Source organism: Rhodococcus sp. KBS0724 (genome assembly GCF_005938745.2).
Lineage (GTDB): Bacteria > Actinomycetota > Actinomycetes > Mycobacteriales > Mycobacteriaceae > Rhodococcus_F.
The window spans coordinates 2,366,984-2,597,669 of sequence record NZ_VCBX02000001.1; the positions used below are offsets into that span (position 1 = coordinate 2,366,984).

The window sequence follows — 230,686 nt, forward strand, 5'->3', positions numbered from 1 at the left end:
TGGTCATGCCCTTCTCGACCTCCCAGTACAAGACACCGTCGCCCGGGGCGACCCGTTCGACTGCCGGGTCGAGACCCGCCGCCGATTCGGCGAGTTCAGCGAGTACGGACGGCTCCGACGCGATCATCGCGTACGCATGCCAGCCCTTGCGGTCGGGGTCGAAAGGATATCCGTCGACGATGGCCGCCAAGGCTGAAGTGTCGAGCACGAACACCCAGGCTTCGTACCCGAATTCGCGGTTCAGAGCTGTTTCGATGGTTTTCTTCAGCGTCGGCACATCGGCACTGGCGCTGTCGAAGAGGACATTGCCCGAAGCCAGGACCGTCTTCACACGCTCGAATCCGAGTTCGGTGAAGACGCGCGCGAGGTCCACCATCTTGATGTTGATACCGCCGACATTGATGCCGCGTAGCAGGGCCACGTACCGAGTCATAAGGCGACCATAGTTCGGGTCACCGACAGCGACCCGGTAACCTACTGGGGCGGACGAGTTGGCCGGGCGGCCGCGGATCAGGGAACCAGCGCGTAGTGCGCACAGGCCCCGAGTCGAGGAAAGTCCGGACTCCACAGAGCAGGGCGGTTGTTAACGGCAACCCGAGGCAACTCGCGGGACAGTGCCACAGAAAACAGACCGCCTGCCTTTCGGGGCAGGTAAGGGTGAAACGGTGCGGTAAGAGCGCACCAGCACCCCGGGTGACCGGGGTGGCTAGGTAAACCCCGCCCGGAGCAAGGTTGAAGGTCGCATCGCGTGCGGTGCGGCTGCGCAAGTGTTCGAGGGCTGCTCGCCCGAGCTTGCGGGTGAACCGCGTGAGGCACCCGGCGACGGTGTGTCCAGATGGATGGTCGCCACTCGTCACTTCGGTGTCGAGGACAGGATCCGGCTTATACGCCAACTCGTTCGCCCTGACTTTTTTCGCAGGCGTCGCAAGCGCATACAACCCCCGTCGGCATGGCCGACGGGGGTTGTATGTCGTAGATCGTGTGGCGGTGGATCAGATGGGCTTGATGACCAACAGAGTCGCCCAGTAGGTCGCCGCGTCATGGCCCATGAGCGGGAGGAGGTAATCGTAAAGAATTGCGGACATTGCGCGCTCCAATTTCTGTTCGTAGCTTGTCGAGGGCGATCAAGCAGAACTCACCGTTCGATTGTCCGGTTTTCACCTGCCAGGCCAAGTCGAAAGAATAGCAGTCTCACAGCGATCTACAAGCTTGACTCCCACTGAAATGCCACACTGTATTCATGACTGATGAAGATCGACTCTGGTACTTCGATGTGTCCGATGGTTCTGTCTCTCAAGGCAAGGGTCCCTCATCGCTGACGAGAATGGGGCCGTACCCTGATCGCGAGTCGGCAGAGCATGCACTGCAGATCGCGGCGGAACGCAACAAAGCCGCTGATCGGGCCGATGACGACTGGAACAACTGAGTTCGGTTGATGCGCCGAATCGAAGGTGGAGGACGCGTGCCCGCGAGTCGAATAACGGTGCAGGGAATCGACTTCGGGACGATTCGGGCGGAGTTTTCGTTGCCGGACGCGTTCGGCGGTGCGGCGCAGAGCGAGGCCGACAATGCCCGCGATCGGCATGCCGACGGCCGAGTCGACGCCACGCACATCGAGTTCGTCACCATCGATCCGCCCGGATCGATGGATCTCGATCAGGCAGTGCATCTGGAGAAGTCGGCCGACGGCTTTGTTGTCCACTACGCCATCGCGGACGTCGCCGCGGTGGTGGTTCCGGGCGGCGCGCTCGACGTCGAAACCCGCAAGCGGGGCCAAACCTTTTATCTCCCGGACGGTTCCGTACCCCTGCATCCGCGTGCCCTGTCGGAAGGTTCGGCCAGCCTGTTGCCGGATGTGGTCCGCCCGGCAGCGCTCTGGCGAATCGAACTCGACGTCAACGCAGAGCCGACGTCGTGGACCGTGACCAGGGCCCTCGTGAAATCCGTGGCGCGTCTGGACTATTCGACGGTCCAGGCCGACGCCGATGCCGGTACCTTGCACCCCTCGATTGCCGCTCTCCCGGAATTCGGCAGGCTACGTGGTGACTCGGCGGTAGCCCGCGGCGCCATCGAGCTGAAGTTGCCGGAGCAGTCGGTGGTCCGGGAAGAATCCGGGCCGGACGAAACCGGGCGGTGGCGAATTGTGTTGGAACCGCGTACGGAAGCCGACGACTGGAATGCCGAAGTATCGCTGTTGACGGGGATGTGCGCCGGCCGGATGATGATCGGCGCAGGTGTCGGATTGTTGCGGACGCTACCGCCGGCCGAGCAATCGGCAGTGGACACGTTGCGGAGAACTGCGGTTGCACTGGGTATTACGTGGCCGCCGGGCAAATCGGTTGGCCAAGTACTCGCTGGACTCGACGCGCAGGAGCCGTCCACGTTGGCCTTGATGTCGGTAGCGCCGTCTTTGCTGCGTGGCGCTGACTATGCGGCGTTCGACGGTCAATTGCCCGATCTGACAGTGCATGCGGGGATCGGCGCGCCCTACGCTCACGTGACCGCTCCGCTGCGCCGGTTGTCCGATCGCTTCAGTACCGAGATTTGTCTGGCGATCAGCGCTGGTACGCCGGTACCGGATTGGGTGCGCGCGGCACTTCCGGAATTGCCGCCGATCATGAGCGGATCGGATTCGGTTGCCAACAAGGTGGACCGGGCCTGCATCGATCTGACCGAGGTGACGTTGCTCGAGGGACGCGTCGGCGAGGTGTTCGACGCTGTGGTGATGCGATCCAGGGACGGCAAGCGCGCGGCCGAGGTGTTCATTCCGTCGGTAACCGTGATCGCAAAATGTGTGGGCACTCCCGACGACGGTGAGCGGGTGAAGGTGCGACTCACCGCCGTCGATACGGCCAAGCGAACTGTGGAGTTCACTTTTCCGGCATAGAGCTTTCCGGCATAGAGCCGAGTTACCGGTAGGAGTCCGTTGCCTCGATCAGGTGATGGGCGATGCCGGGTTCCATGGCGGAATGGCCGGCGTCGTCGACGATCACGAGCTTCGACTCCGGCCAGGCATTATGCAGGTCCCAGGCACTGGTGGCGGGGCAGACGACGTCGTAGCGACCTTGCACGATCGTTCCGGGAATGCCGTGCAGGGCGGAACTCTTAGTCAGTAGTTGGGCTTCGTCGAAGAAGCCGCCGTTGACGAAGTAGTGGTTCTCGATCCGTGCAAAGGCCAGTGCAAAGCGAACTTCGGAGTTTTCCTCGACCTTGTCCGGCTTCGGGATCAGGTAGCTCGTCGAACCCTCCCACGCGGACCAGGCGATTGCAGCGCGCTCTGCCACAGCGGCGTCGTCGGAATGCAGGAGACGGTGGTAGACCGCCACCAGATCGTCGCCGCGCTCGTTCTCCGGCACCGGTTCGAGGAACTTGGCCCAGCGTTCGGGGAACAGATGACCCGCTCCGCCGTTGTAGTACCAGTCGATTTCGCTTCGGCGCAGGAGGAAGATCCCGCGCAGCACAAGCTCGGTGACGCGGGTCGGGAAGGTTTCGGCGTAGGACAGCGCGAGGGTTGAACCCCACGATCCGCCGAACACCATCCACTTCTCGATACCGAGATGCTCACGTAGGGCCTCGATGTCGTGCAGCAGCTTGTCGGTGGTGTTGACCGACAGATCGGCGCCGTCGGCGACGTGTGGAGTGGACCGACCGCATCCACGCTGGTCGAGAAGAATGATTCGGTAGGCGTCGGGATCGAAGAACTGCCGCAGCGACGGGTGTGTCCCTCCGCCGGGGCCGCCGTGCAGAAACACGACAGGTTTGCCGTCGGGGTTGCCGCTGATCTCCCAGTACATGTTCTGGTTGTCGCCGACGTCGAGGAAGCCTGACGTGTGCGGCTCGATCGGGGGATAGAGCTCGCGAAGTTCACCGGTGTCGGCCATCAGAAACCGACCATGCCCGAGGCGAGGTCGGGGATCTCCAGCGCGTACAGCGCGCCGTCCCGGATTTCCGGGCAGGTGGTTGCCATGGCGGCGTCGATGCGATCACGGTGAGCCGCAAGGTCGAGCAGGTTGATGCCGTTCTGGCTCGCCCACGTACCGATCAGGAGATTGAGCGCGCCCTTGCCCAGCGTCGGGGTGACGGTTCGCCAGTTCTGGAGTTCGGCTTCCATGTCCGAACACAACTGCTGCACCTGCGCGTCGGTGAACGTGCCCGCTGCGGCAGCGGTCGTAGTCGCCGCAGCGGAAGTGGTCGGAGTTGTCGAGCTGGGCGCGGGAGAGGTTGTGGTCCCTCCCGCGCATCCGCTCAGAACCGTCACGAGAGCAGCCGCACCAACACCGGCCGCTGTGAAATGACGACGGTTACCGATCATGAACGCACCCCTGAATTTCTTTTCGAGAGACAGGCGGCGTTCGCCGGTCTCGGATCAGAAACTGTGCTCGACGGCCGGGAAGGCGCCTGTGCGAACTTCTGACGCATAGGCTGCGGCCGCTGAGCGCAGTTCGTCACCGACGTTACCGAAACGCTTGACGAACTTGGCTGTCTTGCCGCTCGTGTAGCCGGCCATGTCCTGCCAGACGAGGACCTGGGCGTCGCATTCGTTGCCCGCGCCGATACCGACGGTAGGGATGGTCAATTTGCGTGTGACCTGGCCGGCGATGTCGGCCGGAACCATTTCCATGACAACGGAGAAAGCGCCGGCTTCCTGGACGGCAATGGCGTCCGCCACAAGCTGGTCTGCGCCGTCGCCGCGGCCCTGGACGCGGAATCCGCCGAGCGAGTTGACGCTCTGCGGCGTGAAACCGACGTGTGCCATGACGGGGATGCCGGCCGAGGTGATAGCGGCAATCTGCTTGCTCATCCGCTCGCCGCCCTCGAGCTTCACGGCGTGCGCGAGGCCCTCTTTCATGAAGCGGGTGGCAGTTGCCAGAGCCTGTTCGGCGGAGGCTTCGTAGGTACCGAACGGAAGGTCGGCAACAACCAGTGCGTGGGGAGCGCCGCGAACTACACCGCGAACCAGTGGGAGAAGTTCGTCGACTGTGATCGGCACGGTGGTGTCGTAGCCGTATACGACGTTGGCGGCGGAATCACCGACGAGGAGAACCGGAATTCCGGCTTCTTCGAAGATTCGGGCCGTCGAGTAGTCGTATGCCGTGAGCATCGACCAACGTTCGCCGTTCTGCTTCATCTCGGCAAGGTGGTGGATGCGGGTTTTACGCATGGGAGCAGTCGGGGTAGCAGCTGCGGAACCGTACAAAGGAGTCTCGGACATCGTTGTCCCTTTCGTGCCTCGAGGCCTTAGGCATTGATTGCCGTCGGGTCCCCGGGTGTGGGTGATGACACGATCAGTCTGCCACCGGAAACCGCCGGTGCGAATAGCAAAACCTGGTGCGATGGGTCACATCGGCGAGCGGGGCGGCCGAAGTAGCGAATGGCTGGTAACCGCTGTTTCCTGGCACCATCGAGATATGTCGAAGTTCGTTCGCCTCTCCGGTGCGTGTACCGCAAGCGTCGCTGTTCTCCTGTTGGTGGTCGGTTGCACCGTTGCCGACGGTGACAATCCCTCGCCTACTTCCACCGCTTCCGCGGGGGCCGCAGATTCCGCGGCGGCGGGTTCGGTTCCGGCTGGGTTGGAGAAGTTTTACGAGCAGACTCTCGACTGGGGTTCGTGTGAACGATTTGCCACCCCGGGTGATTCACCGCTCAGCAGTTCGATCGATTGCGCCGCGGTCACGGTTCCGGTCGATTACGCGGAGCCGACGGGAGCGACGGCGCAGGTTGTCATCTCGCGAGCAGCGGCGACGGGGGATCGAATCGGATCGCTCCTGATCAACCCTGGTGGACCTGGTGCATCAGGACTGGCGATGGCAACCCAGGGTTCCAGGACCGAGCTCGCGGAGCGTTTCGACCGGATCGGGTTCGATCCGCGCGGCGTGGGGGCGTCGACGCCGCAGGTGCGCTGTCTGACCCCGGCGGAGTTCGATGCCGAGCGCGCGGAGGTCGACATCGACATGACCCCCGAGGGGATTGCCGACGCGGAACAGGACAGTAAGGACTACGCCGCGGCGTGCGTGGAGAACACCGGAGCCGAGTTCCTCGCGCACGTCGGAACCTATGAAGTGGTGCGCGACATGGACGTGATCCGCGGTGTGCTCGGTGATCCCGAGTTGAACTTCCTCGGGTTCTCCTACGGAACGCGAATCGGTTCGACCTACGCCGAAACTTTCCCGCAGAGCGTTCGGGCCATGGTGCTCGACGGCGCATTGGATCCGAATCAGGACGTCGTCGATGAAGTTGTCCTGCAAGGACAGGGTTTCCAGGTTGCGTTCGATGCCTTTGCCGCCGACTGTGCGTCGCAGCGCGACTGCCCGCTCGGAAGTGATCCGGCGCAGGCGCGGGAGCGCTTCCAGGCATTGATAGAACCACTGATCGACAACCCTGCCGCCACGACGGATCCGCGCGGACTCAGCTACGAGGATGCGATCACCGGTGTGCAGCAGGCACTGTATTCGCAGCAGCTGTGGACGACATTGCGCATGGGTCTGGCCGGCCTGGCGGATGGCCGGGGCGATGCATTGCTGAGTTTGGCCGATCAGTACGAGGGCCGAAACATCGACGGCACGTATTCCAACATCAACGACGCGTTCAATGCCATCCGATGTGTCGACGATCCGGCCACCACCGATCGGGCAGAAGCGGGTGAGGCCGACACCCGGTATCGCGAGGCCGCACCGTTCCTCGACGACGGGCGAGGCACGGGCCAGGCGCCGCTCGATCTGTGTGCGTTCTGGCCCGTTCCGGCGACCGGTAGTCCGCATGAGCTCGATCCGCAGGCACTGGCCGACGCCGGCCTCCCGACGCTGGTCGTCGTGTCGACGACGCAGGATCCGGCCACCCCGTATCAGGCCGGCGTGGACCTCGCGAAACAACTCGGAGCCGCGCTCGTCACGTTCGAGGGAACGCAACACACCGTTGCTCTGGACGGCGAACAATGCGTCGACGACGCGGTGATCAACTACCTCGTCTACTTGAAGATCCCGGAGGACGGGCTGACATGTTAGTCCCTGTAGGCCCGCACGCAGGCGCTATGCGGGAGTGATGCATCACTCCCGCAACTCGTGCCGCTGATGTAACACAGATTTAACGTGGCTTGCTTACTCTCGCGTGCATGGATCGCCAAAAAGAATTCGTGCTTCGTACCCTGGAAGAGCGCGACATTCGGTTCGTCCGCTTGTGGTTCACCGACGTTCTCGGTTACCTCAAATCGGTGGCGATCGCCCCCGCGGAACTCGAAGGTGCCTTCGAAGAGGGAATCGGATTCGACGGTTCCGCCATCGAGGGGTTCGCTCGAGTGTCCGAAGCCGACACCGTTGCCCGCCCTGATGCGTCGACGTTCCAGGTGCTGCCGTGGGCGCACAAGGACGGCGCGCAACATTCGGCCCGTATGTTCTGCGACATCACCAACCCGGACGGTTCGCCGTCGTGGGCGGACCCGCGCCACGTACTTCGTCGTCAGCTGAGCAAGGCGAGCGACTTGGGCTTCAGTTGCTACGTGCACCCCGAGATCGAGTTCTTCCTTCTCGAGAACGGCCCGATGGACGGCACTCCGCCGATCCCGGCCGATTCCGGCGGATACTTCGATCAGGCCGTGCACGATTCGGCTCCGAACTTCCGTCGTCACGCGATCGACGCTCTCGAGTCCATGGGCATCTCGGTCGAGTTCAGCCATCACGAGGCAGCTCCCGGGCAGCAGGAGATCGATCTCCGCTACGCCGACGCGCTGTCCATGGCCGACAACGTGATGACGTTCCGGTACGTCGTCAAGGAGGTTGCGATCGGTGAAGGCGTGCGGGCGAGCTTCATGCCCAAGCCGTTCAGCGATCAGGCCGGTTCGGCGATGCACACCCACATGAGCCTGTTCGAGGGCGACACAAACGCGTTCCACAACCCGGACGATCCGATGCAGCTCTCGGAGACCGGCAAGGCATTCATCGCCGGCATTCTCGAGCACGCCAACGAGATCAGTGCTGTCACCAACCAGTGGGTCAACTCCTACAAGCGTCTGGTCCACGGCGGCGAGGCTCCGACGGCAGCGTCGTGGGGACCGTCCAACCGCTCGGCGCTGATCCGCGTTCCGATGTACACACCGAACAAGGCGTCGTCGCGTCGTGTCGAGATTCGCAGCCCAGACTCGGCGTGCAACCCGTACCTGACGTTCGCGGTGTTGCTCGCGGCTGGTCTGCGCGGCATCGAGAAGGGCTACACCTTGCCTCCCGAGGCCGAGGACGACGTGTGGTCGTTGACGTCTGCTGAGCGCCGCGCCATGGGCTACAAGGAATTGCCGAGCAACCTCGACGGTGCTCTGCGCGAGATGGAGAAGTCGGAGTTGGTGGCCGAGGCTCTCGGCGAGCACGTTTTCGACTTCTTCCTGCGGAACAAGCGGCGCGAATGGGAGGAATACCGCAGCCACGTGACGCCGTTCGAGCTCAAGACCTACCTCGGCCTGTGATGGTCAAGCCGCCGTCCGCACGATCCGTGGTACCCGGGCCGGGCCGGCTCGGGTTGGTCGAGAACACCGCCGCCGACGAGCTTCGTCAACTCGGGTGGGTGGACTCGGAGAGCATCGAACTCCTGTGGTCACTCTCACGCTCGGCCAACGCCGATCTTGCGCTGCGCACATTGGTGCGCATCAAGGATTCGCTGGGCGACGGCTGGAGTGACCTCGACGACTCGCTGCGTAAGGACAAGAGCCTGCGCGGACGGCTGCTCGGGCTGATCGGAGCGTCGGCGGCATTCGGTGATCACCTCGTTGCCGATCCGTCCGCTTGGCGCATTCTCGACGGCACGTCGCTGCCGACCAAGGACGCTGCCACCACGGCGCTGCTCGGCGCCGTCGGCGCAACGTTGGACGAGGGCGCAACCCCCGGCTCGCAGACGTACCGCGCTGCGATGACCGGTCCGGACGCCGTAGTTGCGCTGCGAAAGTCGTACAAGGATCAGCTGATGTTGCTGGCCGCGTGCGATTTGGCGGCCACTGTCGAAAACGAACCCGTGGTTCCGTATCAGACGATCGGGCATCAGCTTTCGGATCTGGCCGACGCGGCCCTGACCGCTGCTCTGTCGGTTGCCATTGCCACCGTGTGCCCCGAAGGCACGTGCCCCATTCGGCTTGCCGTCATCGCGATGGGCAAATGTGGTGCGCGCGAACTGAATTACGTGTCCGACGTCGACGTCGTGTTCGTTGCCGAACCCGCCGACGCCACCGCATCTCGCGTAGCGGGCGAGTTGATGAGGATCGGCACGTCCGCCTTCTTCGAAGTCGATGCTGCGCTCCGCCCCGAGGGTAAGCGCGGCGAACTCGTGCGCTCGCTCGAATCCCACATCGCGTACTACAAGCGATGGGCCAAGACGTGGGAGTTCCAGGCTCTGCTGAAGGCCCGCCCGATGACGGGAGACATGGAACTCGGGCGTGCGTACGCCGAGGCTATGAGCCCGATGGTCTGGACGGCATCCGAACGCGAGGACTTCGTTCCCGAAGTGCAGGCCATGCGCCGACGCGTCGAGGAAATGGTTCCGCCCGAGATGCGTGAGCGCGAGCTCAAGCTCGGGCGCGGAAGTTTGCGCGACGTCGAATTTGCCGTTCAGCTCCTGCAATTGGTGCACGGCCGCGCTGACGAGAGTCTGCACGTGCAGAGCACTGTCGACGCGCTGACGGCGCTGGCTGCCGGTGGCTACGTGGGCCGAGACGACGCCGCGAACCTCACGGCGTCCTACGAGTTCCTTCGCCTCCTCGAGCATCGTCTGCAGTTGCAGAAGCTCAAGCGCACTCACACGTTGCCGCCGCCGGACGACGACGAGGCGTTGCGTTGGCTGGCCCGCGCCGCGCACATGCGTCCCGACGGCCGCCTCGACGCGCTCGGGGTGTTGCGCGCCGAGATCAAACGCAATTCCCATCGAATCCGCCGGTTGCACGCCAAGCTGTTCTACCGTCCGCTGCTCGAGTCCGTGGCGCGGATGGACAAGGAATCGTTGGCTCTCGGGCCGGAAGCTGCTGTTCGCCAGTTGGCGGCGTTGGGGTACACCGCCCCCGAGAATGCGCTCGGCCACCTCACGGCCTTGACTGCCGGGGCGTCCCGCAAGGGGCGGATCCAGGCGCTGCTCTTGCCGACGTTGCTCGAATGTCTTGCCGACACACCGGATCCCGATGCCGGACTGTTGGCGTACCGGCGCCTGTCCGACGCACTGGTCGATCAGACCTGGTTCCTTCGGCTGCTTCGCGACGAGGCGGCCGTAGCCGAACGCCTGATGACGGTGCTGGGTTCCTCGGCCTACTTGCCGGATCTGTTGATCAAGGCACCCGACGTCATTCGTCTGTACGCGGATTCGCCGAGTGGCCCGCGTCTGATCGAACCGGTACCCGAGGACGTCTCGCGCGGAATTCTCACCGCGTCGGCGCGGCACAGTGACCCCAATCGGGCTGTTGCAGCGGCACGTTCGTTGCGTCGTCACGAACTGGCGCGCATCGCGTCGGCCGACATTCTGGGAATGCTCGACGTTCCCGCGGTGTGCAAGGCGCTGTCGTCGGTGTGGGCTGCGGTTCTCAACGCGTCGCTTTCCGCGGTGATCCGGGCCAGTGTTGCCGAATTGGGAACGCCGGCACCCGCCGCATTCTCCGTCATCGGAATGGGCCGACTCGGCGGCGGCGAACTGGGATACGGCTCCGACGCCGATGTTCTGTTCGTGTGTGAGCCGGTGGAAGGCGTCGACGAGACCGTTGCGGTCAAGTGGGCCAACAGTATTGCGGACAAGGTCCGCAAGCTACTCGGTGCGCCCAGCACCGATCCGCCGCTCGAGGTGGATACGGGACTTCGCCCCGAGGGACGCAACGGCCCCATGGTCCGCACCCTCGAATCGTACGACGCCTACTACGCAAAATGGGCGCAGGCGTGGGAGATTCAGGCACTGCTTCGCGCCCACCCGGTAGCCGGCGATCCCGATCTGGGTCTGCGGTTCCTGCACATGATCGACAAGACCCGTTACCCCGAGGGCGGCGTCAGCGAAACGGCGGTTCGCGAGATTCGCCGAATCAAGGCTCGCGTCGATTCCGAACGCCTACCTCGTGGAGCCGATCCCGCGACACACACCAAATTGGGTCGCGGTGGGCTGGCCGACATCGAGTGGACCGTGCAGCTGATCCAGTTGCGTCACGCCGACAAGGTCGAGTCGCTGCACAACACGTCGACGCTCGAAACGCTGGACGCAATCGGCGCAGCCGAGTTGCTCAGTGAATCCGACGTCGAGTTGTTGCGCGACGCGTGGATCACCGCGACCAAGGCACGCAATTGCCTTGTGCTGGTTCGCGGGAAGCCGACCGATCAATTGCCAGGTCCGGGACGCGTCCTGTCCGCCGTGGCGCAGGTTGCGGGATACGGAGACGACTCGGGGGAGTTCCTCGACAACTATCTCCGCATCACGCGACGGGCAAAGGCCGTGGTGGAACGGGTGTTCGGCGGAGAGTAGCGTTCAGTCTTCCCGGACGGATGCTGCGGCCGCAAACTTGCGGACCTCGGCGTCGCCCCACACGTGTGCGGGAACTCCGCCGCCAAGAAGTTCGCGGGCCAGGGCCGGCGACTGCGCAATAGGAACGTCACTACCGGCGATGATCATGTTTCCGTAGCGCCTGCCCTTGAGCATTGCCGGATCGGCGATGATCGCCAGGTGCTCGAATTGTGCACCGATAGTTGCAGCTTCGGCGCGCGCTCCCTGCAGGTCCGGGGTGTCGCCGCAGTTGACGAGGTAAATTCCTCCCGGAGCGAGGACGCGTCGTACGTGCGTGGTGAACTGCGCCGTGGTCAGTGGCACCGGAGTTGTGCTGCCGGCAAAGACATCTCGGATGATGATGTCGCGCGTCGAATCGGTAAGGGTCTCGGTGACCGCGCGCGCTTCGCCGACGCGGATGCGCAGCAGCGGTGCGCGTGGCAGGTCGAACCAGTCGCGAACCAATTCGGCCAACGCACCGTCGATTTCGACGACAACTTGACGGGCGTCGGGATATGTCGCGGAGAAGTACCGAGCCATCGAACAGGCGCCGCCGCCGAGATGGAGGACTCGCAGACGCTCAGTGGTGTCGCGTTCCGAATCGACCAGGTGGGCGATCCAGCGCATGTATTCGAAGTCCAAGGTCTTCGGGTCGGCCAGGTCGATGTGCGAACTGGGAACACCGTTGATCTGCAGAATCCACCCCGTGTCCGAGTACTGATCACGAACAAGTTCACACGTACCGGTGTCGATGGGGAAGACGCCGGGGACGGGTCCGTCGTCTCGGCGGTCTGGGGTGGTGCTGCGAGTCTTGGTCTTGCGCGTTCCTTTGGCCACTGCACCCACTCTAGGCGCTGACCCTCTAGTGGCAGGTCCCGAGTTGCGTGCCCTGCTCGGTGCCGTATCGATGACCGTGGCCCGCGGGGACGTCGAGAGAGGCGAGCATGTCCACGCTGGTCTGAAGGAAACTGACTGCCGGAATCCACTGCGGCATCGGGGCGTCCTGGACTGCGTGGCTCAGGTCCGGCGGCGTTGTCATCAGGGCAGGCGACCACCACACCACGGGATCGGAGGTGTTGGCCAGAACGGTCGTCCCCTCTACTCGGGTGGCGCCGGCAGGTGGTCCGGCCCAGAGAACGGCGCAGAGTTGCGTCGGAAGGGTCTCCGTCAGGGCAGCGCTGCCGCCGACGGCGCCAAGACTCTGTCCGTACAGATAGAGGTCGGGGCGATCAGCGGCGGGAAGTTCCGCGATGCGTGTGGCGACAGCGGTCAGCAACGTCTGTGCCGATTCCTCGGCGTCGGAGCGTTGAAACAGAAATGCCGCCCAACTCGGTGCAGCGGAGTATTGCTGACCCACGATCGCGACATCACTGCCGAAGCGCTGCTCGATACCGTCGACGGCCCGAGTATCGATCCACCCCGAACCGGTGGGAACAGCCACAACGACGGCGCTGCGGGTAAATCCGCCGACGTGAGCAAGTTCGGCTACCGCATGGTCGGCGCGCGATCGCGCGTTTGGTCCGGAGTCGAGATCGGCATAGACACGCACCGAATCGGTGCCCGCGGCAAGGAACTTCTGCCCTTCCACTGACTGCGCCGACGCTGTGGCGATACCGCCGAATGCCAGGTGGAGTCCGAAAGCGCAGATCGCTGCGATGCCCAGACTGCGGGCAAAACCCAGACGGTGCAGCACTTTCCGGATTCCGGATGTCACTGCTGTCAGGATCAGTACGGTCAGGGCGGCGATGCACATGACTTCGACCCAGTAGCGAACTCCGATCGGCGGCGCTCCCATCGCAACGCGAAGTGAGTTCTGCCAGCCGTTGGCGGAAGTAGCGAACATCGCAACCACGGCGGTGGAAACGACAGCGGCTCGCGCCCGCCAGGATCGAGTGTCGACCCGCCGTGGTCCTGTTCGCAACGCCGTTTTCTGCAATGCGGTAGTCAGTGCCCAAGCGACAAAGATTCCCGCCGCCATGAGTACACCACTGAAAAGTCCCTGCAGCACCGCGGTTCTCGGCAATAGCCCCGGCGCCAGTGACACCGCGGCCATCGAACCCGCGGCAACCGTTGCCGAGATGCGGGGGAGTGGAACCGCTCCGATCCGAGCGAGCGACGACGGGTGGACGGTGTCGAGAACGCTCATGCTGCAACAGCTTTCGGTGAGTAGGTGCGGGCCGGGGCAGAACGCCGCGGCCGGAGGAAAGTGAGCCCGAGTGCGGACAGACCGAGCACACCCGCGACGGCGAATCCGAAGCCGGATTCCTGAACCGGTGTCAGGTAGTTCTGACGCCACGAATTCCCGTTCACGGCAGTGACGGCGATGTCGGCCATGGCAAAGCAGTAGGACCGCGACGCCGGCGATTCCCGCGTGTCGCAGGCGTCGTGCATTCGCCGGTCGAGTTCACCGTCGAGTGCTTGCCTTGCCCATGGGCCCAGTTCAGCGTCGTGGAAATGCGAGTAGCGGAGTAGGTCGTAGCCAAGATCGTGGGCCTTGCAGGCGGAGTCGAACTCTTCGGGAAGGGGTACGGGAGACGAGCAGGCACCGTTCGGATTGGCGAGATAGCCATCGACGACGACGGGTTCGTAGCCGGAGAACGCGGCAAAGTCGCGCGGCACGGTTGGTGTGGCGTCAGAGGTGACCGCTGCAACGGCTTGTGCTGCAAGGCGATTCTCCGGCGCTGCCGCCTGTGCGTCGCGGGGCGCGGCACTGATGGTGACCGTCGCCGCTGCGACAACACTCAGTGCTGCCCAGGTTGCGCTCGTCTTTGCTCGTCTGATCCGCATGCAGTCGACGCTATGAACGGTGGGCGCATCCCGGCATCGCTCCGCAGAGTGGTTTGTCCGGTGTCTGGGAGTGAGAGAAACCCTGGATGACTGATACTGCGGAGTTAGGGGTTTCTCACTCCGCAGTATGACGACTTTCGAGGGTTCGCTTCCTAGGCTGGACAGGTGATGAAGGCAGGAAAGATGAAAGTGGCTCAGGCGCAGGTGACACGCGCGTCGCGGCGGTTGACAAGGGATCAGTTCGCGAACATCGCTGTAGTTGTCGTGACGTTGATTCTCTTTTCGGTCGCCTGGCCGACGTTGCACCTGACACATGCGGTGTCACCGCCGATTCAGCCGTTTGTCGCTGCGTTGGCCGCGTTTCCCTTTGTCTTGATCCGAATCAATCCCGCTCTGGGTTGGGCTGTTTCCGCGATTTCGGCGTTGGTGATTCCACACGTATTCGACCTTGTGCCCGGGTACGAGTATCCCTGGCAGGTTGTTCACATCATGGTGATCATGGCTTTGCTTGCCGCAGTCAGCCTGACAGCCGCTGTACCGGTGGTGGGGGTGGCGTGGATCTCGACGGTGCTGTTGTTCTTCGCCGAGACTCCCGGTCAGGACGGTGCCGGCTGGGCGGTGGGCCTGACCGCATTGGTGGTCTTCTGTTTTCTGATTCGGTGGCTCGTTCTTTCACGGCGCGCGCTGGCGAAGCAGGAAGAAGTAAATGAAGTCGAACGTGCGCGCCGAACCGTGTTGGAGGAGAAGGCCCGGATAGCCCGCGAGCTGCACGACATTGTCGCCCATCACATGTCGATGGTGGTGGTGCAGGCGCAGAGTGCGCCGTATCGACTCGGCGACGTGACGCCCGAGATCCGCGCCGAGTTCGATTCGATCGGTGAGACGGGGCGCGCCGCGCTCAACGAGATTCGTGGATTGTTGGGTGTACTGCGCAGCGACGCCGAAGCCACCCAGGTCGCGCCGCAACCGGGAGCGCTGCAACTCGACGAGCTACTGGCAGGCAGTGCCCGCGCGGGAATTCCGTTGGTGTGGAACGTTGACGGTGATCGAACACGCGTGTCTGCGTCGACGGGTCTTGTGGCGTATCGCATCGTGCAGGAATCGATCACCAATGCCGTCCGGCATGCGCCGGGCAGTCAGATCGAAGTGTCCGTCGAGTTCGGCCCCGCATCAACGCACGTTCGGGTCGCGAATGGACCGTCTGCGGGTGGCAGTGCCTCGACTCCTCCGGATACCGCCGGTGGCAATGGAATCCGTGGAATGGTCGAGCGAGCGTCAGCCGTCGGCGGAATGGTTGACGCAGGGCCGCAGCCGGGCGGCGGGTTCGAGGTCCGCGCCGTGCTGCCGACAGCGGGCGCCTAGGCTGTCGGAGTGCCCATCACAGTATTCATCGCCGACGATCAGGCAATGGTCAGACAGGGATTCGGAGCTCTGCTCGCCGCGCAACCCGACATCAGCGTTATCGGAGACGCCCCTGACGGCAAGGTCGCGGTTGCCGAAGTAGCGCGTCTGCGTCCCGACGTCGTGTTGATGGACGTCCGGATGCCGGAGATGAACGGCCTCGATGCGGCGCGCCAGATTCTGGCAACGGGCGCAGAGCCACCGGTTCGGGTTCTCATGCTGACGACGTTCGACATCGACGACTACGTCTACGAGGCGCTGCGTATCGGTGCAAGCGGTTTCATGCTCAAGGACGCTCCCGCTGAGGAACTGATCCGGGCGGTGCGCGTCGTCGCCGAAGGACATGCGCTGTTGGCTCCGACGGTGACACGTCGGTTGATCGAGGAAGTGACGAGTAGGCGAACACCGGCCCGTGTCCGTTCCAGTGCTCTCGACATGCTGACCCCACGCGAGCGTGAAGTGCTCGAGCTGATTGCGCGTGGCCTCTCGAACATCGAGATTGCCGAGCACCTGTTTGTCGCGGAACAGACGGTGAAGACTCACGTCGGCAAGGTGCTGTCGAAACTGGATTTGCGTGATCGAGCGCAGGCGGTTGTGGTCGCATACGAAAGTGGACTTGTCACACCGGGCTGATGGCTGGCCGCGATCTGAAAAGTGACAATCCTGCGCCGCTGCGCGTGCTGGGGGAAGATGGACATCAGATCCTGAACCACCCAACTGTTGAGAGGTGCTTTTTACAATGCGAATCGGAGTCCTCACAGGTGGCGGCGACTGCCCAGGGTTGAACGCGGTTATCCGTGCAGTGGTTCGCACGTCCGACGGGCGGTACGGCAGTACCGTCGTCGGTTTCCGTGACGGCTGGCGTGGTCTGCTCGAAGACCGCAAGGTTCCCCTCGCTGCCGACGACCGCATCAATCGCATCCTCACGCGCGGTGGAACCATTCTGGGCACTGCACGCGTCAACCCCGACAAACTCCGGGCCGGACTCGATCAGATCAAGCAGACTCTCGACGACAACGGAATCGACGTCCTGATCCCGATCGGCGGCGAAGGCACACTCACTGCGGCCAGCTGGCTCGCGGAGAGTGGTGTTCCGGTGATCGGAGTTCCCAAGACGATCGACAACGACATCGACTGCACCGACGTCACATTCGGTTTCGACACCGCGCTCGCCGTTGCCACCGACGCCATCGACCGCCTCCACACCACAGCGGAATCGCACCAGCGCGTCATGCTGGTCGAGGTCATGGGCAGGCATGCCGGCTGGATCGCACTGCAGGCCGGATTGGCGTCCGGTGCTCATCTGACGTTGGTTCCGGAGCAGCCGTTCGACGTCGACGAGGTGTGCGCGATGGTGAAGAAGCGTTTCCAGCGTGGTGATTCTCACTTCATCTGTGTCGTTGCCGAAGGCGCGATGCCCGATCCCGCTTCCATGACCTTGCGCGAAGGTGGCATCGACGAGTTCGGCCACAAGATCTTCACCGGCGTCGCCCAGCAGTTGGGCAACGAAATCGAGCGCCGCATCGGCAAGGAAGTTCGTACGACGGTTCTCGGCCATATCCAGCGTGGTGGCACACCGACCCCGCACGATCGAATCCTCGCCACCCGTTTCGGCGTTCACGCCACCGACGCAGCTCATCGCGGTGATTTCGGCCAGATGGTGGCCCTGCACGGTACGTCCATCGACCTGGTTCCGCTCGCCGAGGCAACCCGCAAGCTCAAGACCGTACCCAAGGAGCGCTACGAGGAGGCGGCCGCATTCTTCGGCTGAGCGTCCGGCGCATAAACTAGTCACCATGACTGCTGTCGATGCGCCCGACATCCTCGATTACGACGAAGTGCTGACCAAGTACGAACCTGTGATGGGTATGGAGGTGCACGTAGAACTCGGCACCGCTACCAAGATGTTCTGCCCGTGCCCCACCGAGTTCGGTGCCGAACCCAATACCCAGGTGTGCCCGGTCTGTCTGGGCCTGCCCGGTTCGTTGCCCGTGGTGAATGCTGCTGCCGTCGAGTCCGCGATCCGGATCGGTCTTGCGCTCAACTGCTCCATCACGCCGTGGGGTCGATTCGCGCGCAAGAACTACTTCTACCCGGATCAGCCCAAGAACTACCAGATCTCCCAGTACGACGAGCCGATCGCAACCGAGGGCTACCTCGACGTGATCCTCGACGACGGCACCACGTGGCGCGTCGACATCGAGCGCGCCCACATGGAAGAGGACACCGGTAAGTCCCTCCACGTGGGTGGCGCTACCGGTCGTATCCACGGTGCCAGCCACTCGCTGCTCGACTACAACCGTGCGGGTGTCCCGTTGGTGGAGATCGTCACCAAGACCATTCACGGTGCCGGTGAACGCGCCCCCGAGGTCGCCCGCGCGTACGTCACGGCGCTTCGTGATCTGCTCAAGTCCCTCGACGTCTCCGACGTCCGCATGGACCAGGGCTCGATGCGATGCGACGCCAACATCTCGCTGAACCCGATCGGTTCCACCGAACTGGGTACTCGCACCGAGACCAAGAACGTCAACTCCCTCAAGAGTGTCGAGGTCGCAGTCCGCTACGAGATGCGTCGTCAGGCCGCAGTGCTCGACGCCGGGATCGAAGTTATCCAGGAGACGCGTCACTTCCAGGAAGCCGACGGCACCACCTCGGCCGGTCGACGCAAGGAAACCGCGGAAGATTACCGCTACTTCCCGGAACCCGACCTCGAGCCCGTAGCACCCAGTGCCGAGTGGGTCGAAGAACTGCGCGCCACGTTGCCCGAGTTGCCCTGGATCCGCCGCGCGCGAATTCAGAAGGACTGGGGAATCTCCGACGAGGTCATGCGTGACCTCGTCAACGCCGGTGCCATCGAACTGGTCATTGCCACCACCGAAGCCGGCGCTTCGCCCGAGGCTGCTCGGTCCTGGTGGCTGTCGTACCTGTCCCAGCAGGCCAACACCCGCGGCGTTGAGCTCGGCGCTCTGCCGATCACCCCGGCGCAGGTCGCACAGGTTGTTGCCCTCATCGACAGCGGCAAGCTCAACAACAAGGTCGCTCGCCAGGTGGTGGACCACGTCCTCGACGGCGAGGGGGACCCCGAGCAGGTTCTGGCGGCGCATCCCGAACTGGTTGTCGAACGTGACGAGACCAAGCTCAAGGCTGCTGTCGACGAGGCGCTCGCTGCCAACCCCGATATTGCAGACAAGATCCGCAGCGGCAAGGTTCAGGCCGCCGGAAAGATCGTCGGCGATGTCATGAAGGCCACCCGCGGCCAGGCTGACGCGGCGCGGGTGAAGGAACTTGTCCTGGAGGCGTGCAGCTAGTCTCGCCGATCCATCGAGGTGGATTCTTCTTTGATGCCCGGCCGAATCGAATTCGGCCGGGCATCAATGTTTTCCGGGGGAGCTGTCTACAGGCCGGGGACGACAACCGCGCGGCCGTTGAGCGTTCCCGCAGCCAAACGTCGATATGCTTCGGCTCCGTTGTCGAGACTGAAGGTCTCGACTGCGATGTCGAAAATACCGGTGTGCGCGAGGTCGATCAATTCGATCAACTCGTTGCGGGATCCCCAGTACGGAACAGTCACCGAAGCCTCGTACGGGCTTTGGAAGAACCCAACTTTCGCATGCGCCTTGCCGTCGCCGATTCCGACGATCGTGACGTCGGATCCGATGCCGGCAACCGCCATCGCGGTATCGATGGTGGGCTGATAGCCGACGAAGTCGAGAACCAATGCGGCGCCCTGACTTCCGGTGATCTTGCGGACGTTCTCGGCCGCGTCCTTGTCGGACAGGACGACTTCGTGAGCACCCACCTTGGTTGCCAGCTCGAGCTTGTCGGCGCTCACGTCCAATGCGATCACGGTAGCGGCCGAGAGGTGGCGCAGAAGTTGAATGGCGACGTGACCAAGACCGCCGGTTCCGATGACAACGGCGTACGAGCCGCCGCGCAGTTTCGGTAGAGAACGCTTGATCGCGTGATACGGCGTCAAGCCTGCATCGGTCAAGGGCACCGTCTTGACCGGGTCGAGGTCTCCGATCGGGACGAGGTGGCGAGGAGAGTCGACGATCATGAACTCGGCCAGTGCGCCGGGTGCGCCGAGTCCGGGTGGGTGGATGCCGAGTTCCTGTGCGCGAGAACAGTAATTCTCGAGTCCTTGTGAGCAGTGCCAGCAGTTTCCGCAGCCCCAGGGGCCGTAGACCACGACGTTGGTTCCGATGTCGAGTCCTTCGACGCCGTCCCCAACCGCTGCGACGCGGCCTGCGCCTTCGTGACCGAGAGTGAGCGGCAGGCCGTAGCTGTACTGCTCTTCCGGCAAGCTCATGATGAAGTCGTCCGAGTGACAGACGCCGGCTGCGGTCACTTCCAGGAGTACTTCACCCGGACCAGGTTCGGGTTTGGGAATCTCCGTGAGTTCGGGTTCAGCGCCGATTCTCGTGTACTGGATTGCCTTCATTCCGACTCCTTTGCATTTGCGCGGTGATTAGCCCCGCTAACAAAAGGATACGCAAACCTGCTCAGAATGGCGGTGGATCGTTACCGTAGTCGACGGGTTTGTGAGGTCTGGGTATTCGTCGGGTTGTCCGGCGTTGGCGTTCGGCCCGGATGCGGGCAGCTTTGTTCTCGAGTCGAGTTCGCCGCCGGGTGCCGCCTTCCGGTGGCGGTGGTTCCTGCCTTCCTGCGAGTAGCCCGGCCGGTCGGGTTCGGTAGCGATGCCCGGTCTGCGAGGTCAGGGTGATACTGCGATCCGGATTCGGGGCGAGCTGCCAGGATCCGGAGTGCTTGAGGCGGTGGTGGTTCCGGCAGAACGCACTCAGATTCGACGCCACCGTCCGCCCACCGCGGGCGGGATCAGTGTGGTTGAACGGAACTCGGTGGTCGAGGTCGCAGTTCCAGGCCGAGACGTCACAGTGCGGCCATTGGCAACTGCCCGACAGCACCCGCAGCCAGGTGTCGAGTGCGGCGCCGGGGCGGTACACAAACGCCGAGGCGGGCTCAGGATCTTCGGGTACTCGCACTTCGCGCACGGTGGCGTCTTTTGCGATGTCGCGGGCATGCTCGGCGCTGATCACGCCGTATCCATCCAAATGGGCCGGCTCATCCGAGTTCGTATCCAGAGTGGTTTCGTACATAACCACATGCACCAACGGCCGACGCACAACGATCAGACCACTGCGATCCTGCGGGCAATCATCCCGGCCGCAATCGCACACCAACACCGTCGACCCACTCACCAGCACGCCCAATGCGTCCGCGCGGCGCTGCTCGTAGGTTCGGGAATCATGGCGGCACACCGACATCGCCAACTCCCGCAACCGCCCGTCAAACGCCCGAGCCTGCTCTGCCGGAATACTGCCCAGGATGCAGGCCATGCCGTCTTCGGCGGCACTGACGCCGACGAACCTGTCGGTGAGGGCTCGGCGTCGGCGTTCCCGTAGTCCTTCCGGATCGATCCGCGCGACGATCCGGTCGATCGCCGCCGTCAACCGGCTACCTGTCAACCCGGTCCCGCCACTGACGGGCGGTGCCAACACCTGCTCGAGGAGTAAGCGTTCGACCTCGTCGATCAGCGCGTCGGAGACGTTCGCGGTCGCCGACTCGATCAACGACACCCGGTAGAAGTCGAGTTCACCGCGCGCCATCGCCGCCCGCGTCCGATGCAACCGCGTCCTCAAAGCAAACCCCAACCCGATGAGCTTCCCCGCCGCAGCCCGCCCCATCGTCAAGACCGCACCGACCTCGGATTCGGCCAACTCGTGCGCCGACGACGTCCACGCACCGCCCTCGACATGCTCGGCGCTGCGGCGGGTGAAGAACTCCGCCACCACCGCCAGTTTCCGCTCGACCAGCATCGCCTCACACGCATGCAACTCGGCCATCAGATCAACGAGGGCACAATCGGTTTCGGTACCACTCAGCTGCGCCGAGCTACCGAAAATCCCCACCCCCGGATCGAACATTCCTCCACCGTAATCGAAATCCTGTTCGAATTCGAGGGGTTCTCGAGATCAGTCGGAAAAGTCCGAAAGATAGTCGAGTATCAGTCGACGCCGCCGCCACCACTGGGCATGGGAATCTTGACTACCTTGTCGTCATTCGGGCCGGGTTCGCCCGCAGTCTTGTTGGCGGTGCTGACCCACAGCAGTCCGTCCGCGCCCAATGCGAGTCCTTCGAGTTGTCCGTAGGTGTCCTTGGCAACAGCGGACGGCGGTGTCGTGATGGCGCCGGTGCCGGGGTCGGTTGCCAGTGAGGCCACGGCTTTGCCCGCACCCAAAGCAATTGCGACAACTCCTTGAACGGCCACGCAGCCGCCGACTCCCGGGCGGTCGGGCCACGTCCACGCCGGTGCCGTCACGGTGCCGTCCGCGCCGACTCGTTGGAGACGGTCTTCGAGTGCGGTGCGATCGGTGACCCAGGTTGCGATGCCGGGGTCCACGCACACGCCGCCGCCGTTGCCGATGCCGGACAAGACAACTTCGGGGCGTGGGGGAGCGGGATTGGGTGCGAGTGATCGAACGCGAAGTAACTTGCCGGCCAGTGATGCGGGATCGTTTGCGGCAGAGGGGTTTCCGGAATCGCCGGTCAGGACCATGAGTTGATCGGGTGCGGCAAACTCGAGGGAACCTCGGTTCCCGTTGGCGCCCCGAGGAATTCCACCGAGTACTACCTTTGCGGTGTCGCCCGGCGCTATCCGGACCACACGATTGTCTGTGCCCGTAGTGACGTACGCGTAGATCAGGTTGTCTTCGACGAAGGTGGGGGACAGCGCAATATCGAGCAGTCCGCCGTCGCCACTTCCGTCGACGTCGATCTTGGCCACCTCGACGGGGATCTGGCCGGGGGCGACCTGCAGTATCCGGCCGGTTCGGCGTTCGGCAACCAGGCCCGAGTTTCCGTCGGGCAAGGTAAGCAGTCCACCGGTGGTGTCGAGGCACGTGGCGATGACAGCCGGGTCGGCATCCTGACACGGGCCGAGGGGTCCGGTGGGTGCTATCGGCGGAGCGGTAGTCGTCGAGGGTGGCGGGTTCTGCGGGGCAACTTCCGCGTTCGATTGGATGGTCGGTTCCGGAGTGAACGGGCTGGCTGTCGATTCGTCGAAGTCGGCGCAACCGGAGAGGACGGACGCAGCGAAGGCGAGTGCCAAGGTTGCCGATACGGTGCGTCGTGTTCTGCGCGACGCGTTGCGTCCACCCGTTGTCATGGTGAAGACGTTACGTAACCGATGCCCTGCGCCGCCACGCCGGAGTAGGTTCCCCGACGTCGTCGTGCAACCGCTTTAGGCTCTCCTACGTGACTGACGAGCGAAAAGACCCCAGCGAACTGTCGGAACCCGGCGTGGCGACGGGCAAAGTGTCCAGTCCTTACGACTCGCCGACGGAGAAGTTTCCACCGGTGAATGCCGGCAATTCGTTACCGCGAACCGACGACGATCTCGATTTCGGTTCAGCGCAAGCGAATTCCGTGACCGAACAAATCCCGACATATCGTCCGGGGTCACTTGATAAACCGACTGAGGTGCTCACACGCGATACTGCGTACGAGATGCCGGCCGATCCGGTGGCGGTTGCGGACCCGATTCCGGTGACCGAGGAGCCGCGTCCGAGTCGAGGAACGTTGGATCTCGGACTTCTTGCGCTCCGGTTGGCGGTGGGCGGCACCGCGTTGGTGCATGGCTTGCAGAAGTTGACGGGTATCTGGAACGGCCCGGGGCTGGGCGGTTTCGAAACGATGTTGGCTGAGGCGGGATTCGAGCAGGCAAAGTTGTTGGCCATTCTGGGTGCGGTCGGCGAGGTTGCTGGTGGCGCCCTGCTGATCCTGGGTCTGTTGACCCCGATTGCCGCAGCGTCGGTGCTGGCCGTGATGATCAATGCGTGGGCGCTGCGCCAATTGGCCGAGCCCGGCCTCGAGTACTTTGCGCCCAGCGGAACCGAGTACGAGATGCTGTTGGGGATCTGCGCTGGTGTCATCATTCTCACGGGGCCTGGGCGAATTGCGCTCGATGGCCGTCGTGGTTGGGCGAAGCGGCCTTTCATCGGTTCGCTGGTCGTGTTGATTCTGGGTATCGGCGCCGGCGTGTGCACGTGGATCTTCCTGAACGGGGCGAACCCGCTCATTTGATCGGATGCAGAACTGAATCAGGGGCAGAACACAGCAGCCGTCGCCTTCCGAGTAGGAAGGCGGCGGCTGCTGTTTATCGATCTGGGGTGATCAATCCTTGACGAGCACCGGCGCAGCATTGGCGGCCGGGATTGCCGTGCCGTCCTTCAGCTTGCGGCCCAGTACCGATTTGCGGTGACCGTAGGCGAAGTACACGACAACGCCGATCGCCATCCAGACCACAAATCGAATCCAGGTTTCGACCGACAGGTTGAGCATGAGCCAACCGCAGGCGAGAACCGCGAGAATCGGAACGAACGGTACCCACGGCACGCGGAATCCACGCGGCAGATCGGGGCGGGTGCGGCGAAGGACGATGACGCCGACGCAGACGAGCACAAAGGCGAACAGCGTGCCGATGTTGACCATCTCTTCGAGAGTTCCCATGGGGAAGAAGGCTGCGAGCACTGCGACGATTCCGCCGACGATCAGCGTGATGCGCAGCGGGATGCCCTTGCTCGTGGTCTTGGCAAGCTTCCGGGGCATCAAGCCGTCACGGGACATGGCAAACAGGACGCGGGTCTGGCCGAGCATCATGACCATGACCACGGTGGTCAGGCCGGCGAGGCCGCCGAAGTTGATGGCAGTTTGTGCCCATCCGATTCCGTTGGCTTCGAAGGCGGTGGCGAGCGTGGCGCTCGAGTCGCCGACGAGGGGGCTGCCGTCCTTGAGTTCGGTGTACTTGACCATGCCGGTCAGAACCAGCGTGACAGCGACGTACAGGACGGTCACGATGGCGAGTGAGCCGAAGATTCCGCGTGGCAGTGACTTCTGGGGGTTCTTCGTCTCTTCGGCGGTGGTGGCGACGACGTCGAATCCGATGAAGGCAAAGAAGACCAGGCTGGCGGCGGCCAGCAGGCCGTAGGCGCCGTAACTGCTTCCGCCGGCTCCGGTGAGCCAGGAGAACAGGGTCTGGTGAATTCCGCTTGCCGTGCTCTCAGCGCCTTCGGCGGGCGGGATGAAGGGAGAGTAGTTCTCCTTCTTGATGTAGAACGCACCGACGACGATGACAAGAAGTACAACCGCGATCTTGATCGCGGTGATGACGGCAGAGACTCGGGACGAAACCTTGGTGCCGATCGCGAGAATGAGCGTGATGGCTCCGATGATGAGCAGTGCGCCCCAGTCGAAGCTGATCGATCCGATGTGGGCTGTGGTGCTCCCGCTGGCTCCGATCACGTTGCCGAGGTACAGCGACCAACCCTTGCCGACCACCGCGGAGGCGAGAGCAAATTCGAGGATGAGGTCCCAGCCGATGATCCAGGCCGCGAATTCGCCGAAGGTGGCATACGAGAATGTGTACGCGCTACCGGCGACGGGAACGGTCGAGGCGAACTCTGCGTAACAGAGGGCTGCGAGCGCACACGCGATGGCTGCAAGAACGAAGGCCAGTGAGATCGAGGGGCCCGCTACGTTGCCGGCTGTTCTGGCGGTGAGGGTGAAGATACCTGCGCCGATGACAACGGCGACGCCGAAGACCGTGAGGTCCTTCGCGGTCAGTTCCTTTTTGAGCTTGGTCTCAGGCTCGTCGGTGTCCGCGATCGATTGCTCGACGGATTTGGTGCGCCATATGCCGACTCCGGGCATGTATTGCTCCTTGATTGATTCCCGGCGACCTTGTGGGGGACGGGAGGTGGCTGACAGTTGTCGAATGTGATGTGGGTCTCATTGACTTGATGAGAGAACCATTGGTGAGCGCAGTGCGCAAGTCGCGGCCACTGAACTGAATAAAATGATCACTTCACTCGCCATCAACCCCCCGTACTTGACTACATTGATCAGCTGGTCCCGTGCACACTACGGGAAGTGAATTCGATCACGAACGTTCTCCGTCAATGCGTCCGAATTGTCCGCAGCACCAGAGCATTCCGGCTGGTCTCCCGGCGCGTCGAGTCGAGCAATTTCAGTACCTGTCGGTCGGTCTTGCTATCAATAAGCCGTAGCCCGCGAAGCTCGCGGTACCCGACTTGAAGGAGATCGTGATGATCCAGGCCCACCTCGACGCGTTGCACGGGCTTCCGGCCTTCGACTTCCCGGCTGCCGACGCGACGGATTCTGCGTTGCCCGCTGCCGGTACTGTGGCGTGGCGCATCTCGGTGGAACCGTATGCGGACGACTCGGAGGAGTTTTCCGATGCCTGGGATCGGTTTGTCGAGAAGGTCGACCTGTCAGCGGTGCAGGCTCTGATCATCGGCCAGTGGGGTGAGTCGTACGAGGTCAACTCGTCGTCGATCGTGGAACTGACTGTCGGGCAACGTCACCGGTTGACATCGCTGCGCGCGCTGTTCCTTGCGGATATCACGCAAGAGCAGCAGGAGATTTCCTGGATTCAGCAGTCCGATGTCACTCCCGTCCTCGAGGCGTTTCCGGAGTTGGTCGAATTCGGCATTCGTGGTGGCACGGAATTAGAGTTCCCGGAAACGCGTCACGCTGCGTTGCGCCGGTTGACCATCGAGTCGGGTGGACTGCCCGCCGCGGCTGTCCGCGGCGTGGCATCGAGTAGCTTTCCCGCTCTCGAGTTTCTCGATCTGTGGCTCGGGACCGAGGGTTACGGCGGAGACGCTGATGTCGATGATCTGGCTGTCATTCTCGGCGGCGCGAAGCTACCGTCGTTGCGTCACCTGGGATTACGTAACAGTGAAATCCAGGACAGCATCGCCAAGGCGATTGTCGAAGCTCCGATTCTCCGCCAATTGACCACATTGGATCTCTCGATGGGCACACTCTCGGATGACGGTGCCGCAGCTCTCCTTGCCAGTACGGCTTTTTCAGGTCTCGAGTTCCTCGACCTGCATTACCACTTTCTCAGCGACGCCACGGTTGCAGAGTTGACCAGGCATTGCGCCGAGCTAGGGGTGCGGGTCGATCTGTCCGATCAGACCGAGCCGGATGAGTACGACGACGAGATCTCGCGATATGTCGCAGTCTCCGAGTAATTCTTCGGTGTTTTCTTCCCATCAAAAATTGGTGGTCATCGGAGTTCCGGGCAACCGTCGGGTGTCGGGATTTGTCGATGCAGTTACGGCAGCGGGATTGCCGGCGCCGCGGGTCCTGGGTTGGCGTCAGATTATCGGTCGAGACTACGGATTCGATGCCGGCGAGATTGTTCGAATCGATTCGCCCGGCGAAGATTCCGTGGTCGATCGATATCTTCGCGGGACGCACGAGTCGACCCGGGTTGAGGGCACGAGCACGTGGTATCGGCGATTCTCCACCGAGATTCGCGAGATTGCCGATCGAGCAGATCATGCTGGTGCTCGTGTTCTCGGTGACGCGGACGAGATTGCGGTGATGTTCGACAAACGTCGCTGCCATCGCCGTCTCGACGCTGCTGGGGTGCGTGTCCCCGCAGCGTTGGACACTGCGCCTGGCAGTTATGCCGAACTCGAGCAACTCGCAGCCGACGCACACATGTCGCGTGTGTTCGTCAAGCTGTCTCACGGCTCGTCGGCGTCGGGAGTGATTGCGCTGCAATGGGGTCCACGCGGGCAGGTTCGCGCCGTCACCTCGGTGGAAGTGGGTGCTGACGGTGCGCTGCACAACTCACTCCGAGTGCGCACGTATCGAACGACGGCAGCCGTCGCGTCAATCGTCGATCGACTCGCACTCGACGGACTTCACGTTGAAGCGTGGATACCCAAGGCGTCACTCGGCGGCCGGACCGCCGACGTTCGTGTGGTGGTTGTCGGAGGTGTCGCCACCCATGCGGTAGTGCGGACCAGTGCTTCTCCGATTACCAACCTGCATCTCGGCGGTACCCGCGGCGCACTTGCCGACGCGATGTCTGTTGCAGGCGAGAATTGGTCACAGCTCCTGGAATTGAGTGAGCGGGCAGCAGCGTGTTTTCCGGCAGCACCACACGTCGGAATCGACATCCTGCCCGGTGTCGGGTGGCGGCGCTTCACAGTAGGAGAGGTCAATGCGTTCGGAGATCTCCTGCCCGGGCTCACCGGTCTGCCCGGCGGCCCCGCCGAAGGTATGACTACGTATCAAGCGCAAGTTGATTCGCTACTGGAATCGGAAAACATGGAGTATGCCCGGTGAACAACCTCAATACGAGTCACCCCGACATGAATGAGGTCGTGGGGCAGGACGACATCCTGTTGCTCACGTTGGACACGCTCCGCTACGACGTTGCGTGCGAGTTGGCGGCGAGCGGGCGCATCCCGACGCTTGCGTCGTATCTGCCAGGGGGAGTGTGGGAGAAGCGGCACGCACCAGGAAGTTTCACGTACGCCTCTCATCAGGCGATCTTTGCGGGTTTCCTCCCAACGCCCGCCAGTCAGGGTCCACACCCACGATTGTTTGCCGCACGATTTGCGGGGAGTGAATCCACCGCAGACGGAACGTATGTGTTCGAGGGCCCCAATGTGGTGGACGGATTGCGAGCGGCCGGCTATCGCACCGTGTGTATCGGCGGGGTCGGGTTCTTCAACAAAGCGGCACCCCTCGGGTCGGTGATGCCCTCGATGTTCGACGAGAGTTATTGGGAATCGCGCTTCGGAGTGACGTCGCCGGAATCCTTCGAGGCGCAAGTCGAGTGCGCCGAGACGGTGGTCGCCGGTCTGGAACCGGACCAGAAGCTTTTCTTGTTCGTCAATGCCGCTGCGCTACATCAACCTAATTGGTTTCACCGTGCCGGCGCGAGTGCCGATTCGGGAGATACCCTTGACTCTCATGCTGCCGCACTCGAATACATCGACCGGCATATCGCAAAACTTCTGCAGGCCATGAGTTCACGGCGGCGCTGCTTTGCCATCGTCTGTTCCGATCACGGTACGGCGTACGGCGACGACGGCTGGACCGGGCACCGGCTAGGTCACGACAGCGTGTGGACGGTTCCCTATGCACACTTCTTCGTGGAAGGTCCACAACAATGAGTCTCGCAGTTGCGGTACGTCCGTACCAGAATTATGTTTATGCGTATCCGCACAAGACGGCATACCGGCCGCTTGATCCCCGGCCGTCGTTGCAGAAATTGTGGGCGCCAGAGCCGAAAAACGCACTGTCGCTGTACCTCCATATTCCGTTCTGCGAGGTTCGCTGCGGGTTCTGCAATTTGTTCACCCGTATCGGCGCACCGGGTGAGATGACCACCGCGTACCTCGACGCACTCGAGCGGCAAGCACGTGTTGTGTCGGATGCCGTCGGCGGCGGAACTCACTACGACGCAGTGGCCTTCGGTGGCGGCACCCCGACCTTTCTCGACGCCCCCGAACTCGACAAACTGTGCGACGTCGCGGAACTCCGCATGGGTGCCGATCTTTCATCCGTTCCGTTCTCAGTCGAGGCGTCACCGTCGACGGTAACCGCCGATCGGATGTCGGTGCTGGCCTCCCGCGGAACCACCCGTCTGAGTTTAGGAGTGCAGAGCTTTATCGACTCCGAGGCCAGGGCAGCGGCGCGTCCGCAGAAGCGGGCCGACGTCGACGCGGCGCTCGGGCGGATCCGGGACGCTCGAATTCCCGTGCTCAACATCGATCTCATCTACGGGATCGACGGTCAGACCGAGCAGACCTGGCGGCAGTCCCTCGATGCGGCGTTGGCGTGGGAACCAGAGGAGTTGTATCTGTATCCGCTCTACGTTCGGGCGCTCACAGGTCTGGGTAAGAAGGCAGCGGTCGCAGAATCCGATGCGGAGTGGGACGAGCGTCGTCTGCGCTTGTATCGGTTCGGCCGCGACTATCTCGAGCAGGCGGGATATCAGCAGGTCTCGATGCGCATGTTCCAGCGCAGCGGCGCGGTCATCGACGGGGCCACCGATTACGCGTGCCAGACCGACGGCATGATCGGATTGGGATGCGGCGCACGCTCGTACACGGCAAACCTTCACTATTCGTTCGACTACGCGGTCGACATGCGGGAAATCCGCGGGATCATCGACACGTTCATCGCCCGTCCGGCAGACGAGTTCGCTTACGCCGAAGTCGGTCGATTCATGACTCCTGACGAGACGCGTCGCAGGCACCTCGTCCAGTCGGTGCTTCAGGCCGAAGGAATGGATGTAGCCGACTATCGCGCGCGGTTCGGAACACACCCTGCCGACGACTTTCCGGACGAATTGAATGGTTTCGAGGCAGCGGGTTGGTTGGCGGGTGACCTGCAATCCGATCGACTGATGCTCTCGCCGGAAGGTTTGGCGTACTCCGACGCTATCGGTCCGGCGTTATTCTCGGCGAGTGTTCGACGGGACATGTCGGAGTACGAGGCCAAATGAACCCCTCGCTGTCGATTCTCTACCGTGGTCCGTTGGCGAGTTGTAATTACGACTGCCCGTACTGCCCGTTTGCGAAGCGCCGTGACCCGCCGGCTGAATTACGAGCGGACAGAGCATCGTTGGAGCGGTTTGCCACCTGGGTCACCGAGCAGACCGATCGACAGTTGTCCGTGCTGTTCACGCCCTGGGGGGAGGCGTTGGTGCGGTCCTGGTATCGCCGCACTCTCGCGGAGCTGAGCTGGTTGCCACACGTCGAACGGGTTGCGATCCAAACCAATCTCAGCGCTCGCACCACGTGGCTTGCCGACGCCGACCCGTCGACGCTGGCGCTGTGGTGCACATTTCATCCGGGACAGATCTCGCTCGAGCGATTCCTTGCAAAATGCGGGGAACTCGACCGAGGCGGCATCCGCTATTCGGTGGGGGTCGTCGGATTCCCGGAGCATCTCGATCTGGCCCGCGAGCTGCGGCAGAAACTGTCTGAGAACATCTATCTGTGGGTGAATGCAGCCGAGGGACGGGTGTATTCGGACGCCGAAGCGCAGTTGTGGACCGAACTCGATCCGCTTTTCCCGTTCAGCCGACACCCGCATCCGAGCGTCGGAAAGGCCTGCAGAACCGGAGAATCCGTCATCTCTGTCGACGGAGACGGCACCATTCGGCGGTGCCACTTTGTTCCCGAGGAGATCGGAAATCTGTACGACGGCAGTCTCGACACAACGCTGACCGCCCGAGACTGTCCAAAAGCGCTGTGTGACTGTCACATCGGCTACGTGCATCTCGAATCGCTCCCGCTCTACGACGCCTTTGCCGGCGGAGTGCTCGAGCGGATACCGGCCGTGCTGCCGAGTTCGCGAGTGAGCGGAGCGCTGCCCCTACACGTCGTGCGTTGAAACAGAAGATCCCCGGCCGCGCGATGTCAACGCTGCCGGGGATCTTCGCTAGCTCGTGCTACTTACGGGACGTACCGGACCGCGCCCTTGTCGGCAGACGTTGCCAGCGCAGCGTAAGCGCGCAGGGCTGTGGTGACGGTGCGCTGACGGTCAACCGGGTGCCACGGACGCTCCGAAGCTTCCATCTTGGCGCGGCGCTCAGCGAGCACGTCGTCGTCGACGAGGATCTCGAGCGTGCGCGACGCGACGTCGATGCGAACCTGATCGCCGTTCTGCACCAGACCGATAACTCCGCCGGCAGCAGCCTCGGGGGAGATGTGGCCGATGGACAGACCGGACGTGCCACCGGAGAAGCGGCCGTCGGTGATCAACGCGCATTCCTTGCCGAGGCCTGCGCCCTTGAGGAAAGCGGTGGGGTGCAGCATTTCCTGCATGCCCGGTCCGCCCTTGGGTCCTTCGTAGCGCACAACGAGGACGTCGCCGGCCTTGATCTTCTTCTGCAGGATCACCGAGACGGCTTCTTCCTGCGATTCGACGACCAGAGCCGGGCCCTGGAACGAGAACAGTTCCTCGTCGATGCCGGCCGTCTTGAGGATTGCGCCGTCGACGGCGATGTTGCCGCGCAGGACAACCAGGCCGCCTTCGACGGTGTAGGCGTTCGCGACGTCGCGGATGCAGCCGCCGGCCGCATCGGTGTCGAGGGCAGACCAACGGTTGTCCGTGGAGAACGGCTCGATGGTGCGCACGCCACCGGGAGCAGCGTGGAACAGTTCGATGGCCTCGTCGGTTGCTTTGCCGGAGCGGATGTCCCAGTCGTCTAGCCACTGGTCGAAGCTCTTGGTGTGCACGGTGGAGACGTCGGTCTCGAGGAGTCCGCCGCGACGAAGCTCACCGAGCAGCGCGGGGATTCCGCCGGCGCGGTGGACGTCTTCCATGTGGTAGTCCGAGTTGGGGGAGACCTTGGACAGGCACGGAACCTTACGGCTGATCGCGTCGATGGTGTCGAGGTCGAAATCGACCTCGCCTTCCTGCGCCGCAGCCAGTGTGTGCAGGACGGTGTTGGTGGAACCGCCCATGGCGACGTCGAGTGCCATCGCGTTGCGGAACGCTGCCGGGGTCGCGATGTTGCGCGGCAGAACCGACTCGTCGCCGTCGCGGTAGTACTTGAGGGCAGCTTCGACCACGGTGGTGCCTGCGCGGGAGAAGAGTGCGTGACGAGCCTTGTGAGTTGCCAGCGTGGAGCCGTTGCCCGGCAATGCGAGGCCGAGGGCTTCGGTGAGGCAGTTCATGGAGTTGGCCGTGAACATGCCCGAGCAGGATCCGCACGTCGGGCACGCGCTGCGCTCGACCTCGTCGAGGCCTTCTTCGGACACGGCGTCGTTCGCCGAGGCGGAAATCGCGGTGATGAGGTCGGTGGGGGCTTGCGCCACACCGCCGACGACCACTGCCTTACCGGCCTCCATCGGACCACCGGACACGAAGACCGTCGGGATGTTCAGACGCATCGCGGCGTTGAGCATGCCGGGAGTGATCTTGTCGCAGTTGGAGATACACACCAGTGCGTCGGCAGTGTGGGCGTTTGCCATGTACTCGACCGAGTCGGCGATGATCTCGCGGCTCGGGAGTGAGTAGAGCATTCCGCCGTGGCCCATGGCGATACCGTCGTCGACTGCGATGGTGTGGAACTCACGAGCGACGCCGCCGGCCTCACGAATGGCCTCGGCAACGATCTCGCCCACGTTCTTGAGATGCACGTGGCCGGGTACGAACTGGGTGTACGAGTTCGCTACGGCGACGATCGGCTTACCGAAGTCGGAATCCGTCATTCCTGTGGCGCGCCACAGGGATCGGGCTCCGGCAGCATTACGTCCGACGGTGGTGGTGCGTGACCTCAACGGGGGCATGGGCGTGTTCCTTATGTGATCGTTGCTGATCTACTTCTGCTGCGCGAACAACAGGGCTGTGTGCTCACGCGGCGAAAAGAATTGAAGCGAGGGCGATTCAACGCTACTCGCGTGCTACTTCTGTTCTGATTCGGGCTGGTCGTTCGACGGCTCGGATTCGGATTCCGGCTCAGGGGCGCGTTCGTTTGCGGACTGTTCGGCCCGTTCCGCTTCTTCGGCGTCGTAGGCTGCCGCCGCGGCAGCGTAGGGATCGGTGATGCGCCCTCCACTGGCGATCGCGATCTCGGGGAGCCGAACGAAGCTGACTGCGGGCAGCGTCACTTCCGTTCCGTCGGTGAGTTCGGCGCGGGCCCAGCTGCGCTTCGGGAAGCGGAAGCCCTTGACTTCGTCCCAGCTCAGTGTGCGGCTGGAGAACATCGAACGAACCTCGAGGCCGTCGGGGCTGACGGTGGTACGGACCCGGGCGACGAAGTAGACGGCGATGATCGGGAGGATCACCAACCAGCTCAATGCCGCGGGCCAGCCGAAGATCGGGAAGCTGACCGCGAAGAGCAGGAAGGCGCACGCCATGTAGGCGAGCTGCGAAATGCGGATGACGTGCCGAAGTGGTTTCGGCGTGTGGGATGATTGAACCGGTGGCACGGGCTGCTGCGAAGTTGACACCTCTACATCTTCGCATTGCAGCCGATGTATCTCAGATTCTGGGACGGTTGACTCACCAAGTTTGCCGTTCGCGACTAGCGCCTCTACTGTCGAGTGCGTGAAACAGAATGAGTTGCTCGTAATCGACTGGCGCGTCGTCGCCTGAGTCGATAATTTTCAACTCACCAGATAACGACGCGCCACCCTCGCTCAGCAGATGCTGACGGGGGTTTTTTGTTGCCCGGAGCCAAATCAGAGGATTTCCCAGTGAGCGCACCAACAGCACGGCCTCAACCCACGCCGCGCAAGTCAGGGACACCGAGCCCGACTACCGCGGCTGCCGCATCGCAGACGGCTACCCGTCGCCAGCTCCCCCCGGAGCGGGTAACGGGCGCGCAGTCTGTCGTTCGCGCCCTCGAAGAGCTCGACGTCGACACGGTATTCGGCATCCCCGGCGGTGCCGTGTTGCCTGTGTACGACCCGCTCTTCGATTCGGTCAAGGTCCGTCACGTACTTGTGCGCCACGAGCAGGGTGCCGGCCATGCCGCGACCGGCTACGCGCAGGCCACCGGCAAGGTCGGCGTCTGCATGGCTACCTCGGGTCCCGGTGCAACCAACCTGGTCACGCCGCTGGCCGACGCTCAGATGGACTCCGTTCCGATCGTGGCCATCACCGGCCAGGTCGGTCGTAGCCTCATCGGCACCGACGCGTTCCAGGAAGCCGACATCTCCGGCATCACCATGCCGGTCACCAAGCACAACTTCCTGATCACCGACGGCATCGACATCCCGCGCATCATGGCCGAGGCGTTCTACCTCGCCTCGAGCGGTCGTCCCGGCGCAGTCCTGGTCGATATCCCCAAGGACATCCTCCAGGCTCAGACCACGTTCTCGTGGCCGCCGGAGATGCGTCTGCCCGGATACCGTCCGGTCACCAAGCCGCACGGCAAGCAGGTCCGTGAAGCTGCGCGTTTGATCGCCGACGCCAAGTCTCCCGTCCTGTACGTCGGTGGCGGCGTCATCAAGTCCGACTCGTCGGCCGAGCTGCTCGAACTGGCCGAGCTGACGGGTATCCCCGTGGTCACCACGCTGATGGCCCGCGGCGCGTTTCCGGACAGCCACGACCTGAACTGCGGAATGCCCGGCATGCACGGCACCGTTGCCGCCGTTGCCGCGCTGCAGAGAAGTGATCTGTTGATCACACTCGGCGCCCGCTTCGACGACCGCGTCACCGGACAGCTGGATTCCTTTGCGCCCGACGCCAAGGTCATCCACGCCGACATCGACCCGGCCGAGATCGGCAAGAACCGCTACGCCGACGTCCCGATCGTGGGCGACTGCAAAGAGGTCATCACCGAACTCATCGAGGCCATCCGTGCCGACATGGCCACGGGCACCACGTTCGAACTCGCCGAATGGTGGGCGTACCTGAACGACATCCGTCGTACGTACCCGCTGAGCTACGACCGTCCGACCGACGGTCAGCTGAGCCCCGAGTTCGTCATCCAGTCCGTCGGCAAGCTCGCCGGACCGGACGCTATCTACTGCGCCGGCGTCGGTCAGCACCAGATGTGGGCCGCCCAGTTCGTCAGCTACGAGAAGCCGCGCACGTGGCTCAACTCGGGTGGACTCGGCACCATGGGCTACGCGGTTCCCGCTGCCATGGGCGCCAAGATGGGCATGCCCGACACCGAGGTGTGGGCCATCGACGGCGACGGCTGCTTCCAGATGACCAATCAGGAACTGGCCACCTGCGCACTCGAAGGTATCCCGATCAAGGTTGCCCTGATCAACAACGGCAACCTCGGCATGGTCCGTCAGTGGCAGACGCTCTTCTACGACGAGCGTTACTCGAACACCAACCTCGGAACGCACGGCGCCATCCGCATCCCGGATTTCGTGAAGCTCGCAGAAGCGTTGGGCTGCCACGGAATTCGCGTCGAGCGTGAAGAGGACGTCGAAGCTGCGATCCGTGAGGCGCAGTCCATCAACGACAAGCCTGTCGTGATCGACTTCATCGTTACTGCCGACGCACAGGTGTGGCCGATGGTCGCCGCGGGAACCAGCAACGACGAGATCATGGCGGCCCGGGGTATCCGGCCGCTGTTCGACGACGACGAGGCCGCAGCCGAGCCCGCCGTCATCCATGAAGCCATGTCGCGCGAGCAAGCCGGACCCGCCGCGGGCACAGGGGAGGACAAGCAGTGAGCACCACCCACACCCTCAGCGTGCTCGTCGAGGACAAGCCAGGCGTGCTCGCTCGCGTCTCCGCCCTGTTCTCCCGCCGAGGATTCAACATCGAATCCCTCGCAGTCGGCGGCACCGAGATCCCCGAGATCTCTCGAATGACCATCGTCGTCACGGTCGACGAGTTCCCCCTCGAGCAGGTGACGAAGCAGCTCAACAAGCTGATCAACGTCATCAAGATCGTCGAGCAAGACGGTGATGCTTCCGTCGCTCGCGAGCTTGTGCTCATCAAGGTGCGCGCAGATGCAAGCGTGCGCACCCAGGTCATCGAAACGGTGAACCTGTTCCGCGCCAAGGTAATCGACGTCTCCCCGGAGTCCGTCACCATCGAGGCGACCGGTACCCGGTCCAAGCTGGATGCACTGCTGCGGATGCTTGATCCGTACGGTATCCGGGAGATCGTTCAGTCCGGGGTCGTGGCAGTCGGTCGAGGGCCGAAGTCGATCACGGCCACCCGCTAGTACTTTAGACACGTAATAATCCAAGGAGAGGTTGAGAACTGTGGCAGTCGAGATGTTCTACGACGACGATGCCGATCTGTCGATCATTCAGGGCCGCAAGGTTGCTGTGATCGGCTACGGAAGCCAGGGCCACGCCCATTCGCTGAGCCTGCGCGACTCGGGTGTCGAGGTCCGCATCGGCCTCAAAGAGGGCTCCAAGTCCCGCGACAAGGCTGAAGAAGCCGGCCTGACGGTCGGTACGCCGGCAGAGGTTTCCGAGTGGGCCGACGTCATCATGGTGCTCGCACCGGACACCGCTCAGGCAAGCATTTTCACCAATGACATCGAGCCCAACCTCAAGGACGGCGACGCGCTGTTCTTCGGTCACGGCCTGAACATTCACTTCGACCTGATCAAGGCTCCGGAGTTCGTCACCGTCGGCATGGTTGCGCCCAAGGGCCCCGGCCACCTGGTGCGTCGTCAGTTCGTCGACGGCAAGGGTGTTCCCGCGCTCATCGCCATCGACCAGGACCCCAAGGGTGAAGGCCAGGCTCTCGCTCTGTCCTACGCGAAGGGCATCGGTGGAACGCGCGCAGGCGTCATCAAGACCACGTTCAAGGAAGAGACCGAGACGGACCTCTTCGGCGAGCAGGCTGTGCTCTGCGGTGGCACCGAGGAACTGGTCAAGACCGGTTTCGAGGTCATGGTCGAGGCCGGCTATGCACCCGAGATGGCGTACTTCGAGGTTCTGCACGAGCTCAAGCTCATCGTCGACCTCATGTACGAAGGCGGCATCGCCCGCATGAACTACTCGGTGTCCGACACCGCTGAGTTCGGCGGCTACCTGTCCGGCCCGCGCGTCATCGACGCCGGCACGAAGGAGCGCATGAAGGCGATCCTGGCCGACATCCAGTCCGGCGAGTTCACCCGTCGTCTGGTTGCCAACGTCGAGAACGGCAATACCGAACTCGAAGGTCTCCGCAAGGCTAACGCCGAGCACCCCATCGAGGTCACCGGCAAGAAGCTGCGCGACCTGATGAGCTGGGTCGATCGTCCGATCACCGAAACCGCGTAATTCGTAGTTTCAGCTTGTCTTCACTCCGGCCTGATGCCTGTTCCGGTCCAATTATCTTGGACTGGAGCGGCATTGGGCCGGAGGTCTTTGTCGGGCCGAACTGAGGTCCGACGCAATTCTCATTGAGAATTCGCCCGCAAAAGTGTCCACTATGTGGTATTGCCTACCGAGTTGTGGACGCCGAGACGGCGCGCACTAAACTACTGGGGGTTAAACCACCCCCACACCCACCTAATCAGGGAGTTTGCACGTGAGCCAGCCTGGCCGCCCCGTTGTTCTGATCGCAGACAAGCTCGCGCCATCCACAGTCGAGGCACTGGGCGACGGTGTGGAGGTGCGTTGGGTCGACGGACCCGACCGCGCTGCCCTGCTCGCAGCTGTGCCCGAGGCCGACGCGATTCTTGTTCGCTCCGCCACCACCGTCGACGCCGAGGTTCTGGCTGCAGGCACCAAGCTGAAGATCATCGGCCGCGCCGGTGTCGGCCTGGACAATGTCGAGATCCCCGCAGCCACCGAGCGCGGCGTGATGGTCGTCAATGCACCGACCTCCAACATTCACTCGGCAGCCGAGCACGCAGTTGCACTGCTCATGTCGACCGCTCGCCAGATCCCCGCCGCAGACAAGACCCTGCGCGAAAGCACCTGGAAGCGAAGCAAGTTCAACGGCGTCGAGATCCTCGGCAAGACCGTCGGCGTTGTCGGCCTCGGCCGCATCGGCCAGCTGTTCGCGCAGCGTCTCGCCGCTTTCGAAACCACCATCATCGCGTACGACCCCTACTTGCCTGCAGCTCGCGCAGCGCAGCTCGGCATCGAACTGGTCAGCATCGACGAGCTCGTCGAGCGTGCGGACTTCATCTCCGTGCACCTGCCCAAGACCAAGGAAACGGCCGGCCTGATCAACGCCGAGCGTCTTTCCCGCGCCAAGGACGGCGTCATCATCGTCAACGCCGCCCGCGGTGGCCTGATCGACGAAGACGCGCTGTACGACGCTCTGGTCTCCGGCAAGGTTCGCGGCGCCGGCCTCGACGTGTTCAGCACCGAACCGTGCACCGATTCCAAGCTCTTCGAGCTCGACAACGTCGTCGTCACCCCGCACCTCGGCGCATCGACGTCCGAAGCTCAGGACCGTGCAGGCATCGACGTCGCCAAGAGCGTTCTCCTGGCTCTGGCCGGCGATTTCGTTCCCGAGGCCGTCAACGTCTCCGGTGGCCCGGTCGGCGAAGAAGTTGCTCCGTGGCTCGAACTCGTCCGCAAGCTGGGTCTCCTCGCTGCGACGCTGTCTCCCGAAGCTGTTCAGACGGTTCAGGTTGTCGCCTCCGGTGAACTGTCCGCCGAAACCGTCGACATCCTCGGCCTCGCTGCCCTGCGCGGCGTGTTCTCCGCCAGCAGCGACGAGGCAGTCACGTTCGTCAACGCTCCGGCGCTCGCCGAGCAGCGCGGCGTCACTGTGTCCGTCGAAAAGCACTCCGAGGCACTCGCTCACCGCAGCGCCGTCGAGGTTCGCGCGGTTGCCGCTGACGGCACCGTCACGTCCGTCACGGGCGCACTCACCGGCCTGCAGCAGGTCGAGAAGATCGTCAGCATCAACGGCCGCAGCTTCGACCTGCGCGCCGAGGGCCACAACATCGTTGTTCACTACAACGATCGTCCGGGCGTTCTCGGTGTCCTCGGTACCGTCCTCGGTAACGCCGGCACCGACATCCTGGCAGCAGCATTGAGCCAGGACGCCGAAGGCGAAGGCGCAACGGCCATCCTGCGCGTCGACAAGGTTGTCGCCGACGCCGATGTCGAGGCAATCGTCTCGCAGCTCGACGCTCGCGTCGCCCAGGTCGACCTTTCCTGATTGTTTTCACTGTGCGCCTTTATTAACCGCCGGCGGTTAATAAAGGCGCACAGTTCTACCGAATGAGGATTCAATGAAGCTTGCGGTCATTCCCGGTGACGGAATCGGTGTCGAGGTAACAGCTGAAGCACTCAAGGTGCTCGGCAAGTTGGTCCCCGATCTGGAAACCACCGAATACGATCTCGGTGCCCGTCGCTACAACGCCACCGGTGAACTGCTGCCTGCAGACGAGCTGGACCAGATCCGTCAGCACGACGCAATCCTGTTGGGCGCCATCGGCGATCCGCGGATCGTTGCGCCGGGCATCCTCGAGCGCGGTTTGCTGCTGAACATGCGCTTTCAGCTCGATCATCACGTCAATCTTCGTCCGGCGCAGCTGTACCCGGGCGCGACGTCACCGCTCGCGGCGCAGCCCGAGATCGACTTCGTTGTGGTTCGTGAAGGCACCGAGGGCCCGTACACCGGAAACGGTGGAGCCATCCGCGTCGGCACCGATCACGAGATCGCGACCGAGGTGTCGATCAACACCTGGTTCGGCGCTGAGCGTGTTGTTCGTTACGCATTTGCGTTGGCGCAGACGCGTTCCAAGCACCTCACGCTGATCCACAAGACCAACGTGCTCTCCAACGCCGGAGCGATCTGGACGCGTGCGATCGAGACCGTCGGAGCGGAGTTCCCGGACGTCGAGACGGCGTACTGCCACATCGACGCTGCCACCATCTACATGGTGACCGACCCGTCGCGCTTCGACGTCATCGTGACGGACAACCTGTTCGGTGACATCATCACCGACCTGGCCGGCGCTGTAACCGGCGGAATCGGTTTGGCCGCAAGTGGAAACATCGATGCGTCCGGCACCAACCCGTCGATGTTCGAGCCCGTGCACGGCAGTGCCCCGGACATCGCCGGTAAGGGAATCGCAGATCCCACCGCCGCGATTCTCTCGGCCGCACTGCTTCTTCGTCATCTGGGCCGCGAGGACGACGCCGCTCGCGTCGAGGCTGTGGTCGCTGCCGACCTGGCTACCCGCGGCGACGGTCCGATCGTCACCACCGAGATCGGTGACCGGATTACTGCCGCTCTGTAATCAACACTGCACGGACTCTGACGCGCGTGGGCCTTACGGCTTGCGCGCGTCAGTCGTTTCCGGCACACCGATAGACTTGCGCGCATGCGTCTTGGTCGAATTGCCAGTCCCGATGGTGTTGCGTTTGTCAGTATCGAAGGTGAAGAGGATGCCCTCGTTGCCAAGGAAATTGCCGAGCACCCGTTCGGGAACCCCACCTTTACCGGCCGTAGTTGGCCACTAGCCGATGTGCGCCTGTTGGCGCCGATCCTTGCCAGCAAGGTGATCTGCATCGGCAAGAACTATGCGGCTCATGCTGCCGAGATGGGCGGCGAGGCACCGGCAGATCCGGTGATCTTCCTCAAGCCGAACACGTCCATCGTCGGCCCGGGTGCGCCTATTGTCCTGCCGCCCAGTTCAACTGAAGTTCACTACGAGGGCGAACTCGCCATCGTCATCGGTCAGCCCTGCAAGGATGTTCCGGCAGCAAAGGCCCTCAGCGTCGTGCTCGGGTACACCGTCGCCAACGACGTCTCTGCTCGCGATCATCAGCGTCACGACGGTCAGTGGACCCGCGCGAAGGGTCACGACACATTCTGCCCGCTGGGGCCTTGGATCGAGACGGCTCTGGATCCGTCCGACGTCGACATCAAGACCGAGGTCAACGGAGCGGTCAAGCAGGACAGCAGCACGGCTTTCCTGCTGCACGACGTCCCGAAGATCATCGAGTGGGTCTCGGCCGTGATGACCTTGCTGCCCGGTGACGTCATCCTCACCGGTACGCCCGAGGGCGTCGGCCCGATCGTTGCCGGCGATTCCGTCTCGGTGACGGTGTCCGGCATCGGCACGCTCACCAACCCGGTGATTGCAAAGCGCTGACCACCAGGTTCGGCCGGGGCCTCATCCTTTCGGATGGGGCCCCATTTTTCTTTTTCCCCGTGATAGCTGCACGGTCGCCTACGCTATTTTATCGGCCGTAACGACAATGTGGCCAATGTCGCAATTGTGGTGGTATTCAGCCATTTGTTTGAGACGGACGGCAAGTGGCTATGCGCAAACAGCTGCTTGCACCTTTCAAGAATGGGATTAACCCGAAAAGTCGGTCTTAGTGCCCATTTGATAACCCTAAGTTTGCCAATGTAACGATGATCCGTATTCTGTCGATATCCGAAGTGATGCCGGTGGGGTATTGATGAGTTTTCGGAAATTGGAGGCTGTGGCACATGGGGGCCTTTACTGCGTACCGGCGTGCTCGGGCGATCGGGCCGGGCGAGTCCGCAGCGGCGAAGTGGCGAGACAAGAAGCGCTACCTGTGGCCGTTGGGTCTGCTGGTGCCGCTCAGTCCGTTCGCGGCGTGGTTCCTGGTGGAGAAGCTGACTCTGGGTTTGTTCTGGGCTGTCGGAGCCTGGCTGATCGTCATTGTGATTCCGCTCGTCGATCTATTGGCTGGCGAGGACGGGAACAGCCCCCCGGACGAGAAGATTCCGGAGTTGCAGGCTGATCGTTACTACCGCTGGTGCACGTACCTGTTTCTTCCGTTGCAATACATAGGCCTCGTGTTCGCCTGCTGGTGCTGGGTGAACTCGCCGATGGCGTCGGGGGAGAAGTTCGCGCTGGCGATGACCGTCGGGGTGGTAGCCGGCGTCGGTATCAACGCGGCGCACGAAATGGGCCACAAGAGCGAGAAGCTCGAGAAGTGGTTGGCCAAAATCGCGCTGGCGCAGTCTTTCTACGGCCACTTTTTTGTCGAACACAATCATGGTCACCATGTGCGCGTGGCAACTCCGGAAGATCCCGCAAGCTCGCGATATCGCGAGAACTTCTGGTTCTTCCTGCCGCGGAGCGTCATCGGGGGACTGCGTTCGGGATGGCAACTCGAGCGTGCCCGCCTCGCGCGTGCGGGAGTAAGCACCTGGAGTTACAAGAACAACATCCTCAATGCGTGGGCTATGAGTGTGGTGCTGTTCGGCTCGCTCATCGCGGTGTTCGGCTGGGAGATCGCACCGTGGCTAGCAGTGCAGGCCATCGCCGGATTCACCTTCCTCGAAACTGCTAACTACCTCGAGCATTACGGGTTGCTGCGCGCCAAGCGTGAGGACGGAACTTATGTTCGCTGCTCGCCGGAGGACAGTTGGAACAGCGATCACGTCGTGAGCAATCTGTTCCTCTATCAGTTGCAGCGCCACAGCGATCACCACGCCAATCCGCGGTTGCGCTACCAAAGCCTTCGCAGCGCCGCCGACGCGCCGCAGTTGCCGGCGGGATATGCGGTCATGATCGTCTGTGCGTGGGTTCCGCCGCTGTGGCGTTCGATCATGGACAAGCGGCTTCTTGCGTACTACGACGGCGACATGACCCGGATAAACGTGTTGCCTGGGCGCTGACGGGTGGCGCGCTCACCACTTTCAGGGAAAACGAAGAGCCGGCGGGACTAATCTGTAGTACGACCATCCATCATCGCCGAGCCAAGTGAGCCATGACCAACAGCGAAGTACGCGTCCGTTTCTGTCCGTCACCCACCGGAACCCCGCACGTGGGTTTGGTGCGCACCGCCCTGTTCAACTGGGCGTTCGCACGACATCACGGTGGAACCTTCGTGTTCCGCATCGAAGACACCGATGCTCAACGGGACAGCGAAGAGTCTTATCAGGCGATCCTCGACGCCCTGCGCTGGCTGGGTCTGACCTGGGACGAGGGCCCGGAGGTCGGTGGGCCGCACGCGCCGTATCGCCAGTCCGAGCGTCGTGACCTGCATCTCGATGTCGTAGCCAAGCTGCTTGCCGCGGGCGAGGCCTACGAGTCGTACTCGACCAACGACGAGGTGGAAGCGCGTCACAAGGCAGCCGGACGCGACCCGAAGCTCGGCTACGACAACTTCGATCGGAATCTCACCGACGAGCAGCGTGCGGCATACATCGCCGACGGACGTAAGCCGGTAGTTCGCCTTCGGATGCCTGATCACGACCTGACGTGGAACGACCTCGTTCGCGGCGAGACCACGTTCAAGGCCGGAACGGTGCCGGACTTCGCGTTGACGCGCGGCAACGGCATTCCTCTCTACACTCTGGTCAATCCGGTCGACGATGCGCTGATGAAGATCACGCACGTTCTGCGCGGTGAGGACCTCCTTTCGTCCACGCCGAGGCAGTTGGCTCTGTACGAGGCGATGATCCGGATCGGTGTTGCGGACTTCACACCGTCCTTCGGTCACCTTCCCTTCGTGATGGGCCAGGGCAACAAGAAGCTCTCCAAGCGTGACCCCGAATCCAACCTGTTCATTCACCGTGACCGCGGGTTCATCCCCGAGGGACTGTTGAACTACTTGGCTCTGCTCGGCTGGAGCATTGCCGACGATCACGACGTGTTCTCGCTCGACGAGATGGTCGCGGCGTTCGACATCTCCAAGGTCAATTCCAACCCGGCGCGGTTCGACCAGAAGAAGGCAGACGCGATCAACGCCGAGCACATTCGTTTGCTCGAGCCGGCTGACTTCGCGTCCCGCCTGAAGTCGTTCCTGGTGGAGCACGGCCACATCAGCGCTGACGTGGACGAAGCGACGTTCACCGTTGCTGCGGACCTCGTGCAGACTCGCATCGTCGTTCTGTCCGACGCGTGGGATCTGCTGAAGTTCCTGTTCGTCGACGAGGCGTCGTTCGCGCTCGATCCGGCTGCTGCGGCCAAGAACCTGAAGGAAGATGCGGGTCCGGTTCTGGATGCGTCGCTTGCAGCGCTCGACGCTACGACGGAGTGGACGGCGGCAAGTATCGAGGAAGCCCTCAAGAAGGCTCTCATCGAGGATCTGGAGCTCAAGCCGCGTAAGGCCTTCGCTCCGGTGCGGGTGGCAATTACGGGCTCTCACATCAGCCCTCCGCTGTACGAGTCGATGGAATTGCTCGGTCGCGACGTCTCGCTTGCCCGATTGCGGGCCGGTAGGGCAGCGGTAACTGCTTAGTTTGGGTGCTCGCCGGCCGAAAATGAAGCAAAAAGGTGCCGTGACCATACGATTTGGTATTTGGGGCAGGGGTACTGGTAATCTTCTTTTCGGCCGGAGACGAGCCGCCAAGCATTACAGCGAAGCGGAACGAGCAAGGCCGAGCAAGACCTTTGGGGTATGGTGTAATTGGCAACACAGCGGTTTCTGGTACCGCCATTCTAGGTTCGAGTCCTGGTACCCCAGCGAAAATCCGGTCGATTTTGCAGCCGGACTCAGACAAGCTAAGCTTGCTGAGCTTCCAGAGAACAGCCCGAAAGGGAAGTTCTTGAAGTGCAAAAAATAGAACATGCTTAAAGCGTGTCCTGGCCCCGTCGTCTAGCGGCCTAGGACGCCGCCCTCTCAAGGCGGTAGCGCGGGTTCGAATCCCGTCGGGGCTACAAAAGAAAGACCCTCCGATCATCTGATCGGAGGGTCTTTTTCTTATCTGCGCGATTGGTGTGACGCCGCCGAAAAAAGATCACCCCAGCCGAAATCGACTGGGGTGATTGTCATCTCATCGCCGCGAAGACGGCGGTCCTATCCGCTCTTGCGGCGGAATTCGCGTTTGTGATCAGCGGCACCATGAGTGCTGTGGACCTTCGACTGACCGTCACGATGATCGGCTGCAGTAGCGTTGCTGTGGTTCTTACGCTCGAGTGCTTCGCGGAACTTGCGCTTGTTGGCCTCCGCCGGTGTTTCCGATTCAGACGCCGTTTCGGATTCCGGCTTGGTGCTGTCCTGCTCGCTCATCTGTGTGCTCCTTGGATATTGGGCCTGTGGTCAAGCTACGCCTTCAGTGGCGGGAGCTGTAGACCCGGACAGTGGCATCGCCGGCATTCCGAGCTTGCGATGGTCCCAGGACCGTGTGCGTTCTGGGATAAATCGCACCGCGACGCGTTTGTGGAGCATAGCGTCGACCGCAGGCCGAAGGTCGTCGGAGTACGGCCCGGTGTATCGCTCCCAGACGCTGATTCCGACCGCGAACAAGGCGTCGGGGTCGTCGACTATTTCTCCGACGCCTTCCATCGATACACCGCGGAGAGCGTCGTAGGTGAGACCGTCCTCGATCAAGACCGACATCCGCGAGTCGCGTCGCAGGTTCACGGCTTTCTGGGATTTGGCTTTGGTCTCGAACCAGATCTCGCCGTCCACGATCGCAAACCACATCGCGATGAGGTGCGGCATGCCGTCGCCGCTCAGCGTGGCCATCGTTGCGGTACGGCTCTTTTCGACGAAGTCCGAGATTTCGGACTCGGTCATCGTGATCTGGCTGCGTTGTTTCCCGGTCATGACGGCAGTGATCTCCTCGGCTGCGGGTGCTCTTGAAGTTCTTACTGTGGCACGGATTACATGATTACGTGTCTGATTTACAGGCGCTTGTGCAGAGCTTCCGCTGCCGCGAGAAGATCGGCTGCCCAGCGTGCGCCGGGGCGCCGACCCATCCGGTCGATCGGTCCGGATACCGAAATCGCCGCCACAACAGTGCCGGAGCTGTCCCGTACCGGTGCCGCGACACTGGCAACTCCCGGTTCGCGCTCGGCCGCACTCTGGGCCCAGCCGCGACGACGAACTTCGAGGAGGACTCGCTCGCCGAAGGTCGCGTCGGCGAGAACGGCGCGCTGAGTCTGCGGATCTGCCCATGCGAGAAGGACCTTGGCACCCGAGCCGGCGTTCATCGGCAGGCGAGCGCCGACCAGGACGGTGTCGCGCAGGCCCGTCGGTGGTTCCATCGATGCGACGCAGACGCGTGCGGTGCCTTCGCGGCGGTACAGCTGCACGCTCTCGCCGGTGATCTCACGCAAGCGGGGGAGGATGAGCCCCGCCGCGGCGATCAGAGGATCATTGGCAGTGGCAGCCAATTCGGCGAGGCCGGGGCCGGGACACCACAGGCCGTCGGAGTCGCGGGCGAGAAGTCGATGGACCTCGAGGCCGACGGCAAGACGGTGCGCGGTGGCTCTGGGCAGGCCTGTGCGCGCACAGAGTTCGGAGAGGCTGCACGGTTCCTCGGCTACTGCATGAAGCACGCCCATTGCTTTGTCCAGCACGCCGATGCCGCTATGCTGTCTCATAGGTCGATACCAGATTCTCGCATAGTGGGATAGTAGCGCATGATCTTCGACAGGTCAGCAGCATCCACTTTCCGGGAGTTTGATGCGCAGCATGAGAACTGTTGGGCTGTCGGACTTACATTTCACGCGCGGCGGGCCAGCCCGTAGTCCGTCGACGCGAGGCTACGTACAGAGGTGGAAGACATGGCACAGAAAGCACGCACTCTCGCCGAGAAGGTGTGGGACGACCACGTAGTAGTGAAAGGCGAGGGACAGAATCCCGACCTGATCTACATCGATCTCCACCTCGTCCACGAAGTGACGAGCCCGCAGGCATTCGACGGATTGCGGTTGGCTGGACGGCAGTTGCGCCGTCCCGATCTTACGATCGCCACCGAGGATCACAACGTCCCGACAGTCGACATCGACAAGCCGATCGCCGATCCCGTCTCCAAGACACAGGTCGACACCCTGCGCCGAAATTGTGAAGAGTTCGGAGTTCGCTTGCACCGCATGGGCGATCTGGATCAGGGCATCGTGCATGTCGTGGGCCCGCAGCTCGGACTGACGCAGCCGGGAACCACCGTCGTGTGCGGCGATTCGCACACGTCGACCCACGGCGCTTTCGGCGCTCTCGCAATGGGAATCGGCACCAGCGAGGTCGAGCATGTGATGGCAACGCAGACACTGTCCTTGCGCCCCTTCAAGACAATGGCGATCACGGTCGACGGCGAATTGCCGCCAGGCGTCACGAGCAAGGATCTGATTCTTGCTGTCATTGCCAAGATCGGCACCGGCGGTGGCCAGGGATATGTGCTCGAGTACCGCGGCGAGGCGATCCGGAAACTGTCGATGGAAGCACGGATGACCATCTGCAACATGTCGATCGAGGCCGGTGCCCGCGCCGGCATGATCGCCCCCGACGAGATCACGTACGAGTTCATCAAGGGACGTCCGCACGCGCCGACCGGCGCCGACTGGGATGCCGCTGTGGCTGCCTGGGAACTGCTGAAGACCGACGACGGAGCGGAATTCGACAACGAAGTCCACATCGACGCCAGTGCTCTGACACCTTTTGTCACGTGGGGAACCAACCCGGGACAGGGTGCGCCGCTTGGTGCCTGTGTTCCGAATCCGGAAGAAATCGTCGAAGAGAACGAACGTCAGGCAGCCGAGAAGGCGCTCACCTACATGGGACTCGACGCCGGGATGCCGTTGCGCGACGTCTCGGTCGACACGGTCTTCGTCGGTTCGTGCACCAACGGGCGCATCGAGGATTTGCGTGAGGTCGCCGGCGTCCTCGAGGGTCGCCATGTCGCAGAAGGCGTTCGGATGCTCATCGTTCCCGGTTCGATGCGGGTGCGCGCGCAGGCCGAAAGTGAAGGCCTGGGCGACATCTTTGTTGCTGCGGGAGCGGAGTGGCGACAGGCCGGTTGCTCGATGTGCCTGGGTATGAACCCGGACCAGCTGGCGCCAGGCGAACGTTCGGCCTCGACGTCCAACCGGAATTTCGAAGGCCGCCAAGGTAAAGGCGGGCGGACACACCTGGTTTCTCCGCTCGTCGCTGCAGCCACCGCCGTCCGTGGAACGTTGTCGGCACCGTCCGATCTGGTCTGACGCACTTAATACTCGAGGAGATTTTTGATGGAATCCTTTAGCACGCACAAGGGAATCGGCGTACCGCTGCGACGCTCGAACGTGGACACCGACCAGATCATCCCGGCTGTTTATCTGAAGCGGGTGACGCGCACCGGGTTCGAGGACGGACTGTTCGCCGGCTGGCGCACCGATCCGAACTTCATCCTCAACCACGCGCCGTACGACAAAGGCAGCGTCCTGGTTGCCGGCCCGGATTTCGGTACGGGCTCGTCGCGAGAGCATGCCGTTTGGGCGCTATCCGACTTCGGTTTTCGCGTTGTGATCGCGTCGCGCTTCGCAGATATCTTCCGCGGCAACGCCGGAAAAGCGGGCCTGCTGGCCGCGCAGGTGGAGCAGAGCGACGTCGAACTGCTGTGGAAGTTGCTCGAAGAACAGCCCGGACTGGAATTGACAGTCGATCTCGAGAATCGGACAGTGAGTGCCGGAACAACGGTGGTGCCCTTTAGCATTGACGACTACACGAGGTGGCGTCTGCTCGAAGGTCTCGACGACATCGGACTGACATTGCGCCAGGTAGAGGCGATTTCGGAGTTCGAAAAGTCAAGGCCGTCATGGAAACCGACTACCCTCCCGGCCCAAATTTCCCAGGGCTGAACGGATATCGGGGATAGCGGGCAAGAAGAGAAATAGGTCACGATTTCGGGGCTACGTTGATTGAGAATTGGCGTGGCACATAGACTCTTGCCGTTATCAGGTTTACCGTAGTTCTCAGTCGGTCCTACGGTGGACCATTATTTGCGGAGGAATTTCAATGAACAAGGCAGAGCTCATCGATGTTCTGACTGAGAAGCTGGGTTCGGACAGGCGCACAGCAACCGATGCAGTGGAGCACGTCGTGGACACCATCGTCCGCGCCGTCCACCGTGGCGAGAGCGTGACCATCACCGGCTTCGGTGTCTTCGAGCAGCGTCGTCGTGCGGCACGTGTCGCACGTAACCCGCGTACGGGCGAGACCGTCAAGGTCAAGCCGACGTCGGTTCCGGCTTTCCGTCCGGGCGCACAGTTCAAGGCGGTTATTGCTGGCGGCCAGAAGCTTCCGGCCAGCGGCCCGGCAGTCAAGCGCGGCGTAGCAGCACCGGCCACCAAGGCAGCAGCCAAGAAGGCAGCAGCCAAGAAGGCAGCAGCCAAGAAGACGGCAGCAAAGAAGGCTCCGGCCAAGACCGCAGCCAAGAAGACGGTTGCCGCTAAGGCTCCCGCCAAGAAGGCTCCGGCCAAGACCGCAGCCAAGAAGACGGTTGCCGCTAAGGCTCCCGCCAAGAAGGCTCCGGCCAAGACCGCAGCCAAGAAGACGGTTGCCGCTAAGGCTCCCGCCAAGAAGGCTCCGGCCAAGACCGCAGCCAAGAAGACGGTTGCCGCTAAGGCCCCCGCCAAGAAGGCTCCGGCTGCCAAGAAGGCTCCGGCCAAGAAGGCTCCGGCCAAGCGCGCTTCCAAGTAGTCGCGTTCGGGCGAAAAGCCTGACGCTGGAAAGCAAGCAGTAAAAGCAAGAGGCCCAGTTGCGATGACGATCGCAACTGGGCCTCTTGCTTTGTTTTCAGAACTCTTTACGAATTGGCGACTTTCGGGAGCGGGCTGTCGAGATGATCAGCCGCAATCAGTCGGTCGCCCACCAGTGAGAGAACCCAGGTGCTGGCCTTGCGGTTGCGCGCTGAGGGCAGTGTTACACCGGCTGATTCGCTCCACCAGGCCATCAGATCCGGAATGACGCCTCCTTGGCTACAGATGACCGGTGTGCCGCCTGCAGACGCAATCTCGAGCACCCGCGCACGGGCGGCCGCTGGATCTTCGGCGTATCCTTCTTCGCTCAGAAGAGGTTCGATCCCGATCTCCACTCCGAGAGCCTCGGCCAGCGGCATCACAGTTTCGATGCAGCGAGTTCGGTCGGCGGAATAGACGGTGTCTGCACCGAAGATGCGGAGCTGCTCGACTAAGGCCGCGGCCTGTTCTTTGCCTTTGGCTTCGAGAGGGCGGAGCGTGTCGTCGCCCTTGTACCGCTTACGACTTCCCGCTTTTGCATGACGGACCAGCAGTACGGTGCGCGTATCGGGTGGTGCGGAGACAAAGCGGCGCAGGATCATCCGATCCATCGGATACGAGAGATGGTCAGGGACTTCGTCGATCGGAAGCCAGTGCAGAACGTCCACTTCGCTGTTCGGACCAAAATCTCCGTCGACGGCTTCTGCGGCCCAGTATTCGACCCGCTTCAGTTTGCGGTGTCCAGGAACCGGATAGGTGACACCGCCGAGGTGACGACCGAAGCGGCCGGTGATGGACGTTTCTTCCTGGACTTCACGAACGGCGGCTGTCAGGAAAGTTTCACCCGGATCGAGTTTTCCTTTGGGAAAAGACCAGTCGTCGTATTTGGGGCGGTGAACAACGGCTATTTCGATGGCCTCCGAATTATCGGGAGCCTTTCGCCATAACACTGCGCCGGCGGCAAAGATATTCGCTTTGACAGGTTTGTCAGCCATGGCAGCGACCGTCAGGATCCGCTGGACGTGCGACTGCGCATCAACGAATGCTGATGCTCGCGCACATCCTCGCCGTGTTCGGGGGAGGCAACCCAACTTCCGTCGGGATGGAGTACCCAGCACCGGGTGCGTGGGTCGAGCGCGGAATCGAAGATGTCGCCCAACTGCTTCGCCAGCTTGGGATCCGTCACCTGAACCATCACCTCCACTCGGCGATCGAGGTTGCGGTGCATCATGTCTGCGCTTCCGATCCAGAATTCGTCGGCGGCCCGGAAATGGAACATGCGTGAGTGCTCGAGGAATCGTCCGAGAATGGAACGGACTTCGATGTTGTCGCTCAGTCCCGGTACCCCGGGCTTGAGCGCGCAAATTCCGCGAACCACGATCTCCACGGGCACGCCGGCCTTGGATGCCCGGTACAGCGCATCGATAACCTGTTCGTCGACAAGTGCATTGGCCTTCATGCGGATGGCAGCATCACGCCCGGCCAACTTGTGTTCGATCTCGGCTTCGATGCGTTCCACGATTCCGCGGCGCACACCGTACGGAGCGACCAGCAGGTTGCGGTAGTTGGTCTTGCGCGAGTAACCGGTCAACGAGTTGAAGAGGTCCGTGAGGTCGGCGCCGACCTCCGGTGCGGCTGTGAACAATCCGACGTCCTCGTACAACCGTGCGGTCTTGGGGTTGTAGTTGCCCGTTCCGATGTGGCAGTACCGCCGGATGGTCGAGCCTTCACGCCGAACCACGAGGCACGTTTTGCAATGAGTCTTGAGTCCGACCAGGCCGTACACGACGTGCACTCCGGCCTGTTCGAGTTTGCGAGCCCACTTGATGTTTGCCTGCTCGTCGAAGCGAGCCTTGATCTCCACAAGGGCGACAACTTGTTTGCCGGCTTCTGCGGCGTCGATAAGCGCGTTGACGATCGGCGAATCACCGGACGTTCGGTAGAGGGTTTGCTTGATCGCAAGAACCTGCGGGTCGGCAGCCGCCTGCTCGATGAACCGCTGAACGCTCGTGGAGAACGAGTCGTACGGATGATGGACGAGTACGTCACCGTCACGCAGAGTGGAGAACACGCTCTTGGGTGTTTCGCGTTCACCGAATGCCGGGTGCGTGGCCGGAACGAAGGGTGCGTCCTTGAGCGCCGGACGGTCGACGGCGTAAACCTGCCAGAGGCAGGACAAGTCGAGCAGACCGGAAACCTCGATGACGTCGGCGGGGTCGACGTCGAGTTCACGAAGCAGCAAGTCGAGCATGTGTTCGGTCATGTCGTCGGCAACTTCGAGTCGGACCGGTGATCCGAAACGGCGGCGCGCCAGTTCGCGCTCCAGCGCCTGCAGGAGATCCTCGTCGCGATCTTCCTCGACCTCGAAATCGGCGTTGCGTGTGATGCGGAAGGCGTGGTGCTCCACGATTTCCATTCCGGGGAACAACACGTCGAGGTGCGCCGAGATCAGTTCTTCCAACGGGATGAACGAGTCGATCGACGACGTGGTGCTCTTGACCCGAACAAAGCGGCCGACGTTGTCGGGAACCTTCACGCGGGCGAAGTGCTCGCCACCCGTCAGGGAATCCTTCACCGTCACTGCGAGGTTGAGACTTAGCCCGCTGATGTACGGGAACGGGTGTGCGTGGTCGACGGCGAGTGGAGTGAGAACGGGGAACACCTGTTCGGTGAAATGCACCGAGAGACGCTCGTGATCGTCGTCGCTGAGGTCAGACCACCGAACGATCGAGATTCCTTCTGCCGCTAGGGCCGGGCGAACGGAATCGAGAAAGACGTGTGCGTGCTTGTCTGCGAGTTCCTGTGTCCGCTGTGCGATGAGAGCCAACTGTTCGCGCGGGGAGAGTCCGTCGGCAGAACGGACGGACAGGCCGGTTTCGTCGCGACGCTTGAGTCCGGCAACACGAACCATGAAGAACTCGTCGAGGTTGGACGCGAAGATAGCGAGGAACTTTGCGCGTTCGAGGAGGGGGAGTGACTCGTCGGCTGCCAACGCGAGAACGCGGGCATTGAAATCGAGCCAGCTGAGTTCGCGGTTGAGATAACGGTCTTCGGGTAAGCCACCGAGGAGGACCGCGGGAATGGCCTTCGTGGCTGCCGGCGGCGCACTCGGTATGTGGGTGGGTGATCCACTGACCGGTGGTCGCCCCGACGGCTGCGGTGTCGAAGGCTGCTGCCCGTCACCGGTTTTTACCGTGTTGTTCTCGCCAACTTCTGGCGAGGTCGTTTCTGTCTTGTTTGCGGACTTGCGGTGCTCGAGTGCTTCGCCGTTGCTCACGTGTCGATCATCCCCCACAATTGCGCGCTTCGACAATCGATGATCGAAAAAGGTTAATGCGTGTTGGTTGTGGCGCGATGGAACCGCGTCAACGATGCCAGAGTTGCCGGGCCGACGCCGAGCGCGCGGGCGGTGTCGAGATCTGTTGCGGTGTCGACGTCGGTCCGCAGACCCGGCCATTCTCCGATGAGTCGCCTGGCACCGGAATCCGTGTGACCACGGGCGGATTCGGGGCCGAATCGTGGATCGAGCGGTAGGTCGGGATCGCACGAGAACAGTGCGGCGGTGCCGGTTCCGTGGTGATCGACGACGATGGAACGGCCGCCGGTGCGGGCGGCGCTGAGGGCTTCGAGCAGTTCGGCCGGTTGCAACGACGGAAGATCCGCTTGGATGACAACAAGATCCACCGTGCCGTGTTCGGTGCGGATGTGGGTGGCCGCGGCGTCGAGGGCGGAGTTCAGTGAATTCTCGGTGGACCGATTCGAATCCGTGGACCTACTCGAATCGGGATCGGCGTACACGTTCACTCCCGCGGCGTATGCGAGTGCGGCGACGGTCGGATCCGGAGTCACCACGGTGACGCCGTCGATGGCAGACACACCCGTAACCGTGGCGAGAGTGTCGTGAAGCATCGCGAGAACAAGATCGGCACGGGCGTCGACATCGAGTTCGGCGGCCAGCCTGGACTTCGCGGATCGGAGGTCTTTCACCGCGACGATGGCATGCATCGGGCGCGGATGTTCCGATCTGGTTGCGCTCGGCCTCGCACTGGTCATCCTTCGATCTTGCCAGTCGGTTGCCACCATGTCTGTCTCTGCCTGCCTCACCGGGGCGTCTGCCGACCCGACTTCGGTCCGGGCGATAGTCTGTGCAGGCGATTTCATTGCCGGGTCGCAACACAACCGGCGTCCTGGCGAACGTCACGAGGGGTAGACGAGGTGACTGTGTGAGTAAGGCAGCAGTATTGGGTGCAGGCTCATGGGGAACGGCGTTGGCGAAGGTCATGGCCGAGGCCGGCACCGAGGTGACGATGTGGGCACGCCGCAAGGAAGTCGCCGATCGGATCAACGCGACGCACGAGAACAGTGACTACCTGCCAGGCATCGCGTTGCCCGAGTCGATTCGTGCGACGGATCGCCACGAGGAGGCGATGGACGGAGCCGACTTCATTGTTCTGGCTGTCCCGTCGCAGTCACTACGAGGGAACCTCGAGCAGTGGAAGGATTCGATCGGTCCGAACGCGACTCTCCTGAGTCTGGCCAAGGGCATCGAAACCGGCACCTTGATGCGGATGAGTCAGGTGATCGTGTCGGTCACCGGCGTCGAACCCAGTCGTGTCGCCGTGCTGTCCGGTCCCAATCTCGCGCGCGAGATCGCCAGCCGTCAACCGGCCGCGACGGTCATCGCCTGCACTGATTCCTCCCGGGCATTGGCTCTTCAAGATGCTTGTGCCACAGGTTATTTCAGGCCGTATACCAACTCCGACATCATCGGCTGCGAAATCGGCGGCGCCTGCAAGAACGTGATCGCCTTGGCGTGCGGAATGGCGGCAGGCAGTGGATTCGGCGACAACACGGTCGCGAGCATCATCACGCGCGGACTGGCAGAGACGATCCGGCTCGGCGTTGCGCTCGGCGGACAGGCATCCACGTTCTCGGGGCTGGCCGGCGTCGGCGATCTTGTTGCCACCTGCACGTCGGAGCTGTCACGAAACCGGACGTTCGGTGAGCACTTGGGCCGAGGCGGTTCCATGGAATCGGCGCAGCAGGCCACCAACGGTCAGGTAGCCGAGGGTGTGAAATCGTGCACGTCCGTGCGCGCACTCGCCGCCGGATACGACGTCGAAATGCCGTTGACGGACGCCGTTCACCGCGTGTGCCACGAAGGAATCGCGGTCAGTGAGGCGATAGGCCAACTGCTCGGCCGGCGGACCAAACCCGAATGACACCGGTAGACGGTTACGGCGATTCCACCCGGTGTGTGAGCAGCGTCGGGAGCTCGCACGCGCCTGGTCAGCCTATGCAGTTGGGACCGGTATTTGCTGCGCCGTACCAGCTTTCGGAGGTCGAGGGCAGCGAGAGCGACACCTATGCCCGTGCCTCGAATCCGGGTTGGCGCGGCCTCGAGGCGGCGCTCGGCACACTGGAAGGGGCGGATCACACCGTTGTCACCGGGTCCGGGATGTCCGCCGTCACGGTGACATTGCGCAGCCTGCTCCAGGCGGGCGATACCGTCGTCGTTCCGTCGGACGGTTACTACCAGGTGCGGCGCTACGCCCAAGAAGCTCTGGCCCTGCTGGGAATCGGCGTTCGTGAGGTGTCCACGACGGGAATGGGTGATCCGAGTTTTGCGGACCTGCTGTCCGGGTTGCCGGGACGCGTTGTCGTGGTCGCCGAGACACCGTCCAATCCGTTGCTCGACGTCGTCGATCTGCGCGCGTTGTCACGGATGTGCCACCGCGTCGGAGCAATCCTGGTGGTGGACAACACGACCCCAACTCCGCTCGGTCAACGTCCCCTGGAACTGGGAGCGGACGTCGTGGTTGCCAGTGGAACGAAAGCTCTGAGCGGGCACAGTGATCTGTTGATGGGCTACATCGCCACGTCCGACGCAGATATCGCTGCGAAGGTCGAGCGCGAGCGCCTGCTGTCCGGGACGGTTCTCGGTCCGTTCGAGACGTGGCTTGCGCATCGCAGTCTCGGAACGGCGGGGCTGCGATTCGGCCGCCACTGTGACAATGCGCAGGCGCTCGCCGACATGTTGTCCGGGCATCCGGCTGTCGCGTCCGTCCGTTATCCGGGGCTGCGAACAGACCCGTCGCACGCCATTGCGTCGGAGCAGATGCACAGGTTCGGCGGCTTGGTGAGCATCGAACTGGAATCCGCAGCGGCTTTCCATTCCTTTGTCGCAGTAAGTGAACTTGTCACGTCCGCGACCAGTTTCGGCGGCATCCACACCACCGCTGATCGGCGGGCTCGGTGGGGAGATCAGGTCAGCGAAGGGTTTGTCCGGATCTCGTGCGGCATCGAGGACACCGTGGATTTGTTGGCGGATGTTGAGCGCGCACTGGGCGGACTGACGTCCAGTCGGTAATTTATCCACTGCCCGATCGCGTGCCGAAGTCGATTCGACGGTACGGTTTGACGCGTGAATAACAGCCGTACCCGTGTAGCCGTGATCTTCGGTGGCCGGAGCAATGAACATTCTGTGTCGTGCGTATCCGCCGGGAGCGTCCTCGCGCATCTCGATCCGGAACGCTACGACGTCGTGCCGATCGGCATCACCGCCGACGGGGCGTGGGTTCTCGGTTCCACCGATCCCGAATCGCTGGCCATCAGCGGTCGTGAGTTGCCCACCGTCGACAAGGACGGGACGGCGCTGACGCTGACTGCCGATCCGACGCGTTCCGGTGCGCTGCTCGCGCTCGACGGAACGGACGTGGGTTCTGTCCTGGCAACCGTCGACGTCGTATTTCCCGTGCTGCACGGTGCGTACGGCGAGGACGGCACCATCCAGGGTCTGCTGGAAATGGCCGGCATTCCGTATGTCGGTCCCGGCGTGCTGGCGAGTGCCGCCGGTATGGACAAGGAATTCACCAAGAAACTGCTTGCCGCCGAGGGGTTGCCGGTCGGTGTGCAGGTTGTCCTGCGTCCGGGAACGGCGACTCTGAGCGACGAGCAGAAAGAGCAATTGGGGCTTCCGGTCTTCGTGAAGCCGGCGCGCGGCGGATCGTCGATCGGCATCACGCGGGTCACCGCGTGGGACGGCCTCGAAGGCGCGATCGCCCACGCTCGCCTGCACGATCCGAAGGTCATCATCGAGGGCGCGATCATCGGGCGGGAAGTCGAGTGCGGTGTGCTCGAATTCCCGAGCGGCGACGTCAAGGCGAGTGTGGTCGCAGAGATCCGGATGCCCGCCGACGACGGTGATTCGGACGCGTTCTACGACTTCGACACCAAGTATCTCGACGACGTCTGCGAATTCGACGTCCCCGCACACTTGGACGAGGCTGTCAGTGATCAGATTCGTGAGTTGGCGGTACGCGCTTTCACCGCACTCGATTGCCAGGGGCTCTCACGAGTGGACTTCTTCGTCACCGAAGACGGACCCGTGATCAACGAGATCAACACCATGCCGGGATTCACGTCCATCTCGATGTATCCGAAGATGTGGAAGGCAACCGGAATCGATTACGGCACTTTGCTTTCGACGTTGGTCGACACGGCACTCGCCCGCGGGACCGGATTGCGCTGACGGTAGGGGGGCCGGGTTTGCCCGGCCCCCGCCGTGTCGATCAGGGAACCGCGATCGGCGCCGGGTCGAGTGGCTGCTGCGGGATCGTCGCAGAGATGGTGTCCGAGATTTCCTGAATCGGAGTGGGGCCGGTGCCGTCGGGAACGGTGATACCGATGTACTCGCCGCGATCGACGGCAAACCAGGTGCTGGCGGCCAAGCCGATGTCGGTGCCCGAGATCTGGAACCACTGGACGCCGTTGACTACCTGAAGTGCCGCGGCCTGATCGAACTCCACGGGCCGGTCGAGTCCGCAGCGCAGGACGATCGGTTCACTCTCGCTGCGTTGCCAGGCTGCGGCGCCGGCCGGTGCGGGTTCCGCCAGCTCGGCCTTGGTGAAGTCGTCGATGTCCTCGGGAAGTGCCTCCAGAAGTGCGACGCAGGCCTCCGAATTCGCGTTGGGCGCCGGAACCGGGCCGAGTGCGACCGGTTCGAGCGTGGGGTTCTTTCCGGCGATCACGGCGGCGATCACCAGCCCGACGATCAGGGCCACCGGCAGCGCGATGGCGGTGGCAATCAATGCCGGACTACGACGCTCGACCTCGTCGAGGTCGGTGCCGTCCGGCTCGTTCGTCTCGGGGGACGTGTTTTCAGACATGCTCAGTTCTTCGTTCGGTTCTTCGTTTGGTTGCTGCGGGTGCTCGCGTGGTCATCGGTAGAATTGCCACTGCTTTGACGGTACCGCAGGCCGCTTTCGGTCCGATCTGCGCTGAGAAATTGGGAGTGCTCATCTCGTCATCAGGATCGACCTCGCATGAACAGGCATCTTCATCGCCCCGCACGGTTGCGCAGGTGGGGGAGTTCGACGTGATCGCCCGCTCTCTTGTCGGTCGGATTCAACCGCTGACGACGGAGTTGGGTCCCGGTGACGATGCGGCGATTGTCACTGCGGCCGACGGCCGGGTCGTCATTTCCTCGGACATGCTGGTCGAGGGGCGGCATTTTCGGCTGGACTGGTCCGCGCCTCGCGACGTCGGGCGCAAGGCGGTGGCGCAGAACGCCGCCGACATCGTGTCGATGGGTGCGCGACCGAGCGCCTTCACGGTGTCGTTGGGTTGCCCACCGTCTACTCCCATCGACGTGATGGACGAAATATCCTCGGGAATCTGGGATGCTGCAACGGATCTCGGTGCCGGCATCGTCGGTGGGGATTTAGTGCAATCGCAGGAGATTGTCGTCTCGGTGACTGTCCTCGGCGACCTGGGTGGCCGACGGGCAGTCATGCGGTCCGGTGCCCAGGTGGGTGACCGTGTTGCCGTTGCCGGGTTGTTCGGTTGTTCGGCAGCAGGTTTGGCGTTGCTACTTGCAGGCGATCGATCGTTCCCGGACTTGCTGGCGCTCCACCGTGTTCCGGCGCCGCCGTACGAGTCTGCGTGGGCCGCGGCCGACACTGCTCACTCGATGACCGATATCTCGGACGGGGTGATCGCTGATCTTCGCCACCTCGCGGTGGCGTCGGGCGTCCAGGTCCGCATCGATTCCGGTGCTGTGCCGACATCGGCCGACGTGCCGAAAGCCGCAGCGGCTCTGACGCTCGATCCACTGGAGTGGATACTCGAAGGTGGCGAAGATCACGGTTTTGCCGCGACCTTTGCAGCGGGTGAAGATCTGCCTGTGGGGTGGACCGTCGTCGGGGACGTCGTTGCCGGCGCCGGAGTTGTGGTGGACGGCGAACTCCGTGAATCCGGCGGCGGCTGGCACAGCTTTTCGGCTACGGGCACCACCGCGGTATAGGTTCTCCTCATGGCTGTTTATGCACTAGGAGACAAGGTTCCGGACATTCATCCGGACGCGTACGTACATCCCGACGCAGTGGTGATCGGTAACGTGAGCCTCGCTGCGGGAACATCGATCTGGCCGCAGGCCGTACTGCGCGGCGACTACGGAACCATCTCGGTGGGTGTCGGATCGAACATTCAGGACGGCACCGTGATTCATTGCACGGTTACCGAACCCACGATCATCGGCGCGGGATGTGTTGTGGGCCATAACGCGCACATCGAGGGGTCCACGATCGAGGAAGGGTGCCTGATCGCGTCCGGGTCGATCGTGCTCAACGGTTCGGTGATCGGTGCGGGGTCGATCGTGGGTGCCGGCGCCGTGATCGCCCGCGGTTTTGTCGTACCACCGCGCAGTATGGCTTTGGGAGTGCCCGCCAAGATTCGCGAAGGCTACGAAGTTCCGCTCGGTCATCTCGAAGCGAATGTCGCGAACTACTCTGCCAACGCCGCGCACTACCGCGACGCTCTGCGCAGGCTCGACTGATGGACACCCACATCGAATCCGGCTGGGCCACGGCGCTGGAACCGGTTTCCGAGCAGATCGCCCTGATGCAGAGGTTCCTCGACAACGAGACTGCAGCAGGCCGTGAATATCTGCCCGCTCGCGAGAATGTGCTGCGCGCGTTCACGAATCCGTTCGAGGACGTCAAAGTCCTTATCGTCGGACAAGATCCGTATCCGACACCAGGTCATGCGGTGGGCCTGAGCTTTTCGGTTGCCCCGGATGTTCGACCCGTTCCGCGCAGTCTGGTCAACATCTACAAGGAATACCACCAGGATCTGGGACTGCCGATTCCCGACGACGGGGATCTGACACCGTGGTCGAATCAGGGTGTGTTGCTGCTCAATCGTGTGCTGACCGTAGCGCCGGGGGCGGCGGCGTCACATCGGAAAAAGGGATGGGAACCGGTAACCGAACAGGCAATTCGCGCTCTGGTGGCCAGGCCCGCTCCGATGGTTGCCATCCTGTGGGGCCGCGACGCCGCAACGCTGGCGCCGCTACTGGGAGATACCCCCATTATCGAATCTGCGCACCCGTCACCACTTTCGGCGTCGCGTGGGTTTTTCGGTTCGCGCCCGTTCAGTCGGGCAAACCAACTGCTGACGGAGATGGGGGCCACCCCGGTCGACTGGAATCTGGGATCAACCGCGAGCGTGACCGAACCACTCTGGTGAGAGCGGTCCGGTCACGCGAGCGTGATCAAGCCTGCTTGGCAGCTACAAAATCGGGGCGACGCTTCTCGACAAACGCATCGACGCCCTCGCGGCCGGTCGGACTGTTGGCGGCAATCGCGATGGACGCTCCTTCGGCGTCGAGTTGCTCGGCGAGCGTGTTGGTTCGTGACGAGCGCAACAGTTCCTTGATGCCGGCGTACGACGACGTCGGGCCGTGGGCGAGGCTGCGTGCGAGCCGAGCGGCTTCTTCCTGAACCTCGTCGTCACCGACGAGACGTGTCAGGATGCCGAGGCGAACGGCTTCGTCGCCGCCGAGTACCGAATCGTTGAGCAGGATTTCACGAGCGCGAGCTGCGCCGACAATACGGGGGAGCGTCCAGGACATTCCTCCGTCGGGAGTGAATCCGATGGAGGGGTACGCCGGGCGAAGTTTGGTGCTGGTGCCACCGATCGCAATATCCGCGAGGCACACCAGGCTCATGCCTGCGCCCGCAGCCCATCCGTGCACTCCGGCAACAACAGGGGCAGAGGCCGCGTCGAGGGCGCGCACGAAGACATGGAATACCCGGGCAACTTCCCCGACGTACTCGCCGCGATCCGGAGCCGACGCAAAAGCGCGGACATTTCCGCCCGCGCAGAAGTTTCCGCCCTCGCCGACGAGGAGGATGCTGCCGACGTCGTTGCCGAACTGCTCCAGTGCCAGCGCGCCCTGGACCATCCCTTCGTCGTCGAGGGAGGTGCCGTTGGCGGCGGTGGAAATGGTGATGCGGAGTACGCCCTCGTCGAGCGTTACTTTGCTGAGGTCATCGATGGAAGTCACCTCACGCACATTACGGGTGCGGTGTCCGGGTCGTCGCAGGAGGGACCCAGAGAAAGACACGACAAAGACACGACAAAACAACTCTGCCCCCGACACCGAAGTGACGGGGGCAGAGCTTGCAATCGTTGTGCTCGGGCAATCAGCCCCGAGCGACCTTGCCTGCCTTCAGGCAGGAGGTGCACACGTTGACCTTACGGGTGTTACCCGGGGCAACCTCGGTACGAACAGACTGAATGTTCGGGTTCCAGCGACGATTGGTACGCCGGTGCGAGTGCGAGACCGACTTACCGAAGCCGGGCCCCTTGGCGCATACGTCGCAGACGGCAGCCATAGTCGCGAACTCCTTGTTAGAAATGAATATTGAAGTGGTCACCCTACACAGTAGGACGGGCAGAATGACAATTCGAATATACGCTGTGGATCTTGCGATACCGAATCGGTCCCTGACCGCTTACGGTGCAGTCGAGCGTGACAACACAGAACACTGTTGTAGACGATGCACCGGAGTGCACTGTTTGCAGCAATATTTGGTGTAGCCCGTTCGAGGCAACCGTGTAACAGTAACTGCTGACCGGTGGATTGACCAAACCGGCCTGCAAAACGGTGATTTCGGTGTGTGCCCGACTACCCTCGACAGCATTCGTTTCCGTCCCGCGCGAAGGGACGTTTCCGCAGAGGGGAATTGCCAGTGGGGGATGTGCCGGTGGGGGATGTGCAACACCACGGAGCGGACGCTACCGCCGACGGTCTCCTGCTGCGCCGGTGGGCGCGACGCTCGGTCGATTGCCTCGAGGAGCGGCGCGGAGAGATCAACAGCCTCAACGTCTTTCCCATCCCTGATTCCGACACCGGCACAAATCTGCTGTTCACGATGCGTGCCGCGCTCGATTCGGCGGAGGCTCTGGATGGCGACGTCACCAGCGCTACCCGCACTGCCAATGCGCTGGCGCGGGGCGCGGTGGCGGGAGCCCGCGGCAACTCCGGCGTCATCCTGTCCCAGGTGATTCGTGGGATCGCGGAGACGGTGCGCGGTGAGCGGATCAACGGGCGCGATCTCGCGGAAGCACTGCAGACGGGTACCGAGCTTGCGTCGCGTGCGGTGACGGACCTGGTCGAAGGCACCATCGTGACCGTTCTCCGGGCGTCGGGTGAAGCGGCCGCGCAGTGCGTCGGCGTGGATCTCCAGTCCGTTGCACTCGCCGCGGCAGACGCGGCGGCGCACGCCCTGGTCAAAACCCCACAGCAGCTCGACGTGCTTGCGTCGGCTGGTGTTGTGGATGCCGGTGGACTTGGCTTGCTGGTGATTTTGGACGCTTTGGTCGAGTCGGTGTCCGGGCGTTCACCGGATCGGGCGGAACTGGGCGCCGGCCGCAGTCACGGTCTGATCGCGGAGGTCAGCAGACGTGACCATGACTGGGACCGGAAATCGGGTCCGCTCGAGTGTGGCGACGATTCGGCGCAGGACTTCGAGGTGATGTACCTCGTTGACGAATCCGATGACGATCTGATGGCGGCCCTGCGCACCCGATTGGCGGTGCTCGGCGACTCGATTGTGATCGTCAGTGACGGATTCGGTGGTTGGTCGGTTCACGTGCATTGCTGTGATGCGGGCGCTGCGGTCGAGGCAGGCCTCGAAGCCGGCCGGGTGCACGGAATTCGGATCAGCAGTTTCCTCGTCGACGAACGTGATCAGTTGGTTGCCCGTCAGGAGATGAAGTTCCAGGGCCACGATGCGCGTGGTGTGCTCGCCGTTGTGGCCGGCGACGGCGCCGCGGCGCTGTTCGAGAGTGAAGGTGCCTCGGTGCTGCGATGCGACGACGCACCGGTGACCCGCGCGCAACTCCTGGGCCATATCCGCACCATGGATCGCACCGAAGTGCTGGTGCTGCCCAACGGCGCGCTGAGCGCTCAGGAACTGGTTGCGGTCAGTGCGGCGGCCCGAGATCCGCTGCACCAGGTGCTTCTGCTCTCGACATCCTCGATGGTCCAGGGGTTGGCGGCACTGGCGGTCCACGACGGCAGTCGCAACGTCGCCGACGACGGATTCACCATGTCGGAGTCGGCAGCGGCTACTCGGTGGGGTTCCTTGCGGATCGCCGTCGAACGTTCTCTGACGTTTGTCGGAACCTGCGACCCGGGCGATGCGATCGGACTGATGGGGCACGAGGTGGTGGTCATCGGACCGGACGTCGAGGCGTCCGCAGCGCGGTTGATCGATCTTGCGCTGGGATCGGGTGGCGAATTGGTCACACTGCTCATGGGCGCCGACGCCGCCGACGGCTTGGCCGAGCAGATGGAAGCGCATGTCATCAGCACCTACCCAGGCGTCGACGTGATGATTTATCAGGGCGGTCAGCCGGGGGATCTGTTTCAGCTGGGCGTGGAGTGAGCGGTTTGTCGGGTAGTCCGGTGTGGAGCATGTGTGTCGGCGGCTACTGATATACGAATACCTGTGCATTTCGATCTGCGAGGAAACTGACATGGCAACGCTCGCCGACACCTTGGATCGGCTACTGGGAAAGAAGACCGCGGACGCGCTGGCCGAGGCCTTCGAGATCCACACGGTCGAGGATCTGCTGCGCCACTACCCGCACCGGTACGCGTCGGCCGGTAAGGAACTTGCCGACAAGGAGCCGCCGGAAGGCGAGCACATCACGATCATCGCTCGGGTGGCGTCCGCGAACATCGTGAACATGAAGTCCCGGACGGGCCAGATGCTCAAGGTCTCGCTCACGACGGACACACAGACGGTCGACGTCACCTTCTTCAACCCGTACAAGGTGAAGCACGCCATCAAGCCCGGCGTACGGGCGATGTTCTCCGGCACGGTCAAGTACTTCCGGAACAAGTGGAGTCTGACGCACCCCAGTTATCTGATCCTGCCGGAACCTCGTGCAGGGGAAGAAGATTCGGTGATTCCCCTGAAGGCAGTCAAGGGTGCCGGTGATCTCGCGGGGCTGGCGCGTGCCAGTTCGGGGCCGGGCGCCGAACTCGACTACTCGATTTTCGAGCGTGAATTCATCCCGCTGTATCCGGCCACGCGCGAGGTGGAGAGCTGGACGATCATGCGGTGCGTCCGACAAGTTCTCGACCAACTTGATCCGATTCCCGAACCACTCCCGGCCGAGACTCTGGCCGAACATCATTTTGTCGGGTTGGACGAGGCCCTGAGAACGGTGCACCTGCCCGACACCAAGGACGACATCGAACGTTCCCGCGAGCGATTGCGGTTCGACGAGGCGCTGTCGTTGCAATTGGTTCTGGCGATGCGGCGTCACGACAATTCCGAGCGGGTGGCACCGGCGTGCCTGCCTGTCGCGGGCGGCATCGCCGAGCAGTTCGAGGAAATGTTGCCGTTCACCCTGACGGAAGGGCAGCAAGCCGTCGCCGCGGAGATCGCGGCCGATCTCTCGCAGACCCACCCCATGAGCAGACTCCTGCAAGGTGAGGTCGGCTCGGGTAAGACCATCGTGGCGCTGCGGGCGATGCTCCAAGCGGTTGACGCGGGATACCAATGCGCACTGCTCGCGCCCACCGAGGTACTGGCCAATCAGCATGCCAGGTCACTGCGCGCGATGATGGGCCCGCTCGCAACCGGGGGAGAGCTGGGTTCGGCCGAGCACTCCACTCGGATCGCCCTGCTCACCGGTTCACTCCCCGTCGCTGCGAAGCGTGCCGCACTTCTCGACGCGGTGACCGGTGCTGCGGGAATTGTCATCGGAACTCACGCTCTCATCCAGGACAGTGTCGAGTTCTTCAACCTCGGCATGGTTGTAGTGGACGAGCAGCACAGGTTCGGAGTGGAGCAACGAGATCACCTACGCTCGCGAGCCCGCGACGGCCTGAGCCCCCACCTGCTGGTCATGACGGCTACTCCGATTCCGCGCACGATCGCGATGACGGTGCTCGGCGATCTGGAAGTGTCCACGTTGCGCGAATTGCCTCGTGGGCGTAGCCCGATCAAGAGCAGCGTCGTGCCGGCCAAGCAGAAACCCGCGTGGGTGGATCGGGCGTGGGCCAGGATTCGCGAGGACGTCGCAGACGGGCGTCAGGCCTACGTCGTGTGTTCTCGTATCGGTGACGGCGAACCTGCTGCGGGCGAGGATCAGTTCACCGAGGAGAAGCAGCCCGAAACGAAGTCGGCCGTCGACGTTTTCGAGGAGTTGTCCAGCGGCCCGCTTTCCGATCTGCGCGTCGGTCTCCTGCACGGCCGCCTGCCCTCTGACGAGAAAGACGTTGTCATGAGCGCATTCAACGTCGGCGACATCGACGTACTCGTGTGTACCACCGTCGTGGAGGTCGGCGTGGACGTGCCGAACGCGACGGTCATGGTGATCGTCGACGCCGAGCGTTTCGGTGTCAGCCAACTACATCAGCTGCGTGGCCGAGTGGGGCGTGGAAAACACCAGGGACTGTGCATTCTCGTGACGGGAAGCAGCCCCGGCGGACCGGCGTACGAGCGACTATCCGCGGTAGCTGCCACCAACGACGGCTTCGAACTGGCGCAACTCGATCTCGCGACGCGCCGTGAGGGAGACATCCTCGGAGCTGCCCAATCCGGCACGACATCCAACCTGCGATTGCTCTCGCTCATTGCGCACGGTGACATTCTCGAATCCGCGCGAGATTTCGCGACCGGGATTGTCGAACGGGACCCGACGCTCGCCCAGCATCCCGCACTGGCGTCGATGGTGAGCGCCGCCCTGGACTCCGATCGGATCGAGTATCTCGAGAAATCGTGAGAAGTATGACGACGAACCGAATACGAATAGCCGCAGGACCATCACGTTTGTTTCTCGATTCAGTTCTAAGATGTGGGACGCCGTGTGCTTGTGCAGACGGAATTCACGGTAGTTTTTCCCCATGTTCTCCAAAGTGCTCGTCGCGAACCGCGGCGAAATTGCGATCCGTGCATTCCGTGCCGCCTACGAACTAGGTGCTGGAACTGTTGCGGTGTTCCCGTACGAGGATCGGAACTCGATCCACCGTCTGAAGTCCGATGAGAGTTATCAGATCGGGGAGAAGGGCCACCCGGTTCGGGCGTACCTGTCGGTGGAGGAGATCGTGGCCGCGGCACAAAATGCCGGTGCCGATGCGATCTATCCGGGCTACGGGTTCCTGTCCGAGAATCCGGATCTGTCGGCGGCGTGCGCGGCGGCGGGCATCAAGTTCGTCGGCCCGTCCGCGGAGATCCTCGAGCTGACCGGTAACAAGGCGCGGGCGATTGCAGCGGCGAAGGCTGCGGGTCTTCCGGTGCTGGCGTCGTCGGAGCCCTCGTCCGATATCGACGAGTTGCTCGCTGCCGCGGAGGACATGACGTTCCCGATTTTCGTGAAGGCCGTCGCCGGTGGTGGTGGCCGCGGTATGCGCCGCGTCGCCGAGCGGTCCCTGCTCAAGGAATCCATCGAAGCCGCGGCGCGTGAAGCGGAATCCGCTTTCGGTGATCCGACGGTGTTCCTCGAGCAGGCTGTCATCGACCCTCGCCACATCGAGGTGCAGATCCTCGCCGACGAGCACGGCAATGTCATTCACCTTTTCGAGCGTGACTGCTCGTTGCAGCGTCGCCACCAGAAGGTGATCGAGCTTGCTCCGGCCCCGAATCTGTCGGAGGAGTTGCGGGCCAAGATCTGCGCTGACGCTGTGGCTTTCGCGAAGCAGATCGGGTACACGTGCGCCGGTACGGTGGAGTTCCTTCTCGATACGCGTGGCAATCACGTGTTCATCGAGATGAATCCGCGAATCCAGGTGGAGCACACGGTCACCGAGGAGGTCACCGATGTCGATCTGGTCCAGTCGCAGCTGCTCATCGCTTCGGGTTCGACACTCGACGACTTGGGTTTGACGCAGGATTCGATCAAGCTGCGCGGCGCGGCGTTGCAGTGCCGTATCACCACGGAGGACCCGGCCAACGGGTTTCGCCCGGACACGGGCCGGATTACCGCGTACCGCACCCCGGGCGGCGCCGGTATCCGTCTCGACGGCGGCGCGACTCTCGGCGCCGAGGTCGGTGCGTACTTCGACTCCATGCTCGTCAAGCTCACCTGCCGTGGGCGCGACCTCGAGGCCGCTGTGGCGCGGGCGCGCCGCGCGGTCACGGAGTTCCGTATCCGTGGTGTGTCGACGAATATCCCGTTCCTGCAGGCGGTTCTCGACGACCCGGACTTCAAGGCGGGCCGGGTGACCACCTCGTTCATCGAGGAACGTCCGCACCTGTTGACGCAGCGTTCCTCGGCGGACCGCGGTACCAAGATCCTCACGTACCTTGCCGACGTCACGGTCAACAAGCCGCATGGTGAGCGTCCGTCGGCGGTATATCCGCAGGACAAGTTGCCGAACATCGACCTGTCGACGCCGCCGCCGGCCGGTAGCCGTCAGCGGTTGCTCGAGCTCGGGCCGGAAGGCTTCGCGAAGGCGCTGCGCGAGCAGAAGGCCGTTGCAGTTACCGACACCACGTTCCGTGACGCACACCAGTCGCTGTTGGCGACGCGCGTGCGGACCAGCGGCCTGCTCGACGTCGCCGGTCACGTTGCCCGGTTGACGCCGGAGTTGCTGTCCATCGAGGCGTGGGGCGGCGCGACCTACGATGTGGGACTTCGTTTCCTGCACGAGGATCCGTGGTACCGCCTCGCGGCGCTGCGTGAAGCGATCCCGAACATCAACCTGCAGATGTTGCTGCGTGGTCGAAACACGGTGGGCTACACGCCGTATCCGGAAAAGGTCACCCGCGCGTTCGTGCAGGAAGCCACCGACACCGGTATCGACATCTTCCGAATCTTCGACGCGCTCAACAACGTCGACCAGATGCGGCCCGCCATCGACGCGGTCCGTGAGACCGGTACGGCTCTCGCGGAGGTTGCGTTGAGTTACACCGGCGACCTGTCGGATCCGAACGAAACGCTCTACACCCTCGACTACTACCTGAAGCTGGCCGAGGAAATCGTCGACGCCGGCGCTCACGTGTTGGCGATCAAGGACATGGCCGGTCTGCTCCGCGCGCCGGCCGCGACGAAGCTCGTGACCGCGTTGCGCTCGAACTTCGATCTGCCGGTGCACGTGCACACGCACGACACCCCCGGTGGGCAGTTGGCGACGTACTTCGCTGCCTGGCAGGCGGGCGCCGACGCTGTCGACGGCGCGTCGGCGGCGTTGGCGGGCACCACCAGCCAGCCCGCGCTCTCGGCGATCGTGGCGGCCGCGGCGCATTCGGAGTTCGACACCGGACTGAATTTGCAGAACGTGTGCGACCTCGAGCCGTACTGGGAGGCGCTGCGAAAGGTGTACGCGCCGTTCGAGTCCGGGCTACCGGCCCCGACCGGACGTGTCTACACGCACGAGATCCCCGGCGGTCAGCTCTCCAACCTCCGCACTCAGGCAGTGGCATTGGGCCTCGGTGACCGCTTCGAGGAAGTCGAAGCGAAGTACGCCGACGCCGACCGCATGCTCGGGCACCTGGTGAAGGTGACGCCGTCGTCGAAGGTTGTGGGCGACCTCGCCCTGCACCTCGTCGGCGCGGGTGTTCCGTCGGAAGAGTTTGCCGCGGACCCGGCGAAGTTCGACATCCCCGACTCGGTTGTCGGGTTCCTGCGCGGTGAGTTGGGTACCCCGCCCGGCGGCTGGCCGGAACCGTTCCGCAGCAAGGCACTAGAGGGTCGCGGCCCGGCCAAGCCGGAAACACCGCTCTCCGCTGCCGACGAGGCACTGCTCGAAGGTTCGTCGAAGGACCGTCAGGGCGCGTTGAACCGTCTGCTGTTCCCCGGCCCGACCAAGGAATTCCTCGAGCACCGCGACAAGTACGGGGACACGTCCCGGCTCTCGGCGAACCAGTTCTTCTACGGCCTGCGCCGCGGCGAGGAGCATCGCGTCGAACTGACGCCGGGTGTTCAGTTGATCATCGGGCTCGAAGCGATCTCCGAACCCGACGAGCGTGGTTACCGCACTGTCATGTGCATCCTCAACGGGCAGTTGCGTCCGGTGTCCATCCGGGACCGGTCCATCGCCAGCGATGTGCCGGTGGCCGAGAAGGCCGACAAGAACAACCCAGGTCACGTCGCGGCGCCGTTCGCCGGTGTTGTCACGCTGGCTGTCGCGGAAGGTCAGAAGATCGAGGCCGGAGACACCGTCGCCACGATCGAAGCGATGAAGATGGAAGCGGCGATCACCTCACCGCGCGGCGGCATCGTCTCCCGCATCGCGATCAGCGCAGTCCAGCAGGTCGAAGGCGGTGACCTCCTCGTGGTCGTCTCCACCGGGGAGAGCGCCGCAGAGTGACACGCATTATCTCGGGGCTCGCAGGCGGCCGCCGCCTGCGAGTCCCGCCGAGCGGAACCAGGCCCACCTCGGACCGGGTCCGCGAGGCTCTTTTCAGTGCGCTCGAAGCGCGTATCGACCTCGACGGTTGTGCTGTCCTCGACCTGTTCGCCGGTTCCGGAGCCCTTGGCCTCGAGGCGCTCTCGCGTGGTGCCGAGCACGTGATGCTCGTCGAGTCCGATGCAAAAGCAGCAGCAGTGATCAAGGACAACATCGGTGTTGTCGGACTGCCGGGCGCGGTCCTGCGGGCAGCGCCGGTCGCGGCTGTCGTCTCCGGCCCGAGTGCTCGTGAATACGACATCGTCATCGCAGACCCGCCGTACGCGGTCACCGATGACGCGGTGGTATCCATCCTCCACAACCTTCAGTCCAACAACTGGGTGGGGGACGGCACGATCGTCGTCCTCGAACGATCGTCCCGGTCGCCGGAGACCGTCTGGCCGGACGGGTTCGAACCCGTCAAGGCGAAGAAGTACGGCGAAGCCCGGATCGAACTGGCAACCTGCTACGGTCTGGACTCATGACTGGCGCCGTTTGCCCCGGATCCTTCGACCCTGTGACCAACGGTCACCTCGACGTAATCGGAAGAGTTGCTGCGCAATTCGACGAGGTCGTGGTCACCGTGATGATCAACAAGAACAAGCGCGGAATGTTCACGGTCGAAGAGCGCATCGAGATGCTCGAAGACGCGACAAGCCACCTGCCCAACGTTCGAGTGACGTCCTGGCACGGGCTTCTGGTCGACTACGCGAAGCAAGAGGGCATCACCGCGATCGTCAAGGGTCTGCGCGGTGCCAACGACTTCGACTACGAACTGCAGATGGCGCAGATGAACAAGAAGCTCAGCGGCGTCGACACGTTGTTCGTCGCGACCAACCCCACGTACAGCTACCTGTCCAGCTCGCTCGTCAAGGAAGTTGCCACCTTCGGTGGTGATGTCGCTGACATGTTGCCCGCAAAAGTGCACGCCCGTTTGCTCGACCGCATCGCGGAACGGGCAGCCGAAAACAGCTGATACCCGACACACCGCCCCCAGACGCACCTGGGGAGCCGATCTTCCGGCAAACTTGTCGTCAAGGAACGGGCGCAGATCCAGGTGGATCGGTGACGATGTGGGCCGATAGTTGGCCGGTGAAGATTGGGGTTGCTTGTGTACCGGGTATTCGAGGCGCTTGACGAACTGGTCGCGATAGTCGAAGAGGCACGAGGCGTTCCGATGACTGCCGGGTGCGTCGTCCCACGTGGCGACGTGCTCGAGCTGCTCGACGATGTCCGTGATGCTATTCCGAGTGAGCTCGACGACGCCCAGGACGTCCTCGATCATCGCGACAAGTTGGTCTCGGACGCGCGTTCCACTGCCGACAAAACCGTCAGCAGCGCCAACGCGGAAGCAACGTCGACGGTCGAGAATGCCCGCGACGACGCCGATCGGATCCTGTCCGACGCCAAGGCTCAGGCAGACCGCATGGTTGCCGAGGCGAGCGCTCACGCCGACCAGCTGGTCGCCGACGCAGAGGTGGAAGCCGAACGCACGGTCACCGACGGTCGACGCGAGTACGACGCCGTCACTTCTCGTGCGCGCGACGAGTCCGATCGCATGATCGACGCCGGCAAGGCGTCGTACGACCGCTCGGTCTCCGAGGGCACTGCCGAGCAGGCACGCCTGGTTTCCCAGACCGAGGTCGTCCAGACCGCACGCGCCGAGTCGGCTCGGGTGATCGACGCCGCGCACGCGGAATCCGACCGGATGCGATCGGAGTGCGACCTGTACGTCGACACCAAACTTGCGGAGTTCGAGGAGTTCCTCAACGGGACTGTTCGATCCGTCGGCCGCGGTCGTCAGCAACTGCGGACGGGTTCGGGCGTACCGGACTATCTCGATGACGATCGGCGTCAGGATCGACGACGCTAGGGTCTTCATCCGGATTGGGCCTGCTGCGCACTCTCGGGTATTGTGGAGTGGTTGCCCATCCAGTTTCAGCAGTTAGGTGAGTTCTCTTTGTCAACGCATCGTCGTCATTCATCGCATCAGTCAACTGATGCGGGATTTTTGCTGGACACCGTCAAGTTAGGTCGGCGTCCAGGGTCGATGCGCACTGTCGAGAGAACGATCCAGTCGCCGAATCGCATCGGTCTCGATCTCATCGCGATCGAAGCTGGTTCGGACATAGATCTCGATCTTCGTATGGAAGCGGTATCCGAGGGCGTTCTCGTCACCGGTACCGTGCACGCACCCACTACGGGTGAGTGCTCACGGTGTCTCGAGCCGTTCACGAGCGTTGTGGACGTCTATCTCACGGAGTTGTTCGCTTACCCGGACAGCGTCACCGAGGAGACAACCGAGGAGGGCGAGGTTTACCAGGTCGAAGACGAAGAAATCGATCTGGAACCGGTCATCGTCGATGCAGTCGGACTGGCGCTTCCGCTCCAGCCTTTGTGCAGTGACGATTGCCTGGGATTGTGCTCAGAATGTGGCATTCGCCTGGCGATTGCGGAATCTGGGCATGGGCATGACATACTTGATCCTCGCTGGGCTGGTCTCGCGGCCAAATTTGGCGTGGAATCAAACACCAGTGAAAATCTTGTGATCACCGAAGCCGAGGAGAAGTAGAAGTGGCTGTCCCCAAGCGCAAAATGTCGCGATCCAACACGCGGTCGCGTCGTAGCCAGTGGAAGACCACTGTGCCCACCCTCGTTACCTGCCCCAACCGTGGCTGTGGCGAGCAGACCTTGCCCCACATCGCGTGCCCGTCCTGCGGTACGTACAAGGGCCGCCAGGTAACCGCTGCTGTCTAGTTCTCCACGGAGAAAGACTATGACGAGCGACAATACAGTTTCAGCCGCTGGCGGCGAGGGCAATCACGACACGCTCCTCGCCGCTATCGGCGTCGATATAGAGCCTGGCCTCTTGACGCTGGCTCTCACCCACCGCTCGTACGCCTACGAGAACGGTGGCCTGCCGACGAACGAGCGCCTCGAGTTTCTCGGGGATTCCGTTCTCGGTCTCACCGTTACCGAAAATCTTTACCTGTCACACCCCACCAAATCCGAGGGTGACCTCGCCAAGATTCGTGCGAGCGTAGTCAACATGCACGCTCTGGCCGAGGTTGCGCGGACTCTGGGTGAAGGTGGACTCGGAGCGCATCTGCTTCTGGGCAAGGGCGAGGAAATGACGGGTGGCCGTGACAAGCCGTCCATCCTTGCCGACGGCATGGAATCCATTCTGGGTGCCATCCACTTGCAGCACGGAATCGATACCGCGCGCCGTGTGGTCCTCGATCTGTTCGACGATCTTCTGACCCGTGCTCCGCTTCTGGGTGCCGGTTTGGACTGGAAGACCAGTCTGCAGGAGTTGACCGCAGAACACAGTGCCGGCGTTCCCGTGTACGAGATCACGGCCACCGGCCCCGATCACGACAAGGAATTCACTGCCACTGTGCTTATCAGCGGCAATCCCTTGGGCGTCGGCGTCGGTCGGTCCAAGAAGGAAGCCGAGCAGAAGGCAGCAAGCACGGCATGGAAAGCGATGTCGGAGAAGGCTTCCGAGGACGCTGCTGTCGCCGAGAACGCTGCCGATGCTCCTGTCGATCTGGCCGGCTGAGTTCTTCTCTTGCCTGAACTTCCCGAAGTCGAAGTCGTTCGCCGCGGCCTACAGTCTCACGCTGTAGGTGCGGCGATCGAGGCTGTCGAAGTTCTCCATCCTCGCGCCATTCGCCGCCATGTTCTCGGGTCGGATGATCTGATCGGGCAATTGACGGGTCAGACCATCGCCTCGGCCGAGCGCCGCGGCAAATACCTGTGGCTGGTTCTCGAACCTGCCGGTGTCGGTGTGGTGGTTCACCTGGGAATGAGCGGGCAGATGCTCGTTCAGCCGCCCACCGTGGACTGGGAAAAGCACCTACGTATCCGACTGGCTCTGGATTCCGGAGCCGATCTTCGGTTCGTCGATCAGCGCACCTTCGGTGGCTGGTCGATTTCGCCGTTGGTGGAGGTTGACGGGACCCTGCTGCCGGAGTCGGTGGCGCACATCGCGCGTGACCCGATGGACGAGGCCTTCGATCTCGAATCGGTGGTGAGCGTTCTGCGCGGCAAGCACAGCGAAATCAAACGCGCACTACTCGATCAAACCGTCGTCTCCGGAATCGGCAACATCTATGCCGACGAATCACTGTGGCGGGCAAAGGTTCACGGCAACAGAATTGCCGAGACCCTGACAAAGCCGAAATTGCGTGAACTCGTGACGGCAGCCCGCAGTGTCATGGGCGAGGCACTCGAGCAGGGCGGTACGTCCTTCGATGCGTTGTACGTCAACGTCAACGGAGAGTCCGGCTATTTCGATCGTTCACTCTCCGCCTACGGTCAGGAAAACCTGCCGTGCCCGCGGTGCGGTGCGCCCATCCGGCGTGAGAAGTTCATGAACCGATCGTCGTTCAGTTGCCCGCGTTGCCAACCGGCACCCAGGTCGCGGCGAAACGTAGCGTAGGTCGTCGCACCCGCCACGACAGGGTGGTGGCAAGATTGCGGCATGGCTGAACAGACTGCTGACAACGCACCTGCACACACCGAACTCTGGGTCGAACGTACCGGCACCCGCCTCTACACCGGCAAGAGTTCGCGGGGCGCCGAAGTTCTCATCGGATCGGAATCGGTACCGGGTGTTTTCACACCGGGTGAACTTCTCAAGATCGCTTTGGCAGCCTGCTCGGGAATGAGTTCGGATTTCCCGATTTCGCGCCGCCTCGGCGACAACTACGACGCGACCATTCGTGTCTCGGGAACCGCTGACCGCGAGAACGAGGTGTACCCGCAATTGGACGAGGTACTCGAACTCGACCTCAGTGAACTCGATGCCGATGCCCAGCAGCGGTTGATCACGTTGATCGAACGGTCCGTCGACAAGGTCTGCACGGTGGGACGCACCCTCAAAGCCGGTACCAAGGTCACGTTGACCATCGATACGGACGCCTGATGCTCCGCGCCGGCAGTGTTGTCGCTGCGCTGGTACTCGGTTGTGCTGTAGCAGTGTCCACTCCGGCGGCCGCCGCCGTCGATGGTTGCGGTGAGTGGACGTCGACGCTCGTGACTTCCGGCGCGGGAATGCTCGAAAATCTGGAGTTCGACGGAGCCGGATCGATGGTGTTGTCGCAGTCCGCCCCCGTCGGTCCGGGATCGCTGCTGACCGTTGCGCCGGACGGAAGTCGAAAGACTCTGGTGAGTAATGTGAACGGCCCTGGTGGGCTGGTTGCCCAAGACGGCGCCGTGTACTTCACCACCGGAAACTCTGCAGTCTCAGGACTGTTCGGGATCGCCGACGGAACTGTGGGCCGAGTCGACGTTGCGGACGGGTCGGTGACGAAGATCGCCGACGGCCTGGTGATGCCCAATGGCCTTGTGCCGCTGGACGGCAATCGATTCCTGACGACGCGCACCCTGACAAGACCTGGGTTGACTGTGATGGGCAGTGACGGTTCGACGACCCTGGTGCGCGAGGACTTGGGAACCGTCGACGGGTTGACCCGATCGGGGCAGAATATTTTTGTGACAACAACATTCGATCTCACCACGGCAATTCACATCCTCGATGCCGACGATCTGGGCGGCGCTGTGCGAACCATTGCGTTGCCGGGGTTCGGTCCTGCGAACATGGCCGACGACTTGACTGTCGGACCGGACGGAGCGCTGTACGTGGCGTTCAACGCCGGTGGCAAGGTTGTGCGGGTTGATCCGGAGTGGGGAACCTCCTGTGAGATTGCTTCCAGTTTGCCGTTGACCTCGGCGGTCAAGTTCGGGGCGGGGCCGGGGTGGGATCCGAATGCGCTGTACACCACCAGTTTCCTGGGTGACGTGCACAAACTGGAGCGGGTCGGCGGCGTGTCATGAGTGATCCGGTGCGGTTGACGGCGTGGGTGCACGGCTTCGTCCAAGGTGTCGGGTTCCGGTGGTGGACCCGGGCGCGCGCTTTGGAATTGGGGCTGGTGGGATACGCGTCGAATCAACGCGACGGTCGGGTACTCGTTGTCGCTGAGGGTGATCGGGAGTCGCTGGAAAGGTTGCTCGAACTGTTGCGCTCGGGCACCACGCCGGGAAGCGTAGACCTGGTTGTCGACAGTTGGGACGCCGCGCGGGGAGACCTGTCCGGGTTCGTCGAACGCTGACCGCGATGACGGTAAAGTTCTCCGCATGCATCTCAAGAGTCTGACGCTCAAAGGCTTCAAGTCTTTTGCGTCGGCAACGACTCTGCGATTCGAACCCGGCATCACCTGCGTGGTCGGTCCTAACGGTTCCGGAAAATCGAATGTCGTCGACGCGCTGTCCTGGGTCATGGGTGAGCAGGGCGCCAAGGCGCTGCGCGGCGGAAAAATGGAAGACGTCATCTTTGCCGGAACCTCCGGCCGGGCACCGCTCGGCCGCGCCGAAGTGACGTTGACCATCGACAACTCCGACGGCGCTCTTCCGATCGACTACACCGAGGTCTCGATCACGCGGCGGATGTTTCGCGACGGCGCCGGGGAATACGAGATCAACGGCTCGTCGTGCCGGTTGATGGATGTGCAGGAGTTGCTCAGCGACTCCGGTATCGGCCGTGAAATGCACGTCATCGTCGGCCAGGGCAGGCTTGCGGCGATTCTGGAATCGCGGCCGGAGGATCGCCGCGCATTCATCGAGGAAGCTGCCGGCGTGCTGAAACACCGGCGACGCAAGGAAAAAGCGGTACGCAAACTCGATTCCATGCAGGCAAACCTCGCCCGGTTGAGCGATCTCACCGCGGAATTGCGACGCCAACTCAAACCGCTCGGGCGTCAGGCCGAGGTTGCGCGGCGCGCGCAGACCGTGCAGGCAGATCTGCGCGACGCCAAGATGCGTTTGGCCGCAGACGATCTCGTGACTCGGCGCAACGACCTTCAGGATCAAGCGCAGGACGAGAAGGCTGCGCGTGAGCAACACAATCAGGTGGCCGCCGCACTCGACGAAGCCAACCTCGAACTCGGACGCCAAGAACAGGCGCTGGCCCGACTGACGCCCGGCGCAGAAGCTGCGGCGCAGAGCTGGTTCCAATTGTCGGCGCTGGCGGAACGAGTCAATGCCACAGTGCGTATCGCACGTGAGCGTGCACGTCACCTCGACACCGAACCGATTGGCGCGCGTGGCCAGGATCCGGACGAGATGGAGGCGCGTGCCGAGCGAATGGCAGCCGAGGAAGCCGAGCTGATCGAAGGCGTCGAGATTGCTCGTGCTGCAGCCGAAGCTGCCCGTGAACAGTTGGCCGCCACGGAAGACGCTGCAGCAGAAGCGGAACGGGCACACATGGCCGAGGTGCGCGCTGTTGCCGATCGCCGCGAGGGGCTCGCTCGACTGTCCGGGCAGGTAGACACCCTGCGCACGCGCGTCGAATCCGCGGATGCCGACGTTGCGCGGCTCACCGAATCCATCGAGGAATCACGCCGACGCGGAACCGACGCGGAAGCCGAATTCGAGACCGTGCAGGAGAGCATCGGCGACCTCGACGCCGGCGAAGTCGGTCTCGACACCAACCACGAGCGCGCCGTCGAGGCTCTCGCGATCATCAATGCGCGGGTTGACGAGTTGCGCGCCGAGGAGAAGTCGAGCGGCCAGCGCATCGCGTCGTTGAGCGCTCGGATCGAGGCGCTCTCGATCGGGTTGGCCCGCAAGGACGGCGCCGGCTGGCTACTGGAGCACCACGACGGCGTCACCGGCGCGCTGGCCGACATGATCCGCGTGACACCGGGCTACGAGAGTGCAATTGCCGCAGCGATGGGCCCGGCCGCGGACGCTGTTGTCGCGCAGTCGAATGATGTCGCACGATCTGCGGTGTCGGCGTTGGCCGAGCACGACGGCGGGCAGGCGGCATTGATCGTCCACGGGCACGCCGGCGTGCCCGCTCCGGTCGACCTGGGTCCGGGTATTCGCCGGGCCGTCGACGTCATCGAGTGCGCCGACGAACTGCGAGCCGGACTCAACGCGCTTCTGGGCGACGTGGTTCTGGTCGATACCGTCGACGAGGCGATGCGAGTTGTGTCCGAGCACAGCATGATTCGGGCCGTAGACAGATCCGGGAACCTGCACGGCCGGGGGTGGTTCGTCGGCGGTTCCGATCGACAGCCGAGCACGCTGGAAACCCAAGCGTCCATTGATGCGTCCGCAGCCGAACTCACGCTGACACAACTGCGGGCCGAGGAGTTGGACGCAGGGTTGGCCGGCGCGCTGGCCGAACAGGCAGCCCGGCAGGAAACTGCAGAACAGACTCTTGCCGCCCTCAACGAATCCGATGCGGCGATCTCCGCGATCTACGAACAGTTGGGCAGACTCGGTCAGGCGGTGCGCGTCGCACACGAAGAATCGGAGCGACTGACGTTGCACCGTAGTCGCGCCGAAGCGCGTCGAGTCGAATCTCTCACTGCGCTGACCGAACTGGAAGAACGTCTTCGACGCGTGGAGGACACCGGCGGGTTCGAAGCCGGAGAACCGGAATCGACTACCGCCGACCGCGACATGGCGGCGGCAGCGCTCGCGGAAGTGCGTATCGTCGAAATGGATGCGCGACTCACCGTGCGGACTGCCGAGGAACGCGCCGAATCCGTTCGCGGAAAAGCAGATTCGCTGCGCCGCGCTGCGGCCGCAGAACGCGAAGCGAGGGTGCGCGCAGAACAAGCCTTACGGGCACGCGCCCACGCGGCCGCAGTTGCGGCGGCAGTTGCAGAATCAGGTGTGCGGGTCGCAAGCGAACTCGAAACCGTCGTGGCGTCGGCGGTGGCTCACCGTGACGACCTGGCGCGCGCCCGCACCGAATGCGTCGCCAAGCTCGACCAGGTCCGTGAGATCGTCAAGGCGCTGAACGGGCAGCTCGCGTCGTTGACCGATGCCGTGCACCGCGACGAAGTTGCCAAGGCACAGGCAGCACTTCGCATCGAGCAACTGGAAGAGTCCATTCTCGATCAGTACGGAATCGGACTTGACGATCTGGTCGCCGAGTACGGCCCCGACGTCGAACTGCCGCCGACCGCCCTCGAGTTGGCGGAGTACGAAGACGCCAAGGCCCGCGGCGAGCAGGTCACGGCTCCGGCGCCCGCTCCGTACGACCGCGCCACACAGGAGCGTCGGGCCAAGCGGGCCGAGAAAGACCTTGCGACTCTCGGCAAGGTCAATCCGTTGGCGCTCGAAGAATTTGCCGCCCTCGAAGAGCGGTACACCTTTCTTTCCACCCAACTCGAAGACGTCAAAACCGCGCGCAAGGACCTCCTCGCGGTGGTCGCCGACGTCGACGCCCGGATCTTGCAGGTGTTCACCGAGGCGTACACCGACGTCGCCCGTGAGTTTGTCGGTGTATTCGAGACGCTGTTCCCCGGCGGCGAAGGCCGACTCGTTCTCACCGACCCGTCCGACATGCTCACCACCGGCATCGAGGTCGAAGCGCGACCACCGGGAAAGAAAGTCAAACGGCTCTCCTTGCTCTCGGGTGGGGAGAAATCCTTGACAGCGGTGGCCATGCTCGTCGCGATTTTCCGGGCCCGGCCGTCACCGTTCTACGTCATGGACGAAGTGGAAGCCGCACTCGACGACACCAACCTGCGCCGCCTCATCGGGCTCTTCGAGCAGTTGCGGGAAAAATCGCAGCTGATCGTGATCACGCACCAGAAACCCACCATGGAGATCGCGGATGCTCTGTACGGAGTGAGCATGCGCGGAGACGGTATTACGACGGTCATTTCCCAGCGATTGCGCGGGCAAGACCTCGCCGTTCGGTAAGCCTTGGTCACTTTCTGTTGCCAGGCCTGAAACAATGAGCCGGTGACTACCCAGGCTTGGATCATCATCGCGGCTGTCGCGGCCGTAATACTTATTGCTCTCGTGGCGGGTTTCCTGCGCTACCGCAGCCGCCAGGTGTCGTTGAAGGCACCCGAGACGAAGCCGGAACTCGGTGCACCGGAGAAGGACAAGTCGGGCGGCTACAAAGCCGGCGGCGGGTTCAACTTCAGTGAGGGGTCAACGGCAACGGCGCCGCCACCAGCGCCGGTCCCGCCGACAAAGCCGGCTGTACCGGAAAAGCCAGTTGTCCCGGAGAAGCCGGTTGTTCCGGAACCGGCACCACCGGTTGTTGAAGAACCCGTTGTTGAAGAACCCGTTGCCGAGGAACCGGTTGTCGAAGCCCCGGTCGTCGAAGAGCCGGTCATTGAAGAACCGGTTGTCGAAGCCCCGGAACCCGTTGTCGAGACAGCTCCGGTCGAACCCGTAGTGGTTGAGCCCGCACCCGTCGAGCCCGCCCCGCGGGTTCTCGACGAGATCGAACCGACTGAAGGACGACTCGATCGCCTGCGCGGTCGCCTGTCCCGCTCACAGTCGGCCGTCGGCAAGAGCTTGCTGGGTCTGCTCGGTGGCGGCGATCTGGACGAGGATTCGTGGGAAGAGGTCGAGGACACCCTGCTGATCGCGGATCTCGGTTCTGCGACGACGGAGAAGATTGTCACCACGCTGCGGGCGCAGATGGCGGCCCGCAGTGTTCGGACCGAGGCCGAGGCACGTGCATTGCTGCGCGAGGTACTGGTCGCGGAGCTTCGTCCGGAACTGGATCGCTCGATCCGGGCACTTCCGCACGACAATCATCCGGCAGTGCTTCTTGTTGTCGGTGTGAACGGAACCGGTAAGACCACCACGACGGGCAAGCTGGCCCGTGTGTTGGTCGCAGACGGACGACGGGTACTTCTCGGTGCCGCCGATACGTTCCGCGCTGCTGCGGCCGATCAGCTGCAGACGTGGGGCGAGCGCGTCGGCGCTGACGTTGTTCGCGGTAAGGAAGGCGGCGATCCCGCTGCTATTTCCTTCGACGCCGTCACCCGTGGCATCGAGGAGGGCGTCGACGTCGTATTGATCGACACCGCCGGCCGCTTGCACACCAAGACCGGTTTGATGGACGAGCTCGGCAAGGTCAAGCGCGTGATCGAGAAGAAGGCGTCGGTCGACGACGTTCTGTTGGTTCTCGACGCCACCGTGGGGCAGAACGGTCTCGCTCAGGCTCGCGTGTTTGCCGAAGTCGTCGATATCACCGGTGTTGTTCTGACCAAGTTGGACGGCACTGCAAAGGGCGGAATCGTCTTCCAGGTTCAGCATGAACTCGGGGTTCCGGTGAAGCTTGTCGGCCTCGGTGAGGGTGCTGACGACCTGGCTCCGTTCGAACCGGGAGCGTTTGTCGACGCCCTATTGGGCTGACTCCCTGTGCGCCTTTATCAACCGCGGACGGTTGATAAAGGCGCACAGCAGAATCAAGAATGCCAGCACGAAACTTACTTGCAACAAAGTTGGGTAATTGGTTCACGTCCGCGAAACGCAAGCGCGCCACGGACGAAACACCAGCCCAGCAGTCTTCTACTCAACGACGTGCCACCCGGCACGTGCGACTAGGAGGTAGTAAGTGAGTACCGACGATTTGTTGGCGAACTCCGGTAACGCCGCATGGATGCTGATGGCCGCATCACTGGTTCTGCTGATGACACCGGGTGTCGCATTCTTCTACGGTGGCATGTCTCGGTCCAAGTCCGTGCTCAACATGATGATGATGTCCTTCGGTTCGATGGCCGTCATCGGTGTTATCTACGTGCTGTGGGGATGGTCCATGTCCTACGGCACCGAGAACATCGGTGGCATCTTCGCGAATCCCTTCGAGTTCTTCGGACTCAAGGACAGCATCACCGACGCGGACGGTAACTTCATTGCCGGTGCGTGGGGCTACCCCAATGTCATCGACATCGCCTTCCAGGTGACGTTCGCCATCATCACGACCGCACTGATCAGCGGTGCGTTGGCCGAGCGCGTGAAGTTCGGCACGTGGATGCTGTTCTCGGGCATCTGGGTCACCGTTGTCTACTTCCCGCTCGCTCACATGGTGTGGGGTGGCGGACTGCTCTCGGGTTCCGAGGACGGTATTGCTGCAAAGATCTTCGGCACCACCGACGACGGTGACGGTGGCCTGGTTGCCGCAGTCCCGCCGATCGACTTCGCCGGTGGCACAGTCGTTCACATCAACGCCGGTATGGCCGCTCTGGTACTCGCTCTGATCGTCGGCAAGCGCGCCGGCTTCGGCAAGACCGCGTTCCGTCCGCACAACCTGCCGCTCGTCATGCTCGGTGCGGCTCTGCTCTGGTTCGGTTGGTTCGGCTTCAACGCCGGTTCCGCATTCGCTGCCGACGGTTTTGCCGGTCTCGCCTGGGTCAACACCACAACCGCTACTGCTGCTGCAATCCTCGCTTGGTTGCTCACGGAGCGTATCCGTGACGGACATGCCACCAGCCTCGGTGCTGCTTCCGGTGCCGTCGCCGGCCTGGTCGCCATCACTCCGGCCGCTGGTGCACTGAACCCGGTCGGCTCGATCTTCCTGGGCGCAATCGCCGGCATTCTGTCTGCTCTCGCCGTCGGCCTGAAGTTCCGTTTCGGCTTCGACGATTCGCTCGACGTTGTCGGTGTTCACCTCGTCTCCGGCCTGTGGGGCACGATCGGTATCGGCTTCTTCGGTACGTCGACCGGTCTCTTCTACGGCGGTGACTACAAGCAGTTGGTGGTTCAGATCGTGATTGCAGTTGTCGCTCTTGTCTTCACCGGTGTTCTCACCGCGATCATCGGCTACGCACTCAAGCCCCTCGGATGGCGTATCTCGCCCGAGGACGAGGCTCGTGGAATCGACGAGACCCAACACGCAGAGACCGCATACGACCTCGCGTGATCAGCACGTGATTAAAGTGAAATCGCAGCACTTCAGAGTTGGGAAAGGGATGAGCACATGAAGCTGATCACAGCAATCGTCAAGCCGTTCACGCTCGAGGACGTCAAAACCGCGCTCGAGCAGGCCGGGGTGCTGGGCATGACTGTCAGTGAAGTTCAGGGCTACGGTCGTCAGAAAGGCCACACCGAGGTGTACCGAGGCGCGGAGTACTCCGTGGACTTCGTACCGAAGGTTCGGGTGGAGGTCGTGATCGACGACGCGGCTGTCGACAAGGTGGTCGAGGTGATCGTCGAGGCTGCGCGCACCGGCAAGATCGGTGACGGCAAGGTCTGGGTTTCGCCGGTCGAGTCGGTCATCCGGGTTCGTACCGGAGAACGTGGTGGCGATGCACTCTGACCCGAAAGGGTCCGGGAACTTCGGCCCTGGTTCCGTCGCTAAGGCGACGGGGCCAGGGCCGGTCTCGTCAGGGGGATCCGATGAAGCCGCGGACCTGGCCCGCGCACGCAAGGCATTGCTCAACGGTGGACCCAAGAATCGACGGCTCGATGCGCCGTCACTGCGTCACGCACTGGTTGATCTCCACGAGTTCTGGCTGACCACCAAGGGCGCCGAATTGGGAATCAAGCCCGACTGCGGGTTTGCGATTGTTGCTGTCGGTGGTCTGGGCCGACGCGAATTGCTGCCGTATTCCGATCTCGATCTGATTCTGCTGCACGACGACATGGACCCGGCCGTGGTGGCTCACGTGGCCGAACGCCTGTGGTACCCGTTGTGGGACGCGCACATCAAACTCGACCACAGCGTGCGGACGCTGCCGCAGGCCTTGCAGGTTGCGGCAACCGATATCACCGCGTCGCTCGGCATGCTCGAAGCTCGCCACATCGCGGGCGACCAGGAACTCACCAATTTGCTGATCAGCGGTGTGCGACGCCAATGGCGGATGGACATTCGCAGCCGGTTCGACGAGTTGATCGCGCAGACACAGTCGCGATGGGCGAGTAGCGGTGAGATCGCTCATCGAGCCGAGCCTGACCTCAAGAGCGGTCGTGGCGGTCTGCGTGACGTGCAGTTGCTCAATGCCCTGTCCATCGCGCAGTTGACGGACGGTATGCCGGGGCTCGGTCCCAATTCGCCTGGCGGCGGTCTGGCATTGGCGCACCGGCGACTGCTCGATGTGCGCACCGAGTTGCACCGGGTGGCCGGTCGGCCTCGCGATCAGTTGCGGGCTCAGGACGCCGACGAGATCGGTGCCGCGCTGCGGATCGGTGACAGGTTCGACCTGGCTCGCCTGCTCAGTGAATCGGCGCGCATCATCAGCTATTCGGTGGACGTCGGAATCCGTACTGCCGGAAACTCTTTGCCCAAGCGCGGGTTGTCGCGGCTACGGCGCCCGCCGGTGCGTCATCCTCTGGACGAGGGTGTCGTCGAGCATGCCGGAGAAGTGGTGCTGGCGCGCGATGCCCGGCCCAAGAAGGATCCAGGGTTGATCATGCGGGTGGCGGCAGCAGCCGCAACCGGCGGGATGCCGATCTCGGCGTCGACGCTCAATCGCTTGGCGGACAACGCTCCTGAATTGCGTGAGCCGTGGCCCAAGAACGCGGTCAACGATCTTCTGGTGTTGTTGGGGTCGGGTTCTCGGGCGGTGCCGGTCATCGAAGCTCTCGATCGCACCGGTTTGTGGGGGCGATTGTTGCCGGAGTGGGGCACGATCCGGGATCTGCCACCGCGTGATGCTGTCCATACCTGGACCGTCGATCGGCACCTCGTCGAAACAGCTGCATATGCAAGTGGATTCACAACGCGGGTCGCGCGTCCGGACCTGCTGATGCTCGGTGCGTTGATTCACGACATCGGTAAGGGTCGCGGCGGCGATCACAGTGTGGTCGGTGCGGAATTGGCCACGGCAATCGGAAACAGGTTAGGGCTCTGGCCTTCCGACGTCGCAATGCTGTCCGCGATGGTGCGGTATCACCTGCTGTTGCCGGAAACGGCGACGCGGCGCGATCTGGACGATCCGGCGACAGTGCAGGGGGTCGTCGACTCACTGGGCGGTGACGGAACGCTGCTCGACCTCCTTCATGCGCTCGCCGAAGCTGATTCTCTGGCTACGGGTCCGGGTGTGTGGGGCGATTGGAAATCGTCGTTGATCGGCGAACTGGTGCGTCGATGCCGCTTGCTGATGGCAGGGGAGCAGCTGCCGGCTCCGGATCCACTCGATCCCGAGCAGTTGTCCATCGCCGAGGACGGCGGTGTTCACGTGTCGTTGACTCCGGCCGAGAACGCCCACACGTACGTCGTCACGGTCATTGCGCCGGATGCGCCCGGTCTGTTGTCACGGGCCGCGGGAATTCTTGCGTTGGCGTCGCTGCGGGTGCATTCCGCTTCGCTTGGTGCCCACGCGGGATCTGCGGTCAATTCGTTTGTGGTGACTCCGCGCTTCGGCGCACCGCCGCAGGCCGCGCTGCTGCGACAGGAGTTGATCCGCGCGTCCGAGGGGGAGCTGAACCTGCTCGAGCTCCTCGATGCCAAGGAAGAGGAAGCGCGGGCGCAGCAGTGGGAAGATCCGATTGCGCTCAGCAAGAGTTCGGCGATCCCGGTCCTGTATGCGCAGGCACCGCCGCGGGTGATCTGGTTCGATTCGCCAGGCGACGGTCAGGCGATTCTCGAAGTACGCACCGAGGATCGCGTCGGATTGCTGTGCCGCCTGGCTGCCGCTCTCGAACGTAGCGGCGCCGACATCAGGTGGGCAAAAGTCGCGACGCTGGGCTCCTCCGTCATCGACTCGTTCTGCCTCGACTTCGGTGGGGCCGATTCACGGGCGAGTCGTGAGCGCGTCGAGGCCGCTGTTCTGGGCGTTGTGCCGCTGCCTCAGCCGGAGAAAAAGGCTCAGTAGCGACACGCCTGAAAGCGCTTACGTCCGCATCGGCTGGGATCGATGCGGACGTAGCGGCTAGGCTGGTGCCCGAGAATATCCACGGCAAACTCGCACGACCTTCAGGAGCGCACTCGGTGTTCGAATCCCTTTCCGACAGATTGACCGGATCTCTCAAGGATCTGCGTGGTAAGGGTCGTCTGTCCGGCGCCGATATCGACGCGACCGCCCGTGAGATCCGCCTCGCACTTCTCGAGGCCGACGTGGCGCTGCCCGTCGTGCGCAGCTTCATCGCCAAGATCAAGGAACGTGCCAAGGGCGCCGAGGTGTCCGGTGCGCTCAACCCGGCGCAGCAGGTCGTCAAGATCGTCAACGAGGAGCTTGTTCAGATCCTCGGCGGCGAAACTCGCCGGTTGCAGTTCGCCAAGAACCCGCCGACGGTCATCATGCTGGCTGGTCTGCAGGGCTCCGGTAAGACCACTCTCGCCGGCAAGCTGGCCAAGTGGCTCAAGGACCAGGGCCACACGCCTCTCCTCGTCGCGTGTGACCTTCAGCGTCCCGGCGCCGTCACGCAGCTGCAGATCGTCGGCGAACGCGCCGGTGCCGCGGTATTCGCACCGCACCCGGGTACGTCCATCGGTGGCGGCGACAACGCACTCGGCGTGTCCGCTGCCGACCCCGTCGAGGTAGCCCGAGCGGGCGTCGAAGAGGCACGAAACAAGCAGTACGACGTGGTCATCGTCGATACCGCCGGCCGACTCGGCATCGACGCGGATCTGATGGAGCAGGCTGCCGGTATTCGCGACGCCGTCAACCCGGACGAGACAATTTTTGTTCTCGACTCGATGATCGGTCAGGACGCCGTCAGCACCGCCGAGGCGTTCCGCGAGGGTGTCGGCTTCACCGGCGTTGTCCTCACCAAGCTCGACGGCGACGCCCGTGGTGGCGCCGCGCTCAGCGTTCGTGAGATCACGGGCCAGCCCATTCTGTTTGCGTCGACGGGCGAGAAGCTCGAAGACTTCGACGTCTTCCACCCGGACCGTATGGCCAGCCGCATCCTCGGCATGGGCGATGTCCTGAGCCTTATCGAGCAGGCCGAGCAGGTTTTCGACGCCGATCAGGCCGAAGCAACGGCCGCCAAGATCGGTTCCGGTCAGCTGACGCTCGAGGATTTCCTCGATCAGATGATGGCTGTCCGCAAGATGGGCCCGATCGGCAACCTCCTCGGCATGCTGCCAGGTGCAGGCGGCATGAAGGACGCGCTGGCCAACGTCGACGAGAAGCAACTCGACCGCATCCAGGCGATCATCCGCGGTATGACGCCCGCCGAGCGTGAAGACCCCAAGATCATCAACGCGTCGCGTCGTCTGCGCATCGCCAACGGTTCCGGTGTCAAGGTCTCCGACGTCAACCAGTTGGTCGACCGGTTCTTCGAGGCCCGAAAGATGATGGCCGCCATGGCCGGTCGCATGGGTATGCCCGGCGCCCGCAAGCAGGTGCGCAGCAAGAAGGGCAAGAAGGGCAAGAAGGGCGGCAAGGGTCCGACGCAGCCCAAGATGCGCGGAGGGTTCCCCGGTATGGGCGGATTCCCGGGTATGCCCGGCGGCATGCCTGCCGGAATGCCCGACCTGTCGAACATGCCCAAGGGACTCGATCAGTTGCCGCCCGGACTCGAAGGCATCGACCTGTCGCAGCTCAAGCTGCCCAAGAAGTAGACACGTGAGCGCCCTCCATCTGCGGGGTATCGGTCTGCCCGACGCCGCGCCGATCGAACTGTGGGTTGTCGACGGCCGGATCACTTTCGAACCGGTCACAGGCGCCGAGACGATTGTCGACGCGGGGTGGATCACGCCCGGTCTTGTCGACGCGCATTGCCATGTCGGTATTCGCTTCGGCGGGGGCGGCGGCGAGACCGTCGACGGTCTGATCGCTCAGGCGCAGACCGAGCGCGACGCGGGTGTCCTGTTGTTGCGTGATGCGGGATCACCTGTCGATACCCGATTCATCGACGATCGGGCGGATCTTCCGCGGATCATCCGCGCGGGTCAGCACATTGCTGCGCCCAAGCGGTACATCCCGGGGTTGCCGGTCGATCTCGAAGACGAATCGCAGTTGCCGGCCGAGGTCGTGCGTCAGGCGAGGGCCGGTGACGGCTGGGTCAAGCTTGTCGGGGATTGGATCGACCGTTCTGTCGGTGACCTCGCGCCGCTGTGGAGCGACGAGATCCTGGTGGAAGCCATTGCCGCGGCTCACGCGGAAGGCGCCAAGGTCACGGCCCACGTTTTTGCCGAGGACGCGCTTCCCGGCCTGATCAACGCCGGTATCGACTGCATCGAGCACGGCACCGGATTGACCGACGAGACCATCGAGTTGATGGTTGCTCACGGCACCGCGCTGGTACCGACGCTGATCAACATCGCGACGTTCCCCGGCATCGCCGACTCCGCGACGCGGTACCCGATCTACGCGGCCCACATGCGCGATCTGCACTCGCGGCGCCATCGGACGATCGGTGCGGCGCACGAAGCCGGCATCCCGATCTACGCCGGCACGGATGCCGGGGGATCGATCCTGCACGGCCGGATCGCCGACGAGGTGGCTGAACTCGAGATCGCCGGCCTGTCGTCACACGACGCGCTCGGTGCGGCCTGCTGGGATGCGCGCACCTGGCTGGGTGGCTCTGGATTGATCGAGGGAGCGCCCGCTGACCTGGTGGTTTTCGACGAAGATCCGCGTGGAAACACCGCTGTGCTGACGAAGCCCGCCCACGTGGTGCTTCGCGGCAATGTAATCGCCCGGTAACGCTTGCCTGGATTTCATCCACAAGTCGGTATCTGGCACAATGGACGACTGTTCGTCGCAAACGGTTACGTACCGCTGTGACGGTCACAGGTTAGAGGCAAAACCGGGCTCCCAAATTCGTGGGGGTTGCTGAATTGCACGTGACACGCGCCGCACTGTTGTGCGCGCTGAAGGAGTACCACAGCCATGGCTGTCAAGATCAAGCTCACCCGCCTCGGCAAGATCCGCAACGCTCAGTACCGCGTTGTCATCGCCGACTCCCGCACCCGTCGTGACGGCCGTGCGATCGAGACCATCGGCAAGTACCACCCCAAGGAAGAGCCGTCGCTGATCGACATCGATTCCGAGCGTGCTCAGTACTGGCTGTCCGTGGGCGCACAGCCCACCGAGCCCGTCGAGGCTCTCCTCAAGATCACCGGTGACTGGCAGAAGTTCAAGGGCCTCCCGGGCACCGAAGGCACCCTGCGTGTCAAGGAAGCCAAGCCCTCCAAGCTCGAACTGTTCCAGGCTGCACTCGCGCAGGCCGAGAACGAGCCGGTTGCAGAAGCAATCACCCCCAAGAAGAAGAAGGCTGCCAAGGCAGACGAGGCTAAGGCAGAAGACGCCGCAGCCGACGCCGAGGCTCCCGCTGCAGACGCCGAGGCTGCTGACAAGTGAGTGCCGTCGTCGCTGATGCGGTAGAGCATTTGGTTCGCGGCATTGTCGCCAATCCTGACGACGTGCGCGTCGAACTGATGACCGGACGCCGTGGACGTACCGTCGAGGTGCACGTGCATCCCGACGATCTCGGCAAGGTCATCGGCAGGGGCGGCCGCACCGCGACCGCTCTGCGGACCCTGGTTTCCGGTATCGGTGGCCGTGGTATTCGCGTTGACGTCGTCGACACCGATCAGTAGACGGCAGTATTTCTGTGGAACTCGTTGTCGGTCGTGTCGCGAAGGCGCATGGCATCAAAGGTGAACTGGTCGTAGAGGTTCGTACTGACGAACCCGAAGAGCGTTTTGCCGTTGGATCTGTGCTGCGTGGGCATAAGCCGCGCGAGTCCACAAGCAAGTCCTACACAGTAGAAGCCGCCCGGGATCATTCCGGGCGGCTCCTGCTGCGTCTCGAAGGCGTCAACGATCGCGGCGAGGCAGATGCCTTGCGCGGAACGTTGTTTGTCATCGACAGCAGTGAACTCGAACCGTCCGACGACCCGGACGAGTTCTACGATCACGAACTCGAAGGTCTGAAGGTCGTTCTGGCCGACGGCACCGAGGTGGGTTCCGTGATCGAGGTATTGCATTCTGCGGCAGGCGAATTGCTGTCGATCAGGCGCACCGGTGAGACGTCGGGCGAGTTGTTGGTTCCTTTTGTCGCCGCCATCGTGACCAAGGTGTCCATTGCCGACGGTTTGGTCGAGATCACGCCTCCCGAGGGCCTGCTCGACCCAGACTTCGGTGACAAGTCGAATTCAGAGCGCGAATGATCGATTCATGCGTCTCGACGTAGTCACCATTTTTCCCGAGTATCTCGAACCGCTTCGTGCTGCCTTGCTGGGCAAGGCAATCGAACGTGGCTTGATCTCGGTTGATGTCCACGATCTGCGTTCGTGGACCCATGACGTACACAAGGCCGTCGACGATTCCCCGTATGGCGGGGGACCGGGCATGGTCATGAAACCCACCGTGTGGGGTCCCGCTCTCGACGACGTCCTCGGACGCTCCGATTCTTCCGGCCCGGACGATGCCGACACTATTCTGGTGGTGCCGACCCCTGCCGGAGTTCCCTTCACTCAAGCCACAGCTCATCGTTGGTCGAAGGCGCAGCATCTTGTTTTTGCGTGCGGTCGCTACGAGGGCATCGATCAGCGGGTCTTCGACGACGCGGCCAAGCGGGTGCGTGTCGAAGAGGTCAGTATCGGCGATTACGTCCTGATCGGCGGTGAGGCCGCCGTCCTGGTGATGGTGGAAGCCGTGGTCCGCTTGATGCCCGGCGTTCTCGGCAATCAGCTATCGCACCAAGAGGATTCGTTTTCCGACGGTCTTCTCGAAGGGCCGAGCTACACCCGTCCAGCCGTCTGGCGTGATCTCGAAGTTCCGCCGGTTCTGCTGTCCGGCGATCACGCGAAGATCAAGGCCTGGCGCCATGAGCAGTCGCTGGCGCGCACGGCCGAACGTCGGCCGGACCTACTGCCCTAGGCGGTTCGCTTCAGCCAGGTGATGCTCGCACCGTTGTCGAAGGCTTCGCTCGCTGTGGGCGCGAAGAGGGTCGGCTCGAACGCGCCGGCGATCATCGGAATTCCCGCACCTGCGACAACCGGGTATCTCTTGATGATCAGTTCGTCGATCTCCGGTAGTAGTTCCCCGGCAAGTATTCCGCCGCCGCATAACCAGATATCTTGTCCTTCTTCGGCTTTGAGCTCTTTGGTTTTCGTCAACGGGTCAGCGCGCACCAGATTGACTGCCGGATCGTCGATGTCGGGGAGCGTGGTCGAGACGACAAACTGCCGTAGGTGCGCGTACGGACTGCTTACGCCGGCGCTTCGCGCAGGTTCGTAGGAACCGCGGCCCATGAGAACGGTGTCGAAGACCTTGTTGGGAGGGTTGTTCATTCCGATGTGAGGTCGCAGGTGCGTGGGCACGGTCTCGGGATAACGCTCGCTGAGTGACGCGGTCATCTGATCGGAGAGCGGATAGAAATCGAATTCTCCTCCGGGGCCCGCGATGTATCCGTCCAGTGACGTTCCGACGTAGTACACAAGCTTTCGCATGAATAACTCCGTTCGTAGTACTCTGTTTGTAGTGGTTTCACGTTAAGGCTGACTCAGGAGTGGTGTCAAGTGCGAAAGAACCCGGAACGCCGGCTGGCGCTGATCGATGCCGCAATCGAGGTGCTGGCGCGAGAGGGCGCTAGAGGCTTGACATTTCGAGCGGTTGATTCGCAGGCGACCGTGCCGAACGGGACTGCGTCGAACTACTTCGCGAATCGCGACGACCTCCTTACTCAAACCGGTGGCCGGATCTATGAACGACTGATACCCGATAACCTCGAGGCAATGATCGACCCTGTCAACGGCACAGATCGTGAGCGCCTGGTGACGCTCATGTTCGAAGTGGTCGAACGGGGCAGCTCATTCGGGAAGGGATTCCTTGCGCTCATGGAGCTGCGCCTCGAGGCGACGCGTAGGCCTGACCTTCGAGCGGTTCTGACGGTCCGCATTCGCGAAGACTTCGAACTCAACGTCGCCAACCATTTGGCCTCGCGGGTGCCGGGTGATGCGATGACCGTTCGACTGCTCTACCTGTCGTTGAACTGGTTGATTCTCGATCGCCTCACGCTGCCGGATCTGTTCGGCGACGAGGACATTCGAGCGCTTGTCGAGGCGGCTGTCGATCGGGCGCTGCCGCCAACTCGGTAGCCGGTCAGTGATTGTCGGTGCTGCGCCGGAACGAGAAGTATCGATGGCCCAGGAAACTCACGCCGGCGACGATCAACATCACCACGGCTTGCGCCGGTAGTGGTGGCGCATGGAGAACCGACACCGCAAAGGTTCCCAGAATCAGATTCAATACGAGCCCACCGGAATTGACGACGATAAACGCCCCGAGATCCCGGGCGACGTGCCCCCGGACCCGGAAGACAAGAGTCCGGTGCAGCACAAACGCGATCAGGACGCTGATGCTGTAGGAACCGATCAGCGCGACCGCATAGAGATTGTCGTTACCCAATGCGAGCATCCAGATGACGAACAGGCCGTATCCGATGGCTGTATTAACCACTCCCACAAGGGCAAACGCGATGGGTTGATGTTTCACTATCCGCAGCAGTGGGCCCCGGTCGGCTACCGGTGCGGTGTCCTCGCTCACGGTGCGTCGTTCGCGGCGTTGGTGATCCGGTCACGTCGACGGCCGCGCAGATACATCCATTCGAGTACCCCGAGGCCGAGTATTCCGGCGACCATCGACGCACCGCCGATTTTCCATCCCGGTGGACGCCAGGTGAGAACCAGCTCCGCGTCCTGGGTTCCGGCCGGAACATCTACCGTGACAAAGGCCTTCGCCACGACATCGATGGGAACCGATTGACCGTTCAAGGTGGCGCGGTAGCCAGGCCAGCCGAGGCGGGCAAAGACGACCGTCCCGCCGTCACGTGAGCTGACCCGAAGAGTGCTCGACGTGTTCGTCTCGGCGAGTGAAATTGCTTCCACCCCTTGGGTGTGCGAGATTCGGCCGTTGCGAGTGGAGACCGGGCCGTCGACGCGTTCGAGTACCGAGATGTAGTTTTCGTGGCCGGGGTAGTCGACCCATGTCCAGCCGTCAGGGGCCGGGTGGTTACGAGCATCGGGGTACAACGCGTTCTGCAGGACAACGCGGTCCACGTTCATGAGATCGACCAGGGTGCGGCCGGTTTCCGGTTCGACGGAGAAGGCCCGTGCGAACGCGTCGGGGCACACGCTCATGTCCCACCGCATGCACAGGAGATTGCCGAAGTAGTAGTGCCCGTTAGGGGTGTAACCGCTCGTATACGTGAGCTCGAGATCCTTCGGATAATTGCCGAAAGCGAGTGAGCCGTACGCGCCGTCGAGGGTGCGTTGGTCAGGGGTGATGAGAGCACGATCGGCGAGTTGCAGTGTTGTGCCGTCGAAGTCGGGGAAGGCTGCTTTCATGTCCGAGCGGGATTCTGGCAGGTTCCAGCTCATCGGTGTCGGCTGCGCGGCGCGAACCTGGGCGTAGGCGATCGGGGAGACCGCGACAATGGCGAGGATGCAAGCCGCGGCCGTTCCCTTGGTGCGGCCCAGCCAGACCATCGCGGCACCGAGAGCGACGACGGCGACAGCCGAGATCACGTGCCATTCCAGGAGGCTCGGTGCGGCCGACGCCGAGCGGATCACGAGGAGGCCGACCAGGATTCCGGCGGCAGCGCCGCGGCGGCGCCAGTTGTCGGTGGTGGCGTAGCGGCCGAGCAGGATGCACACCAGCAGTAGCAGTCCGATCGCCACCATCGGAAGCACCCGTGCGGGCCAGCGGAGGGGGCCGATGGTGCTCGGTCCGGCAGTCCACATGAGGACCGCGACCGTGAAGATTCCGACGGCGGTCAACTCGCGTGCGGTGCCGCGAGCTTTGCCCCAGTCGATGAAGGCAAGCGCGGGAATCAGGAACCAGGCGATGTACACCATCGGCATCGTCTGGATGTAGCCCCACCACGAGACGAATGCGGGCATCGTGCTGGGCAGGCTGGCGTTGAGGGATTCCGACCACGGTACGGCGAGGAACGCGTCGTTCTTGACCTCGGAGGCGCCGCGCCACGTGACGTCGGCGGTGAGCAGACTCGGCAGGTAGGTCGCGAGGCCGGCGAGCGCGGCACACGCCGAGACTGCGAGGAGTCGCACGGACGGCAGCCAGCGTCGTTGGTAGACCACTTCGCCGACGGCCACAGCAACGATCATCAGGCCGGATTCGACTGAGGGAAATACGTATTGGACCGACATCGCGAGATACAGGAACACGAACGTCGGTATCGGGCCGCTCTTGCCGCGGGCGTACCGGATCGCCGACGCCCAGGCCTGAACCATCCACGCGGTACCGGTGAAGGCCGTTATCCAGCTGGCCTCGTCGAAGAAGAGCAGGAAACCCGTGAAGGGAATCGAGACGCCCGCAACGGCAGCCCAGGCGGGCTTGGAACCGTACTCGACGCAGATCCGAAACACGCCGAGCCCGAGGATGATCGCGAAGATCAGCTTGACGAGCGTCGCGTACAACGCGAGGTTGTCGAAGGACGGCGCGATCAGGTCGATCAGCAGCTGCGGTGGGTTGAGGAGACCGGCTTCCTCGATGGTGTAGTTCCCGGCCATCCAATTCTCCGGAACGAGAAAGGGCAGGCGACCTTCGCGCAGATTTCGGCCCAACATGACCCACAACGGCGCGTACTGGGACTCGGTGTCGTCGGTGTAGAAATGGCGGGCATTCGCGAGGACAACAGCAACGTATCCCGCGATCACGCCGACAGAGGTAACGGCGCCCCATTTGTACACATCGGCTCTGGCACGAATGCGAGTTTCCACCACGAGTTCCAGACCTTAACAGGATCGACTGATCGGACCGTGACGCACGCGGGTAAACCGTTGGCAAAGTACAAGAGTCGTACACCCGCGCGTGTTAAAGTTCGCGACGGTGTGAGTCCGGTCGCACTGATCACTCGACCCTTCGTCGAGTTCCCGAAGGGAGCAGTAAGCGAGTGCACTCGATCTCCGTCGTGGTGCCCGTGTACCAGGGCGAACGCACGATTTCCGCTCTGGTCGACGAGCTGAACACTCTCACCGGCACCTGTGTTACCGCAGGTGGCGCCGAATTCTCGGTTGACGAGATCGTCCTTGTTCACGACAACGGCCCCGACCGCTCCGACGTGGTTCTCCTCGAGTTGGAGCGCCGCTTCGACCATGTGCGGGTGATCTGGCTGAGCCGCAACTACGGCCAGGACGCCGCCACGATCGCCGGTATGGCTGCTGCCCGCGGCGACTGGATCGTCACGATCGACGAGGACGGTCAGCACGACCCGGCATCGATCAGTGCGTTTCTCGACGCAGCATTGCGTGAACGTGCCGACCTCGTCTATTCGAAGCCGGTCAATACCCGACCGCACGGATTTCTCCGAAACGTGACGTCGCGGGGCGCAAAGATGGTTCTCGCGACGGTGTTTGCATTCCCGGCATCGGCGCAATTCGAAAGCTTCCGACTGGTTCGGGGCGACATCGCGAGGCAACTCGCGGAGGTCGCGGCAAACGGTGCGTACCTCGACGTCGCTCTGACGTGGGTTGTGGGTAACACCGCTACCGTTCCGGTCACCTTGCGCGCGGAGGGCCGAGAGGAATCCGGCTACAACTACCGCCGGTTGTTCTCACTGTTCTGGAAGATGGTGTTGTGCAGCGGAACCCGGGGGCTCCGGTTGGTCAGTTTGCTCGGGGTGACTCTGGCACTGGCCGGCGTGGTCGTTGCTGCGGTGATCTTCGTCCAGGCCATGACGGGCGACAACAACGATCCCGAAGGATGGGCGTCGATGATCGTGGCCTTGCTCGTCTGCTCGGGAGCAATCCTGTTCTCACTTGGTCTTATCGCCGAATATCTTGGGGTTGCATTGCATATTCTGGTGGGCAAACCGCTGTATCTGAAGGTAGACGCACCGCGGCCGGGCCTGGTCGACACGGACGGTGCCGTACGTGAACGCTGACCGCATCATCTTCAGCCGGCCCTACCGCGCCGAGAATGAATTGACCAATCTGGCAACGGTTCTGGAATCGGATCACATTCACGGTGACGGCACATTCACCGCCGCCTCCACCGCAAAGATCAAGGCGATCACCGGTGCACAGCATGCACTGCTGACAACCTCGTGCACTCACGCGCTCGAACTGGGTGCACTTCTGTTGGAGATCGGCCCGGGCGACGAGGTCGTTGTTCCGAGTTTTGCTTTCAGTTCCGCAGCGACCGCGGTCGCGCTGCGCGGGGCAACCGTCGTGTTCGTCGACATCGATCTGGAGACCGGCAACATCGATCCGGCCGCTGTCGCCGACGCGATCACACCGCGCACGAAAGCTGTGCTGGTCATGCATTACGGCGGCGTGGCCGCCGACATGGAACCGCTACTGGCACTTGCGAAGGAACACGGCTTTGCCCTGATCGAGGACAACGCGCACGGACTGGGCGGTACGTGGCGTGGCCGCACACTCGGCACGATCGGCACCATCGGCACCCAAAGTTTCCACGACACCAAGAACATTCACTGCGGCGAGGGCGGCGCACTGTTGCTCTCCGACGACGCACTGATGGAGCGCGCCGAGATCATCCGGGAGAAGGGCACGAACCGCGCTCGTTTCCTGCGAGGTCAGGTGGACAAATACTCGTGGCAGGACATCGGTTCGAGTTATCTGCCCAGCGAACTCAACGCGGCAGTACTCGACGCTCAACTAGCCGAGTTCGATGCGATTCACGCGAAGCGGCACAGCGTCTGGAACGGCTACAGCGAAAACCTGTCCGATTGGGCCAAGAATCACGACGTCCAACTGATGACTGTTCCCGAGGATCGTGAGCACACCGCGCATCTGTTCTACCTCCGCTTGCCGAACGAGCGCAGTCGCGATGCCATGATCCGGCACATGGCCGAACGCGGCGTCGTGGCACCGTTCCACTACGTGCCCCTCGATACGAGCGCGGCCGGGGTGCGTTACGGCCGAACGCCACAGCCGTGCGTCCGCAGTCTGCAGTTCTCGACCACAATCCTGCGGCTCCCGCTGTGGCCGATGCTCACAGCCGAACAGCAGGGCCGCGTCGTGGATGCTGCGGCGTCGTATCGCGGGTAGACCGAGCCGGTCTAGGGCCCGGACGCTTCCTGAACGGGCTTGTCACTTGCCGGCGTGGTGGGCGACCATTCGCCCACCGTGCCGTCGGGGAAGAGGATCTGCGTCACGCCGGTGATCGTGTCGCGGGCGTGGAGCGCACTTTCGTCGTTGGTGGCGTCCGTCATCGAGGTATCCGGTATGAGTCCGTAGTTTTCGTCGTCTTGGTACTGAATGTCCTCGCGGGCGGCGACGGTGACGATGAATCGGTTGTCCTCGCCGACGATGCCGGTGGTCAGATGGACCCACTGATCGCTGACACAGCACATCCACCCCTGTTTGACGGCAAGCACCGGCTCGTCGAACAACGCGTCCGGGAGGCCGAATCGCTGGTCGTAACCGTCGGCCGCTGTCGCCGTGGACTGGCGGAGGTGGTCGACGATCAGATTGATCCGATCCGCGCCCAGTTCTGCGGTGTCGTCGAGAACCCCGTCGTAGAAGGTGATCAGGTCGTGCGCCGTGGTTTCGGTGTTCCACCAGAATCCGTCGAGTGGTGCGGTGGTGGACGTCAACGAATACCGCTCGGCGACCCGGTCGACAAGGTCGGAACCGCCGGCTGCATCCCACAAGAGGTTGGCCGCGGTGTCGTCGGAAGATTCGAGCATGGCAGTCATGAGGGTGCGGTCGTCGTCGCCGAGTGGGCGCTCGCCACGCGAATCTTGATACAGAAGATCTTCGGTGATGAAAAGCTTTGCTACCGAAGCTGTTTCGATCTGCTGATCGCCGCCCGCTTCGAGATAGTTGCCCGTGGTCCGGTCGAACACGGCGATCGACGCCTCGGCGCCGCGATCAAGTGCCGCAGTACGCGCCTGTTCGATTCGCACGTCCAACGTGTCGGCGACCGGCATGTTCGTGTCGGGGAAGGGGGCAGTCTGGATTGGTGCGGCATGGTCCTGTCCCGAAGCGCATGATGCCGCAAGAGTAACTGCGGCAACAGTGGCTAGAACCCGGACGAACCGCGCAGTCATCAAATTCCCCCGGACTCCGGACACGGCGCTGTCTGCCGGTCTTCTTTGTCCCAGGATAGCGGTAGGCTCGGTTCTCGTGATTCTCAAGACCGTGAACCAGCGCATTGCCGAGGAACTCGACGTCCGCGAAGGGCAGGTGGCTGCGGCCGTAGACCTGTTGGACGGCGGGGCCACCGTGCCCTTTATCGCCCGGTATCGAAAAGAAGTCACCGGCACTCTCGACGACGCTCAATTGAGACTTCTCGAAGAGCGCCTGCGCTACCTCCGGGAGCTCGACGAGCGACGCGACGCCGTTCTCGTCGAGATCGAATCCCAGGGCAAACTCGACGACGCCTTGCGTGGTCAGATCATGCTCGCCGACACAAAAGCGCGGCTAGAAGACATCTACCTGCCGTTCAAGCCGAAGCGTCGCACCAAGGCGCAGATCGCCCGCGAGGCCGGGCACGAGCCCGTCGCAGATGCACTCATCGGGGATCCCACCACCGACCCCGCGCAGTATTCGGACGAGCAGCTCGACGGTGCGCGGTCGATTCTGGTCGAGCGCTTCGCCGAAGACGCCGATCTCGTCGGTGAATTGCGCGAGCTGATGTGGACTCGCGGACAGGTTGTTTCCGCGGTTCGCAAGGGCAAGGAAACTGATGGCTCGAAGTTTGCTGACTACTTCGAGTTCTCCGAACCATTCGCCAAACTTCCGTCTCACCGAATCCTGGCGGTCTTGCGCGGAGAGAAGGAAGAAGTGCTGTCGGTGACGATGGCCCCCGACACCGTGGAACTGGCACCGGGGGAGCGGACCGTCTACGAAGGCCGTATCGCCACCCGGTTCGACATCGCGGATCGCGGACGCGCAGCCGACGGCTGGCTGCTCGACACCGTCCGATGGGCGTGGCGGACCAAGTTCGCGGTCACCCTCGGCGTCGACGTGCGGATGCGGCTACGTCAGTCCGCGGAGAAGGACGCCGTCGACGTGTTCGCGACCAACCTCAAGGACCTACTCCTGGCGGCGCCCGCCGGCGCTCGTCCGACCATGGGGCTCGACCCCGGATTCCGCACGGGCACAAAGGTTGCCGTCGTCGACGGTACGGGCAAGGTTGTTGCGTACGAGACCATTTACCCGCATCAGCCTCACAACAAGCGAGACGCCGCGCTGGCCACACTGGCGAGCTTGGTAGCCAAGCACGGCGTCGAATTGATCGCCATCGGCAACGGCACCGCGTCCCGCGAGACCGACACGTTGGCCGCCGACTTGATCACCAAGTCCGGCGCCACCAATCTCACCAAGATCGTTGTCTCCGAAGCCGGTGCGTCCGTGTACTCCGCGTCGGCGTACGCATCTGCGGAACTGCCGGACCTCGACGTGTCCATCCGCGGGGCCGTCTCCATCGCCCGTCGCCTCCAGGATCCGCTCGCCGAACTGGTGAAGATCGACCCGAAGTCCATCGGCGTCGGTCAGTACCAGCACGACATCACCGAATCGCTCCTCTCTCGTTCACTCAACGCGGTGGTCGAGGATGCTGTGAACTCGGTGGGTGTCGACGTGAACACGGCGTCCGTCCCGCTCCTCGCCCGCGTCTCGGGTATCGCCGGTTCACTGGCGGAAAGCATTGTTTCGCATCGAGATCAGAATGGTCCGTTCCGAACGCGCAAGGCACTCAAGGACGTCTCGCGATTGGGACCCAAGGCGTTCGAGCAGTGTGCGGGCTTCCTCCGCATCGCCGACGGCGACGACCCGCTCGATGCGTCGAGTGTGCACCCCGAGGCGTATCCCGTCGTTCGCAAGATTGTCGCGAGCGCCGGTGGTGACGTCAGTAGCGTCATCGGCAATGCGACGGCACTGCGTACGGTACGGGCCGCTGATTTTGTCGACGACCGCTTCGGTCTTCCCACCGTCACCGACATCATTGCCGAGCTCGAGAAGCCGGGCCGCGATCCGCGTCCGGAGTTCAAGACGGCCACTTTTGCCGCGGGTATCGAGAAGGTCGCACACCTCAAGCCGGGAATGGTGCTCGAAGGTGTGGTCACCAATGTCGCTGCCTTCGGTGCCTTTGTCGACGTGGGAGTGCACCAGGACGGTTTGGTTCACGTCTCCGCAATGTCGCACAGCTTCGTCAAGGACCCGCGAGAAGTGGTGAAGTCGGGTGATGTCGTCAAGGTCAAGGTGCTCGAGGTCGACGAAGCTCGCCAACGCATCGCGCTGACGCTGCGACTCGACGACGAGGTTGGTGCGCCGCCGCGAAAGTCCGACGGTCCTCGCGGTGGGCAGAGCCCGCGTCAAGGTCAAGGTGGGCAGAGCCCGCGGCAGGGTCAAGGTGGGCAGCAACAGCGTCGCGGAGGTGCGCAGCAGCAGGGCGGTCGGGACAAGCGTCCCGACAACCGGGCGCCCGCATCCGGGTCGATGGCCGACGCGTTGCGCAATGCGGGCTTCGGTAAATAACCGCAACGCGGCTCGGCAAATAGCGTAGTTCGAGAGATTCGGCCAGCCCGGTTTGCCACAATTGACCGGAACCGGGTTGGTTCGTTTCTGGAGTGAGGGCAGTGAATGCGAGAGTGGCTCGACCGCGAGATCATCGGCCACGGCCGATTGCCGCTGCTGTTCTTCCTGCTCGGCTTTCTCGCTGCATTTTTGTTCATCCGGCTGAGTGTGCGGATGATCCGTGCGCAGGTGAAGTGGTGGCCGGGCAACATCACTCCGGGTGGTCAGCACGTTCACCACGTTGTCTTCGGCGTTGTTGCCATGGTCGCGTCCGGCGGCGCTCTCATTGCGGTGTACGTGGACGGTTCCCAAACCACGGGCGCTGTTCTCGCCGCGATCTTCGGGATGGGTGCCGCGCTGGTGCTCGACGAGTTTGCGCTCATCTTCTATCTGAAGGACGTCTACTGGTCGGAGCAGGGCCGGACGTCGGTTGACGCCGTTTTTGTCGCGATCGCGGTGACGGGCCTCGTCCTGCTCGGATTCCGGCCGCTCGAATTGCTGGACCTGGCCGGTTTTCGTAAAGAGCGGGATCCGTGGATCAAGTTGGCGTTCGTGTTCGTCGCGCTGTTCAACTTCGCTCTGGCGGCCATCGTGATCCTCAAAGGCAAGATCTGGACGGGGCTCGTTGGCCTGTTCGTCTTCCCGTTGCTGGTGATCGGCGCAATCCGTCTGAGTCGTCCCGGCGCGCCGTGGGCCCGGTGGCGGTACACACGCAAGCCGAAACGGATGAATCGCGCGATCGAACGCGAACGAAAATGGCGACGGCCCGTCATCCGGGCCAAGATCTACGTCCAGGATCTGATTGCCGGGTCGCCGAGCGTCGAACACGCGATGACCGCTGCCGAGGAAGAACTCGACCACACGATTCACCCGGCTCCGCCACCTCCGGTTTCGCCCTTGTTGTCGTCGTCTGGCACAATGGACGGGTTGCCTGGACCAGGCAGCAGTACTTGATCTGGGCACGAACCAGTCGAGCGTCGTATCGGGTTAACCGAAGCGCCGCCGCTCGGTTCCTCTGCTCCTGCGAAATGCAAGGATGACACATGAACACTTTGGACTTCCTGGATAAGAAGTCGCTGCGCGACGACATTCCTGACTTCCGCCCCGGCGACACGCTCAACGTGAACGTCAAGGTTATCGAAGGCTCGAAGGAGCGCGTGCAGGTCTTCAAGGGCGTCGTTATTCGTCGTCAGGGTGGCGGCGTTCGCGAAACCTTCACCGTCCGCAAGGTTTCCTTCGGCGTCGGTGTCGAGCGTACGTTCCCGGTTCACAGCCCCACGCTGGCCTCCATCGAGGTTCTGACCCGCGGTGACGTTCGTCGCGCGAAGCTGTACTACCTGCGCGAGCTGCGCGGCAAGAAGGCAAAGATCAAGGAAAAGCGCTGATCTTTCTTATTGGCCCGGCACCGCGTACTCGCGGTGTCGGGCTAATCTGTTTCTGTGGCAGATTCTTCGAAGGAGCAGGCATTGTCGTCCGGACCCGAGAATCAGGATGGAACAGGTAATCCCGAGGAACAGAACACTCCTCGACCACAGGCATCACATCGATCACACAAGAAACAGCGATCGTTCTTCCGGGAGCTCCCGATACTGATCGGGGTGGCGCTGGTTCTCAGCATCGTCCTGCAAGCTTTCGTCTTTCGCGTTTTTCTCATTCCGTCCGAGTCGATGGAACCGACCCTGCACGGCTGTGCGGGATGTACCGGTGACCGCATCGTGGTGGAAAAGATCGGATACCGCTTCGGCGATCCGCAGCCCGGCGACGTAGTCGTCTTCAAGGGCCCCGATTCGTGGAACACCCACTACACCTCCACGCGGTCCGACAACGTCGTGGTCCGTGGCATCCAGGAGGTCGGCTCGTGGGTCGGCCTGGTTCCGCCGGACGAGAACGACCTGGTCAAGCGCGTCATTGCCACCGGCGGACAGACCGTCGAGTGCTGCGACGAACAGGGCCGAGTCCTCGTGGACGGCAAACCGCTCGACGAGCCGTACGTCAAGATGGACTTCCCCTTCACTCCCGGTGTTCAGGATTGCCAAACCGCTGTTCAGTCCGGCCGTTGCTTTGCGCCTGTCATCGTTCCCGAGGGACACGTGTGGGTGATGGGAGACAACCGGAGTAATTCCGCCGATTCGCGCGCCCATGTGCAGGACGAGTTCCAGGGGACGATTCCGCTCGACAACATCATCGGTCAGGCACGCTTCATCGTTCTCCCGCCCTCACGGATGGGTAGCATCAGTTCACCTGATCCCCAAAGCAATTGAGTGCACAAGACCGTGAGTAGTTCGAGTAGCTGGCCGCCCCGCGTAGTCATTCGCAGATCAACAGGTTTGCGCACGATGGAGTCTGCGCTGTATCGAACGGGGATGGGCCCGGTTGCCGGGGTCGACGAAGCCGGCCGTGGTGCGTGCGCCGGGCCACTGGTCATCGCGGCGTGTGTTCTGGCGCCGAAACCACATGCGGCCCTTGCGCGTCTCGACGATTCGAAGAAGCTCACCGAACGCGCCCGCGAAGAACTCTTTCCGGAGATCAAGCGACTGGCATTGTCCTGGTGCGTGATTTCTGTCGAGGCCGAGGAAATCGATCGGATCGGCATCCACGTCGCGAACATCGAGGGGATGCGACGCGCTGTTGCCGGCCTCGAGACTCCGCCCGGATACGTGCTCACCGACGGGTTTCGAGTTCCCGGATTACCTGCGCCGTCGTTGCCGGTTATCGGTGGTGACGCCGCGGCCGCGTGCATCGCAGCCGCCAGTGTGCTCGCCAAAGTGACGCGTGATCACGTCATGGAAGATATGGACGGCACCCATCCCGGTTACGGCTTTGCGATCCACAAGGGGTACAGCACGCCGGTGCACATGGACGCGCTCGACGAGCTGGGTCCGTGTCCGCAGCACCGCATGACATACGCCAATGTTGTTGCTGCGGGACTCCGGGTGGAGCAGCGCGCGGGGCATACGGGATGATGAAGGTTCAGACGAACTGGGAGGACTGGCTAAACCGATGAGTGCCGAGGATCTCGAGAAGTACGAAACCGAGATGGAGCTGTCGCTCTACCGCGAATACCGGGACATCGTCGGACAGTTCTCCTACGTCGTGGAGACCGAACGACGATTTTATCTCGCCAACACGGTCGAGTTGCTGCCCCATAATTCGGATGGCGAGATCTACTTCGAACTGCGGATGTCCGACGCGTGGGTGTGGGACATGTACCGCCCGGCGCGATTCGTGAAATACGTCCGCGTTGTGACGTTCAAGGATGTCAACATCGAAGAACTGGACAAGCCGGATCTGCGCCTGCCCGACTGAGCTGTGCCTACAATGACGGCCTCGCCGATTTAGGCGAGGCCGTCATTGTCTTTTTTGCTCAGGTCAGTCGCCCTTCACGTTGACGATCTGACGCAGTGTGTGACGGATTTCGACCAAGTCCTTGGCGTCGTCCATCACGACATCGATGTCCTTGTATGCACCCGGGATCTCGTCGAGGAATGCCTTCGAGCGCTTGTACTCGATACCGACCATCGCTTTGTCCAGGTCGTCGATCGTGAATGTTCGCCTTGCCTTGTTCCTGGCGTACACACGACCGGCGCCGTGCGGGCTCGACTTGAACGACGGCACGTTGCCCTTGCCGACCACGACGTAGCTGGCAGTCCCCATGGACCCTGGGATGAGTCCGGGCACGCCCACGTCAGCCTTGATCGCGCCCTTCCTGCTCAACCACACACCGCGACCCATATGGAATTCCTTCTGGGTGAAGTTGTGGTGGCAGTTGATCCTCTCGAGTTCTTCGACGACAGCCGGGCCGTTGTCGCCCATGAAGTGCGCGAAGTCTTTCACGACTCGATCCATCATTTCCTCCCGATTCAACAGCGCAAAATGCTGCGCCCAATTGAGATCGGTTATGTAGCAGTCGAATTCGGGTGTCTTCTCGACCAGGTAGGCGAGATCCCGATCCGGGAGGTCGATGTGCCAACGGGCGCACAGTTCCTGGGCGACCTTGATGTGGTGCTGTGCGATCTTGTTGCCGACGCCGCGGCTACCCGAGTGCAGGAACAGCCACACACCGTCATTCTCATCAAGGGTGACCTCGATGAAGTGATTGCCCGACCCCAGTGTTCCCAGTTGGAAACGCCAGTTGTTCTTGAACTTGTCGTAGAAGGGCAGCCGATCGCCGGCCATCGATTCGAGCTCTGCGATACGGGTCTGCGCGGTTGCGGTCAGTGTCTTGTTGTAGACGCCGGCCGACAGGGGGACAGATCGTTCGATGCTGTGGCGAAGTACGCTCAGATCGCGACCGGTGAGGTCCTGAGCGTTGTACTGGGTCTTGACCGCGATCATTCCGCAGCCGATATCCACTCCGACGGCGGCGGGCATGATCGCACCTTCCGTCGGGATGACCGAACCCACCGTCGCTCCCGCACCGAGGTGCGCATCAGGCATCAATGCCAGATGTGGACGGACAAAAGGCATCCGAGACGTGCGCAGCGCTTGCTCGCGAGTTTTCTCGTCGAGTATCGATGCCCAGTTCCACAGCCTTTCGGTGATCTTCTCCATCAGTTCTCTCCCACATAGTGCACGTCGAGGGCCTGCTGGCCCCTGTAGTGTGCGGGATCAACCATGCGCGCCGAGAGGTGGTGTGCGCAACCTATTTTCAGTTCCGAAGGCCGTCGGCCAGCTCGTAGATACGGCCGACGTACTTCTCCTGGAAGGCTTTTCGGGCGGCCGCAGCCTGATGTTCAGCCCCGGCGTGCGTGTAGACGTACTCGAGATGGACCAAACTCTCGCCGATGTCGACGCGGCGCTGATCGAGCACCGTCAACTCCTCGACCAGCCGCGCCAACTCGCCGGTTGCGTCCGTTGCTTCGTCCATGGCGGTCCTCGATGTGCTCGTCGATACGTCCTGAGTCCAGGCTAGCACCATTCGAACAAATATTCGAAGGGTGTTTTCATGTTCAGCTGCCGGGAATGAAGCCCGGATACACGAAGTGTCCCGGCCCGCCGCCGGGCAGGCCAGATCCGGACACGTTGGGCACATTGGCTTGGAGGCGAATCAGTTTGTGCGGATTGCCGTTCTGATCGGCCTGCCAGCATCCGGTCAGGACGCCGTGAAATGCCGTGCACACAATGCGTGTGCTGGTGCCGAACGGTGACGTGAGCCGGTCTTGATTCACAAACGGATTCCAGTAATCCGGATTCTCGGGGGTCAGGAAATTCGAGGTGTCGAACGGTACCGATGGGCTCGGGTACGGCGGAATCGGCGGCCACTCGTCCTGAGCCTGCGCGATCGCCGTGCTGCCGAGGGCAACTGCTGCGACCGAAGCTGCGACGACGGCAGCTTGGGCGATATGACGCGTTCGCGGTTGTGTCATTTGTCGAGAATAGGGGCGCCGCTGCACGCTGCTGGGCTAATCCAGGCCACAGTTCGATGTCGAAATAGGCAGAGCCGCCAGCACGTGCCGGCGACTCTGCCCACTGTCTTCCCCGAGCTGAGTCAGCTCATATTGCCGATCACATTGCCCAGGATTCCGCCGATGACGTTGCTCATCGATCCCTGCGGGTCGGTGAGGGAGCCGAATACCTGGCCCGATCCGGTGTTCACCGAGCCGAAGCCCATATCCTCGAGGCTGCCTGCGCCGGCCTCGACCGGGTTGGGCTGGCGGACGGTGACGCACACGCCCATCGGGTTGATGTTCCAGTCGCCTGCCGCGAGCACGATGTTGGTGCCTGCGCCGCTGTCGAGTTTGCTGCCGACGACGGCGTCATCGGGAACCTTGTAGGTGGTTTCCAAGGCGATGACGCCGCCACCCGCTGTGGTCCACCCGGTGCCCTTTGCGACTACAGAATTATTGGCGATGACGGCGGTGCCGGTGACATCTTCCCAGCTCTGGCCCCCGACAAGCCATTTGACGTTCAGGCGAGCTTTCACCAGCTGGAATCCTGCCGGATGGAAGTCACGGATCTGGTTGACGAGAGCTCCTGAGCCGGACACCTTGGTGAGGTACGTGACGGTCTGCCCGGGTGCGACAGTGCCGTCCCCGACAACCTCTTTGCTGACGGTGTACGGCAGTCCCCAGGAGCCGGCCCAGTCGTCGGTGACCGACTGGCTGAGCGCGCAGGCGGGTGAAGCTTGTGCTACCGAGGCGCCGAGTCCGACGGTGACGCCGGTGGCGAGGAGGACGAGGGAGGCAGTGGTCGCTACTGCGTGGCGTAGTGAGCGGCGTGACATGTAGAACTCCATTCAGCGAATTGCAGTGGTCTTGTAGGTTCGAGCAAAACTATAACCAGTTCTACTGGACTTTTGTTCAACTCGTGGCCTGTTTCGAAATATTGGTTATTTTGCAGCGAATCGCTACCTTGAGTCATCATCGACCGGCGCACCGCCTGGTGATATCCCTCGCGCACTTCTGGCGAATTGCTGCTGGCAAAATGTGGTTTCGGCGGAAGGAACCGCGGTCCAGGGGCTGCCCCCGCGCCTGACGCCCGACAGCGTGAGCAACTCGGGCGATGTGGTGAATTGTGTTTCCCGCCACCTGAATTCGTTCGCCTGTTCTGTTTGTCGGAATGCTGCGTTGACCTCGAATTTGTAACGCCGGAGCCCCGTCGAAGGGGTAGACACCACAGACACTGGAACGACAATGCACTTACCGAGACGCAATCTTCACGGGCGTCTCGGGGAAAGACAGTTTTGCAGAGAATCAATCACACGTTGTCCGAGCGCACTACCCGGCGGGCGAAGGTACTGGCCGCGATGTTGTCGCTACTACTTCTCGGTGGGATCTTCGGCCCCACGGTGGCGTCCGCTGCTCCCGAGCGCGCCGCGTCACCGGTTCGTTCGGTGCCCTGGGGTGGGTACGAGGAGTTGTGGGTGCCGTCATCGATGGGAAACATCAAGGTTCAGGTGCAGTGGGCGGCACGGGGCGGCAATGCCGCCCTCTATCTGCTCGACGGTCTTCGTGCTCGCAACGACAGCAATGCGTGGAGTTTCGAGACGAATGCGCTCGATCAGTATCGCAACGACAACATCACTTTGGTGATGCCGGTGGGCGGTGAGTCCAGTTTCTACACGGACTGGTACGCGCCGTCGAATTTCAATGCTCAGCCGATCACCTACAGGTGGGAAACATTTCTCACGCGAGAACTTCCTGATTTCCTTGCCGGGTACGGTGTTTCGCCGACAAACAATGCAATAGTCGGGCTGTCGATGGGTGGCAGCGCAGCGTTGAACCTGGCAGGGCACCATCGAGATCAGTTCAAGTTCGCGGGCTCGCTGTCCGGGTACATCAACATTTCCGCGCCGGGGATGCGTGAAGCGATTCGCGTAGCGATGTACGACGCCGGACGGTACAACGTCGACTCGATGTGGGGGCCGCCGTGGTCATCTGGCTGGATTCGCAATGACCCGTTTGTCAACGCCGAATTGCTTCGTGGACTGCCGATGTATATTTCGGCGTCGAACGGCATTCCCGGCCCGTACGACAATCCTTCGACGCCGGTCGAGTATCTCAACACCGCGTCGGGAATGGGACTCGAATTGCTCGCTCTGGTGCATGCGCGTTCATTCGAGTTGCGTCTGCAATCGATGGGAATTCCGGCGACGTTCAGCTTTCCGGCGTGGGGTATCCATTCGTGGGCGAATTGGTCGGCTGAACTCTGGATGGCCCGCGGTCAGATCCTCGATGTGATGAATGCGTGGTGACTGACTCGGCATAAGAATTCCACAGGTGCCTGGTTATCAACAGGTGGGTTTTCTTTTTGTTCGGGTGTGGTGTGGGTGGGGCACTGTGACGGGTGGGACGCGTTTTGCATGGGCGGGCGCGCGGGACCGGAACGGTGGGGGCTGTGATGGCGGGGAATATGGCGTTGGGGGCGCGGGGCGAGGATGTGGCCGCGGAGTTCCTGGTCGGTGCGGGTTTGGAAATTGTCGAGCGGAATTGGCGGTGTCGGTACGGCGAGCTGGATGTTATTGCGACGGTTGATGATCGGATTGTTTTTGTCGAGGTGAAGACTCGTAGTGGGGTGGGGTACGGGTCGCCGGCGGAGGCGGTGACGTTTGCGAAGCGGCGTCGGATTCGGGTGTTGGCGTTGCAGTGGCTCGGTGATTCGGGTCGGTCGTGGTCGAAGGTGCGTTTTGATGTGGTGGCGGTGTTGATTCGCCGTGATCAGGCTCCGGTGGTCGAGCATTTTGTGGATGCGTTCTGATGGCGTTGGGGCGGGCGCATTCGGTGGCTGTCAGTGGTGTCGACGGTCAGATTGTGGAGATCGAGGCGGATATCGGGCGTGGTTTGCCGGGGGTGCAGTTGGTGGGGTTGCCGGATACGGCGTTGCACGAGTCGCGGGATCGGATCAGGGCGGCGGTGACGAATTCGGGGGAGGAGTGGCCGGACAGCAAGGTGATTTTGGCATTGTCGCCGGCGACGTTGCCGAAGGTGGGTAGTGTCTACGATCTTGCTCTGTCGCTGGCTGTGCTGGATGCGGCAAAGAAGTTGCCGCGCAAGGAATTGCGCGAGACGATCTTCTTGGGGGAATTGGCGTTGGACGGCCGGTTGCGCTCGGTGCGGGGCGTGTTGCCTGCGGTCTTGGCGGCGAAGCGTGCTGGTTGGGGGACGGTGGTGGTTCCGCGTCAGACGATGGCCGAGGCGGGTTTGGTGAAGGGGATCGAGGTGCTCGGTGCCGGTGATCTGGCGTCGGTGCTCTCGTGGTTGCGGGGTGAGATTTTCCTGCCTGTTCCGGAGCCTTTCGAGCGGGCGGTGGAGGTGGGTGTGCGTGATCTCAGTGAGGTGGTGGGGCAGGCGGATGCGCGGTGGGCTATCGAAGTCGCTGCGGCTGGTGCGCATCATTTGATGTTGACGGGTCCGCCGGGAATCGGGAAGACGATGTTGGCTTCGCGGCTTCCGGGGATATTGCCGCCGTTGACGGAGTCGGAGGCTTTGGAGGTGACGGCGATTCATTCGGTGGCGGGTGTGTTGACGGCGGAGCATCCGTTGATCGATATGCCGCCGTTCATTGCGCCGCATCACAGTTCGTCGGTGAGTGCGTTGGTTGGTGGTGGTAGTGGGATGGCGCGGCCGGGTGCGGTGAGTCGGGCGCACCGCGGCGTGCTGTTTCTCGACGAGTGCGCGGAGATCGGCGTCAAAGTGCTCGAAGCCTTGCGAACACCGTTGGAAGACGGCGAAGTTCGGATAGCACGACGGGACGGAGTCGCTCGCTATCCAGCGCGTTTCCAGTTGATCTTGGCTGCAAATCCGTGTCCCTGTGCGCCGCCGCGCGACGCGGACTGCGTGTGTGCGCCCGCGGCGAGGCGTCGGTATCTGGGCAAACTGTCGGGACCGCTACTCGATCGAGTCGATATTCGGGTGCGGATGCAGGCCGTCGCAACGGGTGCGTTGATCGACGAAGTAGGCGAGAGCACCGAAAGCGTCCGAACCCGAGTATCCGCGGCCCGTGATGCCGCGGCGGAACGCTGGAGTGACTACGGCTGGCGTACCAACGCCGAAGTTCCGGGCCCGGCGCTGCGACAGAAGTTCCGACTCTCTCGCGACGCTCTGGCACCCGTCGAGCGTGCACTCCGCAAGGGCGTGATCACTGCGCGAGGCGCGGATCGGGCGTTGCGTGTTGCCTGGACAGTTTCCGATTTGGCCGGTGAATCAATGCCGGGACCCGATCAGGTTGCAACCGCACTCGATTTCCGAGACAGGGGATTTCAGTGAATACACATGATCCGCGACAACTCGCCTGGGCGTACCTGTCCGCAGTGGCACAAGGGCCGAGCGTTCATTTAGCCGCGTTGGTCGAGCACCTCGGAGTTGAGGAGACGGCACGCGCCGTGAAATCCAGGGACCTGCCGCCGTCGTTGGAAGAGAAGACCCGGGCTCGGGCGCATATCGACACGGCGCAACGAGATCTGGACCTGATGGCGGCAATGGGAGGCAGGTTGGTCACTCCGGATTCCCCGGAATGGCCGTCGTGGCGACTACTCGCGTTGGGCGATCTCGACTCAGCAGCAGGTGAAGTCCCACCATTTGTTCTGTGGGTCTTGGGTTCTCGTGATCTGACGGAACTGACGGAGAGGTCTGTCGCGATTGTCGGTACGAGGGCGTCGACGGCCTACGGTGAGCACGTGACCGCTGAGATAGCCGGCGACCTGGCGGTGGACGGGTGGACGGTGACGTCGGGCGCAGCTTTTGGCATTGACGGCGCCGCGCATCGAGCGGCAATGGGAGTGGGCGGAACCACGGTTGCGGTGTTGGCGTGCGGAGTGGACCGCGCCTACCCGTCCGGTCATGCTCGATTGCTGCGTCAGATCGTGAGTTCCGGAGCGGTGGTGAGCGAATACCCGCCGGGGACCACACCGGCCAAGTTCAGATTCCTTGCCCGGAATCGGCTGGTTGCTGCTTTGTCCGACGGAGTTGTCGTGGTCGAAGCGGGATGGCGAAGTGGCGCGAGGAATACAGCGAACTGGGCACGGAAATTGGGTCGCCCGGTAATGGCGGTGCCCGGACCAGTCACATCGTCGTCGTCTGCCGGCTGTCACAGAATGATTCGTGAGGGAGAGGCATATCTTGTGGCGAACGCGGTCGACGTCGTAGAAGTTTCCGGACCGTTCGGTGTCCTGAATTCAGAGCAAGACGCCGCTGCGGTTCGCGACATCGACTCGTTGGCGGGTAATTCTCGGCTCGTGTACGAGGCATTACCCGGAAGCGGTTCACGAAGTACAAATGAGTTGTCCCAGGCATCTGGGCTGCTGATTTCCCAAGTGCGTGCAACACTTCCGCTGCTCGAGTTGGAGGGTTTTATCGACTCTGACGGCAGCGGATGGTTTCGTACGAAATAGGCGTTGTGGAGTGGGTCTGTTTTCGGCGTGATGGTGTGATCGGTCATTTGCCGGATCGTTGGCACAATGTTGTGTAGCGTGGCGGTTGGTTCTTCGAATGACTGTTTATCGGCACGTCAGAGCGGTTTGGTCGGGCGCCGTGCCGAATGGGAGGGTTGAGATGTCTTACCGGACTGTGCGGTAGGTTACGAATGTTCGCCGTATGTCTCAGGAATGTCTCAGGTTGATGTGCTGATATGCCGATTAGTCGGTATCGTCAAGATAGACGTGGGTTCGATTTCGCCGTCTGGTGGTCGAAATAGATTGCGCGCCAATGCTGTAGCACCGAATCCTCGTAACTTGGTGTCGCTTACATATCGTTAATCCAAACCGCCGAGTCTGTTCGGTTTGTTTTTCGGTTCTGCGGGCATCTTTGTTACTGGGATGGAATTCTGTGTATTGTGAAGCGAAAGCAAATCGATCATTGAAAGAGGAGTGCAATGGCTGAGAAGCTGATTCGGCAACTCATTGACGACCTTGATGGTAAGCCGATCGACGACGGTTTCGGTGATCGAATTGAGTTCTCGTACCAGGGAACCGATTATGTGATCGACCTTCGTGCGACCAATGCAGAGAAGTTCGACGCAGCGGTCAAGCCGTTCGTTGACGCTGCAGCAAAGGTGTCTGCACGTCGCGGCAAGAAGGCGCAGCTCCCATCTACGCAGGCTACGTCGGGTTCTGGGCGCTCCAAGGAGACCCTGCAGGCTATTCGTGACTGGGCAGCAAAGAACGGTTACGAGGTCGCACCGCGCGGCCGTATCAAGGCAGAGATTATCGACGCATTCGATGCTGCTCACTAGAGCACATTGACCTTCACTGGCACTCCACGGAATCCGTGGGGTGCCAGAGTTGTTTTTACTCTTTCTTTGCTGGATGTGCCGTCGAATGTGGCATTTGATCGGGGTAAGTGAGGAATTGTCCTTTCTTTGGTAATAAATCGTCATTCGGGTTGGTCGGTTTTACGCGATTTGTGGGGGCATCTGAATCGGTATGTATTGCCCTGTACGGATGCCTGATGTGGGCGGCCTTGGAATCAACTCTCCGCGTCTGCTCTTCCTGTCCTGTACTCTAGTTAGGTAATACTAACTTTGGAAGGATGTGGCTGTGGCCAAGCCGACGACAACCCTGACGGTTTTGCGAACTCAGAAACTGACCCCACACATGGTCCGCGTGTTCCTGGGAGGTCCAGGATTCGACAACTTCACACCGAGTGAGTTCAGTGATTCGTATGTGAAGATCGAATTCGAGACACCGGAAGGTCAGGCGCTTCGGACCTATACCATCCGAAGTTACAACAGTAGTACTCGCGAGATCGCGATTGATTTTGTGGTTCACGGTGACATCGGGATAGCTGGACCGTGGGCCGCATCAGTGGAAGTGGGTGCGAAGATAACAATCCGCGGACCCGGCGGCGCCTTCGCGCCGGCAGAATCGGCGGATTGGCACCTCTATGCAGGCGATGAAACCGCCATTCCGGCGATATCCGCATCTGTCGAGAGACTTTCGGGTGACGCAATCGGGTATGTAGTCATCGAAGTTGGCAGTGCCGACGACGAGATTGCTATCAATGCGCCGAATGGTGTTTCTGTGAAGTGGGTTCACCGAGGTGTGTCCTCGGACGCTGTTCCCGATGAAGCCGCGGGCGACAATTCGCCGATTGTGAAAGCGGTGAGAAACCTCGAATGGTTGCCGGGAACTCCGCAGGTGTTCATTCACGGCGAAGCGCAGGCTGTTATGCATAATCTGCGCGCTTACGTCCGAAAGGAACGTGGTGTGCCGGCACGTTCCGCGTCGATCTCGGGCTACTGGCGGCGTGGACGCACGGAAGAGGGATTCCGGGTGTGGAAGTCGGAACTGGCGGCGTCTGAGAGCTAGTCCGTCGCGTCGGCCTTGCGGGCGAACAGCGCCAATGCGAGGGCCGCGAGTAATCCGAACGTCGGTATTGCGATGGCCATCGGTACGGCGGTATCCGGGCCCGCAATGCCGACTATCGGCGATACGGCTGCCGCCAATCCGAACTGGCCCGCACCCATCAGTGCGGAGCCGGTACCGGCTGCCGCAGTGACCTCGCCTTGGGCGAGCGCAGTTGCGTTGCCCATGATAAATCCGATGCTTGATATCGAAACGAACAGCGGAATGAGCAGCGCGGCCGGATTGGTTGAGTCGAAAAGAGCTGCAGCACAGAACAATGCAGCTCCGGAGACGGTTAGTAGACCAACTCCGAAGATCAACAGGGTACGAGCACTCAGGCGGCCGAGCAGGCGCGCCGTGATTGTTGCCGCCACAACCATTCCCACCGCGTTGACAGCAAACACCATCGAAAACTGTGATGGCGTCAACCCCAAGACGTTCTGCACGACAAACGGCGACGCGGAAATGTAGGAGAAGAGGGCGCCGAACCCGAATATGAAGGCCAGAGCGTAGCCGAGATAGCGACGATTTCCGGTGACATAGCCCACGTTCGCGACAAGCGCTTTCAATCCGCCGCCGTGTCGACGCTCGGGTGGCAAAGTTTCCGGTACCAGGGTGAGTACGCCGGCAACCATGACTACTCCCGCAGCCGTCAACACCCAGAAGATGCCTCGCCAGCCAACCGGGCCGAGGAGCACTCCACCGAGCAGCGGGGCAATAACTGGAGCGACGCCGCCGATGATCATCATGATGCTGAACAGCTTTGCCGCTCCGTTGCCGCGAGCGCGATCGGCGATGCACGCGCGTGCGAGCACGATCGCAGCCCCGCCGCTCAGGCCCTGGATCAGCCGGGCGCCGATCAGGAATTCGATATTGGGTGCAAGAGCACACGCAGCACTTGCCAGCGTGGTGATCGCCGCGGCGCCGAGCAGGAGGCGTCGCCGCCCGATTCCGTCTGAGATCGGTCCGATGATCAACTGGCCGATTCCCAGTCCCGCCATGAATGTTGTCAGTGTCAATTGAACACTGGCTGCGGATGTATCGAGTGACTCGGCCATGATGGGCAGGCCCGGCAGGTACATGTCGGTCGACAGTGGCGCGATTGCAGAAATCAGGGCAAGAATGCATAGCATTTTCAAGGGAATTGCTCGGTTCACCGACCAACCCTATCGGCGAGGGCGCTTGAAGTTTCACGCGAGGCAGGCAACCTTATGAACATGAGTGACGAACTGCAGCGAGCGTTGTCGATCCATCTCGACGCGTATGAGGATCACCTGCGCCTGGGGCGTGGGCGGTCGGAGCACACTATCCGTGCGTACGTCGGCGATGCCCGCTCGCTGTTGGAACACCTTGCTGCGCAGTCGACTGGAACCGATCTGGAGGCTCTGGACCTTCGGGTGCTTCGTTCGTGGTTGGCGCAGCAGTCCGCGGCCGGCACAGCGCGGACAACGGTGGCCCGCCGCGCGTCGTCGGCCCGCGGATTCACCGCGTGGCTTGCGCGGACCGCGCGCATCGACGTTGATCCTGGAGTGCGACTCGCGGCGCCGCCTGCCAGGCGAACGTTGCCGGTCGTTTTGCGTCAGAATCAGGCGATCGAGGCCATGGAAGCGGCGGAAAGTGGAGCGCAACAACATGATCCGGTAGCTCTACGCGACCGGCTCATCGTGGAATTGTTGTACTCCACCGGAATTCGAGTTGGAGAACTATGTGGCCTCGACATCGAATCGGTGGATGCCAACCGTCGATTGTTGCGGGTACTCGGTAAGGGAAACAAAGAGCGATCGGTGCCATACGGCCTGCCGGCTGAATCGGCCATCGAACAATGGCTCGGGGTCGGCAGGCCACTGTTGGTATCGGAGAAATCGGGCAATGCGCTGCTGCTGGGAAAGCGCGGTGGGCGGCTCGATCAACGACAGGCGCGGTCGGTGGTGCACGAGACCGTCTCAGCAGTCCCTGGCGCGCCTGATCTGTCGCCGCACGGTTTGCGGCATTCGGCAGCGACACATTTGCTGGAAGGTGGAGCGGACCTACGCGTCGTACAAGAGTTGCTGGGGCATGCAAGTCTGGCGACTACTCAGTTGTACACCCACGTCTCGGTGGAGCGTCTGCGCGCAGTCCACGATCAGGCGCATCCGCGAGCCTGAAAAGCTCGTCGAAGGAGTGTTCCTCCGGAGCATTTGGTAGCGTCGGGAGCCGGAAGGGTGGACCATCGGCACGGTAAACACAATCGCGCTGAACCGCTCGTTGCTACGCAATATCCGGGGGAATTGTGAATCGCACTGACGTCGAACACCTGCCACAGACCGGGGAACCGGCGTGGGTTGCCGAGGCTGCTCCGGTCGTGGCCGCGCCCGTCGCGCCGTCCGAGCCGCGAGTGTGGCCGCAGGAATCCTGGGCGGCCCCGCCTCCGGTGTCGAATCAGATGAGTCAACAGCAGGTTACCAATCAGGATTTGGTTGCTGAAGCTTTACTGAAGCGGCCGAGGCGAACACCTCGCGGTGGGTGGCGACGTGGAGTTCACCGCGCGACCGGCGGATACGTCAACCTGGGGGAGTCCACCTCGGACCAGCGTCAGCGAGCGCTGGTCGAGCGAATTGAACAACCGATACGGAACGACTACCGAATTGCGCTCCTTTCCCTCAAAGGTGGCGTCGGAAAGACGACCGTCACAGTGGGTCTTGGATCGACCTTTGCTTCTCTTCGCGGAGATTGTGTTGTTGCCGTCGACGCCAATCCGGATTTCGGAACGTTGGGACAGCGCGTTCCGCTCCAAACCCGTTCGACGGTGCGCGATCTGATTGCAGCGAGGCCGGATATCAAGAGTTATTCGGACGTCCGCGCTCACACCTCCCAGGCGCCCAGTCGGCTCGAAGTTCTCGCGAGTGAGCAGGATCCGGCGATCTCCGAGGCGTTCAGTGAGGACGACTACCGCCAGGTCATCGACATTCTGCAGGTGTACTACAACATCATCCTCACCGATTGCGGCACCGGCATCATGCATTCGGCCATGTCAGGCGTACTCGATCTTGCCAACTCGTTGGTGCTGGTCAGCTCACCCGCAGTAGACGGCGCACGCAGTGCCGCCGCCACTTTGGACTGGCTGCAATTACACGGATACGGGCATTTGGTCGAACGAACCGTAGTTGTCATCAGCGCCGCGCGGCCCGGTTCGAGCGTCATCGACATGGATGCGCTCACCGACTACTTCATGCGGCGGTGCCGAGCCGTGACGGTGGTGCCCTTCGACGAGCACCTCGCCGAGGGGTCGGTCATGGACCTGGAACTGCTCCGGCCTGCAACCAAGCGAGCCTTCATGGAACTGGCCGCGATGGTGGCGGATGATTTTGCCGATGCGGCGGGCCGTCACGCTGTGGCTGAGTGGCGCTAGCGTTCCACGTGTGGTGCTGTAGTGGCGCTAGCGTTCCACGTGTGGTGCTGTAGTGGCGCTAGCGTTCTAGTGTTCCAGCGGTTTGAGTCTCAGCGGCTGATCATGGATGAGGCCAAGTGGGTCGAGGTAGGTGCGATCGCGTCGTAGTCCCCAATGGAGGCAAGCGGCAACAGTGCAGCCTTCGTGTCCGGGATCGAGAGTGCCGATCACCGTCCCGAGACCAACGCGGTCGCCCGCCGACACCACTGCGGTGACGGGTTCGTAAGTGGTTCGCAATCCGCCGATGTGGTCGATCGACACCACCGGTTTACCGGCAACGTGTCCGGCAAACACCACAACCCCGGGTCCGGCGGCAAGGACGGCCTGTCCGCTCGTGCCGGCCAGGTCGACGCCGCGATGGCCCGGCAACCAGTTCTTTTCGGGGTTGTCGAAGGCCCGTTCCACTCGTGGCCGGGGGATGAGCGGCCAATCGAATCGGTCTGCAGCGTCGGCGAGTGCAGGTGCGGCACCGATCGTCATGGCCGTAACTCCGCACAACACCAGGATTGTCCGGCGCAAGGAATTCAGTAGAGGCATCACCACAGCGTGCACTGCGCGTCCGATGTGAAGGTGCAGATCAGGGCGGTTTTCCACAGGTGTGGATTCCATCCACAGCTTGGTTTCGGTACTGGCGCTGTAGTGCTGGTTATGGCATTGCGAGGCAAAGACGTACACTTGTCGAGCGGTCTGTGTTCGCACAGTCCGACTTCGCGCGCCCGCGCACGTTTTTTCGGCCTTCGGCTGGTCCTGTATTTCCGGATACGGGTCCGACGGCCGTGTGGGCGCCAGGGCGCAGTGCCACCGGCACCGCGCAGCAACCGAATTTGAAAGAGAGAACAACAATGCCTGTTGTAACTATGCGGCAGATGCTTGACAGCGGTACCCACTTCGGGCACCAGACCCGTCGTTGGAACCCGAAGATGAAGCGTTTCATCTTGACCGACCGCAACGGCATCTACATCATCGACCTCCAGCAGACGCTGACGTACATCGACAAGGCGTACGAGTTCGTCAAGGAGACCGTTGCCCACGGCGGCACCGTCCTCTTCGTCGGCACCAAGAAGCAGGCGCAGGAATCCATCGCTGCTGAGGCCACCCGCGTCGGGATGCCTTACGTCAACCAGCGCTGGCTCGGCGGCATGCTCACCAACTTCACCACCGTCCACAAGCGTCTCATCCGCCTCAAGGAGCTCGAGGCAATGGAGCAGACCGGTGGATTCGAAGGTCGCACCAAGAAGGAAATCCTCATGCTCACGCGTGAGATGACCAAGCTGGATCGCACCCTCGGTGGTATCCGCGACATGGCCAAGGTTCCTTCCGCTGTGTGGGTTGTCGACACCAACAAGGAGCACCTGGCAGTTGCCGAGGCTCGCAAGCTGAACATCCCGGTCATCGCGATCCTGGACACCAACTGCGATCCTGACCTCGTCGACTACCCGATCCCGGGCAACGACGATGCAATCCGCTCCGCAGCGCTGCTCACCAAGGTTGTCGCTTCCGCTGTGGCCGAAGGACTGCAGGCGCGTGCCGGACTGAGCGCCGACAAGGACGCGAAGCCCGAGACCGGCGCCGGCGAGCCCCTCGCCGAGTGGGAGCAGGAACTGCTTTCGCAGGCAGCTCCGGCCGCAGAAGCAACTCCGGCTGCTGAAGCCCCCGCTGCAGAGGCTGAAGCCCCCGCTGCAGAGGCTGAGGCCCCCGCCGCAGAGGCACCGGCCACCGAGGCCTGATTCGTCGAAACCGGCCCTGACCAGAGTTCTTGTGGTCAGGGCCGTTTCACCGTTAGGCCCGTGCTTCATCTTTAGTCCCTGGTCCGAACAGACATATGAGGAGGCTCGCTAACCATGGCGAACTACACCGCCGCTGACGTCAAGCGGCTCCGTGAGCTCACCGGCTCCGGAATGATGGCGTGCAAGAACGCACTCGTAGAATCCGACGGCGATTTCGACAAGGCTGTCGAGCAGTTGCGTATCAAGGGTGCGAAGGACGTCGGAAAGCGCGCAGAGCGCACCACCGCTGAGGGTCTCGTTGTCGCCAAGGACGGCGTCATGATCGAGATCAACTGCGAGACCGACTTCGTTGCCAAGAACGAAGACTTCATCAAGCTGGCCGACGCGATCGTGACCGTCGCTGCTGCAGGCAAGCCTGCTGACCTCGCTGCTCTCAAGGCTCTCGAGCTCGACGGCAAGACCATCGAGACCGTCATTGCCGAGCAGTCCGCGAAGATCGGCGAGAAGCTCGAACTGAGCCGCGTCGTGTCCTTCGACGGCCCCGTTGCCGTGTACCTGCACAAGCGCAGCTCCGACTTGCCGCCCGCTGTCGGCGTTCTCATCGAGTACACCGGTGAAGGCGACGCTGCTGCTGAGGCCGCTCGCGGCGCTGCAATGCAGGTCGCAGCACTCAAGGCCAAGTACGTCACGCGTGACGAGGTTCCCGAGGAGATCGTCGCTTCCGAGCGTCACATCGCCGAAGAGACCGCCCGCGCAGAAGGCAAGCCCGAGCAGGCTCTGCCGAAGATCATCGAAGGCCGCGTCAACGGTTTCTTCAAGGACGTCGTGCTGACCGAGCAGTCTTCGGTTACGGACTCCAAGAAGACCGTCAAGGCGATCCTCGACGAGGCCGGCGTCACCATCAAGCGCTTCGTGCGTTTCGAGGTCGGCGCTTCCGCTTAATCCGGAGCCCTTTCACATGGACCCCGCCCGAAGAGCAATGCTCATCAGGCGGGGTCTACGTGTACCTGGGGCCTCCGATGAGGCAGGATAAGAGTGCCTTCGGGAGCAGTCCCGGAAGATTGTTGCGTCGCCGGTATCACGTCGGCGATCGAATAAGGACTTATGGCCTACGGGTCTTGTATCGAACTGAGGAGAACAATGTCCGAACCAGCCAACGAACGTCCAGGATTCAAGCGGGTCCTGCTCAAACTCGGCGGCGAAATGTTCGGAGGCGGCAAGGTCGGACTCGACCCCGATGTGGTCACCAAGGTGGCTGAACAAATCGCGGAGGTCGTCCGATCGGGCGTGCAGGTAGCTGTGGTCATCGGCGGCGGAAACTTCTTCCGCGGCGCCGAATTGCAGCAGCGCGGACTCGACCGCGCGCGTTCCGATTACATGGGCATGCTCGGCACGGTCATGAACTGCCTGGCTCTGCAGGATTTCCTGGAGAAGGAAGGCGTCGACACCCGTGTGCAGACCGCGATCACGATGGGACAGGTTGCCGAGCCGTACCTTCCCTTGCGCGCACGTAGGCACCTCGAGAAGGGCCGTGTGGTCATCTTCGGCGCGGGCATGGGAATGCCGTATTTCTCCACCGACACCACCGCTGCGCAGCGTGCTCTGGAAATCGGCGCCGAGGTTGTTCTGATGGCCAAGGGCGTCGACGGTGTTTTCAGCGCCGACCCGCGCATCGATCCGACGGCAACGATGTACGACCAGATCACGCACCGCGAGGTCATCGAGCGGGAGCTGAAGGTTGCCGACGCCACGGCGTTCAGCCTGTGCATGGACAACTCGATGCCGATCATGGTGTTCAACCTTCTGACCGAGGGCAATATCGCACGTGCGGTGTCCGGTGAGAAGATCGGAACACTGGTCAAGTCGTGAGCGACATCCAGAACCCGCTCGAAAATTCGACAGTGAACGACATGAATCAGAACGACATGGAGGAACAGCCGTGATTGATGAAGCGCTCTTCGAAGCCGAAGAAAAGATGGAAAAGGCTGTCGCGGTAGCCAAGGACGATCTCGGCTCGGTACGTACCGGCCGCGCCAACCCCGGCATGTTCTCTCGTATCGTGATCGACTACTACGGTTCGATCACCCCGATCACGCAGCTCGCGAGCATCAACGTTCCCGAGGCGCGCATGGTGATCGTGAAGCCGTACGAGTCTTCACAGCTGAACGCCATCGAGACGGCTATCCGCAACTCGGATCTCGGCGTCAACCCGTCCAACGACGGCAGCATCATTCGCATTTCGGTGCCGCAGCTCACGGAAGAGCGTCGTCGCGAGCTGGTGAAGCAGGCCAAGTCGAAGGGCGAGGATTCCAAGGTCACGCTCCGCAACATTCGTCGCAAGGCGATGGACGAGCTCAGCCGAATCCAGAAAGACGGCGATGCAGGCGAGGACGAAGTCGGCCGCGCCGAGAAGGAACTCGACAAGACCACGGCCAAGTACGTGCATACGGTCGAGGAACTGGTCAAGCACAAGGAAGCGGAGTTGATGGAGGTCTAGACCTCCTAGCTTTCGTGTTTGTCGGTCGGTAGCAGATCAGGGAGTTTGGGTGCACGCACAAGAGGGAACCGCCGGCGGTCCCGTCACGGACGGGCCGACGGGGGGCGCTGTTGGCGCGCAGCCGCCGAAGTCGAAGGCGGGCAGGAATCTTCCTGCCGCCATCGGCGTCGGAGTTGGTCTCGGCGCATTGGTCATCGGGACACTGGTCTTCCTGCCGCCAGGCTGGATTGCCGTCGTGGCCATTGCGATGTTCATCGCGACGTGGGAAGTAGCGACACGGCTTCGGGAAGCGGACATCGAAGTTCCGCGGATCCCGTTGCTGGTGGGCGGTCAGGCAACGATCTGGCTCGGCTGGCCGTGGGGGCCGGTCGGCGTGATCAGCGCGTTCACGGCCACGGTTCTGGTGTGCATGGTGTGGCGCCTTTTCGACCATGGACTCAAAGCCACTCCGAAGAATTTCCTGCGGGACACGTCGATCACGGTGTTCGTGTTGGCGTGGATCCCGCTACTGGCGTCGTTCGGCGCCCTGATGGTTCTCGAAGATGACGGACCCGGTCGCGTGTTCGTCCTCATGATCGGCGTCGTGTGTTCCGATGTCGGTGGTTACGCCGCGGGTGTTCTGTTCGGGAAACACCCCATGGTCCCGGCAGTCAGTCCGAAGAAATCCTGGGAGGGTTTCGCGGGGTCTATGATCTTCTGCGTGATCGGCAGCTTGCTGTCGGTAACGCTGATTCTCGACGCCAATTCGATGATCGGTGTCCTGCTCGGCGTTGTTCTTGTCATCGTCGCCACGGTCGGTGACCTCATCGAGTCGCAGGTCAAACGCGAACTCGGAATCAAGGACATGGGCACGCTCCTGCCCGGTCACGGCGGCATCATGGACCGTCTGGACTCGCTGTTGCCGTCCGCATTTGTCACCTGGTTGATCCTGTACGCACTCGTGTGATTGCTCGCAGCGTGACTCCGATTCCCAGTCCGAACATCTGGCATTGGCCAGACGTGTACGAGGTGGAGAATCGTGCGCAGGACGTCGACGGCGCAATCTGGACGTCAATGCGTGCGGTTGCGGACTGGACGGATCGTGACGTCGTGGACGTCGGTTGTGGCGCCGGTTTCCATCTGCCCGAGTTCGCGCGCACTGCGCGCCGGGTCGTCGGTGTGGAGCCGCACGCACCTCTGGTGCGCTTGGCCCAGGCTCGAACTCGCGACGACACGAAGATCGACGTTGTTGCCGGGTCTGCGGAATCGACCGGGCTGATGGATTCGTCTGTTGATGTCGTCCATGCGCGCACGGCGTACTTCTTCGGGAAGGGCTGTGGCCGGGGCATCGCCGAGGCGATGCGCATCCTGCGGCCTGGTGGCGCATTGGTGATCGTCGATCTTGATGTGAGTGCGTCGCCGTACGGAGACTGGATGCGGGCTGATCTACCCAAGTACGACGCGGCGGCGGTAGAAGCATTCTTCGAGGCTCAGGGATTTTCACTGAGCCGGGTGGACACCCGATGGGAATTTCGGAATCGGGACGATCTGCGCAAAGTTCTGGGGATTGAATTCACCGAGAAAACTGCCTCTCGCGCATTCTCGGCAGTGTCGGGATTGTCGTTCCCGGTGCGCTATCGCGTGCACGTCCGATTCAAGCCGCGGTCTTTGGAATTGCTGTAAATCTTCGGGAAAGTCACACGTCAGGCGCTCTTCGTGAGCATGAGCGCCTGACGCAATCTGCACCGATTCAGAACTATGCGGAAATTAGTTGTGAGTCGGGATGTGGAACAGGGTTGCAAGGGCGTGAATCTTCTTTGCCTTTGCCAGTCGTGGCAGGTCACTACCGTCGCGCACACGCGCGCCGTCTTCGCCGAGATCGTCGATGACGTCCTGCGCCCAGGCGGCGTCGGCAATCGAGGGGCTCAAACCTGTGTTGACGGGTTGTGTTTGTGCCGGTGTCATGCAGAGCTTGCCTGCCATTCCGAGTGACAGCGTGATCGCACAATCGCGCGACAGCAGATCAAGATCGGTACCCAACGTCGGGCCGTCGATGGGAGCGGCAATCCGGGCGGCGCGACTGGCGATGGTGAGCCGTGAGCGCGGATAGGACATCGATGTGGGGGAGTCGTCCATTCCGGTGTCGCGGCGGAAATCCCCACTGCCGAATGCCAGTCGGAACGTGCCCTCGGTTCGGGCGATTTCCGGTGCTGCCTCCAGTCCGACTGCCGATTCGACGAGAGCAAGAATCTTCGTACCCTCGGGGAGGCGTTCGGCGGTGGCGTCTACCTGCTGACCACTTTCGGTCTTTGCGAGCATGACACCTTCGAGACCTGGGAGGCCGGACAGTGCGGCGAGGTCCTCTTCCCAGAAAGGTGTGGTGGCATCGTTGATGCGTACCCAGGCGCGGGCATGTCCGCTCAAGAAGGCGACGACGTCTTCTCGGGCGCTCGGCTTGTGCGCCGGGGCGACCGCGTCCTCGACGTCGAGGACCACGGCATCAGCCGCGCTGTCGAGCGCGGCGGTGAAGGTGTCCGGTTTGGACGCGGGGACGAGTAGCCACGATCTCGCTTGTTCAGGTGCGATCCGCACGGTCACAGGTCTCTCCATGTGAGTGGTCACAACAGGTCCTTTCCGGTGATTTGTACGACACCAATGATGCCTGGCAGACCACCGATCGACCCAATTGCGTAACTAGATTTCAGTCACAGCTGACGCTTGGCTGCACGGCGAATCTGAACAATTCGGACACCGCCGGCGAGGGCCATGATGAGGGCGCCTGCGATCGCCGCCAACAGAATGGTGATTCCCAATGGGAAGTCCAATTGCCAGGCCAGGATCTTGACCGATACGTTCTCGAGATTTTGCAGGATGAAGACAAGCAGCAGGATCAGCACGATTGCACCGATGACCAGGCCAACCCAGGTTGTTGCCGCACGAGTTCGGTCGGTGACGGCAGTTCCGCTGGGAGTCGGGGTGGGCTCTGTTGCAGGCTCCGGTTCGTGTTTCTCCACGGCTGTCGCATCATCAGCGCCGGGAAGTTGTGGATCGGATCCGAACCCGTCAGCCGGGCCGTACACGGGTGCGTTCGAGGGATCCTCTGGTGTGCTGGACATGAGTTGATCATCACGCACAACGCACGAACATGCACGGGTTCTCGGCCATCGAAAGGGCCGAAGTAGGGGTGAACGCCAAATCAATGGGAGAATGGTGTAACTATGGCTGCCTCTCTTCCCCTCGTTTTCAATGCACCCAAGCGTGGAATGCCCCCTCGGCACCTCGCTGACCTCGACTCCGACGAGCGCAAAGAGGCGGTCAAGGAGCTCGGGTTGCCGGCTTTCCGGGCCGATCAGATCGCCCGCCAGTACTACGCTCGCCTCGAAGCTGATCCCGAGAAGATGACGGATCTGCCGGCAGCGGTACGCGAGAAGGTGGGGGAATCGCTCTTTCCGCGGTTGCTGACACCGGTAAAACACCTCGCCTGCGATGCTGGCGATACTCGCAAGACACTGTGGAAGGCGCACGACGGCACGCTTCTCGAGAGCGTTCTCATGCGGTACCCCGATCGCGCGACGTTGTGCATCTCCAGCCAAGCCGGCTGCGGAATGGCATGTCCGTTCTGCGCCACCGGCCAGGGTGGTCTCGATCGCAACCTGTCTACCGCGGAAATCGTCGACCAGGTTCGCGATGCCGCTGCTGCCATGCGCGACGGTGAAATTGCGGGTGGACCCGGTCGTCTCTCCAACGTCGTCTTCATGGGCATGGGCGAACCGCTGGCCAACTACAAGCGCGTCGTCGCGGCTGTACGTCGCATCACGTCACCCGCGCCGGACGGTCTCGGGCTGTCTCAGCGATCCGTCACGGTGTCGACGGTCGGTCTGGCCCCGGCAATCCGCAAGCTGGCCGACGAAGGACTGAGCGTCACGCTGGCGGTGTCATTGCACACTCCTGACGACGAACTGCGCGACACCTTGGTGCCGGTCAACAATCGGTGGTCGGTGGCTGAGGTTCTGCAGGCCGCGCGGTACTACGCCGATCAGACCGGCCGCCGTGTGTCGATCGAATACGCGATGATCAAGAACGTCAACGATCAGCCGTGGCGCGCGGACATGCTCGGCAAGAAACTCAAGAAGGCCCTCGGCGGACTGGTTCACGTCAATCTCATTCCGCTGAACCCGACGCCGGGAAGCGAATGGGATGCGAGCCCGAAGGATGTCGAGCGGGAGTTTGTTCGCCGCGTCATCGCGCAGGGTGTGTCCTGCACGGTCCGCGACACTCGTGGCCAGGAAATCGCCGCTGCATGCGGTCAGTTGGCCGCCGAAAACTGAAGCGCCCCATAACAAAAGACCTCCACGAACCCAGGGTTCGTGGAGGTCTTTTGTTTGCGTTGGTTATCGCGGGTGGCGACGGACGATCACGTCGCGGATCAAGACGATCGCCATCAAAGCGGCGGTGCCGATCAGCCACAGGTCTTCGACCTTGCCGCTGTGATTGCCGATGATCATCAGGAGCAGGAATGCCGTGAAGAACCATCCGGCGATACGGAAAGTCTTGAGGCTTTCACCACTCCACCCCCATGCGGCAGAGGGAACCTCGGCCTCATCGACATGTGAGACCACGACGGGGGCGCTGGACTTGACGTCCAACTGGGTATCGGCCACGGTCGATCCTCCTGCTCAATAGGTTGCACTACTGCTCAATATGGTGACATACGACCGACCGTCGTACGTAGCGGGGCGTCGATAAGGTTGTTCTCAGGTGTCATCAGCGACAATGGATGCGTGCAGGAAACCACACCCACCCGCGTCCTTCTCCTCGGCAGCACCGGTTCCATCGGTACGCAGGCCCTCGAGGTCATCGCAGCCAATCCCGAACGGTTCGAGGTGGTCGGCTTGGCTGCGGGTGGCAACAACGTCGATTTGCTGTCCGAGCAGATCAGAGCGACCGGGGTGACGGAGGTTGCGGTGGCCGATCCGGACGCCGCCGGTGCGCTCGACGGCGTGACTGCTCGATCAGGGCCGACCGCAGCGGCGGAGCTGGTTCGCGCAAGTGGAGCCGACGTCGTCCTCAACGCGTTGGTGGGATCGCTGGGTCTGGAACCGACCCTGGCTGCTTTGGAGTCCGGCGCCCGACTTGCGCTGGCCAACAAGGAATCGCTGGTTGCGGGGGGCGCGCTCGTGACAAAGGCCGCAGCACCCGGTCAGATCGTTCCGGTGGACTCCGAACATTCGGCATTGGCACAGTGCCTTCGTAGTGGCACTGCAGACGAGGTGTCCCGACTGATTCTCACCGCATCCGGTGGTCCGTTCCGTGGGTGGAGTGCGGAAGCGCTCGAATCGGTGACACCCGAGCAGGCCGGCGCCCACCCCACGTGGTCGATGGGCCCGATGAACACACTCAACTCGGCGACGATGGTGAACAAGGGGCTCGAATTGATCGAGACCAACCTTCTGTTCGGGATCGATTACGACCGCATCGACGTCACTGTCCATCCGCAGTCGATCGTGCACTCGATGGTCACGTTCTTCGACGGCTCTACCTTGGCGCAGGCCAGCCCACCGGATATGAAACTCCCCATCGCGCTCGCCCTGGGATGGCCTGATCGGATTGCGGGCGCGGCGTCGGCGTGCGATTTCACGAAGGCGTCCACGTGGGAGTTCGAGCCGCTCGACGAGACGGTCTTTCCCGCAGTTGCGCTGGCCCGTAGCGCGGGCAAGGCAGGCGGATGTTTCACGGCGATCTACAACGCCGCCAACGAAGTTGCTGCTCAGGCATTTCTCGACGGCGCCATCACGTTCCCCACAATTGTCCGGACGGTGTCCGCAGTTCTCGACGACGCGTCGGAATGGTCGGCAGAACCGACTACCGTAGACGACGTTCTGGCCGCAGACGGCTGGGCACGCACACGCGCGCGTCAGCTCGTGAAGCAGGAGGGCTAGAGCTTCCATGGTTTTTGCATTGGGCGTCATCCTGTTCGCCCTCGGAATCGGCGTGTCCATCGCCCTGCACGAAGCCGGCCACATGTGGACGGCAAAGGCCCTGGGTATGAAGGTCCGTCGCTACTACATCGGCTTCGGTCCGAAGGTCTTCTCCTTCCGTCGGGGTGAAACCGAGTACGGCCTCAAGGCCTTGCCGCTCGGCGGTTTCTGCGACATCGCCGGGATGACGGCGCTCGACGAGATGACCCCAGAAGAAGAACCGCACGCCATGTACAAGAAAGCGGCGTGGAAGCGCGTCGTTGTCATGTCCGGCGGCATCGCGATGAACTTCATCCTCGGCCTCCTGCTGATCTACGGCTTGCTGCTCGGCTGGGGTGTGCAATCGTCGGATCCGGCTCCGGCTGTTGTCGAGAAGGTGTCGTGTGTTTCGCCCACGCAGTACGGCCAGGACCGGAATTGGGGATTGGCCCCCTGCGAAGGCACCGGTCCAGCGGAGGCGGCGGGCATTACGCCGGGTGATCGCATCACTGCGGTCAACGGAACACCAGTCGAAACGTTCAAAGAGGTATCAACGGCAATCCGCGACACTTCCGGCACGGTTGATCTCACCGTCGAACGCGACGGTCAAACGCTTCAGATTCCGGTTGCCGTGACCTCTGCCGAGCGGTACGTCACCGTCGACGGCAGCACGACACCCGAGCTTACGAAGGTCGGTGCGGTCGGGATCGTCGGAGTCGAGGCGGAACGGGAGCGGTACAACGCGCTCACGGCTGTACCTGCTGCCTTCGACTACACGGGCCAGATCATGGTTCAGTCGGTGAAGGCGTTGGCGGATATTCCGTCGAAGGTCGGAGCCTTGTGGGAGTCGATCACCGGTGGTGAGCGCGCGCAAGACACACCGATCAGTGTCGTGGGCGCCAGCGTCATCGGTGGTGAAGCGGCGGACCGGGCTGAGTGGCCTACCTTCGTCCTGCTGCTGGCATCGATCAACTTCTTCCTCGGCGTTTTCAACATCCTCCCGTTGCTGCCCCTCGACGGTGGACATATCGCGGTGGTCTTCTACGAGAGGATCCGCGATTGGTTCCGTGCCCGGCGTGGGCTGATCGCCGGTGGACCGGTGGACTACACCAAGCTGCTGCCGATCACCTACGTGTTCATCGTGATCGGTGGCGCGTTCATGTTGCTGACACTCACAGCTGACATCGTCAATCCGATCAAGATTTTCTAAATGGTGTGATCAGCGCGATCGTGGCCAGGCGCTCGCACAGCCGCAGCCCGGCTAAACTTGCAGTGAAGCTATGAAAGAAGGCACAGACGTGACCACCCCCATCGGTTTGGGAATGCCCTCCGCACCCGCAGCGATTCTCGCTCCGCGACGCAAGACCCGTCAGTTGAAGGTCGGCAACGTAGGTGTGGGTAGCGATTTCCCCATCTCGGTGCAGTCGATGTGCACCACGAAGACGCACGACATCAATGCGACGCTCCAGCAGATCGCCGAACTGACCGCCTCCGGTTGTGACATCGTGCGCGTTGCGTGTCCACGCCAGGAAGACGCGGACGCTCTCGCGACCATTGCGAAGAAGAGCCAGATTCCGGTCATCGCGGATATTCATTTCCAGCCGCGGTACATCTTTGCTGCCATCGACGCCGGATGCGCCGCCGTCCGCGTCAACCCCGGAAACATCAAGGAATTCGACGGTCGTGTCAAAGAGGTGGCCAAGGCTGCCGGCGACGCCGGAATTCCGATTCGTATCGGCGTCAACGCCGGCTCGTTGGATCCCCGGTTGATGGCGAAGTACGGCAAGGCTACTCCGGAAGCGCTGGTCGAATCCGCGCTGTGGGAAGCCGGGTTGTTCGAGGAACACGGCTTCGGCGACATCAAGATCTCCGTCAAGCACAACGATCCCGTCATCATGGTCGAGGCCTACCGTCAGCTCGCAGCAAAATGCGACTACCCGCTGCATCTCGGTGTAACCGAGGCCGGTCCGGCATTCCAGGGCACCATCAAGTCCGCAGTGGCGTTCGGCGCTCTGCTGGCAGAGGGAATCGGCGACACCATTCGCGTGTCACTGTCCGCGCCGCCGGCCGAGGAGATCAAGGTCGGCAACCAGATCCTGCAGTCCTTGAACCTGCGTCCGCGCAAGCTCGAAATCGTGTCCTGCCCGTCCTGTGGGCGTGCACAGGTCGATGTCTACACGCTGGCCGACCAGGTGTCTGCGGGTCTCGAAGGTATGGAAATCCCGCTGCGCGTCGCCGTGATGGGCTGCGTTGTCAACGGGCCGGGTGAAGCCCGCGAAGCCGATCTCGGAGTGGCCTCCGGTAACGGCAAGGGCCAGATCTTCGTGAAGGGCGAGGTCATCAAAACGGTGCCAGAAGCCATGATCGTCGAGACTCTCATCGAGGAGGCTATGAAGATCGCAGAAGCCATGGAAGGTGAATCTCCCGACGGCGCACCGGTTGTCACGGTGAGCTGATGAGCTCGTCATCACTGTGAGTTGAGCAATAGCCGGATGAAACCTTCCCGCAAGTTCCCGGTTCGTGGCAATCTGGGTGCACAAGTCTGCACAGCGCGGGCGCACTGAGAGCGGAGGGGTCAATCAATGCTGAAACTCCTCGGAGCCAAGCCGGTCGGCGGCCGTGATCTCGACGACGTTCGTCGTGTCCTCGACGCCGACCCTATTGCGTCGTGCATGATCGCCTCTCGGGTCGAAGAATCCGGTGTCGATCCACGCATGATCCACGGTGAGCTGTGGAGCCGCGGCGGCCCGTCGTCGTCGCTGTGTTTTGCCGGCGCCAATCTTGTGCCCCTTCGCGGAGACATCGACAGCATCCGCGCGTTCGCGGATCGGGCGTGCCGGATTCCGCGGATGTGTTCGTCGGTGGTCGGTCGCGCCGAGTTGGCCTTGCCGTTGTGGGAGATGCTCGAGATGGATTGGGGGAGCGCACGGGAAGTGCGCGCCGAACAACCTTTGCTCGCGGTGTCCGAGCCCATTTCATGTCTGTCCGATCCGTTGGTTCGACAGGTCCGGCCTGACGAACTCGACATCTATCTGCCGGCTGCAGTCGCCATGTTCATCGAGGAAGTGGGCATCGATCCCCGCACGAACGACGGTGGTCGTGGATACCGTCACCGTGTGGCGAGCTTGATCGCGTCGGGCCGAGCGTGGGCCAGAATCGACGACGGTCAGGTTGTTTTCAAGGCCGAGGTGGGTTCGGTGTCGTCACGGTGTGGTCAGATCCAAGGTGTGTGGGTCAATCCCGAGTTCCGTGGTCGTGGATACGGAGTGACGGGGACCGCTGCAGTCGCCGAATCGATCATGGCAACGGGCAGGGTCGCGAGTTTGTACGTGAACAGTTTCAACACCGTGGCGCGGTCCACGTATGCGCGGGTCGGGTTCCGGCAGGTTGCGACATTTGCGACGGTTCTCCTCGATTGAGTCGTGCCTGCGCTGCCTCGAGTTTGTCTCGACTTAGTATGGGGTCCGATGAACACTCGGACTTTCGCGCGTAGCCGCTCCGCCCAGTTCCTGGCGTCCTGCACTGCTGTTTTGCTGGCAGTGGGGGTTAGCTCGTGCACTCCGAAGCCGGCGGGCCCTGAACCTGTTGCTCAGCAGTTCTTGAGTGCGTTTGCCGACCGGGATATCGAGGAAGCAGCGGAGTTGACGGATCGACCGGATGCCGCCGGTGCGGTGTTGAGCGATACGTGGGACGAGTTGCAGGCCGAGTCGATGACGGCGGAGACCACCAGGGTCAAGATCGACGGCGATACTGCGACGGTCGGCTATACCTACGTCTGGCACCTTCCGAAGGACCGTGTCTGGACGTACGACGGTGAGATGCAGATGGGCCGCAAGGATGGAGGCTGGTCCGTCCGTTGGAGTTCCACCGACGTCCACCCGAAACTCGGTGACAAGCAGACCATGTCGTTGCGGTCGAAACCGGCGCCCCGAGCAAGGGTCAACGAGCATTCGGGTACCGATGTTCTGGTTCCGGGAATTGTATACCGAGTCAAGTTCGATCGGTCGAAGAGTGCCGACGTCGTCGGTGCGGCAAATGCTTTGGCGGCGACGCTGGTTCAGTTCGATTCCACGCTGTCCGGCCAGTCGATAGCGGAGTCGTCGACGGCGGTGAAGGGGGACTACCTGGTCACTCGCTTGCGTAGCGACGACTACGAGCGGGTAGCGGCGCAGTTGGCCGGGATTTCCGGGGTGAGTGTCTCCGACGAGTCGGATCTGGTGTCCACAGACCCTGAGTTTGCACCGGATCTGTTGGGGCAGATCAAGAAGACGATCATCGACGAGGTGGACGGCAAGGCCGGGTGGAGTGTCGTGACGGTCAACCAGAACGGAGTTGACAGCGACACCTTGACGGAGACTGCGCCGCAACCGGTTCCGTCGTTCACGATCAGTCTCGACCGCAATATTCAGATCGCGGCGCAGCGCGCTGTCAATGTGAATGCGGATCAGGCGATGATGGTGGTGATCGAGGCGTCCACGGGAGCGATACTGGCGGTGGCCCAGAACAAGGCGGCGGACCGTGACGGTCCGGTCGCGACGACGGGTTTGTACCCGCCTGGTTCCACGTTCAAGATCGTGACTGCTGGTGCGGCAATTTCCGGTGGGCAGGCGACACCGGAGACGATGGTGCCGTGCCCCGGTCGCATCGAGATCGGTGAGCGCAGTGTGCCGAACTACAACGAGTTCTCACTTGGCACAGTGCCGATGGCAACGGCGTTCGCCCGTTCGTGCAATACAACTTTTGCGAAGCTGGCCAGCGAGATGGAACCCGATGCCTTGACTACTGCGGCAGCGCAGTTCGGCATTGGCCCGGATTACAACGTAGTGGGGTTGCCGACCGATTCCGGTTCGGTCCCGCCGGCGCCGGATCTGGTGCAGCGCACCGAAGACGGCTTCGGGCAGGGATTGGTGGTCGTCAGTCCGTTCGGTATGGCATTGGCTGCGGCGACGGTAGCCCATGGGTCCACGCCGGTGCCGCAACTGATTTCGGGTCGGGAAACCGTCATCGACGGTGATCGCACGTCCATCAGTCCGGAGATGGTGGACGGGTTGCGCGGCATGATGCGCTTGGTGGTGACGAGCGGTACGGCTGAGCGTGTCGAGGATCAGGGTGAGGTGTACGGCAAGACCGGTGAGGCCGAGGTCGACGGCGGCTCGCACGCATGGTTCGTCGGCTATCGAGGCGACTTGGCTTTTGCGACTCTTGTTGTGCGCGGCGGAAGTTCGGACAACGCTGTAGGCGTGACGCGGGATATGTTTGCAGCTCTCCCGGAAGGGTACTGACGTCAGGGCAGCAGGCCGAGACGTCGTGCGGTCACTACCGCTTCGTGGCGCGAGCTCGCGTCGAGCTTGCCCATTGCGCTTCTCAGATAGCTCTTCACAGTTTCGGCGCTGACTGAGAGGCGCTGCGCTGCTTCGACGTTGGTGCATCCCAGGGCGACCTGGGAGAGGACGTCGATTTCGCGTGGCGTCAGGGTCACGGCAGAGACAACGTCGCGGTCGGCGGGGCGAAGGATCAATGCAAGACGTTGCGACAGTCCGCGGAGTTTGATCTGCAGATCGGAATCCGTGACGCTGTTGGCGACACTGCGTAGTTCGGCGTGCACGTCGCGAATTTCTTCGGTGGACATGCCATCGCTACTGGCGGCCGATGCGGCCTGCAGGAGCTGAAGGCGGCGGTCGACTTCGTCGCGGATCGCGAATTCCATACCCAGTCGGCGGGAGGCGGACACCATGACGTCGCCGGCGCGGTCGCCCAGTGGGGCACTCTCCCGGATTGCGGCATAGAGCACCGCTCGGGATTTGCCGGCGACCATGACCGGAACGGCGATGATGGAGTGCAATCCTTCACTCAGTACCGGTCGATCGAAGTGATGAGTGATGGACTGGGAATTGCCGTAGTCGTGAACCAGGATCGGTGCCCGCTGAGCGACGGCGCGACCGCCCATGCCGGAGCGCGGCGGGATGGCGAGCCCCTTGAGGTTGTTGGTGCGGGTACCGACGAACTCGGTGAGGTGCAGGGTCTCGCCCTCCACCTCGCCGCCGAAGAGCACGGGAACAACGCCTTGAGCAGCGATCGAACGGAGTTCGCTCCGCATGGCGTCCCCGTCTCGGGGGCGTAGAAGAGGCGATGAACTTCGGGTCACGCCGCACCCCTTTCCGGGGGTAGTGAAGTTTCCTTGTGAGCTAGATCATAAGTGGTGGACACTGCGTATGACGAGTCGGTGATCAACCCGCCGACCCACAATACGACCATGAAAAAGGAGCATGTTGATGAGCACCGATCCCACGGCGCGGGTGCGTGAGCTTTTGGATCAGTACGACACCCCAGGCGCCAGCGCCGCAGAACTGCTCTGCGACCGGCACCCCGCGGACGGCGTTGCCTTCACCGTTGTCGAGGCAGACCTTAGCTCAGTGGACCTCACATACGGTTACCTACGTGAGCAGTCCGCCCGTTTTGCCGCGGCACTGTCGGACCTCGGAGTCGAACCGGGTGACCATGTTGCGACACTCATGGGCAAGTCCGCGGATCTGGTGGTCGCGCTGCTCGGGATCTGGCGCCGCGGCGCAGTTCACGTGCCGTTGTTCACGGCGTTCGCCGCTCCGGCGATCGCGTTCCGGTTGACTGCCAGCGGTGCGAAGGTCGTCGTTTCCGACGCTAATCAGCTGGACAAGCTGGCGCCGAGTGAGGACATCCCCGCCGACGCACCGTGGCGGGTCATTGTCGCGGGTGGCGCGCTCGGCGGCGAGTTGGACTTCGCCGCCCTGGTCGCGGCGCAAGATGCTGACGATCCGAAGGGAGCCGCGCAGGCCGTCGGTGGCAACGGCCCGATGGTGCAGTTGTTCACCAGTGGCACCACGGGAACACCCAAGGGTGTGCCGGTCCCGGTGCGTGCCCTGGCGTCGTTCCACGCGTATCAGGAGTTCGGTCTCGACGTCCGCGCGGACGACGTGTTCTGGAACGCCGCTGATCCGGGCTGGGCTTACGGTCTGTACTACGCGTTGCTCGGACCGTTGGCCGCCGGTACTCGAAGCCTGCTGCTGCACGCCGGTTTCTCGGCGCCGTTGACGTGGCAGATCATCGAGAAGTTCGGTGTCACAAACTTTGCCGCAGCACCGACGGTCTACCGCAGCCTGCGCGCCGACAAAACGCCTGTCCCCGCTGGTATCTCCTTGCGGCGCGCGTCGTCTGCCGGCGAGCCGCTGACTCCGGATGTTGTTGCCTGGTCCAAGGATTCACTGGGCGTCGAGGTTCGTGATCACTACGGACAGACCGAGCACGGAATGTTCATCGTCAACGCGTGGGCTGACGGTCTGCGCGAGGACGTGCGCCCTGGCTCCATGGGCCTGCCGTTGCCAGGGTGGTCTACCGCTGTGCTGGAAGACAATTCAGACGAGATTGCGCCGGCCGGGACGCCGGGACGGGTGGCGATCGACACTCACAACAGTCCGCTGATGTGGTTCACCGGCTACGTTGACGCGCCAGAGAAGACGAAACAGCGTTTCACCGAAGACGGACGGTGGTACATCACCGGCGACGCGGGCATGACGGACGAAGACGGTTTCTTCTTCTTCTCCTCGCGCGACGACGACGTCATCATCATGGCGGGCTACCGCATCGGCCCCTTCGACGTCGAGAGTGTGCTGGTCATGCACGAGCACGTCATCGAGGCTGCCGTTGTGGGTATGCCGGACGAGTTGCGCGGTGAGGTTCTCGAGGCGTTTGTCGTTCTGCGTGAAGACGTCGAGGGTGACGATGCGCTGGAGAAGGAACTGCAGACGCTGGTGAAGAAGAAGTTTGCCGCTCACGCTTACCCGCGTACGGTGCACTTCGTTCCGAGCTTGCCCAAGACTCCGAGTGGCAAGGTTCAGCGGTACATCTTGCGCAAGGGATAGATTTTGCTGTGCGCCTTTCTTAACCGCGGGCGGTTAAGAAAGGCGCACAGCAGGTTCAGCGTCGACGGATCCTGCCCACGACCATGAGGGCGATCAGGGTGACCGCCAGCAGCAGAGTGGTGTTTGCTGCGGCGAGAAATACCTGGCCGCGATCGGTCAGTCCGAAGATGCTGACCGGCAGTGTCTTCCACGTTGCCGGGTAGACCATGACGGTGGCGCCAAGTTCGCCCATCGACAGTGCGATCGAGAGCCCGGCTGCCGCACCCAGTGCCGGGAGCAGCAAGGGCAGAGTGACGCGGGAGAGTACGCGGAACGGACCCGCCCCGAGGGATTCGGCGGCTTGTCGGTAGGCGGGGTCGAGGCGTTCCAATGCAGCAGATACCGAGCTGAACGCAAACGCGAGAACCAACACGGTGTGCGCGAGAATCACGATCCATTTGGTGCCGCCGAGCAGCAGTGGACGCTCGTTGAACGTGATCAGCAGACCAAGTCCGATGGCAACGGACGGCACGGCGATGGGTAGGTGGAACACGGCGTCGGTGGTGCGGCGCAACCACATCGGAGCCTCGCGGGCCGCCAACGCTGCCCATGTTCCGACCACCAGCGCGAGTGCGCCGGAGATGAAGGCCGTTTGCAGGCTCACCGTGAGGCTGGCGAGGTTGTCGTCGGAGAGTGCGGCGGAGAAGTTCTCTCCACCGAGATCCGACGGTAGGGGACCGGTCCACGACCCCGCCAAGGCGGCCGCGACGACGGTGGCGATGGGGGCAGCGAAGACCACCGCGACAACGACGGCGAAGACACCGAGAACGAGCGCCCTAGAGCTTCGAGTCCACAGCAGCACGGCTGCCTCCCATCAGTCTGTTGAAGGTGAAGCGGTAGAGGCAGTACAAGCCGAGCGACAATGCAACTTGGACGGTGGCGATCACGGCTGCACCCGGCAGGTCGAACGTGACGATGCCGCGGGTGTAGATGAGCACCGGCAGGGTGACGACATCTTTTGCGCCGGTGAACAGTACGATGCCGAATTCGTTGAGTGTCATCAGAAGTACGAGCGACCCGCCGGCCAGGAGAGCCGGCCAAGCTTCAGGCATCACCACCTGTCGAAGTACACGGACGGGTGAGGCGCCGAGACTTGCGGCAACGTCGAGTTGTTCGCGTGGAATCTGCGTGAAGGCCGCGAGGAGTGGCCGCACGACAAACGGTGTGAAGAACGTGATCTCGGCCGCGATGACGCCGAGTGGCGTATTGAGGAAGTTCAGTGGTCCAGTGTCGTTGCCGGTGACGCGGATGATCAACGCGTTGACCGCGCCGGCTGTTCCGTACAGGAACGTGAAGGCCAGCGTGATGAGGAACGACGGCAGGGCGAGCACTGTGTCGATCAGACGCCCCACAACTTTGGAACCGGCAAACGGAACAAACGCGAGGACCAGAGCCAGGAAGGTTCCGAGGATCAGGCATCCCAGGGTGGAGAGCACGGCAATCTGAATTGTTCGCCACAGCGCGTTCCGGAACAATTCCGAACCGAGCACCGACGACCAGGTGGAGAAGCCACTCCCATCGGCGGTGGTGAGCGATTCGGTGAGGACGCGCGCGGTGGGATAGACCGCGAAGACCAGCACCAGAAGGACCGGCGGCAACGCCCAGGCGATACGACGCCACGGAATCGGATCGGTGGGCTCCGGCGTAGGTGTGAGCGAGTGGGGGCGTTCCATTGTTGTTGTCATGGAGTCGTTTCCGCCGGAACGAGGACGCAGCCTTCGGTGGGTAGCACAACACCGACGACGGAATCGACGGGGCGTTCGTCGTGCCCGGGGACGTCGGCGTCTATCCGGATACCGCCGAGATCGTCGACGTCGAGGGTGATGCGCGTCGTGGATCCGCGCCAGACACTGGAAACTATTCGTGCGGCAAAAGATCCGCGAGCACCGACGGTGGTCAGCCCCACTGCATGAGGTCGCACGCACAGGTGAGCCGCCATATCGGACTCCCATTCGACATGCCCGATCTCGGGTTGCGGCGCGTGCGCAGTGAATGGTGCTCCGGCAATCGAGACCAATGCAGACGTCCCGATGACACGGGTGACTGTGCAGGGCAACAAGTTCGCTCCGCCCAGGAACGAGGCGGTGAAGCTGGACGGCGGTCGTTTCCACAGCCCCTGTGCCGTGTCGATGTCGGCGAGTCTGGCATTGCGCATGACGGCAATGCGGTCGGCCAACGCCAGGGCCTCGCTTTGGTCGTGCGTGACGTAGAGCATCGCAGTGTCGGGGAGGGCCTTACGTAGGCTGGTCAATTCGCCGAGCATGCTTTCGCGGAGTTGGGCGTCGAGGGCGGCCAGCGGTTCGTCGAGTAGGAGCACTCCGGGGCGAATGGCCAGCGCTCGGGCGATAGCTACCCGCTGCTGCTGACCGCCGGAAAGCTCACGGGGAAGCCGCTTTCCGAACGCAGACATGCCGACCATGTCGAGTGCCTCGGCGACACGTCCGCCGATCTCCGACCGTGGAACGCGGTGTGCGCGCAGTCCGAAAGCGACGTTGTCCGAGACCTTCATATGGGGAAAGAGCGCATACGATTGCACGACGACGCCGATTCCTCGTTGTGCGGGAGGGAGGTTGGTGACATCGCGGGTACCTAGTCGGACGCTACCGGACGTGGGGCGGACAAACCCTGCGAGAGCTTTGAGTGCCGTCGACTTGCCGGATCCACTCGGCCCCAGCAATGCAACGGTTTCGCCCGGTGCCACTCGCAAGTTGAAATCGACCAGTGCCTGGGTTGCGGTCTTTCCGCGGCCGTAGGCAACGCTGACCCGGTCGAAGGTGATGGCGGGAGCGGAGTGTTCGAGCACTCCGTGCACACCGGCGGTCTGTGGGAGCGTCCGCCCCAGTCTGGTTCTGGCCATGGTCAGCTCCCGGTGGCTTTCTGGTACGCCGCGATGTCGGCGTCGAGCGAGCTGAGGACGTCGTTCCAGTTCGGGGTCCAGACGGTGACGCCCTGCAGTACGCCCGCCGGGGTGTTCTTGTCCGTGGATTCGCCTGCGGCACTGCGGACATCCTCGCGGACCGATACGCCGAGCGCGTCCGTCGCGATGGTCTTCTGAGACTCCTCGGACAGCAGGAACTCCATCAGCTTCTTCGCCTGCTCGCTGCTCGGTGCGGTCTTGGACAGGCCCATCACGTACGGCAATGCGATGGTGGTGCGGTTGCCGGAAGCGTCGGCGGGGAAGAAGATGTCGAACTTCGATCCGTCGTCGGCGATGGAGGCGAGGTTCATCTGGACGTCACCGTTGGCGACCAGGAGTTCGCCGTTGCTGACCTTGGGTTGCAGCTTTCCGGTGGACGACGACGGTCCGACGTTGTTGGTCTGCAGTTTTCCGAGGTAGTCGAGTGCGCCCTCCTTGCCCATGAGGTGCTGGAGCAGCAGGAGCACGGCGGTGCCGTCGCCGGCCTGACCGGGCGTGGAGTACTGCAACTTGCCCATGAACTGGTCGGTCAGCAGGTCGTCCCACGTCGCCGGAGCGGGCGATGCAGTCGGGTTGGCGATGAACGACAGGTAGTTTTCGACGATGGGGACGTACTTGCCTGCGGCGTCTTTTGCGTCGTCGGCAACCGCGGCGGTATCGATTCCGCTGGGCTCGAGCAGTCCTTGCGCGTCGGCCTTCTGGATGAACGGCGGCAGCGTGATGATCACGTCGGCTTGCGGATTTGACTGCTCCTTATCGACGCGGGAGACAACCTCACCGGATCCGGCTTCCACCAGATTGACGGCTATTCCGGTCTGCGCGGTGAAGGCGTCGAATCTGCCCTCGTACCAACTGGACAGGCCGTCGGCGCTGTACACGGTGACGGTCTCGGTGCCTGAACCGGCAGCGGTGCCGGTTCCACCACAGGCCGTGGTGAGCGACAGGACGGACACGGCGAGGGCAGCTACGGCAATGCTCGGGCGTAGACGCATGACGATTCCTTTTCTTGCGATGAAGTGAGCGGTCAGGAGCGGGTGAGCAGGTGGGCGAACTCCGTCACGGACGGGACGATGTGGGTGGCTCCGGCTCCACGAAGTTGCTGCTCGTCGTGTGCACCCGTCAGCGTTCCGGCAACGATGGACGCGCCGGAGCGGATGCCGCTGAGCACGTCGTTGGACGTGTCGCCGAGTACGGCGATCTGGTGGACGTCGTCGACCGAAAGTCGCAGCAGCGCTGTGAGAATCAGGTCGGGGTACGGACGTCCCCGCCCGGCTTCGGCGGGGGAGAGGGTCAGATCTGCGAGGTTCTCCCAGCCGAGTGCGGCCAGGAGCTTGTCCTGGGTCGAGCGGCTGAACCCCGTTGTCAGGGCGACCTTGATTCCGGCCTCCTGCAAGAGCGTGATTGCCTTGTCGGCGCCGGGGATCGGCTCGGCGAACCCCTGGTCGATCAGAGCGTCGTAGGTGGTTTCGAAGGCGGCGTTGGCTGCCTGTGCGCGGTCCTCGTCGCCGAAGATCGCGCGGAACACCACGATCTTCGACTGGCCCATCGTGTCGAGAACGTACTGACGAGCCGCGTCCGCCTCGGGGCCGTCGACGGGGAGACCACCGGCTTGGGCGGCGGCGGCAAAAGCGCGCAGCACAAGTCCGTCGTCGGCCACGGTGGTTCCGGCCATGTCCAGAACAGCGAGCGTAATGGGAGACATGAGAAATCTTTCTTTTCAGGAGGTTTCAGAGACCGAGCTGGTCAGCAGTCTGTTCGGCCAAGGCGGGGCCAAGCGTCATACCGCGCCCGCCGGGACCGGCGACCACCCACACGTTGTCGGCGGCTTGCGCGCGATGAACCAGTTGCGTCGGATCGAGGCATTGGCTGTATACGCCGGCCCAACGCTTGACGATCGGTGGAAGATCACGTCCGAGAAGGGTTTCCACGACGCTGGACAGGTGCTGGTACGGCGCTTCGTCGACGTCGAAGTTGAAGGGCTCTTCGTATTCGTGGGTGTCACCGATCGTGAGTCCGCCGTGCAAGCGTTGGACGCAGAGCAGTTGCATGCGGTGTTCTTCGGCAGTCGGCTCCTGCGGCTGGACTTTGTGGAGAGTGTCCAGCGCGGGACCAGCGAAGCCGGGGTAGTAACGGAAGCTGTCACCGTCGGCGATTGCGGTAGTGAGCTTTTCGCCGAGCGGCGCAGTTTGCATCATCTGCAGACGTACTCGGCGCAGGGGAAGGTCTCCGGCCAGGTCGCGGGCCAGCCCGCCCAATGTGGCTCCGGGGCAGACGATTACCAGGTCGCAGTCATAGCTGCGTCCCTGATCGTCGCGAACGTGAACACCGGATGCGGTGGTGGTGATCTCGCGGGCTTCGGTGCCGGCGTGAAAGGTGTACCGTCCCGTGGCGCCGAGATAGCCGCGGATTGCCGGGAGCGCTTGACGGGATTCAACAGCAGCGTCGAGGGTGCAGTGCAAGCCGCCGTGGAATTTTCCCTGGAGTGCGGGGTTGATCGCGCGAACTGCGTCGGCGTCGAGAAGCGAGAAGCCGCGGAGGTCGGCGTCGTCGCGGGCACAGGCTTCTTCGGCTACCGCTACTTCCTCGTCCGTGCGCATCAATGTGATGGAGCCGGCCGCGCGGTATCCGATTCCGGGGACGCGAACCGCCAGATCAGCCCATAGTTCTCGCGAGCGGAGCGCGGCGTCGAGTTCGTGAGGTGCGCGCCCGGATACCCAGACCAATCCGAAGTTCCGTACCGTTGCACCACGGGCTTCTGGTTCACGTTCGAGATGGATGACGTCGTGTCCGCGGCGGATGGCCTCGTCGGCGTGCGTCGTTCCGAGTATCCCGCCACCGACAATCAAAATTTGCATGAAGAGATCATCACCTTTGGTCTAGACCAATAGGGATAATCGAAACGAACGCCAGGTTAACAGTTGGTATAGACCAATTTCTTGTATTCTCACCGTGTGAATCATCAGACGCCCACGGGGCCGGCGGCATCGACCAGGGTCGCGCAGCCGGAACTCAAGTACTACCGAGTTCGTACCGAGATCGAGACGATCCTCAAGGGTCTCGCCGAAGGTGACGCGGTACCGTCCGAGCGGGATCTGGCTGCGCGATTCACGGTTGCTCGCGAAACGGTGCGCCAAGCGCTCCGGGATCTGCTGGTAGAAGGTCGCATCGAACGGCGCGGCCGAGGAACCGTCGTTTCCAGCCCGAAACTGGTGCAGCCGTTGTCGATTCGCTCCTACACCGAGGGTGCGCTCAGTGCGGGCCGGGTGCCTGGTCGTGAAGTGGTGACCTTCGAACGAATCTCCGCCGACGACGGTCTTGCTACCGAGCTGGGAATCGAACTCGGCGACGCGGTAGTGCATCTCGAGCGAGTTCTCTTTGCGGACGGCGAGAAGATCGGATTGGAATCCACTTTCCTGCCGGATGGCAGATTTGGCGCGATGCTCGACACTTTCGACGCAACGACGTCGTTGTACGCCGCCATTCGGTCCATCGGTGTTGTCTTTGCCTCGGCCACGGAGCGCATCGAAACTGTCCTGGCATCGCCGCGTGAGGCGACGCTCGTCGAATCCACGACCGCCATGCCGATGCTCCTGCTCCATCGCACGTCGGTCGATCCCGACGGTGTTCCGATCGAGCGAGTGCGCTCTCTCTACCGCGGCGACCGCATCGCTTTCTTGACGACACTGCGGGAATAGAGAACTGCGGGAATAGAGAACTGCGGGAATAGAGAACTGCGGGAATAGGGACTCACGGGGAATCGATCGGCAGTTCGGCACGAAGTGCGGTGCCGCTTCCAGCTCGGGAAATGATCTCCAATTGGCCGCCGAGAGCTTCGACGCGATCTCGTATTCCTGTCAGGCCGGACCCTTTGGCTGGGTCGGCTCCTCCGGTCCCGTCATCTCGGACCGAGAGTTCGAGGTGTGTGCCGGCGGTTCTGGCCTGCAGGTGCACCTCCGATGCGCGAGCGTGTTTGGCCGCATTTGTCAGGGCTTCTGCCGCGACGTAGTACGCCGCTACTTCCGTTGATTCGGGCACGCGCGGCCCGAGGTGCAGGTCCAGGTCGACGGGAATGGCGGAGCGCCGGGCAAGTGCCTTCAATGCCGGGCCGAGACCTCCCTTCGAGCGGATTGCGGGATGGATTCCGCGTGAGATTTCTCGGAGATCGGCGGAGACGTCGTTGAGTCCGGCCACGATGTCGGAGATTTGTTCCTTGAGCGCCGCCGGTTCGGAGTCCGCCGACGCCTCGGCGGAGCGGAGCGCGAGACCCAGGGAGACGAGGCGCTGTTGCGCGCCGTCGTGCAGATCGCGTTCGAGTCTGTGCCGTGCGTCGTCGGCGGCAGCGACGATCCGGGCGCGCGACGCGGTGAGCTGGGTGTGGGCTTGTGCGTTGGCGATTGCGGTTGCCAGAAGATCGGTGAAGTCGCCGACGCGCGCTTCGGTGTCGGGTGGTAGGGGATCGGGGCCGGTAGACCCGACTACCGCCGAGCCCCACAGGTTGCCGTCGACGACAATCGGCACGCCGACCTCCGAGTTCTGTGCTTTGTCGATCCGGGCGGCGTGGCCGGTGCCGAAGACTCGTGCCGAAATACTCTTGCCGTCGACGGGTTCGGTGTGGCTGGTGACCAACGTGGACGTACCGTCGGGAGTGAAGTGATACAGACCGGTCGATCGGCTGCCGAGGGTACGGGCTAATTCTGCTGCTACGCAAGCGCATACGTCTGTTGTTGTGGCGCCGTGCGCAATCAGGGTCGCAACACGTCGTAGCGCGGCCTGTTGCTCGGCAAGTGTGCTCAATTCCGCATGGCTGGCCTCGATTGTCCGGCGGGCGTCGCGGCGCTCGGTTACATCGCGGCCGGCCGCGTAGAGCGAATCGCGTGCAGGCACCGTGTTCCATTCGATCCATCGCGCGGAGCCGTCTTTGCAGACGAGTCGGATCTCGAATTGCGCAACCGGAATTCCGCGGGTCAGATCGTCGAGAACCTCGACAGTTCGTGGTCTGTCGGCGGGATGGACAAAATCCAGGAAGGGGTGCTCCAGCATTTCCCGCGACGTATATCCCAGTGCCTTCTCGAATGCCGGGTTCACTCGTTTGTAGAAACCGTCGAGGCCGCCGATGCAGAGCAGGTCGGACGAGAGATCGAAGAACATCTCGAAGTCTCCGCGACTGATTGCCACGGAGCGATCGACCGCCTCCCGAGCGCGGGTTGCGTGCAACAACTCCTCCAGTGACGGCACGACCTTTTCCCGGATGCGTTGGATCGACCGGCGGGGCAGGTCGGAGGGAACCAGCAGTGTGGCACCGCCGCGAAGCGGTATGGCCGAGCGGTGTCGATCGGACGGAACCATATCGAGTTCGAACGCCACAAACGGTAGCCCGAGTGCCTGCGCTACTCGTTCAGCGGCTGCGCCCATTGCCGAGGTGACATCAGTGGATCTCAGCGTGATGTGGGCTAGTTCCGCCTCGAGGTCAGGCACTCGACCCGGTGTGCCTGACGTGTCGGCACGTCGACGGAAGACCACTGCTGCGGCCCATCCCCACACGAGCGCGACCGCCAGGACGGCGATCAGGTGGAACAATCCGACCGCCTCGCCGGGGCTGATCCGCGCCAGCACCAGGCCCAACAGCAACTCCGTTGCGACAAACGTTGCGGCAAAGGCGATTCCGAGCGCGAGGCTGGGAGCAGTAAGCTGCGCCAACCGAGACGGTGATCGTTTCCACATCATGGGCAGGACTCACATCGATCTCGCCGGGTTGCGGCTGAGGCAACCATCGAACCCAGCGCTGGCGAGGCGTCGGTTTCCTGTTTCAGTCTACGGCGGCGGCCTGTGACCAGGCTAACGAGCGTTGGCCGACCGGGTGATCAGCGAGCCTCGAGATACGTGACAACGGCCAGTACCCTGCGGTGGTTCTCACCGGTCTCGGTGAGTTCCAGTTTGGTGAGAATACTTCGAACGTGTTTTTCGACGGTGCCTGCAGTGACGCACAGTCGATGTGCGATACCTACGTTCGAACGACCCTCTGCCATCAAAGCCAGCACTTCCCGTTCGCGCGTGCTGAGAGCAGCGAGTGGGTCGTTGCGTCGGCGAGCCGTCACCAACTCTCGAACCAGTGCCGGATCGATTACTGCTGCGCCCTTGGCGACTCGCTGGAGGGTTTCGACAAAATCGTCCACGTCGGTGATGCGGCTCTTGAGCAGATAGCCGATCCCTTGACCGCTTGCGAGCAATTCCATGGCCTGCTCGACGTCGGCGTGCGCTGACAGGACCAGAATGCCGGTTTCCGGGAGTTCGTCGCGGATCACTTTGGCAGCGTCGAGTCCTTCGGTCGTATGAGTCGGTGGCATACGGATGTCGACCACCACGAGATCAGGAGACGTTTCCCGGACCGAATCCAGCAATTGGTCAGCGTCGCCGGCCTGACCGACAACGTCGACGCCCGAGCGGGTGAGCAGGCTTGCGAGACCCTCGCGAAGTAAGACGTCGTCCTCGGCCAGCACCACTCGGATGGTGCCGTTGCTGGTCTTGTCTATATCTCGATGTGGTGCAACGAAATTGAAATCAGTCATCGTCGGCTCCGAGACTCCCGGTCCATGACTTCGGTGTTCACCCAAACGTCGCCGGGCCGATCAACTTCGAGCCTACCGAGTTGCGGACTGCAGGGATATGCGCGGCGGGCGACCCGACCTGGGCGGCTCGGTGGTGGCATTGAAGGTAGCGGGAAGAACCGCGGTGGGGACAGTCGGTAGCGCAGATGGGCGCCAGCGGTGACGACATCGGTACGTGTGCCGACGATTCTGGGAGTCAGAAGTAATTTCGGGAGGCGACATGACCACATTGCAAGGAACATCCGTGCCGTCAGCGCACTACCGGCAGGCGTGATGATCGTGGTCGGAAGATAGGCCTCCCGTCATCGCGACGTTCTTCCTCAGGAGGCACAGTTTCGCTATCGACAAGCGGAGCCTCGTCAGTGATAAGGATTGCGACAATGACGAATCGAATGGCGTATCAACGGATTGTAGGTACCAGATCACACATAGAATTCCTCAATATCCTGGACGAGGAAGAACTCGATAATCCGAATCGGACTATGGGAATTCTTCGGAACTGGGCACGTCAGTACCTGACTGAACCGCATCAGGATTTGGGGCGAGCAGGTCCCGTGTGCCCGTTTACCGGGCCATCGCTGGAACGACGCCTTTTCTGGGCAGGAATTGTCGAAGGTGACGACATCGATTTTGCCTTGATGTCGAAGATCGCGCAGGACATGGCGGACGTATTTCCAGAATTGAGTCCGAGTGACGGGAAAGACGCAATATTCAAAGCGATTCTGGCGATATTTCCGGATCTGACCGATTTCTCCATTATCGATGCGGTTCAGTCGTACGGAAAGTCGACTTTCATCAACAAAGGTCTGATGTTGGGCCAGTTTTATCCAGGATGTACCAGGCCAGGGTTGTGGAATGACGACTTCAAGCCGCTCGATGCTCCGCTACCCATGCTGGCTGTGCGGCACATGGTCAGTACGGACTACCCGTTCTTGACAGAACGTTCCGAATGGATGGCCGCGTACCTGAAGCGTTTTGCGCCGACTGTTCCGCCACCGGCGCGCGACTACATCGTCGCGAAAATGGAGTCGTAACCACGGCGCGCTGGAATGCGAACGATCGGTAGGAGTGCACCGTGAATGAATTGCACGAACAAGTTGCTGCGGCGCTCGAAGAATTCCGACTCCCGATCGTCATCCATGACCACTCGTCCTTCGAGCTGCCTGTTCTATCGCCGAATGATGTGTCGAGGACACTCGGGATTTCGTTGGGCCGGATCACGAAATCGGTCCTGCTGCAGCAACAGTCCGGTACTCGTTTCGTCCTTGCGGTGTGCCCGATCGATCGCCGGATCGACATGGCTTCGATTTCCCGTCATCTGGGGTTGGGACGGCTGGAAGTGGCGGTTGAGGCGAGCGTCTCGAAGAAATGTGGATATCAGCGTCTCGGAGTTTCACCACTCGGATTGCCGCGCGATGTTGTGGTGGTCATCGACACATCTCTGATGGCCTATCCCACTGTCGTGGTCGGCGGCGGAAACGTCGGCATCGAAGTCGAGCTGAGTCCGTGGGATCTTGCCGAAGCGTGCAACGCACAGATTGTGGAGATAACTGATGGATGAAATTCGACCCAGTAGCGATATTCGCGTTCGCGAATCGAACGAGGACCAGGCACTTACTTCGGCCGATTCACCCTCCAACCCTTTCCCTCTGTCGTCGGCTCAATACGGTGTGTGGCTTGCGCAGCAACTCACCCCGGAATTGCCACACTGCATCGCCGAGTACGTCGAGTTTCACGGAGAAATCGATCTCACGCTGTTCCGTTCGGTGGCAGTGGCCGCGGGGCGAGAGGTTCAGTGGGCATTCCTCCGACTGATCGAGGTCGACGGTGAGCCGCGTCAAATTCTTGATCCCAGTCAGGACAGCGAACTGGGATTTGTCGACTTTCGTGGTGAGCGCGATCCTGTCGCGGCGGCACACTCCTGGATGCGCGACGAATACACAACGCCGACGGATCCCATGCGCGAGCGATTGATCGCGTCGTCGCTGCTGCAAATCGGCGATGCGCACTACCTCTGGTACGGCCGGGCTCACCACGTCGCGCTCGACGCCTACGCCGCGGTGACGATGGTCAACCGCATGGCCGTGATCTATTCAGCCGCGTTGGAGGGACGTGAACCGGCACCCAACCCGACGGCCGACCTGCGTACCTTGTACGAACTCGACTGCGCCTACCGCGCCTCGACACGTTTCGAGTCCGATCGCATCTATTGGACCGAGCGACTCGAGGGAATGGCGGAAGGTACGTCTTTAGCTGAGCGGTACGCGATTCCGGTCGCCGCCGACACGCTGGTGGCGTCGGCGTTGGACGAGAATACCGTTGCGCGTCTGATGGATTCGGAAAAGCATGCGAGCGGAACGTCGGCCGCCACCATCATTGCCGGGTTTGCCTGCTACCTCTCCCGGATGACGGGGCACTTGGATGTCTGCGTGAAGATCCCCGTCTCCGGCAGGACAACTGCGGTGCTCCGTCGATCAGGCGGAATGCTTGTCAACATCGTTCCACTGCGGATCGATATCCGCCCCGACGACACCGTTGGCGAGCTTGTCGATCGTGTCCGTCTCGAGCTGACCGGCGCACTGCGGCATCAGCGTGGCAATCTCGAAGAAATCGCCCGTGGCTTGAATGCCGGTGCGCAGCGTTCCATGGCCGCCGGGCCGATTGTCAACGTGATGCTTTTTCGTCAGGAGATCAACTTCGGAAAGGTGCGCGGCGAGTTCCATGTGCTGACTTCAGGTCCGATCGACGACCTGCTGGTGAACATCTATCAAAGTGGAATGCCGGCACAGACATTCGTCGAATTTCGGGGAAATCCGGGTCGCTATACGGAAGGTGAGTTGCACTGCCATCATCAAGGCTGCGTCGGAGTTATCGAGGAATTTGCCGCGGCCGGGACACAGACACCGATCTCCACGATCCACCCGGCCAGCGCGTCGATAGGTAAACGGCGGCTGGAAGCTGAGCAAGACCTTGACTATTGGCGACACACCCTGGCAGGTCTGCCAGAGCGGCTGGACTTGCCGACGGATCGGCGACGATCGACGGAGCGGTCCCCGCTGTTGGGCTTGCGCCAGGTCGAACTGGATGCCCAGTTACATCGCCACCTTGATCTCACCGCCCACGAGCACGGTTCGACTGTGTTTGCAGTGATGCATGCGGGTGTGGCGGTATTGCTTGCTCGCCTGGCCGCAGCCGACGATGTCGCGGTGGGAGTGCCGGTTCTCCGGCCGAACGAGTCAGCCGATTCAGTCGTCGACGCGGTTGTCTTGCGGACCCAGGTGGATCCGGATACTTCGTTTGCGAACCTCGTGGAACAGGTAAGCCGATGTGAGGGTGATGCATTCGCTCATGCTCAGGTGCCGGTGGAACGTGTCGAGGAGGCACTTGGATCGACGCTGTTCCATGTCATGCTTGGCGTCCGTGGCAGTGAACCGACCACGACGCCGGATGTGGCTGTCACCGCGCCCGACGCCTGTCATTCTTCGCGGAACTGCGACCTGAATATGACAGTAGCCGAAAGGTTTACCGATTCCGGTCGACCTTCGGGCATTGTGCTGGATCTAGATTTTGCCACCGACTTGTACAACCCGGAAACGATCGATGCTCTCCTCAAACGTCTGGTGGGCGTGCTCGAGTGTGGCGTCGCGAATCCCGAGGTTCGGATCGACGAGATCGATTTGCTGCTGCCGTCGGAGCATGAGCAGCTGACACCGGTGCGGGGCGTCGTAGCACTGACCCCACGTACCTTGCCGCGGCTCTTTGCAGAGGCTGCCGCGACCGATCCGACTGCGGTTGCGGTGGTGGACGGTGATTGCACACTGACGTACGACGAGCTGGATCGCCGATCGAATCGACTGGCTCACTATCTGATCGGCCGCGCGGTAGGTCCAGAGTCGGTGGTGGCCATCGGACTGCCGCGGTCCGTCGACTCGGTGGTGGCGGTCTGGGCAGTCGCGAAGAGCGGCGCGGCCTTTGTGCCGGTCGATCCCCGATACCCGTCGGCTCGACTCGAACACATGCTCATCGATTCCGAGGCGTTGCTCGGTCTGACCAACGCCGGCTGTACCGGACAACTGCCGCAGACGGTTCCGTGGCTGGTGCTCGACGACCGGGTCACTGCTGCCGAGATCGCGGGTTCCCCCGAGACACCGGTGACCGACCGGGAACGGACGGCAGTACTTCACATCGATCATCCGGCCTACGTGATTTACACGTCCGGGTCGACCGGGATTCCGAAAGGTGTGGTGGTGCCGCACCGAGGGGTGTTCGACCTTACGACGGAACTATGCACACAACTTTCGACTGGGCCACAGGCGCGTGTATTGCACTGTGCATCTCCGAGTTTTGACGCGTCGGTGTTCGAATTCGTGTGGGCGTTCGGTGCGGGCGGACGATTGGTGATCGCCCCGCCAACGATGTACGGAGGTGGCGAACTCACAGCGCTACTCGATCGCGAGCAAGTCACACATGCCATCCTCACGCCATCCGCCCTGGCATCGCTGGACCCCGCAGGGCGCGCATCGCTTCAATGCCTTGTTGTTGCAGGAGAAGCGTGTTCGCCGGAGTTGGCGGGGCGGTGGTCGCCTGGTCGGTTGATGTTCGACGCCTACGGCCCGACAGAGGCGACGGTCATGGCAAATATCAGGGTGATCGAGCCGGGCAGCGAGTTACTGACTCTCGGAGGTCCGATCCGCGGCGTCGAAGAAGTAGTACTCGACGATCGGTTGCGGCCGGTACCGGTCGGAGTGGTCGGAGAGTTGTATCTGGCCGGCGTCAGCTTGGCGCGTGGCTATCGGAACCAGATGGGAACAACAGCGTCGAGGTTTGTGGCGGATCCGTTCGGATTGCCGGGGCGCCGTATGTATCGCACCGGGGACACGGTGCGCTGGCGCCATGATCGGCAGGGCAGCCTGACACTCGAGTACTTGGGCCGCAACGATTTTCAAGTCAAGGTTCGTGGTTTCCGGATCGAACTCGGCGAGATCGATGCGGTAATGGCCGATCATCCGACCGTCGCTTTTGCGATCACCCTCGGACGCGTCGAAACCCACGGAAACACGACACTGGCGTCGTACGTGCTTCCGGCTGACGACCACGAAGTCGACCCAGCCGAATTGCGAACCCACGTGCAGGGATTGCTACCCGACTACATGGTGCCGGCAACAATCACCGTGCTCGACACTATTCCGCTGACCCCGGTAGGGAAGCTCGATCGCGGCGCGCTGCCCGAACCAGATGTGGGGGCATCGAGCACCGCCTTCCGGCAGCCGCGAACTCCGATCGAGGAGACCATCGCCGGTATTTTCGGCGAGGTGCTGGACGTCGATCGCCTCGGCGCCGACGCGCACTTCTTCAACCTCGGTGGCAATTCCCTGAGCGCGACCAAAGCAGTGGCCCGGATCAATTCAGCACTGAATGAGGGAATTGGCGTCCGGGACCTGTTCGACGCACCCACCGTGGCTGCGCTGGCCGAGTGGATCGAGCGGACCGACGGAAGGACATCCGTGGGGCCTGCTTTGGTGGCAGGTGTGCGACCCGAGAGAGTTCCGGTGTCCCTCGCCCAGCATCGCATGTGGCTCGTCAATCAGTTGGACACGTCGTCGCCCGCGTACAACATTCCTATCGCGCTCCGGCTGGCCGGTGAACTCGATATCGACGCTTTCCGAGCCGCGTTGACAGATGTCGTCGAGCGTCACGACACCCTTCGCACGGTGTACCCCGGATCGCCGGACGGTCCGCTCCAAGTGGTTGTTCCAACAGCTCAGGTATTGCCGGATTTGAATCCGCTCGAGGTGGCGAGTGAGAGCGAGCTGTCCGGGCACATCGAGCGGCTCGCGTCGTCCGGGTTTGATGTCACAGGCGAAGTCCCCGTGCGGATTGCGTTGTTCAAGGTCGGCCCAGAGCAGCACGTTCTGGTTATTGTCGTGCACCATATCGCCGCGGACGGTTCGTCGATGCCACCGCTGGCCCGCGATGTGATGACGGCATACACCGCGCGCGTGAACTGGCGTATTCCGGATTGGGCGCCGCTTCCCGCGACGTATGCCGATTACACGCTGTGGCAGCGTCGCCTGCTCGGCGTCGAATCCGATCCGGGTTCGCTTGCCGGCGAGGAGCTCACGTACTGGCACCAGGCGCTGTCGGGGTTACCGACTGTCCTGCCGTTGCCGACGGATCGAGCCCGCCCGACCTGGCGTCGGATGCGGGGAAGCGCGGTGCAGTTCGAGATCGACGCCGGCTTGCATCGCGCGCTGCAACATATTGCGCGCAAACATGATTCGACGATGTTCATGACCATGCATGCAGCGCTCACCGTCCTGCTCAGCCGGTTGAGCGGGACTGACGACATCGCGGTGGGCACACCGGTGGCCGGGCGTGGTGAGGCTGCACTCGACAATATGGTCGGCATGTTCGTCAACACCGTGGTGCTGCGGACGGCAGTAACACCCAGGTCACCTTTCGAGGATGTGCTTCGGACGGTTCGGGAGGGTGATCTGGGAGCTTTCGCTCACGCACAGACCCCGTTCGAGCAAGTGGTCGAGACGATCGATCCGGCCCGCTCGACGGCACACTCACCGTTGTTCCAGGTAATGCTCGAGTTCAGGAATGCCGCATTGCCGGAATTGGTGCTGCCGGAGTTGACCGTTGAACTTCTCGACATCGACATCGAGGTAGCCCGGTACGACCTGCACCTGAGTCTCGCCGAGCAATTCGATACCGCCGATGGTTCGCCGGCCGGAATATCTGCGTCCTTCGGCTTTGCCGTCGACATCCTCGATTCGGCTACGGTGCAGAGTTTCGCCGAACGATTCGTCCGCGTACTGGAGGAGATCGTGGCTGCGCCGTCAACCCGCGTCGGAGATATCGAACTCCTCTCGCCTGCGGAGTGTGGTGAGTTGGTTCCGGTGTCGGGGGCTTCGGGTGGGCGGGTGTTGGTGTTGCCGGAGTTGTTGGCTGTGGGGGCAGTAGATCGGTCGGCGATCGCTGTTGTCTGTGGTGGTCGGAGTGTGTCGTATGGGGAGTTGGATGTTTGGTCGAATCGGTTGGCGCGGTTGTTGATTGGTCGGGGTGTTGGTCCGGGTTCGTGTGTTGTGGTGGCGTTGTCGCGGTCGGTGTTGTCGGTGGTGGCGTGGTGTGCGGTGGTGAAGTCGGGGGCGGCGTTTGTGGGGGTGGATCCGGGGTATCCGGCGGCGCGGGTGGAGTTCATGGTTGCGGATTGTGGTGCGGTGGTGGGTGTGACGGCGGCGGAGTGTGTGGGGGTGTTGCCGGGTTCGGTGCAGTGGGTGGTGTTGGATGGTCCTGGTTTTGAGGGGGTGTTGGCGGGGTTTGATGGTGGGCCGGTGTCGGATGTGGATCGGGTGTCTGTGGTGTATCCGGGTGGGGCGGCGTATGTGGTGTATACGTCGGGGTCGACGGGGGTGCCGAAGGGTGTGGTGGTCTCGCATCGGGGGTTGGCGGATTTGGTTGCGGATCAGTGTGTTCGGTTCGGGCTAGATTCCAATTCTGTGGTGTTGCATGCGGCGTCGCCGGGTTTTGATGCTGCGGTGTTGGAGTTGTTGTGGGGGTTGGGTTGTGGTGGTCGGTTGGTGGTTGCTCCGGCGGGGGTGTTTGGTGGGGATGAGTTGCGGGGGTTGTTGGTGGGGGAGAGGGTTTCTCATGTTGCGTTGACGCCGACGGTGCTGGGGACGGTGGATCCGTCCGGTCTCGAGGATCTCTCGACTGTGGTGGTGGGGGGTGAGGTGTGTTCGCGGGAGTTGGTGGCGCGGTGGGCTGTTGGTGGTCGGGTGGTGGTGAATACGTATGGTCCGGCGGAGGCGAGTGTGCAGTCGAATGCGAGTGCTGCGTTGGTGGTGGGGGAGCCGGTGTTGTTGGGTGGTCCGATTCGGGGTGTGGGGGAGGTTGTGTTGGATGGTTGGTTGCGTCCGGTTCCGGTGGGTGTGGTGGGGGAGTTGTATCTCTCGGGTGGGGGTTTGGCGTGGGGGTATGTGAATCGGGTGGGGTTGACGGCGTCGCGGTTTGTGGCTGATCCGTTTGGTGGTTCGGGTTCTCGGATGTATCGGACGGGGGATGTTGTTCGGTGGCGGCGGCTTGCGGATGAAAGTTTGTCGTTGGAGTTTGTGGGTCGTGGGGATTTGCAGGTGAAGGTGCGTGGGGTTCGGGTGGAGTTGGGGGAGGTGGAGTCGGCGTTGTCGGGGTGTGTGGGGGTGGCTCGGGCTGCTGTTGTGGTGCGGGGGGATCGGTTGGTGGGGTTTGTGGTTGCGGAGTCGGGTGTGAGTGTGGATGTTTCGGTGGTGGTTGATTCGGTGGCTGGGCGGTTGCCGTCGCAGATGGTGCCGGCTGTGGTGGTGGTGGTTGATGGGTTGCCGGTGACGCCGAATGGAAAGCTGGACCGCGACGCCCTACCCACCCCAAGTTTTGATGACCGACTGAGCACATTCATCGCTCCGGCAACCGAGATGGAATCTGCGCTGGCAGGGTTGTTCGAGGAAGTGCTGGGACTCGAATCGGTAGGCGCGGGAGATTCGTTCTTTTCTCTCGGCGGCGACAGTATCGTCGCGATTCAGTTGGTCTCTCGGGCGAAGGCCTCTGGAATCGTTTTCTCGGCGCGGGATGTGTTCGAGCATAAAACGGTGGCTGGGTTGGCGGAGGTTGCCGTCTTCGGTGATGGAACGGAGGCAGTCGGATTGGACGAACTGCCTGGGGGCGGGGTCGGTGAGGTTCCGTTGACGCCGACAATGCGATGGCTCCTCGAACGGGGCACGGGATTCACTCGCTTCTCACAAGCCGTGATGCTCAACCTTCCGGCCGGAATCGACGAACCGGGCCTGGAGGGCACCGTGCAGGCGGTGCTCGATCATCACGACATGCTGCGGGCTCGGCTACGGCCACAAGCCGATGGCGGTTGGACGTGGGAAGTGTTGCCGGAAGGTGTGATTCGAGCGGACAGCCTCATCTGCCGGGTGCCGATGCAGGGGAACCTGGGAAGTTCCCAGTTCAGTGACCACGCCGCTGCGGAGTTGGATGCTGCGGCTGATCGGCTTGATCCCAGCACGGGCGCTGTGGTGCAGGTGGTGTGGTTTGATCCCCCGAATGCCGGCGAGCAGGGTTGCGCGTTGGTGGTGGCACATCATTCGGTGATCGACGGGGTGTCGTGGCGGGTGCTGATACCCGACCTGGCAACCGCGTGGTGGCAGATCGCGGCTGGAATGGAACCAGAGTTGCCCGCGGTCGGAACGTCGATGCGGCGGTGGGCTCATGGACTGGTAGACGAGGCTCGTCGGCCCGAGCGCGCAGCCGAACTCGAGCTGTGGCGAGCTATGAGCGTCGGGGACGATCCGGTGATCGGGTCGCGGCCCCTCGACCCTTCGGTCGATGTGAACGGCTCGACAGATCATGTTTCCGTCGAATTGCCCACCGACGTGACAGAAGCGCTGCTGACCACAGTTCCCGAAGCATTTCACGGTGGGGTCAGCGACGGGTTGCTGGCTTCGTTGGCGGTTGCGGTCACGCAATGGCGGCGAGATCGCCGGCCGATATCGACCGATGCTCCGATTGCCACAACACTCATTGCGCTGGAAGGTCATGGGCGAGAGGAGAACGCGGTCCCTGGCTCGGATCTGAGTCGTACCGTCGGCTGGTTCACCACGAGCTTTCCACTGCGGCTGGATCTTGCGTCCGTCGATATCGACGATGCGTGCGCGGGCGGCCCGGCCTTGGCGGCCGCCGTCAAAGCCGTCAAGGAACAGATCCGGACCGTACCCGATCACGGAATCGGCTTCGGGTTGTTGCGGTATCTGAACGAGGACACCGCTTTTGAGCTGCAGGATTTGCCGACACCGCAGATCGGATTCAATTATCTGGGGCGCGTCGAGGCAATATCCCCGGGCGGATCTCAGCCGATCGGATGGGCGCCGCTCGATGATGGTGACACGCTCGCCGACCCCCGGCGTGGCGGTGCGCAGGATCCCGACATGCCAGTCGCGAACGTGCTGGAGATCAACGCCATGACTCTCGGTGGCTCGCGTAAGCCACGATTACACGCGACGTGGACTTTCCCTGTCGGAGTGTTGACCACCGACGAGGTGAGTGAGCTGGCGCGGCTGTGGACCGAGGTGTTGACTGCCCTGACCCAGCAGCCTCTCGGCGGGCGAACGCCGTCGGATCTGGACTTGGTCGGTCTCGGCCAAGGTGAGATCGAGATGCTCGAGGATCGGTACCCCGCGTTGAGTGATGTGTGGCCGCTGTCCCCGCTGCAGGAAGGTTTGCTGTTCCATACGCTGCTGTCCGAGGAGTCGGTGGACGCGTACGTCGTCCAGTTGGCCGTTGAATTGCGCGGTGACGTTGATTCGGATCGCCTGCGTCAGGCAGGACAAGTGCTGCTTGACCGCTATCCGAATCTGCGGACCGCATTCGACTCCGACCTCGAATTCGGGCCGGTGCAGGTTGTCCAGGAAGACCTGACAGTCGTGTGGTCTGAAATGGACCTGTCGGAACTTGACGAGGAAGCACGTCAGCGTGAATTGGATCGGGTGATGGCTGCTGACAGAGCGCACCGTTTTGATCCCGTGCGTGCCCCACTGCTGCGCTGGTTGCTCATCACTACGGGCACGGAGAGCTACCGCTTGGTGATGACCAATCATCATCTGCTGCTCGATGGTTGGTCGACCCCTCTCTTGTTGCGCGAACTGCTAGTGGCCTACGCGGCAGGTGAAGACGCCTTGCCGAGGGCGTACCCGTACCGCGACTACCTGGCGTGGATCAACCGGCAGAACACAACAGAATCACTTGACGTGTGGGCGAAGGCATTTGACGGTGTCGACGAGCCGACGTTGGTTGCGTCGGGTGATCCTGCTCGTCGGTACAGCGGGTCGCGGGATGTGTTCGGTGAGTTGACCGAGGATCAGACGGTGGCGTTGTTGTCGTGTGTTCGGGGTATGGGGGTCACTGTGAATTCGGTGATCGAGATGGCGTGGTCGATTGTGTTGGGTGGGTGGACGTCTCGTGATGATGTGACGTTCGGTTCGACGGTGGCTGGTCGTCCTCCGCAGGTTGCGGGGGTGGAGTCGATGATCGGTTTGTTTGTCAATACGGTGCCGGTGCGGGTTCGGTTGGATCGGGGGGAGACTCTTGGTTCGCTTCTTTCTCGGATTCAGGGTGAGCAGGCTGGTCTTCTTGATCATCAGTATGTGGGTTTGGCGGATATTCAGCGGGTTGCGGGTGCTGGTGCTGTGTTCGACACGATGACGGTGTTCGAGTCGTATCCGGTGGATCGTGGTGGGTTGACTGCGGAGACGGATATTGCGGGTATGCGGGTGGTTGATGTCGGTGGTGTTGATGCCGCACACTATCCGATCGGCGTTGTTGCGCACCTGGACAGCCGACTGCATATCAGAATCAAGTATCTGCCGGAGCTTTTCGACTACGGCACAATCGGCAGTGTTCTGCAGCGAGTTTTGCGCGTCGTCAACGCCCTTGTTTCAAATCCTGATCTGCCACTTGCGGCGCTGGACGTGCTTTCGCCGGAGGAACACCGGGAACTGGTCCCGGTTCAGGGTGAGATGTCCGCGAAAGAACATGTGCTGCCGGAATTACTGTCGGCTGCGCGGGACCCGGATGCGGTTGCTGTGGTGTCTGGTGGTTGGCGGTTGTCGTATGGGGAGTTGGATGTTTGGTCGAATCGGTTGGCGCGGTTGTTGATTGGTCGGGGTGTTGGTCCGGGTTCGTGTGTTGTGGTGGCGTTGTCGCGGTCGGTGTTGTCGGTGGTGGCGTGGTGTGCGGTGGTGAAGTCGGGGGCGGCGTTTGTGGGGGTGGATCCGGGGTATCCGGCGGCGCGGGTGGAGTTCATGGTTGCGGATTGTGGTGCGGTGGTGGGTGTGACGGCGGCGGAGTGTGTGGGGGTGTTGCCGGGTTCGGTGCAGTGGGTGGTGTTGGATGGTCCTGGTTTTGAGGGGGTGTTGGCGGGGTTTGATGGTGGGCCGGTGTCGGATGTGGATCGGGTGTCTGTGGTGTATCCGGGTGGGGCGGCGTATGTGGTGTATACGTCGGGGTCGACGGGGGTGCCGAAGGGTGTGGTGGTCTCGCATCGGGGGTTGGCGGATTTGGTTGCGGATCAGTGTGTTCGGTTCGGGCTAGATTCCAATTCTGTGGTGTTGCATGCGGCGTCGCCGGGTTTTGATGCTGCGGTGTTGGAGTTGTTGTGGGGGTTGGGTTGTGGTGGTCGGTTGGTGGTTGCTCCGGCGGGGGTGTTTGGTGGGGATGAGTTGCGGGGGTTGTTGGTGGGGGAGAGGGTTTCTCATGTTGCGTTGACGCCGACGGTGCTGGGGACGGTGGATCCGTCCGGTCTCGAGGATCTCTCGACTGTGGTGGTGGGGGGTGAGGTGTGTTCGCGGGAGTTGGTGGCGCGGTGGGCTGTTGGTGGTCGGGTGGTGGTGAATACGTATGGTCCGGCGGAGGCGAGTGTGCAGTCGAATGCGAGTGCTGCGTTGGTGGTGGGGGAGCCGGTGTTGTTGGGTGGTCCGATTCGGGGTGTGGGGGAGGTTGTGTTGGATGGTTGGTTGCGTCCGGTTCCGGTGGGTGTGGTGGGGGAGTTGTATCTCTCGGGTGGGGGTTTGGCGTGGGGGTATGTGAATCGGGTGGGGTTGACGGCGTCGCGGTTTGTGGCTGATCCGTTTGGTGGTTCGGGTTCTCGGATGTATCGGACGGGGGATGTTGTTCGGTGGCGGCGGCTTGCGGATGAAAGTTTGTCGTTGGAGTTTGTGGGTCGTGGGGATTTGCAGGTGAAGGTGCGTGGGGTTCGGGTGGAGTTGGGGGAGGTGGAGTCGGCGTTGTCGGGGTGTGTGGGGGTGGCTCGGGCTGCTGTTGTGGTGCGGGGGGATCGGTTGGTGGGGTTTGTGGTTGCGGAGTCGGGTGTGAGTGTGGATGTTTCGGTGGTGGTTGATTCGGTGGCTGGGCGGTTGCCGTCGCAGATGGTGCCGGCTGTGGTGGTGGTGGTTGATGGGTTGCCGGTGACGCCGAATGGAAAGCTGGACCGCGACGCCCTACCCACACCGGATTTTGCCGGCGTTCGGACTGATTTCCGGGCTCCTGTCACCGAGGTGGAATCGGTATTGGCCGGGTTGTTCGAGGAAGTACTCGGGCTCGGATCAGTGGGCGTGGAGGATTCGTTTTTTGCGCTCGGCGGCGACAGCATCATGTCGATTCAGCTCGCAGCACGGGCAAAGGCTCAGGGAGTGGTCATCTCCCCGCGGGATGTGTTCGAACGTAAGACGATTGCCGGACTGGCGGAGGTAGCAGTTCTTTCGGGTGAGGCCGACGTAGCCAGGTTGGAGGAATTGACCGGCGGCGGGGTCGGTGACGTTCCGTTGACGCCGATAATGCAGTGGCTCGTCGGTCGGGGTGGTACAGGGTTCCATCGATTCTCGCAGGCGGTGCTGCTGAATTTGCCGGCGGGAATCGACGAGCAGGGTTTGGCGAGCACGGTGCAGGCGGTGCTCGATCATCACGACATGCTGCGGGCTCAGTTGCGCCCAGGTGCACACGGATCGTGGGTCTGGAAAGTCCTGCCCGTCGGATCAATTCAAGCAGAGAAGGTGATTCGGAAGGTATCGGCCGGGCCAGGCGTCGCCGATTTCCGTGAGGTGGCTGCGTGCGAGTTGGACGCCGCAGCGGATCGGCTTGATCCCAGCACGGGCGCCGTGGTGCAGGTGGTGTGGTTTGATCCCCCGAATGCCGGCGAGCAGGGTTGCGCGTTGGTGGTGGCACATCATTCGGTGATCGACGGGGTGTCGTGGCGGGTGCTGATACCCGACCTGGCAACCGCGTGGTGGCAGATCGCGGCAGGTAGATCGCCGGAACTGGAGCCGGTCGGAACATCGATGCGCCGCTGGTCCTACGGGCTTGCGCAGGAGGCTCGTCGACCGGAGCGGGCAGCCGAACTCGAGCTGTGGCAAGCGATGGTTGTGGGCGAGGACCCCGTGATCGGATCCCGGCCCATCGACCCTTCCGTCGACGTGACTACCACTGCCGACACTGTTGAGATTGAAGTCTCCCCGGAGACAACTGAGGCACTGCTCACCACAGTTCCCGAAGCATTCCACGGTGGTGTCGTCGACGCACTACTGGCGGCACTGGCGGTTGCGGTCACGACGTGGCGGCGCGAAGATAACCCTTCCCTCGCAGATATTCTCATCGGTCTCGAGGGTCATGGACGTGAAGAAGGTGTGGTTCCAGGTTCGGATCTGAATCGTACCGTCGGCTGGTTCTCCACGAGCTTCCCACTGCGGTTGGATCTTTCGGATATATCTCTGAGCGACGCCGCCGCTGGTGGTCCGGCCTTGGGTGCCGTGGTCAAATCTGTCAAGGAACAACTCCGGGCGATACCGGACCACGGGATCGGCTACGGATTGCTGCGGTATCTCAACGAGGACACCGGATTGGTGTTGGGGGAGTTCCAAACACCGCAGATCGGCTTCAACTATCTCGGCAGGGTTCGTGCAGGTGAAGTGTCAAACGAGTCCGGTGCAGCCTGGATTCCGATCAACGGAGACATCGAGCTGGGCGGTGCACAGAATCCGGATATGCCGCTACCAGCCGTTCTCGACATCAACGCACTCACCGTCGAAAGTGACGACGGCAGGCCGAGACTGCGCGCAATCTGGTCGTTCCCCACAGGCATACTGGCGAAGAGCGACGTTCAGGCGGCCGCGAGAATGTGGTCGGAAACGCTTGCGGCGCTGGCCGCAGACGCCGGGCAACCGGGCGTCGGAGGACGAACGCCGTCGGATCTGGACTTGGTCGGTCTCGGCCAAGATGAGATCGAGATGCTCGAGGACCGGTACCCCGCGTTGAGTGATGTGTGGCCGTTGTCCCCGCTGCAGGGAGGTTTGCTGTTCCATGCGCTGGCGTCGGCAGGGTCGGTGGACGCCTACTTGGTGCAGTTGGTTGTCGAATTGCGGGGTGAGGTTGATCCGGAGCGATTGCGCGGTGCTTGCCAATCGGTGCTCGATCGCAATCCGAATCTGCGGACCGCCTTTCTGTCCGACACCGGATCTCAGCCGGTTCAAGTGGTGCAGGATGGCGTCGAAGCACCGTGGTCGGAGATCGACCTTTCGGGATTGGACACCGCCGCGCGTGTTCGTGCTTGGGATCATCTGATGGCGGAGGATCGTGCCACCCGGTTCGATCCGACTCGGGCCCCGTTGTTGCGGTGGATGCTGGTCAGCACCGGCCCGGGAAGCTATCGCCTGGTGATGACCAATCATCATCTGCTGCTCGATGGTTGGTCGACGCCGCTACTTCTGAAGGAATTGCTGGTGCTCTATGCCACCGACGGCGCGACACTACCCCGGGTCCGTCCTTATCGGGACTTTCTGGCCTGGGTCGCCGGGCAGAACAAAACAGAATCACTTGACGTGTGGGCGAAAGCATTTGACGGTGTCGACGAGCCGACGTTGGTTGCGCCGGTTGATCCTGCTCGTCGGTACAGCGGGTCGCGGGATGTGTTCGGTGAGTTGACCGAGGATCAGACGGTGGCGTTGTTGTCGTGTGTTCGGGGTATGGGGGTCACTGTGAATTCGGTGATCGAGATGGCGTGGTCGATTGTGTTGGGTGGGTGGACGTCTCGTGATGATGTGACGTTCGGTTCGACGGTGGCTGGTCGTCCTCCGCAGGTTGCGGGGGTGGAGTCGATGATCGGTTTGTTTGTCAATACGGTGCCGGTGCGGGTTCGGTTGGATCGGGGGGAGACTCTTGGTTCGCTTCTTTCTCGGATTCAGGGTGAGCAGGCTGGTCTTCTTGATCATCAGTATGTGGGTTTGGCGGATATTCAGCGGGTTGCGGGTGCTGGTGCTGTGTTCGACACGATGACGGTGTTCGAGTCGTATCCGGTGGATCGTGGTGGGTTGACTGCGGAGACGGATATTGCGGGTATGCGGGTGGTTGATGTCGGTGGTGTTGATGCCGCACACTATCCGATCGGACTGGTCGCTCACGTCGACTCGGTGGTGCGCCTGACAATCAAGTATCTCCCAGATCTCTTCGACCACAGTGTGATAGACGAGATGATGCAATGCGTCCTCCGCGTCATCGACGCAGCAGTCACAGAACCGGATCTGCCAATCGGCGCACTGAATTTACTCTCGCCTGCGGAGTGTGGTGAGTTGGTTCCGGTGTCGGGGGCTTCGGGTGGGCGGGTGTTGGTGTTGCCGGAGTTGTTGGCTGTGGGGGCAGTAGATCGGTCGGCGATCGCTGTTGTCTGTGGTGGTCGGAGTGTGTCGTATGGGGAGTTGGATGTTTGGTCGAATCGGTTGGCGCGGTTGTTGATTGGTCGGGGTGTTGGTCCGGGTTCGTGTGTTGTGGTGGCGTTGTCGCGGTCGGTGTTGTCGGTGGTGGCGTGGTGTGCGGTGGTGAAGTCGGGGGCGGCGTTTGTGGGGGTGGATCCGGGGTATCCGGCGGCGCGGGTGGAGTTCATGGTTGCGGATTGTGGTGCGGTGGTGGGTGTGACGGCGGCGGAGTGTGTGGGGGTGTTGCCGGGTTCGGTGCAGTGGGTGGTGTTGGATGGTCCTGGTTTTGAGGGGGTGTTGGCGGGGTTTGATGGTGGGCCGGTGTCGGATGTGGATCGGGTGTCTGTGGTGTATCCGGGTGGGGCGGCGTATGTGGTGTATACGTCGGGGTCGACGGGGGTGCCGAAGGGTGTGGTGGTCTCGCATCGGGGGTTGGCGGATTTGGTTGCGGATCAGTGTGTTCGGTTCGGGCTAGATTCCAATTCTGTGGTGTTGCATGCGGCGTCGCCGGGTTTTGATGCTGCGGTGTTGGAGTTGTTGTGGGGGTTGGGTTGTGGTGGTCGGTTGGTGGTTGCTCCGGCGGGGGTGTTTGGTGGGGATGAGTTGCGGGGGTTGTTGGTGGGGGAGAGGGTTTCTCATGTTGCGTTGACGCCGACGGTGCTGGGGACGGTGGATCCGTCCGGTCTCGAGGATCTCTCGACTGTGGTGGTGGGGGGTGAGGTGTGTTCGCGGGAGTTGGTGGCGCGGTGGGCTGTTGGTGGTCGGGTGGTGGTGAATACGTATGGTCCGGCGGAGGCGAGTGTGCAGTCGAATGCGAGTGCTGCGTTGGTGGTGGGGGAGCCGGTGTTGTTGGGTGGTCCGATTCGGGGTGTGGGGGAGGTTGTGTTGGATGGTTGGTTGCGTCCGGTTCCGGTGGGTGTGGTGGGGGAGTTGTATCTCTCGGGTGGGGGTTTGGCGTGGGGGTATGTGAATCGGGTGGGGTTGACGGCGTCGCGGTTTGTGGCTGATCCGTTTGGTGGTTCGGGTTCTCGGATGTATCGGACGGGGGATGTTGTTCGGTGGCGGCGGCTTGCGGATGAAAGTTTGTCGTTGGAGTTTGTGGGTCGTGGGGATTTGCAGGTGAAGGTGCGTGGGGTTCGGGTGGAGTTGGGGGAGGTGGAGTCGGCGTTGTCGGGGTGTGTGGGGGTGGCTCGGGCTGCTGTTGTGGTGCGGGGGGATCGGTTGGTGGGGTTTGTGGTTGCGGAGTCGGGTGTGAGTGTGGATGTTTCGGCGGTGGTTGATTCGGTGGCTGGGCGGTTGCCGTCGCAGATGGTGCCGGCTGTGGTGGTGGTGGTTGATGGGTTGCCGGTGACGCCGAATGGAAAGCTGGACCGCGGCGCCCTACCCACCCCCGACTTCGATGCCCAGCGCGCAGAATATCGGCCCCCTCGGGAGGGGGCGGAATCCGCCGTCGCCGCGGCGTTTGAAGGTGCACTCGGTGTATCGCGAGTGGGTGCCGACGACAATTTCTTTGCGCTCGGGGGTGATTCGTTGACTGCCACCACAGTGGCCGCGAGATTGCATGAATCGATCGAGGCCGACGTGCCGGTTCACTGGATTTTCACCGACTCGACACCCGCGACTTTGGCGCACAGAATTTCGACGTGCCCAGCGGAGACGAACGACGCGGTGGGGGTTCTGCTTCCACTGCGGGCCAAAGGAAATCGTGATCCACTGTTCTGTGTCCACCCAGCGATCGGGCTGGCGTGGTGTTTCAGCGGCTTGGTGCAGTACGTGGACAGTGACCGCCCGATCTACGGAATCCAATCGCCCGCCCTGACAGATTCATCCGTACATTTCGATTCGCTCGACGATCTTGCGGCCCGCTACGTTCGAGAGATTCGATCCGTACAGCCACACGGGCCGTACCATCTGCTCGGATACTCGGTGGGCGGCCAGATTGCACATGCAATGGCGGCCCAGCTTCGTCGTGACGGTGACGACGTTGCAACGCTCGCGATGATGGACAGTCGTCTGATGTCCGCGACCGACGCCCCGATGCCGTCCGTCTCACGACTCGTCACCGAGTTCGCCGAGGTGGATCTATCCGACGAGCCCACGGAGGAACCCACGTTCGATCAGGTTGCGGAGTTGTTGCGCCGCAAGGGCGGATTCTTCGCGATGCTGACGGCAGACCATCTCGAGACTTTGTATCGGCAGTACAACAATCTTGTCGATGATGCTGTGGCGCACCATCCGTCAAATCTCGATGTGTCGGATCTTCTCTACTTCAGCACCACGCTGGAATCCGGCGAAGCCGATCGAAACGGAAAACCCGAAAACTCGACGGGTGCCGCGGACTGGACGGACTACATCAGGGGCGACATTCACGAGTACATGATCCCCACGACGCATGAGCAGATGACGGGCCCTCCAGGTCTGGCGGTCATCGGTCCGATCCTGAATCGCTACCTGGCTTCGGGTGAACTAGTGACCGGCGCCGAGTTCGATGAGGACAACACCGCCGGCAATCAGCGCAATACCCAGCATCATGAGCTTCGTCAGGGCCTCGCGAAACAGGATTCGAGACGCGAGGGCAGTTAACGCCACCCCGCAGGCCGTCCAGATTCCGTACGCCACTCCGAGAGCAAGGCCGGCGTCGAGCGCGAGTGTCAGGAACGCGAAAGAGGCCAAATAGCCCGCGCCCACTAGGACGAACCACTTCTTGTTGCTTCCATTTTGTGATGCCATACGCAGCGCCAGGGTGGCGGAGACTTCGGAGAGGATCGCCGAGATCAGAAATATCCACGTCACGCGGGGTCACCTGATTCGCTGGCGGCTGCCGCTTGCGAGCCGAGTTCGACACACAAAACTCCACCGATGACCAAGGCAATGCCCAGTCCCATCGTCGCGGTCAGGGGATCGCCGAAGAGAATCGTTGCGAGTATTGCCGTCAGGACAACTCCGGTCGCTCCCCAGATTCCGTAGGCAACACCAAGTCCCATGCCTTCGCGGAGCACGAAGGACAGTGCGGTGAAGGCCACTAGGTATCCCACGACGACTACCACGTACCAGGCCGGGTGATCGAGAGCGGCGCGCAAGGAGAGTGTGGCGGAGACCTCGGTCACTATTGCGGCAATCAGTAGTAGCCATTTCTTCACGAGCGATGATTCTGTCAGAGCTGGTCGGTGGCATTCGCGAGGGCGGTGCACTACACAGGGGCGGTAGCCGCTGCTCCGACGGTGAGGTTGTGCTGTGTACGGACTCGACGACTCGCAACCGGCGTCAACTACTCTCCGGCGCGGACGCGGATCGTGCAGTCAACGACTTGCAGTGCTGGAGGCGCTGGCCCGCAGTTGTGGGATTGCGACGCGGGTGGAGGGGTTAATTCTGCGCGGCGAGTTCTGGTACCCGCGTTTCCCGCGGTTGCGCGCACTTATTCCCGAACGCGTTCTGTTGGCATGGCCCGAGTTCCTTGTCGACGGCCGATGGTCCACGCTGTCCGAGACTCTGGTCCGGCCGTCCGCCGCGGCGCCGATCGCGGCGTTCACCAACTCGGGAACCGAGACACTCTTCGACGCCGTCGCCCGAGCACCGATCTCGTGGACAGGTGCGACGACGTGCGATTGTCTGGACTTGTCCGAGTTTGTCGAGCTGAGTCTGGGAACCTTCGATTCTCGTGACGCGCTTTTCGAGGATTTCGGCCAGACGATGTGTTGGCCGACCAGAACGGTCGTCGATCCGCTGTTCCGGAACTGGAGTGCGTCAGGCTAGTGCCACGATCGGGGGCTAGGCTGTTCGGCATGTCTGTGCGTACACCGTTGGTCCCCGGAACCGTCTCACCCGTCCTTGCTGTGCCCTCGAAGATCGAGCGGCCCGAGTACGCGTGGAAGCCGACAGCCAAGGAAGGCAACGAGCCTTGGGTCCAGACGCCGGAGACCATTGAAGCGATGCGCGTCGCGAGCAAGATCGCCGCCAGGGCGTTGCAGGAAGCGGGCAAGGCTGTTGCTCCCGGCGTCACGACTGACGAGCTGGATCGCATTGCTCACGAGTACATGATCGATCACGGCGCATACCCGTCGACGTTGGGTTACAAGAGCTTTCCCAAGTCCTGCTGCACCTCCCTCAACGAGGTGATCTGCCACGGAATCCCCGATTCCACGGTCATCCAGGACGGTGACATCGTCAATATCGACGTCACCGCCTACATCGGTGGGGTGCACGGCGACACCAACGCCACCTTCCTCGCCGGTGATGTATCCGAGGAGCATCGTCTTCTCGTCGAGCGCACCCACGAAGCCACGATGCGGGCGATCAAGGCAGTCAAGCCGGGCCGCGCGCTCAACGTGATCGGTCGTGTCATCGAGTCTTACGCTCACCGATTCGGGTACGGCGTCGTGCGTGATTTCACGGGCCACGGCATCGGCGAGACGTTCCACAACGGCCTCGTGATCCTGCATTACGACGAGCCCGGTGTCGAAACGATCATCGAACCCGGAATGGTCTTCACCATCGAACCGATGATCAACCTCGGTGGCATCGATTACGAAATCTGGGAAGACGACTGGACCGTTGTCACCAAGGACCGCAAGTGGACCGCTCAGTTCGAGCACACCTTGGTTGTCACCGACACCGGTGCCGAGATCCTGACTCTGCCTTGACCCTGCGTGGTGCTCTGCTCGTAGCGGGTACGACCTCCGACGCGGGCAAAAGTGTCCTTGTTGCCGGGTTGTGCCGGATGCTGGCGCGTCGCGGTGTACGCGTCGCGCCGTTCAAGGCGCAGAACATGTCCAACAACTCCGTCGTCACCCTGGACGGTGGGGAGATCGGTCGCGCTCAGGCACTTCAAGCCCGCGCATGCGGGTTGGAGCCGAGTGTGCGTTTCAACCCGGTCCTACTCAAGCCGGGAAGTGATCGAACTTCGCAACTGGTCGTTCGCGGCAAGGCGATGACAACAGTCGGTGCGCGGGATTACATGCAGCACCGTGCCTGGTTGCGCGGCGTCGTCGCCGAGGATCTGGCGTCGCTGCGAGACGATTTTGATGTCGTGATTTGTGAGGGTGCCGGTTCGCCGGCCGAAATCAATTTGCGGGCAACGGATCTCGCAAACATGGGATTGGCGGAAGCCGCTTCTATTCCGGTGATCGTGGTCGGAGACATCGACCGTGGTGGCGTGCTGGCCCATCTGTTCGGAACGGTCGCGGTTCTCTCGCCGAGTGATCAGGCCTTGATCGTCGGCTTCGTGATCAACAAATTCCGTGGTGACGTCGGACTGCTCGAGCCAGGCCTCGAACAACTCCGCGAACTGACCGGACGACGGACGCTGGGTGTCATCCCGTTTGCCGACGATCTGTGGCTCGACGCCGAGGACTCGCTGGGAGTTACCGGTAACGCACCGGTGGGTCGCCCCGGACAGCCTGTCGGTTCGGCGTGGTTGACGGTGGCGGCAGTTCGGTTGCCGCGCATTTCGAACTCGACGGACGTCGAAGCCCTCGCTTGCGAACCGGGTGTTGCGGTTTCGTGGGTCACCGACCCGGCACGGATTCGCGACGCGGACCTCGTGGTGATTCCGGGCAGCAAGTCCACGGTGAGTGATCTCGCGTGGTTGCGCAGCACTGGCCTGGCTGACGAGATCATCGCCCGCGCGGGTCGTGGACAGGCCGTGCTGGGAATCTGCGGTGGCTATCAGATGCTGGGCAAGTCCATTGTCGACGATGTCGAGTCAGGATCGGGCACTGTTCCGGGACTCGGATTGCTCGATCTCGACATCGAATTCGCTTCGGACAAGGTTCTGGCTCAGGTCGACGGTCACTACGACGGTATTCCTGTGTCCGGGTACGAGATTCACCACGGCCGGGTGGTGCGCAACAATGATCTCCCGTTGCTGAGAGCTGCGGACGGTTCGCCGGAGGGAAGTGTTCGAGGTTCCGTCCGAGGCACCCATTGGCATGGACTTCTCGAGAGTGACGCGTATCGACGCACCTTCCTGACGGACATTGCCGGTGCTGGATTTGTGGTGGCGCCCGATACGTCCGTGGCTGCTGTCCGTGAACAACAACTCGACCTCCTGGCCGATCTCGTCGAGAAGTTCCTCGATCAGGATGCGCTCGAGGAATTGATCGGTGGGGGAGTCCCGACTGGATTGCCCGTCATCACCTCGCTCGTGGGTGGCGCCGGCGCTCCCTGAATTCCTACTCCGTGATGGGGACAGCCGTGCCCGTCACTGAGATGCCTCCCTGTGTCGGAATATCGACAACCAGGACGCTCGGACGGCCGACATGTCGGCCTTGATGGATCGTTATCCGCCGGGGAGTGTCGGCGGGATTGAGTGCCCGCAGGTATCCGCCGGTAGAAGCCGCCGCAGATCCTGTCGCCGGGTCTTCGGTGATGGTGCCCGCGGGAAAGAGGTTTCGGGCTTCGAAAGTGTTGGCGTCCACTTGATACAGGAAGGTCACGGTTCCTGCCCAGCCCTGTGCGTCCATGAGTGCACGCATTGCCGCGGGCTCGAAGGTGAACTGATCGAACGTCGACTTGTCTCCGAGAACCACAATGGGGTGGGTGTTGCCGGCATAGGACAGCTGGGGCGGAAAGTTGGTGTCGATCGCCGACGAGTCGATGCCCACGAGTCCGAGGAGTGCCGTGAGCACGGCGTGGTCGATGGGTGAGATTGCCGGTTCCACACTGGTGAAGGTTGCGAGAATGCCGGATCCGTCTGTTCGGGTCGTGATCGAGACCGGCCCGACTGATGTTTCGAACGTGAAGGTTCCGGCGCCGTCACGTTCGGTGAGCGCCACCGCGGTGGCGATGGTGGCGTGGCCGCAGAACGGAATCTCCGCGATGGGGGAGAAATATCGAATAACGTTGCGCTGCTTGTTGTCCGCTGGTCCGGGCTCGGTGACAAATGCTGTCTCCGCGTATCCGATGTCCGTGGCGATGGCTTGCAACTCCGCGTCGCTGATACCGCGGGCATCGAGCACCACTCCGGCGGGGTTGCCGCCAGTGGGATCGGAACTGAATGCGGTGTAGCGAAGGATATCCGGTGTGATGGCCATGAATCCATCGTCCCTGGTGAACGTGGTAGGACGAAAGAGCCGTTAGATCGGAACTGGACTGCGCGGCTCGCTCAGCCCGCATACCGGCCACTGTAGGCGCACAGCACACCCCAGGCGGCAGCGAATCCAGCGACCTTGAGTTTTGTTGCGGCGCCAGGAAGCGTCAATCCGAAGACAGTGGCGTCACCGAAATCGGCTGCTGCCCGAAGTGCGACAGCGCCACGACGCGCCGGCCCGTAGGGCGCCGTGGCCAGCAGAAGTCCGCTTGCGACATCGCGCGCTCCGACCGCCCGAATTACGGTCGCTACTTCCGGTGCGACGCTGCCGTCAGCCCGGGTGAGTTTGCACGGCTTCGCAAGAATTCGGGGTGAGAGGACGACGGCAGAGCTGTACACGGCGGTCAGGACACCCAGGGCTTGAGGGAGCAGGCGCGCAGTGGGGATTGTCGTCATGATGAGCGGGTACCCACAATCTGTTGCCTGACACCCGCCTGACAGATGGGTGCGCTGGTTCATGCACACCATTCGTAGCCAGAAGTCAACTCCCGCAGCCGTTCCCGGACGCTAACCGTGAATGGCATCGAGTGTCATCTCCAGCGTAACGGTGACAGCCCAGATCTCGGTGGGGCCTGCTACCGCGGACGGACACTGCTCGAGGGCAACACCGTCGACCAGATTCTGCAGAACGAACCAGCTGTAGGACGTGATGCTGGTGTCGACCATTGCCGATGTGGTCCCGGTGAGGATCACCGACAGGTTGCTCGTATCGACTCGGACGGTGCACGTGAGAGTGCTGCAGGCGACGGTGAGGTGCAGGAGTGTGCTCGCTGCTTCGTCGACGGCAAGAACGAGATCCGCCACGGCGTCGGGAGCTAGATCGTGGTGCGCGCACCGCGACTGTACGAGTGCTCGCAGCGTATGGAGCTGGTCAGCTGTGGCGGCCACAGACAGTGAAGGGGAGGAGAAAAACTCGTTGACAACCATGAGTGCTCCTAGGATGCGGTTGTGGGTGTCAAGTCAGGAAACAACGGCGGCGGACCGTCCTGATGACTACCAGTGCGCGCATCGAAGGTGCTCGTTCAAGTGGCCGCCTGCTGAAGCGATTCGGCAGGTGCAGGCCAGATGCCGTCTGTAGTGCATTCGTAGCCGGATCGACCGCGGATGGGTGGGACCGGAAAAATGTCAGGTATCGAACTCGGCAGCGAGATTCTTGGCGTGCTCCAGCTCAGTTCCCGCGCACTGGGCGGCTTCCTCGGCGGTGCGTCGAGCGGACTCGGCAAACCGGCACTCCTGCTCGGCTCGTGACAGTGCCTCGCGGAGTTCGGACAGTTGCTGCTTCGCCTGATTCACCTTCTCGGTGGCCGCTTCGAGTTCCGAAATGGCCTGATGTGCAGCGGTTTCCGCGACGCTGACGCGAGTCTCGACCTGTTTCCGTGCGGCCTCGTTCGGCTGTTCTATTGGCTCGGCGTCGGAAGGCGGGGGTGCTGCAGGCTCGGGTACCGACGCGAGCGCCGCAGGGCCGAAGCCGCTGTAAGACACTGAGCCCAGCATCCGGCCGCGTCGCAGATCGGCACCGATGTCGGGTTCGGCCAGCGCCGCCGACAGCGACTGGCCGATCTCGCGCAACGCGGTCTCCGACAATGGGCGACCGCGGTCTTGTGCCGCGGACGCGGCACGGTCGGTCAGTGCTGACAGTACGGCCGCTCGCCGGGTTGCGAGCGACCGCAACTCGTCGCCGTGTAGCGCCTGCTGCGCCGCACGCAGCGCTGCTCCGAGTTCGAGCAGTCGATCGAGGCTGTCGGGTTCCACCCGAACAAGCAGGTTGAGCGCCCATCCCGTTGTAGTCGGTTTGCGCAGCGCACCTAGATTCTTCGCCAGCGTCGCATCGCCCGATTCTTTGGCGCGTGCAACTGCGGCGCGTCGCGCGGCGATGAATTCGGACGGGTCGACTGCGTACAGTTCGTCCGCTGTGCGCTCGAAGTCCACACATCATTGTGGCACCGCGCTGGTGGATCGGGATCGCCAATGCGAATTGTGTACGGACTTACGGGGCATACGTCAGGTATGGGTCGGGGTATGAAGTTCGTCGTCGTTGTCAGCGCCGTGGTCGCAGTCGTCGGATCGTTCATCGGTTCGGGAGCCTGGATCGGCACGCCGATCGGGGAGGCAGTGGGAGGTGCACTGAGTGCTACGTCAACGCTGGTGGCGCCTGCCAGGACTGCATTCTCGATCTGGTCGGTCGTCTACGTCGGATTTCTCGCGTATGCGATTTGGCAGTTCCTGCCAGGCAGGACCGTGCGTCATGAATCCTTGCGCCCTGCGATAGCGGTGTCGATGCTCCTCAATGCGACCTGGATTTTGTCGGTGCAGGCCGGATTCTTGTGGCTGAGCGTCGTGATTATCGGGTGTTTGCTTGTTGTGCTCACGCGAGTGTTCGTACTGCTTCAGCGGCAGCGCCCGGAGAATTGGATGGACGCAGTAATCACGGACGGCACCATGGGTCTGTATCTCGGCTGGGTATGCGTCGCGACCATCGCCAACATCACTGCCTGGCTCGTCGACCTGGGCATCACGAACGCTGCGACGGCGTGGGCGGTCATCGTTCTCGCCGTCGCTGCTGCGGTCGGGGTTGGCTTGGCCACGGGTTCCCGCGGCGCGATTGCGCCGTCGATCGGCATTGTGTGGGGACTGGCGTGGGTGGCGCAGGGCCGACTGGAAGGTGAGCTGGCGAATACGGTTGTCGGCGTCTCGGCAGTGATCGCAGCCATGATGGTCGGCGTTTATACCGCGGGCATCAGGCTCGACCTGACGGGCGCGCACCGGACGAACTGAATTTTTGATCCCGGTCGGTGAGAGAACTGATTCTCAAATGGTCCGGTTTACCTACATTGATGAGTCGAAGTAATTCTCCACCTAGAAGTAATTCTCTACATAAAGAAGAGGCATTCTGTGAAGATCCTGATCGTTGGCGGAACTGGCATGATCGGTGCCCACACGGCACTTCACCTTCGCAAGATGGGAAACGACGTAACCGTCGCGGCCCGTAATCCACTCGCCGATGACTCGCCGGTGCGAGACTTCCCGGTTCTGCTCGGTGACTACACGGAACAAACATTCACGGCAGATCAACTGGCACCGTTCGACGCCATCGTCTTTGCTGCCGGCCAGGACGTCCGACACATGGGCCGCGGCGTCGACGAGGCCGAGTTCTGGGAGAAGACGCAGTCCGGTGGGGTGCCCCGGTTCGCGGCTCTGGCCAAGGAGGCCGGTGTCGCCCGGTTCGTCCAGGTGGGAAGCTACTACCACCATCTGCGCCCCGAGATGGCGGAGACGATGCCGTACATCGCTGCGCGCAAGGCCGCTGACGAGGGAGCACGGGCGCTGGCCGACGAGACCTTCAATGTCTCGACGCTGAACCCGCCTTCGATTCTCGGTGTGATCGGCGGAGCGTCTGCCAAGCGCTACCGCAAGATGTTCTCGTGGGCCGGCGGCAAAGAGGCGCAGATTCCTGACTTCGCTCCGGCCGGTGGCACGAACTTCATGTCAGTCCGGTCTCTGTCCGAAGCGATCTGGGGCGCGCTGCAACACGCGGAATCCGGCAAGGCATATCTGATCGGCGACCAGAATCTCACGTACCAGCAGTACTTTCAGTTGCTTGTTGCTGCCGCCGGCGGCGATCGCGTCATCGACGAGCGTAACGAGGAGCACCCGATCCTTCCGGACAGCTTCATCGTCCAGGGACGTGGCAACGTCATCGCCTACGAGCCGGCTGCTGAGGACACTGCGCTGCTCGGCTACACCCAGAACGACTGTGCCCGTGCACTCACGGAGATGTACGAGACAGTGAAGGAATCTGTCGCCACACACTGATGCTCCGATCGCTCGGCAATCGAGCATCATGAGGCCCCGGCCCACTGTCCTTCGCTGATCGTGTTCTGGTTTGTCCAGGAATGATCGGGGCAGTGGGCCCGTAGGTCGCCTCGCCTGCTTCTGTTTGCTCTGGTCGAGTGGATCAGGACGGGTGTGCACGTCGGTGAAGGGACGCCCAGTAGGTCGCGAGAATCGCTGCGCTGGTTCCGAAGACGAGCCACGTGATTCCAGCGGCGACAACTCCCGTGACGAAGAACCCGAGAACCAGTCCCGCGACCACATTCACGATGATCAACACAGTTGCCCCGGCCAATCCGAGGAAGGTCCGAATCGGCGCGAACGTGATAGTCCGAGTGACTGCTCTCAACGGTCCGGCGGCGACCGCCGACAGTACCGGCAGGGAAATCAAGGCGACGAGAAGAGGCAGAATCGGATTCAGGATGCCCGCGACGATTCCGCAGAGCACAGCGACAGTCACCGCCAGCAACAACCGTGGTGAAGATCGGCCGTCGGTGTGCGCAGCGAAGCCCATCGTCAGCCAGAGCGCGAGGATCAACACCAACGCCGAAGCCAGTACTCGGACGGAGAACCACCACGACGTTGTCGGGACCGGATCGCCGAAAATCAACAGAGCTTGAATCACGGCGCCCACCACGATGATCGGCGCGTAGGTGAGAAGACCACGGGTCAGGCTCTTCACGATGCACCGACCGTTCCGTTGCGATCGAGGACGGTTTGCACATCTCCCGAGTAGAGGGTCACGGCGTCGACAATCAACTCGAACGTGCTCTCGTCCTCGGATGTCGATGTAGCCGTGATGGTCTCGCCGTTCACGGTTTCACCGGTGCATCGCAGTTCGAGACCTTCGCCGGAACATACCGGTGCCACGAGGATGTCGATGTCTTTCTCGAGGAGCACTTCGTTGGTCGCGTAGCGCATGTCGGCGATTCCGGCCCCACCCACCGGCGCGAGGGCGTCGATCTGGGCGCATCCGCCGAGTGCCGACACCAGAGCGAGTCCCACGACGAGTCGCCTCACCGTGATGACCGCTGCTGGTACGAGAGCAGGCGGGCATGCTCGTCGAGGTGCTGCTGTTCGAGTGATGCGTCGGTGATGATTTCCAAGTCGAATGGTGCGGTCAGGAGGAGCTCGGTGTTGCGGTCCAAGGCCGATCCTCTTCTCATCAAAGGGTTTTCGGCCCAGTCGTTTGCTGCCAGTTCGCGGCTCTGCGACGCAAGGTCGAGGTAGCCTCCGGAAGTGCCAGGAGTGATCGGAGACGCGTGGTCGAGGACGGTGGTGAACAGCGACAACGTTCCGTCGCGGTTGTCGACGATCTCGACGGTTTGTTGTTGCTGCGGGAAATCGATGCACGACGCGGTGGTGATCTCCCAGAATCCGTGGTCGTTGCCTCGGTGCGCGAGGATCTGGTTTTGATGGGTGTGGCCGTTCAACCAGCCGATCACTACCGGATACTTCAACAGCAGATCAACGAATTCCTCAGCTCCGTAAAGCTTCTTGTTCATTCCTGGGCGCTGAGCGCGATTCTCCAGGGTCAGGCTGTTGTGGTGAGTGAGGATCAGAACAAGCTTCTTCTGCGCCTGAGCCAATTCCAATTGATCTCGGAGCCAGTCGAACTGATCCTCGGGAACCGCGCCGTCGGCGCCGGCGACCGCATTGCAGGTGTCGAGCCCGAATGCCCGAACATGGGGCGTCATCTCCGTAGACCACCAGGTTTCGCCCGAATCCAGATTGTGCTGGGTGAATCCGTGTCCGATCGGGCCTGGCGCGTCGGTCGTGTTGAAGTGTTCAGCCATGAACTCACGCTGCTCGAAGAGGTAGCGCTGCGGATCCGCTGTGACACGTCGGAAGCCCGGCCGAGTTCCGGCTTGCACGCCCAGTGCGTCGATCATCCGTTGCAGCGGACTCGCCGTCGCGGCATAACCGGCGAGCGCGGATGTGGCGGTCGCCTGCAATGTGTACGACTTCTCGGATCCGACTGCAAGCGAATGCAGTTGCGAAGACACGTCGAACGTGCCGAGGAGAAGCGTGTCGTGGTTGCCGTACACCGCGTACCACGGCACCGGCAGACCGACCGATTCGACGGGCTCGGCGATCGCGTCGCTGAGCAACCGGGGCAGGGTCGGAAATCCGTATTCTCCGAACGACCCTCCTGACGGGTCATCCGGTCGATATGCCCATTGCGCGTCTGGCCAGGCCTGGACGCCTTCGAATGTCGTCGGTGATCCGCTGTTGGGCGTCACTGGAACACCGTCGAGAACGTCGATGTACCAACGTAGTTCGAGGTGTGAGTGCATGTCTGCACTGTCGCCGGTGACCGTTGCCGCACCGAGTGGTGCACCGGTGACGGGGCTGATGGTGTTGTCGGCGAACGACTTGACCATCGCAGCGGTCACGTGGACGGTCAGCGGATCCTGCGGGTGGAATGCAGAACCCCACGCCGCATGATCTTGGACGATCATCGGTTCGATGCGCGCCGGTGACTGCGCGTCGATGACGTGCATATCCGACAGGTGGCCGAGGTACAGAATCGACCGCCGGGCTTGCGCCCTGGCCGCGGCCGGCGCTCTGCGCAGAATGTCCAAGCGCGGCAGATGCTCCTCACCGGGGCCTGGTCTCAACGTCCGATACGAATGCGCGTCTCCCGCGGCGCGAAGAATTGTTCCGGTCAGCGTCGAAGGCGCAGCTTCGGTCGGGGTCTGTGCAAACGCCACGCGGCTCCCCAGTAGAGCAGGAGCGACTCCCCACAGAGCGGCCAATGCGGCCGTCCGACTCACGAACTGACGACGAGACAATCCGGGCATTGCGCTCCTCGATCTTGGCTAGCGGAAGAACATAACCACGTGTCGACGACGGGTCGGACATGATCCGTATCGACGGGTTGGAATTGTACGGACTCCGGACAAATCCGACAGACCGTCGGAGGGTTCGCCGCGGGATCGGTGTTCGGTGTCCCAGCGCCCTGTGCTCGTGGATGTATTTGGCGGCGGTTGCAACCTTTGTGCTGAGCGGACAAATGTCCGGCCTAACTCTGACCTCAGAGCATATGGCGTGGGTCACAATCGCCCTCTAATGTTGTCGCTCGAGCGGTGATCCGATCGCAGCCTGGCGGTGCATCAGCCTTCAAACGAGTGCTCGGTACATGTCGCTGGTGAATGCACTTGTTGCCCAAGCAGTCCGAAACCTAGTTGAACAGGAATCTCACACCATGAGCACAGCGATTCTCGTCGCGCACGTACATCCCGCTGATCCTTCTTCCGAGGCAGAGTTCAACCGCTGGTATGACGAAGTGCATATTCCGCAGGTCGTCGAACGGGTGCCAGGGGTTGTCTCCGCCTCCCGGTTTTTCCTCGCGGATGCGCAGTTGCTGCCCGAGGACGCATTGCCCGCCCGCCGCTACCTGAGCATTTATCAACTCGACACGGAGGACCTCGCGGGCACCGCTCAGGCGTTGGGGAGTGCCTTGGGCGACGGAACTCTCGACATGTCCGAGGCTATCGCGACCACCGGAGACACTGGGCCCGAATTGCTCTTCTACGTCCCGACCGAGAACTGAAGGAATCTGCCCACATGTCCGATCTACTCGAGAACAAAGTTGCGATAGTCACCGGAGCCGGCGCTGGAATCGGCGCAGCCATCGCCCGAGCCTTCGGGGCGGAAGGTGCTCGCGTCGTAGTTTCCGACATCAACGGTGACGCAGCACAGGGCGTGGCCGACTCGATCGAGGGCGCCATCGCGGTTACCGCGGACGTCACCGACGAACAGCAGGTGAAGAATCTTGTCGCCCAAGCGGTGGACGAGTTCGGTGGACTGAACGTCGTAGTACCTAACGCCGGCATCGCCACCACGACTCCACTGATCGAGACCTCGTTCGAGGACTGGCGGAAAGTCATGTCGGTCAACCTCGACGGAGTATTTTTGACCATTCGTCATTCGTTGCCCGCGCTCGTTGCGTCAGGGGGCGGCTCGATCGTCAACATCTCCTCGATCTCGTCGACGACCGGTTCGCCGCTGATCGGCAGTTATGCAGCGGCCAAGGCTGCGGTCCGCAACCTCACCGAAACCCTGTCGGCTGAACTTCGCTTCCACGGTGTGAGGGCAAACGCTCTGCTCCCCGGATTCATCGACACCGACCTGGTCAAGAGTCACCAGCTAGATTTCGAGAATGCGCTCGGCCTCGAATCCGGAGGCTTCGACGACCTGATGGTCACGAAGCAGACGCGTTACGGGCGCACCGAGGAAGTGGCCGCCGCAGCAGTGTTCTTCGCGAGTGATCAGTCGTCGTGGTGCAACGGCAGCAGCCTGGTTCTCGACGGAGGGTTTACCGCGTCGCTCCTTTGAACTGCCGTAATCCCTGTTCGTCACCAGACCCCACTATCCATGCGAGGATCCACACCATGACCAACCGTGCCGTGTACGTGCTGCCGCCTGGTGGACTGGGCAACCTCGAATCGAGGGTGATCGACACCCCAGTGCCGGGTGTGGGTGAGGTGACGATCGCGATCCACGCGAATTCTCTCAATCATCACGACTACCTCGTGGCGACCGGCGAAATACCGACCGACGGCCCTCGTATCCTGTTGTCCGATGCGGCTGGTGAGGTTGTCGCAGTCGGAGACGGCGTAACGCAGTTCGGTGTCGGGGATCGAATCATGAGTACCTATCTGCCGCATTGGCGCGGTGGCGCACCGGATTTCGACGGTTTCGGAAACTCGCCCGGTGACGGCGTCGACGGGTTCGCCCGCGCCGCCGCAACGGTGTCGGCGTCGGCAGTAACAGCGATGCCGCGAAACTACACCTATGCGGAGGCGGCTACGTTGCCTACCGCTGGCCTGTCCGCGTGGCGTGCGCTATTCGGCGCTGTTCCAATCACTCCGGGTTCGTCGGTGCTGATCCCCGGAACCAGCACGGTCGCGTTGTTTGCAGTCCAAATGGCGAAAGATGTTGGAGCTCAGGTGATCGCAACATCGTCGTCCCCCGACAAGATGGCCCGATTGCGCGATCTCGGTGTCGATCACGTCATCAACTACCGTGAGAACCCAAGTTGGGGCGAGGAGGTGATGCGGCTCAGCGGCGGGATCGATCTCGTCCTCGACGTCGGCGGGCCGTCGACGCTCGGTCAATCTCTGGCCGCTGTCCGGCCGGGTGGGCGGATTTGCGCGCTGGGCATCATGAACGGCGCCTCGGCGTCGATAGACCTGACTTCTCTACTGACCAAACAGGTCACAATCGAAGGCGTTTTGGTGGGTAGTCGTGCCCATCAGGAGGACATGGTTGCCGGGTTGGAGAACCTTACGTTGCGTCCCGTCATCGATTCGACCTTCAGCCTCGATCGTCTCGCCGACGCGTTCGAGCAACAGAAGTCTGGGCAGGCTTACGGGAAAATCGTCATCACCAACTGATGATGCTTGCCGGCTGTGGTCCGTGGTCTTCGTCTCTGCCGTGGCGTGGAATGACGTTGACCCGCGGCGACATTTGCTTGAATCGCCACGGCCTCAAAGACAGTCGCGGTGGGGGCCTCGATGACCTTGTCGGATTGGCGGTTCGTCGACTGTCGTCAACCGGCGCGCACACCTCCACTACGCTGTGAACGAGGTTGGTGAGGAAAAGTGTTGGTAGGTAACGTATTTTACGAGTATGACTGTTGTCATTGCCGAGATCGACCGAGGTCTGGCTACTCTGGCTCATCGCGGGTCCGTGGCTTACCGCGACTACTTCGGGTTGGTGTATCGATGCAACTCGATGAAGTCGAGCGAGTTGTGGCGGGAACGGTTCGATCTACTATCGATGGTGGAACTCTGTCGGCCGCATCTTGAGAGTTGTTGTTGTGGATGCGGATCGTCCGTTCGTCGAGCACTCCTCGGAGCCACAGTTCGAGGCTGTCTGCGGCACTGTTTTCCCCGCCGAGTGAAGCGGCCAACTTCGAAGTCAGGTGCAGACTCGGCATCTGAGGTCCGGTAAGTGCTCTGTATACGGCCTGGTGCGAGTATCCGATCCGCTCGGCCAACCGTGTAGTCGGGAGGTCTCCGTTCGCCTTCACCAGATCCTGCATGTATGTGAAAAAGTCGTGACGAGGACCGGGTGGCACGTCGGGTTGCTTCAAGGATCTCTTCGACATGTCTCTCCTATCCGAGTGCGGCGTCCGGTTCGCGCGTCATCGACGTCGTATGGGCTGTGGCTCGCGATCGCACCGCCTAGAGGAACCTGTCCGTGCCACCGGCATCTTGTGCTGCTTGACGGGATGCGGGGGTGTCCCGGTGATGATTCCACCGACGAGTCGACTAGCGAGAGGTTTTCCATGGCCGGTATTCGGAGCAGAGACCACTGTGGCTTGGTTGAATTGGAAGGTCGTGACGAAAAGCACTGACTGATTGGACCTGCATTCATGGATAGATTGACGAGGAGTGCCGTGGACGCGGATACGCGAGGTCAAGGGAGGCCTCGATCTGCGCGGTCGGCAGTAATAACAGTTCGGCGAGGGTCTTGTGCGCGTTCGTTCCAGGCCAAGCGTGGTCTGTCCGACAGAGCCTGAAGTACACGGGTATCAGGCGAGTGATGGGAAGGCGATATCGAACTTTAAATCATCGAACTATCTGTTACGGAAAGTTTTCGTGATATCTACCTTTGGTGGCTGAATCGGAATCCCCTGCGCCCCAAGCTAAAGTGAAATGACTGAGCTTGGGAAGAAGATCGCCGTCAGTGCGGCTTCGCTCGTTGTTGTCATCGTGTCGAGCGCAACGTGTGCGGAGCCTCCGAGTCGGATAACTGCGACGACACCCACCGCCACAGTTGTCGAGCCGGAGATTCAAGTGGCACTTGACAATCTCCATCCTGGCTGCCGAGAGGTCGATGCCGAGCTGCAATCGGCAACAGCCCATGCGCTGAAACTGCTACAGCGAAATGGAATTGATGATGAAACTCAATTGACGTTGCTACTACACCTCAGGCAGTCGACGCCTGCGGACTTCGGATCTCTCGACGTGAGTTGTGCTCAGCAACTGGGCACCCTTGTAGCGCTTCGGATGCTGCGGGAAGGCAAATAGCGGCGGCCCCAAACTTCATCCAGCCGGAACGGTCGGGCTGTAGTGGGCGATTCTGGGCGTGTTTCCCTGACCCGCCATGCCCCGCGCATTGATTGTCGCCGCTGCAGCAATCACGCTGATTCCCGGTGCGCCGATTGGCTTGATCACGACCGCCGTGCAAGCGCTTGCGGGACTGCTTCTTCCGAGTGCGAGGGTGTTCCTGCTGTTGTTCTGTAACGACAGGCATGTGCTCGGACCGTGGGTCAATCCTCGGTGGGGTTGGTCTGACCTAGCTGTCGTCGTGTTCGTCGTAGTGACCCTCGTGCTCGGCGTGGCGGTGTCCGTCGTGGAGGTAGTCCACATGATCACCGTGCTGGACGGCCTCATGACCACAGTCGGGGCCGTGCACGTGCGGGTGATCGGCCGAATCATGTTGGCGGTGTTCTTCGGAAGTTGTCATTTCGCGCCTTTCTACTTCGGTGCCTCGCTTTGGATGGCGATGCCGGTGGATTGGGCGGGCCGTACTTGACGTCGATCGCGATTGCCGTTCATCTCAACCGTAGTAGCGATTTCGGTACTGAGCCAGGGCTGGGCGGTGCGCACGTGTAAGTGCGAAGGTAAGGAGGCGATGCGGATCCGCGGTGGCAGATCCTGGCTAGCGCAATTGACACTCTAGGATCGGACCGAGCGGACCAGGAGTTTCCCCTATTCAGCGTCCTCGAGGCTCTGATCGGTAGCGATCAACGGAACCTGCAACGAATGGAGTCGCAATGTTCGGACGAGGGCGGAAAGAATGGGAGAACGCCGAAGCGACCATCGTGCTCGTCAGGATCAAGAAGGTCTCGAGTGACGGACTCACGCCGACAAGGGAATGGGCAGCCGATGTCCGCCGTGCGGACGGAAGCGTTGTACGAGCCAAGATCGACGAACCTCGCTGGGTGACCGACTTCTGGCCACCGGACGCAGGTGCCGTCGTCAAGGTTCAGATCAATCCGCAGACCGGAGTTGTGCGCTTCGATGTGAAGAACGACCCGCAACTGAGTGTGAAAGGCCAAGAGAAGCTCAAATCCGATGCCTTCGAGGCCACGCTGAGACAACCGCCGACGCCGTAGCTTTCGATTAGCAGACGAAATCCCTACTCGCGGTTGATGTGGGCCTCGGCGCGCATGCGCTCGACCATGTGGGGGTAGTGCAGTTCGAAGGCGGGGCGTTCGGATCGAATTCGGGGTAACTCGGTGAAATTGTGCCTCGGCGGGGGACACGTGGTGGCCCACTCGAGAGAGTTTCCGAACCCCCACGGATCGTCAACGGTGACGACTTCTCCGTATCGGTAGCTCTTGAAGACGTTCCACACGAACGGCAACGTTGATGCGCCCAAGACGAACGCGAAGATCGTGGATATGGAATTCAGCATTGTGAACCCGTCGGACGGTAAGTAGTCGGCGTATCGGCGAGGCATACCTTCGGCGCCCAGCCAGTGCTGCACAAGGAATGTGCCGTGGAATCCGACGAACGTGGTCCAGAAATGCCACACACCGAGGCGTTCGTCCAGCATCCGGCCGGTCATCTTCGGGAACCAGAAATAGATGCCCGCAAATGTCGCGAACACGATCGTGCCGAACAGAACGTAATGGAAGTGCGCAACGACGAAATAGCTGTCCGTGACGTGGAAGTCGAGTGGTGGGCTCGCGAGGATGATGCCCGTCAAACCGCCGAACAGAAACGTCACCAAGAAGCCGATGGAAAACAGCATGGGTGACTCGAAGGTCAACTGTCCCTTCCACATTGTGCCGATCCAGTTGAAGAATTTGACTCCGGTGGGCACCGCGATCAAGAAGGTCATGAAAGAGAAGAAGGGCAACAATACGACGCCCGTGGCAAACATGTGGTGCGCCCACACTGCAATGGACAACGCCCCGATGGCGAGTGTGGCGTAGACCAGTCCGTTGTAACCGAAGATCGGTTTGCGGCTGAAGACCGGCAGTATCTCCGTAATGATGCCGAAGAAGGGGAGCGCCACTATATAGACCTCAGGATGCCCGAAGAACCAGAACAGATGCTGCCACAGGATGGCGCCGCCGTGGCTCGGGTCGTAGATGTGCGCGCCGACGTTTCGGTCGGCAAGGAGCGCCATCAAGGCCGCTGTGAGGATCGGGAAGGCGATCAGGATCAGAATCGACGTGATGAAGATGTTCCAGGTAAAGATCGGCATGCGAAACATCGTCATTCCCGGCGCGCGCAGGCAGATCACGGTGGTGATCATGTTGACGGCTCCGAGAATGGTTCCGACTCCGGCCAATGCAAGTCCGGTAATCCAGAGGTTGGCCCCGGCGCCGGGCGAGAATGCGTCGGTGGACAACGGTGCATACGCAGTCCACCCGAAATCGGCCGCGCCTCCGGGGGTGATGAAGCCACTGATCGTGATGAGCGCACCGAACAGATAGAGCCAGTAACTGAGGGCGTTCAATCGGGGAAACGCAACGTCAGGCGCTCCGATCTGCAGCGGCAGGATGTAGTTCGCGAAGCCGAAGACGATCGGTGTTGCATACAGCAGAAGCATGATGGTGCCATGCAGAGTGAACAGCTGGTTGTACTGCTCATTGGACAAAAACTGCATTCCTGGAACAGCTAGCTCCGCACGCATCATCAACGCCATCACTCCGCCGATCATGAAGAAGGCGAACGAGGTGAACAGGTACATCAATCCGAGCTTTTTCGGATCTGTTGTTGTCAACGTGTCGAGAAGTGCCTGGCCCTTCCGGAGCCGGCGTGGGGGATACGGCCGTCGGCCTACCAGGGGGCGGACAGGTGTTGCTGTCATCAGGGTTCTCCCATCGCACGTTTGGAAGCGCGACTGCATGAGTTGTTACCCGTACTTGAAACCAGCGAAACAGCGCAGGGTGAAGTCATGGGTCATTCTGACGGCGGGAAACCGCGCCTGAACGACGCGCTATTGATTCGGACTTCGAAAGCCGTTGGACCGCAGCGTCGTACGAAAGCTTGGAAATGGCACGAGATTCGAATGACGGAACAATATTCATTCCTGTGTCGTTGACCGGGCTATGAGCGACGATACGAAAGTCCGGGACGCACTCTTCGAGCTTGTTGCCAATGGGAAACAGGGTGTTTTGGCAACCATCAAACGCGACGGCAGGCCGCAGCTGTCCAACATCATCTACCGCTGGGACTCCGAGTCGCGAACGGCATCGATCTCGATTACGGCTGACCGGGTCAAGAGTAAGAATGCCGCGCGGGACCCCCGGGTGTCGCTGCACGTGAGTGCTCCCGATTTCTGGGGTTATGCAGTGATTGAAGGGAGTGCGGAGTTGACTCCACCCGCCGCAGACCCGCATGACGAGGTAGTTGATGCGCTGGTGGATCTCTATCGAGACATCAGCGGCAAGGAGCATCCCGACTGGGAAGAATATCGGCAAGCAATGGTGGCTGAGCGGCGCCAAATTCTGAGCATGCAAGCAGACCACGTGTACGGCATGGCGGGGACCGTCGAATAATTACGAACTATCATGTAATAGTGAATTCGGAAACTCCCGCACGTGCCGGCCGGCCACGTGACCTGGGTAAGGACCAAGCTGTGCTCGTTGCAGCACGCCGTCTCCTGGCGGAAGTCGGCTACCAGCAGACGACGATTGCTGCTATCGCCCGGTTGGCCGAAGTGAATTCGCCGGCTATCTACCGCCGATGGCCGACCCGTGAAGCGTTGATCGAGGAAGCTGTGCACGGGACGGGAGGCCATCCGCTGCCCGAGGCGTCCGGCGACCTCCGAACGGACCTTGCGACGTGGGTGCGTATTTTCCTGGTTCGAGCCGCGCGGCCCGCAGCCAGGGCGGGTGTCCCTGGCCTGCTCGCGGACTCGCAGAGTGAAGAAGCCCGGCAACGCTTGCTGGCCATCGGCGCTCCGGTTCGCAAGGCCTTTCAAGAGATGTTGGACGACGCTGCGGCTCGGGGTGAAATCCCGGTCGAGGTGGACGCGATGTTCTTGTTCGACCTCCTTTCCGGCACCACCACGATGCGTGGTCTCACGCGCGGAACCGAGGACGAGGATCACTTCGTCGAATCGCTTGCAGGTTCGCTGTACGTGCTTGCTGTGCATGCAGGTGGCACCGCCGCCTGAGAACGGCGCTTGAATCAACTACCTTGCCCAAAATGGGCTCGGGTTTTCTTCCAGTGCGCCACGTGACTGCCCGTCCACTTCTGATGGCGAATTCGCTGGGGTAATACGCGCGACAAAAGGCCTCGCGGTCGAGTCGGCGCGGTGCCCGAGACCGGTGGTGCACCATAACGGTCACGGTGACAATTGTGGCAACAATTCGGGATCTTTTCGACCTCGAATCGGTTCATTTCGCGTCAATTCCAACTATTTTCGCGAAAGTCTTGGATCAGTCCAGATATCCGCGTCATAGTAGAGGGGTGTCCTCGACGCCGGACTTTCCAGCACAACTGCGTGACGCAGCGCTCCGTGTGACCCGACCAAGGGTCGCGGTGCTCGAAGCGCTGCATGCGCGTCCTCATGCCGGTACGGACGTAATTTTCGATGCTGTTCGGACGGTTCTACCGGGAGTGTCTCGGCAAGCTGTGTACGACGTCCTGCATGCGTTGACGGCAGTGGGAATTGTGCGGCGGATTCAGCCTTCCGGTTCAGTTGCGCTGTATGAGTTGAGGGTTGGCGACAATCATCATCACGTCGTCTGCCGATCGTGTCGGATGGTTTCGGACGTCGACTGCGCAGTTGGCGAGGCGCCGTGTCTGACGCCGCCGGATTACGACGGCTTCGAGTTTGTCGAAGTCGAAGTTGTCTTCTGGGGGATGTGCCCCGATTGTGCGACACCACAGAGTTCGCGATCACGCCCGTGATCGGAGTCGGATCTATTTGCTCATGGAGGGATTAACGTGTCCGATAGTTGCCCGATGGCCCCTGAAGGAAATTCGCAGGGGGGAAGCGAAAGTGAAAATCCCGCAATCTCGTCTCCGACGCCCACGGCGCATCGCCCGATGACAAACCAGGACTGGTGGCCGAACCAGCCGAATCTTTCGGTGTTGCGCGTTCACTCGCCCAAATCCAACCCGATGGGCACGGACTTCGACTACGCGGCAGAGTTCGCAAAACTCGACGTCGACGCACTCAAGCGAGATGTCATCGACCTGATGACAACGTCGCAGGATTGGTGGCCTGCCGACTACGGGCATTACGGCGGCCTGTTCATCCGGATGAGCTGGCACGCCGCTGGTACCTACCGCATTGCAGACGGCCGCGGCGGTGGAGGCCAAGGCGCACAACGATTTGCGCCGCTGAACAGTTGGCCGGATAATGCGAGCCTGGACAAGGCGCGCCGCTTGTTGTGGCCGGTCAAACAGAAGTACGGCAAGCAGATCTCGTGGGCGGATCTCTTGGTATTCGCGGGCAACTGCGCTCTGGATTCCATGGGGTTCAAGACCTTCGGCTTCGGCTTCGGTCGCGAGGACATCTGGGAGCCGGAGGAGATGTACTGGGGTCCGGAGGACACGTGGCTCGGCGACGAACGCTACAGCGGCGACCGGCAGCTGTCCGGTCCGCTCGGTGCGGTGCAGATGGGCCTGATCTACGTGAACCCGGAGGGACCGAACGGCCAGCCCGATCCGGTGGCTGCTGCCCACGATATCCGCGAGACGTTTGCTCGTATGGCGATGAACGACGTCGAGACCGCGGCGCTGATCGCAGGTGGCCACACCTTCGGAAAGACTCACGGAGCCGGCCCGGCCGACCTGGTTGGTCCCGAGCCTGAAGGTGCTCCGATCGAGCAGCAGGGCTTGGGCTGGAAGAGTTCCTTCGGAACGGGGGTGGGGAAGGACGCGATCACGAGCGGTCTCGAAGTCGTGTGGACGAATACGCCGACGGAGTGGGACAACTCGTTCTTGGAAATCCTCTACGGCTACGAATGGGAACTGACCAAGAGTCCCGCCGATGCGTGGCAGTGGACGCCCAAGGACGGTGCCGGCGCCGGCACGATTCCCGACCCGTTCGACGATTCGGTGAAACGCTCCCCGACCATGCTGACCACGGACCTTTCGCTGCGACTCGACCCCGCATACGAGAAGATCACCCGTCGTTGGCTCGATCACCCGGATGAATTTGCCGAGGAGTTCGCCAAGGCCTGGTACAAGCTACTGCACCGCGACATGGGACCGGTGACCCGCTATCTGGGTCCGTGGATTCCGGAACCGCAGTTGTGGCAGGATCCCGTTCCCGCAGCCGCCACCCCGTTGATCGGTGACGCTGACATCGCAGCTCTCAAGGGCAAGGTTCTCGAATCCGGACTGTCGATCTCGCAGTTGGTGTCCACAGCCTGGGCGTCTGCGGCGAGCTTCCGTGGTACCGATATGCGAGGCGGCGCCAACGGAGCCCGGATTCGTCTTGCACCGCAAAAGGATTGGGAGGTGAACAACCCGGCTGATCTGTCGACGGTCCTGAATACTCTCGAGCAGATCCAGCAGGACTTCAATTCTCAGTCCGGCGGAGCGAAGGTCTCGCTTGCCGATCTGATCGTTCTGGCCGGAACTGCGGCGATCGAAAAGGCTGCCAAGGACGCTGGACACGACGTGTCTGTCTCGTTCACACCCGGACGAGCGGACGCATCGCAGGAACAGACCGATGTGGAATCGTTTGCCGTACTCGAACCCCGGGCGGACGGTTTCCGGAACTACCTCCGGCCGGGCGAGAAGGTTCCTGCCGAGACCCTCCTGGTCGACCGGGCGTACATGTTGACCCTGACGCCGCCGGAAATGACGGTTCTCGTCGGCGGTCTCCGCGGGCTCAATGCGAACTTCGGGCAGACGGCTCACGGCGTGTTCACCGACCGGCCACAGACGTTGACCAACGATTTCTTCGTCAACCTTCTCGACATGGGCACGGAGTGGAAGCCCTCCACATCGTCCGAGAACGTCTACGAAGGTCGAGATCGTGGCACCGGTGCGGTCAAGTACACCGCCACAGCGGTCGATCTTGTCTTCGGATCGAACTCGGAATTGCGGGCTCTCGCAGAGGTATACGCGAGCGCGGACGCGCAACAGAAGTTCGTGGAGGACTTCGCGAGCGCTTGGACCAAGGTGATGGAGCTCGATCGGTTCGATCTCGACTGATCCCCGCGTAGTCGACTACGTCGCGTGGCCCGCTCGGCAGTTTGTTGCCGAGCGGGCCATCCGCGTTTCTGGGCTACCAAAGATCGTTGTAGTGGATCAGCGCATCAACGACCAATATCAAACCTATGGTCACGAAGAGGACCCGCACAGAAGCGGGACCGTAGCGGGCGAGCACTCGAACGATCCGCCGGTATGCGCGCCGGGCTCTGACTGTTCGCCTCAGAGACAGACCCAGGATGAGAAGCGGCGGTAGAAGCGCGAGCACGCAATAGATCACGACGATCAACGGCCACGCTGGCAACGGGGGATCGTGAGCCGAGAGCATCGCCAATGCGGCAAGGTAAGGAATCGCCGTCGGTGCTTGGACAAGACCTATTGCCAATCCGATGAAGCCGAGTATCCACGGGCGGCGACGTATCGGTTCTGCCCATCGCGTCGAGGTCGTCGACGTGGTTGTGGGCATACATGCGAGGGCAATCAGGACCAGGCCGAGCGCCATCGCGCCCCAGTATCGAACTGTGGGTGTCAGTTCGAAGTCGACCAGTTCGGCTATGAAGTTGATTCCGATGACGGTGCAGATGCCGAAAGCTGTTGTTGCTGCGAAGACACCGCCGAGGAAACTCAGCCCACCGGGTAGTGGGGAACGTCTTTTCAGTCGGCTGTCATAGATCACTGCGGTGGTGATTCCGACCAGCAGGACGTCGAGTGAATCGAGGAATGCCAAACCTGCGAGTGCTGAAAGAAGTAGTGGCTGCATGACGCGGTCAGCCTACCGATGGAGCAGGTTTCGATGGAGCCGCTACCGACCCCGACATGGCCCGATGTGCTTGTGCTACAGCGGGCGTGAATCTTCCGGAGGCCGTCAGGACCGTGTCGTGCTGAGCCCGTCGATCAGTACTGAAATCATGCGCTTGCTGTACTCATGCCCCGGTTCGCCCGGCACGGATTGGCACAGAAGTGCGACAGCATCCAGGAGGTCTTTGGCGCTGATGTCGGTCCGAATCTCGCCGCTGGCCATCGCGTCGTCGAGAAGGGAGCCGAGCGCGGGTTCGAGTCGCTGGTAGAAGTATCCGGGCAGGGCGTCGAATGCCGGATCGCCCGAGTGGAGGGCTGCGGCAAGGCCTTGTTTGGTCGAGAGAAATTCGGTGTACCGATGGATCCACTTCGCGACGGCAACTCCTGGTGTGTTCGCCGCAGCCAGTGCCGGTCCGGCAGCAGCGCAGGCATCGATCTCGCGCTGAAGAACGGCTGTGACCAGGTCTGAGCGTCGGGGGAAGTGTCGGTACAGCGTTCCGACTCCGACGCCTGCCAGATCGGTGATCTCCTTGGCGGGTGCATCCACGCCTGACGTGGCGAAGACGGTTTTCGCCGCTTCGAGCACTGCATCGAGGTTGCGCTGCGCGTCGACGCGTCGCCGGCGCGGCGCGCGTTCGGATTTTCCCGGTTCGACAGCGTTGTCGGGGTCGCTTCCGGACTGCCCTGTGTTCGTCGACACACCGACCCTTCCCTTGATTTACCGGAAAGCCTTTCCGTATAGTCGATCCGGAAGGGCTTTCCGCTTGTGTTCAGGGTAAGGCATCAGCCCGCTTGCCCACACAGCCCCCTTCCGAAATCTCGAGGAGAAGCCATGCAGTACCGCACTCTCGGCCGGACCGGTATCAAGGTCAGTCCATACGCGCTCGGCACGCTCATGTTCGCCACGGCCATCGGCAATCCCGACCAGGACGACTCGATCCGGATCATCCACAAAGCGCTGGACGCAGGGATCAACTTCGTCGACACCTCCGATGCATACGGCGATTCCGAAGAAGTCGTGGGCAAAGCACTCAAAGGGCGTCGTGACAACGTCGTCCTCGCAACCAAGGTGAGCCGGCCGACGGGAACCGACCCCAATCAACAGGGCGCCTCGCGGCGCTGGATCATGCAGGCCGTCGAGAACTCTCTTCGCCGCTTGCAGACCGACCACATCGACCTTTATCAAATCCAGCGTCCGGACCCCGATACCGATATCGAGGAGACGCTCTCTGCGCTCTCGGACCTGATTCGCGCTGGAAAGGTCCGTGCGATCGGGTCGTCCACGATGCCCGCGTCCGACATCGTCGAAGCTCAGTGGGTCGCCGAGCGGCGCGGGTTGCAACGGTTCCACACGGAGCAACCGCCGTACTCGATCCTCAACCGCGGCATCGAAAGTGAGGTGTTGCCGACCGCGCAACGTTTCGGAATGGGGACGCTTGTGTGGGCCCCTCTCGGGCAGGGGATGCTGACTGGACGCGTTCGCAAAGGCCAGCGCAACGATCTGCGCCGCGCGAGCCTCTTCAAACATCTCACGGACGAGCGTCGACTCGACGTGGTCGAGCAACTCATTCCCCTCGCGGATGAAGCGGGCATGCCCCTGACACACCTCGCGATGGCGTTCGCGATTGCTCATCCGGGCGTGACCAGCGCGATCGTCGGGCCGCGCACCGAGACTCACCTCGACGACCTTCTCGCCGGCGTCGACGTCACGCTTTCCGACGAGATCCTCGACCGGATCGACGAGATCGTCCCGCCCGGGACCGACGTCGGTCCTCTCGATCAGGCCTATGTGCCTCCAGCCCTACAGAACTCAAATCTGCGTCGGCGGCACGTCGGTGAGCGCGGTGCCGCCTGAACCAGACCGTCGTCGACAGTCAGGGAGGCACAGGTCAGGGAGTCACAATGGCAAAGGCCGGATCGGGACTGTCGAGCAGTCCGAGTAGGCGCGCAAGCGTCGCAGGATCACCGGAATGTTCGACTCCGTCCAGCCCGCTCCCGGCAAGCAACCCGAGTAGCTGCGCTTTGGTGAGAGTGAGGGTGAGATCGGCGGTTGCTTTGGTCCGGGGGTTGGGCGTTTGGATCAGTGCTCCGTTGGAGAGGGTCATCCGGACCTTCGTGTCGAGATCGGTGAAAATCCATTCGATGCATAGCTTTTCACCCCCGGCCCGGGGTCCGTTGACACGAATGGCAAGTGTGTCGAAGAGCTGTTCCACCGTCAATGCCGCAGCCATACCGGTACCGAGATCGATGGGCGGTGGGGTGATCTCGCCGCGGAGTTCCTTTGCGCCGGTGAGGTAGAAGCCGCGCCAGGTCGGATTTTCCGCACCGTAGGCGAGAGTGGTGTAGAGATCCGCGAGAGCGTTTCTTGCTTCGGTGTTGTCGGGTTCGGCAAATACCGCATGCTTGAGCAGTTCGGCCGCGAACCGAGTGTCACCTGCATCGATGTAGCCGCGTGCCTTGTCGAGAACTGCAGGCACACCGCCGATTACGTCCACATAGCGAGCGGCCAATTGCTCCGGCGGGTGCTGCCAGAGTGAACTGGGATGACCGTCGAACCAGCCCATGTAGCGCTGGTAGATCGCCTTGACGTTATGGCTGACCGATCCGTAGTACCCGCGGATATGCCAGGCATCGTCGAGCGCTGTGGGCAGCGTGAACTCCTCTGCGATCTCACTTCCGGTGAGTCCGATGTTGACCATTCGCAAAGTCTGATCGTGCAGATACGCGTACATGTCCCGTTGCTCGGTCAGGAACTGCACGATGTTCTCCGAACCCCACGTGGGCCAATGGTGCGACGCGAACACCACATCGGAATCCGGTGCGAATAATTCGACAGCCTCGTCGAGGTAGTGAGACCAGATGCGTGGATCTCGTACCAATGCGCCTCGAAGCGTGAGGATGTTGTGCAGGTTGTGCGTGGCGTTCTCGGCGACACACAATGCGCGGCTGTCGGGAAAGTGGAAGTTCATCTCGGACGGTGCCTCGGTCCCCGGAGTGATCTGGAAGACGATCCGCACTCCGTCGACGGTTTCTTCCTGCCCGGTATGCGTGACGTCGACGGTCGGGGGGATCAGGCCTACCGATCCACCAGAGGTCTGGATGCCCAGCCCGAGACTGGCCTGGCCCTCGGGTCCGACGTCCAATGTGTAGCCGTACTGATAGTTCGCGCGACGGTTCATTGCGGTTCCCGCATAGACGTTCTCGGATACCGCATGTTCGAGGAAACCCTCGGGCGCGATGATCGGCACATCGCCGGCGCCGTCGGGGAGAACGCCCATCACACCGCCGAAATGATCTGCGTGCGAATGGGTATAGATCAAGCCGGTGACCGGGCGGTCACCACGGTGTTCGCGGTAGAGCGCAAGACCGGCGGCAGCGCACTCCGCGGAGATCATCGGGTCGATCACAATGACACCGTTGTCGCCCTCGACGAGGGTCATGTTGGAAATATCGAATCCGCGGATCTGATAGATCCCGTCCGTGACCTCGAAGAGTCCGTTCTTGACACAGAGCTGAGCCTGACGGAACAGGCTCGGATGAACCGTTTCCGGGCACGGCTCGTCGAGATAGCTGTAGCCGGACAGGTCGAAAATGATCCGTCCGTCGGCGTTCTTGATGGTGAGCGGTTCGAGCGTGGCGATGAAGCCCCGCTCGGCATTGTCGAAGTCCGTGCGATCGGAATAATCCAGCGCCATATCGGTTTCAGCTCCCTCGGAAAAGTCAACGACTCGGTCGTCCCATCGTGGAAGGCCGCACGGCTCGGCGCATCATCCGTGTCGGGTGAACTCGGTGGCTTCTCGAGGAGATCGGCCTGCACTCACCTCCGGTCCGACGTGCTAGTCCTGCGCCGCAATCGGTTTCGCATGGGTGCGCACATGCGCCTTTTCGCCTTGTGGGCCGAACAGATGCAGGATCTCCACCACGTGGTCATCGGCGGGACCGAACCAATGGGGCTCGGCAGTGTCGAACTCCGCGACTTCACCAGGGCGCAGAACAACCTCGTTCGCGCCCAGAATGAGCCGCAGATCCCCGGCGAGGACGTAGAGCCACTCGTAGCCGGCGTGGGTGACGAGTTTCGGTGGACGCGGTCCGATTACCTGCTTGAACACCTGCAGGCGCCCGGGATAGCGCGTCAGCGGAACGACAGCACTACCGTTCTTGCGTCGGCTCGGGGTGAGGTGGACCCGGGGATCGCCGGTAGCGGGAGCACCGACGAGTTGGTCCAGTGCGACCCGATGAGCTCGGGCGAGCGGCAACAGCAGATCGAGGGTGGGACGACGCTTACCCGCCTCGAGGCGTGAGAGTGCGCTGACGGAGATGCCGGTGGCCTCGGAGAGGTCCTCGAGAGTCAATCCGCGATCGCGTCGAAGCAGCCGCAGCCTTGGCCCGATATCGGTGATCAACTGCTCGAATTCAGCATCCATACCGTCCATCTTTGCAGTTTCTGCAAGTTTTCTACCGAGTTCGGACGCCGGAGGGCGACGATCCTTCCGACAGCCGAGCACGGCTGAGCACTTCGAGAGATGGAGTCCGACCATGAAACCTTCGAGCGGAATCGACGAACCGCACGTAATCGGACTTGATGCCGGGCGGCGATGGGGAGTCCTGGCGATCTGCTGCACGAGCCTGTTCGTCGTCGGGTTGGACACGACCATCGTCAACGTTGCTCTGCCGACGATCGGGGAGGGATTTAGCGTCGGAACCCGCGGTCTCGAATGGGTCGTCAACGCGTACACCCTCGTTCTGGCGAGTTTGCTCATCTCGTCGGGAGCGGTGGCCGACCGATTCGGCAGGAGACGGGTCTTTCAGATCGGGCTCGTCGTTTTCGGGGTGGCGTCGATTGCCTGCGCACTCGCTCCGTCCGTGTGGGTGCTGATCGCCGCGCGGATCGCCCAAGGCGTCGGCGGGTCGATGCTCAGCCCGGTCGCCCTGGCGATCGTGGTCAACGTGATGACCGACCCGAAGGAGCGGGCCAAGGCGATCGGGGTGTGGGCCGCGGTCTTCGGCCTGAGTATGGCGGTGGGGCCGATCGTCGGCGGGGTGCTCATCGAAAGTTTCGGCTGGCGATCGGTTTTCTGGATCAACGTGCCTGTCATCCTGGCCGTACTCGTCTTGACTGCTGTTTTTGTACCGGAGTCCCGAGCGCAGCAGTCGCGACGTCTCGATCTTCCCGGTCAGTTGCTGCTGGTAGGGCTTGTCGGCGGTGCGGTTGCCCTACTGATCGAGGGCCCACACATCGGATGGTTCTCCGCCGCAGCGACGGTGGGATACGTCATCGTCGCAGTGGCGCTGGCCGCATTCATCCGGGTCGAATCACGAAGGCGCGAGCCACTCATGGACCTCGCACTGTTTCGCCGCAGACCGTTCTCGTCGGCCGTGGTCGGAGCTGTCGTGGTGTTCGTAGCGTTGAACGCGACGCTGCTGCTCGGCACGTTCTACCTCCAGCACTCCCGCGGTATGAGTCCGGCCCTGGCCGGCGCGATCACACTTCCCATGGCTGTTGCGGCAACTGTCTGCGCACCGCTGTCCGGAATACTCGTCGGACGGTTCGGCCCGCGGCGACCGCTGTTGATCGCCGGTAGCTTCACGACGCTCGGCGGGCTGTGCCTGATCTCGCTCGACAACAACACGGCCATTCCGATGCTGTTGGTCGCTTACCTGTTCCTCGGTATCGGATTCGGATTCTCGAACGCCCCCATCACCAACACCGCCGTCAACGGACTGCCGCGATCGCAGGCCGGGCTTGCCGGTGGAATAACCTCCAGTGCACGCCAATTCGGCGCCGCTCTCGGTGTGGCGCTCGCCGGCGGCATTATCGGCGCCAGTGCCCCCGCAGATGTCGCACAGGCATCGAGGCTGGGATGGATCCTGGTTGCCGGATGTGGGCTCGCGGTCCTGGTAATTGCAATGGCATCTCGGAATTCCGAGGAACCCGAGCGATAACCACGTCGCGTGGTTGTACGAGCTTCACCCTGCGCGGGTGATTCCAAGTGTGTGCCCACCCGACCCAGATGATGGTGTATCTGATCGTCGTAGCCGAGCGGGGAGTGCCATGTGCCAGACACCTAAGGACGCAACACCGATCACTGCGACGGTGAATCGCGAGGCCGTCGCGCGGTATGCCATGGAGGACCGGCAGGATTTTGCGGACGCGGACCGCGGCTTGATCGCCCCGTTGCCGGGCAAGGTGGTCGCCGATGACGGACACACGGTCTTCGATCCTGACGCAATGGCATACCTCGGTGACGACGTTCCGGCGCCGGACACCGTCAATCCGAGCCTGTGGCGCCAAGGCCAGTTGATGCGCCGCGGCGGGCTCTACCAGATCACGGACCGCCTCTATCAGGTGCGAAACAACGACCTCGCCAACTTGACGGTCGTCGAAGGTGACGAAGGCCTGATCGTCATCGACTGCATGGCCGGGGTCGAATCGGCACGCCAAGGTATGAAGATGATTCGCGAACACGTCAGCGACAAGCCGGTTGCCGCAATCATCTACACGCACACCCATATCGACCACTACGGCGGCGTCAAGGGAATCGTCGACCTCGACGACGTGACGTCGGGAAAGGTTCCGATCATCGCGCCGGGCATGATCGCGTCGTTCGACAAGTTTGCGATCGGTGAAAATGTTGTCGCGGGAAATGCCATGGCCAGACGGTCCTTCTACGCATTCGGTGGATTGCTCGACCTGAATGCCAAAGGGATGGTCACGTGCGGCATTGGCACCATCAGTACAAAAGGTCCGCTGGTCTCGTATATTTCGCCTACGGACAGCATTACCGAAACCGGAACGAAGCGCGAAATCGCCGGCCTGGAATTCGAGTTCCTCTATGCCCCCGATACCGAGGCTCCGGAGGAAATGCACATCTGGATTCCGGAACTCGCGGCACTGACGTGTGCCGAGAACGCCAACCACTCGCTCCACAACATTCAGACGTTGCGTGGTGCGCGCACGCGCGACGCTCGGAACTTCGCTCGCTATCTGGACGAAACCCTCGAACGGTGGGGAGACGAAGCGACTGTCCACTACGGTCCACACACCTGGCCGGTGTGGGGCAACGAGAATCTGGTGCCGTTCATCGAATCTCAAAGGGACACTTACAAGTACATTCACGATCAGGCGCTTCGGCTGGCGAACAAGGGGTACACGCCGCTCGAAGCTGCCGAGGTGATCGAACTGCCGGACGAACTCGGACGCAAGTGGTACAACCGCGGATACCACGGAACTCTGCACCACGACGTGCGCGCTGTGTACACCAAAGAACTGGGAATGTGGGACGGCGATCCGGTGTCGCTGCACCCGCATCCACCGGTGGAGTCGTCCAGGCGGTTCGTCGATCTCCTTGGCGCACAGAAGATTCTGGACGAGGGCAAGCGGGCTTTCGGTGCGGGGGACTACCGCTGGGCTGCTGAGATCCTGCACAAGTTGGTGTTCGCGCAACCGGAGAACACCGAGGCGAAGAACCTCCAGGCCGACGTGTACGAGCAGATGGGGTACCAAGCGGAAGGGCCGCAGTGGCGCGGAATCTACCTCTCGGCAGCCCTGGAATTGCGTGAAGGTTCACAACCCCCGCCGTACATCACCGCGAGCCAGGACAGTGTCCTCGCGATGCCCATCGACATTCTCTTCGACTTCGTCGCAATACATCTCATCGGAGACAAGGCGGCCGACGTCGATCTCCGCATCGATTTTGTGTTCACCGATCACGACAACGAAACCTGGACACTCTGGGTCAAGCGCGGCGTGCTCAATGCCAGGCGGGGAGCGGCGCCGAACACGCAGCTGACGGTGACCGGACCGAAAGCTGCGCTGATCGGTGCACTTCTGCAGCCAGGTGCTGCGCCGGAGTTGGCGAGGGCAGGAAAGATCTCGCTGGACGGCGACGATTCAGCCTTGAAGACGCTGGGAGGGTTGATGGATACCTTCGATCCCAGCTTCAATATCGTCACGCCGTAGTCCGAAAACGAAGGGATAGCTTTTCGATGTGCACACGATTGGTTTACCTGGGCCCCAACGACACTGTGATCACTGCCCGGTCGATGGATTGGAAAGTCGACCTCGGAACAAACCTCTGGGCATTCCCGCGTGGCATGACCCGTGCGGGGTGTGCGGGTCCGAACTCGATTCAATGGACGTCGACGTACGGCAGTGTTGTCGCCACCGCCTACGACATGTGCACGACGGACGGGGTCAACGAGGCGGGACTCTCTGCCAATCTCCTGTGGTTGGTCGAATCCGAGTACCCGGCATACGACGGCTCTACCCCCGGATTGTCCATCGCGGCGTGGGCGCAGTACGTGCTGGATCGCTGCGCGACTGTTCAGGAAGCAATCGATGTGTTGGCGACGGAGCCCTTCACCATTGTGACCGCTGCTGTTCCCGGCGAAGACCGCCTGGCAACGCTGCACATGTCCCTCTCGGACGCGAGCGGTGACAGCGCGATCATCGAGTACATCGGTGGCCGAGCGACAATTCACCACAGTCGCGAGCACCAGGTGATGACCAATTCTCCGGTCTTCGACAAACAGCTCGCCGTCAACGAGTACTGGAAGCAGATCAACGGCACCGTCATGTTGCCCGGTACCAATCGCGCCGCGGATCGCTTCGCCCGCGCCTCGTTCTACGTCGATGCAGTCCCGAAGACAGACGACCCGCGCACCGCGTTGGCCGCGACGTTCAGCGTTATCCGGAACGTGTCTGTGCCCCTGGGTATTTCGACTCCCGACGAGCCGAACATCTCGTCGACCCGGTGGCGCACGGTGGTCGATCACAAGCGCGGACTCTACTTCTTCGAGTCGGCGATGACACCGAACACCTTCTGGGTGAATGTGGCGTCGATCGATCTGAGCGAGGGATCAACGGTCCGCAAGCTCGACCTCGGGCCGAACGAGAGCGTCGTCTACTCGGGTGATTCCTCGGATCAGTTCAAACCGGCCGAAGCATTCACTTTTGCGGGTTTGTAAGGAATGGACACGTCGCCACAACCACCTGCGAGTTGTCGTATTCGGTCCGCTGCACGCCAACGCGCTGATCGGATCGCGTACCGTTTCCTTTCATGGAACTGACTCGAGTAGCGGTGGGCAAGGGGTCGTGCACCGTTCGGATCGACGGACCGGTCAGTAAGCACGCGGTCCTCCTTCTTCCGGGCAAGGGCGACCCAGTCGACGTGTACGACAAAGTGTGTGAACGACTGCACAATTCGGATTTGCGTACGGTGGCCGTCGAATCGATCGAGAATCTCGACGAGAAGACGGCAGTGGTTCTGCTGGACGAGCTGAACATCGCCTGGGTGAACCTGGTGGGGCACCGCGAAGGTGCTGACCTGGCGTGGCTGCTGGCTGCGCGTCAGTTCGGGCGCTTCGCGAGCTTGATTTCGGTGGATCGTGGTCATCCCTCCGCCGCCGACATTGCCGGGGTTCCGCCGGTGGAGGTGCCGACAACCATCGTGGTCGGCAGTGCCGGGCGGGCGATCGCCGACGCCAGCGGACGGTTTGTGTACTCCGACTTCCGGGTGGCTGAAGTGCCCGGAGTCGACGACATCGTGAAGTCCGCGCCGGCTGAACTCGCTACCGAGATCGTGCTGCGCACCAGTCCCTGGTGAACATCTGACGTAGGAAGAAGGCGGGCACTCCACAGTGGGAGTGCCCGCCTTCTTCGTTGAACGGCGGTCAGATGTCGAGTCCGAGCAACGCGTTCTCGACCACCTCGGCCAGCGCCGGGTGGATCCAGTACTGCCCGCGGGCCATGTCCTGAGCGGACAGCCCGAAACTCATGGCCTGGATGAGTGGCTGGATGACGGTCGGGGCCTGAGTCCCCATGACATGAGCGCCCAGGAGACGACCGGTTCCGCGCTCCGCGATGACCTTGCAGAGACCCTCCTGATCTTCCATCGCCCAGCCGTAGGCGACGTCGCCGTAAGCCTGGACCTTGACGGTGATGTCGAGTCCGGCGTCACGCGCCTGCTTCTCCGTCATTCCGACATCGGCGATCTGCGGATCGGTGAACACCGCAGCCGGGACGAACCGGTGATCGGTGGCTCGCAGCCCCGAAGTGTCGTTCCACGCGTCCTGGAGCAGGTTGTGCTGAACGACGCGTGCTTCGTGGTTGGCCACGTGCTTGAGCTGATAGGGGGAGGAGACGTCGCCGAGCGCGAAGACGCCCTCCGCTGTGGTGCGCTGGTACTCGTCGACGACGATGGAGCCGTTGTCGTCGAGTTCGATGCCGGCCTTGTCGAGGTCGAGGAGATCTCCGTTGGGTTTGCGGCCTACGGCGACCAACAGAACGTCACCGGAAACAACTGTGCCGTTTGCCAGTTCGACGGCGACGTTCTCGTCTTCGTTGCGCACGGAGCGCACGGGTGACCCGAGGTGCACGTCCCACTTCTTGACGGCGAGTTCGGTGAAGCGCTCCGAGATCTCGTCGTCGAGGTGACGAAGCAGGCGGCCGCTACGGCCGATGATCGACACGCGAGAACCCAACGCGGAGAACACATGTGCAAACTCGGTGGCGATGAACCCGGATCCCAGGATGACCAGGTGCTCGGGGAGTTCCGGCAGACGCATGATGTCTTCGTTGGTGTAGTACTTCACACCGCTCGAGGCGACTTCCTCGGGAATGATCGGGCGTGAACCGGCGGCAATCACAACCTGGTCGGCCGTGATGGTCTCGCCGGTTCCGGTGTTGATGGTCTTCGGGCCGGTGAAGGTGGCGTGGCCGCGGTAGACAGTGGTGTTGGGGCTGTCCTCGCTGCGGTAGCGTTCGCCGCCCGCCGAGATGGGATCGATTCGGCCGAAGACACGCTTGACGATGTCGGACCAGCGAACACCGTCCAGGGTGGCGTCGACGCCGAATTTCTCGGCGTGCGACACCGTGTTGGCGACCTCAGCCGCGTAGACGAACATCTTGGTCGGGATGCATCCGACGTTGAGGCACGTGCCGCCGAAGGTTCCTTCCTCGAGGATGGCGATTTTCTTGCCGTCGAATCGCTCGTCGGGCAACGAATTGCCGGAGCCGCTTCCGATGATGGCAAGGTCGTAATCCGTCACTGCGCGTTCTCCTGTGTGGTGGTGTCTGCGTCTTCGGTCAGGCGGCGATCGAGCCACTCCAACCACTGATCGAGTTCGGAAAAGGCTGTGGCCAACGGCTTCTGGGTCGAGAGGAAGACGTCGTGGCGCGCGCCGTCGATGGGAACGATGGTAGTCCGGTCACCGAGGCAACCGGCCCATCGTGCGATCTGCTTCACATCCAGGACGGAATCTGCCAGGTCGACGCCAGGGTGATACGCCTTGGCGAACTCCGATTTCTTCGAACGCAGGATCAGTGCGGGGACACCGATGTCCAGGCCACGATGCAGTTGCGCGTGCCCGCCGCGCACGGCACGCATCCACCCGAACGTGACCGGGCACCCTTCGAGCGGCTTCCAGTCGAGGTTGTAGTCCCACTCGCCGTTGGCGGAGATATGGAGACTCGAGCCGTACGTCGGCAGGCCCGTGCCAGGGATGACAGTCTTCGCGGACACTCGTCCCAACGCGTCGATGGCCGCGGTGCCGACACTGCGAACCATCGGCGGACCCTGCAAGTCGAACCACGGGCTGTTGAGCACCAGGCCGGCGATGCCGTGTCCGGAGCTGCCGCCCGGCTTGCGCTGGAGTCGGTCCAGCCACAGAGGAACGATGAGTCCACCGGTCGAATGCGCCATCAGGAGGAGCTCGCTGCCGTCGGTTTCGGAGTTCACGATGCGCAGAGCCTCGTTGAGCTCGGCGTCGTAGAGTGCGAGATCCGACACGTAGTGCGCGGTGTGGCCCGGTTTCAGTGAACGCCCGCACTTGCGCAGATCCAGCGCGAAGAAGGCGTAACCCTGCTCGGCAAAGTGCTCGGCAAGATGTTTCTGGAAGAAGTAATCGGTGAACCCATGTACGTACAGAACTGCGCGGTTCGCCCGGACTGCCTCGCCAGGCGGCTGATAGCGGACGAGTGTGGCGTCTATCTCACCCTCACCGTCCGGATCGGTTCCGAGAGGAATGGTCAGCTGCTGATATCCGTCTCCGAGGACGTCTGGAACCCATGTAGTCACAGATCACAATCTAATCCTCGTTTCCGGACGGCGTTGTAGAGCACAATTGGGGGTGGTAAACGGCGCACTTACGCCCAGGTAACCTATTCGGCGTAACACAGCAGGCGGATGCGCGCACGGCTAATGACAAGGAAGTCGATTCTCCAGTGTCGAATCAGAACGCGGTAGAGACGAAGACGGATGTAGTGCTCGTGGGTGCGGGCATCATGAGTGCCACGCTTGGTGCCTTGTTGCGCCAGCTGCAGCCGGACTGGTCGATTTCGACCTTCGAGAGGCTCGACGCCGTCGCAGCCGAGAGCAGCGACCCGTGGAATAACGCGGGAACCGGTCACTCCGCGCTCTGTGAGCTCAATTACACCCCCGAGAACTCGGACGGCACGGTCGACATCAAGAAGGCCGTCAACGTCAACGAGCAGTTCCAGGTGTCCCGTCAGTTCTGGGCACACGCTGTCGAGCAGGGCGTGTTGACGCAGCCCAAGGAATTCATCAACCCCATCGCACACGTGAGCTTCGTTCACGGCGAGGCCAACGCCAAGTACCTGCGTGCTCGCTACGACGCACTTGCCGGCCACCCGCTCTTCCGCGGCATGGAGTACATCGACGATCCGGCCGAGTTCACCAAGCGCCTGCCGCTGATGGCAAAGGGCCGCGACTTCTCGGATCCCATCGCCCTCAACTGGAGCCAGGACGGCACCGACGTCGACTTCGGAGCGCTCACCAAGCAGCTCGTCGGCTACATCGGCAAGACCGGCGGCAACATGTACTTCGGTCACGAGGTCACCAACCTCACGCAGAACTCCGACAAGACGTGGACCGTCAAGGTCACCAACCGTCGCACCGGTGAAAAGCGCGTCGTGCGTTCACGATTCGTCTTCGTCGGCGCCGGTGGTGGCGCTCTGCATCTGCTGCAGAAGTCGGGCATCAAGGAAGCCAAGGGCTTCGGCGGATTCCCCGTCAGCGGCGCGTTCCTGCGGTGCACCAACCCCGACTTGATCGACCAGCACAGCGCCAAGGTCTACGGCAAAGCTGCCGTCGGCGCTCCGCCCATGTCGGTTCCGCACCTCGACACGCGTGTCATCGGCAACAAGCCGGGCCTGCTGTTCGGACCGTACGCCGGCTGGTCACCCAAGTTCCTCAAGCAGGGTCGTGTCACGGACCTGCCCGGTTCGGTCAAGCCCAACAACATCCTCTCGATGCTCGGCGTCGGCGTCAGCGAACTCGGCCTGGTCAAGTACCTGGTCAGCGAGCTCACCAAGAGTGAAACCGGACGTATCTGGGATCTGCGTGAATTTGCACCCAAGGCCGAGACCAAGGACTGGGAGCTCATCACCGCAGGTCAGCGCGTCCAGGTGATTCGCCGGGCCAAGGGCAAGGGCGGCGTCCTCGAATTCGGTACCGCTGTCGTGGCTGCCGAGGACGGCTCGATCGCCGGCCTGCTCGGTGCCTCTCCCGGCGCGTCGACGGCTGTTCCCGCGATGCTCGACGTCCTCGAGCGCTGCTTCCCGACCGAATTCCAGGGCTGGAAGGGCAAGCTGCGCGAGATGGTTCCGTCCATCGGCGTCAAGCTCACCGACAACGAGGGACTTTTCAACCAGGTCTGGGATTGGTCCTCGAAGGTGCTCGAGCTCGATTCCGCGTCATCAACTGTTTCCCTTCCGGTCGCGGAAACCGCTGCAACTGTGTGATAGTCGCACCCATGACGGCAACAGCAGCATTGAAGCGTTCATGGGCACTCGACCTCGACAACAAGACTTTCTACGAGTTGTTGAAGCTTCGGGTAGAAGTATTTGTCGTCGAGCAGGCCTGCCCGTACCCCGAGTTGGACGGGCGGGACCTGCTGACGGAAACCCGCCACTTCTGGCTGGAGCAGGACGGCGAAGTGGTGTGCACACTCCGCCTCCTCGAAGAGCACGACGACGGTAAGAAGAGCTTCCGCATCGGTCGACTCTGCACGTCGCACGCGGCACGCGGACAGGGCCACACGACGCGATTGTTGCAAGCTGCACTGGCAGAAGTGGGCGAGGCGCCGTGCCGCATCAATGCCCAGACCTATCTGGTCGACATGTACAGCAAGCACGGCTTCAAGGCTGACGGCGAAGAGTTTGTCGAGGACGGTATTCCGCACACCCCGATGCGCCGCGGTGGCGGCGAGCCGTTCGTGCTGGCCAGCTGAATCATTGATGCACTAGACCCAGTCGGCTCACACAATTGTGGGCCGACTAGGGTTTTTTCGATACCGAATGCTCGCGGGGAAGTCCTGTTCGATTCAGGTGCGGTCCCGCCACTGTAAAGATCTCCCGAGATCTCAGCCAGATTGCCGCGACATTCGGATGAAGCCAAGTTCTCGGCGAGGAAACCGAGAGGTGGAGGGATGTCGACGTGCGGGTAGAAGACGATCAGGCGGCGGTGGCGGGTTTCCCGTTCAGCGCGGTGGTGGGCCAGGACCAACTGCGGTTGGCGTTGATCCTCTGCGCGGTACACCCCGGAATCGGTGGCGTACTGGTTCGCGGCGAAAAGGGCACGGCAAAATCCACCGTCGTGCGCGCCTTGACGGCTTTGCTGCCGGCCGTCGACGACGCCGGTGTGAGACGTCCCGCCAGGCTGGTCGAACTGCCCGTCGGGGCAACGGAAGACCGTGTCATCGGCTCGATCGACCTCGAAAAGGTATTGCGCGACGGTGAGCGCGCCTTCCAGCCCGGACTGCTGGCCGCGGCGCATCAGGGTGTTCTGTACGTCGACGAGGTGAACCTTCTCCACGATCATCTGGTTGACGTTCTTCTCGACGCAGCCGCGATGGGTCGAGTGCATGTCGAGCGGGACGGGATTTCGCACTCACACGCCGCGAAGTTCGTCCTCGTCGGAACGATGAATCCCGAAGAGGGAGAACTGCGTCCACAGCTCCTGGATCGTTTTGGTCTTGCAGTGGACGTGTCCGCATCTCGCGACGTGGATGTGCGGATGGAGGTAGTGCGCCGACGCCTCGACTACGAACGCGATCCGCAGGCGTTTGCCGACCGCTACGCCCCGGCCGATCAGGAATTGGCCGCCGAAATCCTTTCTGCGCGTATCCGACTGGAGGACGTGGAGCTGAGCAACCGAGAACTGCGGCGGATTGCGTCGTTGTGCGCGTCCTTCGACGTCGACGGTATGCGCGCCGATCTTGTCCTCGCGCGTACTGCTACCGCTCATGCTGCGTGGCGTGGTGGGACCGAGGTCACCGAGGAAGACGTACGAGTCGCGGCGGAATTGACTCTGCCGCATCGCCGCCGACGCGATCCCTTCGACGAGCCGGGCCTCGATCAGCAGCAACTCGACGATGCGATGCATCGGGCCGACGAGGATGCTCGGGCCGGCGAGCCGGAACCGCCCGAGAATCCTGAGCCCGAATCAGGCAGCGGCGAACCCGAGGGCGGCGAACCCGAAGACGGGGGCCCGGATGACGACGGCCCGGACGATGACGGGCCGCAGGATGATCCGGACGGTCCGGGTGGGGGAGTGCGCGCCACCGATCGGCCGTCCGCCCCGCCGAGTAGCCAGTTCAAGGCCAAACTTCTCGAAGTTCCCGGCGTCGGGGAAGGTGCGCCCGGCCGGCGTTCACGATCCACGTCGTCACGTGGACGCGTCGTGCGGTCGACCACCGATCGCGGGCACGGTCTGCACCTGACGAGCACAGTGTTTGCCGCTGCGGAATCGCAGGTTGCGCGTGGCCGCACGGCGGGCCGTCTGCGATTGGCGCCGGCTGATCTGCGCGGCGCCATTCGTGAAGGGCGCGAAGGCAATCTGATCGTGTTCGTGGTGGACGCGTCGGGGTCGATGGCGGCGCGCGACCGACTTTCCGCGGTGACCGGCGCCGTGGTCTCGCTGCTCCGCGACGCCTATCAGCGCCGCGACAAGGTGGCCGTCATCACCGTCCGGGGCCGCGAAGCCGAACTGGTTCTGCCGCCGACGTCATCCGTGGACATCGCGGTTCGCCGGTTGCAATCCATGCGAACCGGTGGCAAATCGCCACTCGCAGAAGGATTCTTGCGTGCCCGTGAGGTGATTCTGCGCGAACGGCTCCGGGATCCGCAGCGCCGCGCACTCATGGTTGCGTTGACCGACGGCCGTGCCACCGGCGGCAAGGACGCGCTGCACCGCGCGCGTGTCGCCGCGCACCTGCTCGCCGACGCATCGGTTGCCTCGATCGTGGTGGACTGCGAAACCGGGCTTGTCCGTTTGGGATTGGCCGCAGAATTGGCCCGAGAACTACGAGGCGGATGCGTCCGTCTTGCCGAATTGTCAGCGCAGCAGGTCGCGGGTGTCGTCCGCGCCGCAGCCTAACGTTTTCATTTCAGGAGATCACCATGCCTAAAGGCGTTCCCGATACTGTTCCCGACGACGGCTTGACCACACGCCAGCGTCGTAACGCGCCGGTGCTTGCCGTCCACACCGGACCTGGCAAGGGCAAGTCCACCGCCGCGTTCGGGATGGCACTGCGCGCCTGGAACCAGGGATTCGACATCGGCGTCTTCCAGTTCGTGAAGAGCGCAAAGTGGAAAGTCGGCGAAGAAGCCGCGTTCCGCGCACTCGGAAACCTGCACGACGAGAGTGGCGTCGGTGGCCCGGTGCAGTGGCACAAGATGGGAGAGGGCTGGTCCTGGACTCGTAAGGCCGGCAGCGAGGAAGATCACGCCGCTGCTGCAGCGGAGGGATGGCAGGAGATCGCCAGGCGCCTCGCCGACGAAACGCACCGCTTCTACGTCCTCGACGAGTTCACCTACCCGCTCAAGTGGGGATGGGTCGACGTCGACGAGGTTGTGCAGACGTTGCGCGATCGACCGGGAAATCAGCATGTGGTGATCACCGGGCGGGACGCGCCGCAGGCGTTGATCGACGCAGCCGACCTGGTGACCGAGATGACCAAGATCAAGCACCCGATGGACGCCGGCCGAAAGGGCCAGCGAGGCATCGAATGGTGAGTTCGTCCACGCCGGCCGTAGTTATCGCCGCACCCGCATCGGGTAGCGGAAAGACCACGGTGGCAACGGGGCTGATCGGTGCTCTCCGGCGCTCCGGTAGCAGTGTGGCACCGTTCAAGGTGGGCCCGGATTACATCGACCCCGGCTATCACGGACTCGCGGCGGGAAGGCCGGGACGTAATCTCGACACGGTCCTTGTCGGCGAAGAACGCATAGCGCCGCTCTATCAGCACGGCACCGCCGACTGCGATATCGCCGTGGTCGAAGGCGTCATGGGCCTGTTCGACGGCAAGATCGACGAAGCCAATGTGCAGGCATCGGCGGAAGGGTCGACGGCGCAGGTGGCCGCGGTTCTGGGCGCACCGGTTGTTCTGGTCATCGACGCCCGCGGCCACAGTCAGAGCCTGGCCGCTGTGTTGCACGGATTTGCCACCTACGACTCGAGCGTGCGGATCGGCGGCGTCATCCTCAACCGCGTCGGCAGTGCCCGGCACGAGCAGGTTCTGCGCCACGCGTGCGACAAGGTCGGGATACCGGTACTCGGAGTTGTGCCGCGCCTGGCCGAGTTGGAGGTGCCGTCACGTCACCTGGGGTTGATCCCGGCTGCCGAGCACGGCACCGCGGCAGTCGCCGCGGTAGACGCGATGTCGGAGTTGATCGCAACTCACGTCGATCTCAGCTCCGTGCGCGCTCTGGCCGCGTCGAATGTTGGTGCACCTGCCTGGAATCCGGTGCAGGAGGTGGGGGAGCGTCCCGGCTCGCGGCCTGTGGTGGCGATGGCGGGCGGACCGGCTTTCACCTTCGGATACGCCGAACATCGTGAGCTTCTCACCGCCGCCGGCGCGGATGTGCAGGTATTCGATCCGCTGCGCGACGAATTGCCCTCCGGTACTGCCGCTTTGGTACTTCCCGGCGGATTTCCGGAGGAGCATGCTGTTGACCTGGCGTCGAACACTGCTCTGCTGGCGCAAGTACGAGAATTGGCTGACGGCGGTGCGCCCATCCACGCGGAGTGCGCCGGACTGCTCTACCTCGCCCGCAGCCTCGACGGTCATGCGATGGCCGGAGTTGTCGGCGTCGACGCAGTTTTCGGGAAACGACTCACACTCGGCTATCGCGAAGCGGTGGCGTTGAGTGACTCGAGCCTTTTCGAGGCGGGTTCGCGTGTCGCCGGACACGAATTTCACCGCACCTCTCTCGTCAGTGCCGACGCCGACGGATGCGCGAGCGCGTGGGGTTGGCGACCGTGGGACGGCGGCGCAGTGCGCGAGGGATTTGTTCGCGGCGGAGTTCACGCGTCGTATCTCCACACGCATCCGGCCGGCCGGCCGAGTTCGATTGCCACTTTTGTCGAGGCTGCTCGTGCCTGAGGTATACGTCGGCGTCGGATTCACGACGTCGGCCACCGCTGCCGAGATCGTCGACGCCGTGCGAGGCGCCGCGCCGCAGGACTCGACAGTCGTTGGCCTTGCCACTTCCGTCGGGAGAGCCTGCGCCCCGGCACTGATCGATGCCGCGAAGATCCTTGCAGTCGACGTCACGGCGTATACCGCGGAAGAACTTGCAGCCGTGCCCGTGCCGTCACCGTCATCGCGCGTCCACCAGGCTGTGGGTACCGCCAGCGTTGCGGAGGCGGCAGCGATCCTGGCATCCGGTCACGGACCTCTGGCGGTGGGTAAGACCTCGACCGGTGCGGTGACCGTCGCCGTGGCCAGTAAAGTTCCCCCAGCGAGCACAAAGATCGACGATGAAATGGAGTGCGAGTGAGCGAGCCCACCGCAGACGAGACCAACTACCTGGTCGGACTCAACCTGACCGATCGACGCGTTGTCGTATTCGGCGGCGGGACGGTCGCTCAGCGCCGCCTCGGCCTGCTGGTCGCGTCGGGCGCAGCAGTTCACGTGATCAGTCGTGAGGTCACGCCGGCAGTCGAGGGCATGGCAACGGCAGGACAGATCACAGTCGAGCTGCGTCCGTACCAGGAAGGTGACCTCGAGGGTGCCTGGTACGCCATCGCGTCGACCGACGAGCCCGAAACCAACGCGGCAATCGTCGCGGAGGCCGAGCGTCGTCGCATCTTCTGTGTGCGCGCCGACAACGCCAAGCACGGCACCGCCGTCACGCCCGCCAGCGCCGAGTACGACGGTATGAGCATCGGCATCCTGGCCGGCGGCGATCATCGTCGTTCGGCAGCCGTCCGTACCGCCGTGGTCGAAGGACTGCAGTCCGGTGTCCTCGCGGATACGGCAGAACCGGCAGCGCCCGGCGTGGCACTGGTCGGCGGTGGCCCCGGCGACCCGGATCTGATCACCGTGCGCGGTCGACGATTGCTGGCCCGCGCCGACGTTGTTGTTGCCGATCGCCTGGCGCCGCCGGAGTTGCTGGCCGAGCTCGGACCCGACGTCGAGGTCATCGACGCCGCGAAGATTCCGTACGGCCGGGCCATGGCACAGGAAGCCATCAACGCGGCGCTGATCGACAACGCGAAGGCCGGAAAGTTTGTCGTGCGGCTCAAGGGCGGCGACCCTTACGTCTTCGGTCGTGGCTACGAAGAACTCGAGGCGTGTGCCGCAGCGGGTGTGCCGGTGACGGTAGTGCCCGGAATCACGAGCGCGATTTCCGTGCCGTCGGCAGCCGGTATTCCCGTCACGCATCGCGGTGTCACTCACGAGTTTGTCGTCGTGAGTGGGCACGTTGCTCCCGATCATCCGGATTCGCTGGTCGACTGGTCGGCTTTGGCGAAGCTGCGCGGCACGATCGTGCTGCTCATGGCCGTCGAACGCATCGATCAGTTCGCGGCTGCACTCATCGAAGGTGGGCGAGCCGCGAGCACTCCGGTCACTGTGATCCAGGAGGGCACACTGCGTACGCAACGTGAGGTGCGGGCCGATCTGGCGACCGTCGCTCAGCGCGTCAAGGATGAAGAGATCAAGCCTCCGGCCATCATCGTGATCGGACCGGTGGCGGGCTTTTCCGTCAACGCTGGGTAACGTGAAGTCTTGTGTCTGATTCCCCAAAATCTGAAACCGCTCAGTCCGCGGCCCCAGCGGTCAATGCTCCGGTAGCGACCCGAGTCATCGGTCTCGCCATTATCGTCCTGAGCGGTTTGCAGATGATGGTGGTGCTCGACGGCACCGTCGCCAACCTTGCGCTCGCGCCACTGCAAGCTGATCTCGGGCTCAGTGACAGCGGCCGAAACTGGGTGCTGACGTCGTATGCCCTGGCGTTCGGCGGGCTCATGTTGCTCGGTGGCCGACTCGGTGACGCGTACGGCCGCAAGAAAATGTTCATCGCGGGCGTCTCGCTGTTCACCGTCGCGTCGCTGCTGTGCGGCCTGGCGCTCAACGAGGGCATGCTGATCGCGGCGCGGGCGCTGCAAGGAGTTGGCGCGGCCGTCGCATCGCCGACGGCCTTTGCCCTGGTTGCCACGACGTTTGCGGCCGGACCGGCGAGAAATCAGGCCATCGCAATTTTTGCCGCGATGACGGGCGTCGGATCGATTGCCGGACTGATCATCGGTGGTGCGCTCACCGAGGTGTCCTGGCGATTGATCTTCCTCATCAACGTTCCTATCGGAATCGTGCTCGTGGGTATGGCATTTCGAGCACTGCGCGAAACAACGCAGACTCGACTCGCTCTGGATGTGCCCGGCGCGATTCTTGCCACGCTCGGCTGCACCGGCATTGTTTTTGCATTGACCGAAGGCCCGGAAATGGGCTGGGGGAGCGTCGCCGTTATCGGTGCGTTGGTTGCCGGACTGATCGCTCTCGGAGCGTTTCTGTTCGTGGAACGCACCGCCCGGAATCCGTTGCTCCCGTTCTCGTTGTTCGCCGACCGGAACCGCGTTGCGACGTTCCTGGCGATCTTCTTCGTCGGTGGCGCGATGTTCAGCATGACCGCGTTTGTTGCGCTCTTCGTGCAGGACATCATGGAGTACTCGCCGCTGCGCGCAGGTTTGGCATTCATCCCGTTTGCCATCGGTTTGGGCGCGGCAGCAACTGTCGCGTCGAAGCTGGCGGTCCGTGTTCAACCCCGATGGCTCGTGCTGACCGGTGTACTGATCATGATCGTCGGACTTCTCTACGGCTCCACCCTCGACTCCAGTTCCACGTACCTTGCCAATCTTTTTGTCCCCGTCATCGGCATCGGATTCGGTATCGGACTGGCGATGGTGCCGCTGCCGCTGTGCGCGATCGCCGGCGTTCCCGAGACGGAGATCGGCCCGTTGACGGCCATCTCCCAAGTTGCTCAGACGCTCGGCGGCCCGCTCGCGCTGTCGGTCATCGGCGCGATGGCGACGTCGAAAACTCTCTCGCTCGGCGGCATTTCGGGTAAGGCAGCCGATATGAATCCGACCCAGTTGATCGCCCTCGGCGAGGGATACACCTTTGCTCTTGTCGGCTGCGCGATCTGCGCGGTTCTCGCCGGCATTGCGGCCGTGTGCATCAGATTCACCCCCGCCCAGGTGGCCCAGGCGCAGGCTGCGGAGAAGGCAGCTCAGGGAATCAGCTGATCAGCCCTGTTTTTGTGCGTCGCGTCTGGATACGATCTAACTGAGGGCCGAGCTTCCCGACGGATCGGAGTGCCGTGATGCGGATCGCGGATATCTTGCGCAACAAGGGCAACAGCATCGTCACCATCAACGCTCATACCACCGTCAACGCGTTGCTGTGCGATCTTGCCCGCCACAACATCGGTGCCATGGTCGTCCTCGACGGTGACGCTGTTGTCGGAATCATCTCCGAGCGCGATGTCGTGCGGCGCTTGCATGAGCGGGGTCCTGAACTGCTGGCCATCGAAGTGTCCGAGGTGATGACAGCGCTGATGTACACGTGCGTGCCGGCTGATTCCGTGGACAGCATCGCCGCGATCATGACCGAACGACGCATCCGCCACCTGCCGGTCATCGAAGACGGGGAGCTGCTGGGAATCGTCAGCATCGGCGACGTCGTCAAGAGTCGGATCGACGAGTTGCAAAGCGAGCGCGATCACCTCGAGTCGTACATCGACCAGGGCTGATCGAGGGGTTGTCTCACGGTGACTACTCTCGTGTGATGGCAGCAATCCAGGATTCCACAGCAGGCACGGCCACCACCGTGGCCGGCCTCGAGAGCACTTTCGCTGACGAGTTGAGCGCATTGACAGTGCCGTGGCAAGGTGCCGCTGCGCCTGATCCGCAGTTGCTCGTCGTGAACGAGCCGCTGGCTGCGTCGTTGCAGTTGGACGTAGAAGGTCTGCGAAGTGTGGACGGGGTTGGCGTCCTGTCCGGGTCGACAGCGCCGGTCGGGGCCAAACCGGTGGCGATGGCGTATGCGGGTCATCAGTTCGGTGGATACGCACCGATTCTCGGGGACGGTCGGGCATTGCTGCTCGGTGAACTCCTGACCAGCGACGGTCGGCGTGTGGATCTCCATCTCAAGGGCTCGGGGCGCACGCCGTTCTCGCGTGGCGGTGACGGGTATGCGGTTGTCGGGCCGATGCTGCGCGAATACCTGGTCAGTGAGGCGATGTATGCGCTCGGTATCCCCACGACGCGCGCGCTGTCGGTGGTGGCGACGGGTCGGGACGTTCGCCGCAGCGGTGCCGAACCCGGTGCCGTGCTTGCGCGGGTCGCATCCAGTCACCTTCGAGTGGGAACCTTCGAGTTCGCGGCCAGGCAAGGTGAGATCTTGCAGCCGCTCGCCGACTACGCGATCGCCCGCCACTATCCGGAGTTGACCGAACTACCGGCGACGGGGGCGAACAATCGCTACCTGAGGTTCCTCGAGGCGGTGGTCGAGGCGCAGGCGTCACTGGTGGCGAGGTGGATGCTCACCGGTTTTGTACACGGGGTGATGAACACCGACAACACGACCATCTCGGGGGAGACCATCGATTACGGTCCCTGTGCCTTCCTCGACGCGTTCGATCCGTCGGCAGTGTTCAGCTCGATCGACGGCGGCGGCCGCTATGCGTTCGGCAATCAGCCCACCGTCCTGAAGTGGAATCTGGCGCGCTTCGCAGAAACACTGTTGACGCTGATCGATTCCACACCCGACGATGCGATTTCCGTGGCGTCGGCAATTCTCGACACCTTCGACGAGCGCTACGAGAGCCACTACGCGGCCGGTATGGCGGCAAAGCTCGGTCTGGTCCATCCGATTGTCGATCGAGGGCTTGTCGACGATCTGCTGACGTTGTTGGCGCAACACGGTGCCGATTGGACGGGCACTTTCCGTGCTCTCGCGGACGAACTGCGCGGAAATTCGGAGCCCATCGACGACCTCGTGCCACGGGAGCACATCGAGCCATGGTTGCAGCGGTGGCACGGCGCTCTGACGGAACAGGGACGCGATGCCGTGGAGACCGCGAGCGCGATGGACCGCGTCAACCCGCTCTACATTCCGCGTAATCATCAGCTAGATGCCGCCTTGCGTGCCGCGACCGACGGCGATCTCGTTCCCTTCGAGAAGCTGTTGGAGGTAGTCACGCATCCGTTCGACCGACGCGAGGAGTGGTCCGACTACACCGAGGCGGCCCCGGAGTCTTTCAGTGAAACATTCCAAACCTTCTGTGGCACTTGATCGCGGGAGCTGTCAATCCGTCAGGATGATCAATTCGCGCTCCGACGCGATTTCCACGCGCAGGCCCGCCTTCGACGCCACTCGGGCAACTCCCTTGATGTCACTCGGTTCGGCGCGTGAGACCACGAGCGCCCGCGCCAGCAGACCCTTGTGGTGTTTGTTGAAGTGACTGACCACCGTGCGGGTTCCGTCCGGCTTCTCGGTGAGGACCGTTGCGATCAGCGCGTCCGGAACCGGTCCGAGGTCTTGGTAAGTGCCCGATCGCAAGTCGATGACAAGTCCGTCGGCCTCGGCGGCCAAGGCCTTCGGCAGTTCCGGCTTCCACAGTGATCGCAGTGTCCCCATGCCGGGCAGCTTGGACCCGCCGGAGAGGCGGTAGGCGGGAATCAGATCACCGGCGCGGACCGCGCCGAAGAGGGCGGAACCGATCGCGATCCGGTCGAGTGCCTTGGCCTTCTGAGCGCGCGTGAACGACTTCGCGTCAAGGGCGTCGAACAGCACGCCGGTGTAGCGCTGAAGTGCGGGGCGGGTTGCCGAGACCCACAGTTTGGCGTTGCGTTCCACCTCGTCCGCCTGGGTCGGTCCGAGCCCCAGAGCCTGGCACGAGGCGTCGACGTCGGCGGCCAGATCGACAAGCGTCTGCACCAGCAATTCGCGCGTTTCGGTCAACTGGGGCATCGACAGTTCAGCCAGATCGAGGGGCGCATCCTTGCCGCCGTCGGACTTGGTTTCTGAGGGAGGCAGCAATACAAGCACCCCGATACCGTACCGACGCCCGTCCGAGGTACAGCGCCGACTATCCTTATACCTCGTGATTACCCGTCTGTCCCACCTGTTCCTGCGTACCCTGCGTGACGATCCCTCGGACGCCGAAGTTGCCAGCCACAAACTGCTGGTTCGCGCCGGCTACGTGCGTCGTATCGCTCCAGGCGTCTACTCGTGGTTGCCGCTGGGATTGCGGGTGCTGCGCGAGGTAGAGCGCGTTGTCCGTGAAGAGATGAATGCGATGGGTGGCCAGGAAATCCTGCTGCCCGCGTTGCTGCCGCGCGAGCCGTACGAGGCGTCGAACCGCTGGACCGAATACGGCGCCGGACTCTTCCGTCTCAAGGACCGCAAGGGCAACGACTACATGCTCGGCCCGACCCACGAGGAGCTTTTTGCTCTGACGGTCAAGGGTGAGTACAACTCCTACAAGGACTTCCCGGTCACCCTGTACCAGGTGCAGACCAAGTACCGCGACGAAGAGCGTCCGCGTGCCGGCATTCTGCGTGGCCGCGAGTTCGTCATGAAGGACTCGTACTCCTTCGACCTCACCGACGAGGGACTGACGGCGTCGTACCAGGCGCACCGCGACGCGTACGAGAAGATCTTCACGCGTCTGGGCGTCAAGTACGTCATCGTCTCGGCGACCTCTGGTGCCATGGGCGGCAGTGCGTCCGAGGAGTTCCTTGCCGAGAGCGAGATCGGCGAAGACACCTACGTGCGCTGCCTCGAATCCGGTTACGCCGCAAATGTCGAGGCCGTCAAGACTGTTGTGCCCGAGGCCATTCCGTTCGACGGCCTGCCCGAGGCCAAGGTCTACGACACCGCGAACACGCCCACCATCGACACCTTGGTGGACTGGGCGAACGGTGCCGACCTCGGTCGCACGATCAGCGCTGCCGACACCCTCAAGAACATCATGGTCAAGACCCGTCTGCCCGGTGGTGAATGGGAACTCCTCGGCATCGGCATCCCCGGCGACCGTGAGGTCGACGAGAAGCGACTCGAAGCTTCACTCGAGCCTGCCGAGTTCGTCATGATCACGGAGACCGACTTCAAGAACAACCCGTTCCTGGCCAAGGGCTACATCGGCCCGAAGGCGCTGCAGGCCAACGGTGTTCGCTACCTCGTCGATCCGCGCGTCGTCGACGGCACCAGCTGGATCACGGGTGCCGACGAAGACGGCAAGCACGTTGTCGGCCTCGTTGCCGGTCGCGATTTCACGCCAAACGGAACCATCGAAGCTGCCGAGGTTCGCGACGGCGACGCGTCCCCGGACGGAGCCGGCACGCTGGTCTCCGCCCGCGGTATCGAAATCGGTCACGTCTTCCAGCTCGGACGCAAGTACACCGACGTGTTCGACGTGAACGTCCTCGCCGAAAACGGCAAGCCGGTTCGCCCGACCATGGGTTCGTACGGCGTCGGCGTCTCGCGCCTCGTTGCCGTCATCGCCGAGCAGCATCACGACGAGAAGGGCCTGCGCTGGCCCGCCGAGGTCTCACCGGCCGACGTCTACCTCGTCATCGCGAACAAGGACGAGACCGCTCGCGAAGGCGCCGAAGGACTCGCAGCGCAACTCGACCGCGCCGGACTCGAAGTCATCCTCGACGACCGCAAGGCATCGCCGGGCGTGAAGTTCAAGGACTCCGAGCTGATCGGTGTTCCGTTGATCGTTGTCGTCGGCCGTGGTTGGGCTGACGGCAAGGTCGAAATCCGCGACCGTTTCACCGGCGAAAGCCGCGAAATCGACGCCGATTCGGCAATCGAGGAGATCATCGCCGCAGTTCGCGGCTGATCCGAAAGATGTGCGGGCCGCCGCAGACACCATTCGAGGTGTCTGCGGCGGCCCTTCTTTTCTGCCACAATCGTGGCTATGGAACGCGAACCGGATTGGGCAGAAGTCGACGGTTACCTTGTCTCCACGTTGGTAGGTGAAGATCCGGTCCTCGACGCGGCACTCGCCGCCAATACCGCGGCCGGTTTGCCGCCTATCGACGTAGCGCCGAACCAAGGCAAACTCCTGCATCTTTATGCTCGAATGTGCTTGGCGCGCAACGTTCTCGAAATCGGAACTCTCGGCGGCTACAGCACCATCTGGCTGGCCCGCGCGGTCGGACCGTCCGGCCGCGTCATCAGTCTGGAATTCGAGCCGGCACACGCCGAGGTCGCGCGCGCCAACATCGAACGCGCCGGACTTGCCGATCGGGTCGACATCCGCGTCGGCGCTGCCCTCGATAGCTTGCCGTTGATCGCGAAGGAAGAACTCGGGCCATTCGACCTGGTGTTCATCGACGCGGACAAGGAAAACAACAGCGAATACGTGCGATGGGCGCTAGCGCTGTCGCACCCGGGCACTGTCATCGTCGTCGATAACGTCGTGCGTGGGGGACACGTCTCGAATCCGGACATCGACGACGAGCGGGTCAAGGCCAGTCGTGCCGTTCTCGAGATGATCGCGGCTGAACCGCGACTCGACGGCACCGCGATCCAGACCGTCGGATCGAAGGGGTGGGACGGGTTCGCCGTTGCAGTAGTCAACGAGTGAGCGCAGACTCGAAGCGGTGAGGATGCTGGGGGCAGCGAAGACGGTATGGCAGTGGGTGCGGAGCGCGCCCGGCACGTATATCTGGCTGTTGGCCCTTCTCTTCACCACGTTGTTCCTGCGGCACCTCCCGGACAATGTTCAGGAACACTTTCTCGGTAGGCGTTCGACCAACCTTCATCATCTTTCCGAAGATCCGATCCGCGTTCTGTTTTCCAGCGCGTTCTGGCTCGAAGGTGGCGGCTGGCTGGGGTATCTCGTTCTGTTCACGACTTTTCATGCCACGGCAGAGCGGTGGCTCGGGACGTGGCGGTGGTTGTGCGTTGTGGTCATTGCTCACGTCGGAGCCACGTACATCAGTGAAGGTGTTCTCTACGAAGGTATTCGGCACGGTTATGTTGCGCAGTCGGCCGTCAACACGCTCGATGTCGGTGTCAGCTACGGGTTGGCCGGAGTTGTCGGCGTTCTGGTCTATCTGATTGCGAAGCCGTGGCGATACGTCTACATCACGGGGGCACTGGTTTTCTATGCTGTGCCCTTGATCTTTGCCGCCACGTTCACGGCGGTCGGGCATATGTCCGCGTTATTGCTCGGCGTGGCGTGTTATCCGCTGACGCGTGCTCGGGCGGGGGTGTGGAATCCCGCGGATCTATGGCCGTCGCGCAGAACCGCACCGGCTTCGTGAACCCTTCCCAACCTAAGTTACTCGCTGGTAGGTTTACGGTATCGACGAAAGGTATGACGTGTCTGACACCGACGGATTGCTGTTCAACCCCCACACCGAAGATTTTGCCCGATTCGATCCCGAGACTCGCAGGCTGCTGCTGGCAACAGTCGAGTGGTTCGAAAACCGCGGCAAGAAGCAGCTCCTGCAGGACGACCTCGACGCTGTCTGGGTGTCGGACTTCCTCGACTTCGTGAAGAAGGAGAAGTTGTTCTCGACGTTCCAGACTCCGGCCGCTTTTGCCGATGGCGACGAGAACCGTCGCTGGGACGGTTCCCGCAACGCCGCACTGAGTGAAATCTTCGGCTTTTACGGACTGGCGTACTGGTACGCGTGGCAGGTCACGATTCTCGGACTCGGACCGATCTGGATGAGCGAGAACGAGGCCGCAAAAAAGCGTGCCGCGCAGGAACTTGCCGACGGTGGAGTTATGGCATTCGGACTCTCCGAGCGTGACCATGGCGCCGACGTCTACTCCACCGACATGCTCCTGACCCCCGCCGACGGCGATGTTGCCTTCCGGGCCAGCGGCGAGAAGTACTACATCGGCAACGGCAACGTCGCCGGGATGGTGTCGGTGTTCGGTCGTCGCACGGACGTTGACGGTCCCGAGGGGTATGTGTTCTTCGTTGCGGACAGCGCGCACCCGAACTACCACCTCGTCGACAATGTCCTCCGAGGTCAGATGTACGTCAGCAACTTCCGGTTGGAGGACTACCCGGTCCGAGAGGAAGACATCCTGCACACCGGTGTCGCGGCGTTCGAGGCAGCGCTCAACACCGTGAACGTCGGAAAGTTCAACCTCTGCACCGGCTCGATCGGAATCAGCGAACACGCGTTCTTCGAGGCAATCACTCACGCGCAGAACCGGATTCTGTACGGAAATCCCGTTACGGATTTCGCTCACGTCCGCGCGGCATTTGTCGACGCGTACTCGCGACTGGTTGCGATGAAGCAGTTCAGTGCGCGGGCCGTCGACTATTTCCGCAGTGCGAGTCTCGATGACCGTCGCTACCTGCTGTTCAACCCCATGACCAAAGCGAAGGTCACCTCCGAAGGTGAGCGTGTTGTCGGACTCCTGCACGACGTGATCGCGGCCAAGGGTTACGAGAAGTCCACGTACTTCCGGGAGGCCGCGCAGGTGATCGGCACACTGCCCAAGCTCGAAGGCACCGTTCACGTCAATGTGGGCTTGATCCTCAAGTTCCTGCCCAACTATCTCTTCAATCCGGCAGAGTTCCCCGTCATCGCCACGCGAGACGACGCCGCTGACGACGAGTTCTTCTGGAATCAGGGACCGACTCGCGGGGCGGCAAAGATCAGATTCCACGAGTGGAAGCCGGTGTACGAGAAGCACTCCGGAATCCCGAATGTCGCCCGCTTCTACGAGCAGGCTATCGCGTTGACCGAACTGCTGACCTCCGCGGCGCCGGATGCAGCGCAGCAAAAGGATCTCGACTTCATGCTCAACGTCGGGCATCTGTTCTCGCTCGTCGTGTACGGGCATCTGATCCTCGAGCAAGCCGAGATCACCGGACTCGACGCCGATGTCGTGGATCAGATCTTCGACTTCCAGATTCGCGACTTCTCCGGCTATGCGATTGCGCTGCATGGGAAACCGTCGTCGACGCCCGAGCAGCAGGCCTGGGCGTTGGCAGCTGTGCGCAAACCTGTCGTCGACGGTGAGCGCTTCGATCGCGTGTGGCAGCAGGTCAAGGCCTACGACGGCGCATACGAGATGCGCGCATGAGCGCGCCGGCAACCCGCGATCAGTTGATGGCGGTGGTCGAGGGATCTCCCAAAGCTGTGGGTGCACATGATCGTTCGGCGTGGGTGTCGCTGTTCAGCTCCGAAAGTCAGGTCAACGATCCTGTTGGTTCGCGCCCGCACAACGGGCGGGCATCGATCGAGCGCTTCTACGACACGTTCATTGCTCCTAACACCATCACGTTCCATGTCGAGCGCGACATCGTGTGCGGCCGAACAGTGTGGCGCGATCTCAGTCTCGCTACCGAAATGTCGACCGGCGTAGTACTGAACGTGCCGATGCATCTGCGCTACGACCTGGTCGGCGAGCCGGATTCGTTACAGATCGGAACCCTGTACGCCCATTGGGAATTGGCGACCATGTTGAGCCAGCTTTCCACTGCGGGCGCGGCCGGTGTCAAGGCGGCGGTCAAGCTGACGCCGCAGTTGCTCTCCAACCAGGGGATCGGGGGAGCGCTCGGATTCTCACGCGGCATCTTCGGCGTCGGGTCCAAGGGAAAGCGGGCAGCAACACGATTCCTCGATGCCGCGAAAGTCGGTCGGATTCCGCCGGTTCCGGTCGAACTTCCGGCCGGGACGCACCTGTCCACCGCTGACGCCAACGACCTTCTGGTCGGGGTGAGCCGGGGCAAGGTCCTCGCTGCCGGCCGTACCGTCACGGCAAGCGTCGTCGTGTGCGGTGAACCGGCAATCGCACTCTTCGGATTCGAGCCCTCGGGGCATCGGATCAACCGCGTGCGGTTCTTTACCGAGAGCTGACGCGATTGGCTCGGCGCACTGTCTCTGTGCGCCGAGCCCGGAGCGTTTCTTACGAGGTTTTGCTCCAGGTTCCGCAACCCTGACTCTTGAACGCGGCATCTGAACCGGAGATCGTCACGACGGACGCACCCGTGGGCAGATCATTGGCAATGATGTCGTCAAATTCCCCGGACGTACCGGAGAGACGTTCCCAATAGCAGTTCCCGCCACCGGTCGTCCGATAAGTTCCGGGATCGACATCAACGCCGACACGGTGAAGTCCGTTGCCAAACGTCGATCGCGCTGCGGCGACTTCCCGCGGCGTCAGAGCAGCCTCACGCTTGTCGAGATCGGCTGAACGTTGATCGAGCTGTGCTGTCACAGTGGCAGCGTCCTTGGCGTTTGCCGCCTGTGCGTCCTTGGCCGCTTGCGTTTCCTTGGCAGCCGCGTCGGTGGCTTTCTCTGCCTCCGCGGTCTTGCGATCGGCGTCGGCCTGCGCGGTTGCCAATGCCGTGCGTTCTTCCGACATAGCTGCATCGATCGTGGCCTGGTTTTCCTCGGCGCTCGGTGTTCCCGCGATACCGCTGAGAACGCCGATCCCGCCGCCGACGACAAATGCGGCGATGATCGCCGCGATCCAGGGCCATCGTTTTGCGTTCGGGCTCGGGGAACCGGCGGATTGTTGTTCGATAAGTTGCGTATCGGCGGCGTCCTGGGACGGTTGTAGTGGTGGATACGGGCTTTCGGTCACGGTCGCAGTGCCATTCTCGGGAAGGGGTCACTTACTGTCGAATCGGTTTCAACCCGACCGAAAGGTACGTGAGAGATGTCACTGCAATTGATACCAGGCATCTCCGACATATTTGAAGGGGTCTGAGGCGTGGACGTCCCTTCCGACGTCGACGTGCGAGCGCCTTAGAGAGTGCCGAGGTCGGCGGACAGCCAGGTGTGCGGATTCATGTAGATCGCGACCTGCTCGCCCAGTTGGGAGCGAGCAAAGTCGAGATATCCGTCAACCTTGTCCGGGGTCAAGTATCGCCGTGACACTTCGACCAGCATCTCGTCGGTCCCTGGCACGATTTTCTCGACGGATCCTTCGACGCTCACGTAGCGGATGGTCGGCTCGAGTTGTTGCGCCATGAGCGAGAAGTGCCCAGCAGACTCAATGAGCTGGGCCTTTTTCGATCCTTTTCCGGTGAGAACCCAGGGACTGCCACCTGGTGAATAGAGATACCAGATCGGGACCGTCAACGGACCGCGCTCGGAGCTGTTCGCCACCGACAGTGCCGCTACGTGCGGTTCGGCCAGAAACTGTTCACGCTCATTTTCGGAGAGTGCCATCATTCGACCCTACAGCGGCATTCGCCAGGCTGGCCAGGGCTGCGGTCTCCTCATTGTGAGACGAGTTGATCGGCCAGGATCCGGGCGGCTTCCGCGAAACGATCTGGATGCGAGCCGCCGAAGTTCAAGCGAATGTATGCGGCGGTAGGTTCGGCTGGAAACCACTCGGCCCCAGGAGAAATCGAGAGCCCGTGGGAGAGGCACCGTGTTGCAAAGGCTTCGGGATCGGAACCGTCCGGCATACGCAGCCACAAGTTGAGGCCACCGGCGGGTATGTGAGTGAGCGTGAGTTCCGGTGCATGCGTGTCTAGTTCGCGAATCAGGCGGTCTCTCCGTTCGCGGAGTAGTTCGCGAACGGTTCGCCGATGAGAAATCCACGACGGTTGGGTGAGGACGTCGACCGCTGCCGCCTGCAGGATCCCGGAGACGTACAGATCGTCGATGGTGCGATCGGTTTCGATTCGTCGTCGCGCCGGACCGCGCGCAACAACGGCCGCGACCCGCAGCGCCGGTGACGTGCTTTTGGTGAGCGACCGGACATAGACCACGTGACCGTCTGGGTCGTTCGCAGCCAGGGGAGTGACGTCGGCGTCGATTCCGAAATCATGTGCCCAATCGTCCTCGATCACAAACACACCGTGATCGCGAACAACCTTCATGATCGATTGCCGCTCTGTATCCGACCAATGCGCTCCGGTGGGGTTGGCAAAATGCGGTTGCGCGTAGAACAGGCGCGCCCCGGAGAGTTCGAACGCGGTGGCAAGATCATCCGGATCCGGCGCGTTGGTCCCGCGGGCGACGGGCACAACGGTCAACCCCGCTTGCTTGGCTGCGGCGATAGCCCCCCAATACGTGGGTGACTCCATCACGATGGCATCACCGGGACCTGCCAGCGCCCGGAATGTCGACGACAACGCGCTCTGTCCGCCCGGTGTGATCAGGACGTCGGAATCACGAACTGTGGTAGCGCCACCGGTAGTGAGCTCGTGGGCAAACCACTCGCGGAGTTCTCCGAGCCCCGCGGCGTGCGGTCGGCGCGCTGCATGGGAGCTCCGCGCAGCCCTCGACAGTGCTCCGCGGATCTGTCGAAGGGGAAGCAGTTCGTCCACCGGGTAGCCGCTGTGCAGCGAGATCGTGTCTGCCGTGACCGTCAGCATGCTCGATCCGATGGGATTGGCGTCGACGCGGCTCGGTCCGAGACTCGTTGTCTGCCAAGAATAGTCGGCGATCTGAGGCGTTCGGGCGCGAGCAACGAAATTCCCAGAACCTGGCCGGGTCTCGACCAAGCCTTCGCTGACGAGCTGCCGGATTGCGTGCTGCACGGTGACGGGCCCGACGCCGTGAGTTGCTGCCAGCGTCCGGGTGGAAGGGAGTTGCATTCCGGCGGACGACGACGTGATCAGCGTGCGCAGGCCGTCGACAACCCGTCGACTACTGCTATCGTGGGACATGAATGACAATAGTAGCGCTATCGCAGAAGAATCGGCACCGCTATCGGGTCTGTGGTGGGGGCTCCTGGGAGTTCTGGCGTTTTCGTTCACAGTTCCACTGACCAGAATCGCCGTCGGCGACCTCGACCCGATCTTCATCGGCGCGGGCCGCGCCGTGGTAGCAGGAGCCTTGGCGGCGATGATTCTGCTGGCAACACGCGCCGCCATCCCCAGCGTTCGGCAGTGGGGACGCATTGCGCTCGTGACCGCCGGCGTGGTCCTCGGATTTCCCTTGTTCACCACCTTCGCCCTGCAGACATCACCCGCAAGTCATGCTGCTGTCGTGATCGGGCTACTGCCTGCTGTCACGGCCGTGTTTGCCGTCGTTCGCGGTAAGGAGCGGCCGAGCAAGGGATTTTGGTGGGCGAGCGGCGCCGGCGCGATGTCGGTCGCAGTGTTCGTCGCCTTCGCGAACGGCGGGCTCGGGTCCTTTCATCTCGCGGACCTTCTGCTTGTCGGGGCAGTGATCTGCGCTGCGCTCGGGTACTCCGAAGGAGCTTTGTTGGCCCGCGAAATCGGTTCGTGGCAGACAATCGCCTGGGCGCTGATTCTCGGACTGCCCGTCACGGCCACCATGACCGTTGTGTCGATGGTGAATACGCCCGTTCACGCCGAGGCCAGTTCGTGGCTTGCGTTTGCCTACCTGGGTGTCATCAGCATGTTTCTCGGCTTCTTCCCCTGGTATCGCGGACTTGCCATAGGGCCGATCTCCACAGTGAGTCAGACGCAGTTGGTTCAACCGGTTCTCAGCATCGCGTGGTCGGCATTGATCCTGGGCGAGGCATTGTCGCTGTCCATCGTCGCAGGCGGAATTGTGGTCATCGGTTGTGCGTGGCTTGCGCTCAAGGCGCGCGTAGCGGCGCCGCGTGTTGACAGTGCGCGCGTAGCGGCGCCGCGTGTTGACAGTGCGCGCGTAGCGGCGCCGCGTGTTGACGGTGCCGCTACGGCGTCGGGTCTTGGCGGCTCAGAAGAGCGGCCCGCCGCCGAATGCAGCACGATGTGAGGCCGGCTGTTTGCCGTTGGCGTCGGTGATTCCGTAGTCGAGTGCAGTCTCTGCTGTGATCAGAGTGTGTCCGTTGCGGGAGTTGACCTCCGGATCGTTGGCCAGTGCCGTGATGACCTGGCCGACGAATTCCGGAGTTTCCGCCTCCGCCAAGGAGAAGCCCTCGAAGCTCTCCATTCCGCTGGCCTCCATCCGCTCGTTGCGAATCAGACCGAGCCAGAAGGACAAGGCGGTGACGCCGGTTCCCTTCAGTTCGACGGCCATGTCCGCGGCCATCTTGTCGAGGCCGGTCTTCGACATCCCGTACAGCACCGAATGCAGGTAGCCGCGGCTGCCGAACGACGAGATATTGCCGATGACACCGCTTCCGCGCGGAACCATCAACTTGGCCGCTTCCACGGACGCGACGTAATGCGCACGCAAACCGATCCCGATCAGCGAGTCCCAGTCGGCGACGGGGCGCTTCCAGAACGGATCCGTGAAACCTGCGTAGCCGGCGGGGTTGGCCCACACGTTGTTGACGAGGAGATCGAGACGCCCGGACTGCTCGTCGGCAATGCGGGCAAAGAGGTCAACGATCTGCTGATCATCGCCGTGATCACACTGAACGGCGATGCCTCGGCCACCACGCTCGGTGATCTCCGCAGCCGTCGCGTCGAGAGGGCTGTCGGTGCCGACTTCGCCTCGCGCGGTCACGTACACGGTCCAGCCGTCGCTGCCCAGCGCCAATGCGATTCCTTTGCCGACACTGCGACTCGCGCCGGTTGCCAGTGCGACTTTTGATTCACTCATCGTTCACTCCCCACCGATCCCTCGGCGAGGACCGCCTCAGCCGGCAAGGGGGTGGTCATCGACCATGTCTCCGTGAAATGGCAGCGGCTCATCTTCCACTCTCCGTCCTCGAGCACATACGCGTCGTCGTATTCGCCCGTCATCAGTTTCTGAGTGCGAGCGACCGTGTCGATCTGGCGGAACTGCAGCGTCCACCGTCCGAGTGCGGAAGTCTCCGAGGTTATTTCGATATCCGGGTGAAGTCCGTGGTGCATGTCGAGTACCGCGTAGTTGCCGTCGACTTTGCGCAGGGCGACGGCCGTGAATATCTCGGCCATCGGGCCCGCGTCGTCGAACGCCCCCAATTGGCCGTAGTCGATGGACGCGCCGCTCTTGATGAAACTGTTGCGGAACGCGACCGGGTCCTTGGCATCACAGGCGCGCCAGTAGTTGTACTTGAGCTTTTTGATCTCTTCGATCTGCTCGAGGGCGTCGATGCGTTGTGCAAGATCCAACGTCGGTCCTTTTCGTCTGGTTTTCCGTGATGTGTCGGAACCTGACTCTATGGTGCGCTCCATCACACATGTGACGTAAATCCCAGTGGCCGGTCAGGTTTCCGAGTCGGATGTCGGTGTGGTGGCCGAGAGCGTCGTTGCGGCTGACTCGCTGAAGACGCTGGCGCACAGTTCTCCCAGCGCGGGATCCTCGTCGAGGTGTTCCGGTGCTTTCATCGCGAGCAGGTTGTTGATGAGCATGCCGTTGGCGATGAACATTCGAGCCTGCTCGGGGGTGCAGCCGGTCCGATCGCGCACCAGGCTGTAGATCTTCGACATCGCGAATCGTGACACGGTGGCGATGTCGTCTGTGCTGGTGGCGAATCCGTGCAACATGACGAGCAGAAGGTCGCGGTCCAGGATCAGTTCGCCGTATGCGGAACCGAGTTCGGCCCAGAACTCGGGCTTGTCGGGCTCAGCATCGAGTGTTTCCAGCTTTTCTGTGAAGGTTCGGACGATTTCGTCGAGTGCTCGGGCGAACACTGCGCGGAACAGCTCTGCCTTCGTTCCGAACATGCGAACGACGTACGGCTGCGATACACCGGCTTCCTTCGCGACGGCGTCTGTGCTGGTGCCTGAATATCCGCCGCGGGCGAAGGCCCGGGTGGCTGCTGCAAGGACAAGCGCCCGGCGCTGGGGCGCGCTCATCCTTCGCTTGGGTGAGGCGGAATCTTCGCTCGACATGTTGACAGGTTATCAGTTGATAACTTAGCTTTAAATAAGTAATCAACTGATACCTAAGCGAAGGCGTGCAATGACTGTTTTGGCGAATGCCGGTGCCGCATCCGGTTCGGAAGGGACCCGCAGGCGAGCAGTACCAGTCGCGATAGCGATCGTCGCCGCCTCCCTGCCGATGTTCATGGCGACTCTCGACAATCTTGTGATGACCAGCGCATTGCCGGTGATCGAGAAAGATCTGAATGCGTCCGTGAGCCAGCTGCAATGGTTCATGAACGCGTACACGCTCGCATTTGCGACGCTGATGTTGTCGGCGACGACGCTCGGCGATCGCTGGGGCAGGCGGCGCATGTTCGTGGGTGGGATCGGACTGTTCACCGCAGCGTCGATCGCCTCCGCGCTGTCGACGTCGGCGGGACTGCTGATCGCTGCACGTGCCGTTCAGGGCGTCGGCGCTGCTGCCATCATGCCGCTGTCGCTGACTCTGCTGGTGGCTGCAGTTCCGGAAGCCAAGCGAGCCATGGCAATCGGCGTCTGGGGTGGAGTGTCGGGGCTCGGTATCGCGATGGGCCCGGTGGTGGGCGGCGCTGTGGTCGACGGCTTCTCGTGGCAGGGGATCTTCTGGATCAACGTGCCGGTGGCTATCGTCGCTGTTCCTCTTGCGCTGTATGCACTCGGTGAATCGACCGGGCGGAAGCAGCCGTTGGACGTCGCCGGTGTTGCGCTGGCCGGACTCGGCGTGTTCCTCGCAGTCTGGGGCATCGTTCACGGCAACGATGATGGTTGGGGTTCTTTCGGTGTTGTCGCATCACTGGTTGGTGCCGTAATTGCCTTGGGGCTGTTCATTGTTCGCGAACGAACCACGTCGCACCCCGTCATGCCGCTGCGTCTGTTCCGATCCAGAAGCTTCTCGATGGCAAACGTGATCGGCCTGACCTTCTCGATCGGCATCTTCGGTGCGGTGTTCCTGCTCTCGCAGTACCTTCAGATCGCGATGGGATTCACTCCGTTCGAAGCCGGGCTGCGGACGCTTCCGTGGACGGCGGCACCGATGGTCTTCGCGCCGCTCGCCGGCTTCCTCGCCCCGAAAGTGGGGTTGCGGCCGCTGCTACTCACCGGTCTCGGTCTGCAAGCCGGCGCGTTGTTCTGGTTGGCTGCCCGGATCGTTCCCGACGCCACGTACGCGTCACTCGTTCCCGCACTTCTCATGGCCGGAATCGGTATGGGGCTGACCTTCGCGCCCAATGCAACCGCGGTACTCGTCGACATGGACGCCCCGGATCACGGCACGGCCAGTTCGACCAACGCAACACTGCGCGAGATCGGCGTTGCATTGGGAATCGCGGTCCTGACAGCGGTGTTCCTGGCAGCCGGTGGAGCGTTGACGCCGCTGGGTTACAGCGAAGCGCTCACGCCTGCCCTGCGCGTCGGGGGATGTTTTGTCCTGGTCGCAGTAGTTGCGGCGTGGTTCGTGCCGAGTCGGAAGTAAGTCTGCTGTGCGCCTTTGTTAACCGCCCGCGGTCAATAAAGGCGCACAGCACTATTCGCCGGGAAACGCCGACGTTGCCGGACTTGTCCCGAGTGCGAGATTCCATCCAGCCCCGCGGATCGACGCATCGGTGAGCGCCTCGACGCCGAAGGCGCGGAGGTCGTCGGAATCGGCCTGTTCGATCAACGCTCGGTAGGCAGTTGCGGTGTCGGCTTCGATCTGTGCCGCCAACTGCGCCGCCGTGATGGCATCGGTGACCGGGAACGGGATGTCGTAGCCGGCGGCCGCTATCGGGGGAGTGAGGCCCGCGTCGACGGCAATGTCGGACAAAGCGTCCCGGCGCGCCCGGTGGGTTGCCATGTGCGTGGCAACCTCGTTGACGCGAGCCGGATTGGAAAACGCCGCGACGACGCCGTAAGCGAAGATTGCGGCGTTCTCGGATTCGATGGCATCCAGCACGGCTGAATCGCTGGTTGTCGATGTGCGCAGAAAGTTCATGGCAGTAGTACCGCCGCCTGTGTGGCGCACGCCGCGCTGATCGAACCGAGCAGTCCTGCTCGATAGCCCGATGCGGTCCGGGCGAGGTCGGCGGCGCTGCGAGCAGATTCCGTGAGCGATGTGCGCACGGAGTCGACCCCGGTGGGTGCTGTGGGCGCAGTCGCCGATGATGGCGGTGTCGATGTCGTGCCGGCACCCCCGCCGGCCGCTCGCGCGATCTCGGCATCGAGAGCTTCGGCGTGAGCGGTGCGCTCTGCGCTGATCGTCGTGAGGGCGGCAACACGTTCCGGTGCCAGGGCGATCGAATTGGTCGCAGCGGCGGCGTCCGCTCGCGCGCGATCGGCCTGCGAGGTCAGCTGGTCGACTTCGACGGCGGCCTGGGCGGAGCCGTTGTCAGTACACGCTGTGGCCGCGATGGCGATGGCGCCGATCGATGCCGCACCTGCGATCTTCAGCGCACTCCGGCGGGAGTGGGAGGTGGTGGATAAGGGCGTCAGCACTCGTCCATGGTGCCAGGTAGCGCGCGATTCGTTCGAATCAGGCGAACGTGTTCGAGTGTGATGTGTAACGGTCGGTCTGGTCGCAGGCATCTCGAAGGGGCGGTACTCTTGGATGCTTGGCCGGACCGTGTGGCGATTGGTGTCTTTGGCGTGCCCACAACTGGGTACCTGCTACATCGAGACCTAAGTCACACAGACTGACAACACCGAGTCGATGCGAATCGACGACAACTGAAACGAGGAGTTCGCGAGATGCCGGTGCCATCGAAGGACAGGGTTATCGAGCTGGTCTCCGAACTCGTGCAGTCCAAGGGTTACGACGTCGAGGACGTCGTAGTCACGAACGCGGGCAAGCACAGCGCCGTGCGCATCATGGTCGACAGTGATGCCGGTATCGAACTCGATGCCGCGGCCGAGATCAGTCGGCTCGTCTCCGAGTTGTTCGACAGCCTCGAGGAAATCGGGGAAGCGCCGTACACGCTCGAGGTCACATCGCCCGGGATCGATCGGCCGTTGACGGCCGAGCGGCATTGGCGACGGGCACGTGGGCGCAAGGCGCGCATCGATCTTGCCGGCGAGACCGTCGTCGGTCGCATCGGTGCCCTCGGTGAGGAATCGGTTGCGGTGGTCATGAACGGCCGCGGCGGTCTGACCGTGCGTGAGATACCACTGGCAGACGTGCAGAAAGCTGTTGTGCAGGTCGAGTTTTCGAAGCCGAGCGAGGCAGAACTCGAACTGGCCGGAGGAATTCCGGAGGGTCGGGCAGTGCATACGGACCTCGATGAGTCCGATACACAGGTGCTCGATTCCGAAGAAGACGAAGACGACGTAGATAACGAAGAAGGGTTCGACAAGTGAATATCGACATTGCAGCGTTGCGAGCGATCGAGGCCGAAAAAGGCGTCCCGATCGAAACGGTGATCGCCACGATCCAGACCGCGCTGCTGACGGCGTACCGACACACCGAGGGTCACAAGCAGAACGCTCGGATCGACGTCAATCTCAAGACCGGATCGGTTCGGGTCATGGCTCACGACACCGATTCCGACGGAAATATGGTGGGCGCCGAGTGGGACGACACCCCTGAGGGCTTCGGCCGGATCGCGGCCACCACCGCGCGTCAGGTGATCCTTCAGCGTCTGCGCGATGCCGAGCATGAGCGCAGTTTCGGCGAGTATTCGACGCACGAAGGTGAAATCGTCGGCGGTGTTATCCAGCGGGACACCCGCGCGAACTCGCGTGGCATGGTCGTCGTGCGAATCGGTAGCGACGCACACGGCACCGAAGGACTTCTTCCGCCCGCCGAGCAGGTGCCGGGTGAAAGCTACGAGCACGGCGAGCGCATCAAGTGCTACGTCGTCGGTGTCGCCCGCGGCGCCCGCGGTCCGCAGATCACGCTGTCGCGCACCCACCCGAACCTGGTTCGCAAGCTGTTCGCACTCGAGGTGCCCGAAATCGCCGACGGCAGCGTCGAGATCATCAATGTTGCCCGCGAAGCGGGTCACCGTTCGAAGATCGCGGTTGCCTCGCGAGTTCACGGGCTCAACGCGAAGGGCGCATGCATCGGTCCCATGGGCCAGCGCGTGCGCAACGTCATGAGCGAACTTGCCGGTGAGAAGATCGACATCATCGACTACGACGAGGACCCCGCGACATTTGTGGGCAATGCACTCTCGCCGTCGAAAGTGGTCTCCGTCACTGTTGTCGACCTCGATGCCCGTGCAGCTCGGGTTATCGTGCCTGATTTCCAGCTCTCGCTGGCCATCGGCAAGGAGGGCCAAAATGCCCGCCTTGCTGCGCGGTTGACCGGTTGGCGTATCGACATCCGAAGCGATGCGGCGCCGGTCGACGACGCGTCGGATCGCTCCGGCGCGTCAAACGGATAACGGTGGAATGCAGTGTTCCAGACGGTTCGACGGTAGAGTAGACGATGGTTCGACGTGAGTCCTCGGATTTTGTGCGCGCGACGCCCGGTTCGCCGGTCAGAACGTGTGTGGGATGCAGGGAACAAGGGTCGGCTGCCGATCTGTTGAGGGTCGTGGTTGGTGGGCAGGGGCCGGAGGGTTCCCTGCTTGTCCCCGACGTATTGCGAAGGCTCCACGGTCGAGGTGCATGGCTGCACCTGGATCCGAGTTGCCTGAGCCTGGCAGAGCGGCGCCGAGCATTCAGCAGAGCACTGCGAGTGTCCGGAAATCTGGACACGTCCGCTGTCGACCAGCTGGTCGACGCAGTTCACACAAAAGCAGTACCTCTCGAGAAGAACAGGCACAAGCACTCATGAGCACACCGTGAAGCACCAACGATGAACGTCCATCGGCTATAACCCGAGGTCGTGTGGGACCCACATCTGTGGGATGCCTCCTGCTCGACCTCATCAGTGAGGAGAGCAGTGGCAGGCAAGGCCCGCGTACACGAGTTGGCTAAAGAACTCGGTGTTACCAGCAAGGAACTACTCGCAACGCTCAAAGAGCAGGGCGAGTTCGTAAAGTCTGCGTCATCCACAGTGGAGGCGCCCGTCGCACGTCGTCTGCGGGAGTCCTTCCCGTCTGCCGGTGGTGCAGAAACCAAGCCCGCGTCCAGCGACGCAGCGGCAAAGCCCGCAGCAAAGCCGGGCGCACCGTCGCCGTCGGCAGCAAAGCCCGGCGCACCGCGTCCCGGTCAGCGTCCCGGCCCCAAGCCGGCCGCACCCGCTCCCGCGGCACCGGCAGCCCCGGCTGCTGCAGCTCCGGCCCCGGCTCCGGCAGCACCGTCCGCTCCCGCAGCTCCGGCTCCTACGACGCCGGCAGTTCCCACGCCGACGTTCAATGCGCCGGCTGCACCCAGCAATGCTCCGAAGCCGGCTCGTCCGACTCCGGCAGCTCCCGCTGCACCGGCAGCTCCCGCTGCAGCTGCTCCGGCGGCACCGTCGACCGGCGCAAAGCCCGGTGGACCTCGTCCGATGCCCAAGGCTCCGCGCGTCGGCAACAACCCGTACTCCTCGGCTCCGGCTGAGCGTCCGGCACCTCGTCCGGCTCCGGGCCAGAGTGGTCCTCGTCCGGGTGCTCCGCGCCCCGCGGCGCAGGGTGGATCTCGTCCGGCTCCCGGCCAGGGCGGTCCCCGTCCGGCTCCCGGCCAGGGTGGACCTCGTCCGGCTCCCGGCCAGGGCGGTCCCCGTCCGGCTCCCGGCCAGGGTGGACCTCGTCCGCCTGCAGGTCAGGGCGGACCCCGTCCGAGCCCCGGCTCCATGCCTCCTCGCCCGAACCCGGGTGCAATGCCTGCTCGTTCCGCTCGTCCCGCGCCCGGTGGCGGCGCAGGTCGTCCGGGCCGTCCCGGTGGCGCTCCCGGCGGTCGTCCCGGTGGCGGCGGCGGTGGGTACCGCGGTGGCGGAGCTCCCGGCGGCGGCGCAGGTGCCGGTGCAGGTGCTCCCGGTGGAGGAGCTCCCGCAGGTGGTTTCCGCGGTCGTCCCGGTGGCGGTGGCCGTCCCGGTCAGCGCGGCGCAGCAGCAGGTGCATTCGGTCGTCCCGGCGGAGCAGTTCGTCGTGGCCGTAAGTCGAAGCGGGCAAAGCGCGCCGAGTACGAGAGCATGCAGGCTCCCGCAGTCGGTGGCGTCAGGCTGCCTCGCGGCAACGGCGAGACCATCCGTCTCGCTCGCGGCGCATCGCTGTCCGACTTCGCAGACAAGATCGATGCGAACCCCGCAGCACTCGTGCAGGCACTGTTCAATCTCGGCGAGATGGTCACAGCAACGCAGTCGGTCAACGACGAGACGCTGGAGCTTCTCGGCGGCGAGATGAACTACGTCGTTCAGGTCGTCAGCCCTGAGGACGAAGACCGCGAGCTGCTCGAACACTTCGACCTCACCTACGGCGAGGACGCCGGCGGAGAAGAGGACCTCGAGTCCCGTCCGCCTGTGGTCACCGTCATGGGCCACGTCGACCACGGTAAGACCCGTCTGCTCGATGTGATCCGTAAGGCCAACGTCCGTGAGGGCGAAGCCGGCGGCATCACGCAGCACATCGGTGCTTACCAGGTGCTCACCGAGCTCGAGGGCAACGAGCGTCTCGTGACGTTCATCGACACCCCCGGTCACGAGGCCTTCACGGCCATGCGTGCTCGAGGTGCCAAGGCCACCGACCTCGCGATCCTTGTTGTCGCAGCCGACGACGGTGTCATGCCGCAGACGGTGGAAGCGATCAACCACGCCCAGGCGGCCGACGTGCCGATCGTGGTCGCGGTCAACAAGATCGACAAGGAAGGCGCTAACCCGGACAAGATCCGTCAGCAGCTGACCGAGTACGGACTGGTCGCCGAGGAATACGGCGGAGACACCATGTTCGTCGACATCTCGGCGAAGCAGGGTCTGCACATCGATCAGCTTCTCGAAGCTGTGTTGCTGACCGCGGATGCTTCCTTGGATCTGCGTGCAAACCCGGACATGGATGCACAGGGTGTTGCGATCGAGGCTCACCTCGACCGTGGCCGTGGCCCCGTTGCCACAGTGCTCATCCAGCGCGGAACGCTGCGCGTCGGCGATTCCATCGTCGCCGGTGATGCATACGGCCGCGTCCGCCGCATGGTGGACGAGCACGGCGAGGACGTCCACGAGGCACTGCCTTCGCGTCCGGTTCAGGTCATCGGCTTCACGTCCGTCCCCGGTGCAGGCGACAACCTGCTCGTGGTCGACGAGGACCGTATTGCCCGTCAGATCGCTGACCGTCGCAATGCACGTAAGCGCAACGCGTTGGCAGCGAAGAGCCGCAAGCGCATCAGCTTGGACGATCTCGATGCAGCTCTGAAGGAACATTCGCAGCTGAACTTGATCCTCAAGGGCGACAACTCGGGAACCGTCGAGGCTCTCGAAGAGGCACTGCTGGCGATCCCGATCGACGACGAGGTGCAGTTGCGCGTCATCGACCGTGGTGTCGGTGGCGTCACGGAGACCAACGTCAACCTGGCAGCGGCTTCCAACGCGATCATCATCGGCTTCAACGTCCGTGCCGAAGGCAAGGCGACCGAGCTGGCGAACCGCGAGGGTGTCGACATCCGGTACTACTCGGTGATCTACCAGGCCATCGACGAGGTCGAGAAGGCTCTCAAGGGTCTGCTCAAGCCGGTGTACGAAGAGGTCGAGCTGGGCAAGGCGGAGATCCGCGCCATGTTCCGTTCGTCCAAGATCGGCAACATTGCCGGTTGCTTGGTCACGTCGGGCAGCATCCGTCGCAACGCCAAGGCACGTCTCATCCGCGACAGCAAGGTTGTCGCCGAGACGGTCACCATCTCCTCGCTCAAGCGGGAGAAGGAAGACGCCACCGAGGTTCGCGAAGGCTACGAATGTGGTCTGACCGTCACCTACTCCGATATCAAGATCGGTGACGTTCTGGAGTGCTACGAGCTTCGTGAGAAGCCGCGCGACTAGTAGTCGCCGCGGGCGCTGGGGGCGCTCGTGAGTACTGACTGACATGGACTCTCCTGGACATTGAACTCAATGTCCGGGAGAGTCCATTCGGCTATACCGAGGAAGCGGTCTGGCGGACGAGAATTAGGTCTGGGGGAATATGTTCGTAGGTGCGTTGGAGTTCGACATTCTTTTCGGAGATGTCCACTCCCTCAAGGAAAAGCGTTCGCTGGTGTCGCCGATTCTGACTGAACTGCGACGTTTCGGGATCAGTGCGGCGGAAGCCGGCGAGCAGGGGCGTCTACGCCGCGCCTTGGTCGGTGTTGCTGCTGTCAGTTCGTCGATGGATCATCTGCACGACGTGCTCGATCGTTGTGAGCGAGCCGTTGCGGCGCGACCGGAAATGCAGTTACTTGCCGTTCGACGACGCATCTTCGGTCCCGAGGACTGATTTGGTCGGTGGGCGGCGATGCACAAGACTGGTGTCGGTAATAATTCTTGTAAATCGAACATTGTGAACGATCGAGTTATCTCGTATCGGATGTGCGTGAATCGAATGTCCGTGGAATCGAAAGTCCAGGGAGAAGGAGACAGAGATCATGGTGGATCCCGCCCGGGCCCGTAAGCTCGCAAAACGAATCGGCACGATTGTCGCGACTGCAATCGACCACGAGATCAAGGATCCGCGGCTTGCTTTTGTGACCATCACCGACACGAAGGTCACCAACGACCTGCACGATGCGACTGTGTATTACACCGTGATGGGTGAAAAGGTCGATTCCGCGCCGGACGTCGAAGCTGCTGCAGCCGGTCTCGAGAAGGCCAAGGGTGTGCTCCGGTCGAAGGTGGGCGCCGGTACCGGTGTCCGTTTCACACCGACGCTGACGTTTGTCGCGGACACCGTCCCTGACACTGCGCGCCACATGGAAGAGCTGTTGGCGAGGGCGCGTGCCGCGGACGGCGAGCTCGCCAAGGCTCGCGAGGGAGCCCAGCCTGCCGGTGATGCAGATCCGTACAAGGAGCCACGAGTAGCGGCGGACGACGAGGATGACGTCGCTGCCTCTGATGCTCGAGACCTCGACTGACTCGCAGCGAGGATGACGATCACCGCACGCGCTGACGGAGATTCTTGCGAGGATCCCTGCCTGGTGGATTTCGCGCGGGCAATCGACGTGCTGGATGCGGCCCGGACGGCAACTATTCTGTGCCACATCCAGCCTGACGCGGACACGATCGGAAGCGGTCTGGCGCTGGGGTTGGTGCTCGAGCGTAGGGGAGTTTCGGTTCAGGTCGCGTTCAGTCGGCCCGCGGATTTACCCGAGTCCATGCTCGGATTCCCCGCTCGGCATCTGTTGGTTCCGCCGGCCGCCGTGCGTTCCGAGGTGGATGTCCTGGTCACTGTCGACGTGGGCAGTACCGGGCGCCTGGGTGCCCTCGCGGATCGGCTTGCGGGTGCGGCCAGCACCGTCGTCGTGGATCATCATCGATCCAATTCGGAATTCGGTGCGATCAACGTCGTGGATGATTCCGCAGCATCGACGACGGCTCTGCTGGCACGGTTGTTCGATTCGTGGGGCGTCGAGATCGATCGTGACGTAGCGCATTGCCTGTATGCCGGGCTCGTGACCGATACCGGCTCCTTCCGTTGGGGCGGACCGTCGACGCACGTTCTTGCGGCCCGATTGTTGGCCACCGGCATCGACGGTGACGCCATCGCTCGGCAACTCCTCGA

General features: G+C 62.5%; 203 protein-coding genes, 2 tRNA genes, 1 other RNA gene, 1 pseudogene and 1 riboswitch (2 of these 208 cut by a window edge). Of the genes and pseudogenes, 137 read left to right on the top strand and 70 right to left on the bottom strand.

Translation table 11 applies throughout. The annotated features are described in order from the left end of the window. Positions 1 to 433, bottom strand: partial view of a DUF1697 domain-containing protein gene (locus FFI94_RS10925; protein WP_138872962.1) — the 5' portion only. Its footprint begins 95 nt before the window's first position; 433 of the gene's 528 nt are visible here — the first part of the coding sequence; it begins with the start codon at positions 431 to 433; the stop codon falls past the left edge of the window. A 54-nt stretch (positions 434 to 487) separates the two neighbouring features. Here FFI94_RS10925 and rnpB point away from each other — a divergent pair. From rnpB to FFI94_RS10940, 3 genes are all read left to right on the top strand, one after another. After that, positions 488 to 901, top strand: an RNA gene (gene rnpB / locus FFI94_RS10930) — RNase P RNA component class A. A gap of 339 nt (positions 902 to 1,240) precedes the next feature. After that, positions 1,241 to 1,426: a hypothetical protein gene (locus FFI94_RS10935; RefSeq protein ID WP_033233133.1), complete on the top strand. Its 186-nt coding sequence runs from the start codon at positions 1,241 to 1,243 to the stop codon at positions 1,424 to 1,426. Between the two features lie 9 nt (positions 1,427 to 1,435). After that, positions 1,436 to 2,887 carry an RNB domain-containing ribonuclease gene (locus FFI94_RS10940; RefSeq protein ID WP_138872963.1) on the top strand — a complete coding sequence of 484 codons (1,452 nt, stop codon included), beginning with the start codon at positions 1,436 to 1,438 and terminating at the stop codon, positions 2,885 to 2,887. Between the two features lie 22 nt (positions 2,888 to 2,909). Here FFI94_RS10940 and pip read toward each other — a convergent pair whose 3' ends face one another. The 3 genes from pip to panB are packed head-to-tail and all read right to left on the bottom strand — an operon-like array spanning position 2,910 to position 5,212. Then, positions 2,910 to 3,881 (bottom strand): prolyl aminopeptidase, encoded by a 972-nt coding sequence (gene pip, locus FFI94_RS10945; RefSeq protein ID WP_138872964.1) that lies wholly within the window; start codon positions 3,879 to 3,881, stop codon positions 2,910 to 2,912. Continuing rightward, a complete protein-coding gene (locus tag FFI94_RS10950) occupies positions 3,881 to 4,312 on the bottom strand; it encodes a hypothetical protein (protein ID WP_138872965.1) in 432 nt (143 codons plus the stop codon). The genes pip and FFI94_RS10950 overlap by 1 nt, the downstream gene beginning before the upstream one ends. A 54-nt stretch (positions 4,313 to 4,366) precedes the next feature. Beyond that, positions 4,367 to 5,212 (bottom strand): 3-methyl-2-oxobutanoate hydroxymethyltransferase, encoded by an 846-nt coding sequence (gene panB / locus FFI94_RS10955; RefSeq protein ID WP_138872966.1) that lies wholly within the window; start codon positions 5,210 to 5,212, stop codon positions 4,367 to 4,369. A 196-nt stretch (positions 5,213 to 5,408) separates the two neighbouring features. On the opposite strand from panB, the gene FFI94_RS10960 reads away from it, so the two are divergent. The 3 genes from FFI94_RS10960 (at position 5,409) to FFI94_RS10970 (ending at position 11,460) form a co-directional block, all read left to right on the top strand. Next, positions 5,409 to 7,001, top strand: a complete 1,593-nt coding sequence (locus FFI94_RS10960; RefSeq protein ID WP_138872967.1) for an alpha/beta hydrolase — start codon at positions 5,409 to 5,411, stop codon at positions 6,999 to 7,001. Between the two features lie 107 nt (positions 7,002 to 7,108). Beyond that, positions 7,109 to 8,449: a type I glutamate--ammonia ligase gene (gene glnA, locus FFI94_RS10965; RefSeq protein WP_138872968.1), complete on the top strand. Its 1,341-nt coding sequence runs from the start codon at positions 7,109 to 7,111 to the stop codon at positions 8,447 to 8,449. Next, positions 8,449 to 11,460, top strand: coding sequence for a bifunctional [glutamine synthetase] adenylyltransferase/[glutamine synthetase]-adenylyl-L-tyrosine phosphorylase (locus FFI94_RS10970; RefSeq protein WP_138873725.1), 3,012 nt, complete (start codon positions 8,449 to 8,451; stop codon positions 11,458 to 11,460). Before glnA ends, FFI94_RS10970 begins: the two co-directional genes overlap by 1 nt. Before the next feature lie 3 nt (positions 11,461 to 11,463). Here FFI94_RS10970 and FFI94_RS10975 read toward each other — a convergent pair whose 3' ends face one another. From FFI94_RS10975 to FFI94_RS10985, 3 genes are read right to left on the bottom strand one after another with little or no spacing between them, the layout of a single operon-like run. Next, positions 11,464 to 12,315 (bottom strand): spermidine synthase, encoded by an 852-nt coding sequence (locus FFI94_RS10975; RefSeq protein WP_138872969.1) that lies wholly within the window; start codon positions 12,313 to 12,315, stop codon positions 11,464 to 11,466. Between the two features lie 25 nt (positions 12,316 to 12,340). Continuing rightward, the gene (locus tag FFI94_RS10980; RefSeq protein ID WP_144298284.1) at positions 12,341 to 13,624 is read right to left on the bottom strand and encodes an alpha/beta-hydrolase family protein; all 1,284 of its coding nucleotides are present in this window, start codon (positions 13,622 to 13,624) and stop codon (positions 12,341 to 12,343) included. After that, positions 13,621 to 14,265 (bottom strand): hypothetical protein, encoded by a 645-nt coding sequence (locus tag FFI94_RS10985; RefSeq protein WP_138872971.1) that lies wholly within the window; start codon positions 14,263 to 14,265, stop codon positions 13,621 to 13,623. The genes FFI94_RS10980 and FFI94_RS10985 overlap by 4 nt, the downstream gene beginning before the upstream one ends. Positions 14,266 to 14,448: 183 nt before the next feature. Here FFI94_RS10985 and FFI94_RS10990 point away from each other — a divergent pair, with 183 nt between their 5' ends. The 4 genes from FFI94_RS10990 (at position 14,449) to gatB (ending at position 18,974) form a co-directional block, all read left to right on the top strand. Next, positions 14,449 to 15,627: a sensor histidine kinase gene (locus FFI94_RS10990; RefSeq protein ID WP_138873726.1), complete on the top strand. Its 1,179-nt coding sequence runs from the start codon at positions 14,449 to 14,451 to the stop codon at positions 15,625 to 15,627. A 9-nt stretch (positions 15,628 to 15,636) separates the two neighbouring features. Next, the gene (locus FFI94_RS10995) at positions 15,637 to 16,299 is read left to right on the top strand and encodes a response regulator transcription factor (protein ID WP_138872972.1); all 663 of its coding nucleotides are present in this window, start codon (positions 15,637 to 15,639) and stop codon (positions 16,297 to 16,299) included. 106 nt (positions 16,300 to 16,405) lie between these two features. After that, positions 16,406 to 17,437: an ATP-dependent 6-phosphofructokinase gene (locus tag FFI94_RS11000; protein ID WP_033233152.1), complete on the top strand. Its 1,032-nt coding sequence runs from the start codon at positions 16,406 to 16,408 to the stop codon at positions 17,435 to 17,437. 25 nt (positions 17,438 to 17,462) lie between these two features. Next, positions 17,463 to 18,974, top strand: a complete 1,512-nt coding sequence (gene gatB, locus FFI94_RS11005) for an Asp-tRNA(Asn)/Glu-tRNA(Gln) amidotransferase subunit GatB (protein ID WP_138872973.1) — start codon at positions 17,463 to 17,465, stop codon at positions 18,972 to 18,974. An 86-nt stretch (positions 18,975 to 19,060) separates the two neighbouring features. Here gatB and FFI94_RS11010 read toward each other — a convergent pair whose 3' ends face one another. The 3 genes from FFI94_RS11010 to FFI94_RS11020 form a co-directional block, all read right to left on the bottom strand. After that, positions 19,061 to 20,107: an NAD(P)-dependent alcohol dehydrogenase gene (locus tag FFI94_RS11010; protein WP_138872974.1), complete on the bottom strand. Its 1,047-nt coding sequence runs from the start codon at positions 20,105 to 20,107 to the stop codon at positions 19,061 to 19,063. Positions 20,108 to 20,168: 61 nt separating this feature from the next. Further along, a complete protein-coding gene (locus FFI94_RS11015; protein WP_138872975.1) occupies positions 20,169 to 21,611 on the bottom strand; it encodes an HNH endonuclease signature motif containing protein in 1,443 nt (480 codons plus the stop codon). An 80-nt stretch (positions 21,612 to 21,691) separates the two neighbouring features. After that, a complete protein-coding gene (locus FFI94_RS11020; RefSeq protein ID WP_138872976.1) occupies positions 21,692 to 22,852 on the bottom strand; it encodes a sorbosone dehydrogenase family protein in 1,161 nt (386 codons plus the stop codon). Between the two features lie 89 nt (positions 22,853 to 22,941). Here FFI94_RS11020 and FFI94_RS11025 point away from each other — a divergent pair, with 89 nt between their 5' ends. Next, positions 22,942 to 23,769: a DoxX family protein gene (locus FFI94_RS11025; RefSeq protein ID WP_138872977.1), complete on the top strand. Its 828-nt coding sequence runs from the start codon at positions 22,942 to 22,944 to the stop codon at positions 23,767 to 23,769. A 90-nt stretch (positions 23,770 to 23,859) separates the two neighbouring features. On the opposite strand, the gene FFI94_RS11030 is transcribed toward FFI94_RS11025, so the two are convergent. Next, a complete protein-coding gene (locus FFI94_RS11030; protein WP_092808555.1) occupies positions 23,860 to 25,395 on the bottom strand; it encodes an amino acid permease in 1,536 nt (511 codons plus the stop codon). Between the two features lie 395 nt (positions 25,396 to 25,790). Here FFI94_RS11030 and FFI94_RS11035 point away from each other — a divergent pair, with 395 nt between their 5' ends. The 5 genes from FFI94_RS11035 to FFI94_RS11055 are packed head-to-tail and all read left to right on the top strand — an operon-like array spanning position 25,791 to position 30,918. Beyond that, positions 25,791 to 26,744, top strand: a complete 954-nt coding sequence (locus FFI94_RS11035) for an STM4015 family protein (RefSeq protein WP_185993176.1) — start codon at positions 25,791 to 25,793, stop codon at positions 26,742 to 26,744. Positions 26,745 to 26,775: 31 nt separating this feature from the next. After that, a complete protein-coding gene (locus tag FFI94_RS11040; RefSeq protein WP_260683999.1) occupies positions 26,776 to 27,852 on the top strand; it encodes an STM4014 family protein in 1,077 nt (358 codons plus the stop codon). After that, complete coding sequence (locus FFI94_RS11045; RefSeq protein WP_260684000.1) at positions 27,849 to 28,688, top strand: STM4013/SEN3800 family hydrolase; 840 nt, start codon at positions 27,849 to 27,851, stop codon at positions 28,686 to 28,688. The genes FFI94_RS11040 and FFI94_RS11045 overlap by 4 nt, the downstream gene beginning before the upstream one ends. Beyond that, entirely contained in the window at positions 28,685 to 30,025 is a 1,341-nt protein-coding gene (locus FFI94_RS11050; protein WP_138872980.1) for an STM4012 family radical SAM protein, read from the top strand. The genes FFI94_RS11045 and FFI94_RS11050 overlap by 4 nt, the downstream gene beginning before the upstream one ends. Next, the gene (locus FFI94_RS11055; protein WP_138872981.1) at positions 30,022 to 30,918 is read left to right on the top strand and encodes an STM4011 family radical SAM protein; all 897 of its coding nucleotides are present in this window, start codon (positions 30,022 to 30,024) and stop codon (positions 30,916 to 30,918) included. The genes FFI94_RS11050 and FFI94_RS11055 overlap by 4 nt, the downstream gene beginning before the upstream one ends. 62 nt (positions 30,919 to 30,980) lie before the next feature. Here the strand turns inward: FFI94_RS11055 and ilvD are convergent, their stop codons facing one another. Both ilvD and FFI94_RS11065 read right to left on the bottom strand, forming a co-directional pair. Beyond that, on the bottom strand, positions 30,981 to 32,822 hold the full coding sequence (gene ilvD / locus FFI94_RS11060) for a dihydroxy-acid dehydratase (RefSeq protein WP_138872982.1): 1,842 nt from the start codon (positions 32,820 to 32,822) through the stop codon (positions 30,981 to 30,983). 114 nt (positions 32,823 to 32,936) lie between these two features. Next, positions 32,937 to 33,464 (bottom strand): PH domain-containing protein, encoded by a 528-nt coding sequence (locus FFI94_RS11065; protein WP_138873728.1) that lies wholly within the window; start codon positions 33,462 to 33,464, stop codon positions 32,937 to 32,939. Between the two features lie 267 nt (positions 33,465 to 33,731). On the opposite strand from FFI94_RS11065, the gene FFI94_RS11070 reads away from it, so the two are divergent. The 10 genes from FFI94_RS11070 (at position 33,732) to FFI94_RS11115 (ending at position 44,506) form a co-directional block, all read left to right on the top strand. Next, the gene (locus FFI94_RS11070) at positions 33,732 to 35,672 is read left to right on the top strand and encodes an acetolactate synthase large subunit (protein WP_138872983.1); all 1,941 of its coding nucleotides are present in this window, start codon (positions 33,732 to 33,734) and stop codon (positions 35,670 to 35,672) included. After that, on the top strand, positions 35,669 to 36,172 hold the full coding sequence (ilvN, locus tag FFI94_RS11075) for an acetolactate synthase small subunit (RefSeq protein WP_033236588.1): 504 nt from the start codon (positions 35,669 to 35,671) through the stop codon (positions 36,170 to 36,172). Before FFI94_RS11070 ends, ilvN begins: the two co-directional genes overlap by 4 nt. Before the next feature lie 52 nt (positions 36,173 to 36,224). Next, positions 36,225 to 37,226, top strand: coding sequence for a ketol-acid reductoisomerase (gene ilvC, locus FFI94_RS11080; protein ID WP_172937779.1), 1,002 nt, complete (start codon positions 36,225 to 36,227; stop codon positions 37,224 to 37,226). Between the two features lie 250 nt (positions 37,227 to 37,476). Continuing rightward, the gene (gene serA, locus FFI94_RS11085) at positions 37,477 to 39,069 is read left to right on the top strand and encodes a phosphoglycerate dehydrogenase (protein ID WP_138872984.1); all 1,593 of its coding nucleotides are present in this window, start codon (positions 37,477 to 37,479) and stop codon (positions 39,067 to 39,069) included. 73 nt (positions 39,070 to 39,142) lie between these two features. Beyond that, entirely contained in the window at positions 39,143 to 40,156 is a 1,014-nt protein-coding gene (locus tag FFI94_RS11090) for a 3-isopropylmalate dehydrogenase (RefSeq protein WP_138872985.1), read from the top strand. A gap of 84 nt (positions 40,157 to 40,240) precedes the next feature. After that, entirely contained in the window at positions 40,241 to 41,014 is a 774-nt protein-coding gene (locus FFI94_RS11095; RefSeq protein ID WP_138872986.1) for a fumarylacetoacetate hydrolase family protein, read from the top strand. Between the two features lie 344 nt (positions 41,015 to 41,358). Beyond that, complete coding sequence (locus FFI94_RS11100; RefSeq protein ID WP_138872987.1) at positions 41,359 to 42,519, top strand: alkane 1-monooxygenase; 1,161 nt, start codon at positions 41,359 to 41,361, stop codon at positions 42,517 to 42,519. Between the two features lie 92 nt (positions 42,520 to 42,611). Beyond that, complete coding sequence (gene gltX, locus FFI94_RS11105; RefSeq protein ID WP_138872988.1) at positions 42,612 to 44,087, top strand: glutamate--tRNA ligase; 1,476 nt, start codon at positions 42,612 to 42,614, stop codon at positions 44,085 to 44,087. A gap of 153 nt (positions 44,088 to 44,240) precedes the next feature. Then, positions 44,241 to 44,312, top strand: a tRNA-Gln gene (locus tag FFI94_RS11110). Positions 44,313 to 44,433: 121 nt separating this feature from the next. Next, positions 44,434 to 44,506: transfer RNA gene (locus FFI94_RS11115), tRNA-Glu, on the top strand. Positions 44,507 to 44,645: 139 nt separating this feature from the next. Here the strand turns inward: FFI94_RS11115 and FFI94_RS11120 are convergent. From FFI94_RS11120 to FFI94_RS11130, 3 genes are all read right to left on the bottom strand, one after another. Continuing rightward, positions 44,646 to 44,858: a DUF5302 domain-containing protein gene (locus FFI94_RS11120; RefSeq protein ID WP_138872989.1), complete on the bottom strand. Its 213-nt coding sequence runs from the start codon at positions 44,856 to 44,858 to the stop codon at positions 44,646 to 44,648. 30 nt (positions 44,859 to 44,888) lie between these two features. Then, the gene (locus FFI94_RS11125) at positions 44,889 to 45,398 is read right to left on the bottom strand and encodes a pyridoxamine 5'-phosphate oxidase family protein (RefSeq protein ID WP_138872990.1); all 510 of its coding nucleotides are present in this window, start codon (positions 45,396 to 45,398) and stop codon (positions 44,889 to 44,891) included. A 77-nt stretch (positions 45,399 to 45,475) separates the two neighbouring features. Next, complete coding sequence (locus tag FFI94_RS11130) at positions 45,476 to 46,177, bottom strand: IclR family transcriptional regulator (protein ID WP_033236580.1); 702 nt, start codon at positions 46,175 to 46,177, stop codon at positions 45,476 to 45,478. A 174-nt stretch (positions 46,178 to 46,351) separates the two neighbouring features. Here FFI94_RS11130 and leuC point away from each other — a divergent pair, with 174 nt between their 5' ends. From leuC to FFI94_RS11145, 3 genes are all read left to right on the top strand, one after another. Beyond that, positions 46,352 to 47,773: a 3-isopropylmalate dehydratase large subunit gene (gene leuC / locus FFI94_RS11135; protein WP_138872991.1), complete on the top strand. Its 1,422-nt coding sequence runs from the start codon at positions 46,352 to 46,354 to the stop codon at positions 47,771 to 47,773. A gap of 27 nt (positions 47,774 to 47,800) precedes the next feature. After that, on the top strand, positions 47,801 to 48,409 hold the full coding sequence (gene leuD, locus FFI94_RS11140) for a 3-isopropylmalate dehydratase small subunit (protein WP_033236578.1): 609 nt from the start codon (positions 47,801 to 47,803) through the stop codon (positions 48,407 to 48,409). A 157-nt stretch (positions 48,410 to 48,566) separates the two neighbouring features. Then, the gene (locus FFI94_RS11145) at positions 48,567 to 49,250 is read left to right on the top strand and encodes an HU family DNA-binding protein (RefSeq protein WP_033236577.1); all 684 of its coding nucleotides are present in this window, start codon (positions 48,567 to 48,569) and stop codon (positions 49,248 to 49,250) included. Between the two features lie 106 nt (positions 49,251 to 49,356). Here the strand turns inward: FFI94_RS11145 and FFI94_RS11150 are convergent, their stop codons facing one another. From FFI94_RS11150 to cofC, 3 genes are all read right to left on the bottom strand, one after another. Next, the gene (locus FFI94_RS11150; protein WP_138872992.1) at positions 49,357 to 50,283 is read right to left on the bottom strand and encodes a bifunctional NUDIX hydrolase/histidine phosphatase family protein; all 927 of its coding nucleotides are present in this window, start codon (positions 50,281 to 50,283) and stop codon (positions 49,357 to 49,359) included. An 11-nt stretch (positions 50,284 to 50,294) separates the two neighbouring features. Then, positions 50,295 to 52,403, bottom strand: a complete 2,109-nt coding sequence (locus FFI94_RS11155) for an RNA degradosome polyphosphate kinase (RefSeq protein ID WP_260684473.1) — start codon at positions 52,401 to 52,403, stop codon at positions 50,295 to 50,297. A 215-nt stretch (positions 52,404 to 52,618) separates the two neighbouring features. Then, the gene (gene cofC, locus FFI94_RS11160; protein ID WP_260684003.1) at positions 52,619 to 53,341 is read right to left on the bottom strand and encodes a 2-phospho-L-lactate guanylyltransferase; all 723 of its coding nucleotides are present in this window, start codon (positions 53,339 to 53,341) and stop codon (positions 52,619 to 52,621) included. Positions 53,342 to 53,511: 170 nt separating this feature from the next. Between cofC and FFI94_RS11165 the strand changes: the two genes are divergently transcribed. From FFI94_RS11165 to FFI94_RS11175, 3 genes are read left to right on the top strand one after another with little or no spacing between them, the layout of a single operon-like run. Beyond that, positions 53,512 to 54,510 carry an NAD(P)H-dependent glycerol-3-phosphate dehydrogenase gene (locus tag FFI94_RS11165; protein ID WP_138872994.1) on the top strand — a complete coding sequence of 333 codons (999 nt, stop codon included), beginning with the start codon at positions 53,512 to 53,514 and terminating at the stop codon, positions 54,508 to 54,510. Further along, positions 54,507 to 55,658 (top strand): cystathionine gamma-lyase, encoded by a 1,152-nt coding sequence (locus FFI94_RS11170; RefSeq protein WP_138872995.1) that lies wholly within the window; start codon positions 54,507 to 54,509, stop codon positions 55,656 to 55,658. The genes FFI94_RS11165 and FFI94_RS11170 overlap by 4 nt, the downstream gene beginning before the upstream one ends. Positions 55,659 to 55,712: 54 nt before the next feature. Beyond that, entirely contained in the window at positions 55,713 to 56,819 is a 1,107-nt protein-coding gene (locus FFI94_RS11175; protein WP_138872996.1) for a D-alanine--D-alanine ligase family protein, read from the top strand. Between the two features lie 40 nt (positions 56,820 to 56,859). Here the strand turns inward: FFI94_RS11175 and FFI94_RS11180 are convergent, their stop codons facing one another. Next, entirely contained in the window at positions 56,860 to 57,456 is a 597-nt protein-coding gene (locus FFI94_RS11180) for a DUF3515 domain-containing protein (protein ID WP_138872997.1), read from the bottom strand. Between the two features lie 125 nt (positions 57,457 to 57,581). Here FFI94_RS11180 and FFI94_RS11185 point away from each other — a divergent pair, with 125 nt between their 5' ends. The 3 genes from FFI94_RS11185 to FFI94_RS11195 are packed head-to-tail and all read left to right on the top strand — an operon-like array spanning position 57,582 to position 59,815. After that, complete coding sequence (locus FFI94_RS11185; RefSeq protein WP_397495558.1) at positions 57,582 to 58,592, top strand: thiamine-phosphate kinase; 1,011 nt, start codon at positions 57,582 to 57,584, stop codon at positions 58,590 to 58,592. 9 nt (positions 58,593 to 58,601) lie between these two features. Beyond that, positions 58,602 to 59,123: a gamma carbonic anhydrase family protein gene (locus FFI94_RS11190; protein WP_138872999.1), complete on the top strand. Its 522-nt coding sequence runs from the start codon at positions 58,602 to 58,604 to the stop codon at positions 59,121 to 59,123. Then, positions 59,123 to 59,815: a uracil-DNA glycosylase gene (locus tag FFI94_RS11195; protein ID WP_138873000.1), complete on the top strand. Its 693-nt coding sequence runs from the start codon at positions 59,123 to 59,125 to the stop codon at positions 59,813 to 59,815. Before FFI94_RS11190 ends, FFI94_RS11195 begins: the two co-directional genes overlap by 1 nt. Positions 59,816 to 59,840: 25 nt before the next feature. Here the strand turns inward: FFI94_RS11195 and FFI94_RS11200 are convergent, their stop codons facing one another. Together FFI94_RS11200 and rpmB are read right to left on the bottom strand one after the other, a co-directional pair. Beyond that, positions 59,841 to 60,635, bottom strand: a complete 795-nt coding sequence (locus FFI94_RS11200) for an enoyl-CoA hydratase-related protein (protein ID WP_138873001.1) — start codon at positions 60,633 to 60,635, stop codon at positions 59,841 to 59,843. 139 nt (positions 60,636 to 60,774) lie between these two features. Beyond that, on the bottom strand, positions 60,775 to 60,966 hold the full coding sequence (gene rpmB, locus FFI94_RS11205; protein WP_003942669.1) for a 50S ribosomal protein L28: 192 nt from the start codon (positions 60,964 to 60,966) through the stop codon (positions 60,775 to 60,777). A 372-nt stretch (positions 60,967 to 61,338) separates the two neighbouring features. Between rpmB and FFI94_RS11210 the strand changes: the two genes are divergently transcribed. The 24 genes from FFI94_RS11210 to trmD all read left to right on the top strand — a co-directional run bounded on the left by FFI94_RS11210 (position 61,339) and on the right by trmD (position 89,526). After that, on the top strand, positions 61,339 to 63,024 hold the full coding sequence (locus tag FFI94_RS11210; protein WP_138873002.1) for a DAK2 domain-containing protein: 1,686 nt from the start codon (positions 61,339 to 61,341) through the stop codon (positions 63,022 to 63,024). A gap of 91 nt (positions 63,025 to 63,115) precedes the next feature. Beyond that, positions 63,116 to 65,377 carry an ATP-dependent DNA helicase RecG gene (gene recG, locus FFI94_RS11215; RefSeq protein WP_138873003.1) on the top strand — a complete coding sequence of 754 codons (2,262 nt, stop codon included), beginning with the start codon at positions 63,116 to 63,118 and terminating at the stop codon, positions 65,375 to 65,377. A gap of 121 nt (positions 65,378 to 65,498) precedes the next feature. After that, entirely contained in the window at positions 65,499 to 68,903 is a 3,405-nt protein-coding gene (locus FFI94_RS11220; protein WP_138873004.1) for a pyruvate carboxylase, read from the top strand. Beyond that, positions 68,900 to 69,466: a 16S rRNA (guanine(966)-N(2))-methyltransferase RsmD gene (gene rsmD / locus FFI94_RS11225; RefSeq protein WP_138873005.1), complete on the top strand. Its 567-nt coding sequence runs from the start codon at positions 68,900 to 68,902 to the stop codon at positions 69,464 to 69,466. Before FFI94_RS11220 ends, rsmD begins: the two co-directional genes overlap by 4 nt. Continuing rightward, on the top strand, positions 69,463 to 69,957 hold the full coding sequence (coaD, locus tag FFI94_RS11230) for a pantetheine-phosphate adenylyltransferase (RefSeq protein ID WP_138873006.1): 495 nt from the start codon (positions 69,463 to 69,465) through the stop codon (positions 69,955 to 69,957). The genes rsmD and coaD overlap by 4 nt, the downstream gene beginning before the upstream one ends. A gap of 135 nt (positions 69,958 to 70,092) precedes the next feature. Next, positions 70,093 to 70,854, top strand: a complete 762-nt coding sequence (locus FFI94_RS11235; RefSeq protein ID WP_138873730.1) for a DivIVA domain-containing protein — start codon at positions 70,093 to 70,095, stop codon at positions 70,852 to 70,854. Between the two features lie 138 nt (positions 70,855 to 70,992). Continuing rightward, positions 70,993 to 71,553, top strand: a complete 561-nt coding sequence (locus FFI94_RS11240) for a DUF177 domain-containing protein (protein ID WP_033236564.1) — start codon at positions 70,993 to 70,995, stop codon at positions 71,551 to 71,553. Positions 71,554 to 71,555: 2 nt separating this feature from the next. Next, complete coding sequence (gene rpmF, locus FFI94_RS11245; protein ID WP_007729318.1) at positions 71,556 to 71,738, top strand: 50S ribosomal protein L32; 183 nt, start codon at positions 71,556 to 71,558, stop codon at positions 71,736 to 71,738. Positions 71,739 to 71,757: 19 nt separating this feature from the next. Next, positions 71,758 to 72,543, top strand: coding sequence for a ribonuclease III (gene rnc, locus FFI94_RS11250; protein WP_138873007.1), 786 nt, complete (start codon positions 71,758 to 71,760; stop codon positions 72,541 to 72,543). A 9-nt stretch (positions 72,544 to 72,552) separates the two neighbouring features. Beyond that, positions 72,553 to 73,425, top strand: coding sequence for a bifunctional DNA-formamidopyrimidine glycosylase/DNA-(apurinic or apyrimidinic site) lyase (gene mutM, locus FFI94_RS11255; protein WP_138873008.1), 873 nt, complete (start codon positions 72,553 to 72,555; stop codon positions 73,423 to 73,425). A gap of 42 nt (positions 73,426 to 73,467) precedes the next feature. Then, a complete protein-coding gene (locus FFI94_RS11260; RefSeq protein WP_138873009.1) occupies positions 73,468 to 73,911 on the top strand; it encodes an OsmC family protein in 444 nt (147 codons plus the stop codon). Continuing rightward, complete coding sequence (locus tag FFI94_RS11265; RefSeq protein WP_138873010.1) at positions 73,911 to 74,822, top strand: SMP-30/gluconolactonase/LRE family protein; 912 nt, start codon at positions 73,911 to 73,913, stop codon at positions 74,820 to 74,822. Before FFI94_RS11260 ends, FFI94_RS11265 begins: the two co-directional genes overlap by 1 nt. Beyond that, complete coding sequence (locus FFI94_RS11270; protein ID WP_138873011.1) at positions 74,819 to 75,097, top strand: acylphosphatase; 279 nt, start codon at positions 74,819 to 74,821, stop codon at positions 75,095 to 75,097. Before FFI94_RS11265 ends, FFI94_RS11270 begins: the two co-directional genes overlap by 4 nt. A gap of 25 nt (positions 75,098 to 75,122) precedes the next feature. After that, positions 75,123 to 78,707 (top strand): chromosome segregation protein SMC, encoded by a 3,585-nt coding sequence (gene smc / locus FFI94_RS11275; protein WP_138873012.1) that lies wholly within the window; start codon positions 75,123 to 75,125, stop codon positions 78,705 to 78,707. Positions 78,708 to 78,749: 42 nt separating this feature from the next. After that, positions 78,750 to 80,165, top strand: a complete 1,416-nt coding sequence (ftsY, locus tag FFI94_RS11280; RefSeq protein WP_138873013.1) for a signal recognition particle-docking protein FtsY — start codon at positions 78,750 to 78,752, stop codon at positions 80,163 to 80,165. 247 nt (positions 80,166 to 80,412) lie between these two features. Further along, positions 80,413 to 81,672, top strand: coding sequence for an ammonium transporter (locus FFI94_RS11285; RefSeq protein ID WP_138873731.1), 1,260 nt, complete (start codon positions 80,413 to 80,415; stop codon positions 81,670 to 81,672). A gap of 57 nt (positions 81,673 to 81,729) precedes the next feature. After that, the gene (locus tag FFI94_RS11290) at positions 81,730 to 82,068 is read left to right on the top strand and encodes a P-II family nitrogen regulator (protein WP_033236555.1); all 339 of its coding nucleotides are present in this window, start codon (positions 81,730 to 81,732) and stop codon (positions 82,066 to 82,068) included. Then, positions 82,058 to 84,565 (top strand): [protein-PII] uridylyltransferase, encoded by a 2,508-nt coding sequence (locus FFI94_RS11295; RefSeq protein ID WP_138873014.1) that lies wholly within the window; start codon positions 82,058 to 82,060, stop codon positions 84,563 to 84,565. Before FFI94_RS11290 ends, FFI94_RS11295 begins: the two co-directional genes overlap by 11 nt. Before the next feature lie 116 nt (positions 84,566 to 84,681). After that, entirely contained in the window at positions 84,682 to 86,259 is a 1,578-nt protein-coding gene (gene ffh / locus FFI94_RS11300; RefSeq protein WP_138873015.1) for a signal recognition particle protein, read from the top strand. Positions 86,260 to 86,263: 4 nt separating this feature from the next. Continuing rightward, complete coding sequence (locus FFI94_RS11305; protein ID WP_138873016.1) at positions 86,264 to 87,346, top strand: amidohydrolase family protein; 1,083 nt, start codon at positions 86,264 to 86,266, stop codon at positions 87,344 to 87,346. Between the two features lie 186 nt (positions 87,347 to 87,532). Continuing rightward, a complete protein-coding gene (gene rpsP / locus FFI94_RS11310; RefSeq protein ID WP_138873017.1) occupies positions 87,533 to 88,003 on the top strand; it encodes a 30S ribosomal protein S16 in 471 nt (156 codons plus the stop codon). Beyond that, a complete protein-coding gene (locus FFI94_RS11315; protein WP_033236551.1) occupies positions 88,000 to 88,242 on the top strand; it encodes an RNA-binding protein in 243 nt (80 codons plus the stop codon). Before rpsP ends, FFI94_RS11315 begins: the two co-directional genes overlap by 4 nt. A gap of 14 nt (positions 88,243 to 88,256) precedes the next feature. Beyond that, positions 88,257 to 88,814, top strand: coding sequence for a ribosome maturation factor RimM (gene rimM / locus FFI94_RS11320; RefSeq protein ID WP_138873018.1), 558 nt, complete (start codon positions 88,257 to 88,259; stop codon positions 88,812 to 88,814). A gap of 7 nt (positions 88,815 to 88,821) precedes the next feature. Then, positions 88,822 to 89,526, top strand: coding sequence for a tRNA (guanosine(37)-N1)-methyltransferase TrmD (gene trmD / locus FFI94_RS11325; protein WP_138873019.1), 705 nt, complete (start codon positions 88,822 to 88,824; stop codon positions 89,524 to 89,526). Here trmD and FFI94_RS11330 read toward each other — a convergent pair. Then, a complete protein-coding gene (locus tag FFI94_RS11330; protein ID WP_138873020.1) occupies positions 89,523 to 90,098 on the bottom strand; it encodes a dihydrofolate reductase family protein in 576 nt (191 codons plus the stop codon). The genes trmD and FFI94_RS11330 overlap by 4 nt on opposite strands. Before the next feature lie 69 nt (positions 90,099 to 90,167). Between FFI94_RS11330 and FFI94_RS11335 the strand changes: the two genes are divergently transcribed. After that, positions 90,168 to 90,746 (top strand): TetR/AcrR family transcriptional regulator, encoded by a 579-nt coding sequence (locus FFI94_RS11335; protein ID WP_138873021.1) that lies wholly within the window; start codon positions 90,168 to 90,170, stop codon positions 90,744 to 90,746. Positions 90,747 to 90,750: 4 nt separating this feature from the next. On the opposite strand, the gene FFI94_RS11340 is transcribed toward FFI94_RS11335, so the two are convergent. Then, positions 90,751 to 91,194: a GtrA family protein gene (locus FFI94_RS11340; protein ID WP_138873022.1), complete on the bottom strand. Its 444-nt coding sequence runs from the start codon at positions 91,192 to 91,194 to the stop codon at positions 90,751 to 90,753. Next, the gene (locus FFI94_RS11345; protein WP_138873023.1) at positions 91,191 to 93,389 is read right to left on the bottom strand and encodes a YfhO family protein; all 2,199 of its coding nucleotides are present in this window, start codon (positions 93,387 to 93,389) and stop codon (positions 91,191 to 91,193) included. Before FFI94_RS11345 ends, FFI94_RS11340 begins: the two co-directional genes overlap by 4 nt. Before the next feature lie 173 nt (positions 93,390 to 93,562). Here FFI94_RS11345 and FFI94_RS11350 point away from each other — a divergent pair, with 173 nt between their 5' ends. Both FFI94_RS11350 and rffA read left to right on the top strand, forming a co-directional pair. Then, a complete protein-coding gene (locus FFI94_RS11350) occupies positions 93,563 to 94,552 on the top strand; it encodes a glycosyltransferase (RefSeq protein WP_138873024.1) in 990 nt (329 codons plus the stop codon). Further along, entirely contained in the window at positions 94,542 to 95,681 is a 1,140-nt protein-coding gene (rffA, locus tag FFI94_RS11355) for a dTDP-4-amino-4,6-dideoxygalactose transaminase (RefSeq protein WP_138873025.1), read from the top strand. The genes FFI94_RS11350 and rffA overlap by 11 nt, the downstream gene beginning before the upstream one ends. Before the next feature lie 11 nt (positions 95,682 to 95,692). Here rffA and FFI94_RS11360 read toward each other — a convergent pair whose 3' ends face one another. Further along, on the bottom strand, positions 95,693 to 96,685 hold the full coding sequence (locus tag FFI94_RS11360; RefSeq protein WP_138873026.1) for a serine hydrolase: 993 nt from the start codon (positions 96,683 to 96,685) through the stop codon (positions 95,693 to 95,695). A 76-nt stretch (positions 96,686 to 96,761) separates the two neighbouring features. On the opposite strand from FFI94_RS11360, the gene FFI94_RS11365 reads away from it, so the two are divergent. From FFI94_RS11365 to FFI94_RS11390, 6 genes are all read left to right on the top strand, one after another. Further along, entirely contained in the window at positions 96,762 to 99,116 is a 2,355-nt protein-coding gene (locus FFI94_RS11365; protein ID WP_138873027.1) for a Tex family protein, read from the top strand. Positions 99,117 to 99,221: 105 nt separating this feature from the next. Continuing rightward, positions 99,222 to 100,109, top strand: a complete 888-nt coding sequence (locus FFI94_RS11370) for a hypothetical protein (RefSeq protein ID WP_138873028.1) — start codon at positions 99,222 to 99,224, stop codon at positions 100,107 to 100,109. Positions 100,110 to 100,198: 89 nt separating this feature from the next. Beyond that, the gene (gene rplS / locus FFI94_RS11375; RefSeq protein WP_033236539.1) at positions 100,199 to 100,540 is read left to right on the top strand and encodes a 50S ribosomal protein L19; all 342 of its coding nucleotides are present in this window, start codon (positions 100,199 to 100,201) and stop codon (positions 100,538 to 100,540) included. Positions 100,541 to 100,594: 54 nt separating this feature from the next. Then, positions 100,595 to 101,416 (top strand): signal peptidase I, encoded by an 822-nt coding sequence (gene lepB / locus FFI94_RS11380; protein WP_138873029.1) that lies wholly within the window; start codon positions 100,595 to 100,597, stop codon positions 101,414 to 101,416. 12 nt (positions 101,417 to 101,428) lie between these two features. Then, complete coding sequence (locus FFI94_RS11385) at positions 101,429 to 102,118, top strand: ribonuclease HII (protein ID WP_138873030.1); 690 nt, start codon at positions 101,429 to 101,431, stop codon at positions 102,116 to 102,118. Positions 102,119 to 102,155: 37 nt separating this feature from the next. After that, a complete protein-coding gene (locus FFI94_RS11390) occupies positions 102,156 to 102,461 on the top strand; it encodes a DUF2469 domain-containing protein (protein WP_003942715.1) in 306 nt (101 codons plus the stop codon). Positions 102,462 to 102,524: 63 nt separating this feature from the next. Here FFI94_RS11390 and FFI94_RS11395 read toward each other — a convergent pair whose 3' ends face one another. The 4 genes from FFI94_RS11395 to FFI94_RS11410 all read right to left on the bottom strand — a co-directional run bounded on the left by FFI94_RS11395 (position 102,525) and on the right by FFI94_RS11410 (position 105,378). Continuing rightward, on the bottom strand, positions 102,525 to 103,706 hold the full coding sequence (locus FFI94_RS11395) for an RtcB family protein (protein WP_138873031.1): 1,182 nt from the start codon (positions 103,704 to 103,706) through the stop codon (positions 102,525 to 102,527). 97 nt (positions 103,707 to 103,803) lie between these two features. After that, positions 103,804 to 104,022: a hypothetical protein gene (locus FFI94_RS11400; RefSeq protein WP_138873032.1), complete on the bottom strand. Its 219-nt coding sequence runs from the start codon at positions 104,020 to 104,022 to the stop codon at positions 103,804 to 103,806. A gap of 82 nt (positions 104,023 to 104,104) precedes the next feature. Next, on the bottom strand, positions 104,105 to 104,521 hold the full coding sequence (locus FFI94_RS11405) for a hypothetical protein (RefSeq protein WP_138873033.1): 417 nt from the start codon (positions 104,519 to 104,521) through the stop codon (positions 104,105 to 104,107). A 122-nt stretch (positions 104,522 to 104,643) separates the two neighbouring features. Next, positions 104,644 to 105,378 carry a hypothetical protein gene (locus FFI94_RS11410; RefSeq protein WP_138873034.1) on the bottom strand — a complete coding sequence of 245 codons (735 nt, stop codon included), beginning with the start codon at positions 105,376 to 105,378 and terminating at the stop codon, positions 104,644 to 104,646. A 522-nt stretch (positions 105,379 to 105,900) separates the two neighbouring features. Here FFI94_RS11410 and FFI94_RS11415 point away from each other — a divergent pair. From FFI94_RS11415 to FFI94_RS11440, 6 genes are all read left to right on the top strand, one after another. After that, the gene (locus FFI94_RS11415) at positions 105,901 to 106,848 is read left to right on the top strand and encodes an alpha/beta hydrolase family protein (RefSeq protein WP_138873732.1); all 948 of its coding nucleotides are present in this window, start codon (positions 105,901 to 105,903) and stop codon (positions 106,846 to 106,848) included. Between the two features lie 146 nt (positions 106,849 to 106,994). Next, positions 106,995 to 107,351: a YraN family protein gene (locus FFI94_RS11420; RefSeq protein ID WP_138873733.1), complete on the top strand. Its 357-nt coding sequence runs from the start codon at positions 106,995 to 106,997 to the stop codon at positions 107,349 to 107,351. After that, positions 107,351 to 108,859, top strand: a complete 1,509-nt coding sequence (locus FFI94_RS11425; protein WP_138873035.1) for a YifB family Mg chelatase-like AAA ATPase — start codon at positions 107,351 to 107,353, stop codon at positions 108,857 to 108,859. Before FFI94_RS11420 ends, FFI94_RS11425 begins: the two co-directional genes overlap by 1 nt. Further along, entirely contained in the window at positions 108,856 to 109,983 is a 1,128-nt protein-coding gene (gene dprA, locus FFI94_RS11430; RefSeq protein WP_138873036.1) for a DNA-processing protein DprA, read from the top strand. Before FFI94_RS11425 ends, dprA begins: the two co-directional genes overlap by 4 nt. Positions 109,984 to 110,462: 479 nt before the next feature. Continuing rightward, positions 110,463 to 110,822 (top strand): Lsr2 family protein, encoded by a 360-nt coding sequence (locus FFI94_RS11435; RefSeq protein ID WP_033236528.1) that lies wholly within the window; start codon positions 110,463 to 110,465, stop codon positions 110,820 to 110,822. Positions 110,823 to 111,126: 304 nt separating this feature from the next. Then, positions 111,127 to 111,897, top strand: coding sequence for a siderophore-interacting protein (locus tag FFI94_RS11440; protein WP_138873037.1), 771 nt, complete (start codon positions 111,127 to 111,129; stop codon positions 111,895 to 111,897). Here the strand turns inward: FFI94_RS11440 and FFI94_RS11445 are convergent. Then, positions 111,894 to 113,066, bottom strand: a complete 1,173-nt coding sequence (locus FFI94_RS11445; protein WP_138873734.1) for a multidrug effflux MFS transporter — start codon at positions 113,064 to 113,066, stop codon at positions 111,894 to 111,896. The two genes, FFI94_RS11440 and FFI94_RS11445, sit on opposite strands and share 4 nt — an antisense overlap. Before the next feature lie 78 nt (positions 113,067 to 113,144). Between FFI94_RS11445 and FFI94_RS11450 the strand changes: the two genes are divergently transcribed. After that, complete coding sequence (locus tag FFI94_RS11450) at positions 113,145 to 114,077, top strand: tyrosine recombinase XerC (RefSeq protein ID WP_138873038.1); 933 nt, start codon at positions 113,145 to 113,147, stop codon at positions 114,075 to 114,077. 125 nt (positions 114,078 to 114,202) lie between these two features. Further along, positions 114,203 to 115,321, top strand: a complete 1,119-nt coding sequence (locus FFI94_RS11455; RefSeq protein WP_138873039.1) for a MinD/ParA family protein — start codon at positions 114,203 to 114,205, stop codon at positions 115,319 to 115,321. A 66-nt stretch (positions 115,322 to 115,387) separates the two neighbouring features. On the opposite strand, the gene FFI94_RS11460 is transcribed toward FFI94_RS11455, so the two are convergent. Beyond that, positions 115,388 to 115,897, bottom strand: a complete 510-nt coding sequence (locus FFI94_RS11460) for a M23 family metallopeptidase (RefSeq protein ID WP_138873735.1) — start codon at positions 115,895 to 115,897, stop codon at positions 115,388 to 115,390. A 305-nt stretch (positions 115,898 to 116,202) separates the two neighbouring features. Here FFI94_RS11460 and rpsB point away from each other — a divergent pair, with 305 nt between their 5' ends. The 6 genes from rpsB (at position 116,203) to FFI94_RS11490 (ending at position 121,246) form a co-directional block, all read left to right on the top strand. Next, positions 116,203 to 117,087, top strand: a complete 885-nt coding sequence (rpsB, locus tag FFI94_RS11465) for a 30S ribosomal protein S2 (protein WP_138873040.1) — start codon at positions 116,203 to 116,205, stop codon at positions 117,085 to 117,087. A 114-nt stretch (positions 117,088 to 117,201) separates the two neighbouring features. Further along, a complete protein-coding gene (gene tsf, locus FFI94_RS11470) occupies positions 117,202 to 118,029 on the top strand; it encodes a translation elongation factor Ts (protein WP_138873041.1) in 828 nt (275 codons plus the stop codon). A gap of 198 nt (positions 118,030 to 118,227) precedes the next feature. Continuing rightward, positions 118,228 to 118,956 (top strand): UMP kinase, encoded by a 729-nt coding sequence (pyrH, locus tag FFI94_RS11475; RefSeq protein ID WP_138873042.1) that lies wholly within the window; start codon positions 118,228 to 118,230, stop codon positions 118,954 to 118,956. 70 nt (positions 118,957 to 119,026) lie between these two features. Then, positions 119,027 to 119,584 carry a ribosome recycling factor gene (gene frr / locus FFI94_RS11480; RefSeq protein WP_138873043.1) on the top strand — a complete coding sequence of 186 codons (558 nt, stop codon included), beginning with the start codon at positions 119,027 to 119,029 and terminating at the stop codon, positions 119,582 to 119,584. A 49-nt stretch (positions 119,585 to 119,633) separates the two neighbouring features. Then, on the top strand, positions 119,634 to 120,530 hold the full coding sequence (locus FFI94_RS11485; RefSeq protein WP_138873044.1) for a phosphatidate cytidylyltransferase: 897 nt from the start codon (positions 119,634 to 119,636) through the stop codon (positions 120,528 to 120,530). Positions 120,531 to 120,541: 11 nt separating this feature from the next. Beyond that, positions 120,542 to 121,246 carry a class I SAM-dependent methyltransferase gene (locus FFI94_RS11490; protein ID WP_185993177.1) on the top strand — a complete coding sequence of 235 codons (705 nt, stop codon included), beginning with the start codon at positions 120,542 to 120,544 and terminating at the stop codon, positions 121,244 to 121,246. An 84-nt stretch (positions 121,247 to 121,330) separates the two neighbouring features. On the opposite strand, the gene FFI94_RS11495 is transcribed toward FFI94_RS11490, so the two are convergent. Next, positions 121,331 to 122,173 (bottom strand): CoA ester lyase, encoded by an 843-nt coding sequence (locus FFI94_RS11495; protein ID WP_138873736.1) that lies wholly within the window; start codon positions 122,171 to 122,173, stop codon positions 121,331 to 121,333. A 95-nt stretch (positions 122,174 to 122,268) separates the two neighbouring features. After that, positions 122,269 to 122,679 (bottom strand): lipopolysaccharide assembly LapA domain-containing protein, encoded by a 411-nt coding sequence (locus tag FFI94_RS11500; protein ID WP_138873046.1) that lies wholly within the window; start codon positions 122,677 to 122,679, stop codon positions 122,269 to 122,271. Between the two features lie 102 nt (positions 122,680 to 122,781). Between FFI94_RS11500 and rlmN the strand changes: the two genes are divergently transcribed. Beyond that, positions 122,782 to 123,891, top strand: a complete 1,110-nt coding sequence (gene rlmN / locus FFI94_RS11505; RefSeq protein ID WP_138873047.1) for a 23S rRNA (adenine(2503)-C(2))-methyltransferase RlmN — start codon at positions 122,782 to 122,784, stop codon at positions 123,889 to 123,891. Positions 123,892 to 123,954: 63 nt separating this feature from the next. Here the strand turns inward: rlmN and FFI94_RS11510 are convergent, their stop codons facing one another. Then, on the bottom strand, positions 123,955 to 124,224 hold the full coding sequence (locus tag FFI94_RS11510) for a DUF2631 domain-containing protein (protein ID WP_033236516.1): 270 nt from the start codon (positions 124,222 to 124,224) through the stop codon (positions 123,955 to 123,957). A gap of 120 nt (positions 124,225 to 124,344) precedes the next feature. On the opposite strand from FFI94_RS11510, the gene dxr reads away from it, so the two are divergent. The 5 genes from dxr (at position 124,345) to FFI94_RS11535 (ending at position 130,802) form a co-directional block, all read left to right on the top strand. After that, on the top strand, positions 124,345 to 125,502 hold the full coding sequence (gene dxr / locus FFI94_RS11515; RefSeq protein WP_138873048.1) for a 1-deoxy-D-xylulose-5-phosphate reductoisomerase: 1,158 nt from the start codon (positions 124,345 to 124,347) through the stop codon (positions 125,500 to 125,502). A gap of 7 nt (positions 125,503 to 125,509) precedes the next feature. Further along, positions 125,510 to 126,730: an RIP metalloprotease gene (locus tag FFI94_RS11520; protein ID WP_138873049.1), complete on the top strand. Its 1,221-nt coding sequence runs from the start codon at positions 125,510 to 125,512 to the stop codon at positions 126,728 to 126,730. An 88-nt stretch (positions 126,731 to 126,818) separates the two neighbouring features. Continuing rightward, positions 126,819 to 127,976: a flavodoxin-dependent (E)-4-hydroxy-3-methylbut-2-enyl-diphosphate synthase gene (gene ispG / locus FFI94_RS11525; protein WP_138873737.1), complete on the top strand. Its 1,158-nt coding sequence runs from the start codon at positions 126,819 to 126,821 to the stop codon at positions 127,974 to 127,976. Positions 127,977 to 128,102: 126 nt separating this feature from the next. Continuing rightward, a complete protein-coding gene (locus tag FFI94_RS11530) occupies positions 128,103 to 128,939 on the top strand; it encodes a GNAT family N-acetyltransferase (protein ID WP_138873050.1) in 837 nt (278 codons plus the stop codon). Between the two features lie 48 nt (positions 128,940 to 128,987). After that, complete coding sequence (locus FFI94_RS11535; RefSeq protein WP_138873051.1) at positions 128,988 to 130,802, top strand: penicillin-binding transpeptidase domain-containing protein; 1,815 nt, start codon at positions 128,988 to 128,990, stop codon at positions 130,800 to 130,802. 2 nt (positions 130,803 to 130,804) lie between these two features. Here FFI94_RS11535 and FFI94_RS11540 read toward each other — a convergent pair whose 3' ends face one another. Next, positions 130,805 to 131,617 (bottom strand): LuxR C-terminal-related transcriptional regulator, encoded by an 813-nt coding sequence (locus tag FFI94_RS11540; RefSeq protein WP_138873738.1) that lies wholly within the window; start codon positions 131,615 to 131,617, stop codon positions 130,805 to 130,807. A gap of 175 nt (positions 131,618 to 131,792) precedes the next feature. Between FFI94_RS11540 and FFI94_RS11545 the strand changes: the two genes are divergently transcribed. Next, the gene (locus tag FFI94_RS11545) at positions 131,793 to 133,415 is read left to right on the top strand and encodes an AMP-binding protein (protein WP_138873052.1); all 1,623 of its coding nucleotides are present in this window, start codon (positions 131,793 to 131,795) and stop codon (positions 133,413 to 133,415) included. A 55-nt stretch (positions 133,416 to 133,470) separates the two neighbouring features. Here FFI94_RS11545 and FFI94_RS11550 read toward each other — a convergent pair whose 3' ends face one another. The 6 genes from FFI94_RS11550 to FFI94_RS11575 are packed head-to-tail and all read right to left on the bottom strand — an operon-like array spanning position 133,471 to position 139,226. After that, entirely contained in the window at positions 133,471 to 134,256 is a 786-nt protein-coding gene (locus FFI94_RS11550; RefSeq protein ID WP_138873053.1) for an ABC transporter permease, read from the bottom strand. Continuing rightward, positions 134,231 to 135,139, bottom strand: a complete 909-nt coding sequence (locus tag FFI94_RS11555) for a 2-aminoethylphosphonate ABC transporter permease subunit (RefSeq protein WP_138873054.1) — start codon at positions 135,137 to 135,139, stop codon at positions 134,231 to 134,233. The genes FFI94_RS11550 and FFI94_RS11555 overlap by 26 nt, the downstream gene beginning before the upstream one ends. Then, a complete protein-coding gene (locus FFI94_RS11560; RefSeq protein WP_138873055.1) occupies positions 135,136 to 136,311 on the bottom strand; it encodes an ABC transporter ATP-binding protein in 1,176 nt (391 codons plus the stop codon). Before FFI94_RS11560 ends, FFI94_RS11555 begins: the two co-directional genes overlap by 4 nt. Before the next feature lie 2 nt (positions 136,312 to 136,313). Further along, on the bottom strand, positions 136,314 to 137,363 hold the full coding sequence (locus FFI94_RS11565) for a 2-aminoethylphosphonate ABC transporter substrate-binding protein (RefSeq protein ID WP_138873056.1): 1,050 nt from the start codon (positions 137,361 to 137,363) through the stop codon (positions 136,314 to 136,316). 32 nt (positions 137,364 to 137,395) lie between these two features. Continuing rightward, a complete protein-coding gene (locus tag FFI94_RS11570) occupies positions 137,396 to 138,073 on the bottom strand; it encodes a phosphonatase-like hydrolase (protein ID WP_138873057.1) in 678 nt (225 codons plus the stop codon). A gap of 25 nt (positions 138,074 to 138,098) precedes the next feature. After that, the gene (locus FFI94_RS11575; RefSeq protein WP_138873058.1) at positions 138,099 to 139,226 is read right to left on the bottom strand and encodes a TIGR03364 family FAD-dependent oxidoreductase; all 1,128 of its coding nucleotides are present in this window, start codon (positions 139,224 to 139,226) and stop codon (positions 138,099 to 138,101) included. A gap of 96 nt (positions 139,227 to 139,322) precedes the next feature. Between FFI94_RS11575 and FFI94_RS11580 the strand changes: the two genes are divergently transcribed. Then, positions 139,323 to 140,066, top strand: coding sequence for a GntR family transcriptional regulator (locus tag FFI94_RS11580; protein WP_138873059.1), 744 nt, complete (start codon positions 139,323 to 139,325; stop codon positions 140,064 to 140,066). 52 nt (positions 140,067 to 140,118) lie between these two features. Here FFI94_RS11580 and FFI94_RS34020 read toward each other — a convergent pair whose 3' ends face one another. Then, a complete protein-coding gene (locus FFI94_RS34020) occupies positions 140,119 to 142,095 on the bottom strand; it encodes a PAS domain-containing protein (protein WP_138873060.1) in 1,977 nt (658 codons plus the stop codon). Positions 142,096 to 142,232: 137 nt separating this feature from the next. Continuing rightward, complete coding sequence (locus FFI94_RS11590) at positions 142,233 to 142,937, bottom strand: response regulator transcription factor (RefSeq protein WP_138873061.1); 705 nt, start codon at positions 142,935 to 142,937, stop codon at positions 142,233 to 142,235. Positions 142,938 to 143,356: 419 nt separating this feature from the next. Between FFI94_RS11590 and FFI94_RS11595 the strand changes: the two genes are divergently transcribed. From FFI94_RS11595 to FFI94_RS11605, 3 genes are read left to right on the top strand one after another with little or no spacing between them, the layout of a single operon-like run. Then, positions 143,357 to 144,010 carry a DUF6875 domain-containing protein gene (locus tag FFI94_RS11595; RefSeq protein WP_144298285.1) on the top strand — a complete coding sequence of 218 codons (654 nt, stop codon included), beginning with the start codon at positions 143,357 to 143,359 and terminating at the stop codon, positions 144,008 to 144,010. A 41-nt stretch (positions 144,011 to 144,051) separates the two neighbouring features. Continuing rightward, on the top strand, positions 144,052 to 144,537 hold the full coding sequence (locus FFI94_RS11600; protein ID WP_138873063.1) for an aminoacyl-tRNA deacylase: 486 nt from the start codon (positions 144,052 to 144,054) through the stop codon (positions 144,535 to 144,537). Continuing rightward, positions 144,530 to 161,839, top strand: a complete 17,310-nt coding sequence (locus FFI94_RS11605) for a non-ribosomal peptide synthetase (protein ID WP_144298286.1) — start codon at positions 144,530 to 144,532, stop codon at positions 161,837 to 161,839. Before FFI94_RS11600 ends, FFI94_RS11605 begins: the two co-directional genes overlap by 8 nt. Here FFI94_RS11605 and FFI94_RS11610 read toward each other — a convergent pair. Beyond that, on the bottom strand, positions 161,723 to 162,049 hold the full coding sequence (locus FFI94_RS11610; RefSeq protein WP_138873065.1) for a multidrug efflux SMR transporter: 327 nt from the start codon (positions 162,047 to 162,049) through the stop codon (positions 161,723 to 161,725). The two genes, FFI94_RS11605 and FFI94_RS11610, sit on opposite strands and share 117 nt — an antisense overlap. Continuing rightward, positions 162,046 to 162,396, bottom strand: coding sequence for a multidrug efflux SMR transporter (locus FFI94_RS11615; RefSeq protein WP_138873066.1), 351 nt, complete (start codon positions 162,394 to 162,396; stop codon positions 162,046 to 162,048). The genes FFI94_RS11610 and FFI94_RS11615 overlap by 4 nt, the downstream gene beginning before the upstream one ends. 94 nt (positions 162,397 to 162,490) lie before the next feature. Here FFI94_RS11615 and FFI94_RS11620 point away from each other — a divergent pair, with 94 nt between their 5' ends. The 3 genes from FFI94_RS11620 to FFI94_RS11630 are packed head-to-tail and all read left to right on the top strand — an operon-like array spanning position 162,491 to position 165,422. Further along, a complete protein-coding gene (locus FFI94_RS11620; RefSeq protein WP_138873067.1) occupies positions 162,491 to 163,009 on the top strand; it encodes a transglutaminase domain-containing protein in 519 nt (172 codons plus the stop codon). A gap of 29 nt (positions 163,010 to 163,038) precedes the next feature. Further along, the gene (gene map / locus FFI94_RS11625; protein ID WP_033234952.1) at positions 163,039 to 163,896 is read left to right on the top strand and encodes a type I methionyl aminopeptidase; all 858 of its coding nucleotides are present in this window, start codon (positions 163,039 to 163,041) and stop codon (positions 163,894 to 163,896) included. A 2-nt stretch (positions 163,897 to 163,898) separates the two neighbouring features. Continuing rightward, positions 163,899 to 165,422: a cobyric acid synthase gene (locus tag FFI94_RS11630; RefSeq protein WP_138873739.1), complete on the top strand. Its 1,524-nt coding sequence runs from the start codon at positions 163,899 to 163,901 to the stop codon at positions 165,420 to 165,422. Between the two features lie 4 nt (positions 165,423 to 165,426). Here the strand turns inward: FFI94_RS11630 and FFI94_RS11635 are convergent, their stop codons facing one another. The 4 genes from FFI94_RS11635 to FFI94_RS11650 form a co-directional block, all read right to left on the bottom strand. Then, on the bottom strand, positions 165,427 to 166,287 hold the full coding sequence (locus FFI94_RS11635; protein WP_138873068.1) for a PhzF family phenazine biosynthesis protein: 861 nt from the start codon (positions 166,285 to 166,287) through the stop codon (positions 165,427 to 165,429). Between the two features lie 71 nt (positions 166,288 to 166,358). Beyond that, positions 166,359 to 166,739: a hypothetical protein gene (locus FFI94_RS11640; protein WP_138873069.1), complete on the bottom strand. Its 381-nt coding sequence runs from the start codon at positions 166,737 to 166,739 to the stop codon at positions 166,359 to 166,361. A gap of 111 nt (positions 166,740 to 166,850) precedes the next feature. Next, positions 166,851 to 167,270 carry an ATP-binding protein gene (locus tag FFI94_RS11645; protein WP_138873070.1) on the bottom strand — a complete coding sequence of 140 codons (420 nt, stop codon included), beginning with the start codon at positions 167,268 to 167,270 and terminating at the stop codon, positions 166,851 to 166,853. A gap of 198 nt (positions 167,271 to 167,468) precedes the next feature. Then, positions 167,469 to 168,272, bottom strand: a complete 804-nt coding sequence (locus tag FFI94_RS11650) for a hypothetical protein (RefSeq protein WP_138873071.1) — start codon at positions 168,270 to 168,272, stop codon at positions 167,469 to 167,471. A 39-nt stretch (positions 168,273 to 168,311) separates the two neighbouring features. On the opposite strand from FFI94_RS11650, the gene FFI94_RS11655 reads away from it, so the two are divergent. Together FFI94_RS11655 and FFI94_RS11660 are read left to right on the top strand one after the other, a co-directional pair. Beyond that, a complete protein-coding gene (locus FFI94_RS11655; RefSeq protein WP_260684013.1) occupies positions 168,312 to 169,118 on the top strand; it encodes a TspO/MBR family protein in 807 nt (268 codons plus the stop codon). Positions 169,119 to 169,235: 117 nt separating this feature from the next. Continuing rightward, complete coding sequence (locus tag FFI94_RS11660; RefSeq protein WP_138873072.1) at positions 169,236 to 170,156, top strand: NAD(P)-dependent oxidoreductase; 921 nt, start codon at positions 169,236 to 169,238, stop codon at positions 170,154 to 170,156. A 142-nt stretch (positions 170,157 to 170,298) separates the two neighbouring features. Here FFI94_RS11660 and FFI94_RS11665 read toward each other — a convergent pair whose 3' ends face one another. The 3 genes from FFI94_RS11665 to FFI94_RS11675 are packed head-to-tail and all read right to left on the bottom strand — an operon-like array spanning position 170,299 to position 172,978. Further along, positions 170,299 to 170,856, bottom strand: coding sequence for a hypothetical protein (locus tag FFI94_RS11665; RefSeq protein ID WP_138873073.1), 558 nt, complete (start codon positions 170,854 to 170,856; stop codon positions 170,299 to 170,301). Beyond that, positions 170,853 to 171,179 (bottom strand): hypothetical protein, encoded by a 327-nt coding sequence (locus FFI94_RS11670; RefSeq protein WP_138873074.1) that lies wholly within the window; start codon positions 171,177 to 171,179, stop codon positions 170,853 to 170,855. Before FFI94_RS11670 ends, FFI94_RS11665 begins: the two co-directional genes overlap by 4 nt. Before the next feature lie 11 nt (positions 171,180 to 171,190). Continuing rightward, positions 171,191 to 172,978: a TIGR03767 family metallophosphoesterase gene (locus tag FFI94_RS11675; RefSeq protein ID WP_138873075.1), complete on the bottom strand. Its 1,788-nt coding sequence runs from the start codon at positions 172,976 to 172,978 to the stop codon at positions 171,191 to 171,193. A gap of 404 nt (positions 172,979 to 173,382) precedes the next feature. Here FFI94_RS11675 and FFI94_RS11680 point away from each other — a divergent pair, with 404 nt between their 5' ends. The 5 genes and pseudogenes from FFI94_RS11680 to FFI94_RS11700 form a co-directional block, all read left to right on the top strand. Further along, positions 173,383 to 173,730, top strand: a complete 348-nt coding sequence (locus FFI94_RS11680) for a DUF4286 family protein (protein ID WP_138873076.1) — start codon at positions 173,383 to 173,385, stop codon at positions 173,728 to 173,730. A 14-nt stretch (positions 173,731 to 173,744) separates the two neighbouring features. Continuing rightward, a complete protein-coding gene (locus FFI94_RS11685; RefSeq protein WP_138873077.1) occupies positions 173,745 to 174,515 on the top strand; it encodes a glucose 1-dehydrogenase in 771 nt (256 codons plus the stop codon). Positions 174,516 to 174,571: 56 nt separating this feature from the next. Next, on the top strand, positions 174,572 to 175,576 hold the full coding sequence (locus FFI94_RS11690; RefSeq protein WP_138873078.1) for an NAD(P)-dependent alcohol dehydrogenase: 1,005 nt from the start codon (positions 174,572 to 174,574) through the stop codon (positions 175,574 to 175,576). A gap of 1,266 nt (positions 175,577 to 176,842) precedes the next feature. Beyond that, positions 176,843 to 177,217, top strand: coding sequence for a hypothetical protein (locus FFI94_RS11695; RefSeq protein ID WP_138873081.1), 375 nt, complete (start codon positions 176,843 to 176,845; stop codon positions 177,215 to 177,217). Between the two features lie 85 nt (positions 177,218 to 177,302). Then, a pseudogene (locus FFI94_RS11700) lies at positions 177,303 to 177,524 on the top strand (divalent metal cation transporter); the annotation flags it as partial. On the opposite strand, the gene FFI94_RS11705 reads toward FFI94_RS11700, so the two are convergent. Further along, a complete protein-coding gene (locus FFI94_RS11705; protein WP_138873741.1) occupies positions 177,486 to 177,656 on the bottom strand; it encodes a zinc transporter permease in 171 nt (56 codons plus the stop codon). The pseudogene FFI94_RS11700 and the gene FFI94_RS11705 overlap by 39 nt on opposite strands. 310 nt (positions 177,657 to 177,966) lie before the next feature. On the opposite strand from FFI94_RS11705, the gene FFI94_RS11710 reads away from it, so the two are divergent. Continuing rightward, on the top strand, positions 177,967 to 178,308 hold the full coding sequence (locus FFI94_RS11710; RefSeq protein ID WP_138873082.1) for a hypothetical protein: 342 nt from the start codon (positions 177,967 to 177,969) through the stop codon (positions 178,306 to 178,308). A gap of 23 nt (positions 178,309 to 178,331) precedes the next feature. Here the strand turns inward: FFI94_RS11710 and ctaD are convergent, their stop codons facing one another. Beyond that, on the bottom strand, positions 178,332 to 180,017 hold the full coding sequence (gene ctaD / locus FFI94_RS11715) for a cytochrome c oxidase subunit I (RefSeq protein WP_138873083.1): 1,686 nt from the start codon (positions 180,015 to 180,017) through the stop codon (positions 178,332 to 178,334). A gap of 241 nt (positions 180,018 to 180,258) precedes the next feature. On the opposite strand from ctaD, the gene FFI94_RS11720 reads away from it, so the two are divergent. The 4 genes from FFI94_RS11720 (at position 180,259) to katG (ending at position 184,330) form a co-directional block, all read left to right on the top strand. Further along, positions 180,259 to 180,708, top strand: a complete 450-nt coding sequence (locus FFI94_RS11720) for a PPOX class F420-dependent oxidoreductase (RefSeq protein ID WP_138873084.1) — start codon at positions 180,259 to 180,261, stop codon at positions 180,706 to 180,708. Positions 180,709 to 180,728: 20 nt separating this feature from the next. Next, positions 180,729 to 181,328, top strand: a complete 600-nt coding sequence (locus FFI94_RS11725; RefSeq protein ID WP_260684016.1) for a TetR/AcrR family transcriptional regulator — start codon at positions 180,729 to 180,731, stop codon at positions 181,326 to 181,328. Between the two features lie 296 nt (positions 181,329 to 181,624). Beyond that, positions 181,625 to 182,068, top strand: a complete 444-nt coding sequence (locus tag FFI94_RS11730) for a Fur family transcriptional regulator (RefSeq protein WP_138873085.1) — start codon at positions 181,625 to 181,627, stop codon at positions 182,066 to 182,068. Between the two features lie 54 nt (positions 182,069 to 182,122). Further along, positions 182,123 to 184,330: a catalase/peroxidase HPI gene (katG, locus tag FFI94_RS11735; RefSeq protein ID WP_138873086.1), complete on the top strand. Its 2,208-nt coding sequence runs from the start codon at positions 182,123 to 182,125 to the stop codon at positions 184,328 to 184,330. 73 nt (positions 184,331 to 184,403) lie between these two features. Here katG and FFI94_RS11740 read toward each other — a convergent pair whose 3' ends face one another. Both FFI94_RS11740 and FFI94_RS11745 read right to left on the bottom strand, forming a co-directional pair. Continuing rightward, positions 184,404 to 185,087, bottom strand: coding sequence for a GAP family protein (locus FFI94_RS11740; protein ID WP_138873087.1), 684 nt, complete (start codon positions 185,085 to 185,087; stop codon positions 184,404 to 184,406). A gap of 105 nt (positions 185,088 to 185,192) precedes the next feature. After that, entirely contained in the window at positions 185,193 to 185,825 is a 633-nt protein-coding gene (locus FFI94_RS11745) for a TetR/AcrR family transcriptional regulator (protein ID WP_138873088.1), read from the bottom strand. A 132-nt stretch (positions 185,826 to 185,957) separates the two neighbouring features. On the opposite strand from FFI94_RS11745, the gene FFI94_RS11750 reads away from it, so the two are divergent. Next, a complete protein-coding gene (locus tag FFI94_RS11750) occupies positions 185,958 to 186,980 on the top strand; it encodes an aldo/keto reductase (RefSeq protein ID WP_138873089.1) in 1,023 nt (340 codons plus the stop codon). A 34-nt stretch (positions 186,981 to 187,014) separates the two neighbouring features. On the opposite strand, the gene FFI94_RS11755 is transcribed toward FFI94_RS11750, so the two are convergent. Together FFI94_RS11755 and FFI94_RS11760 are read right to left on the bottom strand one after the other, a co-directional pair. After that, positions 187,015 to 188,820 (bottom strand): alkyl/aryl-sulfatase, encoded by a 1,806-nt coding sequence (locus FFI94_RS11755; protein ID WP_138873090.1) that lies wholly within the window; start codon positions 188,818 to 188,820, stop codon positions 187,015 to 187,017. A gap of 141 nt (positions 188,821 to 188,961) precedes the next feature. Further along, positions 188,962 to 189,549 (bottom strand): helix-turn-helix domain-containing protein, encoded by a 588-nt coding sequence (locus FFI94_RS11760; protein WP_138873743.1) that lies wholly within the window; start codon positions 189,547 to 189,549, stop codon positions 188,962 to 188,964. 112 nt (positions 189,550 to 189,661) lie between these two features. Here FFI94_RS11760 and FFI94_RS11765 point away from each other — a divergent pair, with 112 nt between their 5' ends. The 4 genes from FFI94_RS11765 (at position 189,662) to FFI94_RS11780 (ending at position 194,730) form a co-directional block, all read left to right on the top strand. After that, the gene (locus FFI94_RS11765) at positions 189,662 to 191,068 is read left to right on the top strand and encodes an MFS transporter (RefSeq protein ID WP_138873091.1); all 1,407 of its coding nucleotides are present in this window, start codon (positions 189,662 to 189,664) and stop codon (positions 191,066 to 191,068) included. Positions 191,069 to 191,177: 109 nt separating this feature from the next. Further along, entirely contained in the window at positions 191,178 to 193,085 is a 1,908-nt protein-coding gene (locus FFI94_RS11770; protein WP_138873092.1) for an alkyl/aryl-sulfatase, read from the top strand. 26 nt (positions 193,086 to 193,111) lie between these two features. Then, complete coding sequence (locus FFI94_RS11775) at positions 193,112 to 194,092, top strand: linear amide C-N hydrolase (protein WP_138873093.1); 981 nt, start codon at positions 193,112 to 193,114, stop codon at positions 194,090 to 194,092. A gap of 92 nt (positions 194,093 to 194,184) precedes the next feature. Continuing rightward, positions 194,185 to 194,730 carry an alpha/beta fold hydrolase gene (locus tag FFI94_RS11780; RefSeq protein ID WP_045067266.1) on the top strand — a complete coding sequence of 182 codons (546 nt, stop codon included), beginning with the start codon at positions 194,185 to 194,187 and terminating at the stop codon, positions 194,728 to 194,730. A 67-nt stretch (positions 194,731 to 194,797) separates the two neighbouring features. Here the strand turns inward: FFI94_RS11780 and mtr are convergent, their stop codons facing one another. Continuing rightward, the gene (gene mtr / locus FFI94_RS11785) at positions 194,798 to 196,174 is read right to left on the bottom strand and encodes a mycothione reductase (RefSeq protein ID WP_138873094.1); all 1,377 of its coding nucleotides are present in this window, start codon (positions 196,172 to 196,174) and stop codon (positions 194,798 to 194,800) included. Continuing rightward, entirely contained in the window at positions 196,171 to 197,202 is a 1,032-nt protein-coding gene (locus FFI94_RS11790) for an alpha/beta hydrolase (RefSeq protein ID WP_138873095.1), read from the bottom strand. Before FFI94_RS11790 ends, mtr begins: the two co-directional genes overlap by 4 nt. 146 nt (positions 197,203 to 197,348) lie before the next feature. Between FFI94_RS11790 and mqo the strand changes: the two genes are divergently transcribed. The 10 genes from mqo to FFI94_RS11840 all read left to right on the top strand — a co-directional run bounded on the left by mqo (position 197,349) and on the right by FFI94_RS11840 (position 208,723). Next, the gene (gene mqo / locus FFI94_RS11795; RefSeq protein WP_138873096.1) at positions 197,349 to 198,887 is read left to right on the top strand and encodes a malate dehydrogenase (quinone); all 1,539 of its coding nucleotides are present in this window, start codon (positions 197,349 to 197,351) and stop codon (positions 198,885 to 198,887) included. 11 nt (positions 198,888 to 198,898) lie between these two features. Beyond that, positions 198,899 to 199,375 carry a GNAT family N-acetyltransferase gene (locus FFI94_RS11800; RefSeq protein ID WP_138873097.1) on the top strand — a complete coding sequence of 159 codons (477 nt, stop codon included), beginning with the start codon at positions 198,899 to 198,901 and terminating at the stop codon, positions 199,373 to 199,375. Positions 199,376 to 199,425: 50 nt separating this feature from the next. Continuing rightward, positions 199,426 to 199,572, top strand: a riboswitch (adenosylcobalamin (AdoCbl) riboswitch). 36 nt (positions 199,573 to 199,608) lie between these two features. Then, complete coding sequence (locus FFI94_RS11805; RefSeq protein WP_138873744.1) at positions 199,609 to 201,522, top strand: VWA domain-containing protein; 1,914 nt, start codon at positions 199,609 to 199,611, stop codon at positions 201,520 to 201,522. Between the two features lie 23 nt (positions 201,523 to 201,545). Beyond that, on the top strand, positions 201,546 to 202,160 hold the full coding sequence (gene cobO / locus FFI94_RS11810) for a cob(I)yrinic acid a,c-diamide adenosyltransferase (RefSeq protein ID WP_033234930.1): 615 nt from the start codon (positions 201,546 to 201,548) through the stop codon (positions 202,158 to 202,160). Next, positions 202,154 to 203,530: a cobyrinate a,c-diamide synthase gene (locus FFI94_RS11815; protein WP_138873098.1), complete on the top strand. Its 1,377-nt coding sequence runs from the start codon at positions 202,154 to 202,156 to the stop codon at positions 203,528 to 203,530. The genes cobO and FFI94_RS11815 overlap by 7 nt, the downstream gene beginning before the upstream one ends. After that, positions 203,523 to 203,927, top strand: coding sequence for a cobalamin biosynthesis protein (locus FFI94_RS11820; RefSeq protein ID WP_138873099.1), 405 nt, complete (start codon positions 203,523 to 203,525; stop codon positions 203,925 to 203,927). Before FFI94_RS11815 ends, FFI94_RS11820 begins: the two co-directional genes overlap by 8 nt. Further along, a complete protein-coding gene (gene cobA, locus FFI94_RS11825; RefSeq protein ID WP_138873100.1) occupies positions 203,924 to 205,150 on the top strand; it encodes a uroporphyrinogen-III C-methyltransferase in 1,227 nt (408 codons plus the stop codon). The genes FFI94_RS11820 and cobA overlap by 4 nt, the downstream gene beginning before the upstream one ends. An 11-nt stretch (positions 205,151 to 205,161) precedes the next feature. After that, positions 205,162 to 206,673 (top strand): MFS transporter, encoded by a 1,512-nt coding sequence (locus tag FFI94_RS11830; RefSeq protein ID WP_138873101.1) that lies wholly within the window; start codon positions 205,162 to 205,164, stop codon positions 206,671 to 206,673. 77 nt (positions 206,674 to 206,750) lie between these two features. Beyond that, positions 206,751 to 207,179 carry a CBS domain-containing protein gene (locus tag FFI94_RS11835; protein WP_138873102.1) on the top strand — a complete coding sequence of 143 codons (429 nt, stop codon included), beginning with the start codon at positions 206,751 to 206,753 and terminating at the stop codon, positions 207,177 to 207,179. Positions 207,180 to 207,214: 35 nt separating this feature from the next. Beyond that, positions 207,215 to 208,723, top strand: coding sequence for a YdiU family protein (locus FFI94_RS11840; RefSeq protein WP_138873103.1), 1,509 nt, complete (start codon positions 207,215 to 207,217; stop codon positions 208,721 to 208,723). 12 nt (positions 208,724 to 208,735) lie between these two features. On the opposite strand, the gene yaaA is transcribed toward FFI94_RS11840, so the two are convergent. Beyond that, positions 208,736 to 209,479 (bottom strand): peroxide stress protein YaaA, encoded by a 744-nt coding sequence (gene yaaA / locus FFI94_RS11845; protein WP_033234924.1) that lies wholly within the window; start codon positions 209,477 to 209,479, stop codon positions 208,736 to 208,738. A gap of 55 nt (positions 209,480 to 209,534) precedes the next feature. On the opposite strand from yaaA, the gene FFI94_RS11850 reads away from it, so the two are divergent. From FFI94_RS11850 to FFI94_RS11870, 5 genes are all read left to right on the top strand, one after another. Next, complete coding sequence (locus FFI94_RS11850; protein ID WP_138873104.1) at positions 209,535 to 211,280, top strand: proline--tRNA ligase; 1,746 nt, start codon at positions 209,535 to 209,537, stop codon at positions 211,278 to 211,280. Between the two features lie 78 nt (positions 211,281 to 211,358). Further along, entirely contained in the window at positions 211,359 to 212,030 is a 672-nt protein-coding gene (locus tag FFI94_RS11855) for an O-methyltransferase (protein WP_138873105.1), read from the top strand. A gap of 22 nt (positions 212,031 to 212,052) precedes the next feature. Next, a complete protein-coding gene (locus FFI94_RS11860; RefSeq protein WP_138873745.1) occupies positions 212,053 to 212,712 on the top strand; it encodes a rhomboid-like protein in 660 nt (219 codons plus the stop codon). A gap of 58 nt (positions 212,713 to 212,770) precedes the next feature. Continuing rightward, the gene (locus FFI94_RS11865; protein WP_138873106.1) at positions 212,771 to 214,501 is read left to right on the top strand and encodes an acyl-CoA dehydrogenase family protein; all 1,731 of its coding nucleotides are present in this window, start codon (positions 212,771 to 212,773) and stop codon (positions 214,499 to 214,501) included. Continuing rightward, complete coding sequence (locus tag FFI94_RS11870; protein WP_138873107.1) at positions 214,498 to 215,277, top strand: nuclear transport factor 2 family protein; 780 nt, start codon at positions 214,498 to 214,500, stop codon at positions 215,275 to 215,277. The genes FFI94_RS11865 and FFI94_RS11870 overlap by 4 nt, the downstream gene beginning before the upstream one ends. A gap of 49 nt (positions 215,278 to 215,326) precedes the next feature. Here FFI94_RS11870 and FFI94_RS11875 read toward each other — a convergent pair whose 3' ends face one another. The 3 genes from FFI94_RS11875 to FFI94_RS11885 all read right to left on the bottom strand — a co-directional run bounded on the left by FFI94_RS11875 (position 215,327) and on the right by FFI94_RS11885 (position 218,048). Beyond that, on the bottom strand, positions 215,327 to 216,007 hold the full coding sequence (locus tag FFI94_RS11875) for a hypothetical protein (RefSeq protein ID WP_138873108.1): 681 nt from the start codon (positions 216,005 to 216,007) through the stop codon (positions 215,327 to 215,329). A 164-nt stretch (positions 216,008 to 216,171) separates the two neighbouring features. Then, positions 216,172 to 216,597, bottom strand: a complete 426-nt coding sequence (locus FFI94_RS11880) for a pyridoxamine 5'-phosphate oxidase family protein (protein ID WP_138873109.1) — start codon at positions 216,595 to 216,597, stop codon at positions 216,172 to 216,174. Between the two features lie 50 nt (positions 216,598 to 216,647). Then, positions 216,648 to 218,048 (bottom strand): PLP-dependent aminotransferase family protein, encoded by a 1,401-nt coding sequence (locus FFI94_RS11885; protein ID WP_138873110.1) that lies wholly within the window; start codon positions 218,046 to 218,048, stop codon positions 216,648 to 216,650. On the opposite strand from FFI94_RS11885, the gene FFI94_RS11890 reads away from it, so the two are divergent. After that, a complete protein-coding gene (locus FFI94_RS11890) occupies positions 218,047 to 219,090 on the top strand; it encodes a DMT family transporter (protein WP_138873111.1) in 1,044 nt (347 codons plus the stop codon). The genes FFI94_RS11885 and FFI94_RS11890 overlap by 2 nt on opposite strands. Here FFI94_RS11890 and FFI94_RS11895 read toward each other — a convergent pair. The 3 genes from FFI94_RS11895 to FFI94_RS11905 all read right to left on the bottom strand — a co-directional run bounded on the left by FFI94_RS11895 (position 219,052) and on the right by FFI94_RS11905 (position 221,099). Continuing rightward, positions 219,052 to 219,882: an SDR family NAD(P)-dependent oxidoreductase gene (locus tag FFI94_RS11895; RefSeq protein ID WP_138873112.1), complete on the bottom strand. Its 831-nt coding sequence runs from the start codon at positions 219,880 to 219,882 to the stop codon at positions 219,052 to 219,054. The two genes, FFI94_RS11890 and FFI94_RS11895, sit on opposite strands and share 39 nt — an antisense overlap. After that, complete coding sequence (locus FFI94_RS11900) at positions 219,879 to 220,376, bottom strand: nuclear transport factor 2 family protein (protein ID WP_138873113.1); 498 nt, start codon at positions 220,374 to 220,376, stop codon at positions 219,879 to 219,881. Before FFI94_RS11900 ends, FFI94_RS11895 begins: the two co-directional genes overlap by 4 nt. A gap of 93 nt (positions 220,377 to 220,469) precedes the next feature. Further along, positions 220,470 to 221,099: a TetR/AcrR family transcriptional regulator gene (locus FFI94_RS11905; RefSeq protein WP_260684019.1), complete on the bottom strand. Its 630-nt coding sequence runs from the start codon at positions 221,097 to 221,099 to the stop codon at positions 220,470 to 220,472. Between the two features lie 70 nt (positions 221,100 to 221,169). Here FFI94_RS11905 and FFI94_RS11910 point away from each other — a divergent pair, with 70 nt between their 5' ends. Continuing rightward, on the top strand, positions 221,170 to 222,582 hold the full coding sequence (locus FFI94_RS11910) for a DHA2 family efflux MFS transporter permease subunit (RefSeq protein ID WP_138873114.1): 1,413 nt from the start codon (positions 221,170 to 221,172) through the stop codon (positions 222,580 to 222,582). A 51-nt stretch (positions 222,583 to 222,633) separates the two neighbouring features. On the opposite strand, the gene FFI94_RS11915 is transcribed toward FFI94_RS11910, so the two are convergent. Next, positions 222,634 to 223,080 (bottom strand): ferritin-like domain-containing protein, encoded by a 447-nt coding sequence (locus FFI94_RS11915; RefSeq protein ID WP_138873115.1) that lies wholly within the window; start codon positions 223,078 to 223,080, stop codon positions 222,634 to 222,636. After that, a complete protein-coding gene (locus FFI94_RS11920) occupies positions 223,077 to 223,580 on the bottom strand; it encodes a hypothetical protein (RefSeq protein WP_260684020.1) in 504 nt (167 codons plus the stop codon). Before FFI94_RS11920 ends, FFI94_RS11915 begins: the two co-directional genes overlap by 4 nt. 252 nt (positions 223,581 to 223,832) lie before the next feature. Between FFI94_RS11920 and rimP the strand changes: the two genes are divergently transcribed. From rimP to FFI94_RS11955, 7 genes are all read left to right on the top strand, one after another. Further along, entirely contained in the window at positions 223,833 to 224,438 is a 606-nt protein-coding gene (rimP, locus tag FFI94_RS11925) for a ribosome maturation factor RimP (protein WP_138873116.1), read from the top strand. Continuing rightward, entirely contained in the window at positions 224,435 to 225,466 is a 1,032-nt protein-coding gene (nusA, locus tag FFI94_RS11930; RefSeq protein WP_033234910.1) for a transcription termination factor NusA, read from the top strand. Before rimP ends, nusA begins: the two co-directional genes overlap by 4 nt. A 44-nt stretch (positions 225,467 to 225,510) precedes the next feature. Further along, positions 225,511 to 225,861, top strand: a complete 351-nt coding sequence (locus FFI94_RS11935) for a YlxR family protein (protein WP_138873117.1) — start codon at positions 225,511 to 225,513, stop codon at positions 225,859 to 225,861. A 108-nt stretch (positions 225,862 to 225,969) separates the two neighbouring features. Further along, on the top strand, positions 225,970 to 228,975 hold the full coding sequence (infB, locus tag FFI94_RS11940; RefSeq protein WP_138873118.1) for a translation initiation factor IF-2: 3,006 nt from the start codon (positions 225,970 to 225,972) through the stop codon (positions 228,973 to 228,975). Positions 228,976 to 229,114: 139 nt separating this feature from the next. Continuing rightward, positions 229,115 to 229,405 (top strand): DUF503 domain-containing protein, encoded by a 291-nt coding sequence (locus FFI94_RS11945; protein WP_138873119.1) that lies wholly within the window; start codon positions 229,115 to 229,117, stop codon positions 229,403 to 229,405. A 148-nt stretch (positions 229,406 to 229,553) separates the two neighbouring features. After that, positions 229,554 to 230,039 carry a 30S ribosome-binding factor RbfA gene (rbfA, locus tag FFI94_RS11950; RefSeq protein WP_138873120.1) on the top strand — a complete coding sequence of 162 codons (486 nt, stop codon included), beginning with the start codon at positions 229,554 to 229,556 and terminating at the stop codon, positions 230,037 to 230,039. Between the two features lie 12 nt (positions 230,040 to 230,051). After that, a protein-coding gene (locus FFI94_RS11955) for a bifunctional oligoribonuclease/PAP phosphatase NrnA (RefSeq protein ID WP_138873121.1) crosses the window boundary here: on the top strand, positions 230,052 to 230,686 show its 5' portion. It continues 370 nt past the right edge of the window; the window shows 635 of its 1,005 coding nt (coding positions 1-635); its start codon is at positions 230,052 to 230,054; its stop codon lies beyond the right edge, outside the window.

What these genes read in the sequence shown, in the direction of transcription:
- tsf (WP_138873041.1), top strand. Translation starts at nt 117,202, where the DNA reads ATGGCGAACTACACCGCCGCTGACGTCAAGCGGCTCCGTGAGCTCACC.
- trmD (WP_138873019.1), top strand. Translation starts at nt 88,822, where the DNA reads ATGCGTCTCGACGTAGTCACCATTTTTCCCGAGTATCTCGAACCGCTT.
- FFI94_RS11495 (WP_138873736.1), bottom strand. Translation starts at nt 122,173, where the DNA reads ATGGAGAGACCTGTGACCGTGCGGATCGCACCTGAACAAGCGAGATCG.
- FFI94_RS10935 (WP_033233133.1), top strand. Translation starts at nt 1,241, where the DNA reads ATGACTGATGAAGATCGACTCTGGTACTTCGATGTGTCCGATGGTTCT.
- rbfA (WP_138873120.1), top strand. Translation starts at nt 229,554, where the DNA reads ATGGTGGATCCCGCCCGGGCCCGTAAGCTCGCAAAACGAATCGGCACG.
- FFI94_RS11415 (WP_138873732.1), top strand. Translation starts at nt 105,901, where the DNA reads ATGTTGTCGCTACTACTTCTCGGTGGGATCTTCGGCCCCACGGTGGCG.
- FFI94_RS11720 (WP_138873084.1), top strand. Translation starts at nt 180,259, where the DNA reads ATGAGCGACGATACGAAAGTCCGGGACGCACTCTTCGAGCTTGTTGCC.
- ilvC (WP_172937779.1), top strand. Translation starts at nt 36,225, where the DNA reads ATGTTCTACGACGACGATGCCGATCTGTCGATCATTCAGGGCCGCAAG.
- FFI94_RS10990 (WP_138873726.1), top strand. Translation starts at nt 14,449, where the DNA reads ATGAAAGTGGCTCAGGCGCAGGTGACACGCGCGTCGCGGCGGTTGACA.
- FFI94_RS11710 (WP_138873082.1), top strand. Translation starts at nt 177,967, where the DNA reads ATGTTCGGACGAGGGCGGAAAGAATGGGAGAACGCCGAAGCGACCATC.
- FFI94_RS11835 (WP_138873102.1), top strand. Translation starts at nt 206,751, where the DNA reads ATGCGGATCGCGGATATCTTGCGCAACAAGGGCAACAGCATCGTCACC.
- FFI94_RS11535 (WP_138873051.1), top strand. Translation starts at nt 128,988, where the DNA reads ATGAACACTCGGACTTTCGCGCGTAGCCGCTCCGCCCAGTTCCTGGCG.
- cofC (WP_260684003.1), bottom strand. Translation starts at nt 53,341, where the DNA reads ATGACCAGTGCGAGGCCGAGCGCAACCAGATCGGAACATCCGCGCCCG.
- panB (WP_138872966.1), bottom strand. Translation starts at nt 5,212, where the DNA reads ATGTCCGAGACTCCTTTGTACGGTTCCGCAGCTGCTACCCCGACTGCT.
- FFI94_RS11170 (WP_138872995.1), top strand. Translation starts at nt 54,507, where the DNA reads ATGACACCGGTAGACGGTTACGGCGATTCCACCCGGTGTGTGAGCAGC.
- FFI94_RS11605 (WP_144298286.1), top strand. Translation starts at nt 144,530, where the DNA reads ATGGATGAAATTCGACCCAGTAGCGATATTCGCGTTCGCGAATCGAAC.
- FFI94_RS11450 (WP_138873038.1), top strand. Translation starts at nt 113,145, where the DNA reads ATGAACATGAGTGACGAACTGCAGCGAGCGTTGTCGATCCATCTCGAC.
- FFI94_RS11180 (WP_138872997.1), bottom strand. Translation starts at nt 57,456, where the DNA reads ATGTCTGAAAACACGTCCCCCGAGACGAACGAGCCGGACGGCACCGAC.
- FFI94_RS11460 (WP_138873735.1), bottom strand. Translation starts at nt 115,897, where the DNA reads ATGCCTCTACTGAATTCCTTGCGCCGGACAATCCTGGTGTTGTGCGGA.
- FFI94_RS11010 (WP_138872974.1), bottom strand. Translation starts at nt 20,107, where the DNA reads ATGAAGGCAATCCAGTACACGAGAATCGGCGCTGAACCCGAACTCACG.
- rpsP (WP_138873017.1), top strand. Translation starts at nt 87,533, where the DNA reads ATGGCTGTCAAGATCAAGCTCACCCGCCTCGGCAAGATCCGCAACGCT.
- FFI94_RS11125 (WP_138872990.1), bottom strand. Translation starts at nt 45,398, where the DNA reads ATGACCGGGAAACAACGCAGCCAGATCACGATGACCGAGTCCGAAATC.
- FFI94_RS11590 (WP_138873061.1), bottom strand. Translation starts at nt 142,937, where the DNA reads ATGACTGATTTCAATTTCGTTGCACCACATCGAGATATAGACAAGACC.
- FFI94_RS10970 (WP_138873725.1), top strand. Translation starts at nt 8,449, where the DNA reads ATGGTCAAGCCGCCGTCCGCACGATCCGTGGTACCCGGGCCGGGCCGG.
- coaD (WP_138873006.1), top strand. Translation starts at nt 69,463, where the DNA reads ATGACTGGCGCCGTTTGCCCCGGATCCTTCGACCCTGTGACCAACGGT.
- FFI94_RS11640 (WP_138873069.1), bottom strand. Translation starts at nt 166,739, where the DNA reads ATGACGACAATCCCCACTGCGCGCCTGCTCCCTCAAGCCCTGGGTGTC.
- FFI94_RS11030 (WP_092808555.1), bottom strand. Translation starts at nt 25,395, where the DNA reads ATGCCCGGAGTCGGCATATGGCGCACCAAATCCGTCGAGCAATCGATC.
- FFI94_RS11295 (WP_138873014.1), top strand. Translation starts at nt 82,058, where the DNA reads ATGCACTCTGACCCGAAAGGGTCCGGGAACTTCGGCCCTGGTTCCGTC.
- FFI94_RS11090 (WP_138872985.1), top strand. Translation starts at nt 39,143, where the DNA reads ATGAAGCTTGCGGTCATTCCCGGTGACGGAATCGGTGTCGAGGTAACA.
- FFI94_RS10940 (WP_138872963.1), top strand. Translation starts at nt 1,436, where the DNA reads ATGCGCCGAATCGAAGGTGGAGGACGCGTGCCCGCGAGTCGAATAACG.
- rnc (WP_138873007.1), top strand. Translation starts at nt 71,758, where the DNA reads ATGACGAGCGACAATACAGTTTCAGCCGCTGGCGGCGAGGGCAATCAC.
- FFI94_RS11945 (WP_138873119.1), top strand. Translation starts at nt 229,115, where the DNA reads ATGTTCGTAGGTGCGTTGGAGTTCGACATTCTTTTCGGAGATGTCCAC.
- FFI94_RS11290 (WP_033236555.1), top strand. Translation starts at nt 81,730, where the DNA reads ATGAAGCTGATCACAGCAATCGTCAAGCCGTTCACGCTCGAGGACGTC.
- FFI94_RS11405 (WP_138873033.1), bottom strand. Translation starts at nt 104,521, where the DNA reads ATGACACAACCGCGAACGCGTCATATCGCCCAAGCTGCCGTCGTCGCA.
- pip (WP_138872964.1), bottom strand. Translation starts at nt 3,881, where the DNA reads ATGGCCGACACCGGTGAACTTCGCGAGCTCTATCCCCCGATCGAGCCG.
- FFI94_RS11935 (WP_138873117.1), top strand. Translation starts at nt 225,511, where the DNA reads ATGGTTCGACGTGAGTCCTCGGATTTTGTGCGCGCGACGCCCGGTTCG.
- FFI94_RS11655 (WP_260684013.1), top strand. Translation starts at nt 168,312, where the DNA reads ATGCGAATTGTGTACGGACTTACGGGGCATACGTCAGGTATGGGTCGG.
- FFI94_RS11635 (WP_138873068.1), bottom strand. Translation starts at nt 166,287, where the DNA reads ATGGCCATCACACCGGATATCCTTCGCTACACCGCATTCAGTTCCGAT.
- map (WP_033234952.1), top strand. Translation starts at nt 163,039, where the DNA reads ATGTCTGTGCGTACACCGTTGGTCCCCGGAACCGTCTCACCCGTCCTT.
- FFI94_RS11755 (WP_138873090.1), bottom strand. Translation starts at nt 188,820, where the DNA reads ATGGCGCTGGATTATTCCGATCGCACGGACTTCGACAATGCCGAGCGG.
- FFI94_RS11260 (WP_138873009.1), top strand. Translation starts at nt 73,468, where the DNA reads ATGGCTGAACAGACTGCTGACAACGCACCTGCACACACCGAACTCTGG.
- FFI94_RS11220 (WP_138873004.1), top strand. Translation starts at nt 65,499, where the DNA reads ATGTTCTCCAAAGTGCTCGTCGCGAACCGCGGCGAAATTGCGATCCGT.
- pyrH (WP_138873042.1), top strand. Translation starts at nt 118,228, where the DNA reads ATGTCCGAACCAGCCAACGAACGTCCAGGATTCAAGCGGGTCCTGCTC.
- FFI94_RS11690 (WP_138873078.1), top strand. Translation starts at nt 174,572, where the DNA reads ATGACCAACCGTGCCGTGTACGTGCTGCCGCCTGGTGGACTGGGCAAC.
- FFI94_RS11420 (WP_138873733.1), top strand. Translation starts at nt 106,995, where the DNA reads ATGGCGGGGAATATGGCGTTGGGGGCGCGGGGCGAGGATGTGGCCGCG.
- FFI94_RS11395 (WP_138873031.1), bottom strand. Translation starts at nt 103,706, where the DNA reads ATGGAGAAGATCACCGAAAGGCTGTGGAACTGGGCATCGATACTCGAC.
- FFI94_RS11190 (WP_138872999.1), top strand. Translation starts at nt 58,602, where the DNA reads ATGGCTGTTTATGCACTAGGAGACAAGGTTCCGGACATTCATCCGGAC.
- FFI94_RS11130 (WP_033236580.1), bottom strand. Translation starts at nt 46,177, where the DNA reads ATGAGACAGCATAGCGGCATCGGCGTGCTGGACAAAGCAATGGGCGTG.
- smc (WP_138873012.1), top strand. Translation starts at nt 75,123, where the DNA reads ATGCATCTCAAGAGTCTGACGCTCAAAGGCTTCAAGTCTTTTGCGTCG.
- recG (WP_138873003.1), top strand. Translation starts at nt 63,116, where the DNA reads ATGGCAACGCTCGCCGACACCTTGGATCGGCTACTGGGAAAGAAGACC.
- FFI94_RS11035 (WP_185993176.1), top strand. Translation starts at nt 25,791, where the DNA reads ATGATCCAGGCCCACCTCGACGCGTTGCACGGGCTTCCGGCCTTCGAC.
- rimP (WP_138873116.1), top strand. Translation starts at nt 223,833, where the DNA reads ATGCCGGTGCCATCGAAGGACAGGGTTATCGAGCTGGTCTCCGAACTC.
- FFI94_RS11540 (WP_138873738.1), bottom strand. Translation starts at nt 131,617, where the DNA reads ATGCGGAGCGAACTCCGTTCGATCGCTGCTCAAGGCGTTGTTCCCGTG.
- leuD (WP_033236578.1), top strand. Translation starts at nt 47,801, where the DNA reads ATGGAATCCTTTAGCACGCACAAGGGAATCGGCGTACCGCTGCGACGC.
- FFI94_RS11645 (WP_138873070.1), bottom strand. Translation starts at nt 167,270, where the DNA reads ATGGTTGTCAACGAGTTTTTCTCCTCCCCTTCACTGTCTGTGGCCGCC.
- FFI94_RS11675 (WP_138873075.1), bottom strand. Translation starts at nt 172,978, where the DNA reads ATGCCCGGATTGTCTCGTCGTCAGTTCGTGAGTCGGACGGCCGCATTG.
- FFI94_RS11800 (WP_138873097.1), top strand. Translation starts at nt 198,899, where the DNA reads ATGACGGCAACAGCAGCATTGAAGCGTTCATGGGCACTCGACCTCGAC.
- FFI94_RS11775 (WP_138873093.1), top strand. Translation starts at nt 193,112, where the DNA reads ATGTGCACACGATTGGTTTACCTGGGCCCCAACGACACTGTGATCACT.
- FFI94_RS11895 (WP_138873112.1), bottom strand. Translation starts at nt 219,882, where the DNA reads ATGAGTGAATCAAAAGTCGCACTGGCAACCGGCGCGAGTCGCAGTGTC.
- FFI94_RS10960 (WP_138872967.1), top strand. Translation starts at nt 5,409, where the DNA reads ATGTCGAAGTTCGTTCGCCTCTCCGGTGCGTGTACCGCAAGCGTCGCT.
- FFI94_RS11000 (WP_033233152.1), top strand. Translation starts at nt 16,406, where the DNA reads ATGCGAATCGGAGTCCTCACAGGTGGCGGCGACTGCCCAGGGTTGAAC.
- FFI94_RS11530 (WP_138873050.1), top strand. Translation starts at nt 128,103, where the DNA reads ATGCTGAAACTCCTCGGAGCCAAGCCGGTCGGCGGCCGTGATCTCGAC.
- FFI94_RS11445 (WP_138873734.1), bottom strand. Translation starts at nt 113,066, where the DNA reads ATGCTATGCATTCTTGCCCTGATTTCTGCAATCGCGCCACTGTCGACC.
- FFI94_RS11410 (WP_138873034.1), bottom strand. Translation starts at nt 105,378, where the DNA reads ATGTCACGCCGCTCACTACGCCACGCAGTAGCGACCACTGCCTCCCTC.
- FFI94_RS11095 (WP_138872986.1), top strand. Translation starts at nt 40,241, where the DNA reads ATGCGTCTTGGTCGAATTGCCAGTCCCGATGGTGTTGCGTTTGTCAGT.
- FFI94_RS11120 (WP_138872989.1), bottom strand. Translation starts at nt 44,858, where the DNA reads ATGAGCGAGCAGGACAGCACCAAGCCGGAATCCGAAACGGCGTCTGAA.
- FFI94_RS11885 (WP_138873110.1), bottom strand. Translation starts at nt 218,048, where the DNA reads ATGTCCCACGATAGCAGTAGTCGACGGGTTGTCGACGGCCTGCGCACG.
- rpsB (WP_138873040.1), top strand. Translation starts at nt 116,203, where the DNA reads ATGCCTGTTGTAACTATGCGGCAGATGCTTGACAGCGGTACCCACTTC.
- ilvD (WP_138872982.1), bottom strand. Translation starts at nt 32,822, where the DNA reads ATGCCCCCGTTGAGGTCACGCACCACCACCGTCGGACGTAATGCTGCC.
- FFI94_RS11555 (WP_138873054.1), bottom strand. Translation starts at nt 135,139, where the DNA reads ATGACAACAACAATGGAACGCCCCCACTCGCTCACACCTACGCCGGAG.
- FFI94_RS11055 (WP_138872981.1), top strand. Translation starts at nt 30,022, where the DNA reads ATGAACCCCTCGCTGTCGATTCTCTACCGTGGTCCGTTGGCGAGTTGT.
- FFI94_RS11705 (WP_138873741.1), bottom strand. Translation starts at nt 177,656, where the DNA reads ATGACAACTTCCGAAGAACACCGCCAACATGATTCGGCCGATCACCCG.
- FFI94_RS11285 (WP_138873731.1), top strand. Translation starts at nt 80,413, where the DNA reads ATGCTGATGGCCGCATCACTGGTTCTGCTGATGACACCGGGTGTCGCA.
- FFI94_RS11425 (WP_138873035.1), top strand. Translation starts at nt 107,351, where the DNA reads ATGGCGTTGGGGCGGGCGCATTCGGTGGCTGTCAGTGGTGTCGACGGT.
- katG (WP_138873086.1), top strand. Translation starts at nt 182,123, where the DNA reads ATGGCCCCTGAAGGAAATTCGCAGGGGGGAAGCGAAAGTGAAAATCCC.
- gatB (WP_138872973.1), top strand. Translation starts at nt 17,463, where the DNA reads ATGACTGCTGTCGATGCGCCCGACATCCTCGATTACGACGAAGTGCTG.
- gltX (WP_138872988.1), top strand. Translation starts at nt 42,612, where the DNA reads ATGACCAACAGCGAAGTACGCGTCCGTTTCTGTCCGTCACCCACCGGA.
- FFI94_RS11015 (WP_138872975.1), bottom strand. Translation starts at nt 21,611, where the DNA reads ATGTTCGATCCGGGGGTGGGGATTTTCGGTAGCTCGGCGCAGCTGAGT.
- FFI94_RS11750 (WP_138873089.1), top strand. Translation starts at nt 185,958, where the DNA reads ATGCAGTACCGCACTCTCGGCCGGACCGGTATCAAGGTCAGTCCATAC.
- FFI94_RS11435 (WP_033236528.1), top strand. Translation starts at nt 110,463, where the DNA reads ATGGCTGAGAAGCTGATTCGGCAACTCATTGACGACCTTGATGGTAAG.
- FFI94_RS11050 (WP_138872980.1), top strand. Translation starts at nt 28,685, where the DNA reads ATGAGTCTCGCAGTTGCGGTACGTCCGTACCAGAATTATGTTTATGCG.
- FFI94_RS11570 (WP_138873057.1), bottom strand. Translation starts at nt 138,073, where the DNA reads ATGTCTCCCATTACGCTCGCTGTTCTGGACATGGCCGGAACCACCGTG.
- FFI94_RS11680 (WP_138873076.1), top strand. Translation starts at nt 173,383, where the DNA reads ATGAGCACAGCGATTCTCGTCGCGCACGTACATCCCGCTGATCCTTCT.
- FFI94_RS11265 (WP_138873010.1), top strand. Translation starts at nt 73,911, where the DNA reads ATGCTCCGCGCCGGCAGTGTTGTCGCTGCGCTGGTACTCGGTTGTGCT.
- FFI94_RS11840 (WP_138873103.1), top strand. Translation starts at nt 207,215, where the DNA reads ATGGCAGCAATCCAGGATTCCACAGCAGGCACGGCCACCACCGTGGCC.
- FFI94_RS11855 (WP_138873105.1), top strand. Translation starts at nt 211,359, where the DNA reads ATGGAACGCGAACCGGATTGGGCAGAAGTCGACGGTTACCTTGTCTCC.
- FFI94_RS10950 (WP_138872965.1), bottom strand. Translation starts at nt 4,312, where the DNA reads ATGATCGGTAACCGTCGTCATTTCACAGCGGCCGGTGTTGGTGCGGCT.
- FFI94_RS11370 (WP_138873028.1), top strand. Translation starts at nt 99,222, where the DNA reads ATGCGAGAGTGGCTCGACCGCGAGATCATCGGCCACGGCCGATTGCCG.
- FFI94_RS11270 (WP_138873011.1), top strand. Translation starts at nt 74,819, where the DNA reads ATGAGTGATCCGGTGCGGTTGACGGCGTGGGTGCACGGCTTCGTCCAA.
- rpmB (WP_003942669.1), bottom strand. Translation starts at nt 60,966, where the DNA reads ATGGCTGCCGTCTGCGACGTATGCGCCAAGGGGCCCGGCTTCGGTAAG.
- FFI94_RS11360 (WP_138873026.1), bottom strand. Translation starts at nt 96,685, where the DNA reads ATGACTGCGCGGTTCGTCCGGGTTCTAGCCACTGTTGCCGCAGTTACT.
- FFI94_RS11815 (WP_138873098.1), top strand. Translation starts at nt 202,154, where the DNA reads ATGGTGAGTTCGTCCACGCCGGCCGTAGTTATCGCCGCACCCGCATCG.
- FFI94_RS11740 (WP_138873087.1), bottom strand. Translation starts at nt 185,087, where the DNA reads ATGCAGCCACTACTTCTTTCAGCACTCGCAGGTTTGGCATTCCTCGAT.
- FFI94_RS11695 (WP_138873081.1), top strand. Translation starts at nt 176,843, where the DNA reads ATGACTGAGCTTGGGAAGAAGATCGCCGTCAGTGCGGCTTCGCTCGTT.
- FFI94_RS11910 (WP_138873114.1), top strand. Translation starts at nt 221,170, where the DNA reads ATGACTGTTTTGGCGAATGCCGGTGCCGCATCCGGTTCGGAAGGGACC.
- FFI94_RS10980 (WP_144298284.1), bottom strand. Translation starts at nt 13,624, where the DNA reads ATGAGCGTTCTCGACACCGTCCACCCGTCGTCGCTCGCTCGGATCGGA.
- FFI94_RS11890 (WP_138873111.1), top strand. Translation starts at nt 218,047, where the DNA reads ATGAATGACAATAGTAGCGCTATCGCAGAAGAATCGGCACCGCTATCG.
- FFI94_RS11905 (WP_260684019.1), bottom strand. Translation starts at nt 221,099, where the DNA reads ATGTCGAGCGAAGATTCCGCCTCACCCAAGCGAAGGATGAGCGCGCCC.
- FFI94_RS11685 (WP_138873077.1), top strand. Translation starts at nt 173,745, where the DNA reads ATGTCCGATCTACTCGAGAACAAAGTTGCGATAGTCACCGGAGCCGGC.
- FFI94_RS11595 (WP_144298285.1), top strand. Translation starts at nt 143,357, where the DNA reads ATGACGAATCGAATGGCGTATCAACGGATTGTAGGTACCAGATCACAC.
- FFI94_RS11770 (WP_138873092.1), top strand. Translation starts at nt 191,178, where the DNA reads ATGTGCCAGACACCTAAGGACGCAACACCGATCACTGCGACGGTGAAT.
- FFI94_RS11195 (WP_138873000.1), top strand. Translation starts at nt 59,123, where the DNA reads ATGGACACCCACATCGAATCCGGCTGGGCCACGGCGCTGGAACCGGTT.
- FFI94_RS11760 (WP_138873743.1), bottom strand. Translation starts at nt 189,549, where the DNA reads ATGGATGCTGAATTCGAGCAGTTGATCACCGATATCGGGCCAAGGCTG.
- FFI94_RS11765 (WP_138873091.1), top strand. Translation starts at nt 189,662, where the DNA reads ATGAAACCTTCGAGCGGAATCGACGAACCGCACGTAATCGGACTTGAT.
- FFI94_RS11150 (WP_138872992.1), bottom strand. Translation starts at nt 50,283, where the DNA reads ATGGCTGACAAACCTGTCAAAGCGAATATCTTTGCCGCCGGCGCAGTG.
- FFI94_RS11145 (WP_033236577.1), top strand. Translation starts at nt 48,567, where the DNA reads ATGAACAAGGCAGAGCTCATCGATGTTCTGACTGAGAAGCTGGGTTCG.
- FFI94_RS10985 (WP_138872971.1), bottom strand. Translation starts at nt 14,265, where the DNA reads ATGCGGATCAGACGAGCAAAGACGAGCGCAACCTGGGCAGCACTGAGT.
- cobO (WP_033234930.1), top strand. Translation starts at nt 201,546, where the DNA reads ATGCCTAAAGGCGTTCCCGATACTGTTCCCGACGACGGCTTGACCACA.
- glnA (WP_138872968.1), top strand. Translation starts at nt 7,109, where the DNA reads ATGGATCGCCAAAAAGAATTCGTGCTTCGTACCCTGGAAGAGCGCGAC.
- FFI94_RS11520 (WP_138873049.1), top strand. Translation starts at nt 125,510, where the DNA reads ATGGTTTTTGCATTGGGCGTCATCCTGTTCGCCCTCGGAATCGGCGTG.
- rplS (WP_033236539.1), top strand. Translation starts at nt 100,199, where the DNA reads ATGAACACTTTGGACTTCCTGGATAAGAAGTCGCTGCGCGACGACATT.
- FFI94_RS11870 (WP_138873107.1), top strand. Translation starts at nt 214,498, where the DNA reads ATGAGCGCGCCGGCAACCCGCGATCAGTTGATGGCGGTGGTCGAGGGA.
- FFI94_RS11500 (WP_138873046.1), bottom strand. Translation starts at nt 122,679, where the DNA reads ATGTCCAGCACACCAGAGGATCCCTCGAACGCACCCGTGTACGGCCCG.
- FFI94_RS11400 (WP_138873032.1), bottom strand. Translation starts at nt 104,022, where the DNA reads ATGGACGAAGCAACGGACGCAACCGGCGAGTTGGCGCGGCTGGTCGAG.
- FFI94_RS11100 (WP_138872987.1), top strand. Translation starts at nt 41,359, where the DNA reads ATGGGGGCCTTTACTGCGTACCGGCGTGCTCGGGCGATCGGGCCGGGC.
- FFI94_RS11860 (WP_138873745.1), top strand. Translation starts at nt 212,053, where the DNA reads ATGCTGGGGGCAGCGAAGACGGTATGGCAGTGGGTGCGGAGCGCGCCC.
- FFI94_RS11575 (WP_138873058.1), bottom strand. Translation starts at nt 139,226, where the DNA reads ATGCAAATTTTGATTGTCGGTGGCGGGATACTCGGAACGACGCACGCC.
- FFI94_RS11545 (WP_138873052.1), top strand. Translation starts at nt 131,793, where the DNA reads ATGAGCACCGATCCCACGGCGCGGGTGCGTGAGCTTTTGGATCAGTAC.
- FFI94_RS11880 (WP_138873109.1), bottom strand. Translation starts at nt 216,597, where the DNA reads ATGGCACTCTCCGAAAATGAGCGTGAACAGTTTCTGGCCGAACCGCAC.
- FFI94_RS11780 (WP_045067266.1), top strand. Translation starts at nt 194,185, where the DNA reads ATGGAACTGACTCGAGTAGCGGTGGGCAAGGGGTCGTGCACCGTTCGG.
- FFI94_RS11560 (WP_138873055.1), bottom strand. Translation starts at nt 136,311, where the DNA reads ATGGCCAGAACCAGACTGGGGCGGACGCTCCCACAGACCGCCGGTGTG.
- rlmN (WP_138873047.1), top strand. Translation starts at nt 122,782, where the DNA reads ATGGCTGCCTCTCTTCCCCTCGTTTTCAATGCACCCAAGCGTGGAATG.
- FFI94_RS11330 (WP_138873020.1), bottom strand. Translation starts at nt 90,098, where the DNA reads ATGCGAAAGCTTGTGTACTACGTCGGAACGTCACTGGACGGATACATC.
- FFI94_RS11020 (WP_138872976.1), bottom strand. Translation starts at nt 22,852, where the DNA reads ATGACAACGGGTGGACGCAACGCGTCGCGCAGAACACGACGCACCGTA.
- FFI94_RS11390 (WP_003942715.1), top strand. Translation starts at nt 102,156, where the DNA reads ATGAGTGCCGAGGATCTCGAGAAGTACGAAACCGAGATGGAGCTGTCG.
- FFI94_RS34020 (WP_138873060.1), bottom strand. Translation starts at nt 142,095, where the DNA reads ATGATGTGGAAACGATCACCGTCTCGGTTGGCGCAGCTTACTGCTCCC.
- FFI94_RS11565 (WP_138873056.1), bottom strand. Translation starts at nt 137,363, where the DNA reads ATGCGTCTACGCCCGAGCATTGCCGTAGCTGCCCTCGCCGTGTCCGTC.
- ctaD (WP_138873083.1), bottom strand. Translation starts at nt 180,017, where the DNA reads ATGACAGCAACACCTGTCCGCCCCCTGGTAGGCCGACGGCCGTATCCC.
- FFI94_RS11915 (WP_138873115.1), bottom strand. Translation starts at nt 223,080, where the DNA reads ATGAACTTTCTGCGCACATCGACAACCAGCGATTCAGCCGTGCTGGAT.